Genomic DNA, 164,058 nt, shown 5'->3' on the forward strand with positions numbered 1-164,058 from the left:
CGCCCGTCCACATGATCATGCGGCAGACGGCGACGGAGGTGGAACTCAGCGGCGGCACGGTCCCGGCCGGGGCGACGGTCACCTGCCTGATCGGCTCCACCGGCCGCGACGACGCCCGCTACCGCGACCCGGACCGCTTCGACCTCTTCCGTACGGACCTCACCAGCACCACCGCCTTCTCGGCCGCCGCCGACCACCTGGCCTTCGCGCTCGGCCGGCACTTCTGCGTCGGCGCGCTGCTCGCCAAGGCCGAGGTGGAGACCGGCGTCGGCCAACTCCTGGACGCGATGCCCGATCTGCGCCTCGCGGACGGCTTCACCCCGGTGGAGCGGGGCGTCTTCACCCGGGGACCGGAATCCCTCCCGGTGCGGTTCACGCCGGCGGCCTGAACGAGAGGGCTCCGGTGGCGGGGCCGTGCCACCGGAGCCCGGCCAGGTCAGCGGATGTGCCGCCCGGTGATCGCGCGGGCGATGACCAGCCGCTGGATCTCGCTGGTGCCCTCGAAGATCGTGTAGATCTTCGCGTCCCGGTACATCCGCTCCACCGGGTGTTCCCGGCTGTAGCCCGCGCCACCCAGGATCTGTACGGCCTTCTCCGTGGCGGCCACCGCGAGTTCGCCCGCGCGCAGCTTCGACATGGAGCCCTGTCCGGCGTCGAAGGCCCGGTCGTTGCGGGCCATCCACGCGGCCTGCCAGATCAGCAGGCGTACCGCCTCGATCTCGGTACGGATGTCGGCCAGCGCGAACGCGATCGACTGGCTCTCCACGATCGGGCGGCCGAACGCCTCCCGCTGCCCCGCGTACTCCAGGGCGTACTCGTACGCGGCGCGCGCGATGCCGAGCGCCTGGGCGCCGACGGTGGGGCGGCTGACCTCGAAGGTCGCCATCGCGGCCTGGGACTTGACCGTCCGCCCCGTCGCGGTAGCGCCCTCGCGGGCGCGGGCGAGGCGGGCGTCCAGCTTCTCCCTGCCCCCGAGGAGGCAGTGGCCCGGCACGCGTACGTCGTCCAGGAACAGGTCGGCGGTGTGCGAGGCGCGCAGGCCCAGCTTCTTGACCGTGCGGCCCGCCTCCAGGCCGGGGGTGCCGGGCGGCACGATGAAGGCGGCCTGGCCCCGTGCGCCGAGCTCCGGCTCGACGGAGGCGACGACGACGTGGATCCCGGCGATCCCGCCGTTGGTGATCCACGCCTTCTGGCCGGAGAGCACCCACTCGTCCTTGGCCCCGTCGTACCGCGCCCGCGTACGCATCGCCGAGACGTCGGAGCCGGCCTGCGGCTCGGACACCGCGAAGGCGGCGACCTTCGGGTCGTCCTCGTCGCCGTAGCACTGCGGGACCCATTCGGCGAGCTGGTCGGGGGTGCCGGAGGCGAAGATCCCGGCAACCGCGAGCGAGGTGCCGAAGAGGGCCATGCCGATGCCCGCGTCGCCCCAGAAGAGCTCTTCGTTGGCGATCTGGAGGGAGAGGCCGGTCGGATCCCCGTACATGTCGGCGAGCGACTCGAATCCGTAGAGCCCGATCCGCGCGGCCTCCCGGATGACGGGCCAGGGAGTCTCCTCCCGGGCGTCCCACTCGGCCGCCGCGGGGCGCACCACCTCGGCGGCGAAGCCGTGCACCCAGTCGCGCAGATCCCGCTGTTCCTCGGTCAGGGCGAGGGAGAAGAAGCTCATCGGATCACGCCTTCGGGATGTCGAAGTAGCGGGTGAGGCCCGCGGCCAGACCGACGTCCCCGGCGATCTTCAGCTTGCGCATCATGAACATGGTGACCGGATTGCCGTTGCCGGAGACCAGTTTGAGGAACTCGGCGTCGCCCATCACCAGCGTGGTGCGGGGCTCGGCCGCCGAACGGCCCCGGGTGACCGAGCAGTTGCCGTCGGCGATGGCCGTCTCGTAGACCTCTTCGGTCTCACCGGTGATCTTCCAGCGGATCAGGGCCTTGAGCCCCCCGGCCGCGTCCGGCCTGAACTGCTGCCGCATCCGGTCGAAGACCGCGTGGAGTATCCGTGTCCGGAGTTCACCGTGCATCACCTCGCCGAGCTGCTTGACGGACAGCCCCTTGACGATCCGGGCGAACTCCTCGGGCGAGACGGCCGAGAAGTCGAGCCGGGACAGCTCCTCGGTCAGCTCGCCGCTGCTGTGGTCGGCCACGCCGTTTCCTTACTCCGGAGTAAACTTACTTTTCAGTAAGGTAAGGCCGTCGTCATGCCGTTCGCAAGCGCCCGGCGGGAGGCTCCTGCGGAGACGTGGGAGGCGGGGTGTTCAGTACCAGGGACCCGGACGGACCGTCAGCCCCGGATGGTGGGCCGCGAGCACCTTGTTGGCGCGCGCGAGGTCGGAGAGTGCCTGTTCGCGGTCGGCCTGGTCCTCGACGCCCAGCAGCGGGCCGCGGAACCTGCGGACCTCGCGCGCCGCGCAGTCGGCGTCGAACTCGGCCTGCAGCACGTGCGCCGGGACACAGGCGCCGATCAGCGCCGCGACGCTGTCCGGAATCGGAACGGGTACGAGGAGGTGTGAGGCGGGCATGGGGGTTCCCTCTCGGTCGGTCGGCAGGAGGCGCTACGGTCGTGGTCGCCCCGAAGGGCACTCCGCGTCTCCCTGTGTACGGCACACGGGTCCGGGTTTCTCGCCGGAACCGTCTTGTTGCCGCAACCGTTTGGGACTGACCGGCTATTTCCCCTTACTCAGGGGTAAGTTGACTCGTCGCGCGGTTTGTGGTGGTTGTCACCGTCGTGGGGTGCCGTCGCCGCCGCGGGAGCGGAGGCGGAGCGCCCGCAGGACGGCCTCGGTGGAGAAACGGCTCTCGGGGTCGACCAGTTGCTCGCCGAACAGGGACTCCAGGCTCCGCATGCGGTAACGGACCGTCTGTGGGTGGACGTCGAGGAGTTCGCCCATGTGGGCAGCGGTTCCCCGGGTGTCGAGCCAGATGCGCAGTGTCTCGATCAGCCGCTCCCGCCGGGTGGCGCTGAGGGCGGAGACCGGGGCCAGCTCCCGCTTCGAGAGCTGGTCCAGCAGGGCCGTGTCGGAGAGCAGCCACAGGGTGATGAGGTGGTCCTCGGCCAGCACCAGCGGGGCGTCGTCGATCACCCCCGTGTCCACCAGCTCAAGGAGCCTGCGGGCCCAGCGGATCGAGTCCGGGGCGTGGGACGGCGGCACGGTCAGGCCGACCGCCGCGTGTGCGCCCAGCAGCGCGTGGTCGAGCATGCGTCTTCGCGCGTCGTCGATCGGGCCCGGGATGAGCATGTTGGGCTGAGGGTCCGTCAGGTCGGCCAGCACGTCGCGGTCCAGCGCGAGACGTCCCAGGTCGGGGGAGGGGCGCAGGGCGACCAGGGTCACCTCCTCCGGCATGGTCCAGCCGGTCTGCTCGCAGAGTTCGGCGATCGCGCTGCGGGGTGCCGGGCGGCCCGTGAGGATCAGGTGCAGCAGGCGGCGCCGGAGCGTCTCGGTGTGGTCGTCGGTGGCGGCCCGTACCTCCAAGTACCCCTCGCGGGAGAGGGATTCGAGCTCGTCGACATAGGTGAACAGGGCGTCCGCGAAGGTCAGCATCATGGTGGGGGAGAGGTTGTAGCGGCGCCCCACCTTCTTCGCCCGCCGTAAGGCGATACGGGCACCGAGGCGGTAGGCCCCCTGGAGCTGGTCGAGGCCCCTGCCCTCGTACGCCTCGAACCGGCCGAACCGCCGGCACATCTCGTCCCGCAACGGGGTGGGCGCGGACGGTCGCGCCACCTGTTCGACGAAGACGGAGATGCTCTGTTCCAGGCCGACCCGGATGCCTTCGCCGTGCGGGCTGTCGAAGAGCCGCGCGTACTCCGGGTAGGCGCGGGTGACCTCCAGGCCTATCTCGCGGATGAGGCTCGGGAGTTCGGGGCGGACGATCGCGGCGAACTCCTGGGGCAGTGGTCCCAGAGGTTCCCCGAGGTCCGAGGGCTGCGAGACTGCCGGCATGTTGCTTTACCCCTAGCTCTCCCGTGCCCCGACGGCGGCGAGCAGGGGAGGGCGCTCCCACATGCCGCCAGGTGCGTACCCATTGGAATCTTGAACATAGAGCACGTCCGAGCGTGTGGACACCGGTGCGACGACGGGAAGTACCCGGAGTGACTATGCCGGTGGCGACTTTGAGCCACTGGTGACCCGGAATCCGTCAGTCCTCTTCCTGGAAGGGCTTGGACTCGGCTCCGCGCGGGAATGTCGCCGCCGCCCGCGTGATAGCGCACGCGAGCCACAATTTCGCGGTTCTTTACCGGAACGGGAGAGATCCGAAGGTGCGGTACGCATTCCTCGGCGGTCCGTACTAATTCCGCCCGAGGAGCGATGTCGGACCGATCAATCATCAATCATCGGGTGCGCCGGTGCCGAGCCCTCATCAGGCCGGGCCCCCTCCTGTCCGGCATCCCGCTCTGACATGGGAAGTTGTGAGCAATGGGGGCACGGGCCGGCCCGGTGGGGGCTGGTGACACGATCTCGAGGACCGCGCGGTTGCTCACTTCTCGACAAGAACCGGACGACGCGCGGCCGGCGCTTGCTCGCCGACCAATAAAAGACCGGCCGAAAAACACTCTTCCGGAATTTCTTCAGCAAGGCTGTTGCGGAGGCACGTTACCCGCCCGTAGCGTCATCGACGAACGCAAGCGGTCGAGCGGTCCGTCAGGGCGGGCCGCCACTTCACACCACCCTTGTCCCCCCGGAATGCCGCCTCTTTCCGGAGACGAGTATGTCCGGATCGGGATACTCTCCCCCGAAGGGAATCCATCGTGAACACCCTTGCCCGTAGAGCCGCCGTCGTCCTCGCCGCCGGTGGCGCCGCCCTCGGCATGACCGTCTCGTCCGCTTCGGCCGGTGTCCAGGCACCGTGGACGGTCACCCCGTCCGGCGCCTACTCCGCCACCGCCTCCGGTCCGACGCTGAGCGTCCCGGCCGCCTCGCTCTTCTGCACGTCCAGCACCGCGACCGGCAACCTCGCGTCGAGCACCACCAACACGGTCGGCACCATCGCCACGATCTCCTTCACCGGCTGCAATCTGGCTGGGCTGCCCTTCACCGTGTCGATGGCCGTCACGCCGTGGAACATCAACGCGCTGTCCAAGAGCGGCAGCATCGTGACCGGCAACGTCAGCAACGTCTCGGCGAAGATCACCGGAACCGGCTGCACCGCGACCTTCGCGGGCACGGTCAACGGCACCTACAACAACACCACCTGGATCCTGGGCCTGAACGGCACCGGCACGCTCAAGGCCACGGCCGCGAACTGCCTCGGCCTCATCAACGTCAACGACGCGGCCGCCTTCACCGGCAACTACCTGGTGAACACCCACCCGGTGATCTCCTAGTACCCGCGCGGCACATGAGCCTCCGGGCCGACGGTGAGCAGCGACCCTGCCGCCGTCGGCCCGGATCGTGCGTTCCGCGGTCGGTCGGTGTCCGACGGGCACGGTCCGCGCGGGAGCGGGCAGCACTTCACGATCCCAGCGGAAGACAGGACCAGGATGAGCGAGAAGACATCGGCGACCGCCTCGCGGCGATCCGTACGTCTGGCATCCGTCGCGGCCGTCGCCACCCTCGCCGGACTGCTGAGCGGTCCGGGGTCGGCGGCCGACGACGTGGACGCCAGTGCCGTGGTGACGTACGACTGTGAGCTGCCATCGGGCACGGTTCAGGTGCCGTTGGAGGTAAGGGGGACGTTTCCGGTCACCGGTGAGGTGGACGTGCCGATGTCACCCGCGGACGTGAGCATGACGGCTGACTTCGAGGCCGCCGATCTCGCCCCGCTGTTGCCGGAGGGAGCCACCGAGGTCGTCAGCACCGCGACGCTCGACGTGGATGTCGTGCAGAACGACCAGACCGCCCAGGCGCAGTGGGCCCAGTTCGTCGCGCCCGCAACGCCGCTCGCCGGCGACGAGAACGGGAAGGTCCGGCTGACGCACACGGGTGAGGTGCCCTCGATCACCGTCAGCGCGGCCGGGGACGTCGCCCTGACCGCAGGCCGGTTGACCCTCGGACTGGGCATCCCTGCCGTCGAGGGCGAGGAGACGCCGGCCGATCCGACGACCCTGACCTGCGACCGGTCCGAGGGCGGGTCGGGCCTGCTGGCGACGGTCCAGGTCCCGGACGCGGGGACACCGGAGACACCGGACCCGGGTGGGGAGACCGACCCCGGGGAGGGCGGCGGGGAGGACCCGGGCGACCCGGGGGAGGAGCCGCCGTTGCCCCCCGTCGACACGTCCTGCCCCGATGTCGTGCCCCAGGGAGACATGGACATCAGCGATGTCCCGCCGATGCCCCCGGGCGCACCGCCCTTCAAGCTCAATCTGCCCGGCCAGAGGGTCTGTGGATACGCGGTGGGGCTCGCCACCATCAAGAAACTGAACGGGTCCGTGATCATCAACGATCCGGAGAAGGAGCCTGCGTTGATCTCCGCGCTTGCCAACAGGCAGGTCATGAACCGCCCGCCCACGTCGGAAGGCGGCCAGTACCTCGTGCTCAGCTCGATCGCCCGTCTCGACCTGCCCGACGCGGAGTCGACGTTCCTGGCGTTCGGGTTCCAGCCTGTCTCCGCCAAGGTGGCGTTCGACACCGGGCCTCTTACCGTCTCCACGGGCCAGCTGGCTACGGACCTCTTGCACATCAACCCGTTCGCGGTAGCCAGTTTCCAGCAGTCCATGCGGCTGTACGACGTGAAGGTGAACGGCGTACCGCTCGACGTGGGTTCCGACTGCCGGACCGCGCACCCCTACAAGGTGGTGCTCCGCGGTGACTTCACGAATGGAAACCCCTACCTGAACGTCTTGGACGGCGGACCGCTCGACGGCACGGTGGACATCCCCGCCTTCTCCGGTTGCGGAACCGGCGGTGAGGATCTGGACGCGTTGTTCACCGCGTCGATATCCGGGCCCGGAAACACCATCGCGATGAACCAGGCCAACATGTGCGTCCCGGACGCGGACCCGGAGGTGAGGAACTGCCCGCCGAGGATCCCCGCCCTGCCGGGCACCCCCACCCCCACAGCCGACTGACCCGGTCAAGGTGATCCGTACTCGTGAGGAGACGAAGGAGAAACACCGGCGCGCTCGTGGCCGCACTGTCCGCGGCGATGGCGTTGACGGCGACATCCGCGTCGGCGACGAGTCAGTCCTCCTACGTGGTGACCCCCGGTGGTGCGTTCTCGGGGCACTCGGACGGGTACGTGAACTGGCCCCTGATGACGCTCTACTGCACCACGACCGACGTGGCCGGCTCCCTCGTCCCGAATCCCTCGGGGAGCGTGATCGGTACGGTGAACACCGTGACGGTCAGCGGCTGCAATCTTGCCGGCCTCACCTTCGATTTCACACTGACGTCGGGCGCCCGGCCGCTCACCGCGACGGGAGCGGTGGCCGGCCGGCCCGACCGGGTCGGCGTCTCCGTGAGCGGGCTGGCCTTCCGCATGACCGGAATCGGTTGCACGGCGACCTTCGGGGGCAACCTGACCGGCCATTACGAGAACGACACCGGGCGCCTGGTCATCGACGGCTCCACCATGACGGCGAGCGCCGCCAACTGCCTGGGCCTGATCCGGGCCGGTGATCCGACCGTTCTCGGCGCCGACTACGCCATCACCCCGCATCAGGCCATCCAGGTCTCGTAACGGGAGGACAGGTACGACAGTGGGGCCACCCTCGAACCGAGGGTGGCCCCACTGTCGTACGGCCGTGCGGGGAGAGTCAGGGCCGTCGGGATCGGGCTGAGCCCAGCCCGATCCCGACGGAAGGCCCTACTTCACGGCCGAGTGCCAGTACCGGGAGAGGTCCTTGCCGGCGTTCGGGGCGGCGGCGCCCGGGTCGTTGATGGTGACGACGTTGGTCTGCGCGTTGTTCAGCGTCAGGCTGTTGGTGCCGGACGCGGCGGGCAGGCCCGTCTTGAGGTTGACGGCCCAGTTGAGCAGCCCGGCACCGCACCCGCTGGCGCCGGGGGCGGCGAAGGTGGTGTCCGACTGGGTGGCGCCCGCGAGGCTGATGCGGCCCAGTACGCCCTCGGGGTTGTCGGAGCCGTCCCCGTTGAACTGGAAGGAGCCGACCGTGGGCAGCGTCGAGTTCTTCGGGTGCAGCAGGATCGGGCTGGAGGAGCTGCCGATGTAGCAGTTGTCACCCAGCAGCGGGTTCGTCAGGTGGATGCGGACCGGCAGGGTGATGATCGGCGTGGTGGTGCCGAGGCCGGCCAGGAGCTTGAAGTCCGAGGGGTTGTTGACGGACTCGATGGTGGCCGTCACCCGGTTGAGGTTGACGTCGGCGAGGCTGTTGCAGATGCCGGTGATCACGAAGATGTCGCTCGGGCACATCAGCCCGAGGAGACCTCCGGGGATGTCCGCCGGTGCCGCGACCAGGGCGCCGCCGGCCGGAGAGACCGCCGTCGAGGCGTTGTTGGGGTGGGTCACCACGCCGAGCTGGAGGTCGCTCGCGCCGAACGGGACCACGGTGTTGCCGAGCTTGATGGTGCCGCTCGCGGAGTGCGAGGAAACGCAGACCGCGGTGTCCGTGGCGCCGTCGGCGGCCAGCATGGCGGCCGAGTCCACCGGGCACCGGGTGAAGGAGGCCCAGTTGCCGTTGAGGGTCGTGGCGGCGGTTGCGGACCCCATGGAGGCGAAGGCGCCGAGGGCGGTGAGGCCGGCCAGCAGTCCCATGCGCGTCCGGTTCGAAGTGGCTCTCATGTCATCCCCTTTGACGGCAGCCGCCGTTGGGTCGGCGGCATGCGCGGAGTTGCTCGGAAAGCGCCCCGGAACGGGCGCCGAGAACGGGCGGTACGTCCGCCGAGGGAAGCGGCTCCGGCGGCGACGAGAATCGCTACGGTGAAATGAGCGCTGAATCGGTGGGATCTGCTCCCGAGTGGCTCCGCTCTTATCACCGAGCCGTGACGTTACTGGCGGGTCACACCGGTGCACAATGGCGGCGTTTGACATTCATCGAAGGCGGCCTTGTTCTCGTGTCTGGGTGAGTGCTTATCCGGCCATTCTTGTCAGATGGTGAGCGGAGAGCTCGTCCCGTGAAATGCGGAGCCTGGGTTTCCGTTTGTGAGGGTCGTTCGGCCGGTGCATACCGCACGGGGCGGGCGTGACGTGCGGGGATGCGACCGGACGGAGGGTCGGGTGACGGGAAAATTGTCACCCGGGAACAGTTCTGACGGCCGGACTGCTCACTTCTCGCGCAGAAATACGGGGCCGTAGGTTTGGCCGGGAAAACTTGGACGACGCGTATTGCCTGCCAGGTTACCCGCCCGTAGCCTCGCCCCGTGAGCACCCGGCAAAGTGTGCGGGTCTCCGCCGTCACGTGCGGGATCGGATACCGGAGCGGCCCGCCGCACCGGTCGTCCCTCCCGGGAGCCCACCGTCCCGCCACCCCCCTGCGGCCCGGACTCTCGCCCCTCGGGGGCACCTCGACCCCGGCTTCACGGGGCGGGGATCCCCCGCCTGCGCCGTCCGTGGTGAGTACGCAGGAAAGAACAAGATTGCCACCGGGTTTTGTCACTCGATGACAAGTGTGCCGATCTTTGGCCTCTTGACTGTTCGAGGGCTTGTCCTGGTGGCGTCCGTGAACTTAACGTGCGCCCGTCGGCGCATTTCTGTCACTTCGTGAGTGCATGCAGGAGGTGGGATGGGAATCGAAGTCGTCGTCGAAGGCCTTACCAAGTCTTTCGGCAGACAGAACATCTGGCAGGATGTGTCACTCACGCTTCCCGCCGGTGAGGTCAGTGTCATGCTCGGGCCGTCCGGCACCGGGAAGACCGTGTTCCTGAAATCCATCATCGGGCTCCTCAAGCCCGAACGGGGACGCGTCCTCATCAACGGTGTCGACATGGTGAACAGCCCCGAGCGGGACATCTACGAGACCCGGAAACTCTTCGGGCTCATGTTCCAGGACGGCGCCCTTTTCGGCTCGATGTCCCTCTTCGACAACATCGCCTTCCCGCTGCGCGAGCACACGCGCAAGACGGAATCCGAGATCCGTCGCATCGTCATGGAGCGCATCGACATCGTCGGCCTCCTCGGAGCGGAGGGCAAGCTGCCCGGAGAGATCTCGGGCGGCATGCGCAAGCGGGCCGGCCTGGCACGCGCCCTGGTCCTGGACCCGCAGATCATCCTCTGCGACGAGCCGGACTCCGGCCTCGACCCGGTGCGCACCGCCTACCTCTCGCAGCTCCTGATCGACCTCAACGCGCAGATCGACGCGACGATGCTGATCGTCACCCACAACCTCGACATCGCGGCCACCGTCCCCGACAACATGGGGATGCTCTTCTCCCGCAACCTCGTCACCTTCGGCCCGCGCGAGGTGCTGCTCACCAGCGACCTGCCGGTGGTCTCGCAGTTCCTCTCCGGCCGCCGCGAGGGGCCCATCGGCATGTCCGAGGAGAAGGACGCCGCCCTGCTCGCCGCCGAGGCGTCCGACGGTCACGGCCCGGGCGGCTACGCCGGCCAGGGGCCGCGCGGTGTCGTCCCGCAGCTGGAACCCTCGCCCGGGATGCCCGTACGGCAGGGCGCCCTGCGCCGCCGCGAGCGGGTCGCCGCGATGATGCACCAGCTGCCGGTCGCCGCCCAGCACGCCATCCTGCGCAGCCAGACCGCGGCCACCGGCGGTGCGCGCCCGTGACCGCAGAGATACCGGTGCGGCCGGCCGAGCCGCCGCAGAAGCCGCCACCCCCGCCCGTACCATCCCCGCAGCCGGCGCAGAAGCAGCCCTCGCGGCTGCTCGCACCGCTGCGGGAGACCGGCAAGCTCTTCGCCCTCGGCATCGCGGTGACCCGGTCCGTCTTCCGACGCCCCTTCCAGGCACGGGAGTTCATCGAGCAGTTCTGGTTCATCGCCAGCGTCACCATCCTGCCCGCCGCGCTCGTCTCCATCCCGTTCGGCGCGGTCATCGCCCTCCAGGTCGGCTCGCTCACCCAGCAGCTCGGCGCCCAGTCCTTCACCGGCGGCGCCAGCGTCCTCGCGGTCATCCAGCAGGCCAGCCCGCTCATCGTCGCGCTGCTCATCGCGGGCGCCGGCGGCTCCGCGATCTGCGCCGACCTCGGCTCCCGCAAGATCCGCGAGGAGCTCGACGCGATGGAGGTCATGGGCGTCTCGCCCGTACAGCGCCTCGTCGTCCCGCGCGTCCTCGCCACCATGTTCGTCGCCCTGCTGCTCAACGGCCTGGTCTCGGTCGTCGGTACCCTCGGCGGCTACTTCTTCAACGTGATCATGCAGGACGGCACCCCCGGCGCCTACCTCGCCAGCTTCTCCGCGCTCGCCCAGCTGCCCGACCTCTGGATCAGCGAGTTCAAGGCCCTCATCTTCGGCTTCCTCGCCGGCATCGTCGCCGCCTACCGCGGCCTCAACCCGCGCGGTGGTCCCAAGGGCGTAGGCGACGCGGTGAACCAGTCCGTCGTCATCACCTTCATGCTGCTGTTCTTCGTGAACATGGTCCTCACGGCGGTCTACCTCCAGATCGTCCCCGCGAAGGGGGGCTGACCGATGTCCATGCTCAGCTGGCTCGACCGCTCGGGCGACCAACTCAACTTCTACGTACGTGCGTTGATTTGGATCCCGCGCACGCTGCGCCGCTACACCAAGGAGGTGCAGCGCCTCCTCGCCGAGGTCGCCTTCGGCAGCGGCGGCCTCGGGGTCATCGGCGGCACCATCGGCGTGATGATCGCCATGACGCTCTTCACCGGGACCGTCGTCGGCCTCCAGGGGTACGCCGCCCTCAACCAGATCGGCACCTCCGCCTTCACCGGCTTCATCTCCGCCTACTTCAACACCCGTGAGATCGCCCCCCTGGTGGCCGGACTCGCGCTCTCCGCGACCGTCGGCGCCGGCTTCACCGCCCAGCTCGGCGCGATGCGGATCAACGAGGAGGTCGACGCGCTGGAGGCGATGGGCGTCCGCTCGATGCCCTACCTCGTCACCACCCGGATCATCGCGGGCGTCGTCGCCATCATCCCGCTCTACGCGATCGGGCTGCTCTCCTCGTACGTCGCCTCCCGGTACGTCACCGTCCTCTTCAACGGCCAGTCCGAGGGCACCTACGACCACTACTTCAACCTCTTCCTCTCCCCGGACGACGTGCTGCTCTCCGTCCTCAAGGTGCTGATCTTCAGCGTGCTGGTGATCCTCGCCCACTGCTACTACGGCTTCCGCGCCGAAGGCGGCCCCGCCGGGGTCGGCATCGCGGTGGGCCGCTCGGTGCGCAACGCGATCGTGCTGATCAGCGTCACCGACTTCTTCCTCTCGCTCGCCATCTGGGGCGCCACGACGACCGTGAAGGTGGCCGGCTGATGAACGCGCAGACGGTACGCCGCAGAGCCGCCGGGGTCACCTTCCTGCTGGTGCCCGCCGTGCTGGTGTGGGTCTCGGTCTCGGTGTACGAGAAGGACTTCCAGGACGACGCCACCGTGACCGTACGCACCGGCTCGGTCGGCAACGAGATGCACGACAACGCCGACGTCAAGCTCCGCGGCGTCGTCGTCGGCCAGGTCCGCTCCATCAGCGCGGACGGCGACGGGGCACGGCTCACCCTCGCCATCGACCCCGACAAGCTGCACCAGGTCCCCGCCGACGTCACCGCGCAGATGCTGCCCACCACCCTCTTCGGGGAGCGGTTCGTGGCCCTCGTACCGCCACAGGTGCCCTCCGGGGAGCCGCTGCGCGCCGGGGCGGTCATCCCGCAGGACCGGTCCAGCAACGCCATCGAGCTGGAGCAGGTGCTCGACAACGTCCTGCCGCTGCTCACCGCAGTGAAGCCGGAGAAGCTCTCCGCCACCCTCACGGCCGTCTCCCAGGCGCTCGAAGGACGCGGCGAGAAGCTCGGCGACACCCTCGTCACCCTGGACGCCCACCTGAAGAAGCTCAACCCCCAGCTCCCCACGCTCAACCGGGACATCCAGGAGCTGGTGAAGGTCAGCTCGGTCTACGCGGACGCGGCGCCGGACGTCGTCGACGCGCTCACCGACTTCACCACCACCAGCGGCACCATCGCCGACCAGGAGGCCGAACTCGCGGGCCTGTACGGGACGACGACCGCCTCCGCGAGGGACGTCACCGCCTTCCTGCGGAAGAACAAGGACAACCTCATCCGGCTCTCCGCCTCCGGCCGTCCCACCCTCGAACTCCTCGCGAAGTACGCCGACGAGTACCCCTGCACCCTGCGCACCATGGCCGGCATGGTGCCCGCCATGGACAAGGCGCTCGGCAAGGGCACCGACCAGCCCGGCCTGCACGTCACCCTCAAGACCGTCCCGTCCAAGGGGAAGTACGTCGCCGGCCGCGACACCCCGGGCTACACGGCCACCGGCGGCCCGCACTGCTACACCGTGCCGTACCTGGGCGCCACCGCCCCCACCGCCGAGACCCTGGTGGCGGCGGACACCGGAACGGACACCGGCGCCGACCCCGCGGCCGGCGACGGCGCCACCGGCACGGCCGCCGGCGAACGCTCCCTCGGCGTCGCCAACTCCCCCGAGGAGAGCGCGCTCGTCAACGAACTCGTCGCTCCCACACTGAAAGTCCAGCCGCAGGACCTGCCCGACTGGAGCAGCGTGCTCATCGGTCCGGCCTTCCGCGGTGCGGAGGTGAAGCTCAAGTGAAGCGCCGCTCCCTCGCGGGACCCCTCACGAAATCGATCGTCTTCGTCCTGGTCACGACCCTGGCGACCACCGTGCTCGCCCTCTCCATCGCCAATACCGGTGTGGGGGACACCACTTCGTACAAGGCCCGGTTCACCGACGCCACCGGGCTCGTCGTCGGCGACAGCGTCCGCATCGCCGGGGTCAAGGTCGGCCATGTCGAGTCCATCGGCCTCGCCGACCGCCGGGTCGCCGAAGTCCGGTTCGCCGTGCGCAAGGGGCGTACGCTCCCCGCCTCGGTCACCGCGTCCATCAAGTACCTCAACATGGTGGGCCAGCGCTACATCGACCTCGACCAGGGCGCCGGACCCGTCGGCCGGAGCTTCGCGGCCGGAGCCACCATCCCGCTCGCCCGCACCACGCCCGCGCTCGACCTGACCCAGCTCTTCAACGGCTTCCAGCCGCTCTTCGAGGGCCTCTCGCCGCCCGACGTCAACGAGCTGGCCGGCTCCATCGTCCAGGTGCTCCAGGGGGAGGGCGGCACGGTCGACAGCATCCTCAGCCACGTCGGCTCGCTCACCACGACCGTCGCCGCCAAGGACAAGGTCATCGGCGAGGTGATCAAGAACCTCAACGAGGTGCTGAAGACCGTCAACGACCGCGAGGCCGGGTTCACCGAACTGGTCGACACACTGCAGCAGTTGGTCACCGGATTCGCCGGGGACCGCAAGCCGCTCGGCGAGGCCGTCACCGCGATGGGCGCGCTCACCACCGTCACCGCCGACCTGTTCGAGGACGGCCGGGGGCCCCTCAAGGACAGCATCAAGCAGGTCGGCCGACTCTCCGACCAACTCGGCGACGCCACACCGGAGATCGAGAACTTCCTGGCGAAGACCCCGGCCAAGATGGAGGCGATCACCCGCCTCACCTCGTACGGGTCGTGGATGAACCTCTACCTCTGCGAGGCCGAGGTCTCCGGGGTCACCACCAGCGACGGCAGCACGCCGCCCACCGGCATCGCGATCACCGAACCGAGGTGCACGGCGTGAACATCACCCCCATCAGGGAACGCAACCCCGTCGCCGTCTCGGTCGCAGGGCTCGTCGTCCTCGGCCTCGTCGGGTTCGCCGCCTTCCACGCCGACGCGCTGCCCCTCGTCGGCGGCGGCACGACCTACACCGCAGACTTCTCCGAGTCCGCCGGGCTCTCCGACGGCGACGAGGTCCGCATCGCCGGCGTGAAGGTCGGCGAGGTCACCGGCGTCACGCTCGACGGCGCCAAGGTCAAGGTCACCTTCCGGGTGAAGGACGCCTGGATCGGGGACTCCAGCACCGTCGGCATCGCCGTCAAGACCCTGCTCGGCGACAAGTACCTCGCCGTCGACCCGCTGGGCACCACCTCCCAGGACCCGTCCCACCGCATCGGGGCCGACCGCACCACCTCCCCGTACGACGTCACCCAGGCGTTCAACGGACTCGGCGAGACCATCGACGAGATCGACACCGACCAGCTCGCCGCGAGCTTCGACGCGATCTCCGACACCTTCAAGGACTCCCCGGCCCACGTCCGCAGCGCCGCCGACGGCCTCTCCGCGCTCTCCCGCACGGTCTCCGCGCGCGACGCGGAACTCGCCACCCTGCTCAAGGCGAGCAAGCAGCTCACCAGGACGCTCTCCTCCAAGGAGAGCTCCTTCGAGACGCTGCTGAAGGACGGCAACCTCCTGCTGGGCGAGATCCAGGCCCGCCGGGACTCCATCCACCAGCTGCTCACCGGCACCAAGAACCTCGGCATCCAGCTCACCGGCGTCGTCCAGGACAACAACAAGCAGCTGAAGCCCACCCTGGACGCGCTCGGCAGGGTCACCGCCGTCCTGGTGAAGAACGAGGACAGCCTCGACAAGGTCCTCTCGATGGCCGGCGACTACAACCGGCTCGTCGGCAACACCCTCGGCAACGGCCGCTGGTTCGACAACTACGTCTGCGGGGTCGTGCCCAAGAACTACCTGCCGGCCGACGCGACCCCGGCCACCGGATGCATGCCGCCCAAACAGGAAGGGGGCAGCTGAAGATGAGACTCACGCGCGTCATCGGCATCGGCGCGGGACTCGCGGTCGTGGCCGTCGCGGCGACCTCCGGAGTGATGGCCCTCGACCAGGAGGGCACCACCACCGTCACCGCGTACTTCGACCGGGCCACCGGCGTCTACCCAGGCTCCGACCTGCGCATCCTCGGCGTCAAGGTGGGCAGCGTCACCTCCGTCGAACCGCGCGGCGAACAGGTGCGGGTCACCCTCCGCGTCGACAAGGACATCAAGGTCCCCGAAGGGGCGCACGCGGTGCTCGTCGCCCCCAGCCTCGTCGCCGACCGGTACATCCAGCTCGCGCCCGCCTACACTGGCGGCGCCACCCTCGCCGACGGCGCGGTGCTCCCCGCCGACGGCAACGCCGCACCCGTCGAGGTCGACCAGCTCTACGCCTCCATCACCGAACTCTCCACCGCGCTCGGCCCGGACGGCGCCAACGCGAACGGGGCGCTGGCCCGGCTCCTCGACACCGGAGCCAAGAACCTCGACGGCAACGGCAAGGCCATCGGCGACTCCATCGAGCAGTTCGGCAAGGCGACGAAGACCCTCGACAAGAGCAGCACGGACCTCTTCGACACCCTGTCCTACCTCCAGTCCTTCACCACCATGCTCAAGGACAACGACGGCGAAGTCCGCTCCGCCGAACAGCAGTTGAACTCCGTCACCGGCTTCCTCGCCGAGGACAAGGAGAACCTCAGTGCCGCCCTGGCCGAACTCTCCACCGCCCTCGGCCAGGTGAAGACCTTCATCGAGGACAACCGCGAGTCGCTCAAGACCAACGTGGACGCGCTCGTCCCGCTCACCCAGATCCTCGTCGACCAACGGGCCTCGCTCGCCGAGTCCCTGGACACCCTCCCGCTCACGGCCGGCAACCTCGTCAACGCGTACGACCCCGTCAATCGCACCCTGGACGGACGGACCAACCTCAACGAGCTGAGCATGGGCGGCTACTTCCCCGACCAGCCCTCGTCCGGCGCCGCGACGACCGGCACCACGGCATCCGGCAGCGGCGGCGCGGCGACCCTGAGCGGACTCGCCGCGGTGGACGCCTCCCGCCAGGCGGAACTGCCCGTCCTGCCGCTCCCCGCCGTCGGCACCGTCTACGGCACGCCCGAGAAGACGGCCACCGGTACCGACCGGTCCGGTACCGACACGTCCGGTACCGAAGAGAAGGAGGCCGGCCGATGAGCAGGGCCGCGTACCGACCCAGGGGCCGGGTGATCGCAGGGGCGGCCGGAGTGGCCGCGGTGGGCGTCGCCCTGGTCCTCGTCGTCACCCAGGTCGACGCACCGTCGTTCAACGGGATCGAGCAGCTCCCGCTGCCCGGCGGCGCCGACCTCGGCGACCACCCGTACGAGATCACCGCCGAGTTCGCCGACGTACTCAGCCTCGCCCCCCAGTCCTCCGTCAAGGTCAACGACGTGGCGGTGGGCCGGGTGACCGACATCGCGCTGGGCCAGGACGGCTGGACCGCGAAGGTCACCATGCGGATCAACGGGAGCGTCGGCCTCCCCGCCAACGCCCTCGCCCACCTCGAACAGTCCAGCCTCCTCGGCGAGAAGTTCGTCCAGCTCTCCCCGCCCGCCGAAGGCAGGGCCGAGGGCGCCCTCGCGGACGGCGACCGCATCCCGCTCGACCGCACCAACCGCAACCCGGAGGTCGAAGAGGTCCTCGGCGCGCTCTCCCTGCTCCTCAACGGCGGCGGGGTCAGCCAGCTCAAGACCATCACCACCGAGCTGAACAAGGCGCTCACCGGACAGCAGCCGGAGATCCGGTCGATGCTCCAGCGGGTCGACACCCTCGTCACCGACCTGGACGACCACAAGGAGGACATCACCCAGGCCCTCGACGGCGTCAACCGGCTCGCCGCCACCCTCGCCGCCCGCAAGCAGGACGTCGGCACCGTCCTCACCGGCCTCAGCCCGGGCCTCAAGGTCCTGGAGGAGCAGCGCGGCCAGCTGCTGACCATGCTGAGCTCGCTCGACACCCTGTCCACCGTCGCCGTCGACACGATCAACAAGAGCAAGGCCGACATGATCGCCGACCTCAAGGCCCTCGCGCCCACCCTCAAGGCGCTCGCCGACTCCGGCGACGCGCTGCCCGACTCCCTCCAGGTGCTCGCCACCTACCCGTTCACCGACGAGGTCCTGCGCGGCGTCAAGGGCGACTACCTCAACGTCTACCTGGACATGACCGCCGCCCCCGGTTCCCAGATCATCCCGCCGTACGACCCGAACGCGACGACCACCCCGGAAACCCCGACGGCGGAGACGGCCTCCCTCGCCTCCCTGCCCCTGCCGCTTCCCCCGGTGACCGCTTCGAGCACAGGGAGCGACCGATGATCACCACGGCCATCCGTCTCAAGAACATCGCCTTCCTCGTGATCTCGGTGCTCGTCCTCGGCTTCCTCGGCGTCCGCTACGCCGACCTCGGCCACTATGTCGGGCTGCGCGACTACTACACCGTCACCGTCCAACTGCCGCAGACCGGCGGGCTCTTCACCCACTCGAACGTCACCTACCGGGGCGTCTCGGTGGGCCGGGTCGGCCCCATCGAGCTCACCGACGAGGGCGTCGAGGCCGAACTGCGCATCGACAACGACTCCCCGCCCATCCCCGACAGCCTCACCGCCGTCGTCGCCAACCTCTCGGCGGTCGGCGAGGAGTACGTCGACCTGCGCCCCACCCGCTCCACCGGCCCGTTCCTCGGCAACGGATCGGTGATCGACCAGGCGGACACCACCATCCCCGCACCCCCCACCGACGTACTCGTCAGCGTCAACGACCTGGCGTCCTCGGTGGACCTGGAATCGCTGCGCACCGTGGTCGACGAGTTCGGCACCGCGCTGGCCGGACGGGGCGACGACCTCCAGGTCCTGCTGGACACCGGCAGCGAGTTCGTCGACGCCGCCGACAAGGCCCTCCCCGCCAACATCAAGCTGATGCAGGACGGCGAGACGGTCCTGCGCACCCAGGCCGAACAGGGCGACGCGCTCAAGGGCTTCGCCGACGGGGCGAAGGACCTGGCCGCCGAACTGAAGGGTTCCGACAGCGATCTGCGCCGGCTGATCGCCGCCACCCCCGGTGCCACGACCCAGCTCAGCGCGCTCATGCGCGACCTCGACCCGGGCTTCGGTGTGGTGGTCGCCAACCTCCTCACCACCTCCGAGGTCGCCGTCACCCGCCAGCGCGGCATCGAGGAACTCCTGGTGAAGCTGCCCGCCGTGGCCGCCGCAGGGGCCAGCGTGGTGGACGAGGACGGCGCACGGTTCGGCATGGCCGTCACCTTCTTCGAACCCCTGCCCTGCACCGCCGGATACGGCGACACCGTCTACCGCAACGGCCTCGACACCACCAAGGGGCCCGCGGTCAACACCAAGGCGCGCTGCACCGCGTCCCCCGGCACCGGCGTCGAGGTGCGGGGTCCGGCCAACGCTCCGAAGGGCGGCGCGGTCCCCGACCCGGTGAAGCCGGTGACGACCCTGACCGGTTCCGCGTCGGACACGATCCTCCCCGGAGCGTTGTCCGCCGGTTCCCTCTCCGCCACTTCCTCGACGGACTCGACCACCGCCATGGCCGGGCTGCTGGGACTGGGGGGAGGCGCATGAGCACGCGGGCGAAGAACCTCACCGGCTGGGCGGTCCTCCTCGCCGCCGTGCTCGTCTGCGCGCTGGGCGGCTGGTCGTACGCGGCGGCCCGGAGCGACGAATCCGTCTCGTACGCCAAGAGCAGGGACGCCGCCCTCGCCGCCGGGCGGAGCCGGCTGGCCCGGCTGAACAGCATGGACGGGACCGACGCCGCGAAGATCGACGCCGGGCTCGACGGCTGGCTGAGCGTCACCACCGGACCGCTCCACGACCAGCTGAAGAGCACCCGCACCAAGGACGCGGCCGCGTTCCGGTCGGCCGGGACCAGTGCCAGGGGCACGGTCACCGACGCGGCGCTCACCGCCCTGGACGAACGCGGCGGCACGGCGCAACTGATCGCCACCGTCGAGGTGAAGGTGACCCCGCGCACCGGAGCGGCCGGCACCGAACGCAAACGGTTCGAGGCCGCCCTGGAGCGTACGGGCGACGGCTGGAAGGTCAAGGCGCTCACCGCCATCCCGGTCGGAGCGGCCACATGAGCGCGGCGCGGACGGGCACGGCGGCCCCGCACGACAGGGACGAGCACGACGGCGGAGAGGCAGCGGCGGTGAGCGTTACCGGCCAGGACGTGGAGGAGCGTACCGAGGCAGCACCCACCTCCACCAAGGCGCCCGGTCCCCGGGGCGCAGGCGGCTCCACGGAGGAAGCCACGCCCCCCGAGGACGGCGCGCCCGGCGCCTCGCCCGGTACGGGGAACCGCTGGCGTCGCGTCCTCGCGGGCGTCCTGGTCGTCCTGCTGATCGCCGCCGGAGCCGGCCTCTTCGTACGCGGCCGGCAGATCCGGGACACCCCCGCGACCGCCAACCAGGCCCTGACCGACACGGCCGCCACCGACCGCGTCACCGGTGACGTCAGCAACGCCCTCGCCACGGTCTTCTCGTACGCGCCGGGCACCACCGCCGCGACGAAGACCGCCGCCCAGCACCTGCTGGCGGGAGCGGCGCTCAAGCAGTACGCGGAGCTCTTCGGCCAGGTCGAGAAGCAGGCGGCCGACCAGAAGCTGACGCTCACCACCAACGTCGTGCGCGCCGGGGTCACCCGGCTCACCGGCGACAGCGCCCACCTGCTGGTCTTCCTGGACCAGGTGTACGAGCGCGAGGGCAAGGCCGCCACCACGGCCGCCGCCCAGCTCTCCATCACCGCCCACCAGCAGGACGGCGTCTGGCAGATCGTCGACATCACCTCCAGGTGACGAGGCACAGCGACACGGTGCCGGCCCGCACGGTGGCCGGCAGGGGAGAGGCAGCGATGGCACGGTCGATCAAGGCGACGAACCCGCTGGTGCGGGCGGCGAGTGCGCTGGCACTCGTGGCGGCGGTCGCGGCGGGCTGGGGCGGCTGGTCCTGGTACGAGGCGGCGCACGACGACTCCGCCTCGTACGCACAGGCACGCGACGACGCCCTCGCGGCGGGCGAGCAGGCCGTGCAGAACATGAACACGCTCGACCACTCCCGGCTCCAGGAGGGACTGGACAGCTGGGAGGACTCCACGACCGGAGACCTCCACCAGCAACTCGTCGACGGGCGGGACGCGTTCGTGAAGCAGATCGAGACGGCGAAGACGAAGAGCTCCGCCCAGGTGCTCTCCGGTGCCGTGACCGAACTGGACGAACGGGCCGGCAAGGCGAGCCTGATGGTGGCCCTTCGCGTCACCGTCACCGCGCCGGAGGGCGACCCGGCGGTGAAGGAGAGCCGGATGCTCGGCCAGCTCACCCGGACCTCCCAGGGGTGGAAGCTCAGCGCCCTCGGCCAGGCGCCCGTCGGCAACACCGCCGGCTGACGCCGCCGGCCCCGCCACCCCGCCCCACCCCGAGAGGAACCCCGGACATGTCGACGACCCGTCACCTCGTCAACCGGCAGCGCAGACTGGCCACCGTCGCCGCCGACCGCACCACCGCGCCCCACGCCACCTCCTCGCCGACGGCCTCGCCGACGGGTGAGGAGACGGACACCACGGATCTCGCCGACGCGGGTGGTGGCGTTCCGCAGGACGGAGATCCGGCCGACGACCCGGAGCAGTCCGACGCGTCCGACGGGGCCGAGGCGGAGGACGCCGACTCCCCGGCCGAGCGGGAGGCGGAGGCCGAGTCCCCGGAACGCCGGTCCCGCCGCCTCCGTATCAGCCTCCCCGCCCTCCTCTGCGTACTCACCGTGCTGCTCGGTGTCTTCGCCGCCTGGGCGTTCACTTCCGCCGCCACCCTCCGCGACGACCCCGGCCGCCGTAACACCGCGCTCACCGACATCGCCCGCACCAGCGAGGTCAAGGGACAGATCACCGAGGCGGTCGGCGCCGTCTTCAGCTACGACTACGCCTCCACCGAGAAGTCCGACCGTGCCGCCAAGACCTACCTGACCGGCAAGGCGGTGCGGCAGCACCAGGACATGCTCGCCGAGGTACGGGAGCAGGCCCCCGAGCAGAAGCTCGTCCTCACCACGACCGTCACCGAGAGCGCGGTCGAGCGGCTCGACGGCGACCGGGCGAGGCTTCTCGTCTTCGCCGACCAGAGCAACACCCGCACCGGCGCCAAGGAGGAGACGACCTACGCCGCGGCCATGTTCGCCGTGGACGCGGTCCGCAGCGACGGCCGCTGGCGCATCGCGGCCATCGACACCTTCACCCAGTGACCCGGGGAGAGACGGACAGATGAGGTTCAACGGCTCCATGCGGCGCGGACTCACCGGCACGGCCACGGCCGTCGCCGCGATGGCCGCACTCACGGCCTCGCAGGCACCGGGTTTCGCGGGTGCCGCGCACCAGGACGAGGCGAAGAACGTGGCCACCGACGAGGTGGTCTGGACGCACGTGCCCAACGACGACTCGTACCACACCGAACTGCCGCCCCTGGAGTCGCCGACTCCGCCGGTGCCGCCGAAGCCGGGCGTGAAGCAGACCCCCGCCGTGGTCCGCGCCTGGGCCGAGGCGGGCATCCCGGCGACCGTGCTCGCGGCGTACCGCAAGGCCGGGGCCACCGTCGCCCGGACCGACGGTTCCTGCCGGCTGCCGTGGCAACTCCTCGCCGCCATCGGCAAGGTGGAGTCCGGGCACGCCGCGGGCGGCAGGGTGGACAAGGCCGGTACGACCCTCTCCCCGATCCTGGGCCCCGTACTGAACGGCGCCGGGTTCGCCGACATCCCGGACACCGACAACGGCGCCTACGACGGTGACCGCACCTTCGACCGGGCCGTCGGGCCGATGCAGTTCATCCCGTCGACCTGGGCCCACTGGGGCCAGGACGGCAACGGCGACGGCCTCCGCAACCCGAGCAACGTCTACGACGCGACGCTCGCCGCCGGCCGCTACCTCTGCGCGGGGACCCGCAACCTCTCCGTCGGCGCCGACCTCGACCGCGCGATCCTCAGCTACAACCACTCGGACACCTACCTGCGCACGGTGCTGTCCTGGATGGCGTACTACGGCGACGGAGCCCACCCGGTCCCGGACGGCCAGGGCCCCCTGCCCACCACCCCCGGCGCGGGCGGCCCCACCGAACCGTCCGCCCCGGTCGGTGGCCCCGGCACCATCATCATCGGCCCCCAGCCCTCCGGCAGCCCCCGCCCGTCCGCCTCGCCCACTCCCACCCCGTCCGGCTCGCCCGACCCCGGCACCACCCCGGACCCCAGCACGACACCGGACCCCGGCACCACCCCTGACCCCGGCACCACGCCCGATCCGAGCACCACGCCCGACCCCAACACGACCCCGGACCCGACCGGCACCGGGACGCCCGACCCGACGGACTCCGCCACGACGGACCCCACGGACCCGGCCACCACCGACCCCACGGACCCGGCGACGACCGAGCCCACCGCCCCCGCCACCACCGGCCCCGAGCCAGGCTGCACGGACCCGGCCGCCGACCCCGCCGCCGGCCCCGAGGCCACCGGCGACCCGTGTGCCGCCCCGACCGACGGGGCGACGGCGTAAGGCTGCGGCCGGTGCCGGCCCAGGTCACCGCTGACCGGGCCGGTGCCGGCCCAGTTCACCGCCGGCCGAATCGGCGCCGGGTCTCCTCGTCGGCCGGCAGGAACGTCTCCAGATGCAGCCCGTCCAGGGCGGCATCGGTGGCGGTGCTGAGGGTGGCGGACGTGCTGAAGAACCGGAGCGGGGCCCCGTCCACCTCGATGCTGAGGGTGATCACCGGTCCCGCCACCGGAACGGAGGCGTCGGAGGCGTCGAGGTACCCGGCGATCTCCACGGCGAGCGCCCGGTGCTGTCGGTCGTGGGTGCGCTCGGCGCGGTGGCGCACCTGGCGCAGCAGATGGCTGCCCCACTCCTCGAAGTTGCCGATCCGGCCCGCCAGCCCGTCCGGATGCAGACAGACCCGGACCACGTTGACCGGCGGCTCCAGCAGTTCCGGCGCACACCCGGCCAGCAGTCCGTGAGCGGCGGCATTGGCGTCGACGATGTCCCAGTGATCGTCCAGGAGCAGCGCAGGGTAGGGCAGATGCGCGTCGAGGAGCCGGCGCAGGCCGTCCATCACCACCTCGACCGACACGTCCTCCCATGGCAGATCCCGGTAGCGCGGTGCGTAACCGGCGGCCAGCAGGATGCCGTTGCGGTCCCGCAGCGGCACGTCCAGGCTCTCGGAGAGACGCACGATCATCTCCGGGGTCGGGTGGGCCCTGCCGTTCTCCACCCGGCTGAGGTGCCGCGTGGACACCCGGGAGTGGTTGGACAACTCCTGCTGGCTGAAACGGCGTCGCTCGCGCCACATCCGCAACAGCGCTCCGGGGGGCGGTCCTTCGGTGGCGATCCTCATGTCCGCGAGTCTAGAAGCGTGCGTCCGAGGGGCCATGACCTCCGGAGTCATGGCTCCGCAGACCCGTCCGGGCCAGGATTCCGGCATCGGCCGAACCGGACGAACGGAGAGACGGACATGGCGGACACCGCAGACACGCCAGGCGCGACAGACACGGTCCAGCGGTACCTGGCCACCTGGAACGCGAGCGGCGAGGAGAGGGCGAAGCTGCTCTCCGAGCACTGGTCGCCCGAGGTGACGTACACCGATCCGTTGGCCGAGGTCTCCGGCCACGAGGGGATCGCGACGGTCGTCGACGGAGTCCGGGAACAGTTCCCGGGGCTGGTGTTCACCCAGGTCGGTGAGGCGGACGCGCACCACCGGCAGTTGCGGTTCCGCTGGGGCCTCGGCCTCCCGGGAGCCGAACCGCTGGTGATCGGCTTCGACGTCCTGGTGCGGGACGAGTCCGGACGGATCAAGGACGTGCGCGGCTTCCTGGACGAGGTGCCGGCATGACCGCGCCGCCTCGCGGATACGCGATCGGCTACCTGAGAAACGTCGAACTCGGCCCGGACATAGCGGAGTACATCGAGCGGATCGAAGGCACGATGGCCCCGTACGGCGGTCGCTTCCTGGTGCACGGCGGACGGCTCGTCGCGCACGAGGGGGAGTGGGACGGTGACCTCGTGGTGCTGGAGTTCCCCGACACCGCCGCCGCGCAGGAGTGGTACGAGTCGCCCGCCTACCAGGCGATCCTGCCGCTCCGCACCGAGCACGCGACCTCCATGGTCGCGGTGGTCGAGGGAGTGGGGGACGACTACCGCGCCGCCGGCAAGATCCGGCAGCTGTTCCCGTCCCAGGACGCCCCCCAGTAGGAGGAGGATCCGCGACCCGCCTCACTCGCCCCCCGACAGCACCTCCGAGAGGTCGTACCGCACCACTTCCGCCAACTGCCCGTAGGTGCAGCCGGAAGGGGTGCGGTCGGGGCGCCAGCGGCGGAACTGCGTGGTGTGGCGGAAGCGGTCGCCCTCCATGTGGTCGTACCTCACCTCGCAGACCCGCTCCGGACGCAGCGGCACCCACGACATGTCCTTCTTCCCCGACCACCGGCTCGGTGCACCCGGCAGCCTGGCGCCCTCGTGCGCCGCGGCGTTCGCCCAGGCCCCCCAGGGGTGTTCGTCCGGGAGTGTCCTCAACGGCGCCAGTTCGTCGACCAGTTCGGCCCGGCGTTTCATCGGGAAGGACGCGCACACACCTACGTGCTGGAGTACGCCCGCGTCGTCGTACAACCCCAGCAGCAGCGAGCCGACGACCGGGCCGCTCTTGTGCTCGCGGTAACCGGCCACTACGCAGTCGGCGGTCCGCTCGTGCTTGATCTTGAACATGGAGCGGGTGTCCGGTCGGTAGGGCAGGCCGAGCGGTTTGGCGACGATCCCGTCCAGACCCGCGCCCTCGTACTGGTCGAACCACCGCTGCGCGACCTCCCGGTCCGTGGTGGCCGGGGCGAGGTGGACCGGAGGTACCGCGCCCGCGAGCGCCGCCTCCAGTGCCGTACGCCGGTCCGCCTGCGGAGTGTCGAGCAGCGACACGTCGTCCAGGGCCAGCACGTCGAAGGCGACCAGGGACGCGGGGGTCCGCTCGGCGAGGAGCCGTACCCGGGATTCGGCCGGGTGGATGCGTTCGCTGAGCCGGTCGAAGTCGAGGCGCCCGCCGTGCGCGAGCACGATCTCCCCGTCGATCACGCAGCGCGGCGGCAGCGACTCCAGGACCGCCGGGACCAGCTCGGGGAAGTAGCGGGTCAGCGGCTTTCCGGTACGGCTGCCGATCACCACCTCGTCGCCGTCCCGGTGCACGATCGCCCGGAAGCCGTCCCACTTCGCCTCGTACTGCATGCCCGGCGGGATCGTGGCGACGGACTTGGCGAGCATCGGCTTCACAGGAGGCATCACCGGCAGGTCCATGGACCCGATTCTGCGCGAAACCCCACCGCCCGTCCTTCGATATGCGGCATTTGCGTCCCCCGCCTACGGTGGCCGACATGGGAGCTGCGGTGGAACTCGACGTGGACGGGCGGCCGGTGCGGCTGTCCAACCCGGACAAGGTGTACTTCCCGGAGAAGGGCTACACCAAAAGGGACGTGGCGGAGTACTTCCTCGCCGTGGGCGACGGGATCACCCGCGCGCTGCGCGACCGGCCCACCACCCTCCAGCGCTTCGTCGACGGCGTGGAGGGCGAGTTCTTCTACCAGAAGCGGGCGCCGAAGAACGTGCCCGACTGGATTCCCACCACCCGCATCTCCTTCCCCAGCGGCCGGCACGCCGACGAGATCTGCCCCGCCGGACTCGCGGCGGTGCTCTGGGCCGCCAACCTCGGCACCCTCACCTTCCACCCGTGGCCGGTACGGAACACCGACACCGACCACCCCGACGAGCTGCGCATCGACCTCGACCCGCAGCCCGGCACCGACTACGCCGATGCCGTCGAGGCCGCCCACGAACTCCGCTCGGTCCTGGAGGACCACGGGCTGCGCGGCTGGCCCAAGACCTCCGGCGGACGCGGCATCCACGTCTTCGTGCCGCTGGTGCCCGAGTGGACCTTCACCGAGGTGCGCCGGTCCGCCATCGCCGTGGGGCGCGAACTGGAGCGGCGGATGCCCGACCGGGTCACCACCGCCTGGTGGAAGGAGGAGCGCGGTGAGCGGATCTTCGTCGACTACAACCAGACCGCCCGCGACCGTACGATCGCCTCCGCCTACTCCGTACGGCCCTTCCCGCACGCCCCGGTCTCCGCCCCGCTGCGCTGGGAGGAGATCGACGACGCCGAACCCCGCGACTTCGACATCAGGACCATGCCCCAGCGGTACGCGAAGGTGGGCGACGTCCACGCCGAGATGGACCAGCACGCCTTCCGTCTCGACCTCCTGCTGGAACTCGCCGAACGGGACGAGCGGGAACACGGGCACGGCGACCTGCCCTATCCGCCGGAATATCCCAAGATGCCCGGCGAGCCCAAGCGCGTGCAGCCCAGCCGGGCCCGTGCGGAGGACGAGCCGGACGGCAAGGCGCCGGACGGCAACGAGCCGGAGGCCGACGGGTGAGCGGCGAACGGACGCCCCCGGGCCCCGAGGACGACGGCACCGGCGGGAGCGGAAGCGACAGCGGGCCGGGCACCGCCGGAGAGACGGCGGGACCCACCCCGGGGGCCGCCTCCGGGCACACCCGCCACGGCGCCCACGGCCGCCCCTCCACCACGCGCGACAAGTGGCACGCCTTCAAGGATTCGCCGTACTTCCCGGCGACCGTGCTGCTGTTCATCCTCGCCGCCGCGGCGGGCCTCTTCGCCGGCTCGTACACCTACGCCATGGCCAACCCCACCCCTCACCGCATTCCGGCGGCCGTGATCGGACAGCCCGCCTCGCCGCGCGGGACCGCGTTCGTGGCGGGGATGGAGAAGGCCCTGGACGCCTCCCTGGTCCTGCACGAGTACGACACGACGGCCGAGGCCGACGAGGCGCTCCAGGAACAACGTGTCTTCACCATCCTGCGCGCCGGCAACGACCGGGTGCACCTCGACGTCGCCGCCGCCTCCGGCGCCTCCGTGGCCCAACTCCTCGCCGAGGCGGGGGAGAAGGTGGGCAAGGCGGTCGGAGTGCCCGTCACCGTCCGGGACGTCAAACCGCTCCAGCCGGGCGACCCGCGCGGACTCGCGCTCTTCTACATCTCGCTCGCCGCCGTCATCCTCGGCTTCGTCGGCGCCATCCAGCTCAGCGTCCACGCCCGCACCCTGACCCCGCTCGAACGCATCCTCTTCACCGTCGCCCACGCCCTGTTCGGCGCGTTCGCCATCGCCGCCGTCGTGGACTGGGGGCTCGGCGCGCTCGACCTGCCGTTCCTCCAGTCCTGGCTGATCCTGGCGTTCACGATGTTCACCAGCGCCATGGTCTTCACCATGTTCAACACCCTCATCGGACGGTGGGCGATGCTCCCGACCTGGGGCGTCATGGTGCTGCTCGGCAACCCGTCGTCCGGCGGCGCCGTCTCCTGGCCGCTGCTGCCGTCGCTGCTCGGGCACATCGGCCGCTGGCTGCCTCCCGGCGCCTCGGTCAACGCCCAGCACACCGCCGTCTACTACCACGGGCACCAGTTCCTCTTCCCCTACCTCGTGCTCGGCGTCTGGGCCCTGGTCTCCTGCGCGGTCTTCTGGACCTGGCGCCACCGCCACCCCGGCGGCCGGCCGAAGGAACCCGAGCACGCGGCGGCGTCCGGCTGATCACCCTCGCGGTCGGCCGAGTCGTCGGACACGGCCCAGACGGAGCTGCTCCTCCTCCACGATGAGCCGGGCCAGCGCCCCGTCCGACACGTCCACCGCCTCCGGCACCGCCTCCGCGAGATCGCTGCGCCGGGCGTACGCGTCGAACGCCCGGTCCTTGCGGGCCAGCAGCGCCATCATCCGCTGGTCGACGCTGTCTGCCGTGAGCAGCCGGTGCACTTGGACGCTGCGTATCTGACCCATCCGGTGCGCCCGCGCCACGGCCTGGTGCTCCAGGGTGGGCTTGATCTGCGGCTCGCAGAGGATGACCACGGAGGCGGCCTGCATGTTCAGCCCGGTGCCCCCCGCCTGGATCTGGCTCAGCAGCACCGCGTGACCGCGCGCCGCGCCGAACGCGTCCACCAGCTCCTGCCGGCGGCCCGCCGCGACGTTCCCCGCGACCGGCCCGAACACCCCGTCGCCGAGGGCCGTCCGGACGGTCGCCAGCACCTCGCGGAAGTAGGAGAACACCACCACCTTGTGCCCGTTGCCGGCCGCCTCGGCGACGAGCTCCCGCAGCCGCGCCAGCTTCGCCGACTCCTCGGGCACCGCGTACGCCGCCCGGCGCATGCGCATGAAGTGGCCGTCGTCCACCGCCGCGCGGTAGGCACGCAGGTCGGCCTCGCTGAACTCCACCCACTCGTCGGCCCGGACCAGCGCGGGCAGTTCGGGAAGGACGTCCTCCTGGTTGCGCCGGAGATAGGCGGGTGCCACCGCGCGGCGGAAGGCCAGTGAGCCGGCGGCGCCGTGCACGGTGCCGACCGGGGGCGCCAGCTCGGGGCGGAGCAGGCGGATCAGGCTGCGGAACTCCGCCACCCGGTTCTCCATCGGCGTGCCGGTGAGGAAGAGGACGTGCTCGGCCCGGTCCGCCCACCCGGCGACCGCCCGCGACCGGCGGGTACCGGGATTCTTCACGTAATGCGCCTCGTCCACGACGAGCATGGCCGGCCGCACGCCCGCCACCACCACGTCCGGCAGGGCGTGGAGCGCGTCGAACGTGGTGAGCGCGACCCCGCCCGAGTGGAGCCACTGACCGAACGCCTCGCTCCGGTCGGGGCCGTGCACCGGCACCACGCCCAGCGTGGAGCGGGCGCGGATCTCGCGCGTCCAGTTGACGAGCACGCTCGCCGGGCACACCACCAGGAAGTGGCATTCGCCGCCCGCCGCCAAGTGCGCCAGCGCCGCGATGGCCTGCACCGTCTTGCCCAGACCCATCTCGTCCCCGAGCACCACCCGCTTCTGGGCGAGCGCGAACCGGGCCCCGAACGACTGGTAGCCGCGCAGCGACACCCGCAACCGCGTGTCGTCCAGCCGCTGCCCGCGCACCCGGTCCGCGATCGCGGACGGCAGGAACCCCTCGGCGGCTTCCCGGTCCGGGCCGGTGCCCGACAACTCGGCGAGCAGACCGTAGTACTCGGCCGACCGCAGCTCGAAGTCGACCCAGGCCGACGCCTCCGGTTCGTCGGCCCGCAACAGGTCGACGCACACCTGGCCGAAGAGGAGCGGGAGCCGCTGCTCCTCGGCCTCCGCCAGCACCGTCCGCACGCCCTCCACCGCCGCCGCGACCCGCCCACGCGCCTCCCGGCCGAGGAAGAGGGGACGCAGCCGCCCCCTGGCCGGTGCCGCCGCGGCCAACGGCTCCTCCAGCCGGCCGATCAGGCGCAGTGCCGCCTCGCGGGCCCGCCGCGCGTCGGGGCCCGCTTCGACCAGCCGGTGCAGGGCCACCACCAGCGCGCCGGTGGCGGGGTCCGGGGCGTCCGCGTCGAGGCGCACAGCGACCGTGTCGCGGACCGCGTGCGCGAGCTGCTCGGCGGCGGCCAGCGCCTGGTCCGCGGTCTGCGCCCCGACGCCGGGCAGCCGCCGGAGCTCGTACCGGCTCGTCGTGCGCACCGCGCCGACCGTGCGGAACCCGGCCTGTTCGAAGGCGGTGATGCGCAGCCGCCCCTCCGTCACGTCGCGGAGCCGGGCGACCGGGATCGTCTCCAGCTCCCGGCCGACCAGGGAAGCGACGAGGGGGTCGAGCACCGAGCGCACGGCGTCCAGCGCGCGATCAAGGTCCGCGGGCACCGCACGGGCCGCCGCCAGCAGCGCGTCCGCGTCCGCGAGCAGCGGCCGGACCGCCTTTCCGGCGCCCGCCCCGGTGCCCGTAGCGCCGTCCTGTGGCATGTACGTACGTCCCTCTGTCCCGCCGCCCCGCCCGACCCGGGACACCACGCAGGGGTCCCGCGGGCCCCCATGGTTTCACGAGCGCGAGGTGGGAGGGCCGCCACCGCCCCGGCGGCGGAGACCGGATCGTGCCTGGCCGGGCGTTCCTCCTCCGGCCGGCCGTCCGCGGACTGCGGCGTCCGGTCACCGGTGGCAGACTCGAATGGCCAGGGAATCCCTGCGCGACAGCACGTCCACGACCTGCACGACGAGTCAAGCGGGGGCGTCAGACGGCCCCCTGCTGGAGGAGCGCAGCGCCATGCTCGACCCGACCTTCGTCCCGGGCGCCCCGAACTGGATCGACCTCGGCACACCCGACCTCGACGGAGCCACCACCTTCTACCGGGGCCTGTTCGGATGGGATTTGGTCCCCGGCGGCCCCGAGACCGGCGGCTACGGGATGTACACCCTGGACGGCCGGACCGTCGCCGGGGCGATGACCGTCACCGACGAACAGGCCAAGCCGACCTGGTCGGTGTACTTCCAGTCGCCCGACGTGGACGCGACCGCCCGCGCGGTCGAAGCCGGGGGCGGAAACGTCCCCTTCGCGCCGATGGACGTGCTGGAGTACGGCAGGATGGGCGGGTTCACCGACCCGGCGGGCGCCTACTTCGGCTCCTGGCAGCCCAAGCAGAATCCCGGACTCGGCGCGACCCAGGTGCCGGGCACGCTCATCTGGTCCGAGCTCTACGCGCCGGACGTGGAGGAGGCGAAGGCGTTCTACGGAAGCGTCTTCGGCTGGCACACGGAGGCCACCGAGTTCCCCGGCGGCACCTACACGATGATCCGCCCGGCCGGCACCGAGGGCGACGAGGCGTTCTTCGGCGGACTGGTCGGCCTGGACGAGGTGCCGAGCGAGGCGCGGTCGGGGCCGCACTGGCTGCCGTACTTCTCGGTGGACGACGTCGAGGTGGTGCTGGGTGACGCGGTCCGGCTCGGCGGGGCGGTCACCCTCGGGCCGATGGACGTGGAGAAGGTCGGCGTGATGGCCAACGTCACCGACCCGTACGGGGCCTCCTTCGCCGTCATCAAGCCCGCGATGGACTGAACGTCTCCGGTCGTGCCGCCCCGGCTCCGCCCGGTCGCGGGCGTGGCCAGAAGTGGTCGTTCAACGGATGTTTATTGACGGGCGGCATGCTGGGCGCATGCTGATCAACACCACCACCGAGGACGCACTCGCCTGGCAGGAATCGGCCCTGTGCGCCCAGATCGGTCCCGACTTCTTCTTCCCCGCACCGGGAAGCTCGACGCGCGAGGCGAAGCGGCTCTGCTTCGCCTGCGAGGGCCGGATCGCATGCCTGGAGTACGCCCTCGCCAACGACGAGCGCTTCGGCGTCTGGGGAGGCCTGTCGGAGAACGAACGCGACCGGCTGCGCCGTTCCGGCCGCGCGAGCGCCTGACCGGGGAGCGGCCGGAGGGCCGAGGAGCGCCCGACCGGGAGCGGACGGGCGGCCGGACGGGCTCAGGCGGCCGGGATCCGGAAGGTCTTCCCGTACACCCGCCACTCCAGCGGGGTGGCCAGCTTGAAGTTGCCGTCGTCCAGGAACTTCATCTGCATGGTGTCGATCCGGGAGGTGTCACGCCCCTTGCGCTTCGCCAGGATCGCCTTTTTGCTCGCGTCCAGGAAGATGTCGAGGTACTCCTCCTCGTCACCGCCCTCGGCCACCGTGTCGGCGTCCGACAGAGCCGCTTCGCGGATGCCGTAGAAGCCCGTGGCGCTGTCGTCGGGACCGTGCAGCACCATCGCGTCGTAGTAGATGTACTGCCCCAGGGGCCCCAGCCCGTCGAGCTTCGCCTGCCGTACTGCGGGATCGAAGTAGAGGCGGTCCCGGCTCTCCTCCTGCGCGGTGCGGAACGCCTCGTCCTGCGCGGCGAGCTTCCAGGCGTCGGTGAACCCGGGGTCCAGGCCCTCGTGCGACCCGCTGCCGTTCACCTTGCGCAGCGCCGGCAGGAAGGGTGCCAGCGGATTGCCCGGGTGCGCGGCCGTGTAGCGCTCCACGAGGTCCAGCATGTCGCTGGTGCCCGAGCAGAAGCCGACGATCCCGGCGGTGTAGCCCAGGCCGTCCCCGGTGTCCTCGATCGCGTCGAACCGGCTCCGCCAGTCGAGCGTGGAGCTGTTCGCGCTGGAGACCAGCTCCGCGGCGATCTCCTTCATCGCCGGATCGGCCAGCCCCGGAGGCTGCTCCGCGATCTCCGCGTCCTCCTCGGCGCGGATGTCCGCCGCCGACTGCTTCTCGTTGGCCGCCGAGGGCTGCCCGGTGTCCGAGGGGAGTTCGTCGCCGCTGCCACCCCCGAAGACCAGGGAGAGGACGATGATGACCGGTACGCCGATGACGGCGAGACGTATCGCAGGTTTCACGCGGCACAGTCTAGGGCGGTTCACAGGAGTCCCACTGGTCAGCCCTGCCCCAGCTCCGCCCCGGGTCCGCCGGGGCGCTTCCTCGGGGTGATTCCTCCGGAAGCGCCCGCCGTGACCGGTCCCGCGGGCCCTACTTCTGCCAGCCCACGGTCTCCGGGAGCGGGTTGAAGAAGATGGTCGCCCCGGCGTTGACGAGCCCCTTCTTCACCGCGTACGTCGACGGGCCGCTGAACAGCGGCAGGAACGCGTACTCCCGCAGTGCCTTCTGCTCGACCTCGTTGACCGCTGTCACCTGCTCGTCGAGGTCGGCGATCTCCGTGGTGGCGCGGATCTCCGCGTCCAGGGCCGGTGAGCCGGCACCGGTGAGGTTGGAGTCACGGTCCGAGCAGTAGAAGTCGCAGAGGTACCGCGCGCCGAACGGGTCCATGGAGCGGTTGCCCGACAGGAAGAGGTCGAACTTGCGCTCGCTGAGAATGGTGGCGAAGTCGGCCTCGTCGGCCTTCTTGACGACGAGGTGGATGCCGACCGGCTTCAGCATCGCCGTGAAGGCGCCGGCGAGGGCCTTGTCCAGCGGGTCGTCGCCGAGGAGCGTGTAGCCGATCTCGAGCTTCTGGCCGCCCTTCGCCCGGACGCCGTCCGCCCCCGCCTTCCAGCCCGCCGCTTCGAGCGACGTCTTCGCCTCCTCGGGCGCGTACGTCAGCACGGAGGAGAGGTTGTCCCGGTAGCCCTTCTGGAAGCTGTAGAGCACCGCCGAACCGGGCAGGGGCTCCGTGTAGTCCAGCCCCTGGAACTGGATCTTCGCGATCTGGGCGCGGTCGATGCTCTCCTCGATCGCCTTGCGGACCTCGCTGTCCGCGAGGACGGCGGATTTGGTGTTGAAGTACAGCGCGTACTCGAAGGGGCTGCCGCCGCTGCGGATCTCGCTCCCCTTGAGCCCCTTCACCTGGTTGAGGCTCTCCGCGTCGACGGCGGAGGCGAGGTCGATCTCACCGTTCTTGAACGCGTTGACCGCGGCGGTCGACTCCAGGTTCACGTAGACGCGTTTGTCGAGCTTGCCCTTCTTTCCCCACCACTTGGGGTTGCGGACGAAGGTGATGTTGCCGGAGTGGGTGTCCCAGGAGCCCACGGTGTACGGGCCCGCGCCCCACTCGGGGTGCGCCTTCTTCACGTAGGCGTCGTTGAAGTGCGCGACCGTGGCGGCCTCGGGGTGCAGGAAGGTGGTGAAGAGACTCGACCAGGAGGCGTTGACCCCCTTGAAGGTGATGACCGCCTGTTTGGCGTCCGCGCCCTTCTCGACCGAGGTGATCCGGTCGTAGCCGTCCGTGGAGGAGGCGGCGAACTCCTTGTCCGAGCCGTTGTTTGCCTTCCAGGTCGCCTCGATGGCGGTCCAGTCGATCGGTGTGCCGTCGTTGAACACGGCCTTCGGGTTGATCGTCAGGGTGACCTTCTGGTTGCCGCCCTCGACGGTGACCTTCACATCGCTGTAGTAGTCCGGGTTGTACTGCACCTCACCGGTCGGCGAGTAGGTGATCGCGTCCGCGTTGTACCAGGCCCAGACCCGGGCGGCGGTCAGCGTGGAGTTGACGTTGAAGGGGTTTCCCTGGTCGTCGAAGGTCCCGACCGTCGTGTACGTACCGCCGTCCCTGACCTTGTCGTACGGCTGCGGGTTGTAGTCCGCGGCGCCCGAGGCGGCGGACGGGGCGTTCTTCCCGTCCGCCCGGGAGGTGTCCTTCCCGGAGGACGAGCACGCGGTGGCGGTGACGGAGAGGGCGGCGATCAGGGCGAGCGGCAGGGCCAGTCGTGCGCGCATGACGGGACGGTTCCTTCGGAGTCGGGGGTGGGGGGAGGTGGAGCGGAGTGACGACGCGAGGCCGGTGGGGCCGGCCTGCGCGACGGACGGGGCCGTGGGGTGCTCAGACGGCATGGCAGGCGTAGCTGTGGCCCGGCCGTCCGGCCACCGGCGTCGGCGCGGGGCGTTCCGTACGACAGCGCCGGCGTACCTCTTCGCCGGCGAGGCGGTACAGCGGACACCGGTCGACGAAGACGCAGCCCGCGGGCAGCCGGGTGGCGCTCGGCTGCTCGCCCTGGAGCACGACGCGCTCGCGGCTGCGCTCCCGCTCGGGGTCCGGCACCGGGATCGCCGACAGCAGGGCCTTGGTGTAGGGGTGTTGCGGGGCGGCGAAGAGGCTCTCGGTGTCCCCGGTCTCCACGACGTGGCCGAGATACATCACCGCGATACGGTCGGAGACGTACCGGATCACGGCGAGGTCGTGCGCGACCACCAGGTAGGCGATCCCGAGTTCGCGCTTGAGCCGGGCCAGCAGGTTGATCACACCGGCCTGTACGGAGACGTCGAGCGCGGACAGCGGTTCGTCGAGGACCAGCAGCTTCGGCTCGGTCGCCAGAGCCCGGGCGATACCGACCCGTTGGCGCTGGCCGCCGGAGAGCGCGGCGGGGAAGCGGTCGCCCACCGCCGCGTCCAGGCCGACGAGGCCCAGCAGTTCGGCGGTCCGGGCGCGGATCGACCCCCGGTCCCGCCGAATCGCACGCAGTGGCTCGGCGAGCAGTTCGGAGACGGGGAGCCGCGGGTCCAGGGCCCCGAACGGGTCCTGCATGACGATCTGCACGTCGCGCCGCAACTCCCGTACCGCCGCCGCGGAACCGAGGGTGGCGAGGTCCCGTCCGGCGACCTCGATGCGGCCTCCTTCGGGCCGCCGCAGCCGGAGGATCTCCAGCAGCGTGGTGGTCTTGCCGCTGCCCGACTCGCCCACCAGCCCCAGGGTCTCGCCGGACCGGAGCTCGAACCCCACCCCGTCGACGGCGCGCAGGGTGCCGACCCGGCGCTTGAGGACCGTGCCCCTGGTGACGGGGAAGGTCTTGACGAGGTCCTCCACGCGCAGCACGACCTCGCCCGCGCCGGGGGAGCCGGAGCGCGTCCCGGAGGGCGGTGCGACGGGCGCGGTGTCCCCGGCCGGGTCCAGGGTGCCGCCGTACGTCTCCTCGGCGCGCAGGCAGGCCACCTCACCGTGCCCGCCGATGTCCCGCAGGGAGGGTTCGCCGGTGCGGCAGGCGTCGAGTGCGACCGCGCACCGGGGCGCGAAGGGGCAGCCCGTGGGCAGGCCCACCAGGGCGGGCGGCTCCCCGGCGATCGGGAGCAGGGGCCGGTGCACCCCGCTGTCCACGGTCGGTACGGCGGCCAGCAGCCGCGCGGTGTACGGCATCGCCGGCCGCCGGAACAGCTCGTCGACGCCCGCCCGTTCCACGATGCGGCCCGCGTACATCACCGCGACCTCGTCCGCGTGACCGGCCACGACCCCGAGGTCGTGGGTGATCAGGACGAGCCCGGCGCCGGTCTCGCGCTGGGCGAGCCGCAGGACGTCGAGGATCTGGGCCTGCACGGTGACGTCGAGCGCGGTCGTCGGCTCGTCGGCGACGAGGACGGACGGCTCGTTGGCGATCGCCAGCGCGATGACGACGCGCTGGCGCATCCCGCCGGAGAACTCGTGCGGGAAGGAGCCGGCCCGCTCGCGGGGGTCCGGGATGCCGACGAGGCCGAGCAGCTCCACGGCCCGCTCCCGGGCGGCCCGCTTCGACAGGTCCTGGTGGACCCGGAGGGCGTCGGAGAGCTGCCGGCCCACGGTGAAGATCGGGGTGAGCGCGGAGAGCGGGTCCTGGAAGACCATGCCGATGGACTTGCCCCGGACGCCTGAGAGCTCCTTGTCCCCGAGCCCGACCAGGTCCCGGCCGCCCAGCAGCACCTGGCCCCGCAGCTCGGCGGCGGGCGGGAGCAGGCCCATGATGCCCATCGCGGTGGCCGACTTGCCCGAGCCGGACTCGCCGACGATCCCGAGCGTCCGGCCCGGAAGCAGGTCGAAACCGACCCCGCGCACCGCCTCCACCCGGCCGGCCTCGGAGGGGAAGGAGATCCGCAGATCCCGCACCGAGAGCACGGGCGCTGCGGCCGCGGGCGGCACGGGCCCTGGCAGCGGAGTCGTGAGGGTCATCGCCGGCCTCCCGCCGCACCGGTCGCGGACGTGGGATCGAGGGCGTCCCGCAGCCCGTCGCCGACGAGGGTCATCGAGACGGTCAGCAGCACGACCAGGCCCGCGGGGAACGCGAAGAGCCAGGGCGCGCTGGTGATGGCCCCGGCACCGTCCGCGAGCATGGTGCCGAGCGAGACGTCCGGGGTCTGGACGCCGAACCCGAGGAAGGACAGCGCGGTCTCGCTGAGCACCGTGGCGACGACCCCGAGCGTCAGGTTGACGATCAGCAGCGAGCCGAGGTTGAGGATGATGTGGCGGAGGATGATGCGCAGCGGCCTGACCCCCATGAACTCCGCCGCCGTGACGAAGTCCCTCTCCCGCAGGGAGGTCGAGACCGACCAGATCACCCGGGCCGTGGACATCCAGCCGAACACCGTCAGCACGAGGATGAGGACCCGCCAGTCGCCGGCCAGCCGGTGGGAGACCAGGGCGAGGATGAGGAAGCTGGGGACGACCAGCAGGAAGTGGATGACGGCGAGCGTCGCCTTCTCGGTCCGGCCGCCGAAGTACGCGGCGCTGGAACCGATGACCGCCGCGACCACGACGGTCAGCACCGACACGCTCACCGCGATGACCAGGGAGCGCTTCAGGCCGTGCACGGCGGACGCGTAGATGTCGTTGCCGCCCTGGTTGGTACCGAACCAGTGGGCGGTGCTCGGGGGCCGGGTGAGCGCCGCGAAGTCGGCGTCGGAGTACGCGTACGGGGTGAACAGGCCGCCGAAGACGCTGAAGAGCACCAGGGCCACCAGGATCACCACACCGAGGACGGCGAGCCGGTTGCGCAGGAACCGCCGCAGATGGAGCCGGGCCAGGCCGAGATGCCGGCCGTCCTTCGCGGGAGGCGCGGGCCGAGCGGGCCCTGCGGTGGTGTCCGTCGTCAGGTCTGCCGCCACGTCAGCTCACCCGCACTCTCGGATCGAGGAAGACCGTCGCGATGTCCGCGAGGATCGCGCCGATCGCGGTCAGCCCCGCGGCGAAGGCGGCCGTGGCGACCGCGCCGTGCACGTCGTTCTTGCCGATGGTCTGGATGAAGTAGCGGCCCATGCCGTTCCAGCCGAAGACCGTCTCGGTGATGACCGCGCCGGTGAAGAGGGCCGGGACGCTGAACGCCACGGAGGTCGCCGTCGGGATGAGGGCGGCCCGCAGCGCGTGCCGTCGGACGGCCTGGGCCCGGGTGAGACCGGTGGCCCGGGCGGTCCGCACGAAGTCGGCGTCGATGGTGTCGAGCAGCAGCGAGCGCTGCGTCAGGTGGTATCCGACGTAACCCATCAGGGTCAGCGTGAGCGTCGGCAGGACGAGATGGAGGAGACGGTCGCCGATGGTCGGCCACATCCCTTCGACCCCAGGGGAGTTCTCCCCGGCCACCGGGAGGAAGTGCACGCCCGCGTGCTGGTTGAGCCAGATGGCGACGAAGACCACCGCGAGCGCGGCGACCGACGTGGGTACGTTGAACACCGCGATGGACACGGCCTGCGAGACCCGGTCCGCCCAGCCGTACTGCCGGGACGCGGTGTACACCCCCAGTCCCACCCCCACCACCACGGACAGCACCGTCGCGACGAGCACCAACTCGGCGCTGACCAGGGACCGGTAGCCGATCTCCCCGTTGACCCGGACACCGGTGGGGGACTTCCCCCAGTCGAAGTGGAGCACCACCGAGGTGAGCCAGTCCCACCACCGGTGCACCACCGGCACCCGCGGATCCAGGTTGTAGGGCGAGAGGGCCCGGTCGATCTGCACTTCGCTGCGCGCGGGGCGCAACTCCTTGAAGTTCGACCGCGGGTCGAGAAACCAACTGGCGAGGAAATAGGTCGCGTTGGTTGCCACGGCGATCATCAGCAACCAGCCCGCGATCTTTCGCGTCACGTGGCGGAGCATGGGCACCGCCTCCGTGGCCCGTGGGGTGGGGGCGGGGCGAGTGCGCCGGGGGAAGGGGGAGTTGGCATGGGGGGTGGGGGCCTTCTCGGGGGACGTGGGGGGACCTGGGGCCTCTCGTTCGGATCGGGCTGGGGCGAGAGACCCTGGGTGCGGCCGTCAGTCTGGTCCGGGCTTCCCGGGAGCGCCAGCGTTTCGGTGGTCCTGCCACGAGCCCGAAACGCCGCCGTAGTAATCACACCGGAACTCCGGGCGATGTGGGCGGACTTGGGAGGGGGTGCGCCCATCTTCCCGGTGTCCTGCCCGGTCCCGGTGATGCGTACGAACGGACCGGTCGCGTCACGGTCCGTAAAACCGTGGCGATGAATCGGCGGGTGCGCGGCAGAATCCCCCCATGACCGACAACCGTCCCCTCGTGCTGGCCTGCGCCCTGCTCGACGGCATCGACCCGCTTCCGTACCCCGCGCGCATGCGGGAACTGGCGCACCGCGCGCGGAAGCTGGCCTACGACGGGATGCTGCGTCCGGTGCTGGAGGAGCTGGAGGACGGCGAACCGTACGAACGCGGCGTGGCCGTCCTCGCGGCGGCGGCAGGCGGCGACCGGGAATGGGTGGCCCGGCACATCGCCGATGAGGACCCCTTCGTCCGCGGCCAGGCGCTGCGGGTGGCGGACGGCCTCGGCGTGCCCGACTCCGTGTTCGAGGAAGCGATGGCCGACGCGTCGGCCGCCGTACGGCTCCACCTGATCCGGGCGGTCGTCGCGAGCCGCCGCACGGCCCTCGCCGACCGGCTGATCGTCTCCCTGCGCCACACCTGGGGTGACGCCGAGGCGGCCCGGATGCTGCCCGGCTGCTCCCCGGAGACCGTGGCCGCCCTGCTGCCCGGGCTCTTCCACGCCGCCGCCTGCTGGTCCGCGCTCGGGCGCCACCACCCCGGTGCCTACCTCGACCAGGCGGCCCGCGAACTCGCCGCACTGCCGGAGGACCGGCGCGACCTCGGCTGGTGGTCGTCCGGGTGCGCGCTGGGCGTCGCGACGGCGGCCCGCCGGCTGCCGCACCGCGTCCTCGACCTGCTGGAGGCCTACCCGCCCGCCCGGCTCCCCTTCGTCCTCCGCCGCCACCTCGGCGCGCTCGTCGAAGCCGACGCGGGACGGTTCGTACGCCTGTTCCTCGGCCCCGGCCGGACGGAGTTCCCCCGCCACGGCGTCCTCAGCGGCGTCCTGCTGCGTCGCATGGCCCGGTCCGCGCCCGAAGAGGAACTGGTCGCGCTCGGCAGGACGCTGCGCGACGACTCCGCCGCGCTCGCCCGGCTGATGCGCGCCCTGCCCCCCGGCAGGCGGGCCGCCTTCCACGCGGCGGTCACCGGCCGGGACGACACCGGACCCACCGGAACACCCGTCGACGCCGCCGTGCTCGGCGCCCTGCCGCGCAACCGGGTCGCCGCGACCGCCCGGCGCATGGCCGTATGGGCCCGCGACCACGGAGAGCCCTGGGACACCGTCCTGCTCGCCGAGTCGTATCTGCCGCCCGAAGAAGTACGCGAACGCCTCCTCACCGCCACCCGGCGGCCGGCCGCCGAGGACCGCGCGACGGCCTGGAGCCTGCTGATCCGCAACGCCGGACGCTCCGGTGAACCCGCCACCGTCCACGCCGTACTCGACGACATGGGGCGGCTGCGCAACGAACAGGAACCCGTGCGGACCGCCGCGCTGGGTGCCCTCCTCGCCACCCCGCCCGCCCTCCTCACGGCCGCCTCCGAGCCCCTCCTCGACCGGATCGCCACCGACGCCGTCGAGGCCCGCGACTCGTCCGCCGCCACCCGCTCCTTCCTCTCCTCCCTCGCGGTGTCCGTCCTGCGCGAGCACGCCGTCACCGGCCGGCGCGCTCTCGTGAGCTGGTCGCTGCGCACCCTGGTCCGGCTCTCCGGCACCACGGGCGCCGCCGACCTGGGACGGCTCGACCGAACCCTGCGCAAGGGGCAGGAACACCTGGTGTTCGAAGCGCTCCGGCCCTGGCTGGAGGCGGGGGCCGACAAGTCGGACTACGAGCTCGTGCTGGCGCTCGCCCGGGCCGTCGGCCGCCGCGCCGAGGGCATGGACGAACTCCAGGAGCTGCTCCGTCAGGCCGTCCGCTACGGCAACACCGCCACCGCCCGAGAGGCGATCCCTCTGTGGCTGCGACCGGTACGCCTGCGCGACGCGCGCGTCGCGCAGGTCCTGGAACGGGACCGCTCCGCCGTCGTCCTCCCCGCCGTCCGGCGGATCGTCACCGCGCGCCGCACCGACCTGCTGGACCGTGTGCTCGGTGCGCCGGTGCCGCCCGGCAGGTTCGCCACGCGCGAGGCCGACCGTACGCTGCCGGTCCACCGCGAGGCCGTCCGCTGGGTGCCCCGGCAGCAGAAGGCCGCCCTGCGCGGACTGGAGAAGGCGGCAGGCGACAGGAAGCTGCCGCTGTGGACCCGGGCGGGGGCCGTCGCCCGGCTGGCGGCGGTACCGGGAGCGGGCGCCGGAGCCCTGCGGAAGTGGGCCGGCTCCCCGGACGTCCTGCTGGCCGAGACCGCGCTCGCCGCCCTCGGCCGTACCGACCGCCCCGCCGAGGCGCTGGACGAACTGCTCGACCACGTCGGCGGGGACAGGGCGCGCGTCGCCGTCTTCGCCGCGAGCCGGGCCTCCCGCCACGTCCGCCCCTCACGCCTCGCCGGCGTCCTCGCCGCACGGACCGCGCCCGGCACCGGCAAGATCACCAGCCGCAAGGAGATGGTGCGGCTCGCCGCCGTCCGGCTGCCGCTGGAACGCGCGGCCGAGGTGGTCGCCGACGCCTACGGCGAGCCGGGCCGGCACCCCGACGTACGGGCCGCGTGCGTCGCCTCCGCCGACGTGCTGCTCGGCAGCGAACGTATCTGGGACATGCTCGCCGACGCCGCCGGGAGCGACACCCCGGCCCTGCGCGGAGCCGTGCTGCGTACCGTCCCCCACCAGCTGCCCGAGTGGCACCGCGCCCGGTTCGCCCGGCTGGTCCAGGAGGTGAGCACCACCGGGGACCCCGAACTGGCCGCCGCCGCCCACCGGGTGCTGGCCCACTGGCTGCCCTGGGCGCACGGCGCGAGCGAGGTGCTCCTCGCCGCCGTCACCGACCTCGACCGCCGGGGCGGCTGGACCGGCGCGGCGGACGCCCTCGTCGACGGGGCGGCGGTCACCCCGGCGGGGGCCGACGCCCTGAACCGGACGCTCACCCTGCTGGCCACCGACGACACCGCGGACGACGCGGGCGCCGACCGCGACCGGCCGGGCCGCCAGCGCCTCGTCCACCTGGTGCGGGCGCTCACCGGCGGGCACACGGGCCCGACCGGGACGAAACGCGCCGTGCTCCTCGGCGCGGCGGACCGCCTCGCCGTGCACCGCGACACCGTCCCGCAGGCCGCCGCCCTCCTGGTCCGCGCCGTCGACCCGTACGCCACCGACGCAGACGTCCTGCACACCGACCTCGTCCGGCTCGCCGCCCTGCACGACGGCCGCCCCGCACTGGCCGCCAGGACCGCCCGTACCTTCCTCGGCCACCTCGTGGCGGCGCGACGGCACGGGGGCACGGACCCCGACGTCCTCCTCACGGTGGCGGGCCGGCTCACCGCGACCGGCGGCGACCCCGCGCAGGGGCTGCTCGCCGTCGCGCTCACGGTGGCCGGCGGCCGGAGCACGGAGTGGACCGCGCCCTGGCGCACCCAGCTGCGGATGCTGCGCCAGCATCCGGCGGCGGACGTCCGTGACGCCGCGTACGAGGAGTGGACCGCGCCGGAGTGAACCCCGGCGCGCGCACGGCGGCGAGCCGGGGGTGTGGCCGGCGCGTGGGCCTCAGCGCCCGCGCGCCGCCATGCGGGCCTTGCGCGCCGCGAGCTTCTCGTCGAACTTCGACGCCTCGCTGTCCAGGCCGCCCATGTACAGACCGAGCTCCTCCTGCGCCTGGAGCCCCTCCGGGCCGAGCCCGTCGATGTCCATGACCTTCAGGTAGCGCAGCACGGGCTGGATCACGTCGTCGTGGTGGATGCGCATGTTGTAGATCTCGCCGATCGCCATCTGCGCGGCGGCCCGCTCGAAGCCGGGCATGCCGTGTCCGGGCATCCGGAAGTTGACGACCACGTCACGGACGGCCTGCATGGTGAGGTCCGGGGCCAGCTCGAAGGCGGCGCCCAGGAGGTTCCGGTAGAAGACCATGTGCAGGTTCTCGTCGGTGGCGATGCGCGCGAGCATCCGGTCACAGACCGGGTCGCCCGACTGGTGGCCCGTGTTGCGGTGCGAGACGCGGGTGGCCAGCTCCTGGAAGGCGACGTACGCGACGGAGTGCAGCATCGAGTGCCGGTTGTCGGACTCGAAGCCCTCCGCCATGTGCGCCATGCGGAACTGCTCCAGCTTGTCCGGGTCGACGGCGCGCGAGGTCAGGAGGTAGTCGCGCATCACGATGCCGTGGCGGCCCTCCTCGGCCGTCCAGCGGTGCACCCAGGTGCCCCAGGCGCCGTCGCGGCCGAAGAGCGAGGCGATCTCGTGGTGGTAGCTGGGCAGGTTGTCCTCGGTCAGCAGGTTCACCACGAGAGCGATCTTGCCGATGTCGGTGACCTTGGACTGGTCGGGGGCCCACGCCTCGCCGTCGTCGAAGACGCCCGGGAAGTTCCGGCCGTCGGAGAACGGGACGTACTCGTGGGGCATCCAGTCCTTGGCGACCTTGAGATGGCGGTTGAGTTCCTTCTCCACCACCTCTTCCAGCGCGTACAGCAGCTGGGCGTCCGTCCACGCCTTCGAACTGCCGAGGTGGGGAGAGGTGATCGTCACGGGTGCTCCTGGGGACGGGAGATTTACCTACGGCTTCGTAGGTTACGTGTCCGTAGGTTAAGCGCAGGTAAGCCCTCAGCCAAGCCTGACCGGTGGCGGAACCGTTCTCCGGGGCATCCCGGACGGGTTCCGGAGACGGCCGGCCGGGGCGGCACGGCGCCGCGGGGGGACGGCCCGGGCCGTACTCCCGCTCAGTGATTGTCGCCCAGGAACTCCGCCAGCTCCCGGTCGAGGTCCAGGAACCGGTGCTCGTCGCCCACGGGCACCAACTCCTGTACGCGCCTGAGGAATCGGCGCAGCTCCGAGGTGCGGACGTGCACCATCGCGATGCCCTCGGCGGCATGGAACTCGAGCGCGGTCCGCTCCTGGCCGAAGGGCCGCACCCGTACGTCCCCGAGGCCGGCGGGCGCGTCCACGCCCTGGGCCAGCAGCTCCCGGGAGAACTCCCACGAGACGTCCGTGCCCTCCAGCGTGGCCCTGGCCGGGAACGCGATCCGGACCGCGAACGGATGGGCGCGGTCGTACCGCAGGGTGGCGGCCAGCGTCGCCATCCGTGGAACGGACGCGACCATGCGGGCCTGTACGGGCTGCTCGATAAGGCTGGACAAGACCTGCTCCCTCGCACGGCTGGACGAACGGGCTCCGGCACTGGAGTAGACGACGGAACACCGCGATCCGCGCACCGACCCGGGGCGTGAGCTGTGTCACCGCCGAAACCCCCGGGACTGATCATCTGCCCGGGAAGTGCCCGTCCACCCGTGCGTCCAGCCCGTACGCGGACGGCGCGACCCACGGCGGCGGGCCGCACGGCCCGGCCGCCAACCGGACAGGGCCCGTTAACGACCCATCGGCGGAGAGTCGGGACATCGCGGTACGCCCCGGGCGGAAAGCCCCGCCGGACAGGGGCTGACGCACCGCCCCGGGATCAGCACACGTCGAGCAACCCGTGCTCCCGCACGACCTCCAGCGACAGGGTGCGGTAGCCGACCGTCTGGAAGAGCACGGTCAGACTCCGGTCCTCCTCGCTCATCACCGAACCCTCACCCCAGTGCTGATGCCGGACCCGGGTGCCGGGGTGGAAGGGGTGGCCGCCTCCGGCCGCCTCCTCGGCGGCCGGGGCGGGTATCTGCCCGCCCGTACCGGCCAGGATGGCCGGACCGGGCGCCACGCCCTCCCGGGACAGTTCGGCCGCCCCGCACAGGTCGCAGGAGCCGCACTCCTCGGACTCGCCCCGGACCTGTCCGAAGTAGCCGAGGAGGAAGCGGCGCCGGCAGCCGGTGGTCTCCGCGTAGCCACGCATCATGTCCACCCGGGAGCGTTCGAGCTGCTGGTGGGCGTCGCCCAGTTCGACCGCCCGCTGCGCCGCGTGGGCCGGGTCGATGCCCGGGGCAGGCTCCACGTCGCCCCGCACGGTGGTGCGTACCGCGTCGACCTGCTCCAGGAGGTTGACGACCGCCGTCAGCCGGCTCGCCGTCAGGTGCGTCTCGTCCCGCAGGTCGCCGGGGTGCACGGGACCGTCGTGCTCCGCCAGCGTGCGCGCCACCTGGGTGACGGTGTCCGGGTCGGGGCGGCCCGCCGAGAAGAAGCGCTGCAGGCCGAGATCCTGCGGCCGGTACGCGAGGATCGCCCGGGACTGCTCGCCGTCCCGTCCGGCCCTGCCTATCTCCTGGTAGTAGGCGTCCAGGGACCCGGGGACGGACGCGTGGAGCACGAAGCGCACGTCCGGCTTGTCGATACCCATCCCGAACGCGGACGTCGCCACCACCACGTCCAGCGAACCCGCCAGGAAGCGGTCGTGCACGTCGCCACGCTCCTGCGCGGGAAGTCCCGCGTGGTAGGCCGCCGCGTCCAGCCCCAGCAGGCTCAGCTCGTTCGCGTACTTCTCGGCCTCGCGCCGCGTCGCCGCGTACACCAGCCCCGGCTTGGGCTCCGCCGCGGCACGCTCGACCACCGCCCGCTCCTTGACCGCCGCGTCCCGGAACGGGATCACCTCCAGATGGATGTTCGGACGGTCGAAGCCGGTGACGACCTCCCGCACGTCCCGCATCCCCAGGTGCGCGACGATGTCGGCCCGCACGGGGGCGGCGGCGCTCGCCGTCAGAGCGAGCACCGGAGGACGCCCGATCCGCCGGAGCACCTGGCCGAGCCTCAGGTATTCGGGCCGGAAGTCGTGGCCCCAGGAGGACACGCACTGCGCCTCGTCCACCACGAACAGCGCCGGCTCGGCGGCCGCGAGCTGCTCGACCACCTCGTCCTTCGCCAGCTGCTCCGGGGCGAGGAAGAGGAAGTCGACGTCCCCCGCGCTGATCCTGTCCCACACCGCGGCGTTCTCGTCCCCGGTCTGCGTCGAGTTCACCGCCGCCGCATCCGTCCCCGTGCGGCGCAGCAGCCCCTGGACCTGGTCGCGCTGGAGCGCGATCAGCGGCGACACCACGACGGTCGGACCCGGGAGCAGCACCCCCGGAACCTGGTAGACGGCCGACTTCCCGGCGCCCGTGGGCATCACCACCAGCGTGTCGCGCCGCTCCATCACCGCTTCCATCGCCGTCGTCTGCTCCGGCCGCAGCCGCTCCCAGCCGAACACATCCCGCGCGACGTCCTGAAGACGTCGCGAAGAAGCAGTCACCATGACACTCCTCGACAGCGAACCGGGGCGAAACCCGCGAACCGGGAGCCCTCGTGGCGCTCCTCGTACCCCCGTTGACGCGCGGTAGTGCACGCGGAGGCGGCGTGCCTTTCGTCCCGGACCGCCGTCGCCCGGTCCGGGCGCTCACCCGGGCGCGAAGCCCCCGACGGACGAAGCCCGGCGAACACGCCCTAAGCTCGGCCGTCATGACGACGTTCACCGTGCCCGCCGACGCCGCCGGGGCGCGGGCCGTCCAGGACCGCCTGCGTGACCGGGTGGTGACCGAGGACTCCGGACCGGCCCCCGGATCGGGCCACGTCACCGGAGTGGACGTCGCCTACGACGACGAGCGGGACCTCGTCGTCGCGGCGGCCGTGGTGCTGGACGCCGCCACCCTCGACGTGGTCGCCGAGACCACCGCCGTGGGCCGGGTCACCTTCCCGTACGTCCCCGGGCTGCTGGCCTTCCGGGAGATTCCCACGGTGCTCGCCGCGCTGGAGTCGCTGACGGCCGACCCGGGCCTCGTCGTCTGCGACGGATACGGGCTGGCTCACCCCCGCCGCTTCGGGCTCGCCAGCCATCTCGGGGTGCTGACCGGACTCCCCGTCATCGGCGTCGCCAAGAACCCCTTCACCTTCGCGTACGAACCGCCCGGCCCGAAGCGCGGCGACTCCTCCCCGCTGCTGGACGGTACGGAGGAGGTCGGCCGGGCCCTGCGCACCCGGGACGACACCAAACCGGTCTTCGTCTCCATCGGCCACCGCACCACGCTGGACATCGCCTGCGCCCACACCCTGGCGCTGACCCGGGGGTTCCGCCAGCCCGAGACCACCCGCAGGGCCGACGCGCTCTGCCGGCGCGCACTGCGCGAGGCGGTGGGCTGAAGCGGGCCCCCCGGAGCGCCCTCCCGGCCGCTCAGCGCCGGGCCGCCACCCGGAAGCCCAGCCCCGAGGCCCGCAGCCGTTCCAGCAGGGCATCGCCCATCGCCACCGCCGTCGTCACCTGGCCCGCGGTCTCCGGCAGATCGTCCAGGGCGAGGCAGAGAGCGGCCTCGCCCAGCATCCGCGCCGTCTCGTCGTATCCCGGGTCGCCGCCCGAGACCTCGGTGAAGACCCGCCGGCCGCCCCCCTCCCCGACGAACCGGACGGTGAACCTGCTCCGGCTGCGGCGCTCCTCGTCCGGTCCCTCGCCGGCCTGGTAACGGTCTGTCAGCCAGTCTCGTACGAAACGGAGTTGTGCTGCGGCCACCAAGGACACCAGGCCCGCCGTGCCGCCCAGCGCGACCGGCAGGTGCTTCACCGAGGCGAAGTGGCGGTAGCGGAAGTCGGGGCCGTAGCGCTCCAGCGCACGCGCCGAACGGCCCACGATCTGCGGGTCCACGGTCGGCAGGGGCAGAGCCCAGGTACCGGTCTCCCCGCTGAAGTGCGGGGCCCCCAGCGGGGTCCTGACGCGACGGCCGGTGAGCCGGGGCTCGCGCTCCCGGCGTTCCCGGGCGGCGGCCAGCATCTGCGGGCCCCGGCCCATCGCGTTCACCGCGGAGGCGAACGTACCGCCGGAGAAAACCGCGTGGGCGCGGACGAAGGCGTCGACCGTCAGCGGCACGCCCTCGGGCAACTGCCGGACGGTGAAGTACGCGCCGAGGTCGTGGGGCACCGAGTCGAAGCCGCACGCGTGCACCAGGCGCGCCCCGGATTCCCGGGCGGGCCCGTCGTGGTCGAGCCAGGTCCGGTCGATGAACTCGGCCTCACCGGTGAGGTCCAGGTAGTCCGTACCGGCCCGGGCGCAGGCCCCGACGAGCGCGTTCCCGTAACGGAGGTAGGGCCCGACCGTGGTGGCCACCACCCGTGCGGACAGGGCGAGTTCGCGCAGTGTGGTGGGATCGTCGGCGTCCGCGACGAGCAGTGCGGGTTCCGGGCCCTTCACGGCGAGGCCGCCGCGCAGCCGCTCCAGCTTCTCGCGGCTGCGCCCGGCCAGCGCCCAGCGCAGACCGTCGGGGGCGTGCGCCGCGAGATACGCGGCGGTCAGCGTGCCGACGAAGCCGGTGGCGCCGTACAGGACGACGTCGTAGGGGCGTTCCGATCCGTGGTGCCTTTTCATGCGTGCCTCCGCTGGGGCCGGCTCCGGGTGGGTGGCAGTCGAGGGTAGACCCGCGACCGGTGGCCGGTGAACCACTCCGGTCGCCCGCCGCGGGCCTCGGGCCGGCGGGTGACGCGTGGCACTCGGGGCGGAACGGCGTGTGACGGTGCACCATGGGAGTGGAAGAAACTAAGCGGTCGCTCGGCCAAAAGTCTTGTGCGAGGCGGCGGTCGTTCTTAGCATCGTCGATGTTACATCGGTTGTGTCACACCGCTGGGGGCTTGATGACCGCGTCGGGGAACGGCCCCCTCTCGGGAGTGCGCGTGGTCGAACTGGCGGGCATCGGCCCCGGCCCGTTCGCCGCGATGCTTCTCGCCGACCTCGGCGCCGACGTCGTCCGGGTGGACCGGCCGGGCGGGGAGGTGCTCGCCATCGACCCGGCCCGCGACCTGACCAACCGCAACAAACGCTCCGTCCTGCTCGACCTCAAGACCGAAGCGGGCACCTCGGCCGTCCTCGCCCTCGCCGGACGCGCCGACATCCTCATCGAGGGGTACCGCCCCGGGGTCGCCGAACGGCTCGGAGTGGGCCCCGACGCCTGCCTCGGCCGCAACCCCCGGCTCGTCTACGGGCGGATGACCGGCTGGGGCCAGGAAGGCCCGCTCGCCCAGCACGCCGGGCACGACATCTCCTATCTCGCGCCCACCGGCACCCTTTCCATGATCGGCCGCCCCGGCGAACCCCCGGCCGTCCCGGCCAACCTGCTCGGCGACTACGCGGGCGGCTCCCTCTACCTCGTGGTCGGCGTACTCGCCGCCCTCCAGCACGCCCGTACCCCCGGCGGGAGCGGCCAGGTCGTGGACGCGGCGATCGTCGACGGCGCCGCCCACCTCGCCACCATGATCCACGGCATGCTGGCGGCCGGTGCCTGGCAGGACCGGCGCGGCGCCAACCTCCTCGACGGCGGCTGCCCCTTCTACGGCACGTACGCGACCTCCGACGGCGAGGCCATGGCGGTCGGCCCGCTGGAACAGCGGTTCTACGACGAGTTCACGGCGCGCCTCGGTATCGCCGACGAGCTGCCCGACCGCGCGGACCTCGCCCGCTGGGAGGAGCTGCGCACCGCGGTCGCGGACCGGTTCCGTACCCGCACCCGCGCCGAGTGGACCGAGGTGTTCGAGGGCACCGACGCCTGCGTCGCCCCGGTCCTCTCCCTCCGCGAGGCGCCCGCCCACCCGCATCTCGCCGCCCGCGCCACCTTCGTGGAGCACGCCGGGATCACCCAGCCCGCCCCCGCCCCGCGCTTCTCCGCCACCCCCACCGCCGTACGGAGCGCCCCCGCCCTGCCCGGCAGCGGCGCCGCGTCGGTGGCGGCGGAGTGGGACGTGCCGGAACTGCTCGGGGGCGGGGACGCGGCGGAATCACCCGGGTGCCGGGACGAGCCGGAGCCGGCCGGTAAACCGCCGGAGGGGGCTTCCGGATGAGGGCGAGACCGGTGCACACCATCCGACACCCACCCCAGGAGGCCCGGTGAAACGGCAGATCTTCGCCGCAGAGCACGACGTGTTCCGCGAGACCGTGCGTACCTTCCTCGCCAAGGAGGTGCTCCCGCACTACGAACAGTGGGAGCGGGACGGCATCGTCTCGCGCGAGGCGTGGCGCGCGGCGGGCCGGCAGGGCCTGCTCGGCCTCGCCGTCCCCGAGGAGTTCGGCGGGGGCGGCAACGACGACTTCCGCTACAGCGCCGTACTGGCCGAGGAGTTCACCCGGGCGGGCGTCAGCGGCCTCGCGCTCGGCCTGCACAACGACATAGTCGGGCCCTACCTCACCGGCCTCTCCACCCCCGAGCAGAAGCGGCGCTGGCTGCCGGGCTTCTGCTCCGGCGAGACCATCACCGCCATCGCCATGACCGAACCCGGGGCGGGCTCCGACCTCCAGGGCATCCGGACGACCGCCGAGGACCGGGGCGACCACTGGCTGCTCAACGGGTCCAAGACCTTCATCTCCAACGGCATCCTCGCCGACCTGGTGGTCGTCGTCGCCCGTACGTCACCGGAAGGCGGGGCCAAGGGGCTCTCGCTGCTCGTGGTCGAACGTGGCGCGGCGGGCTTCGAACGCGGCCGCAACCTCGACAAGATCGGCCAGAAATCCCAGGACACCGCCGAACTCTTCTTCCACGACGTCCGGGTCCCCAAGGAGAACCTCCTCGGCGAACTCCACGGCGGTTTCCTCCACTTGATGACCAATCTGGCCCAGGAGCGGATGGGTATCGCGGTCGCCGGCATCGCCGCCGCCGAACACCTGCTGGAGATCACCACCCGGTACGTCAAGGAGCGCGAGGCCTTCGGCCGGCCGCTGGCAAAGCTCCAGCACGTCCGCTTCGAGATCGCCGAGATGGCCACCGAGTGCGCCGTCACCCGCACCTTCCTCGACCGGTGCATCGCCGAGCACGCGGAGGGCACGCTCGACGCGGTGCACGCCTCGATGGCCAAGTGGTGGGCGACCGAACTCCAGAAGCGGGTGGCCGACCGCTGCCTCCAACTGCACGGCGGATACGGCTACATGGCGGAGTTCCCGGTCGCCCGGGCCTTCACCGACGGACGCATCCAGACGATCTACGGCGGGACGACCGAGATCATGAAGGAGATCATCGGCCGCTCCCTGCTGTCCTGAGCGCCGCTCGCGCCCGAGCCGAGTGCCGCACGCACGCCGAGAACCCGTAAGCCCGCCCCCCGAAAGGCTGTTGTCTTGAGTACCGAAGCGTTCGTCTACGACGCGATCCGCACCCCGCGCGGTCGCGGCAAGGCCAATGGGGCCCTGCACGGCACCAAGCCGATCGACCTGGTCGTCGGCCTCATCCACGAGATCCGCGCCCGCTTCCCCGGCCTCGACCCGGCGGCCATCGACGACGTCGTCCTCGGTGTCGTCAGCCCGCTCGGCGACCAGGGATCCGACATCGCGCGGATCGCGGCCATCGCGGCGGGACTCCCGGACTCCGTCGCCGGCGTCCAGGAGAACCGCTTCTGCGCCTCCGGCCTCGAAGCCGTCAACCTCGCGGCCGCCAAGGTCCGTTCGGGCTGGGAGGACCTCGTCCTCGCCGGTGGCGTCGAGTCCATGTCGCGCGTCCCCATGGGTTCGGACGGCGGTGCCTGGGCGATGGACCCGATGACCAGCTTCGAGACCGGCTTCGCCCCACAGGGGATCGGTGCCGACCTCATCGCCACCGTCGAGGGCTTCTCCCGCCGTGACGTCGACGAGTACGCCGCCCTCTCCCAGGAACGCGCCGCCGAGGCGTGGAAGGAGGGCCGCTTCGCCCGCTCGGTGGTCCCCGTCAAGGACCGCAACGGCCTCGTCGTCCTCGACCACGACGAGCACATGCGCCCCGGCACCACCGCCGACTCGCTCGCCTCCCTCAAGCCCTCCTTCGCCGCCATCGGCGAGATGGGCGGCTTCGACGCGGTGGCCCTGCAGAAGTACCACTGGGTCGAGAGGATCGACCACGTCCACCACGCCGGCAACTCCTCCGGGATCGTGGACGGCGCCGCACTCGTCGCGATCGGCTCGAAGGAGGTCGGCGAGCGCTACGGCCTCACCCCGCGGGCCCGGATCGTCTCCGCCGCCGTCTCCGGCTCCGAGCCCACCATCATGCTGACCGGCCCCGCCCCCGCCTCCCGCAAGGCGCTCGCCAAGGCCGGACTCACCATCGACGACATCGACCTGGTCGAGATCAACGAAGCCTTCGCCGGAGTGGTGCTGCGCTTCGTCCGGGACATGGGCATCGGCCTCGACAAGGTCAACGTCAACGGCGGAGCCATCGCGCTCGGCCACCCCCTCGGCGCCACCGGCGCGATGATCCTCGGCACCGTCGTCGACGAACTCGAGCGGCGCGACCTGCGGTACGGACTCGTCACCCTCTGCGTGGGCGGCGGCATGGGCGTCGCCACCGTCGTCGAACGCGTCTGACCGGCCCCGCCCTCCCGCCACGCCCGCTGCCTACGGAGAAGAACCCATGACCGAGAGCACCACCATCCGCTGGGAAGAGGACGGGACCGGCGTCGTCACCCTCGTTCTCGACGACCCGGACCAGTCCGCCAACACGATGAACCAGGCCTTCACCCGGTCCCTCGCGGCGATCGCCGACCGCGCCGAGGCCGAGAAGGAGAACATCCGCGGCATCGTCGTCACCTCCGCGAAGAAGACCTTCTTCGCCGGGGGAGACCTCAAGGAAATGATCAAGGCCCGGCCCGAGGACGCCCAAGCCGTCTTCGACACCGGGATGGCCATCAAGCGCTCCCTGCGCCGCATCGAGACCCTCGGCATCCCCGTCGTCGCCGCCATCAACGGCACGGCACTCGGCGGCGGTTACGAGATCGCGCTCGCCTGCCACCACCGGATCGCACTCGACGCGCCCGGCTCCCGCATCGGCCTCCCCGAGGTCACCCTCGGCCTGCTCCCGGCGGGCGGCGGTGTCACGCGAACCGTACGCCTCATGGGCATCGCCGACGCGCTGCTGAAGGTGCTGCTCCAGGGCACCCGTTACACCCCGGCCCGCGCCCTCGAGAACGGCCTCGTCCACGAAGTGGCCACCACCCGCGAGGAGATGCTGGACAAGGCCCGCGCCTTCATCGACGCGCACCCCGAGTCCCAGCAGCCCTGGGACGTGAAGGGCTACCGCATCCCCGGCGGCACCCCGTCCAACCCCCGGTTCGCCGCCAACCTCCCCGCCTTCCCCGCCAACCTCAAGAAGCAGCTCGCCGGGGCCCCGATGCCCGCGCCCCGCAACATCCTGGCGGCGGCCGTCGAAGGCTCGCAGGTCGACTTCGAGACCGCGCAGACCATCGAGGCCCGCTACTTCACCGAACTGGTCACCGGCCAGGTCGCCAAGAACATGATCCAGGCGTTCTTCTTCGACCTCCAGGCCGTCAACTCCGGTGCCAGCAGGCCCGAAGGTGTCGAACGCCGTACCGTCCGCAAGGTCGCCGTGCTCGGCGCCGGCATGATGGGCGCCGGCATCGCGTACTCCTGTGCCCGCGCCGGCATCGAGGTCGTCCTCAAGGACGTCAGCGCCGAGGCCGCCGCGAAGGGCAAGGCCTACAGCGAGAAGCTGCTCGCCAAGGCGGTCTCCCGGGGACGCACCACCGAGGCCGCCCGCGACGAGCTGCTCGCCCGCATCACCCCGACCGGCGACCCCGCCGACCTCGCCGGCTGCGACGCCGTCATCGAGGCCGTCTTCGAGGACACCTCTCTCAAGCACAAGGTGTTCCAGGAGATCCAGGACGTCGTCGCCCCCGACGCGCTGCTCTGCTCCAACACCTCCACGCTGCCCATCACCGTCCTCGCGGAAGGTGTCACCCGCCCCGCCGACTTCGTCGGACTGCACTTCTTCTCACCGGTCGACAAGATGCCGCTGGTCGAGATCATCAAGGGCGAGGCCACCGGCGACGAGGCCCTGGCCCGCGCCTTCGACCTGGTCCGCCAGATCTCGAAGACTCCGATCGTGGTCAACGACTCGCGCGGGTTCTTCACCTCCCGCGTCATCGGCCACTTCATCAACGAGGGTGTCGCGATGGTCGGCGAGGGCATCGAGCCCGCCTCCGTCGAGCAGGCCGCCGCTCAGGCCGGCTACCCCGCCAAGGTCCTCTCCCTGATGGACGAGCTGACGCTCACCCTGCCCCGCAAGATCCGCAACGAGACCCGGCGCGCCGTCGAGGAGTCCGGCGGCACCTGGACCCCGCACCCCTCGGACGCGGTCGTGGACCGGATGGTCGAGGAGTTCGAACGGCCCGGCCGCAGCGGTGGCGCCGGGTTCTACGAGTACGACGAGTCCGGCCGGCGCGGCGCCCTCTGGCCCGGGCTGCGCGAGCACTTCGGCAAGCCCGGCGCCGCGATCCCGTTCGAGGACATGAAGGAGCGGATGCTCTTCTCCGAGGCCCTGGACAGCGTCCGGTGCCTGGACGAGAACGTCCTCGTCTCCGTCGCCGACGCCAACATCGGCTCCATCATGGGCATCGGCTTCCCGCCGTGGACCGGCGGGGTCCTCAGCTACGTCAACGGCTACGAGGGCGGCCTGCCCGGCTTCGTGGCCCGCGCCCGCGAGCTCGCCGAACGGTACGGGGCCCGCTTCCTGCCGCCCGCCCGCCTGGTGGAGATGGCCGACCGGGGCGAGACCTTCCACGACTGAGCCCGCCGCCCCCGGAAGGCGGTCCGCCCCGCGGCGGACCGCCTTCCGGGCGTACGGCCCGGTGTACGGCCTTCCGTACCGGACCGCTGTGCGGAAGGCCGTACCGTCAGGGCGCCTGGAACGCGGCGCGCAGCTCGGCCGTCAGCGACCGCTGGAACGCGGTCACCAGGGCCTGCATCACCAGCGGCCGCATGTGCGCCGAGAGCGACTTCATCGCGGCCACGTGCTCCGGGTCCGCCTCCCGTTCCCGGTACGGGCTCCACACCTCGTCCCGGAAGAGCCGGGTCAACTCGGCGGCCGCCGACCGGGTGTGCTCCATCAGGACCGTGCGCGCCCGGAGGATCGTCTCGTGCGCGATCGGTACGTCCAGCAGCTCCACCCCCAGCCGGAGCAGCCCCGGATCGACCCGGTGGACCCCCTCGGGCGACGCGGAGTCCCCTTCGGACCCGTCCAGCAGTACCCCCATCGCCGCCAGCCGGTCGAGATCCTCGCCGGCGAGCGGCCGGCCCGCCCGCCGCTCCAGCTCCGCCCCGGTCATCTCCTCGACCACGTCCGGCGCCCAGGACGCCACCAGTGCCCGGTGGATCGCCAGATCGTGGGCGCTCAGATCCTCCGGCAACTGCTCCAGATACCGTTCGATCGCGGCCAGCGTCATGCCCTGGCGCTGGAGCTCCTCGATCAGCGCCAGCCGCGACAGATGGCCGTGCCCGTAGTGCCCGACCCGGCGCGGCCCGATCACCGGAGGCGGCAACAGCCCCCGCGTGCTGTAGAAACGCACGGTGCGCACGGTCACCCCGGCGCGGGCCGCCAGCTCGTCGACGGTGAGCGTCGGCTCCTCGGGCGCGGTCGCCATGTCTGCTCCTCGATGCCCGGAGGTGGCCGGAGATGGCCGGATCGGTCCCGATCACCCCGGTGCGGCGATCGCGTGCAACAGTATTGCTGTCTCACCACTGTGGTGAAACCCTCACCGGCAGCGAAATGGGGCCCGGCCCCTTGTTTTCGACCGCCCCGTACACCAGCGGACAGGGCCTTCACGGCCACGGAGCACGTGCTCCTCAGGGAGCTTTCGGACCTGACTATGAACGTGCACAGCGATGCGTGCGTGCACCGCTTCGATCCGGGCGAGGCGGCGCGACTTGTTCACGTGGTGTGGCCGTGGTGGTCCACAAGAGCGGCGAGGAGCCGGGTCAACTGCTCGCGTTCCGGCGGGGTCAGTGGCGCGAGTACCTCGTTCTCCACCTCGGTGAGTACTTTGTCCAGCTTCAGCAGGTGCCGGTGCCCCTGCTTGGTGACAGCGATGATGTTCTGCCGCCGATCGGCAGGGTTGGCCGAGCGTTCCGCCAGTCCGCGATCGGCCAGCTCGCCGATCACCGCGACCATGTCGCTGCGGTGGATCCCCGTGCGGCGACTCAGCTCCGCCTGACTGGCGGGCCCGAACTCGTCCAGCGTGGCGAGCACCGCGTAGTGCCACTTGCGGGCGCCCGCGCGCGCCAGCTCTTCGTTCGCCAGGCGATCCGACTGGATCGCGGCCAGCGACAGGAGCCGGGTCCCCAGATTCCGCAGCCGCGTGGCAGTGGCCAGGCGGTCGGTCGGGCTCGCCGCATCGGGCGTGCTGTTGCTCATGCCGCGATCATACGTTGCGTTAGTCTCACTAACGAATTATCGTCAACGGCGAGAGGAACGTTAGTGTGACGAACGATGCGGTGTGTCGAACGTTGATCGTCCGAGCGTTCGGGCACCGGATGAAGCTCCTGGAGTTGAGACCATGATCAAGCCATTCCGCATCGACATTCCCCAGGCCGACCTCGACGACCTGAACGACCGCCTCTCCCGCACCCGTTGGCCCAACGAGGTCGCCGACGCCGGGTGGGACTACGGCTTCCCGCTGGCGCGGCTCAAGGAGCTGGCCGAATACTGGCGCACCGGCTACGACTGGCGGGAGCACGAGGACAAGCTCAACGAGCTCTCGCACTTCACCACTGAGATCGACGGCCAGAACATCCATTTCGTCCACGTCCGGTCTTCGCGACCGGACGCGCTCGCGCTGATCCTCACCCACGGCTGGCCCGGTTCGTTCCTGGAGTTCCTCGATGTGATCGAACCGCTGTCGCGCGACTTCCACCTGGTGATTCCGTCCATCCCGGGTTACGGCTTCTCCGGGCCGACCCGCGAACGGGGCTGGGACATGGTCCGGATCGCGCGGGCCTGGGCCGAGCTGATGCGCCGTCTCGGGTACGAGCGTTATGGCGCGCAGGGCGGCGACTTCGGCTCGGGCATCTCGACGGCGCTCGGCGGAGTGGCACCCGAGCAGGTCGTCGGAGTGCACGTCAACTACCTGCCGACCCGGCCGGTCCCGGACGCCGGCATCGAGCTGTCCGCAACGGATGAAGTGCGGCTGGACAGGATCCGGCAGTTGATGGCGAATCGTCCGCCGTACCAGGCCCTGCAGGCCACCACCCCGCAGACCATCGGCTACGCACTGACCGACTCGCCCGTCGGCCAGCTGGCCTGGATCGCCGAGCGCTTCGCGCAGTGGACGGACCCTGGCTCCCGGATCAGTGACGAGCGGATACTCACCGATGTCTCGCTGTACTGGCTGACCGCCACCGCGGCCTCCTCGGCGCGGCTGCACAGAGATGCTCCGCGGCACGTCGAGCCGTGCCCGGTGCCGGTTGGCGTGGCGGTGTTCGCGCACGACATCACGCAGTCGGTGCGACCGCTGGCCGAGCGGCTGTACGACATCAGCCACTGGTCGGAGTTCGAGCGGGGCGGCCACTTCGCCGCGATGGAGGTGCCGGAGCTACTCGCCGGGGACGTCCGGGACTTCTTCCTCAACCACATCGAGTACGACCACCTGAGCGCCACCCGGCAGACCGCACTCTGACGACGCACCCCCGGACGCGCCGCCGACGGCGCACTCCCGGGAGCTTCGCGGCCGACAGGCCGCTCGCCTCCAGCCACCTGGCAGGCTCGGCAGCAGCCGAGTGGCTGGAGGCGGTGGGACGGTCATCGGCGATCGGTGAACCAGCCCCCGCACGTGGTGTGTCGGCCGAACTTCATCCGCCCGGATGATCCGCACCCTCCGGTCCTGGCGGGAGGTGGAATCCTGGCCTACCGCTCCGGAGGGGCGGCGGGACCGTTGAGCGCCTCGACGACCTGGTCGTAGTCGCCGCGGGCCTCGCCGTAACGCAGGAACTTCACGCGCTCGACCTGGATCTCCCTGGCGTCGGGCTGCGCCTCGATCAGGCCGATGACCTCCGCGACGTACTCGTCCAGGGGCATGGCGTGCTCGTCGTCCTCCTGCCCGGGCAGCAGCGCGGTCCGTACGGCCGGCGGTTCGAGCTCCACGATCCGCACCGACGTGTCGGCGAGCTGCAGCCGGACGGACTCACTGAGCATGTGGATCGCGGCCTTCGTCGCGTTGTAGCTCGGCGTGACCTTCAGAGGGGTGAACGCCAGGCCGGAGGAGACCGTCATGATCGTGGCGTCCGGCTGCGCCTGGAGATGCTCGACGAAGGCGGCGATGAGGCGGATCGGCCCGAGCAGGTTCGTCGTCACCGTGGACTCGGCGGAGGCGAGGAACGCCGCCGGATCGTGCCAGTCCTCGACCTTCATGACACCGGCCATGGTCACGAGGACGTTGAGATCCGGGTGATCGGCCAGGACCTGCTTCGCGGCGGAGGCGATGCTCGCCGCGTCCGCGGTGTCGATCCTCACGGTGCCGATGCCGGGGTGCTCGGCCGCGATCCTCTCCAGCAGCTCGGCACGCCGGCCGCCGACGACGACGGTGTTCCCCCTGGCCTTCAGCTCGAGGGCGAGCGCGAGCCCGATGCCGCTGGTGGAGCCGGGGATGAAGATGGTGTTTCCGGAGATGTTCATGGACCCATGGTCGTCGGTCCGCCGCGTCGGGTGCAGAGACCGCTTGTCGGGGGATCGGCGATCCCTGGCTACGCCGACGGCACCGGACGACAATGGGGTGCATGGACCGTGCAGCACTGGCCGACTTCCTCCGTCATCGCCGGGAGGCGCTCCGGCCGGAGGACGTCGCCCTTCCCCCAGGCGCCCGCCGGCGCACTCAGGGCCTGCGGCGTGAGGAGGTCGCATCGCTCGCCGTGATGTCGACCGACTACTACACCCGTCTCGAACAGCAGCGCGGGCCCCAGCCCAGCGCGCACATGCTGGCCTCGCTCGCCCGGGCCCTGCGGCTCACCACCGACGAACGCGACTACCTCTACCGGATCGCGGGACACAACCCACCGACGCCACTGTCGGCCTCACCGCACGTCGCTCCCGCTCTGCTGCGGGTGCTCGACCGGCTGCACGACACTCCGGCGCTCATCCTCACCGACCTGGGCGAGACGCTGGTGCAGAACGCGATGGCCGTCGCCCTGTTCGGGGACGCGTCCCACCACACGGGCCTCGCCCGCAGCGGGATCTACCGCTGGTTCACCGATCCCGCGGAACGTTCGGTGTACCCGGAGGCCGACCGGGACCGGCAGAGCCGCGCCCAGGTCGCGAACCTCCGCGCCGCCCACGGGATGCGCGGCCCGCAGTCACCGGCCGGCAGGCTCGTCCGGGCCCTGGAGAAGGAGAGCGCGGAGTTCGCGGAAGTGTGGGCACGACATGAGGTCGCCCGACGATTCGAAGACCACAAGACGCTCATCCACCCGGAAGTCGGCGCGATCGAACTGGACTGCCAGGCGCTGTTCACCGAGGACCAGTCCCAGACGCTCCTCGTGCTCACCGCTCCACCGCGGACCGAGGGGTACGAGAAGCTCCGACTGCTCGCCGCGCTGGGCCTGAACCGGTTCCCGCCGACGGAGCGCCAGGAGTCCGCTCCGGCACCGGCGAGGCGCGAAGGCTGAACCGCGGATCCGGCCCGGGGCGCTTGTCAGTGGCCGCCACTACGGTGGGTGACATGTCGGGGATCACGTACCTCAAGGGCGATGCCACCGCTCCGCAGGCCAAGGGCGTCAAGCTGATCGTGCACGTCTGCAACGACCTGGGCGGCTGGGGCAAGGGCTTCGTGCTGGCCCTCTCCCGCCGCTGGCCGGAGCCCGAGGCGGCCTACCGCCGCTGGCACCGCGAGCGCGCGGGGAACGACTTCGGCCTCGGCGCGGTCCAGTTCGTCCAGGTGGGCCCGTTCACGTGGGTGGCCAACCTGGTCGGGCAGCGGGGGATACGCAGGGGGAGCGCCGGTGTGCCCGTCCGGTACGAGGCGATCGACGCGGGCCTGGAAGCGGTGGCGGAGCGCGCCGTCGAGCTGGGCGCGTCCGTCCACATGCCGAGGATCGGCTGCGGGCTCGCGGGCGGCACGTGGTCCCGGATCGAACCGCTCATAGAACAGCGGCTGGTGCGCCGCGACGTTCCGGTGACGGTGTACGACTTCGGGTGAGCCGACGGGGTCCGCCCACGCCCCGGCGGTCGCACCGGTGGGCCGTGGCCGCGTTCGTACGATGCCGAGGCCTTGTTCGGTCCGTCCGGATCCCGGGATCCTGTTCGGGCTCGAACGGATGCCAGGTGCGCACGCTCCACTGTTCCAGAGCGTGTGCCCCGGCCTCAGCCCCGACCTCATGCGCTCCGACCTCCTCGAAGACCGGTTCCTAGCCCCTCGGAGACCTCCTTCCCGCAGCCGGGACGGAGGCCGCCGAAGCGCTCGGCGCACCGGTTGACCTGCAGCGACCCGTTGAACCGGGGGAACTGCGGCCGCGCTCGTGGAGTACCGCTCGCTGATCCGACTTGATCCACACGAAAGGCCCAACGTCCCATGGCAACGCTGGGAAAGACCGGCGTAAAGTTCGAACTCAAGTCCGAGGTGCGACGGGCGGTGCTACGCGCCGATCCGACCGAGGTGCCGCGCCTGGTGCTCATCGGAGTCAGCGGGGCCGGCCAGTACGTGATGGCGGGTCTGGGGCTGCTGGGTCTGCTCCTGATCGACAGTTACTTCCTCACCGTCACGGACCGGTCCATATTCGTGCATCGCGGGCCCCGCCTGAAGAACCGGCCCGAGAAACTGGTCCACGTCATTCCCCGCGCCCAGTCCGCCGGTCTGGTCACCCGCGTCAAGCGGGGCAAGACGTGGAACGTCCTGTGCCTGCGGTTTCCCGGCGACAAGAAGCCGACCCGGCTGAACGTCTCGTACTACTCCCGGGACGAGCTGGAGAGATTCCTCAACGACTTCCCCGAGGGGGCCGCACGCGGGTAGCGGGTAGCGGGTAGCGCGTGGTGCGTTGAACGGGGTGTGCGGCGCGGGCCGTCCGGCAGGGCCCCGGAAGGGCCCGCCCGCCTCGATGGACACGGAGCATGGATACGGAGCGACGGGCCATGTCTCCCCGTAGCACCGCCGGTTAAGGTGGCGGCCGGTGGCAGCGACACGGGGAGAGCTCATGACGGTACCGGCCGGCGACGAGGCGCTGACGGCGCGGGCGCTCGAAAAGGCCCCGCCCTCCGACGCGTTGAGCGAGCAGATCCTCGACGCCGCCCGCGAGCAGTTCATGACCTTCGGGCTGCGCCGCTCCACCGTCGACGACGTGGCCCGACGGGCCAAGGTCTCCCGGGTCACGGTGTACCGGCGCATCGGCAACAAGGAGGCACTGGTCTCCGCCTGTCTGTTGCGCGAGTACCGACGTTTCGTGGGCGAGGTGGACGAGGCGGTGGCCGCACTTCCTTCGGTGGAGGAGCGGCTGGTCGCCGGGTTCGTGGCGGTGCTCCGGCATGTCCGTGAACACCCTCTCATCGGTGGGCTGCTGAAGCTCGAGCCGGAGGTCATGCTGCCCTTTCTCACGGTGGACAGCGGTCCCGCGTTCCTCGCCATGCGCGACTTCCTGACCGACCGCCTCCATCAGGCGCAGCAGCTGGAGGGCCGGCCGGAGACGGACTCGGCGCCGGTCGCCGAAGTGATGGTGCGCATCACCGTCTCCTTCCTCCTCAACCCGCTGAGCTGCTTCGAGCTCGACGACGACGAGCAGGTGGCGGCCTTCGCCCGCCGCTGCCTCGTCCCCCTCCTCGCGGCCGCGTGAGGCCCTGGGGTGTCTCGTCCGGGTCACCAGGCTTCGTACCCGGAATCCTGACTCGGGTGATCATGCTCGGTCTTGGAATCTCTCGTCCGGATCGTGCCGGGCTCGCGGGGTCCTGTGTCACCCGAGGACACGATGGCGAAGAACTCCGCCGTGCCCGTCCTCAGCCGGACTCCCGCACTTTTGCAGCGGTCCGCTCGGCGAGCTCGCGGACGCCGTTCGCGGCGGCCTCCGAGAGCTCGCCGAGTATGGCGTCGGCAGCCGCGAGGAGGGCACAAGCCTCCTCGCGGCTGCCCGCGCCGGCCAGGGCGAGCGTGAGCCGGTAGTGCTCCTCGGCGATGCAGCGGCCGAGGTTGACCTGCCGCCAGTGGCGCAGTGAGCCGTCGCCCGGGGTGGCCAGGGCCTCGCGCACGGCGGCCAGACTGTCCGCCGCCTGCGGCAACCGGTCCGCCTCCCGCTCGATGCGGGCCAGGGTGTGCCGGGCCGAGGCCCGGTCCCATGCCGTCTCCTGTAGGGCTGCGTACAGGCGCTGGGCGCGCAGCGCCTGGGTGAGGTCGCCGAGTTCCTCGAAGTCCTGGGCGAGCCCGCTCAGCGGAGCCGTGGCCAGGGCGCGCGGCGCCCCGGGGCGGCGGAGTCTGCTCTGGTCCATGACGATGCCGTCGAGTTCGCGGATCAGCGTCACCCGAGCGAGGCCCGTCAACCCCTGATCCCGCGCCAGGTCGGTCCATGTGGTGACCGGCTCGTCCGCCGGGTCCGCCCCGAACATCGACTCGTCGAGCTCCCTCGCCCACTGTTGCAGCTCGTCCGCGCTCGCACCCGGTTCCGGCGTCCCGCCGAGACCGCACGCCGTGTCGAAGTCCGTCTCCCGGACCTCGAGCAGCAGGGGCAGGTCTCCGGTGTCCCCGCGCAGCCCCACCAGCACGGCCGCGAGCCGCAGTTCGTCCGTCATCGATGACCGTGTCTCGTGCCGCAGCAGATGCCGCAGCAGCTCCAGATCGTCTTCGGCACGGTCGAACTGCGCGGCCCTCAGAGTGATCCTGCGCCGCACCGGGTCCTCGGCGACTTCACGCCATGCCGCGCGGTCGCCCTCCCGCAACCGGGCGAGATCGGCGCGGCCTGCCGCGAGCACCGGCTCCCACAGCGGGGGGCCGGCCGGGCCCATCCGGTCGTACGCGCATCCCTCGTCGGCGTTGAGCAGCACGAAGTGCGGCTCGGTGCGCAGCAGCGCGGCACGCAGCCTGCCCACCAGTTCGACCGGGGAGCGTTCCGGGAGGTGCAGCGCCGCGCGGAGTCCGGCCCGCTCCTCGTCGATTCCGTAGCACTCGCGGATCTCGTCCTCGGTCTCCGCGACGCACGCCAGGATCCTCTCCTCGCTGTCCTCCGGCGACAGATGCGTGTAACCGCGCCAGCCGGGCAGACCGATCACCAGCTCCAGCGCCTCGTCGACACTTGAGCCGATGATCCCCGCGGCGCCCTCCGAGCCGGCGTAGAGCACCGAGCCGTCCGCGCACACGAAGTACGCACCGCCGGTATCGTCCCCGGCCACCACCTCCAGTGGACCGCCCGAGGCGAGGCGGACTTCCTCGACGTGGTCGTGGGAGGCGCGGTCCAGGTCGAAGTCGAAGGGGAAGGCGGCCAGTTCGGCCAGGCGGCGGTCCTGCCGCAGCAGCCGGAGCGCGTGATCGGTCATGTCACAGAACGTAACACCGGCCACCGGCATCGGACTCGCGGCCTCTGTACCCCGATCCGCTCGGTGCGCGGTAGTGGCAGCGCGGACACGGGTCTCCGGCGGTATCACAGAGCGTCGCCATTCCATGATCGCCGCGGATCCGTGCCCGCTCTGCCGCCGCCCCCGACCACGCCTATCCGCGCGACCTCTGAGGCGCCGGCCGCGACAGCGCGCCGAGCGGGTCCGCCGTCCCCGGCGCCTCGTCCGGCAGCGGCTCGACCGGGCGGTTCTGCGCCCAGTGCGGCCCCAGGTCGTCGAGCCGGTAGCCGAAGGGGTAGCTGCGCGGCCGGGGTCTGGACGGCAGCCATCCGGGCCGGGCGGGCAGCAGGCGTACGACGTGGGAGCGGATCCGTAGCGCCCGCACCGCGAAGATCCGCAGCCAGTGGGGCTGCGGGGTGAACCCCAGGGCGCGCAGCAGCGGTTCGTCCAGGAGGGCCAGGGCGAACCGGGCGATCAGCGGGCGCAGCGGGGACGGGTACCAGCTGGTCATCGTGCGTAACGTGGCGGTGGCGACCCGGCGGTTCGCCGGAGCCGGGGCGAACGTCTCCGCCTCGTACGCGTCGAGCAGTTCCTCGAACTCCGCGTAGGTGGCGGGCACCGACTCGATGCCCATCAGCCGGCCCATGTTCCGCCCGACTTCGGCGAGGGCCTGCACCTCCTGGCGGCACAGCGGGCGCCAGCCGAACCGGTCGATCCAGCGCTTGGGGCCGACGACGGTGGTGGCCAGGACGTAGAGGTAGTCCTCGTTGGGGATGCGGTAGCGGCCGTGGATCCGGTTGAGGTGGCGGGCGGCTGCCCTCCCGCGCTCCGAGTCGAAGCCGTCGGCCGCCATCTCGTAGCCGATCAGCACCGTGTCGTCGTAGCGCTTCTGGCCGCTGCGCTCGAACTCCTGGGTGCGGTCGAGCAGTACGGAGATGCTCGGGATGCCGAAGTCGCGCAGGAACGCGACGCTCACGCCCTGCCGGTAGTCCCAGGGGAACTCGTACTGGGACATCAGCCGGAGGATCTCGGCGCAGTCCCGCGCCGGGTCCATCCTGCGGATCGCCCTCAGACGGCTGTAACGGCCCATGATGTGCACCCTCCTGCGGAATGTGTGCGATTCATCGTGCCGACCCCGCGCCCGTGGTTCCCGTAACCGACGCCGTCAACGCTCCTGCTGTGCAAGGCGGTTGGCTGCGGGAGAGAGGCTCGGAGTCAATGTTACAAATACTATTGACTTGTTTCATCGGGGCGTCAACGGGCCGAGACGAATCCGCGGCAGGGGGTGCCGGTGCCGCGCCTCGGGCCCGCTCGCATACTGGATGGCGTACCCGCCCCGCCTCCTGCGGCCGGGCGCGGCGTCCGCCCGTCCGCCGACCGCCGGGAGCATCCGTATGAGCAGCCAGGGAACCGGACGGACGGACCCCGTACCGCCCCCGCCGGGCGGTGTGCTGTGGAGCCTGGCCGGTGACGTCCGGGGCCTGCTGATGCTGCCCGCCGCCCTCACCCTCCAGGTCGCCCACCCCGCCGTGGGCGCGGGCGTCGACGAGCACTCGGTCTTCCGCACCGACCCGTGGGGGCGCGGTGAACGGTCCCTGCGCTCCCTCCAGCTCTGGGTGTACGGAGGTGAGGAAGGCGCGGCGGAAGGGCGGCGGCTGCGTGCCCTGCACCGCACCATCCGGGGCACCGACTCCCGGGGGCGCGGCTACCACGCCCTCACCCCGGCGAACTACGCGTGGGTGCACGCCACCGGCTTTCCGGTCTACCAGCACGCATCGCGCTACCTCGTACGCCCGCTCACCGCCGCCCAGGAACGCGCGCTGTACCGGGAATGGCTCCAGGTCGGCCGGGTCCTCGGCCTCCACGACCGGGACATGCCCCAGACGATCGAGGAGTTCTGGCCCTACTACCGCAAGGTGCTCGCCGAGGAGCTGGAGCGCAACGCGGTCGTCGAGGAACTGGTCGCCACCGGCCGGCCCGTACCGCCGCCCGACCGCGGGCCCCTGCCGCTGAGGCTGGCCGCACGCGCGCTGTGGCCGGTGATCCTGCCGCCGCTCGCCCGGTTCCGTGCCTTCCTCACGGTCGGCCTGATGCCGCCGGACGCCCGCGCCGCGATCGGCCTGGCGTGGACCCCCGCGCAGGAGAGGCGGCTGCGGCGCTTCGGCGCGGTCGTACGCCGCGTGGTGCCGGCCCTTCCCGAGCGGATGCGGTACCTGCCCATGGCCCGCGAGGCGCGCCGCGCCGCCCGCGCGGGACGGACGCGAGCGTGAACGGGCGCGGGCGGACCGCCACCGCTCGCGGGTCCCGTACGGTACGCGCCCTGTGTGGTACTGCCTACAGGGAGTGATCTCCGGACTCCCGAAAGGTGCCCAGGTGCCCCACGTGCCGCAGGACGACCCGAAGCCGGACGGCCTGTCCGTCACGGCGGACCTCCCCGAAGACCCGCGCCACGGGCAGAAGCCCGTCACCGACCGGGTGGTCTTCGGCGTCACCGCCGTCCTCACGCTCGCCTTCGTGCTCTGGGGCTCGGTCGCCACCGACTCGCTGGAGAGCGTCTCCGACGACCTGCTCGAAGGGCTCATCCACAACGGCGGCTGGGCCTTCATGCTCGCCGCGTCCGGCTTCGTGGTCTTCGCGCTGTGGCTGGCGATCAGCCGTTACGGAAGGATCCGGCTCGGCCAGGAAGGCGAGGAACCGGAGTTCCGGACCGTCTCCTGGGTCGCGATGATGTTCAGCGCCGGCATGGGCATCGGCCTGATGTTCTACGGGGTGAGCGAGCCGCTGGCCCACTTCACCGACCCGCCCCCGGGAACCCGCCCCGCCGACGAGGCGGAGGCGATGCAGACCGCGATGGCCACCACCCTCTTCCACTGGACGCTCCACCCGTGGGCGATCTACGCCGTCGTCGGGCTCGCCATCGCGTACAGCACCTATCGCAGGCGCCGCCGGCAGACGATCAGCGCCGTCTTCGAGCCGCTCATCGGAGAACGCCACTCCCGGGGCGGCTTCGGCAGGATCATCGACATCCTCGCGATCTTCGCGACCCTCTTCGGCTCGGCCGCCTCCCTCGGCCTCGGCGCACTGCAGATCGGCAGCGGTTTCCACGAGCTGAACTGGCGGGAGAAGACGGGCACGGGCCTGCTCGTCACCATCATCGCCGTGCTGACCGTGGCCTTCGTCGCCTCGGCCGTCTCCGGGGTGGAGAAGGGCATCCAGTGGCTCTCCAACATCAACATGGTGCTCGCCCTGATCCTCGCCGTCTTCGTGTTCGTCGCGGGCCCCACGATCATCGTCCTCGACCTGCTGCCCACCTCCATCGCCGAGTACTTCCGCGAACTGCCCCAGCTCGCCGGACGCACCGAGGCGACCGGCGAGGGCGAGGTCGCCGACTGGCTGCGCTCCTGGACGGTCTTCTACTGGGCGTGGTGGATCTCCTGGACGCCCTTCGTGGGCATGTTCATCGCCCGCATCAGCCGGGGCCGCACCATCCGGCAGTTCATCGGCGGAGTCATCCTCGTGCCGAGCACCGTCAGCCTGGTCTGGTTCGCGATCTTCGGAGGCTCGGCGATCCGGCTCAAGGAGGCGGGCAAGCTCGGTGGCGCCGACACCCCGGAGGCGCAGCTCTTCGGAGTCCTCCAGCAGTTCCCCGTCGCCACCCTGATGAGCGTCCTGGTGATGATCCTCGTCGGGATCTTCTTCGTCTCCGGCGCGGATGCCGCCTCCATCGTCATGGGCACGCTCTCGCAGAAGGGGGTGCTGGAGCCGGGCAAGTGGGTCGTCGTCTTCTGGGGCGTCGTCACCGGCGCGGTGGCCGCCGTCATGCTGCTCATCGGCGACGGCGAGGGCGACGCGCTGGCCGGACTCCAGAACCTCACCATCCTGGTCGCCGCGCCCTTCACGATCGTGATGGTCGGCATGTGCGTCTCCCTCATGCGGGACCTGCGCCAGGACCCGCTCATCGTCCGCCAGGAGTTCGGCATCGAGGCGGTGGAGAGCGCGGTCATCCAGGGCCACGCGAAATACGACGGCGACTTCGAGATCCGGATCGGCCCCGGCAGCGAGATCGCCGAGGACCACCGGCACCAGCACGAGGACCCGGGGCCCGCGGGCCCGCCGACGGGGGAGTGAACCGGGGGACGGGGCACGTCGCACGGCGGTGCGGGCCGTACGGTGCGCGCGGGGCGCGTACGCGCGGTGGGTGCGCGCGGCGGTACCTGGCACACCGCGCGGCCGCCCGTACGCGCCCGGTCACCGCCTCCGCGTCCGGCTCACCCCACCAGCCGTGCCGCCTCCCGTGCGCAGCCCCAGGCGACCGTGACCCCCGCGCCCCCGTGCCCGTAGTTGTGGACCACCCGGCCGCCGCCCGGCAGGACCTCCGCCTCGATCCGCACCCCCGCGTCCCGCGCCGGACGCAGCCCCACCCGGTGCCCGAGAACCCGGGCTCCCGCGATCTCGGGCCGGATCCGTGCGCACCGCGCCACGATGCCGGCGGCGATGCGCGGGTCCGGCTCCGTGGACCAGTCGTCGTCCTGTGCCGTGCCGCCCAGCACCAGCCCGTACGGCTGCGGGAACACGTACGTCGTCCAGCCCGTCGCGGGATCGGGGGCCGCGCACCACTCCGTGATCCCCGGGTTCTCCACCAGGACGAGCTGGCCCCGCACCGGGCGCATCCCTGGATCCGAGGCCAGCGCCCCCGCCCCCAGCCCCGCGCAGTCGACCACCACGGCCGCCTCGGTGACGGCCTCCCCGAAGCCGCTCACCGTGCGCCGCTCGACGGTGCCGCCGGCCACCAGCAGCCGCCGCTCCAGCCAGGCCAGGTGGTCGGGCATGCTGATCAGCGGCAGTGTCACCCGCAGCCCCTCCGCCACCTCCACCGCGCCCCGTAGCCGGGCCGCCCACGGGTCCAGCGCGGCCAGGCGCTCGCCCAGGTGGATCCCGGCCACCATCCGTACCCCGGTCTCCTCCGGATCCTCCGCCAGCTCCTCGTGAACGGCGAGCGTCTCCAGGGCCCAGTCACCCACCGACCGCGCCGGCTCGATCCGGTACGGCCACCACAGAGCACCCGCCACGGCCGAGGTGGTGTCCGCGGCTGCCTCCCGCGACCAGACCCGCACCCGGTGGCCCCGCTCCGCGAGTACCACCGCCGTGGTCAGCCCGCTGACCCCGCCGCCCACCACGATCACGTCCTGCATGCCGCCCCCTCCGTCGCTCCCGCCACCCGCACCTGTCACCCCGGAAACTAACCGAGGGCCCGGCGTCCAGGACAGTGTCCGGTGGATCATGGCCGGGGCAGCGGCCCGATCCGCGACGGCCCGATCCGCGACGGTCCGATCCCTGACGGCCCGATCCGCGACCACCGTGGTCAGTGGCCGCCCTTCGGGGGCTCGCAGCCGGTGCCGTCGGGGTAGCCGCCGAAGGCGTCCGCCGTGACGGAGTCGCGGTTCATCATTCCTTCCACGCACCAGGGGGAGGCGTCGAGGACGATGAGGAAGCCGACTCCGGTTGAGCCGTCCTGGTACGCGTTCCCGGCGCGGTAGCCGAGGCCGTCGAGCACCTTCCGGACGTGCCGCGGGGCGAAGTCGCCGCGCTTGCGCAGCGGTTCGAGTGCGCTCTCGACCCGCCCGGTGACCGCGAGCCCGTCGCAGCGGCTCCGGCCGTGGAGCGGGAGGGGAACCCTGAAGCCGTGGTTCTCGGCGTAGTGGTCGGTCGGCGCGGCGGTCGCGGCCGGAGTGGTGGCTGCCGGGGCCGTCGGCTCGGGATCTTCGCCGGGGCAGAGGAAGTCCTCCTGTGCCCCCGGCGTCGGAGACGAGCGCGGACCCGCCCCCGTCGTGTCCCCGGCCCGCACCGTCCCGCACCCCGCCACCAGCAGGGCCGTCGCCACCAGTGGCAGCACCCGGTACCCCTGGCTTCTCGATGTCGTCATCGCCCGATCCTCTCCTGCCGGTCCGCAGGAGTCATGGGTTCTGCCACTCAGCCGTCGCGACGGCCCGGTCACGTTCCGGGGCCGGGACGCAGGCACTCCCGCCCCGCCGCACCCGCTCCCGCACCGCCCGGGCGGCTCCCGACCAGGGGCCGGGCCGATTGACGGGCGCGCCGCCCGGAACGCTTAGGATCGACACCCTGATGACTGCCACTCTCGTCGCCAAGGACCTCGCCGCCGGACACGGCGACCGCACACTCTTCGCCGGCCTCGACCTCGTCGTCGCCCCCGGGGACGTGATCGGTCTCGTCGGAGTCAACGGGGCCGGAAAATCCTCCCTGCTCCGGCTGCTCGCGGGGCTCGACCGGCCCGAGGAGGGGGAGCTGCGGCTCTCGCCCCCCTCCGCCACCGTCGGCCACCTCCCGCAGGAACCCGACCGGCGCCCCGGGGAGACCGTGCGCGAGTTCCTCGCCCGCCGTACCGGCGTCGCCGACGCCCAGGCCGCCATGGACGCCGCGACCCAGGCCCTGGTGGACGGTGCGCCCGGCGCCGACGACGCGTACTCCGAGTCGCTGGAGCGCTGGCTGGACCTCGGGGGCGCCGACCTCGACGAGCGGGCCGAGGAAGTGGCCGCCGACCTCGGACTCACCATCGGCCTCGACCTGCCGATGACCGCGCTCTCCGGCGGGCAGGCCGCCCGCGCCGGCCTCGCCTCCCTGCTGCTCTCCCGGTACGACGTCTTCCTGCTGGACGAGCCCACCAACGACCTCGACCTCGGCGGTCTGGAGCGCCTCGAACGCTTCGTCTCCGGCCTGCGTGCCGGGACCGTCGTCATCAGCCACGACCGCGAGTTCCTCACCCGTACGGTCACCAAGGTCCTCGAACTCGACCTCGCCCAGCAGCAGATCAACCTCTACGGCGGCGGCTACGCCTCCTACCTGGAGGAGCGGGAGCGGGCCCGGACGCACGCCCGCGAGGAGTTCGAGGAGTACGCCGACAAGAAGTCGGCCCTCGAAGGCCGTGCCCAGATGCAGCGGGGCTGGATGGACAAGGGCGTGAAGAACGCCCGGCGCAAGGCCACCGACTCGGACAAGCTCGGCCGCAAGTTCCGCAGCGAGGCCAGCGAGAAGCAGGCCGCGAAGGCCCGGCAGACCCAGCGCATGATCGAACGCCTGGATGTCGTGGACGAGCCGCGCAAGGAGTGGGAGCTGCGGATGGAGATCGCCACCGCGCCCCGCTCCGGCTCCGTCGTCGCCACTCTGCGCGAAGCCCGCGTCGTCCGGGGCGACTTCACCTTCGGGCCCGTCTCGCTCCAGATCGACTGGGCCGACCGTGTCGCCATCACCGGAGCCAACGGGGCCGGCAAGTCCACCCTCCTGGCCGCACTGTTGGGGCGGCTGGCGGTCGACTCCGGTTCCGCCGTGCTCGGTTCGGGTGTCGTGGTGGGCGAGGTCGACCAGGCGCGCAAGCTCTTCCTCGGCGACGAGACCCTGCTGGCGGCCTTCTGCGCCGCCGTCCCGGACACCGAGCCCGCCGAAGTGCGCACCCTGCTGGCCAAGTTCGGGCTGCGTGCGGACCATGTGATGCGCCCGGCGACGACGCTGTCGCCCGGCGAGCGGACCCGTGCGGCGCTCGCTCTGCTCCAGGGCAAGGGCGTCAACCTGCTGGTCCTCGACGAGCCCACCAACCACCTCGACCTGCCCGCCATCGAGCAGCTGGAGTCCGCGCTCGACTCGTACAACGGCACGCTCCTGCTGGTCACGCACGACCGGCGGATGCTGGAGGCGGTCCGTACGACCCGGCGCATCGAGGTCGCGGACGGGCGGATCACGGAGCTCTGACGGGGCTCCCGGAGGCCGGCCGGACCTCGGAGTCCGGGCAGCGCCCCGCGCAACGCGGACGGGCCGGCCCCCGAGGGGCCGGCCCGTCCGGTGCGTTCCGTGCGCCGTCAGCGCTTCTTGCCGCCCTGGCCCGGGTCGGTGAGGCCGGCGCGCCGCAGCGCGTCCGCCATGGCGCTGTTGGCGGGTGCGGGCGCGCCCGAGGGCCGGGCACCGCCGCCCGTACCGCTGCCGCGCCGGTCACCGCCCTGCCGGCGCCCGCCGCCGTCCGGCTGGCGCTGGCGCGGAGGCCGGCCGCCCTGGCCCGGTGCCGCGTCCCGCTCGCGCCGGCCGCCGCCCTGGCCGGATGCCGCCTCGTCGTCCAGCCGCAGCGTCAGCGAGATCCGCTTGCGCGGCACGTCGACGTCCATGACCTTGACCTTCACGATGTCCCCGGGCTTCACGACATCACGCGGGTCCTTCACGAAGGTCCTCGACATCGCCGACACGTGGACCAGACCGTCCTGGTGGACGCCCACGTCGACGAAGGCGCCGAACGCGGCGACGTTGGTGACCACGCCCTCCAGGACCATCCCGGACTCCAGGTCGCCGATCTTCTCGACGCCCTCCTTGAAGGTGGCGGTCCGGAACGCCGGACGCGGGTCGCGGCCCGGCTTCTCCAGCTCCTTCAGGATGTCGGTCACCGTCGGCAGGCCGAAGGTGTCGTCCACGAACGCGTCGGCCCGCAGTGACCGCAGCACCTCCGTGTTGCCGATGAGGGAGGCGACCTCGGTGCCCGCCGTCTTCACCATCCGGCGCACCACCGGGTACGCCTCCGGGTGCACGCTCGACCCGTCCAGGGGGTCCTCCCCGCCCCGGATGCGGAGGAAGCCCGCGCACTGCTCGTACGCCTTCGGGCCGAGCCGGGCCACGTCCTTGAGGGCCCTGCGGGAACGGAACGGGCCGTTGCTGTCACGGTGCGCGACGATGTTCTCGGCGAGCCCCGAACTGATCCCCGACACCCGCGAGAGCAGCGGCGCGGAGGCGGTGTTGACGTCCACGCCGACCCCGTTCACGCAGTCCTCGACCACCGCGTCCAGCGAGCGCGAGAGCTTCACCTCGGACAGGTCGTGCTGGTACTGGCCGACCCCGATCGACTTCGGGTCGATCTTCACCAGCTCGGCCAGCGGGTCCTGGAGGCGGCGGGCGATCGACACCGCGCCGCGCAACGACACGTCCATGTCCGGGAGTTCCTGCGAGGCGAAGGCCGACGCCGAATACACCGAGGCACCCGCCTCCGAGACCATCACCTTGGTGAGCTTCAACTCTGGGTGCTTGTCGCAGAGTTCACCGGCGAGCTTGTCGGTCTCGCGGGACGCCGTGCCGTTGCCGATGGCGATCAGGTCCACGGAGTGCGTGCGGCAGAGCCGCTCCAGCCTGGTCAGCGACTCCTCCCACCGGTTCGCCGGGACGTGCGGGTGAATGACGTCGGTCGCCACCACCTTGCCCGTCGCGTCGACCACCGCGACCTTCACGCCCGTACGGAAACCGGGGTCGAGCCCCAGTGTCGCCCGGGTGCCCGCGGGGGCCGCCAGCAGCAGATCGCGGAGGTTGGAGGCGAAGACGCGCACCGCCTCGTCCTCCGCGGCGGTACGCAGCCGGAGCCGCAGGTCGATGCCGAGGTGCACCAGGATGCGGGTCCGCCAGGCCCAGCGGACCGTGTCCCCGAGCCACTTGTCGCCCGGCCGCCCCCGGTCCGCGATGCCGAAGCGGCGCGCGACCATGTTCTCGTACGCGGACGGACCCGGCGCCTCCGAGGGCTCCTCCGGCTCCAGCACCAGATCGAGCACGTCCTCCTTCTCGCCCCGGAGCATGGCGAGAATCCGGTGCGAGGGCAGGGCGGTGAAGGGCTCGGTGAAGTCGAAGTAGTCGGCGAACTTCGATCCGTCCTCCTCCTTGCCCGTCCGCACCTTCGCCGCCAGCCGGCCGCGCGTCCACATCCGCTCACGCAGCTCGCCGGTCAGGTCGGCGTCCTCGGAGAAGCGCTCGGTGAGGATCGACCGGGCGCCCTCCAGCGCCGCCGCGCCGTCCGCGACCCCCTTCTCCGGGTCCACGTACGCCGCCGCCGCGGCGAGCGGGTCGACGGACGGGTCGCCGAGCAGCCCGTCGGCCAGCGGCTCCAGACCGGCCTCGCGGGCGATCTGCGCCTTGGTCCGCCGCTTCGGCTTGAACGGCAGGTAGATGTCCTCCAGGCGCGACTTGGTGTCCGCCGCCCGGATGCGGGCCTCCAGCGCCTCGTCGAGCTTGCCCTGCTCGCGGACGGATTCGAGGATCGCCGAACGGCGGTCCTCCAGCTCCCGCAGATAGCGCAGCCGCTCCTCCAGCGTGCGCAGCTGGGCGTCGTCGAGCATCTCCGTCGCTTCCTTGCGGTAGCGCGCGATGAACGGGACGGTCGACCCGCCGTCGAGCAAGGCGACGGCTGCCGCCACCTGTCGCTCACGTACGCCGAGCTCCTCGGCGATCCTGCCTTCGATGGACGTCGTCACGGTGTTCCCGGCTCGCCTTCTCGTACTGGCTGTGTTGCTGGCTCTGCTGACGGCCCCGCCCCGCCGTGCGGAGGGACTCCGTACCGGGGGAGGGCGTCATTCGGGGTGGTCCCCTTCGCCTGCATTGTGCCGGGTGGCCGGGGGCCGTGTCGCGCGACCTCCGCGAACCGCGGGGCGGAACCCCGCGCCGTACCCCCGGGGACTCAGCCCTTGCCGATCAGGTCACCGGGGAAGGCGCCTGCCGATGCGGCGGTGAACAGGAAGCCGCGTGCAAGATCGGTCAGCCGCGCCACCCCGTCCGCGCCGAGATGCTCGTACGGCGCCGCGTCCAGCCGGTCCGTCGCCTCCTCCAGCTCCGCCCGCAGCGCGGTGCCCGCCTCCGTCAGGGAGCCCTCGTCGTCCAGCAGCCCGCGCGCCCGCAGCCGGGCCGAGGCCGCGTCCCAGTCCTGGCGGCGCCAGCCCCGGGTGCCGAGGACCCAGCGCGGGGACATGCCCTTCCCTGTCGCCGTGTGGCTGACCAGCGCCTCGACCGGGTCGAGCCCCGCGGCGAGCAGCGCGGCGAGGTGGCCGTCGCCCCGGTGCTCGCGCAGCAGCGTAGCGGCGTGCCAGAAGGCGAGGTGCGGCTCGGTGGGGACCGGAAGATCGGCGTGGGCGGCGTACAGCGGCCGGGCGTGACGGGTGCACGCCTCAGCGGCCCGCAGCGCCAGCCCGGCGGCCTCCGCCATGTCGGACGAGCCGATGATCTCTTCGCCGAGCAGGCGGCGCAGCGTGGTGTCGGCGGCGCGGAGCCTGGCGGCGAGCACCGCGTCGGGGGAGGCCACCGACCAGACGGCCGGCACGTGCTGAGCCACCAGCTCGTGGTTGAAGTTGTAGAAGGTCGACGTCACCGCGCCGGCCCCGACCGCCCCGAGCGCGGCGCCCCGGGCGGCGAAGTACGCGGCCCGGGCGTCATCGATCCCGAGCGCGCCGAGTTCGGCGGTGAGGTCGGGGGAGAAGAAGAGCGTCGAGTGCAGCGGGTTGACGGCGTTGTGGCAGCGGCGGCCGGCGCGGGGCGGCAGAGTACTCATGCACCGCACATTACCGACTGGTCAGTATGGATGGAACCCCCGGTGGTACGCGCTCCCGGCGCGGGGCGTACCGGCCGGGCTCAGGTGGTCCAAGGCTCAGGTGGTCCAGGTGAAGCGCGGCGGCCGTCGCTCCAGGAAGGCGCGCACGCCCTCCGCCGTGTCCTCGCTCGCCCGCGCCTGCGCGGCCCAGTACGCGTCCCGGTCGGTGCGGCCGGTGGCGAACTCCTTCGCCGCCGCCTGGGTCAGCTGGGACCGTGACGCGAGAATCCCGCAGAACTCCGCGACCCGGCCGGCCAGCCCCGCGGGCGGCAGCACCTCGTCCACCAGCCCGGTGCGCAGGGCCCGCTCGGTGCCGATCAGCTCCCCGGAGAAGAGGAGGTACTTCGCGGTCGCGGGACCCACCAGCCCGACGAGCCGCCGGGTCGAGGAGGACGAGTAGACGATCCCCAGCTTCGCCGGGGTGATGCCGAACCGTGCGCCCTCCTCGGCGAAGCGGAGGTCGCAGGCCGCCGCCAGCTGGCACCCGCCTCCCACGCAGTAGCCGCGTACGGCCGCGATCGTCGGCCGGGGGAACGCGGCCAGCGCCTCTTCGGCGGCCACCGTGAGCTCCGAGGTCAGCTTTCCGGGCTCCTGGAGGGAGGAGATGTCCGCCCCCGCGCAGAAGGTGTCGCCCGCGCCGGTGAGGACCAGTACCCGCACCGACGCGTCGGCGGCCAGCCGCTCCAGCAGGACGGGCAGCTCCCGCCACATCGGGGCCGTCATGGCGTTCCGTTTCGCGGGATTGCCGATGACGACGGTCGCCACCCCGTCCGCGACGGAGTGCTCCAGCTGAGGCTCGGTGCGGTCCATGCGCCGGATGCTATCCGTACCGTTCGCTCCTATGATCCGACCAGGGCCTCTCGACCGGCAGGCCCCGGGGGTGCCGGAGTACGTACGCGCCGCGAGGAGCTGTCGATGGCCGATTCCCGGGTCCAGCGCAGAAAGCTCAACCGCAGTTTCGCCGTGCTGGTCGTGCTCGGCATCCTGCTGGTCTTCGCCGGCGTCATCGGCCTCGTCTACACCGGCGTGGCCACACTCACCTCGATGCTGCTCTTCGGCTGGCTCCTGCTGATCGGCGGCGTGGTCGGCCTGGCGCACGCGGTCCAGTCCCGGGGCAGCAACTTCTTCTGGCTCGCCGTGGTCGTCGCGGCACTCAACATCGCGGCCGGCGTGGTCGTGATCCACGACCCGTACGGCAGCGCCGAGGCGCTCACCATGTTCGCCGCCCTGCTCTTCCTCACCGGAGGGCTGTTCCGGCTGGTCGGCTCGGTCGTGGTGCGCGGGCCGCAGTTCGGCTGGACGCTGCTGCAGGGCGCCTTCGGCCTGCTGCTCGGCCTGCTGGTGCTCTTCGACTGGCCGCACAGCAGCCGGTACGTCCTCGGCCTCTTCTTCTCGCTCTCGCTGCTCTTCGACGGGCTCGGCCTGATCGCGATCGGCGTGGGCGGGCGGCAGGTCGTCGGACTGGTCGCCGAACAGCTGGCGGCGGACGGGGACGGCGGGAGGAGGAGGCCGAATAGTGCCCCAGAAGGTGGCCAGAAGTAGTCCACATGCGACGCCGTCATACGCAGCCGGTCAAGAGAAGTCGATAGGTGCCCACTTCCTGTCAGTGGCCGGTCCGGAGCTCCGGGGTTCTCGACACTCGTCAGTCAACAGAGAGTGTTCCCAGATGAACGAACCGAGAGCGGGTGCCGGATTATGGAGAGCCGCGGGAGTGTTCCGGCCCGTCCCGTGTCGTACGAGGGGGTGTGGCGCTTCACCGCCCCTGCCGTCGACGTATCGGTTCCGCAGGCCCGGCACGCGGTGCGTGACCTGATCAGCAGGCAGGGAGTACCGGTGGAGGACGACATCCTCCAGGGGCTGCTGCTGATCGTCTCGGAGCTGGCGACCAACGCGGTCAAGCACGCGGCTCTCCTCTCGCCCGAGCTTGCGGTGGAGGTGGCCATCGGCGCCGACTGGATCAGGGTCTCGGTCGAGGACAACCACCCCTACCGCCCCACCGCGCTGGAGACCGACCACGCCCAGACGGGCGGCCGGGGGCTGCTGCTGGTCAAGGAGATCACCGCCGAGGCGGGCGGCACCTGCGACGTGGAGCACACCGCGAGCGGCGGGAAGATCATCTGGGCGGTCCTCCCCCTGAGACCGCCGCTCTGACGGTACGGCCGTGACGCGTGGCACGTACCGCCGTCCGGCACGGGGCTGCGGGATCCGCTCCGGGGCCCGCCCACCCGTGCGGCAGGGCCCGGCCGTCACCAGCCGGCGGAGGGGCCCGTCAGCTCACGGATCGCCGGGCGCGCCGCGTCCAGGACCGTCATGAACCACGCGGAGAACGGCCCCTCGGCGTGCCGCTCGGCCAGTTCGGCGGCGGTCACGAACACCGTCTCGCCGACCTCCTCCGGATCCGGCTCCGGTGCGTCCTGGGCGAGGCCCACGTACAGGTGGTTGAACTCCTGCTCCACCAGCCCCGACGCGGGGTCGGGGTGGTTGTAGCGCACGGTCCCGGCCGCCGCCATGAGGGACGGCGAGATGCCGAGCTCCTCGTACGTGCGCCGGGCGGCGGCCGCGAAGGGCGCCTCACCCGGGTAGGGGTGGCCGCAGCAGGTGTTGGACCACACGCCGGGGGAGTGGTACTTGCCGAGCGCGCGGCGCTGGAGCAGCAGCCGTCCCCGCTCGTCGAAGAGGAAGACCGAGAAGGCGCGGTGCAGCCGGCCGGGCGCCTGGTGGGCGGCGAGCTTCTCCGCGGTGCCGATGGTGGTGCCGCTCTCGTCGACCAGTTCGAGCATGATCGCTTCTGCGGAGCCGTTCGACGAGCTGTGCGTCGCGGTGGCTGGTGTGGTCGGCATACCCATCCTTCGCTTTGGTTCCCGGCCTCGTGCGTCCGGACCCCTGGAGTCCGGTCAAGTCTGCCCCACAAATGCCGCTTGTCCGTACTTCGGGGCCGGGCATGTCCGCCCCCGCGCGGGCCGGGTGGGACGCGCGGGGCCCTCCTGCCGTCACCGGCAGAGTCTCGCCTCGTGGGCGGCGTGGCCGCTCGGCTCCAGCTGGAAGGTGCAGTGCTCCACGTCGAAGTGGTCCCCGACGCAGCCCTGAAGGTCGTGGAGGAGCTTCTCGTGACCGATGGAGTCCAGCATCTCCTGGTGAACGACGACGTGGGCCGAGAGGACCGGCATGCCCGAGGTGATCGTCCAGGCGTGCAGGTCGTGGACGTCCAGCACCCCGGGCAGCTCCGTGATGTGGGCCCGTACCTCGGCCATGTCCACTCCCTTGGGCGCGGACTCCAGCAGTACGTTGATCGTCTCGCGCAACAGCTTCACCGTACGGGGGACGATCATCAGGCCGATCACCAGGGAGGCGATCGGGTCGGCAGCCTGCCAGCCGGTGGCAAGGATGATGCCCGCCGAGACGAGGACGGTGACCGAGCCGAGGGTGTCCGCCAGCACCTCCAGATAGGCGCCCCGGACGTTGAGACTGTCCTTCTGCCCGCCCACCAGCAGGGTGAGCGAGACCAGATTGGCGATCAGGCCCACGGTGGCGAAGGCGATGGCCAGGCCGCCGCGGGTGTCCGCCGGGGTGATGAAGCGGTCGACCGCCTCGTACACGAGGAATGCGCCGACGCCCAGCAGCAGAAGGCAGTTGGCCAGCGCCGCCAGGATTTCGGCGCGGGCGAACCCGAAGGTGCGGTTCGGTCCCGCCGGGCGGTTGGCGAAGTGGATGGCGAGCAGGGCCATGCCCAGCCCCAGCCCGTCGGTCGCCATGTGGGCGGCGTCCGCGATCAGGGCGAGCGAGTCGGACAGCACGCCGCCGACGATCTCCATGACCATCACGCCGAGGGTGATTCCCAGGGCGATCCTGAGCCGCCCCAGGTACGCGGCCGACGCTGTCGCGGGTGTGCCGTGCGTGTGACCGTGGTCGTGGCCGGCCCCCATGCGCATGCCTCCAGACGGTGGTACGGCTCGGACCGACGGCGCCCGAGAACGCCCAGTGAACTACGGGCGGGGGGTATCGGGCAACACGGCGTTGAACACCGTTGTCATCTGCCCTGACCTGCACAAATGTGCGAAAAGGGTGGGGTGGCCGACGGATCACGGCCGTGCTCGCGTGCCCCTGGTCCAGTCGTCCGGCCCGGCCCGGACGACAGGCCCTACTCCCCGCCGGCCTGCGGATGGTGCGTCAACCAGCCCTGCCACGCCGATTCCACCATCTCGCGCGCCCCCCTGCGGGCCGACCAGCCGAGCTCCTCGGCGATCCGGGCCGCCGAGGCCACCGACTTCGCCGCGTCACCCGCACGAGGGGGCCCGACGACCGGCTCCGTGTCGTTCCCGGTGACCTCGGCCACCAGGGAGGCGAGCTCGCGCACCGAGACGCCCTCACCCCGTCCGATGTTCACCGTCAGATCGCCCGGGGTGTCCCGGTCCGCCAGGTGCCGTGCGACCGCCAGGTGCGCGTCGGCGAGGTCGGCGACATGGATGTAGTCCCGGATGCAGGTGCCGTCCGGCGTCGGGTACCCGGCGCCGAAGATGCGGGGCGCCTCGCCGCGCGTCAGCCGGTCGAAGAACATCGGGATCACGTTGAAGGCCCCGGTGTCCGCGAGAGCCGGCTCGGCGGCGCCCGCCACGTTGAAGTAGCGCAGGCAGGCCGTGGACATTCCGTGCGCGCGACCGGTGGCGCGCACCAGCCATTCGCCGGCGAGCTTGGTCTCGCCGTACGGGCTGATCGGCGCGCAGGGAGTGTCCTCGCTGATCACTTCGGCCTCGGGCACCCCGTAGACGGCGGCCGAGGAGGAGAAGACGAAGGAGCGTACACCCGCCGCCGCGGCGGCCTCCAGCAGGACGCCGAGCCCGGCGACGTTCTCCCGGTAGTAGAGCAGCGGCTGCTCCACCGACTCGTCCACCCGCTTCTTCCCCGCGAGGTGGACCACGCCGGTGATCGCGTGGTCGGCCAGCAGCCGGTCCACCCGTGCGCGGTCCGCGGACGACCCGCGGACCAGCTCGATGTCCGCCGGGAGCCGCCCGGCCACCCCCGTGGACAGGTCGTCGAGCACGACGGCCTTCTCGCCGGAGGCGACCATGGCCCTCGCCACGTGCGCCCCGATGTACCCCGCACCGCCTGTGATCAGCCACGTCATGCCGATCAGCCTAAAGGGTGTCCCGTCGTCCCCGGTCGGTCCCGGCCGCACGTCGCCGCATCCGGGGTGTGGCCCGCTCCGCAGTCCCCGCAGCCGTTCCGCACCGCGGTTTGTCGCACAGGGGCTCGATCAAGGAAGATGATCACTAAGGGGCGAACAGGGTGCAGGACCGGCCCGAACGGAGCGCAAACGGGCAGTGAACTCAACCTTCCGTTCATCCGATAGCCTCTGCCGATGTGCCGCAGGCCCGCGGGTCCGTAGGCCCGCAGCCCCGTTCACGGGTCGCCCCGCGTGCCCGCCCATGCCCGGATCCAAGGAGTGAGTTCGTCTGTCGACCGCCATTCTCACCGGTGTGCCGGTACCCGGGTCGTCGATCGAGGACGACCTGCGCGCCCTCGGCTTCGACGTCCGGACGGCCGCCGACGCCGGTGAAGCCGCCGCACTCCTCGGAGCCGTCCCCGCGAGCCACCGCGTCGCCCTCGTGGACCCCCGATTCGTCGGACACGTCCACGCCCTGCGCCTCGGACTCACCGACCCCCGCTTCGCAGCCGCCGCCCTCCCCGGTGCGCTGACCGTGCAGCCCGAAGTGCGGGCCGCACTGCTGCACGCGATGGACCGGACCACCGCGGCGGTCGGCGCCGGACGGCCAGTGGCCGGGGACGGCGGACCGGACCACCCGGAGGACCGCACGGTCCCCGGCCGTATCGCCCTCGCCCTGGAGACCGGGGGGACGGCCGTGCAGCGCCCCGAACTCGGTTCGCTCACCGCCACCGTCCCCACCACCCCCGAGGAACTGGCCGCCGCCCGTGCGGCCGTCGCGGCCGTGGACGACGAGGCGGTACGGCTGCGCAGCGCGGTGAAGGCGCACGACGGCTTCTTCACCACCCACTTCATCAGCCCGTACTCCCGCTACATCGCCCGTTGGTGCGCGCGGCGCGGACTCACTCCGAACCAGGTCACCACCGCCTCGCTGATCACCGCGCTCGTCGCGGCCGGCTGCGCGGCGACCGGGACCAGGGCCGGGTTCGTGGCCGCCGGGCTGCTGCTCCTCTTCTCCTTCGTCCTGGACTGCACCGACGGGCAGCTGGCCCGCTACTCGCTCCAGTACTCGACGATGGGCGCATGGCTCGACGCCACCTTCGACCGTGCCAAGGAGTACGCCTACTACGCGGGCCTCGCCATCGGCGCCTCGCACATGGGCGGCGACAGTGACGACGTATGGGCCCTCGCGCTCGGCGCCATGGTGCTCCAGGCCTGCCGCCACGTCGTCGACTTCTCCTTCAATGAGGCCAACCACGACGCGGTCTCGAACACCAGCCCCACCGCAGCCCTCTCCGACCGGCTCGACAGCGTCGGCTGGACGGTCTGGCTGCGCCGGATGATCGTGCTCCCCATCGGCGAGCGCTGGGCCATGATCGCGGTGCTGACCGCGGTCACCACGCCCCGGATCGTCTTCTACGCCCTGCTCGTCGGCTGCTCGCTGGCCGCCTGCTACACCACGGCCGGCCGGCTGCTCCGCTCGCTGACCCGCAAGGCACGGCGTACGGACCGCGCCGCGCGCGCCCTGGCCGACCTCGCCGACTCCGGCCCCCTCGCCCGGGCCGTGGCCGTCGTCCGCCGTCCGGGCGGTGGCTTCACCGCCCCGCTGCTGGCCCTGGCGGGCAGCGGTCTGATGATCGCGACGGCTCTGGTCACCCCCTTCGGAAGCTGGTGGCCGGTGGCCGCCGCAGGGGTGTATACGCTCTTCGCGGGACTCGCCGTCTCACGCCCCCTCAAGGGCGCGCTCGACTGGCTCGTCCCCCCCTTCTTCCGGGCGGCCGAGTACTGCACCGTCCTGGCACTGGCCGCCCGCAGCGGCGTGCCGCACGCCGTTCCCGCGGCATTCGGCCTGGTCGCGGCGGTCGCCTACCATCATTACGACACGGTGTACCGGATCCGGGGCGGCACGGGAGCCCCGCCACAGTGGCTGGTCCGTACCGTCCTCGGGCACGAGGGCCGCACCCTCGTGGTGGCCCTGTTCGCCGCCGTACTCACCACCCGTTCCAGCTTCACCACGGCCCTCACCGCGCTCGCCGCGGCCGTGGCTCTGGTGGTGACCGTGGAATCCATCCGCTTCTGGGTGTCCTCCTCGGCCCCCGCCGTACACGACGAAGGAGAACTCGCATGATCGGCCTCGTACTGGCAGCAGGTGCAGGACGCCGACTGCGTCCCTACACGGACACCCTGCCCAAGGCACTCGTGCCGGTGGACGGCGAGAAGACCGTGCTCGACCTGACTCTGGCCAACTTCGCCGCGGTCGGTCTGAGCGAGGTCGCGATCGTCGTCGGCTACCGCAAGGAGGCCGTGTACGCCCGCAAGGCCGAGCTGGAGGCCACGTACGGCCTCTCGATCACCCTCGTCGACAACGACAAGGCCGAGGAGTGGAACAACGCCTACTCCCTGTGGTGCGCCCGTGACGTCCTCAAGCGCGGCGTGATCCTCGCCAACGGTGACACCGTGCACCCCGTCTCCGTCGAGGAGACCCTGCTCGCGGCCCGCGGCGAAGGCCGCCGGATCATCCTCGCCCTCGACACGGTGAAGAGCCTCGCCGACGAGGAGATGAAGGTCATCACCGACGAGAAGGGCGTCCGCCGGATCACCAAGCTGATGGACCCGGCGACGGCCACCGGCGAGTACATCGGCGTGACCCTGATCGAGCCCGAGGCCGCCGAGGAGCTCGCCGACGCCCTGAAGGCGACGTTCGAGCGCGACCCCGACCTCTACTACGAGGACGGCTACCAGGAGCTCGTGAACCGCGGCTTCACCGTCGACGTCGCTCCCATCGGCGAGGTGACCTGGGTGGAGATCGACAACCACGCGGACCTCGCGAAGGGCCGTGAGATCGCGTGCCAGTACTGACCCGGCTCATCCCCTCCCCGCTGGTCGTCGACATCCGCCGCGGCGCGATGGACGACCTGGCGGAGGTCCTCCACGACCAGCGGATCTCCACCTCGGGCAAGCTGGCCATCGCGATCAGCGAAGGTTCCGGCCGCGCCCTGAAGGACCGGCTCGCGCCGCTCCTGCCCGGGGCGGACTGGTACCTCGTGAGCGACGGCACCATCGACTCCGCGGTGCGCCTCGCCAACGGGATCAAGGGCAACCGGTACGACGCCGTGGTCGGCCTCGGCGGCGGCAAGATCATCGACGTGGCGAAGTACGCCGCCGCGCGCGTCGGGCTGCCGCTGGTCGCCGTGGCCACCAACCTCTCGCACGACGGCCTCTGCTCACCGGTCGCCACTCTGGACAACGACAACGGCCGCGGCTCCTACGGCGTGCCCACGCCGATCGCCGTCGTGATCGACCTCGACGTGGTCCGCGGCGCACCGGCCCGCTACATCCGCTCCGGTATCGGGGACGCCGTCTCCAACATCTCCTGCGTCGCCGACTGGGAGCTCTCCCAGCGGATCAACGGCGAGGAGGTCGACGGGCTCGCCGCCGCCATGGCGCGCCAGGCGGGCGAGGCGGTCCTGCGTCACCCCGGCGGCATCGCGGACGACGACTTCCTCAAGGTGCTGGCCGAGGGCCTGGTCCTGACCGGCATCTCGATGGCGGTCGCGGGCGACTCGCGCCCCGCCTCCGGCGCGTGCCACGAGATCAACCACGCCTTCGACCTGCTCCACCCGGCGCGCGCCGCCAGCCACGGCGAGCAGGTGGGCCTCGGCGCCTGCTTCGCCATGCACCTGCGCGGCGCACACGCCCAGTCGCAGCAGATGGCCACCGTCCTCCGCCGCCACGGCCTGCCCGTGCTGCCGGAAGAGATCGGCTTCACCGCCGACGAGTTCGTCGCGGTGGTCGACTTCGCCCCCCAGACGCGCCCGGGTCGTTTCACGATCCTGGAGCACCTCAACCTGTCCACCGACCAGATCAGGGACGCGTACGCCGACTATGCAAAAGCCATCCGTAGCTGAACTCCGTCCGGTCGTGCACCCCCCGGGCGTGAAGGACCGCCGCAGTGGTGAGCACTGGGGTGGACGGCTCTACATGCGCGAGATCTCCCTGCGCATCGACCGGCACCTGGTGAACACCCGGATCACCCCCAACCAGCTGACCTACGTCATGACCGTCGCGGGCGTCCTCGCCGCGCCGGCCCTGCTCGTCCCCGGCATACCGGGAGCGGTGCTGGGCGTGGTCATGGTCCAGCTGTACCTGTTGCTCGACTGCGTCGACGGTGAGGTCGCGCGCTGGAAGAAGCAGTTCTCGCTGGGCGGGGTCTACCTCGACCGGGTCGGCGCCTACCTCTGCGACGCCGCCGTACTCGTCGGGCTCGGCCTGCGCGCCGCCGACCTGTTCGGCACCGGGCGGATCGACTGGCTCTGGGCGTTCCTCGGTACCCTCGCCGCCCTCGGCGCCATCCTGATCAAGGCGGAGACCGACCTCGTCGGTGTCGCACGCCACCAGGGCGGGCTGCCGCCCGTCAAGGAAGCCGCGTCCGAGCCGCGCTCGTCCGGCATGGCGTTCGCCCGGCGGGCCGCCGGAGCGCTCAAGTTCCACCGCCTGATCCTCGGCGTCGAGGCGTCCCTGGTCGTCCTGGCCGCCGCCATCGCCGACATGATCAGGGACGATCTCTTCTTCACCCGCCTCGCGGTCGCGGTCCTGGCGGGCATCGCCCTGCTCCAGACCGTCCTGCACCTGGTGTCGATCCTGGCGTCCAGCCGTCTGAAGTGAGTAACCCATGAAACTCGGCGCGGTCATCATCACCATGGGCAACCGCCCCGTGGAGCTGCGCGCCCTCCTCGATTCGGTCGCCGCCCAGGACGGCGACCGGATCGAGGTCGTGGTCGTCGGCAACGGAGCCCCCGTGCCGGACGTCCCCGAGGGTGTCAGGACCGTGGAGCTGCCCGAGAACCTCGGCATCCCCGGTGGCCGCAACGTCGGCATCGAGGCCTTCGGCCCCGGCGGCACCGACGTGGACGTCCTGCTCTTCCTCGACGACGACGGCCGGCTCCCGAGGACCGACACCGCCGAGCTGTGCCGCCGGGCCTTCGAGGCGGATCCGGAGCTGGGCATCATCAGCTTCCGCATCGCCGACCCCGAGACCGGGACCACCCAGCGGCGGCACGTCCCCCGGCTCCGCGCCTCGGACCCGATGCACTCCTCCCGGGTGACGACCTTCCTCGGCGGCGCCAACGCGGTACGCACCGCGGTGCTCGCCGAGGTCGGCGGGCTGCCCGACGCGTTCTTCTACGCCCACGAGGAGACCGACCTCGCCTGGCGGGCACTCGACGCGGGGTGGCTGATCGACTACCGCGCGGACATGGTCCTCGACCATCCCGCCACCGCCCCGTCCCGGCACGCCGTGTACCACCGGATGGTCGCCCGTAACCGGGTCTGGCTCGCCCGCCGCAACCTCCCCGCCCCGCTGGTCCCGGTCTACCTGGGCACCTGGGTGCTGCTCACGCTGGTACGCCGCCCCTCGGTGCCCGCCCTCAGGGCGTGGTTCGGCGGTTTCCGCGAGGGATGGACCACACCCTGCGGCCCCCGGCGCCCCATGCGGTGGCGTACGGTCTGGCGACTGACGAGGCTGGGCCGTCCTCCCGTGATCTGAGCCTGTGAGGCTCTGAGACCATGGGTTCCGTATGCATTCCTTTCCGGGTCCTGTCCGCCTGCGCCGCGCTCCTTCACCGGCCGCGTGGATCGAAGACGAGAGTTTCCATCTGTGAGTGACACAACGCATGACGGGCGGGTCGCCATGAGCACCCCGCAGTCGGCCGACGAGGGGCTGAGCCCGGCACAGCTGGCCGAGAAGTACGGCCTCACCGTGAGCGGTGCCCGGCCCGGACTGTTCGCCTACGTCCGCCAGCTCTGGGGTCGCCGCCACTTCATCCTGGCGTTCTCCCGGGCGAAGCTGACCGCCCAGTACAGCCAGGCCAAGCTCGGCCAGCTGTGGCAGGTGGCCACCCCGCTGCTGAACGCGCTGGTCTACTACCTGATCTTCGGCCTGATCCTCGGCACGCGGAAGGGGATGGACCAGGAGGTCTTCATCCCGTTCCTGGTGACCGGTGTCTTCGTCTTCACGTTCACCCAGAGCTCGGTGATGGCGGGTGTCCGCGCGATCTCCGGGAACCTCGGCCTGGTGCGGGCCCTGCACTTCCCCCGGGCCTCGCTGCCGGTCTCGTTCTCCCTCCAGCAGCTCCAGCAGCTGCTGTACTCGATGATCGTGCTGATCATCGTCGCGGTGGCGTTCGGCAGCTACCCCACCCTGTCGTGGCTCCTGGTCATCCCCGCCCTGCTCCTGCAGTTCTGCTTCAACACCGGCCTGGCGCTCGTCATGGCCCGCCTCGGGAGCAAGACCCCCGACCTGGCGCAGCTGATGCCCTTCGTCATGCGGACCTGGATGTACGCGTCCGGCGTCATGTTCTCCATCACGGTGATGCTCCAGGACAAGCCGCAGTGGATCGCCAACGTGCTCCAGTACAACCCGGCGGCCATCTACATGGACCTGGTCCGCTTCGCCCTCATCGACGGCTACGGCGCGGGGAACCTCCCGGCCCACGTCTGGCCCGTCGCCACCGCCTGGGCGCTCGTGGTGGGTGCCCTGGGCTTCGTGTACTTCTGGAAGGCAGAGGAGCGGTACGGCCGTGGCTGACGACAACACTCAGGGACGGATCCCCACCGTCATCGCGGACGGCGTCCACATCGTGTACCGCGTCAACGGCGGCGGTGGCGGCAGGGGCAGCGCGACCGCGGCCCTCAGCCGCATGGTGCGCCGCGGCAAGGGCGAGCCCCGCGGCATCCGCAAGGTCCACGCCGTGCGCGGGGTCAGCTTCACCGCCTACCGGGGCGAGGCCATCGGCCTCATCGGCACCAACGGCTCCGGGAAGTCGACGCTGCTGCGCGCCATCGCCGGCCTGCTCCCCACCGAGGAGGGCCGGGTCTACACGGACGGCCAGCCCTCTCTCCTCGGTGTGAACGCCGCCCTGATGAACGACCTCACCGGTGAGCGCAACGTCGTGCTCGGCGGACTCGCCATGGGGATGAGCCGCGAGGAGATCCGCTCCCGCTACGACGGCATCGTGGAGTTCTCCGGGATCAACGAGAAGGGTGACTTCATCACCCTTCCGATGCGGACCTACTCCTCCGGCATGGCGGCCCGCCTGCGGTTCTCCATCGCGGCGGCCAAGAACCACGACGTCCTCATGATCGACGAGGCGCTGGCGACCGGTGACCGGAAGTTCCGGGTCCGTTCCGAGGAGCGCATCCGCGAGCTGCGCAAGGAGGCCGGCACGGTCTTCCTGGTCAGCCACAACAACGGGACGATCCGCGACACCTGCGACCGGGTCCTGTGGCTGGAAAAGGGGGAGCTGCTCATGGACGGGCCGACGGAGGAGGTCCTCCAGGCCTACGAGCGGGAGACCGGCAAGTAGGACGGCCGCCGGCACGGGCCGGACACCTCGGGCGATGCCTGGCGAAACGCTTCGCCTGGCGGCCGCCCGGGGTGTCCGGCCCGTCCGCCCGTGGTGGTAGCCGGAGATCGCTTCTCCACCTGGCGGACGATGCCAAGTGTCCCGATGCCGTGGAAGGTTGGGGCTCCGGAAGTCGGGCGCGACGGCGCACAACACCCGGTCGAAGCCGTGTGATCCGTACAACGTAAGCTGTACCGGTGCTGATTCGCGGCAAGTGTGCCGATACGCCCGCAGCACGCGACCAGGGTGCGCAGGGGCACTCGGGAGGTCGGGCGGCGTGTCCGAAAAGGGATGTTTTGGGTCAGCAGTGTAGAACGGGAGATGTGACGGCAATGACGGACAATCTCCAGCTCCGACGTGGTTTCGCCGTCCCCGCGCCGGGCGGTACGACGTGACCCGTACCCGTCAGGCGCCCCCGGTCGCCACGCTCGACAAGGCCGCGGACGAGAACTTCCCCGTGGCTCCCTTCTTTCTGCCCCGCGCCTGGCGCGACGACCTGATGGCGGTCTACGGATACGCCCGGCTCGTCGACGACATCGGCGACGGCGACCTCGCCCCCGGCGGTGCCGACGCCCGCCACCTGGGCCTGGAGTCCGGACGGAGCGACGACCGGCTCGCCATGCTCGACGCCTTCGAGGCCGACCTGCGCCGCGTCTTCTCCACCGACGGCGACGACCCGCACCACCCCCTGCTGCGCGCCCTGCGCCCCACCGTGCGCCGTCGCGCGCTCACCCCCGAGCCGTTCCTCGGGCTGATCGAGGCCAACCGGCAGGACCAGAAGGTCCGCCGCTACGCGACCTGGGACGAACTCCTCGCGTACTGCGAACTCTCGGCCAACCCCGTCGGCAGGCTGGTCCTCGCCCTCACCGGGACGTCCAGCCCGGAGCGGGTACGCCGCTCGGACGCCGTCTGCACCGCGCTGCAGATCGCCGAACACCTCCAGGACGTCACCGAGGACCTCGGCCGCGACCGGATCTATCTGCCCGCCGACGACATGGCGCGCTTCCACGTGACCGAGGCCGACCTGGCCGCTCCGACCGCCGGGGCGTCGGTCCGGGCCCTGATCGCCTGGGAAGCGGCACGCGCCCGGGAACTGCTGGATGAGGGCGTCCCCCTGGTGGGCAGCGTCCAGGGCAGGCTCCGACTGCTGCTCGCCGGATTCGTCGCCGGAGGGCGGGCCGCCCTCGACGCGGTCGCGGCGGCCGGCTTCGACGTACTGCCCGGACCGCCCAAGCCCACGAAGCCCAGCCTGCTGCGCGAAGTGGGAGTTGTCTTGCGAAGTGCGCGAAGAGAGGGATGACTCCGAAAGTGGAGGGACAGACGACGTCCATGTCGGCACCGGTAGCGGCGGCATACAGCTACTGCGAGGCCGTCACGGGTCAGCAGGCACGTAACTTCGCCTACGGCATCAGGCTGCTTCCGTCCGAGAAGCGGCAGGCGATGTCCGCGCTGTACGCCTTCTCCCGCCGGGTCGACGACATCGGCGACGGCGAACTCGACCCCGGGACGAAGAAGACGCGGCTGGAGAGCACCCGCGAGCTGCTCGGCAGGGTCCGCGACGGCAAGGTCGAGGAGGACGACACCGACCCGGTCGCCGTCGCGCTCGCCGACGCCGCCCGGCGGTTCCCGCTGCCCCTCGGCGGCCTCGACGAGCTGATCGACGGCGTGCTGATGGACGTGCGCGGAGCGACGTACGAGACCTGGGACGACCTGAAGACCTACTGCCGCTGCGTCGCCGGAGCCATCGGCCGCCTCAGCCTCGGCGTCTTCGGTACGGAGCCCGGCGCGCCCGGGGCCGACCGCGCCGCCGAGTACGCCGACACCCTCGGGCTCGCCCTCCAGCTCACCAATATCCTGCGCGACGTGCGCGAGGACGCCGCCAACGGCCGTACCTACCTCCCCGCCGACGACCTCGCCAAGTTCGGCTGCTCCGAGGGCTTCCACCGGGCAACCCCGCCCGTCGGTTCGGACTTCGCGGGCCTCATCCACTTCGAGGTCCGCCGGGCCCGCGCGCTCTTCGCCGAGGGATACCGGCTGCTGCCGATGCTGGACCGCCGCAGCGGCGCCTGCGTCGCCGCGATGGCCGGGATCTACCGCCGCCTGCTGGACCGCATCGAGCGCGACCCCGCGGCCGTCCTGCGCGGCCGGGTCTCCCTGCCCGGCCACGAGAAGGCGTACGTGGCGGTCCGCGGCCTCTCCGGACTCGACGCGCGCCATGTCTCGCGCCTGACCAGGACCGGCCGCCCGTGACCCACTACGGCGAACCCGTGTACCGGGCAACCTTCCACTGGCCGACGACGTCCTTCCCTGGGACGATTCTGTGGTCCACGACCCGACGGGAGGGCGAGGCATGACCGGCACCGCACCGCTCCCCACGCGCGCCGTGGTCGTCGGCGGCGGCCTCGCGGGCATCACCTCCGCGCTCCGCCTCGCCGACGCCGGGGCCGACGTGACCCTCCTCGAAGGGCGCCCCCGGCTCGGCGGACTCGCCTTCTCCTTCCGCCGCGGCGACCTGACGGTCGACAACGGACAGCACGTCTACCTGCGCTGCTGCACCGCGTACCGCTGGTTCCTGGACCGCATCGGCGCGGCCGGCCTCGCCCCGCTCCAGGACCGCCTCGACGTACCCGTCCTCGACGTGGGCCGGCCCGCCGGACCCCGCCTCGGACGGCTCCGGCGCACCAACCTGCCCGTACCGCTGCACCTCGCCGGCGGGCTCGCCGCCTACCCGCACCTCTCGCTCGCCGAGAAGGCGAGCGTGGGCCGGGCCGCGCTCGCCCTCGGCCGGCTCGACCCGGCCGACCCCGCGCTGGACACCGTCAGCTTCGCCGACTGGCTGCGCCGGTACGGCCAGTCCCCGAGGACCGTCGAAGCCCTCTGGGACCTCGTCGGCGTCGCCACCCTCAACGCGACCGCGGAGAACGCCTCCATGGCGCTCGCCGCGATGGTCTTCAAGACCGGCCTGCTCTCCGAGCCCGGCGCCGCCGACATCGGATGGGCGGCCGTACCGCTCGGCGAGCTCCACGACGTCCTCGCCCGCAAGGCGCTCGACGCGGCCGGAGTACGCACCGAACTGCGCGCCAAGGCCACTTCGCTCACCCGGGCCGAGGACGGCACCTGGACGGTCCGGACCGAGAACGAGCGGATCGAGGCCGACGCCGTGGTCCTCGCCCTCCCGCAGCGGGAGACCCACGCACTGCTGCCCGCCGGAGCCGTCGAGGACCAGGACCGGCTGCTCGCCATCGAGGATGCCCCCATCCTCAACGTGCACGTCGTCTACGACCGCAAGGTGCTGCGCCGGCCGTTCTTCGCCGCGCTCGGCTCCCCGGTCCAGTGGGTCTTCGACCGGACCGGACCCTCCGGGCTCCGCGGCCCGGGCCAGTACCTCGCACTGTCGCAGTCGGCCGCCGGGGACGAGATCGACCTGCCCGTCGCCGAACTGCGCGCCCGCTACCTGCCCGAACTGGAGCGCCTCTTCCCGGCGGCGAGAGGCGCGGGCATCCGCGACTTCTTCGTCACCCGCGAGCGCACCGCGACCTTCGCGCCGGCCCCCGGCACCGGGCGGCTGCGCCCCGGGGCCCGTACCCGGCTGCCGGGACTCGCCCTGGCGGGCGCGTGGACGGCGACCGGGTGGCCCGCCACCATGGAGGGCGCCGTCCGCAGCGGGACCACCGCCGCCACAACAGCGATCCAGGGGCTCAGGAGCCCGCACGAACATCCGCTGCAGGAGGCGGCATGAGCAGTACCACCGGAACAAGAGGAGAGTCAGTGACCCCGGCGAATCCGGCTTTCGACACCGTGGCGGACACCACGGACGTCACCGCGCTTCTGGAGCGCGGACGGGCCCTGTCAGCGCCGGTGCTGCGGGCTGCCGTGGACCGGCTCGCGCCGCCCATGGACACCGTCGCGGCCTACCACTTCGGCTGGATCGACGCCGACGGACGGCCCGCCGCCGGAGACGGCGGCAAGGCGGTCCGCCCCGCGCTCGCGCTGCTGTCGGCCGAGGCCGCGGGCGCCCCCGCCGAGGCCGGTATCCCCGGCGCCGTGGCGGTCGAACTCGTGCACAACTTCTCGCTGCTGCACGACGACCTGATGGACGGCGACGAGCAGCGCCGCCACCGCGACACGGTCTGGAAGGTGCACGGCCCCGCCCAGGCGATCCTCGTCGGCGACGCCCTGTTCGCACTGGCCAACGAACTCCTCCTGGAGCTCGGCACCGTCGAGGCGGGGCGCGCCGCACGCCGCCTGACCACCGCCACCCGCAAGCTCATCGACGGCCAGGCGCAGGACATCTCCTACGAGCACCGCGAGCGGGTCACCGTCGAGGAGTGCCTGGAGATGGAGGGCAACAAGACCGGCGCCCTCCTCGCCTGCGCCGTCTCCATCGGCGCGGTGCTCGGCGGAGCCGACGACCGGACGGCCGACACCCTGGAGTCCTACGGCTACCACCTGGGCCTCGCCTTCCAGGCCGTCGACGACCTGCTCGGCATCTGGGGCGACCCGGAGTCCACCGGCAAGCAGACCTGGAGCGACCTGCGCCAGCGCAAGAAGTCGCTGCCCGTGGTCGCCGCCCTCGCGGCCGGCGGCCCGGCCTCCGAGCGGCTCGGCGCCCTGCTCTCCGCCGACGCCAAGAGCAGCGATTTCGACAGCTTCTCCGAGGAAGAGTTCGCCGCCCGCGCGGCACTCATCGAGGAGGCGGGCGGCCGTGAGTGGACCGCTCAGGAAGCCCGTCGTCAGCACGCCGTCGCCATCGAGGCGCTGAACGGTGTCGACATGCCGGGGGAAGTACGGGCGCAGCTCACCGCGCTCGCCGATTTCGTCGTCGTCCGAAAGAGATGATCACCATTCGCATATGACTCGCAGTCGCCGGCCGGTGTCCCTCGGGGCACCGGCCGACGGAGACCCCAGCACAGCAGAGGACCGAACTGCACGAAGGGGAAGCCATGACAGCGACGACCGACGGAAGCACCGGGGCTGTGCACCCTCGCACGGTCCCGGGCGATCCGACCGACACAACCATCACGGCGGACGGCGTACTGGACGCCGCCCGCCGGGCCGCGGAACGCTCAGTGGAGCATCTTCTCGGCAGGCAGGACGAGCAGGGATGGTGGAAGGGCGACCTGGCCACCAACGTCACCATGGACGCGGAAGACCTGCTGCTCCGCCAGTTCCTCGGTATCCAGGACCCCGGCACCCTCGAGGCCGCCTCCCTCTTCATCCGCGGCGAGCAACGGGGCGACGGCACCTGGGCCACCTTCTACGGAGGCCCGAGCGACCTCTCCGCCACCATCGAGGCGTACGTGGCGCTGCGGCTGGCCGGCGACCTGCCGGACGAGCCGCACATGGCCCGGGCCGCCGCCTGGGTGCGGGACGAGGGCGGGATCGCCGCCTCCCGCGTGTTCACCCGGATCTGGCTCGCCCTCTTCGGCTGGTGGAAGTGGGACGACCTCCCGGAACTCCCGCCCGAGCTGATGTTCTTTCCTTCCTGGGTACCTCTCAATATCTATGACTTCGGCTGCTGGGCCCGCCAGACCATTGTTCCGCTGACCATCGTCTCGGCGAAGCGGCCCGTACGGCCCGCTCCGTTCTCCCTCGACGAACTGCACACCGACGCGTCCCGGCCCAACCCGCCCGTGCGCAAGGCCTCTCCGGTGAGCTGGGACGGCGTCTTCCAGCGGCTGGACAAGGCGCTGCACCTCTACCACCGGATCGCGCCGCGCCGGCTCCGCAGGACCGCGATGAACGCGGCGGCCCGGTGGATCATCGAACGCCAGGAGAGCGACGGCTGCTGGGGCGGGATCCAGCCCCCCGCCGTCTACTCCGTGATCGCCCTGCACCTGCTCGGCTACGACCTCGACCACCCGGTGATGCGCGCCGGGCTCGCGTCGCTGGACCGGTTCGCCGTGCGACGCCCGGACGGCGCGCGCATGATCGAGGCGTGTCAGTCCCCGGTGTGGGACACCTGCCTGGCCACCATCGCGCTGGCCGACGCCGGACTCTCCCCGGACCACCCGGCGCTGGTCAAGGCGGCGGACTGGATGCTCGGCGAGGAGATCGTGCGGCCGGGGGACTGGTCCGTACGCAGGCCCCAACTACCGCCGGGCGGCTGGGCGTTCGAGTTCCACAATGACAACTACCCGGACATCGACGACACCGCGGAGGTCGTGCTCGCGCTGCGCCGGGTCCGCCACCCCGAGCCCGCCAGGGTCGAGGCAGCCATCGAGCGCGGGGTGCGCTGGACGGTCGGCATGCAGTCGCGTGGAGGAGCTTGGGGCGCCTTCGACGCGGACAACACCAGTCCGTTCCCGAACAGGCTGCCGTTCTGCGACTTCGGTGAGGTGATCGACCCTCCGTCCGCCGACGTCACCGGCCACGTCGTGGAGATGATGGCCTACGAGGGACGCGCCGGGGACCCACGCGTCCGCCGCGGAATCGACTGGCTCCTCGCCGAACAGGACGCGAGCGGCGCCTGGTTCGGCCGCTGGGGCGTCAACTACGTCTACGGCACCGGGTCGGTGGTGCCGGCGCTGGTCGCCGCCGGGCTGCCCACCACCCACTCCTCGGTCCGCCGCGCGGTGCGCTGGCTGGAGTCCGTCCAGAACGACGACGGTGGATGGGGCGAGGACCTGCGCTCCTACCAGGACAGCAAGTGGATCGGCCGGGGCGAGTCGACGGCCTCGCAGACCGCCTGGGCCCTGCTCGCGCTGCTGGCCGCCGGAGAGCACGAGAGCCCCGCCGTCACCCGGGGGATCACCTTCCTGACCCGGACCCAGCAGGAGGACGGCTCCTGGGACGAGCCGTACTTCACCGGGACCGGCTTCCCCTGGGACTTCTCCATCAACTACCACCTCTACCGTCAGGTCTTCCCGCTCACCGCACTGGGGCGTTACGTGCACGGTGACCCCCTCGCCGCCCGGGCCGCGAGCCCGGCGGGGATCTGATGGGCGGGTCCCGGACCCCCGGCGGACCGCCGGCCGGACTGCTCGTCGCCTGCGCGCTCGGCATCGAGCAGTTCGCCCTGCGGAGCGGGCCGCGCGGCGGCGGTCCGGTCACCGTACTGCGGACGGGGATGGGCCCGAGGGCGGCCGAGACGGCCCTCGGGCGCGCCCTGGTCCGGGAGGAGATGCGCGGTGCGGCCGTCGTCGCCTCCGGGTTCTGCGCCGGCCTCGCGCCCGGGATGCACCCGGGCGATCTGGTCGTCGCCGAGGAGACCAGATCCGCCCACGGGACCACCGCCTGCGACGGCGTAACCGTGCTGGTCGACGCGGTGTCCCGGCTGTTTCCCGGCCGGACCGTGCACACCGGCCCCCTGACCGGCTCCGACCACGTCGTGAGGGGCGCCGAGCGGGCGGCCCTCGCGGCGACCGGGGCCATCGCCGTGGACATGGAGTCCGCGGCGACCCTCAGTACCGCTCTGCGTCACGGACCACGCCCGGTTGCGGCCGTACGGGTGGTCGTGGACGCTCCAGAGCATGAGCTCGTCCGAGTTGCCACGGTGCGCGGTGGAATATCGGCTTTCCGCGTTCTTCGTGCCGTCCTGCCGGCTTTTCATGAATGGCACCGATCTTTGTTGCTCCCCCGGAGGTGAGCCAGATGGCCATGCCGCTCCGCCAAACCATCAAGGTTGCGACGTACCTTGCCGAACAGAAGATCCGCAAGCGTGAGAAGTTCCCGCTGATCGTCGAGCTGGAGCCCCTGTTCGCCTGCAATCTGGCCTGCGAGGGGTGCGGGAAGATCCAGCACCCCGCCGGAGTGCTCAAGCAGCGCATGCCGGTCGCCCAGGCGGTCGGAGCCGTACTCGAATCCGGTGCCCCGATGGTCTCCATCGCCGGTGGGGAACCGTTGATGCACCCTCAGATCGACGAGATCGTGCGGCAGTTGGTGGCCAAGAAGAAGTACGTGTTCCTCTGCACCAACGCCATGCTGCTGCGCAAGAAGATCGAGAAGTTCACCCCCTCCCGGTATTTCGCCTTCGCGGTCCACATCGACGGGCTGCGCGAGCGCCACGACGAATCCGTCGCCAAGGAAGGCGTGTTCGACGAGGCGGTGGAGGCGATCAAGGAAGCCAAGAGGCGGGGTTTCCGGGTCACCACCAACTCCACGTTCTTCAACACCGACACCCCCCAGACCATCATCGAGGTGCTCAACTACCTCAACGACGACCTGAAGGTCGACGAGATGATGATCTCCCCGGCGTACGCCTACGAGAAGGCACCCGACCAGGAACACTTCCTCGGCGTGGAACAGACCCGCGAGCTCTTCAAGAAGACGTTCGCGGGCGGCAACCGGGCACGCTGGCGCCTCAACCACTCGCCGCTCTTCCTCGACTTCCTCGAGGGCAAGGCGGACTTCCCCTGCACCGCCTGGGCCATCCCGAACTACTCCCTCTTCGGCTGGCAGCGCCCCTGCTACCTGATGAGCGACGGGTACGTCCCCACGTACCGGCAGCTCATCGAGGAGACCGACTGGGACAAGTACGGCCGCGGCAAGGACCCGCGCTGCGCCAACTGCATGGCGCACTGCGGCTACGAACCCACCGCCGTGCTCGCCACCATGGGCTCGCTCAAGGAATCGCTGCGCGCGGCCCGGGAGACGGTCGCCGGCAGCCGGTAGTCCGAGGAGGGCGGTCACGGCCGGGGCACCCCTGCCGTGACCGCCCTCCTTCCACCAGGAACCAGAGAGGGGGCACGTACGTGACCTTGCTGGAATCCATCGGGGGACCACGGGACCTCGCACCGCTCGGCGGACCGCAACTGACCGAACTCGCCGCGGACATCAGAGCGCTCCTCGTGCGGGCGGTGTCGCGCAGCGGCGGACACCTCGGCCCGAACCTCGGCGTCGTGGAACTCACCATCGCCCTGCACCGGGTCTTCGACTCGCCGAGGGACCGCATCCTGTGGGACACCGGCCACCAGAGCTACGTGCACAAACTCCTCACCGGCCGCCAGGACTTCTCGAAACTGCGGAGCAAGGGCGGCCTCTCGGGCTACCCCTCCCGCGCCGAGTCCGAGCACGACGTCATCGAGAACTCGCACGCGTCCACCGCGCTCGGCTGGGCGGACGGCCTCGCCAAGGCCAACGAACTCCTCGGCAGGGACGACCACGTCGTCGCCGTCGTCGGCGACGGCGCCCTCACCGGCGGCATGGCCTGGGAGGCGCTGAACAACATCGCGGCCGCGAGGGACCGCCCCGTGATCGTCGTGGTGAACGACAACACCCGCTCGTACGCCCCGACCATCGGCGGCCTCGCCGACCACCTCGCGACCCTCCGTACCACCGACGGCTACGAACGCTTCCTCGCCCGGTGCAAGGAGCTCCTGGAACGCACCCCGGTCGTCGGACAGCCGTTGTACGGCTCGCTGCACGGCGCGAAGAAGGGGTTCAAGGACACCTTCGCCCCGCAGGGGCTCTTCGAGGACCTCGGCCTCAAGTACATCGGACCGGTCGACGGCCACGACATCGCCGCCGTCGAGTCCGCCCTCGTGCGGGCCAAGAACTTCCGGGGGCCTGTCCTCGTCCACTGCATCACCGAGAAGGGCCGCGGCTACACCCCCGCTCTGAAGGACGAGGCCGACCGCTTCCACGCCGTGGGGGCGATGGACCCGCTGACCTGCCTCCCGCTCACCGCCCCCGCCGGGCCCTCGTGGACCTCCGTCTTCGGCGAGGAGATCGCGCGGATCGGCGCAGAGCGCCCCGACGTGGTCGCCCTCACCGCCGCCATGCTCCACCCCGTCGGGCTCACCGCGTTCGCTGCGGCCTTCCCGGACCGGGTCGTGGACGTGGGCATCGCCGAGCAGCACGCCGCGGTCTGTGCCGCCGGCATGGCCGCAGGCGGACTGCACCCCGTCGTCGCCGTCTACGCCACCTTCCTCAACCGCGCCTTCGACCAGGTGCTGATGGACGTGGCCCTGCACCGCGGCGGCGTGACGTTCGTGCTCGACCGGGCCGGGATCACCGGCACGGACGGCCCCTCCCACAACGGCATGTGGGACCTCTCGGTCCTCCAGGTCGTCCCCGGCCTGCGGATCGCCGCCCCCCGTGACGCCGACCAGCTCCGGGCGCAGCTCCGCGAGGCCGTCGACGTCGCCGACGCGCCCACCGTCGTCAGGTTCCCCAAGGAGTCCGTGGGGGAGACGGTCCCCGCCGTCGGACGCGTCGGGGGCATGGACGTCCTGCACCGGGGCGAGCGCCCCGACGTGCTGCTGGTGGCGGTTGGGGCGATGGCCCCGGTCTGCCTGCACGCCGCCGACCTGCTGAAGGGCTCGGGCATCGGGTGCACCGTCGTCGACCCGCGCTGGGTCCGGCCGGTCGACGAGCAGCTCGCCCCCCTTGCCGCCGGCCACCGGCTGGTCGCGGTAGTCGAGGACAACTGCCGTACCGGAGGCGTCGGCTGGGCGGTCGGACAGGCGTTGCGGGACGCGGGAGTGGACGTACCGCTGCGGACCTACGGGGTTCCCGAGGAGTTCCTCGCCCACGCCAAACGCGGCGAGGTGCTCGCCGACATCGGACTGACCCCGGTGGAGATCGCGGGCCGGATCGGCGCGGCACTGGCGGGACGGCCCGAAGACCCGGACCGCCGTACCGACGAGGAGACGGCGGGACCGGAGGCGGTACCGCGACGCGTACCGACGGCCGGGAACGGCACGGAACGAGGGCGAGAGCGAGGACGAGGACGAGTGGCGCGCGGAGAGACGAAGGAGACGAGCGGGGAATGAAGGACGACAGGACAGGCGGCGTCGGCAGCACCGGCACCACCCGGCGCACCGGCGACGCCGACGGCGTGGGCAAAGGATTCGATCTCGCGACGCTGCTCGCGGAGCGCGGCGCCGAACGCTACGAACTCCACGCGCGCCATCTCAACCACCAGCTGCCGCGCATGCTGCACACCATCGGCTTCGACAAGGTCTACGAACGGGCCGAGGGAGCCTACTTCTGGGACGCCGACGGCAACGACTACCTCGACATGCTCGCCGGATTCGGAGTGATGGGCCTCGGCCGGCACCACCCGGTCGTCCGCAAGGCCCTGCACGATGTGCTCGACGCCTCCCTCGCCGACCTCACCCGCTTCGACTGCCAGCTGCTGCCCGGCCTGCTGGCCGAGAAGCTCCTCACCCACAGCCCCCACCTCGACCGCGTCTTCTTCGGCAACAGCGGCACCGAGGCCGTCGAGACGGCCCTCAAGTTCGCCCGCTACGCCACGGGCAAGCCGCGCGTCCTCTACTGCACCCACGCCTTCCACGGCCTCACCACCGGCTCGCTCTCCGTCAACGGCGAGGACGGGTTCCGCGACGGCTTCGCCCCGCTGCTCCCGGACACCGCCCTCGCCCTCGGCGACCTCGACGCGCTGCGCCGCGAACTCAAACGGGGCGACGTGGCGGCGCTGGTCGTCGAACCCATCCAGGGCAAGGGCGTGCTCGCGGCGCCGCCCGGCTTCCTGCGGGAGGCCCAGGAACTCCTGCACCGGCACAAGGCGCTGCTGATCGCGGACGAGGTGCAGACCGGTCTCGGCCGGACCGGCGACTTCTACGCGTACCAGCACGAGGAGGGGGTCGAGCCGGACCTGGTCTGCGTCGCCAAGGCACTCTCCGGCGGCTACGTGCCGGTCGGAGCCACCCTCGGCAAGGACTGGATCTTCAAGAAGGTCTACTCGTCCATGGACCGGGTGCTCGTCCACTCCGCCAGCTTCGGCTCGAACGCCCAGGCCATGGCGGCCGGGCTCGCGGTCCTCTCGGTCATGGAGAACGAGGAGATCGTCGCCAACGCCCGGCGCACCGGCGACCTGCTGCGGGCACGGCTCGCCGCGCTGGTCGACCGGTACGAGCTGCTGCACGAGGTGCGCGGGCGCGGGCTGATGGTCGGCATCGAGTTCGGACGGCCGTCGTCCATCAAGCTGCGCGGCCGGTGGACGATGCTCCAGGCCGCCCGCAAGGGGCTCTTCGCCCAGATGGTTGTCGTACCGTTGTTGCAGAAGCACCGGATCCTCACCCAGGTCTCCGGCGACCACCTCGAAGTGATCAAGCTGATTCCGCCGCTGATCATCGGCGAGACCGAGGTCGACCGGTTCGTGACGGCCTTCGAGTCGGTCATGGACGACGCCCACAGCGGGGGCGGTCTGATGTGGGACTTCGGCCGCACGCTGGTGAAGCAGGCGGTGGCCAACCGCTGACACTTCCGAAGTGCTTTTGCCTCTGAGGCAAGAAATTTGCCTCAGAGGAAAGTCGGTGGCGCAATGGAGGCATGAATCCTCCTGACGGAGGGGTGGCCGACGACCTCCCCGGTGTCGCCCCCCGCCTGCGCGAGCTGCGCCGCAGCCGAGGCCTCACCCTGGAGGCCGCAGCGCAGCGCGCGGGACTCTCCCCGGCCCATCTCTCCCGGCTCGAAACGGGAAACCGGCAGCCCTCGCTGCCCGTGCTTCTCGGCCTCGCCAGGATCTACGGTACGACCGTCTCCGAACTCCTCGGCGAGATCCCCCCGGAACGCGACGCGATCGTGCGCGGCGGCCGGTTCGACGGGCCCGAGGCCGACGGATGGATGTACCGCCGGGCCGGCGGGCCCGGCCGCGCCATGCAGGCCCTGCGGGTGCGCGTCCCGTACGGCGCGCAGGGTGACCTGGTGCGGGTCCACCCGGGGGAGGAGTGGCTTTACGTCCTCGAAGGGCGGCTGCGGGTCAGCCTCGGCGAATCCACGCACGAGCTCGGGCCCGGCGACAGCGCCCACTTCGACTCGCTCACCCCGCACCGGATCGCCGCCGCCGGACCGGAGGGCGCCGAGCTGATCTTCGTGCACACCCTGTTGCAGAGCCCCGCCGCCGAGCTGTGCCTCGGCGACGGGACCCGCCGGCGCTGACCGCGCCCGGCACCCCGGTGCCGCGCCCATTCCTCGTACGCCCGGCCCCGGGCGCACGGCAGAGAGGACCGTCATGTCCGATTCGGAGCACTACGACCCGCTGACCCCCCGGCAGACCGGTGTCCGCGACACCCGGGACACCCAGGAACGGAAGATGCCGCGCGGGATGGTCATCCGGCTGGTCGCCTATCTGGTCGCCGGGCATGTTGTCGCGGCCTTCCTCTACATCCTGTTTGCCGTCGCCGGGGGCAACCAGTAGCGGAACCGTACGGACGCCGCCTACGCCTCGTCCAGCAGCCTCTCGCGCAGCCGCTCCCTGGTCTCGCCGGAGAGCCGCAGCCCCTCCGCGAAGTAGCGCTCCGACGTGCCCCAGTTCTCCTCGATGGTGGCGAAGGCGGCGTCCAGATAGTCGATGTGCGCCCCGAACAGCGGGTTGAGCAGGCTCATCACCTCGGTGGAGACCAGGGGGTCCGCGCTGTCGCCGCGCCGCAGGCGGTACCGGCGGTGGGCGTCGTTGGACTTGAGGTAGTCCGCCGCGATCGCCTCGCGCTCCACCCCGACCGCGAGCAGGGTCACCGCCATCGTCAGACCCGCCCGGTCCTTGCCCGCGGCGCAGTGCATCAGCGCCGGCACACTGTCCTCCGCCAGGGCGTGCAGGACCCGGCTGTGTTCGGCCGTGCGGTCGGTGATGATCGAGCGGTACGAGGCGAGCATCCGCTCCGTACCCTTGCCGTCGGCCAGCAGTGAGCGCAGCTGCGCGATGTCGCCCTCGCGCACCAGACGCCAGAAACCGGCCCCGTCGGCGGGGTCCGAGAGTGGGATGCGGACGTTGCGGACGCCCGGCAGCTCCACGTCGAAGCCGTCCAGCTTCTGGTCGGCCGCGTTACGGAAGTCGAAGACCGTGTGCAGGCCGAGCCGGCCGAGGAAGACGGCGTCCTCCGCGGTGGCGGCGGCGAGGTGGCCGCTGCGGAAGAGCCTCCCGTGCCGTACCCGCCGTCCATCGGTGGTGGGCAGCCCGCCCACGTCCCTGAAGTTACGGACCCCGCTCAGCTCGGGTTCGGCCGGCGAGAACTGCGGCACCTGCGTCACAGCGGCTCCTCGGTGCTTCTGCGCGCCGGCGCTGCTCGCCGACGTCGGCTCGTCGCGACCCTACGACATCGCTCCGCGGTACCGAAGGGGCGGCGGCAGGTCCTCGCGGACTGAAGAACCGTCACCAGTGATGTGCGCGACATGTCCGTATTGTACGGATTTCACGCAACATCATCCGTTTATAGGGGAGATGGCGGGTGATCTGGTGAGCGGGATCATATCCGTGACCGTGCGTGCCCGGGGCGCCGGAGGACTCTCCTTCCGTCGTGCGGAATGCCAAGATCCGTAATCCACGGAGGGTGACCGGAAAAGAGTGCTGAAATCGACGTGCGGATTCCGTTCCGCTTGTGATGGCTTGTTCCGTCCGGCCCGGCTCGATTACGTTCACCATCACTCCGGACGGACCGCCTAATCCTGCCGCCGCCCGGAATTCGCACTCACTATGCGTGGCAGGAGCGGGGGACCCAGGTAAGCCGCCGACCGGAGTTGTTCCGGCCGGCTCGGGGTGAAGTCGTGTTCAGCACGACCGGGCATCTCCAGCCCGAACCCGACAGCTCACCTCGTAGGCGCCGGAGAGGAATTCCCCCATGCCCATCCCGGGTAAGCACCGTCGTAAGAAGTCCGGCCCGATCGCTCGCGGCATCCTCGCCGTCGGAGCCGGCGGCGCCGTCGTCGCCCTGCCGCTCCTCGGAGCCACGGGTGCCCACGCCGCTGAGCAGTCGGCCCCCACCGCCGCCCAGTCCGCCCAGCAGTCCGCCAAGACCTACAAGGTCGTCCCCGGCGACTACCTGGCGAAGATCGCCGCCCAGCACAAGATCAAGGGTGGCTGGGAGAAGCTCTACCAGGACAACCGCGAGGTCGTCGGCGGCAACCCGAGCCTGATCCTCCCGGGCATGAAGCTGACGCTCGGCGCCCAGGCGTCCGGCTCGGCCTCCAGCGCGTCCTCCGCCAAGGCCGAGACCGCGAAGACCGAGACCGCGAAGACCGAGAGCAGCACCGCGGCCAAGACCGGGACGAAGGCCGCCCCGGCGGCCAAGACCGAGTCCGCCGCGACCACCACCAAGGCCGCCGACAGCAACAGCACCGGCTGGACCACCCCGGTCGCCAACGCGACCGTCACCACGCAGTACCACGCCTCCGGCTCCATGTGGTCCAGCGGTTACCACACCGGCTCCGACTTCAGCGCCGCCACCGGCACCGTCGTCCGCGCCGTCGGGCCCGGCACCGTCGTCTCCGCCGGCTACGACGGCGCCTACGGCAACGAGGTCATCATCAAGCACGCCGACGGCATGTACTCCCAGTACGCGCACCAGTCGCAGCTGATGGTCTCGGCCGGCCAGACCGTCACCGGCGGCCAGCAGATCGGCCTCTCGGGTGCCACCGGCAACGTCACCGGCCCGCACCTCCACTTCGAGATCCGCACCACCCCGAGCTACGGCTCGGACGTGGACCCGATCGCCTACCTGCGTTCGCACGGCGTCTCCATCTGAGACAACTCCCGATGACGGTCGTCACGATCCGTCAGGGCTTCGAGGGGCGGTACGCGCAAGCGTGCCGCCCCTCTACTTATTCCGGCTTTACCAAAAACTGACCGGGTGGGCTATCTCACCCCCCGTCAACCCCTTCTTACGGTCGCGTAGGTCACATTGGAAGAGGCAAGATATGTGGCCGTGGCAGACGATTCGAGAATCCAGAAGACAGACATCATCGGGTCGTACGCGGCGATCGGCGACAGTTTCACCGAAGGAGTCGGAGACCCCGGACCCGACGGGACCTATGTCGGCTGGGCGGACCGTTTCGCGGTTCTCCTGGCGGACCAGCTTCCCGTCCTCGACGAGGCGACGAGCTCCGATTCCCTGCGCGGGGAATTCCGGTACGCCAATCTCGCGGTACGCGGACGACTCCTCGACCAGATCGTCGAGGAGCAGATCCCCCGCGCCAAGGAGCTCGCACCGGACCTGGTGAGCTTCTGCGCCGGGGGCAACGACATCATCCGGCCCGGCACGGACCCGGACGACCTTGCCGAGCGCTTCGAGCGCGCGGTCGCCGACCTCACCAACGCCGTCGGCACCGTCATGGTCACCACCGGATTCGACACCCGTGGTGTGCCGGTCCTGCGCCACATGCGCGGCAAGATCGCCACGTACAACGTGCACCTGCGGGCCATCGCGGACCGCTACCACTGCCCGGTGCTCGACCTCTGGTCCCTCCGCTCGATCCAGGACCGCCGCGCCTGGGACGACGACCGGCTCCACCTGTCCACCGGAGGGCACACCAGGGTGGCACTGCGCGCCGCGCAGGTCCTCGGTCTGGAGATCCCGGCCGACCCCGACCAGCCGTGGCCCCCGCAGGTCCAGCGGAACACCTTCGAGGTGCGGCGCGACGACATCCACTGGGCACGCGAGTACCTCGTGCCGTGGATCGGCCGCCGGCTGCGCGGCGAGTCCTCCGGCGACGAGGTCGCCGCGAAGCGCCCGGACCTGCTGCCGCTCTGAGCCGCACACGTGCCCGCCGCGACGCGCCGGGCGCTACACCAGGGGAAGCCGGAGACGTGACGGGCCCGCCGCGGCGGGCCCGGCCGGCGTCGCCGGAACCCGCTCCAGGACACCTCCGGCGAACACGTCGTACAACGGCAGCGACTCCAGGTGCACGTACCCGATGTGGCAGTCGCAGACCGCCAGCGGGCAGGTCCTCGGGCCGAGCGCCCGGCGGTAGCTCCCGTCGTAGAGACTGCCCAGCTCCGCCTTGACGAAATGGCACCGGCGCACGGTGCCGTCCCCGTCCACCGAGATCACCGACTCCCCGGTCCGGCACGGCAGCCCCGCCGAGCGGTGCGGATGCCGGCTGTACGGGAACAGCGGGTCGAGCGCCGTCCAGCGCTCCGCCTCCGCGTCCGTGTACGTACGCCCCTCGGCGGCGTTCACCCACAGGTACACCGGCTCCGGCAGGTCCGCCCGCAGCCTCCGTGCCTCGGAAAGGTGTTCCTCGAAACCGACGACCCCCACGCTGTACCGCACCCCTGCCGCGGTCAGCTCCCGGCACTTGCCGAGGAACCGGTCGTACGGGGTCTGGCCCGGGTGGTAGGTGCACCAGAGCGCCACCCGCTCCGGGTCCGCCCCGGACAGCCAGCCGGTCCTGCCGCTGAGGTTCGTCTGGATCGCGACCCGCGCCACCTGCGGCAGGTGGGACAGCTCGACCAGCGCCCGCCGGTACCAGGACCGCACCAGCCCCTCGCCCCACGGGGTGAAGAGCACCGAGAGGCGGTCCCCGGTCTGTGCGGCGACCCATGCCGTGAAGCGTTCGAGCGCCGCCCGGTCGGCCGCGAGCTGCTCCCGGCTGTCCCGCCTCTTGGCGAACGGGCAGTAGGGGCAGTCGTAGTCGCAGGAGGCGAGCGGGCCGCGGTAGAGGATCGTCAGGTCCACGCGCCGCTCACTTCGCCTCGTACGCGGCCATCGCGGCGCGCACGGCGGGGGAGAAGAGCGCGGGGCCGAGCGCGTCGGAATGGGCGAGCCCTTCGGGGGAGAGCCGCAGGAGGCCGGCGTTGGTGCTGGTGCCGCCTTCGCCGGTGCTGCCGCTGTCACCGTCCAGCCAGCCGAGCTCGGTGAAGCGGGCCAGCTCCACGGGGAAGTCGTCCACGGGATCGCTGCCGAACCTCTGCCGGTACTCGGCGCGCGGCAGCCCGGCGGCCTGGAGCAGCGACTGCAGGAGATGGCGGCGCTCGGGTTCGTCGCCGTCGATGCGCCGACCGTGCTCAGCCCGGGAGAAGTCCTCGGTGGTGGTGAAGCGGTCGATGATGCCGCGGATCTGCCCCATGCCGACGGCGTAGTCGAAGGAGTAGTGCAGCGACGAGGTGTAGGAGCGGGCGCCGCACCCCAGACCGACCATGCCGTCCGTCTGGCAGGCGTAGTCGTCGGGGCCCTCCTGGGAGGCGTCGGTGCGACGGAACATCCGCATCGAGACCTGTTCGTACCCGTGGGCCAGGAGGTGGTCCCGGCCGGTGCGGTAGAGGTGGAGCCGCTGGGTGTCCCAGGCGGCGTCCGCCGCGGCTCCCGCCTCGGTGCCGGCTTCACCGGTGAGGCGGCCGAGACCGGTCAGGGGGCGCACGTACAGCGGGTAGAGGTACAGCTCCTCGGGGCGCCAGGCCAGGGCGGCGTCCAGCGAGGCGAGCCAGCTCCGTGCGGTCTGCCCGTCGATGCCGTAGATCAGGTCGATGTTGAGGACCGGTATCCGGGTCTCGCGGATGCGGCCGAGTGCCGCTTCGACGTCGGCCCGGCGCTGCGGGCGGACCGCCGACCGGGCCTCGCCGTCGATGAAGCTCTGCACCCCGATGCTGATGCGGGTGGTCCCCCGGTCGGCGAGCACGGCGAGCCGGTCCGCGGTCGCCGTCGACGGGGAGGTCTCCACGGACAGCGGCACCGCGCGCAGATCCGCGCCCATCCTCTTCTCCGCGATGTCGCAGAGCCGTTCCAGCTCACCGGCGGTCAGGAAGGTGGGCGTACCGCCGCCGAACGCGGCGGCGGCGAACCGTACGGGCCCGTCGTCGCCCAGCGCGTCCCGTACGGCGGTCGCCTGCCGGTCGAGCGCGTCGAGGTAGCGGGTGGTCAGCCCGTCGGGAGCGCCGATCCTGGTGAAGAGGTTGCAGAAGCCGCAGCGGACCTCGCAGAACGGTATGTGGGCGTAGAGCTGGAGGGAGTCCTTGTTCTCTCCGGCCCACAGCTCGCGCAGGGCGGGGCGGTCGCGAAGCCTCTCGTAAGCCGTCTTGTGGGGGTAGGCGTAGACGTAGCTCTGGTACGGCCGCTCGGTGGCGCCGGTGGCGGGCGTTCCGGCCGGGGCGGGGGTGGCGGCCGGGGCCGTGGGGAGAGTGGTGGTCATGGTCGGGTCAGGCCCCCGGTTCGAGGAAGAAGTGGGCGTACGGAACCGTCCAGACGGCCTCGTGGCCGAGCCGGTGACCGGTGTACCCGTCGTCGCCGTAGGCGGTGCCGTGGTCGGAACAGACGATGGCGAAGCAGCGGCGCCGACTGCTCGCCGCCGCGAAGAGCCTGCCGATATGCCGGTCCACGTACTCCAGCGCCGCCGCGTGGGTGGCGCGCGAGTCACCGGCCTCGGCGGTCGCGCCGGGCAGGTGGAACCAGTTCGGCTGATGGAGCGCCGAGACATTGACGAAGAGGAAGAGCCGCTGACCGGCCGGGAGCGCGGCCACGACCTCCTCGGCACGGGTGACCTGCGCCTCGAAGGAAGTCGGAGAGGCCACGCCGAACTCCGGCTCCCAATGGCTCTCCGCGAAGAGGCCGGGCAGCACCGAACCCAGGGGCGGCTGCCGGTTGAAGAAGCCGACACCGCCGACGCACACGGTGCGGTAGCCGACGGCTTCCAGACCGCGCAGCAGGTCGGGGGAGTCGTACACGAAGGTCCGGCCGGCCGTCGTCTCACTGCCGGCGAAGCGCGCCGCGAAGAGCCGGGGGTGGGGACCGGGCGAGGCGGGGGTGGGCAGAAATCCGGCGAAGATCGCCTGGTGGGAGGCGTACGTGAAGCTGCCGGGCGCGTGCCGCTTCTCCCAGAGACCACCAGGGAGATGCCGGGCGAGATTCGGCAGGCGGCCCGCCGCCGCGAGCTCGACGGCGACGTCGTGGCGGAGTGTGTCGAGCGTGACGAGCAGCAGATCGTGACTGCCGACGACGGCGTTCATGTCGGGTACGTCGTGGTCATGGGCGGCGGTGTCGAAGGGGACGGTGCCGGCGGGTGCCGTGCTCGTGGGTGCCGTGGTGGACGGCGAGGTGACGACCAGGGGTGCCGCGCCGGTGCGGGCGGTGGAGGCCGTGGCGGGTGTGCCGGTCGCGAGGGGCGCGGGGTCAGGAGGCTGCGGTGGCACGGTCGTTCCTTGCTCGTTCGTCAGATGCGTTGTCGGTGCTCGTGGGGTCGTCCGCGCGGGTCCGGAGGGCGGCGGCGACCTGTGCGGCGTAGGTGTCCTGGCCCTCGGCGCCGCTGTCCGGCAGGCCGGTCAGACCGGGGAGCAGATCTCCGAACGCGTTGACCTCGCCCACGGCGAACCGCCGCCAGCCGGTCGCGGGCAGCAGATCGACCCCCACGCACGGGGTCCGGGGGAAGCAGGCGGCCGCGCGTTCGCAGAGGGCCAGTGCCTCGGACCAGCTCCCGCCCGCCGAGGACACCGCCTCACGGACCCGGTCCAGATCGCCGCGGGCCCCGCCGAGATGGAGATTGGTCATGGGGGAGCGGCTGGTCCGCACGACTGCGTGCGTCGCACGGCCCGCGACCACCACGACCCGCAGATCGGCGGACCGGCCCTGCTGCGAGGCCTTGGGGAGCCAGCGTTCGACGTGCAACCCGTCCGGTGCGAGCGTGTCCACCAGGGCCGCGACCTCCCGCTCGGTGGTGTACCGCCGCACCCGCAGGGAGTTGAAGAGCCGTCCCCGCTCGTCCCGTTCCACCGAGGTGGTGGCCTGGACCCGCCCGGGGCCGGCCGTCTCCAGGGCCAGTACCCCGGAGGCCGAGGAGCCGTGCGCCAGCTTCACGAACACCCTGGGCATGCGGTGGTCCCGCATCAGCTCCCGTACGTGGTCCCAGCCCCGGACCGGGACCGCGGAAGCTCCCGAGGTCGGCGAGGCGGGTACGGGCACGCCTGCGTCGTCGAGCACCGCATGGCACAGCCGCTTGTCGAACACCTGGGCCAACTCGTCCGGAGAGCACAGCAGTTCGCCACCCGCTGCCGCCACCTCGGCGGCCACCGTACGTACGGCCGTGAGGAAGTTCGCGTACCAGAGGGCCGAGCCCTCCACGCGGGTCGGATCGCCGACCCCGCGCAGCAGCCGCTCGACCTCCAACTCCTCGCCCGGAGAGTCCAGACGCACCGACTCGCCGGGCAGGAAGTGCGCCCGGCCGCGCAGGACGTCCAGCCACGGCACGACCCGCGCCTCCGGCAGACCGGCGGCGCGCACCGCCTCCCGGAAGAAGACGACCCGGCGGTTGAGCGGGTTGCCGACCACGGCGAAGCGCGGTCCCCGGCTCCGTCCCCGCCCCGGGCTATTCGCTGACCGCGACATACCGCTCATCGCCCTCGTCCGGATCGAAGTCCGACGCGTCACCCGGATCCGCGTCCACCAGGGCGGGCGCGCAGGCCGTTCTCATGCGGAGGAGCATCTCCTCGTCAAGGTAGTGGTGACGCAAGTCGAGACGCGACAGGTGCGACAGAGGCTGCCCGGCCAGCAGCGCCTCGCCACCCGCGTTGCTCAGCGTGCCCATGGCCAGCGACAGTGACTCCAGCTGGGCGACGACGGGCGCCGACGCCACGGCAGCGGCGATCTCGTCCTGGACGACGCTGTTCTGCAGCCCGAGGTGGCGCAGCGCAGGCAGCCCTCCGCCGGACAGCAGTGGAGCCAGGTCCTCGACCGTGGCGTCCCCGCCGTGCCAGTCGGAGCCGAGCCAGAGCTCCAGGGTGCGCAGTGCGGGCAGTTCGCAGGCGGCGACCGCCCGTACGACGTGGCCGGGCAGCCCGGCCGACTCGAAGCGGAGCGATTTCAGCGAGGTGTGCCGCACGGGCCGCAGCCGGAGAGTCTCCCCGTCCTCGGGCTGCCCCGTCGTGCCGCACCCCCGGACGACGAGCTCCTCCAGGAGCGGGCAGGCCTCCAGGACCGGAGTGATGTCGCACAGTTGCAGCCACGACACCTCGCACTCCTCACTCTCCACGTCGGCGAGGAACAGCGCGCGCAGGGAGGGGAGACGGGCGGCGTCGGCCGAAAGGAGCTCGACCACCTGCGTGAGAGGGGTGTACTCGTTCTCCCACCAGGGTCCGATCAGCAGCGCCCGGACCCGCGAGGTGTCCACGGAGTCCAGGAAGTGCCGCCACAGGACGGGGAAGTCGAGATCGTCCTGCCAGGCACTCTCGAGCCGCCAGGCGACCGCGTCCGCCGCCGGGAGGCCTCCGGCCGGTGGGGTTCTCCCGTCCGCGCTCCCGGGCGTCGCCTCACCAGGCTTCGTCCCGCCGGGGGCCGGCAGGACGTACACGGGCAGGCCGTGGAAGCTCTCCGGGTGCTCGATGTCCGTCGCGAGGTTCATCATTCCGCCACCGCCGTGTACCGGTTCTGGCGACCGCCGTCGTTCCAGGGCTTGTTGCGGTCGGACAGGTCGAGCCGGACGCCGTGCGGCTCCAGCGCGGCGGTGAGCCGCTGCTCCATCGCCTCGCTGAGGAAGTGGTGGTGGAGGTCGAGGGTGTCGAGATGGGTGAGCGGCTGGCCTTCGAGCAGAGCCGCGGCACCGTCGTCGCCGAGGACACCGTTCGACAGGTCCAGGGTGCGCAGGCGCGCGACCACCGGAGCCGAGGCGACCGCCCCGGCGATCTCCTCCTGGATCTCGCTGTTGCGCAGGCCGAGATGGTGCAGGGCCAGGAAGCGCGTACCGGACAGCAGGGGCGCCAGGTCCGTGAGCTCCGTGTCACCGCCGTACGCGGAGACACCGAGCCAGAGGTCGAGCTTCTCCAGCGCGGGGAGTTCGCTGTCCAGCACGCCGCGCACCACCTGGACCGGCAGGCCCCCCGACTCGATGGTGAGCGAACGCAGCGCCCCGTGCCGCACCGGCGGGAAGACAAGACCGGTGCCGCCCCGCACGCCCAGCTCCACGAGCCGGGGAAAGGCGTCGAGCAGGGCCGTCACGTCCGACTGCTCGATCCAGGAGATCTCCGCCTCCTCCAGGACCAGATCGCCGACGAACACGGCTTCGAGAGAGGACAGCCGGTGCGCGGCGGCGGCCACCAGACCTGCCGGATACGCGGAGTCGCAGTCGTACACCTCGCCCCACTGGCCGATGATCAGCGCCCGAACACCTGAGGGATCGACCGTCTTCAGGAACTGCTCGAAGAGCTCCTCCCACGAGGTGTCCGGCTCGTCCCCGTACGGGTCGACCCGGAGCCGCCATGCCACGGCGCCGGCCTCCGGGAGCGAGCGCCCCTCGGCAGGGGGTTCGAAGTCGACGGCGGGAAGGCCGTGCAGCTCGCTCAGGTGGTTCGCAATGGTCATGACCCGAAGCTCCGGTGTGCTGGGGACGTCTGTCTGCCGCCGCAAGGTCTATCAAGTGCCACTGACAGCGCCTCATCCGGGACGGGTCTCGCCGTCGTCCGGCAGATGATGCCGTGCCGTCGCAGCCGCGGGGCGTCACGAGCCGATCTGCGCGAAGCCGGTGGTCACGAAGGTGCTGGACATGAGACCGAGGGCCTGCGGACCCCCGATGTCAGACCCACCTCCTAGCGTTCTCCACAGGGTTCGGCGCACGGGGCGCCGCACCGGAGGGGAGACGTCTGTGTACCGGCAGGGCGATGTGCTGATCATGGCGGTCGAGGAGTCCGAGGTGCCCGCACCGTTCCTGGAGGCGCCGGGTGAACTGCGCGACGGACGGGGCCGGTTGGTGCTGGCGCTGGGCGAGGTCACCGGACACGCGCACGCCGTTCAGGGGCCCGGCCGGCTGATACGCGAATCGGGGACGTTCGGACCGATGCTGCTCCACCTCCCCGGCGGTGGGCGGGTCGTGCACGAGGAACACGCCCCGATCGCGCTGCCCAAGGGGTGGTTCCGCGTCGTGCGGCAGCGGGAGTACGTTCCCGGCGCGTTCCGTGTCGTGGCGGACTGACGGACGATCACCGGCGCGGCCCGGAGGGAAAGACGCGCCCGCGGACGCACCGGGGCGAGACCAAGAACAGGAGCGGGGAACAGAGATGGCAGGGACGGGAATGATGACGCGGGACGTGACCTCGTGGCGGGCGGTGGCCTCGGCCACCGGAAGCGCCGACCGGGCGGCGGCCGAAGAGGGCATTCGCCTGGCCTACCGCACGGCGGGCCTGGCGGAGCCGGGCCGGATCGTCTGGGTGGACTCGCCCAGGGCCGCGGTGGAGGCGGTGGAGAAGCTCGCCGACGCCGGGAAGTCGGTGCGTGAGGAGGTGCGCACCCGCCCCTGGGGGCACGAACGACGGCGTAAATACGATGAGTTGGGGGCGATGGGCTGGGCCGCGCTCTGGTCGGCCACCGGTGCGCAGCTGTGGGAGACCACCGCCGCCCTCGCCGAGCGCATCCGCGCGGGTGTCGTGGCCGAGCTCGCCGCGCGTCCCGAGGACGAGACGGCGGTGCGGCTGGTGCTGCTGGACGCGGTGCTCGGGCAGCACGACGCGGCGTGGCTCGCCGCCTTCGACGACAGCGAGCGCTTGGCGGGCCTGGCCGAGGTGGCGCGCAACGCCGGCTGGTGGTGGCCCTACGAGAACGCGGTCGTCGTCGCCGAACGCCCCGAGGTGCTCCACCGCGACGAGGCGGGCCGCCTCGACCGGGGGGACGGCCCGGCGCTCGCCTACCCGGACGGCTTCGCCCTCCACGCCTGGCGCGGCATGCCGGTGCCGGCCGCCTTCCTGGAGGAGCTCTCGGACCTGACCCCCGGGCGGATACGCGAGGAGGCCAACGCCGAGCTGCGGCGCGTGATGCTGGAGCACTTCGGTTACGACCGCTACCTGGAGGAATCCGGGGCGGAGCCGGTCCACCGGGACGAGACGGGCATTCTCTGGCGCATCCCGCTCTCCGGGGACGAGGACGTCGTGATGGTCGAGGTAGTCAACTCCACCCCCGAACCCGACGGCACCCACCGCACCTACTGGCTGCGGGTGCCGCCGTCGACCCGCACGGCGAAGGACGGGGTCGCCTGGACCTTCGGGCTCGGGGGTGAGCAGTACGCGCCGGTGCGCCAGACGTGACGGAGGGTGGCTGCGCGCGCCACCGTCGGCAGAGGATCGTGCCGCCGGCCCGTCGGCGGAATCTTGGGGGGCGCGGGCACGTTGGAGGGTGCATGACGTCTCTCGACCGTACACAGGAAGACCTTCTGCGACTCGTCGGTGCCTCGCACGACGGGGTGCTCGTGACACTGAGGAAGAACGGCCGTCCCCAGCTGTCGAACGTCAACCACGCCTACGACGCGGAGGCCCGGACGATCCGGGTCTCGGTGACGGAGGACCGGGCGAAGACGCGGAATCTGCGCCGCGATCCCCGGGCGAGCTTCCACGTGACGAGCGAGAACCGGCGCGCGTGGACCGTCGTGGACGGGACTGCCGAGCTGACTCCTCCCGCCGCCGGTCCGCAGGACGCCACCGTCGAGGCGCTGATCACTCTCTACCGGGACGTCCTCGGCGAGCACCCGGACTGGGACGACTACCGGCAGGCGATGGTGCGGGACCGCAGGGTCGTCCTCACCCTGCACATCGAGCACGTGTACGGGCAGCCGGGTGCCTGACGCGATACGAGTGGGGAGCCGGGCAGGTCCGGGGCACGGTGCCCGACCCTCGCGCGGGCATACGTCCCGCACATAATAGGAAGAGACCGACTCCCCAGGAGATGCTGTGACCGGCGCCGACTTTCTGACCCCCCTCCGCACCCGCCTGCGCTCGATGCGTGCCGACGCGTTCGGGGCCGACCCCACGGGGGCCCGGATGGAGCGCATCCGTCGCTCGCCCCATTTCGCCGACGGAGCGTTCCAGAACCCGGTGGCGGCCCGCACCCTGCCTTCGGGCTCCTCGGTGGAGCTCGCGAAGATCTACTTCAACAAGGAACAACGGGCACGCAGGGCACCGCAGGGAAACATTCCGGTGTACGCCACGACCTACGCCGACCTGGCCCGGCCCCCGGCCTCGGGCCTCCGGGTGACCTGGATGGGTCACTCCAGCGTTCTCGCCGAGATCGACGGCAGCCGTGTGCTCTTCGATCCCGTATGGGGCGAGCGCTGTTCCCCGTTCCCCTTCGCGGGCCCCAGGCGGCTTCATCCCGTGCCGCTCTCGCTCGAAGCGCTCGGGCCGGTGGACGTGGTCGTCATCTCCCACGACCACTACGACCACCTGGACCTGCCGACGATCCGCGCCCTGGCCCGTACGGACACCGTCTTCGCCGTGCCGCTCGGCGTCGGCGCCCATCTGGAGCACTGGGGCGTGTCGCCCTCGCGGCTGCGTGAGCTGGACTGGAACGAGAGCACCGAGGTGGCGGGCATCCGGCTCACGGCGACCCCCGCGCGGCACTTCTGCGGACGCGGCGTGCGCAGCGGGCAGCACACCCTCTGGGCCTCCTGGGCCGTCGAGGGGCCCGAGCACCGGATCTACCACAGCGGCGACACCGGCTATTTCCCCGGGTTCCGCGAGATCGGGGCCGAGCACGGCCCGTTCGACGTCACGATGATCCAGATCGGTGCCTATGCGGAGTTCTGGCCCGACATCCACATGACGCCTGCCGAGGGGCTCCGCGCGCATCTGGATCTCCAGGGCGGCCGCCCTCACGGTGTCCTGATGCCGATCCACTGGGGCACTTTCAATCTGGCCCCGCACGCCTGGGCCGAGCCCGGCGAGTGGACCAGGGAAGCGGCGGCGGCGGTCGGCCAGCCGGGCGCCTTCCCCATTCCGGGGCAGCCCTTCGAGCCGTCCGGGGAACTGCCGACCGAGCCGTGGTGGCGGACCGTGGGCCACGTCCCCGACCAGGAGTGGCCCGCGCCCGACATGCCCGAGGACGGGGCCCGCGGCGCCCTCGAACTCGTCACGGAGGAGTGACACGCGCGGCCCGGTGCCCCGGCCGTCGACGACGGCCGGGGCACCGGGCCCACCGGCGCGGTGGCCGGTTCAGTGGGTGAAGGTGAACCAGTTGAGGTTGACGAAGTCGGACGTGCTGCCGGAGAAGACCAGGTAGACGTCGTGGACTCCGGTCGCGGAGGCGACGACGTTGGCGGGGACGGTCTGCCATGCCTGCCAGCCGCCGTTGTTACCGAAGTCGATCTCGGCGATCTGCGTGCCGCTGGTGCTGTCCAGCCGTACCTTGATCGCGCCGCTCACGCCCGCGGCGGCGCCCGAGGCGATCCGGGCCTTGAACTGGCTCGGCGAGGCCGAACCGAAGTCCACCGAAGAGAACTTCAGCCAGTCGCCGTTGGCGAGGTAGCCGACGTTCTGGCCACCGCCGGTGTCGGTGGTGGTCTCCGTGCTGGTGCCGCTCTGCGCCGAGTAGGACTCCGCCTGGATGGTGCCGTAGGCGCTGGTACCGGTGCCCGTGCCGCCACCCGGATTCGAGCCCGAACCCGATCCCGCGCCCAGCGAGATGGTCCAGGACGTGGGGTTGCCGTCCTGGATGTGGCCGTCGACGGGCGCGGAGTTGGTGGGGCCGACGTCGTCGTACGGGAAGGCGTAGCCGATGCTGGCGTACTTGTGGACGAGCCGGGCGTAGTGGTTGGTGATGGGGTCCGTGTAGTACTGGGACGGGGACACGCCGTCGGGGTTGTTGTTGCCGCCGGCGACCAGCAGGCTGCTGCGGTTGAGCGCGGCGGAGAGCCGGGCCGCGATGGCGCCCCGCGCGTCGCCGCCGGAGTTGTAGAGCGGACCGGAGGCGCAGCCGAAGATGTCGACGGCACTGGGCTTGGTGAACGGGACTCCGTTGGTGTTCAGGCCGGAGAAGACGATGGCGCCACCGGAGACGGTGCCGGTGTACGAGCCGATGCTGCCCTGGCCGTTCAGGGTCAGCGGGGTGGTGGCGTAATGGCTCCACACCCGGTTCAGGTAGTCGTCCCAGTAGTTGCCGAAGTCCACCGGGGAGTGCGAGGGCGCCAGTACGCGCAGTACCCCGCCGGAGGAGTCGTTGACCACCAGCTTGTCCCAGGGGGCACCGTCGACGGCGTGCTGGGACTGGAGGCCGGAGGCGATGGAGGCGAGTGCGCCGTTGGGCAGCGGGCTGACCGTCTGGGTGCCGGAGCTGCCGGTGCTGGACATGGAGACCGGCAGGCCGACCATGTCGACGTACGAGATGTTGGCGTACAGATTGGCGCTGTTGAAGGTGAACTCGCAGAACGTCCAGTTCGTCGACCAGTTGGGGTCTGAGCTGGTCAGGGCCGGCTGGACCACGCCGGGTACGGTGCCCGGGTTGACGAAGAACTTGAGCTTCTGGCCCACCGAGAACCAGACCCGGCCGCCGATGATGAAGCCTGCCAGGTTCACCTTGGTCGCCGCCGAGCCGGAGGCGCCCAGCGGGATGGAGTAGTCGGCGATCGGGGTCACCGCCGACGAGGGGTTCGGCAGCCGGTTCAGGGCGCCGTTCGCGGAGACGAACACCGGCCAGCCGCTGCTGTCCGTACCGGAGATGTATGCGTATACGGTGTTGTTGCCTGAATTGTTCTGGAGCGACACCGGGAGTGGGGCGCTCGCCGCCGAAGCCTTGGAGGTGAACGGCGACAGGGGGGAGAGGACGGTAGCGGCGGCGGCGGTCGCGCCGGCCGCGGCGAGGAAGGAACGTCGAGAGACCACTGACCCTCCCAAAAGGGGGTGACGGTCCGTCAGAACCATGACGGGGTGGGGGTGTTGCCCGGAGGCGAACGTGACGCTATTGGGCTGGACCAATGAGGGTCAAGGGATGCGCCGAAGGAAACAGGACGAGTTTGGGAGCGCTCTCAACCAGGGCTCCCCGCGACACCACTTCCGGGCGGCCCCGGCGCTAGGGTGGGAGCGACCCGGTGGCCCTACCTCCCGCGCCGCCGACCAGCGTTGAGGAGCGACCGCCTTGCCCGAGCAGTCCCCAGGATCCCGGCCCACCCTGGAAGCCGTCGCGGCGCGTGCGGGCGTCTCCCGGGCCACCGCGTCCCGGGTCGTCAACGGGGGCGACGGTGTGCGCAAGCCTCTCGTGGACCGGGTGCGCCAGGCGGTCGAGGAACTCCAGTACATCCCGAACCACGCGGCCCGTACCCTCGTCACCCGGCGTACCGGGGCGGTGGCCGTGGTGATCGCCGAGCCGGAGATACGCATCTTCTCCGATCCCTTCTTCTCCCGTCAGCTCCGGGGCATCAGCAAGGAACTGGCCGAAAACGACGCCCAGCTGGTGCTGCTGATCGTGGAAGGGCCGGGCGACTTCGGCCGGATCGAGCGGTACCTCTCCGGCGGGCACGTCGACGGAGCCCTGGCCTTCTCCCTGCACACCGACGACCCCCTGCCCGCGATCACCCGGCGCGCCGGGCTGCCGACCGTCTACGGCGGGCGGCCGAGCTGGACCACGCCTCCCGGCGAGCGCACCGCCAGTTACGTGGACGCGGACAACCGGGGCGGGGCGCGGGCCGCCGTACAGCACCTGCGGGATCTGGGGCGGCAGCGGATCGCGTACATCGGCGGACCGCCCGACCAGACCTCGGCCCTGGACCGGTTCGACGGCTACCGGGACATCCAGCTCGACGTGGACCCGACGCTCGTCGCGGAGGGCGGGTTCACCGTGGAGTCCGGGGCTCGGGCGATGGAGGAGCTGCTGGAGCGGCGGCCCGACCTGGACGCGGTGTTCGCGGCCAATGACCTGATGGCCTCGGGCGCCCTGCGGGTCCTGGGCGAACGCGGCATTGCGGTGCCCGGCCAGGTGGCCGTGGTCGGGTTCGACGACATGGAGTCGGTGGCCGAGGCGACGGTACCGCCACTGACCACCGTGCGGCAGGATGTCGAGGGCCAGGGGCGGCTCATGGCCAGGCTGCTGCTGCGCGGCCTGGACCGGGACCGCAAGGGGACCGAGGCGCCCGACTCGGTGATCACCCCGACCACGCTCGTCCGGCGGGCCTCGTCCTGACCGGAGTGGGCGGACTGGCCGGACTCCGCAGAGTCTGACGAGCACCCCGGAGCCGGTCGGATCCGGCGGAGCCGAACCGCGGTGTCCGGTCGGGCGGGGAGGGTGCGTTACTCCTTCACGAAACTCCTTCACGAAAGCGTCCCGGGTGGGGAGTTCGCGCCGGCCGCCAGGTCGAAGCGCCGGACGCGGACAGGAGCCCCCGCGGGCGCGTGATGCGGCGCCTGCGGGGGCTCCTGCCCCCTGACGGGGCGCAGAGGATCGGGCCTGCGGGATCAGACGTACGGGATCAGACGTACGGGATCAGGCGTACGGGATCAGACGTACGGGATCTTCAGGACCGCCGCGTCCGTGCCGGTCTGCACCTGGGAGGCGCTGCTCCCCAGGGCGTTCCAGATCTCCAGGCGGACGGTTCCGCCGGTGAGGTTGCCCAGGGTGCCGGTGGTCGCCTGGGCGCCTACGGCCTGGGTGTACCCCTCCCACCCGGCGACCGGGTCGGTGGCGAAGTAGCGGTAGGTCTCCGTCCGGTCGAAGGTGCCGTCGCCGGTGAGGTCGTAGCTGACCCTGACCTGCGGGGCGAGGCCGACCGCCGTGCCCGCGTCGACCCGGAGGCTGAACGAGGTGGAGGCGCCGGAGGAGAGCGTGCCGTTGACGTTCTTGATCTGGTAGGTCGTCGGCTTGTACGGAGTGCCGTCCCGGTTGACGCCGTCCGCCGAGGCGATGGTGTCGGTTCCGGCGGCGCCGTCCGTGGCGGTGGTGAGCGTGCCGCCGGACTTGAGCCGGAACGTGTTCCCGGTGGAGGTGCCCGTGCCCGGGTCCGGGTCGGTAGTGCCGCCGCCGGTACCCGTGCCGGTGGCCGTGGAGCGGGCCGGTACGGAGAGGGTCGCGCCGTTGGTGAAGGTGACGGTGCGGGCGGTGGTGCCGTAGTTGTGGGCGACGTAGGTGTTGACGCCGTTCTTGGCGAAGACGGCAGAGGTCGGGATGTCCCCGCTGATGCTCATGTCGGGGGCGCCGAGGCTGTCGAGCGTGGTGATCCACTGGTAGGTGTGCGCCTTGGACTCACCCGCCTCGGGGGTGTAACCCGCGTTGCCCGCGTCCCACTTGGCCTTCGCGGAGGCCGGGTCGGCCAGCGCCTCGAACTCCCAGAGCAGGTCGCGCCATTCGACGGCAGGGCCGCCGTTCTCCCGTTCCATCTCGGCCAGGTTCCGCTTGACGGTGGCCTTGTCGCGGCCCAGGTAGAGCGAACCGCCGGTGATCGGAAGGGTGTTGATGCCGTGGATCTCCTCCGGGTTCGCGGTCCACCAGGTGGAGTACGCGGCGCCGCTGCCCCAGACCATGCCGACCGTGTCGTGGCTGAAGGAGCTCGGGAAGACCTGCTGGTCGGTGTCGAACCAGTACTGCTCGATCGCCTCCGACTCGGTGGTCAGCAGAAAGCTGCCGAGGTCGCGGAGCGAGCTGTCACCGGTCGCCGACCCCCACAGGACGAGTGCGGCGCTCAGGTTGGTCGACTCGGAGGAGGACTCCTGGTTGTTGCCCGCCGCGAAGCCCTGGTGCCCGGAGGCCCAGCTGTGGCCCGCGTACACGTCGAAGCCGCGCAGGAAGGGGAACGCGCTGTCCGTGCGGCTCGGGTTGGCGGTGTCGCGGATCAGGTTCTTGACCATGGTCCCCCAGGCCGAGTCGGCTGCCCATGCCTGGTCGTACTGGGCGATGATCGCCGCCGCGTACACGTAGTAGCTGTAATGGAAGTGATGGTCGTTCAGCTCGGTGTCGCTGCCGTAGGAGGCGGGGTACCCGATGAGGGTCTTCCAGTCCTTGTCGTAGCTGAACTCGGCTGCGCCGCCTGCGGTGAACCACTCCTGGAGCCGGGCCTTCAGCAGCCCCAGCATCTTGTCGCGGATGCCGGTCTGGCCGATCTGGTCGGCCACGGGCACCAGCTGGGCCAGGCGGCCGAGCGCCTTGCCGGTCCAGTAGGTGTCGGCGGCCCCGGAGAACGGGTCGGAGGCGTTCGCCACCTCGTTGAGGTAGGTGGTCAGCCGGGCCGTGTCGACACCGCTGACCGCGGGAAGGGCCGGCACCACGCCGGAGCTCTTCTGGCTGGTGGTGAAGGAGGTGCCCTCCCGCACCTTCATGGTGCCGCGCGGGGACACGTAGGTGTAGCCCGTGAGCGCGTCGGAGGTGTGCAGCCACTGGTGGCGGTAGAGCGCCTGGAGCGTTCCGCGCTCGGTGCCCTCCTTCGCCTCCGTGGTGAGGCTGTACGTCGCCCGGACCGTGCCGCCGGAGGAGGACCAGGACACCGTGGAGCCGGTGACGAAGCTGAAGGCGTACTTCCGGAACGTCGCGAGCGCGTCGGTGGACGGCAGCACGGCGAGCGAGAAGTAGTCCTTGCCGCCGAGGGGAGCGGTGATGGTGGACCCGGAGACCGTCCAGTCGGTGCCGGTCGGCGAGAACAGCGCGTAGTTGTGCCCGGCGACGGTGATGCCGAGGACGTTGCCGTTGTCCGCGAAGACGGTGGGGGTGCTCGCCGTGGTGATGCTGGCGTTGCCGCCGGAGCCCTTGGCGTACACGAACGGCAGGCCGTGCCCGATGGTCGTGCGCAGCGTGCGGGTGCCGTCCGACCAGTAGGGGGTGACCGTCCAGTCGGACCAGTCGTCGGCCTTCGTGTCGGGCGAGTTGAGGCCGCTGAGGCCGAGGGTCAGGTCGGCCTTGTGCGCGTACTCGTACTGGCGGCCGTCCCCGACGATCGAGGGCGTGGTCGGGTAGCCGATCTCCAGCCCGCCGGAGGTGGCCTGGTAGGTGAGCGGGTGGCCGTACATCGGCGTGGAGTACGGGTTGTCGCCGTAGCGCTGGTAGGCGAGCGAGGTCCACCAGTCGTTGGTGGGGACCGGCTTGTTCTTGGCGGCCTCGGTCAGCTTGGGGGTGACCGGAGCGCCGGTGTTGTTGGTCGGCCCGGAGGTTCCGGCCGGGCGGGTGTCGGTGTAACTGCCGGCGCCCGCGGTGATCGTGGCCGCCGCCGCAGGAGACGCGGCGGGGCCCAGGCCCACCGCGGCCAGGGCGACGGCCAGGGCCATCGCGGCGGCGGGTCTTACGAGGGAGGCTCGCATGGGGAAGCACCTCGAAGTCAGGAGGGGGACGAAGCGCTTTCGAGAGCGCTCTCAGATGCCAAGGAACGTAAAACTTCTGAAACCTTTGTGTCAATAGAAGTGACACGCACGGTAGTTGAGGGAGCGTGCACGCATCCCTGTGTTCGACTTCTGGCGGATGGAGGGGGTGTGGGGCGGCTTGCGGCGAAGTGTTGAGAGCGCTCTCATGTCCTGGATCGCCGACTCTGGGCCGTCTGCTGGGTGCGTCCCCGGTGCCGGAGAGGGGCGAATGCGGTAAGGCAGATTGATAAAGTAGCCTTACTGTGTGAACGACGACCTGGCTCCGGACGGAGTCGCCGCGGCCCTTCTGGCGAGTATCAGCGTGCTGGTACGGCGGGTCCGCCATGTACCCGTCGAGGGCGGACTCGCGATGCCCGAGCGGACCGCCTTGTCGCTGCTGGACCGCTCGGGGCCCACCACCTCCTCCGCGCTGGCCCGGGAAGCACAGATCACCGCACAGGCGATGGGGGCGACACTCGCCGGGCTGCGCGCCCGCGGCCTGGTCGAACGCCGCCCGGATCCGGAGGACGGCAGGCGGGCGGTGCTGACGATGACCGACGCCGGACGGCAGGCGCTGAAGGACAAGCGGAACGCCCGGACCGAGCTCATCGCCCAGGCGCTGACCGGCGGCGCGTTCACCCAGGACGAGCTGGACCGGCTTGCGGCGGCGGCGCCCCTGCTGGACCGGCTGGCCCGGAACATCTGACATCCGACACCGGCAGGACCGGCCCCGCGCAGCCGCCGAACCGGCCCGCAGACCGCCCGAACCGGCCCGAATGCCCCGTCGGGACGGTGTCCGGGACCGGCCCCGGCCACCGGCCGGCACGCACAGGAGAGACGACCACCGTGACACTGACCACCATCGACCCCACCCCCGCGCTCGTCGTGATCGACCTGCAGAAGGGCTTCCTCGAAGGCGCCGGACCCGCGATCGCGGCCGTCGTCGAGCCCACGGCCCGTCTGGCCACCGCGTTCCGCCGGCACGGCCTGCCCGTGGTCCTGGTCAACGTCACCGGGCGGGCCCCGGGGCGTACCGAGGGCGCACGGCCGGGCGCCGGCGTGCCGTCGGCCCCCGGCTGGGCCGACCTGATCGACGAACTCGACGCCCGGCCGACCGACCACCTGATCACCAAGCGGCGGCGCAGCGCGTTCCACGACACCGGACTCGACACCCTCCTGCGGGACCTGGGAGTCACCCAGGTCGTCCTCACCGGGATCTCGACCAGCGCGGGCGTCGAGTCGACCGCGCGCTCTGCCTCCGACCACGGCTACCACGTCGTCCTCGCCACCGACGCCATGGCCGACCGGGTGGAGGGCGACCACCGCCACAGCGTGGAGCGGGTGTTCCCCAGACTCGGCGAGACCGCCACCGCCGCCGAGGTCGTCGCCATGGTCGAGGCCACCCGATGACGCTGCTGGGCCGGCTCCTGCGCAACCGCCGGGCCGGCGAGGACCACCTGTCGTGGAACCTCCCCAACCTCCAGGGCCCCGAGCTGCTCACCCTCACCAGCGAGGACTTCGACCCCGACGGCGCCCTGCCGCGGGCCCAGTGCGCGAAGCACGTCGGCGGCGAGGACCTCTCCCCGCACCTGGAGTGGAACGCGCTCCCGGCCGGTACCGCGCAGCTCCTCCTGGTCGTGGAGGACGTCGACGTACCCATGGCCAGACCCGCCGTGCACTGCGTCGCGCTGATCGACCCGGCGACCGGACACCTTCCGCCCGGCGCGCTGGCGGCGAAGAGGCCCGGCCCCGGGGTGCGCCCGCTGCGGTCCACCGTCGGGCGCGGCTACCACGGCCCCGCGCCCGTCAAGGGCCACGGGCCGCACCGCTACGTCTTCCAGCTCTACGCCCTCGCCACGTCCGTCGGTGACGTGCCCGGTGCCGCACCGGTGGACCGGGCGCGCCCGCGCTCCCTGCTGGCCGGTGTCACCGCGCCGGTCCTCGGCCGCGCCCGGCTGACCGGGGTCTACGAGCGCTGACCCCAGGGGCGACCTGCGAAGACGACGGCCCGCCCGCGGTCCGGGACCACGGGCGGGCGGAGAGGGACGGTCACGACGCGGGAGCGCCGGGAGAGTGCGGGACGGTCAGGAGAGGTACGCCTCCACTTCGGAGGCCTGGACGGCGGGCCAGGCGGTGTTCGCGGTCCCGGTGACCCGCAGGTACCGGGGCGCGGCGCCGGCCGGCAGGGTCACGGTCGCCCTGTTGCCGGAGGCCGGGTCGAAACGGTAGTCCTTCGACGCGGTCAGCGTGGTGAACGAGGACCCGTCGGCGCTGCCGAGGACCGTCAGGGTCTGGGTACGCGCCTCCCAGGACGACGGCAGCTTGAGGACGACCCGCCCCACCGTGGTCGCCGCTCCCAGATCTACGGTCAGCGACTGCGGGAAGGACCGGTTGACACTCTCCCAGTACGAGTTGGCGTCACCGTCGACGGCTTTCGCCGGGGCGTAGACGTCCGCGTACCCGGTCGCGGTGACGGGCCTTCCCAGGGCGAGGTTCCGGCCGGGGTCGGGCGTCGGACCGGTGGGCGTGGGCGTCGGCGTCGGCGTGGGCGTGGGAGTCGGGGTCGGGGTGGGTGTCGGCGAGGTGCCGTGGTCGTAGTTCGCGGTGGGCCACGGGCCGCAGTAGGTCGCCGGGAGCTTGGCGTTCCAGCCGGAGTTGCCGGTGCCCTGGGTCAGCGCCAGCGAGGAGCCGAGGCAGCTGTAGACGGGGTCGGTGAAGCCGGTGTTCGTGGCGCGGACATTGGTCAGCGACAGCTGCGCCGGATCGTTGAACTGGAGCGCGAAGGTCCCGGTGCCGTCGATGTTCACGTTGTTGAAGTTGACGTTCTTCGTCGTCCCGGAGACGAAGTGGATGGCCGCGTAGGAACTGTCCAGGATGTCCGTGTCGGTGACGTTGATCGTCGCCTTGTCGATCGGGCTGTTGCGGGCGTCGAACCAGACCGCGCCGATCGGGAAGGGCCAGCCGTAGTCGGTGTTGCCCGCCCGGATGGTGGTGTTGCGGGCGAGGGTGAAGGTGCCCTGGACGTCGGTGCCCTGACCGGGGGAGACACCCGGGAAGCGGTTGCCCACGTGCAGGGCGCCGCCGTTGGTGAGGCTTTCGGCGAGGACGTTGTCGGTGACCGAGATGTCCTTGCCACCGTAGATCGCCACGTGGTTGGCGAGGATCGGGGCCACCACGGTGTTCCCGGTGAAGGCGTTGGCGGTGTCGGCCTTCGTGTCGGACCACATCGCGAGGCCGTCGTCGCCGAGGTTGCGCAGGAAGGTGTTCTCCACGGACGAGTGGGTGACGCCCCAGTGGAAGTTCACCCCGTCCGCGGTCTGGTCCAGGATGCGGCTGTTGCGGATGTGGAAGTTGTCCATAGGCCCGTCCATCCACGCGCCGACCTTCGTGTGCTGCAGCCACACGTCGTCCACGACGGAATCGCTCATCGCACCGCCGATCGCGTTGACCTGGTCCTCGTCCACCCGCTCGGTGATGTCGCCGATGAGGGCGAAGCCCTTGAGCGTGACGTTCCGGCTCGGCCCGCCGGACTCGTACGGGCGGACCCCGCCGCCGTAACCGCCGCCGGAGACGTACTTGCCGTAGATCCCCGCCGCGCGGCTCCGGTCGGTGGGGTTACGGCCGCCCAGCACGCTGTACCAGGGCCCGGCGCCGCGCAGCGTGACCTGGTCGACCACCACGTGGTCGGTCAGCCTGAAGGTGCCCTGCGGGATCCACACCTCCTTGCCCTGCGCCTTGCCCGCGTCGACGGCCTGCTGGAACGCCGACGTGGAGTCCGCCGCACCGCTCGCGTCGGCTCCGTAGTCGGTGACCGAGAGCGACCCGGCCGGCCGGGTCACCGGGGCCGCGACCTGCTCGAAGTCGGCCAGGTCCACCACCGCCCACGGGGTTGCGGAGGTGGAGGGAAGGGTGATGCGCACCTTCGAACCGGCCGCCAGGGTCTTCCCGAAGAGCGTCCGGGTCTCGTCGTAGAAGTGGTGCGGCTGACTGCCCGGGGTGTTGGTGAACGGGTACGAGCCGTAGAACCAGCCGTACCTCGACGTGAAGTCCAGGTCCTTCAGCTTGGTCCCGTCCAGACTCAGCGCGACCGGCGCGGTGATGCCCGTACCCGCCGCGTTGTCCGGCACGGAGTAGCGCACCGTCATGGCGTTGGCCGGCTTGGTGAGGGTGAACTCGACGTACTCGCCCGGAGCGTCGAGCCGTACGGCGCGCCGCCCCGAGGCCTCGGAGGGAAGGGTGGTGTACGTACGGTCGGGGCCGATCGGCGAGCCGGTGGTCGCGGCGTTCTCCGCCTCCAGCTCGGTGAACGGCACCTGCGCGCCGCGCCCCGCCACCGCGAACGGGGAGAGCACGGGCGCCTCGGCCGCCGCCGCCGAGCCGGCGCCGCCCCCGGTGAGGGCGGCCACCGTACCCAGGGCCACGGTGCAGGCGAGTGAGGCCAGCAGGGCGGTCACGGACCGTCCGCCGGATGCGGCTCTTGTCACGCTCATGGTGCACAACCTCCTGTGGGGGGACATCTGGACGGCGGTGAGGCGGCTGGATCAGGCCAGCAGCCACACCGCCGTGTCCTGGGGAAGGCGGCCCCGGTCGTCCAGGGGGCCGCCGGCGAGCAGGACATCGGTGTGGGCGGGGAGTTCCGCCGGCTCCGTCGCCAGGTTGACGACGCAGATCAGGTCCGGGCCACGCCGGAAGGCGAGGACGCCCTCGCCGGAGGGCAGCCAGGTCAGCGGCTCGCTCCGGAACGCCTCCGTGGCGCGCCGCAGCCGCAGGGCCTCCCGGTAGAGCGACAGCATCGAGCCGGGGTCACCGCTCTGGCGGTCCACTGCGTACGCCTCCCAGCCCTCGGGCTGCGGCAGCCACGGCTCCGCGCGCGAACCGAAACCGCTGTACGGGGCGTCCGCGCTCCACGGCAGCGGTACCCGGCAGCCGTCCCGCCCCGGATCGGTCCCGCCGGAGCGGAAGTGCATCGGGTCCTGGATGCGGTCGAGCGGGATGTCCGCCTCGGGCAGGCCCAGCTCCTCGCCCTGGTACAGATAGAGGGATCCGGGCAGCGCGAGCGTCAGCAGCGCGGCGGCACGCGCCCGCCGCTCGCCGAGCACCAGGTCCGTGGGCGTGCCGAACGCCTTCGTGGCGAAGTCGAACCCGGTGTCCTCCCTGCCGTAGCGGGTCACCGTCCGGGTCACGTCGTGGTTGCACAGCACCCAGGTGGCCGGAGCGCCGACGGGCGCGTGCTCGGCCAGGGTGTCGTCGATGGACCGCCGCAGCCGGTCCGCCCGCCACGGGCAGGACAGGAAGTTGAAGTTGAAGGCGGTGTGCAGCTCGTCCGGGCGCAGGTACCGGGCGAAGCGTTCGGAGTCCGGCAGCCAGACCTCACCCACGAAGACACCCTGGTACTCGTCGGCGATGGCCCGCCAGGAGCGGTAGATGTCGTGCAACTCGTCCTGGTCGATGTACGGATGAGGGTCCACCCCCTCCACGAAGTCGGCGAGGGCCGGATCCTTGGCGAGAAGCGCGGCCGAGTCGATCCGTACGCCCGCCACCCCGCGCTCGAACCAGAAGCGCAGGATCTCCTCGTGCTCCCGACGGACCTCCGGATGCGCCCAGTTGAGGTCGGGCTGCTCAGGGGTGAACAGGTGGAGGTACCACTCCCCGTCCGGCACCCGGGTCCAGGTGCGCCCGGAGAACTGCGAGGGCCAGGCGTTGGGCGGTAGTTCGCCGTCCTCGCCCCGGCCCGGGCGGAAGTGGAACAGCTCGCGCTCGGGACTGCCCGGACCGGCCTCCAACGCCGCCCGGAACCAGGCGTGCTGGTCCGACACATGGTTCGGCACGATGTCGACGATCACCCGGATGCCGGACTCACGGGCTTCATTGATGAGCTTCTCCGCCTCGGCGAGCGTCCCGAACGCCGGGTCGATGGTGCGGTAGTCCGCGACGTCGTACCCGCCGTCGACCAGCGGAGACACGTACCACGGTGTGAACCAGATCGCGTCGACGCCCAGTTCGTCGAGGTACGGCAGCCTCGAACGGACGCCCGCGAGGTCCCCGGTACCGTCCCCGTCACCGTCGGCGAAGCTGCGTGGGTACACCTGGTAGATGGCGGCGCTGCGCCACCAGTCGTCGGCGGGTACCGGAAGAGGGGCTGCCACGTGAGGGTCCTTTCGGGCAGGGTCCGCCGCCGGCCGGACAGCGGGGCGTGCGGTCACGGCCGGCGGCGGAGGCTTCATGGAGTGGCTTCGGGAGGTGCGTGCGCGACGTGCGTACGGGCGCGCGGGCGTGCGGGAAGGAGCGCGTGCGGGCGTGTGGGCGTGCGGGCGTGCGGGCGTGCGGCACCGGCCGCCCCGGACCGACCGGGGCGGCCGGACCGGGTCAGCCCTTGAGGCCGCCCGCGGTGAGGCCGCTCATGATGTTCCGCTGGAAGAGCAGGAAGATGAGCAGCGTCGGCAGGGACGCGATGGTGAGGGCGGCGATCAGCACGTTCTCCGGTACACCGTTGGAGAGCGAGTAGATGCCGACGTTCAGGGTCTGCATGGCCGGATCGGGCAGGGTGAGCATCGGCCAGAGGAAGTCCTTCCACACCCCGACCACCGCGAAGATGGAGACCACCCCGAGGATCGGCCGGGAGATGGGGAGGACGATCGAGCGCAGGGTGCGCAGCGGCGAGGCCCCGTCCATCGAGGCGGCGTCCAGCAACTCCTTCGGTATGGAGTCGAAGAACCTCTTCAGCAGGAAGATGTTGAAGGCGTTGGTCACCGACGGGAGCCAGATGGCCCACGGCGAGTTCAGCAGGTTGCGCTGCACGAGGGGGACGTCCAGCACCGTGAGGTACTGCGGGACGACCAGCACCGTCGCCGGGATCATGAGGGTGGCGAGCATCATGCCGAGGATCGCCTTGCCGAAGACGGGCCGCAGCCGGGAGAGCGAATAGGCCGCAGCGACGTCCAGCACGAGCTGGAAGGCCAGCGCCCCGAACGCGTAGTACAGAGTGTTGAAGAGGAGGCGGGAGAGGTCCATCACCTCCCAGGCGCGGGAGTAGTTGGAGGGGGTCAGTGTCGACGGGAAGAACGTCGGGGGCGACTGCACCGCCTCCTGCGTGGACTTGAGCCCCCCGGACACCATCCAGTACAGCGGTCCGAGGAAGACCAGCGTGAACAGGACCATGACGAGGGCGAAGACCACCCAGTAGACGGCTTTGCCCCGGGGCCGGGCCAGTTGGGCCGGCGAGATGAGCGTGCGTGTGGACATCTGTCGTTTCCCCCGGGTCCTACTCGTCCTCGGCGCGGCTGAGCCTCACGTACACGGCCGACACTCCGGCGAGCAGTACGAGGAGGACCAGGCCGAGCGCCGCCGCGGCGCCGTAGTTGTTGAAGTTGAAGGCGTATTGGTAGATCAGGTACACGACCGTGGTGGTCGATCCCTCGGGGCCCGCGCCGCCGGTGAGCAGGAAGGGCTCGACGAACACCTGCATGGTCGCGATGACCTGCATGAGCAGCAGCAGCGACAGGATGAGCCGGGTCTGCGGGATGGTGACGTGCCAGATCTTGCGCAGCAGCCCGGCGCCGTCCAGCTCGGCGGCCTCGTACAGCTCGCCCGGGATGCCCTGGAGCGCGGCGAGGTAGATGAGTGTCGCGCCGCCCATGTTCATCCAGGTCGCCGCGACCACGACCGAGAGCATCGAGGTGCTCGGGTCCTGGAGCCACTGCTGGGCGGGTATCCCGAAGAAGTCGAGGAGCTGGTTGAGCAGGCCGTACCCGGGGTCGTAGAGGTACTTGAAGAGCAGCACCGAGGCGACCGGCGGGAGCATGACGGGGAGGTACACGAGGAGCCGCAGATAGCCCTGCGCGTGCCGGAATTCGTTGAGCACCACCGCGACCACGAACGGGACGGCGAAGCCCAGGACCAGCGCGAGCACGGTGAAGAGCAGGGTGTTGCGCCAGGCCTGCCAGAACGCCGGGTCGTTGAAGACGGTGTTCAGATTGTCCAGGCCCGCCCAGGTGGTCTGGCCGTCCTCGGTCTTCTGGAACGCGAGCAGGAACTCCCGCACCATGGGGTACCAGGAGAAGAGGCCGAAACAGATCACGGCGCCGATCAGGAAGCCGTGGGCGGTGAGGTTGCGGCGCAGGGCCCGGGCGAAGGCGCCGGCGGGCTTCCGGCCTTCGCCGTGGTGCCGGGACGGGCGGGGTGTCTTCGCCGTCGTCTTGGGGATGGTGGGGGCCGACATCGTCGCCGCCTCCTCGGTGCAGTGGTGCCGGAACGCGGTCCGGGCGCGGACGGTGCGCGGACGGGTCGGGGGGCCGGTGAGCCCGGCCCCCCGCGTCGGCTACTGGGTGGCCAGGACCTGGTTGACCTGCTTCTCCGCGTCGGAGAGCAGCTTGTCGACGTTCGCGTTCTTGTTGGTGAGGAGGCCGGACATCACGTTGTCCAGGACCTTGTAGACCTCCTGGGCCTTCGGCGGCTCGGCCTTGCCCGCCACCGGGTTGTCCACGAAGGTCTTGAAGTTGGCGACCGGCATGGTGGCGAACTGGGTGCGCGCGGCGTCGTCCTCGGTCTTGGACTGGTTCAGCCAGAAGTTGGGCTGGGGGACGCCGACGGGCAGCTTGTCGGCCTTGGTGCGCTCCCAGTCGAACTGGCCCTTGCCGACGCTCAGGTTCTTGAAGTTCAGCCAGGCGATGGCGGCCTTGATCTTGTCGGCCGAAATCCCCTTCTTGACCATGTAGTTGTTGCCGCCGGCCAGGGTGTTCTTCTCGCCGGGAATCGGGCCCATCCCGAAGTTCTCGTAGCTGGCGCCGAGTTGCTGCACCATGTACGCGATGTCGTCGGGCGCGGCGAGGAACATGCCCAGCTTGTCGGTGGCGATCTGCTTCTGCAGGTCGCCCCACTTCAGCAGCTGCGTCTTGCCCATGCTGTCGTCGTCCCACCGCATGGCCTTGATGTTCTCGGCGACCTGCTTGCCCAGGTCGTTGTTGAACGCCGCCTTGGTGCCGCTCGCGTCGACCACCTCGCCGCCGACGCTGTACATCTGCGCGGTGAAGTGCCAGCCGCCCGTGTTGCCCGCGCTGTACTCGCCGAAGCCGGAGATGCCCTTGCCCAGGCCCGCGATCTTCTTCGCGGCGGTACGGACCTCGGCCCAGGTGCGCGGCGGGGCGTCGGGGTCCAGGCCTGCCTGCTGGAAGAGCTTGCGGTTGACGAGCAGGCCCATCGTGTAGTTGCTGGTGGGCAGCCCGTACAACTTGCCGTCCTGCTTGAGCGAGTTGAGGACGTTCGGGTCGATGTCCGCCAGCCGGGGCACGCTCTTGTCGGTGACGTACGCGGTGATGTCCTCGGCGCCGTCGTTGTCGAGCACCTGCGGCAGGTCGGTGAAGTACGTGTAGAACACGTCCGGCTGCGACTTCGCCTTCAGCATCGCGGTGAAGCGCGGCGGCTCCAGACACTGGCCGGCGGTGGACCGCCCCTCGATGGTGACGTTCGGGTACGTCTTGTTGAACTCGGCGACGTCCTCCTTCCACTCCTTGAGCTCGGCCGCCTTCGCCGTGGGCGGCATGCAGTCGATGGTGATCGTCACCTTGGTCTTCGGGTCCAGCGGGGCGGCGGGGTCGGCCGACGCGCTGCCGCCGTCCTTCTCGCCGCCGTCGTTGTCACTGCTGCTGCTCGTGCCGCAGGCCGCGAGCGCGGTGAGCGCCAGCGCGGAGACAACGGCGACCGCGCCTGCGCGGCTTCGACGGCGGAACGCGGCTCTACTCATGGGTGGTCCCCCTCGGGCATGTGCGTGGACGTCGCCCCACCGCCGGTGCGTTGTGGGGCGCCGCACACTCAACCACCGGGAACAGAAGGGCGCAATATCTAGCGCCGATCTCGTAATTGTTTGACAGATGAATGAATGGGGCGAGGCGGATCATGGGTCGCCCCGCACGGGCCCACCACCGGCGGTTGCGGCCCCCCGCAACGCGGAACGCCGCAGACCCCCGCCCCGGAAAGGGGGCGGGGGTCTGCGGCGTCGGCGCCGCCGGAGTGGTCGGTGCTACCGCGGCGCCTGGGCCGTCGAGCCGCGCACCACCAGCTCGGGCTCGAAGAGCAGTTCGCCCTGGTGCACTTCGCCGCCCTGGATCTGGGCGCACAGCAGCTCGACGACCGCGCGGCCCATCGCCTCGATGGGCTGGCGCACGGTGGTGAGCGGCGGCTCCGTGCAGTTCATGAAGGCGGAGTCGTCGTACCCCACCACCGACACCCCGTCCGGCACGGAGACCCCGCGCCGGCGCGCCGCCCGTACCGCGCCGAGGGCCAGCGGGTCGCTCGCGCAGATGATGCCGGTGGCGCCCCGGTCCAGCAGCCGGGAGGCGGCCGCCTGCCCGCCCTCCAGGGAGAACATGGTCCGCTCGACGAACTCGTCCGTCAGCTCCCGCCCGTTGGCCAGCGCGGCCGTCCGGGCGGCCGCCAGCTTGCGCCGCGAGGGGATGTGGTCGGCCGGGCCCAGTACCAGGCCGATCCTCTCGTGGCCCAGGGAGGCGAGATGGCGCCACGCCTGCTCGACGGCGACCCCGTCGTCGCACGAGATGCAGGGGAAGTCGAGGTTCTCTATGGGGGCGTTGATGAGGACCACCGGGATCTTCCGCTCCGCGAGCCGCCGGTAGTGCGCGTGCTCCGCGTCCGCCTGGGCGAAGAGCCCGCCGGCGAAGACCACCCCGGAGACCTGCTGCTGGAGCAGCAGGTCCACGTAGTCCGCCTCGGAGACACCGCCCTTGGTCTGGGTGCAGAGCACCGGCGTGAGGCCCTGCTGCGCGAGCGCGCCGCCGATGACCTCGGCGAAGGCCGGGAAGATCGGGTTCTGGAGCTCGGGCAGGACCAGGCCGACCAGCCGCGCCCGTTCGCCCCGCAGCTGGCTGGGCCGCTCGTAGCCGAGCACGTCCAGTGCGGTGAGCACCGACTGCCGGGTCGCCTGGGAGACTCCGGGCTTGCCGTTGAGGACCCGGCTGACCGTGGCCTCGCTGACACCCACCTTCTTTGCCACTTGAGCAAGTCTTCGCGTCATGGACGCAAGACTAACGCAAGCTGCGCAAGCAGCTTGCGTCGGTCGTACGGCCGTCGTGCAGGGCCGTCGCGGCGGTGGAACAGCCCCGCCGCGACGGCCCGTATGCCCGGTGAAGGCTCCTTTACGGGTTGACGTTGATCTTGAAGGTCGAGGTGGTGTTCCGGATGTCCACCGCGTTGTTGGAGAGCCTCAGGCCGTTGAAGGTGACCTCACCGACCGCGGGACCCTGCCCCGACTCCGGCAGCTCGTTCGCCCAGAGACCGAAGCCGGACTTCGCGTCGAAGGCGTCCCCGCTCTTGCGGGCACCCGAGATCGAGATGTCCGTGAAGACCGTGTCCTTGATCGGGAACTGCGGCTGCCCGCCCACGTAGTTCGTCTGGAACATCACTCCGCTGTAGGTCGGGTCCACGATGTCCACGTGGCTCACCCTGATGCCCTGGAACACCTTCGAGGCGGAGAACACCCAGATGGCCGGGAAGGTCTGCGACCCCCAGAAGTGGCCACCGGTCCGGACCAGGGAGATGTTCTCCAGGGCCGTGGGCCCGGTGCCGAAGCCGTTCATCGGATAGCCGAAGTCCAGCGAGGAGATGGTGATTCCCGCGTAGACCAGGGTGTCCGCGACCCGGAGGTTGCGGAAGGTGTTGTCGTAACCGCCGTACACGGCGATGCCCGCGGCCCGCCAGGTGAGGAGCGACGTCAGGTTCTCGAAGACGTTGTTCTTCATGTCCGCCCCGCCGGCGTCGATCGCCGAGAAGAGCGCGAAGCTGTCGTCACCGGTGGCCCGGGCCTCGTTGTTGGACACGAGGTTGTCCGTCGAACCGTTGGTCATGTTGATGCCGTCGGCGAAGGTGTCCCGGATGCGGGAGTTCTTGATGGTCATCCGGTCCGTGTTGGCGCCCCAGTACATGCACACCATGTGCTCGACCCAGACGTCGTCGATCACGATGTCGGAGACGCCCGCGAAGTCGAACACCTTCCCCGGACCGTCGATCCGCGAGGTGTAGTTGCCGAAGTAGGCGAAGCCCGAGAACGACGACCCGTTCGCCGTCGCGTCCGCGCGGAACCCGATGTCGGTGTTCTCCTGCCCGGCCGGCCCCTGGAACCTGGTGAACCAGGGCCCCGCGCCGACCACCTTCACGGCCTTCCCGTACACCTGGAACTTGGACGAGGTCTGGTAGTCGCCCGTCGGCAGATAGACGCCGACCAGCTTGCCGGTGGTGTCCATCCGCACCCGGTCCAGGGCGTTCTGGACATCCTGGTGGGTGAACCCGGCCGGCACGGCGTACGCCGCCGGGTCGGGGTTGGCGACGGCCGTCGCCTGCTCCAGGCTGACGAAGTCGATCGCGTACGTGGAGGTGTTCGCGGCGTCCTTCTGCAGCCGGATCTTGGCTCCCGCCGGCACGGTCTCACCGAGCAGGAGGTGCGCCTCGTCGTAGATGTGCCGGGGCCCGCCCGCCGAGGGGGAGTTGCCGGGGCCCGCCTCGGCGCCGTACAGCCAGGCGTACCGGGAGGTCAGCGGGAGCGCCTTCTTCAGGACACCGTTCACGTAGACGTCGATCGTGGAGTCGATGCCGCCGCCGCCCGGGGCGTCCGGGATGGAGAACCGGGTCACCAGCGTGTTGGTGGCCGCGCGGGTGGTGAACTCGACGTACTCGCCGGTCGCGTCCAGGTTCACGGCCTTGCGGCCGGACGCCTCACCGGCGATGTCGCCCACCGTGCGGTTGGGGCCGACCACCTGGGCGCCGCCCCCGGTGGTGGCGTCCTCCGCCTCGTACGTGTCGTACGGCATGTCGGCGCCGCGGCCGACGAACAGCGACTGGGTGGAGACGTTGTTCGTCCGCTTCACCGGCAGCTCGTTGGCGTCGTCGGCGAGCGTCACCTTCACGGTGTACGAGCCGTCGGCCGCCGTCCACGGCCCGAGCTTCACCGAGGCCGCGGTCGCTCCGGCCGCGATGGTCCCGGTGAACGCGCCCGTCAGGGTCTTCACGGTCGCGTTGTTGGAGTCGACCACGGCGAGGGTCACTCCGTGGCTGCCGCTCGCCGAGGCGATCGAACCCTGGTTCTTGATCGCCACGTCGAAGGTCACCGCGTCACCGGCCGAGGGGCTGGACGGCGAGGTGTTCACCGAGGCGACCAGGTCGGAGCTGGAGACCGGCTTCACCACGAGGGGATCGGTGCGGTTGTAGGTGTTGTTCGACTCGTTCTGCTCGATCACCTCGCCCGCCGGGTCGACCACCGCACCGAGCGGGTAACTCCCCGCCTCCCGCGTGCCGATGGAGGCGCTGACCGTGGTCTGCGCGCCCGCCGCCAGGGCGCCCACCGAGGCGGTGGCGACCTTGGATCCGCCCAGGAGCAGGTCCACCTTGGTGGCGGCCGAAGCGACCGCACCGCTGTTGCGGACGGTGGCACCGAGGGTGATGGTGTCCGACTCCACCGGCGCGGTGGGCGAGGCCGTCACGCCGGTGACTTCGAGGTCCGGGTTCGGCGCCGGGACCCCGATCACCTGGAACTCGGCCACCTGCCCCGCCGAGGAACCGGAGTTGGCCGTGAACTTCAGCTGTACGTCGGCGACGCGGCCGGAGACGGGGACGGTGACGCTGTTCCCGCTCGCCGGGTCGAAGGAGTAACTCTTCGCCGCGACCAGGCTGGTGAAGGAGCTCGCGCTCTGCTCCCGCCCGAGCACCTCGATGGTCTGCGTGCGCGACGACCACGCGCTGTCCGGGTTGAGCTTCAGCACCAGCGAGCTCAGGTCGGCGTTGGAACCCAGCTGGACCGTCAGGGTGTTGGGGTAGCTGCCCCCGGCTCCCTCCCAGTAGGTCGTCACGTTGTTGTCGTTGGCGTTCGTCGCCACGTAGGTGTGCACGTACGACGAGGCGCTGATCGGCTTGGACACCGCGAGGTTGGAGCCGGTGGTGCCGGAGCCGTTGCGGGTGACCGAGTTGCTCGCGGAGGACTGGTTGCCCGCCGCGTCCTTCGCCTTGACCACGTAGGTGACGGTGGCCGAGGCGGGCTGCGTGTCGGTGTACGTGGTCACCGAACCGCCGACACTGCCCCGCAGGGTGTTGTTGGCGTAGATGTCGTAGCCGGTGACCGCGGTGTTGTCGGTGGAGGCGTTCCAGACCAGCTTGATCTGACCGCTCGCCGGCTCGGTGAGCGTCAGCCCGGAGGGGGCCGTCGGCGCCGTGGTGTCCCCGCCGCTCGCCTGCCGGGTGACCGTGTTGCTGTTCCCCGACTGGTTCCCGGCCGCGTCCTTGGCCCGTACGTAGTACGAGACCGTCTGGTTCGCGGGACGGCTGTCGGTGAACGTCGTCACCCCGCCCGCGACGCTGGTCAGCAGGGTGTTGTTGGCGTAGATGTCGTAGCCGGTGACCGCGGTGTTGTCGGTGGAGGCGTTCCAGGCCAGCCTGATCTGACCGCTCGCGGGCTCGGTGAGGGCGAGACCGGTCGGCGCGGACGGCGCCTGCGTGTCACCGGTCTCGGGGCCGTAGACCTCGAACTCGGACACCTGCCCCGCGGGTTGCACGCTGTTCGCGGTGAACAGGGCACGGACGTAACGGGTGGTGGTCGCGTCGAAGGAGATCGTGACCGTCTGACCCCCCGCGCTGTCGAAGGTGTACGCCTGCGAGGCGGTCAGGTCGGTGAAGGCCGAACCGTTGGTGCTGCCCTGGATCTTCAGCGTCTGGCTGCGCGGCCCCCAGCTGTCCGGCAGCTTCAGGACCACCCGGTCGACCCGTACGGCGGAGGCGAGATCGGCCTGGATCCACTGCGGGAAGGCGTTGTTGGAGCTCTCCCAGTACGTCGACTTGTTGCCGTCGTTGGCGTTGGACGCCGGGTAGACGTCCGTGTGGCTGCTCTCGGTCAGGGTGCGCCCGCTCGCCAGGTTCACCGAGGACGCGGCGGCCACCTTCACCTCCAGCTCGGAGAGCTGGGCGGCGTCGGCCACGGAGTTGTCCGTGACGGCGATCCGTACGTAACGTGCCTTGGTGGCCGGGTAGTTCACGGTGACCGCGTTGGCCTGTCCCGGGCTGAAGGTGTACGTCGCCGAACTCTTCAGCGTGGTGAAGGCGGTGCCGTCGGTGCTGCCCTGGACGGCGAGGGTCTGCGTGCGGCTCGCCCACCCGGCCGGGAGTTTCAGCACGACACCGTCGGTCCGGACGGTGGACCCCAGGTCGGTCTGCACCCACTGGGGCTGGTTGGTTTTCGCGCTCTGCCAGTAGCTGCCCTGGTCGCCGTCGGTGATGCCGGCGGCGGTGTTCCCGGCCCGTGCGCTGCTCGCCCTGGCCGGCAGGCCCGAGGCCGCGTTCGGCCCCGCTGCCGCCGCGGCGGTCAGTGCGGGCCATCCGACGGTCAGCAGGCTGGTGACGACCACTGCGGACAGACCGCGCGCTCTCCAGCGTTTCGCTCTCATGGATCCCCGATCCCTCGGCCTCGCCCCTGACGGCGGCGAGGCGCGGCTCAGTCGATGTGCAGGGAGGATTAGATTTATGCGTCATGCACTACATCTTTTGCGAGGAGCGGTCAGAGGGTTGCAGATATCTGGAGGTCCGTCTACCGGTCTCGTAGGTACCAATTGCTGCACGGGGAAGACGAGATGGGTCGGCACCGCGTCCGAGCAGGGGCTTTCGTGAGAGCAGTCGGGAAATGCAAGTTCGCCGCAAGGGATGGAAGTCAGTTGCGTTTTTGCGCAAGGCAGCGCGGGCTGCGGACGTGCCGATGCCCCGGACCACCGCGCGCGGGAGCGCGGCGGTCCGGGGCATCGGTCAGGGCGGGTACGGAGGGGGAGCGGGCGCCCCCCGGCGTCACCAGTCGTGGACGGTGCCGTCCTGGAGGCGGTTGACCGGCAGGTAGGCGGGCTCGTACGGGTGGGCGGCGGCCATTTCCTCGTCGAGCTCCACGCCGATGCCGGGGGCCTCGCCCGGGTGCAGGTGCCCGTCGGTGAACGTGTAGGCGTGCCGGAACACCTCCTCGGTGAGCGCGGAGTGCCCGGAGTACTCCTGGATGCCGAAGTTGTGGACGGCGAGGTCCAGATGGACCGCCGCGGCCAGGCCCACCGGGGAGATGTCCTCGGGCCCGTGCGTCGCCGCCTTGACCTGGTACTGCGCGGCGAAGTCGAAGAGCTTCCGCAGCGGGGTGACCCCGCCGAAGTGGGTGACCGCCGACCGCGCGTAGTCGATCAGCCGCTCGGTGATCAGCGCCTGGTAGTCGTGGACGGTGTTGAAGACCTCGCCCACCGCCAGCGGCGTGGTCGTGTGGTGGCGGATCAGGCGGAACGCGTCCTGGTTCTCCGCGGGCGTGCAGTCCTCCAGCCAGAACGGGCGGTACGGCTCCAGGTCCTTGCCGAGCCGCGCCGCCTGGATCGGGGTGAGGCGGTGATGGGCGTCGTGGAGCAACGGCAGTTCGGCGCCGAACTCCGCCCGTACCGCCTCGAAGACCGCCGGGACGTGCCGCAGGTAGGCGTCGGTGTCCCAGTCCTCGACCAGCGGCCTGGCCTGCTGGTGGAGCACGGCGGCGCCGCTCTCGTCCGTGGTGTGCACCCCGTACACCGCCTTGAGCCCCGGCACGCCGGTCTGGATGCGGACCGCCCGGTACCCCTGGGCGAGGCGGGCCCGGACGGAGTCGAGCAGCTCGGGGATGCCGGCGCCGTTGGCGTGGCCGTAGGTGCGGACGCGGTCACGGCTCGCGCCGCCGAGGAGCTGGTAGAGCGGGAGCCCGGCGGCCTTGGCCTTGATGTCCCAGAGCGCCACGTCCACGGCGGCTATCGCGGCCATGGTGACCGGCCCGCGCCGCCAGTAGGCGCCCCGGTACAGGTACTGCCAGGTGTCCTCGATGCGGTGCGGGTCGAGCCCGACGAGCAACGGCAGCACGTGGTCCTGGAGGTAGCCGACGACGGCGAGCTCCCTGCCGTTGAGCGTGGCGTCGCCGAGCCCGGTGAGCCCCTCGTCGGTCGTCAGCTTCAGCGTGACGAAGTTGCGTCCGGGACTGGTGACGATCAACTTCGCGTCGACGATCTTCATGCGCGTGCTCTTTCCGGTACTGGGCAGGGCTGTGCGATACCGGGCGGGGCCGTCGGTGACGACCCGCCCTGCCCGGTATTCCATCAGTCCCGTCGCCGGCGCTCCGCCCGGGCCTCCCTCCCGCACGCGTGCGTGGTGGCCGGGCCCGTCACGGCCCGGCCACCACGCCGTGGTTCACCCCGTGTACTGCGCGAACACGCGGGTGTAGTCCCACGCCTGCTGGCTGACGTCCGAGCAGGTGTCCGCGCCGCCGCCGGTGCACGGCCGGTCACGGTTGACCGACCAGAAGGTCAGCCGTGCCAGGTGGTGCTGCTGGGCGTACGCGAGGATGGTGCGGAAGTCGTCCACCGTCACGGTCTCGTTGTCGTCGGTGAGGCCGTTCATGGACGAGATGCCGATCGACCGGTACGTCTGGTCGTCGGTGTACCCGTAGGCGCTCTTCACCGCGTTCTTCAGGCCCTCGGCGGCCTGCTTGGTGAGGTTGCCCATGTTCTGGCCGGCGCCGCCGAAGTCGAACGGCATGATCGTCCAGCTGTCGACGGTCAGCCCCGAGGAGGCGGCCCGGTTGATCAGCGAACTGTCCGGACCGCTCTGGCCGGTGCCGAAGGTGACGTACACCTTGATGCCCGGGTTGTTGGCCTTGACGGTCTTCAGCGCGTCCACCGTGCGCTGCTGCACGGTGGCGCTGCTGTAGGCGTCCGCCTCGATGTCGATGTCGATCGCCTTGAGGCCGTACGCGTTGATGACCTTCTGGTAAGCGGCGGCCAGCTCACCGGCGCTGGAGCAGGAGCTCTCCAGCTTGTTGCCGCTCCAGCCGCCGAACGACGGGATGACGTCGCCGCCCGCCGCGCGCACGGTGTTGACCGTCTGCTGGTCGACGCCGCCGGTCAGGGCCCGCGAACCGTCCCACTGCGGGTTGCAGTAGCCGTTGCTCAGGACGAACGCCAGGGTGAACCACTTCACCCCGGTCGCGTTCATCACGGTCGTCGGACTCGGCGGACTGCCCCACCCGTTGTAGAGGTACGGGGCCACGGCCATGGTCCCGCCGGGTGCGGGCGTGCCGCCGCCCGAGGGGGCCGTCCACTTCTGGTTGGCGGTTCCGGAGCAGGTCCAGAGCTGGAGCCGGGTGCTGTTCGCCGAGGAGTTGCCCGTGGCGTCCACGCACTTGTTCGCCTGCGGGTTCACGATGTCGCGTGCCGCGGAGACGGACCACTTCTGGTTGGCGCTGCCCGCGCAGTCCCAGAGCTGGAGCTGGGAACCGTCGGCGGTGCCGTTGTCCTTGACGTCGAGACACTTGCCCAGCGCGCGGATGGTGCCGTCGCTGTTGACGCTCCACTGCTGGGCGGCGGAGCCGTTGCAGTCGTACAGCTGGACAGCGGTGCCGTTGGCCGCCGAGGCGCCGGCGACGTCGACGCACTTGCCGCCGATGCCGGTGATGGCACCGGTCGCGGTCACCGCCGCCTGCGCGGTGGCCGGCAGCGAGACGAGGGACGCCCCGGCCGCGAGGAGGAGCGCCGAGGGCAGCGCCAGGGACCGGCCCCAGCGGCGGCGGGTACCTGCGAGCGCGCTCACGCGGCGTTCACCGTCCACTTCTGGTTGGCCGTGCCGGAGCAGGTCCAGAGCTGGAGCCGGGTGCCGTTCGCCGAGGAGTTGCCCGTGGCGTCCATGCACTTGTTCGACTGGATGCCGACGATGTCCTTGGCCGCGGGGGTCGCCCATTTCTGCGCGGCGCTCCCGTTGCAGTCCCAGAGCTGGAGCAGGGTGCCGTCGGCGGTGCCGGCGTCCTTGGCGTCTAGGCACTTGCCGAGGGCGCGGATACTGCCGTCGGAGTTGACGGACCACTTCTGGGCGGCGGAACCGTTGCAGTCGTACAGCTGCACGGCGGTGCCGTTCGCGGTGGCGGCGCTCGCCACGTCGACGCACTTGCCGCCGATGCCCGTGATCGAACCACCGGTGGCCGGGGGAGGAGTCGTGCCGCCGTCACTGGTGGTGACGTGCACGTAGTCGACGACGAGCTGGCCGGGGAAGGGCGTCGATCCGTCGGGGTCGCCGGGCCAGTAGCCGCCGACCGCGAGGTTCAGGATGATGAAGAAGGGCTTGTTGAACACCCAGCTGTTGCCGCCCACGTCGGCGGGGGTGCGCGTCTGGTAGACGTTCCCGTCGACCGACCAGGTGATGGAGTTCGGGGCCCAGTCGACCGCGAAGGTGTGGAACGCGTCGGCGAAGGCCTGGCCGTTCGGCAATGTGTAGCCCGCGCCGATGCCCGCGGAGCCGGAGTACCCGGGGCCGTGGATGGTGCCGTGGACCGCGCCCGGCTCGTAGCCGACATTCTCCATGATGTCGATCTCACCGCTGTTGGGCCAGCCGACGCTGCCCAGGTCCGCGCCGAGCATCCAGAACGCCGGCCACATGCCCTGGCCGCGCGGGATCTTCATCCGGGTCTCGACGTGCCCGTACGTCGAGGTGAACTTGCCGGAGGTGTTCAGCCGTGCCGAGGTGTACTGGCACGTGCCGTACCAGCACTGGTAGTTGGCGGGGTTCTCCTTGCGGGCGGTGATGACCAGGTTGCCCTGGCCGTCCAGCTTGGCGTTGTTCGCGCCCGACGTGTAGTACTGCCGCTCGTGGTTGCTGACGTTGTCGCCGGTCTCCGTCTGCCACTTGCTCGCGTCGGGCGCCGATCCGGCCGCGCCGTTGAAGTCGTCGGAGAAGGTCGTGGTCGCGGCGGCCGCGGCGGCGGCGCTCTGGCCGGTCACGGGTGCCGCGCCCGCGGGAACGGCGGTGAGCAGGCCGGAACAGCAGAGGAGGGACGCGACACAGAGCGCCAGTCGGCGCTTTCTGGGGGTTCGCACCATCATCACTTCACTTCGTGTGGGGGTTGCCCGGTCGGGGATCTTTCGGGCAGGGGCTTTTCGTCACGGCTCATATGGTCATGGGCATGACAGGTTGCAGCACGAACCGGCACCCGAGGGGGCGATGCCGGTTGTTAATTCACTACTTGATTTAAGTGAGGGGAGGAGAGGGCGTCAAGGTGCTGGTACAGACCTTCTGTTGGCCGTGGGGGAGGGGTGCGCGGGCCGCTCGTTTCATGTCTTGAACGAGCGGGCGCCCCGTCGTCGACCGCGTCGACCGCGCCGGCCCGTCACTCGGCGTGCCGGGCGGGGGCGGTGACCGTGCGTCGGTCCGCGAGGGGGCCGGGTTCGAGTGGCGCACCGGAATTCGGTCGTGAGTGCGGGCCGTCATACCAGAGCGGGACGGATGGCGGGCAAGTTCGGCAACTGGCGCTCACGCCCGCCGCGTCGGCGACTACCGTGTGTGCTCAGTGATCAACGATGGGCTCATGTTCTTCGAGCCCACCCGGTTGATCCGGAGCCTTGACGACCCCCTTTGGTGCCACCGCATGAACGATTCCGGGTGCCCCACGTACCGAGGACGCTGATGTCTCAACTTCGCGCACCAGAAGCGCGACCGGATCGCCGGGAGAGCGGGCGGCACGGCCGCCCGGCTGGCCGTTCCCCATCCACCGCCGCGAAGCCGCGTGCCGCGCAGCCGACCCCGGAGCTGCGGATGCGCGGCCAGATGACGCGTGCGGCGCTGCTGCCGACCGTGGCCGCCCTGCTGAGCGGTGCCGCCGCGGTCATCTTCACCGTGCGGGCTTCCGGGCTACGCCCCTCCGGCAGCCTGCTGGCCGCGCTCGGCGGCTCGGGCGCGCTCGCCGTGACGGCCGTCGCGGCGGCGTGCATCGGCGCCCACCGGGTCTCGGCCGGACTGCTCGACCGGGCCCAGGCGCTCCGCCGGACCAACGCACGCGGCCAGGCCGACCTCCAGCGGGCGCTGGAGCAGCTCCGCGCCGGCGAAGTGCTTCCCGCCCGCCGGCCCCCGCAGCCCACCGCCCCGGGTGCGGACGCCTTCGACCTGCTCGGACAGGAGATCACGCGCTCCCAGGAAGCCGCCGTGGCCGCCGTGGCGCAGGCCTCCCAGCTCTTCAGCAACGCGGGCAACGAACAGAAGGTGGAGGTCTTCGTCAACCTCGCGCGCCGTCTGCAATCCCTGGTGCACCGCGAGATTCAGATTCTCGACGAACTCGAACACGAGGTGGAGGACCCCGACCTCCTCAAGGGCCTCTTCCACGTCGACCACCTGGCGACCCGCATCCGCCGCCACGCCGAGAACCTCGCCGTGCTCGGCGGGGCGGTCTCCCGTCGGCAGTGGTCCAACCCGGTCACCCTCACCGAGGTGCTGCGCTCCGCCATCGCGGAGGTGGAGCAGTACCCGCGGGTCAAACTCGTCCCGCCGATCGAGGGCACCCTGCGCGGGCACGCCGTCGCCGACGTGATCCACCTGGTGGCCGAACTCGTGGAGAACGCCACCGTGTTCTCCGCCCCGCACACCCAGGTCCTGCTGCGGGTCCAGTCCGTCACGGCGGGCTTCGCGCTGGAGGTGGAGGACCGGGGGCTCGGCATGCCGGGCCAGGAGCAGAGCCGCATGAACGCCCTGCTCGCCGACCCCGACCAGGTCAACGTCGCCCACCTGCTCCAGGACGGCCGCATCGGGCTGTTCGTCGTCTCCGCACTCGCCCGCCGGCACGGCATCGCGGTACGGCTGGAGAGCAACATCTACGGCGGTACGCAGGCGGTCCTGGTCCTCCCGCAGGTGCTGCTCGGCACCGAGAGCGGCACCACCCCGCCGGAAGGCGTCCCGGTGCCCCCGCCCGGCGCCGTGCACCGGCCCCCGGCCCAGGACTCCGTACCCCAGGCCCATCCGGCACCGGGGTACACCGGGCCCCGGCCCGCACCCGTCCTCCCCGGCGGCCCGGACCGCACCCGGCAGCCCGGCCAGGACCAGCTTCCGCCCGCCCAGGACCGGCTCCGGCCCGTACCGGGACGAGTCGGCCCCCTCGGCGCGGCACCCGGAGCGCCCGGCGCATCCGGTCAAGGGCAGGGGGCACCCGGCGTACCCGGTGCGGGACCGGGAACCCCGGGAGCCCCGCAGCCCCCGCGCCAGATCCGCCGCGAGGCCCAGGGCCCGCCGCTGCCGCAGCGCACCTCGGAGCGGTCGGCGGCCACCGGCCCCCACCCCGCACCCTCGGGATACCCCGCGCCCGCCGCGTACCCCGAACCGGAACCCGCGGCCCCGGCACGCCCCGAACTGCCCCGGCGCACCAACCAGGAGAACCTGGTGCCGCAGCTCCGCCAGGCCCCGGTGCGCCGCGTTCCGGACGAGCACGCGGTGCACGACCCCGGTCTCGTCGCCGCGTTCCGGCGCGGGATCGACCTGGCGGAGGCCCGGTCGGCGCAGGACTCGGAAGCCCCGGCCGCGGGTGGCGACGGCCCGCCGTCCGCCACCGGTCCCGGTCCGTCCCCCCGGGGATCCGGCCAGGGACTCCCGCAGGGAACGGGGTCCGTCGCGCCCGGGTTCGCCCCGTACGCCCCTCCGGCCGCGCAGCCGGCACGGCGGGTCACCCCGTTGCCCGTCCGCGCGCCGGCCGCACCGTCAGACAAGGGAATCGCGGGCCGGCCCGGCCCCCGTCACGAGAACCCCGACCCCCGTCACGAGAACACGTACAAGGAGTAGATGCACCATGCCGAGCGAAATGACGTCCGGTCAGGTCGCCGACCTGGACTGGCTGCTGAGCGGACTCGTCCAGCGCGTTCCGTACACCCGCAGCGCCGTCCTGCTGTCCGCGGACGGACTGGTGAAGTCGGTCCACGGCATGGACTCCGACAGCGCGGACCACATGGCCGCCCTGGCGGCGGGGCTCTACTCCCTGGGCCGCAGCGCCGGGGCCAGGTTCGGGGACAACGGCGACGTGCGCCAGGTCGTGGTCGAACTCGACTCCACCCTGCTCTTCGTCTCCACCGCCGGTTCCGGCACCTGCCTCGCGGTCCTCGCGGGCCGCGAGGCGGACGCGGCGGTCCTCGGGTACGAGATGACCATGCTGGTCAAGAGCGTGCGACCGTATCTGGCCACCCCGGCGCGGCACATGGCGGGAACACCGTTCACCCCGGGGCTGTGAGGATGCGGGCTCAGGAAGGGCCGCTGCTCGACGCCGAGGCCGGCCGGCTCGTTCGTCCGTACACCGTCAGCAGCGGCCGGACCCGGCCGACGACCGAGCTCGACCTGCTCTCGCTGATCATGGCGACCGGCAGGCAACCGCAGGCCCACCTGGGCCACGAACACACCGTGACGCTCGGGCTGTGCGAGGGCCCCACGTCCGTCGCCGAGGTGGCCGCGCATCTGCGGCTGCCCGCGACGGTCGCCAAGGTCCTCGTCTCCGACCTGGTCGACTGCGGGGCCGTCACCGCGCACGCCCCCGCCTTCCAGGACATGCCCACCGACCGAACCCTGCTGGAGGCAGTGCTCGATGGTCTACGACGACAACTCTGACAGCACCGCCCGCCCCGCGCCCTTCCCCGTGGCCCTCAAGGTCCTGGTCGCGGGCGGGTTCGGGGTCGGCAAGACGACGTTCGTGGGCGCCGTCAGCGAGATCGCCCCGCTGAGCACGGAGGAGCTGCTGACCCAGGTCGGCGTGGGTACGGACAACCTCGACGGGATCGAGTCCAAGCGGGCCACCACGGTGGCCATGGACTTCGGCCGGCTCACCCTCTCCGACGAACACGTCCTCTACCTCTTCGGCACCCCCGGCCAGGAACGTTTCTGGTTCATGTGGGACGAGCTGTCGCAGGGCGCCCTCGGCGCGGTGGTGCTGGCCGACACCCGGCGCCTCGAAGAGTGCTTCGCCGCCGTCGACTTCTTCGAACGGCGCGGCATCGGCTTCATCGTCGCCGTCAACGAGTTCGACGGCGCCTACCGGTACGGCCCCGACGAGGTGCGGGCCGCGCTGGACCTCCCGCCGGGCGTCCCGGTCGTCCTGTGCGACGCGCGGATCGCCAGCTCCGGCACGGGCGCGCTGGTGACCCTCCTCCAGCACCTCATCAATGCCACCCCGGCCCCGGCCCCGCTCCAGACGTACGGAGCACACCCGTGACCGGCAGGCCGCTGCTCACCCCGGCCGACCGCGACGGCACCACCCGGGCCGCCCGGTTGCGCCGGCTCGGCCTGGGGGAGCGGCCGGACACGACGTTCGACAACTTCGACGACTTCGCGGACCGGGTCGCCGCCGTGACCGCCACCCCTTTTTCCATGGTCAACTTCATCGACGAGAACCGTCAGTTCTTCGCCGGCCTGCACACACCCGCCGGCAACCAGGGCGGCGGCGACCTCGGAGCCGCCGCTGCGCACAACAACCGGAGCGACCGCTACCTCGCCCGTGACCACGGCTACTGCCCGCACGTGCTGGTCCGTCGCAAGGCCCTGGTGCTGGACGACGTCTGCGACTACCCGCGCTTCGCCGGGAACCCGGTCGTGGACGGCATAGGGATTCGCTCCTACCTCGGAGCCCCGCTCATCGACGGTACGGGCGTCGCCCTCGGCACCGTCTGCGCCGTCGACACCGTCCCCCGGCCGTGGGGGCGCGCGGGGCTCGTCACCATCAAGGCGCTCGCCCAGGAGCTGATGGGCCACATCGACCGCCGGGAGCTGCCCCGCCGCTGAGACCGTCCCGCCACCCGTCCCGCCAGGTCCGTCAGGCGGTCAGGAACCGGGTGATGCTGCGCCGGAGCCCCGCGGAGTCGAGCCCGTGCGCCGCGACGTGCTCGTCCATCTGCCCGTAGCGGCGGAGATCGGCGCGGCCCACGCCCAGGCCCAGCACCCGGTGCGGCAGGTCGAGCAGGGCTTCGCCGGCCACCGCCGCTGAGGTTCCGGCGAGGTACGGCTCCACGAGCACCACGTCGGTGGTACCCGCGCCCGCAGCCCTGCGCAGCACGGCTGAGTCGAAGGGCCGCACGGTGGCCGCGTACAGCACCGTCGTGTCCAGCCCTTCCGTCGCCGCCAGCACGTCGTCCAGTGTCGGACCCACCGCGACGACGACGCCCCGGGAGCCCTCGCGCACGGTGAGGAAGGCATCGTCCTCCACCGGCATGGCCCGGCGGTTCGACTGCAGCGACAGCCGCAGGTAGACCCTGTCGTCCCCGGCGGCGGCCCGCCGCAGCAAGGCCTCCGCCTCGTCCGGGTGGCCCGGGACGTGCACGCTCCAGCCGTCGAGCGTGTCCATCAGCGCCACGTCGCCGGGCGACATGTGGGTGAAGCCGGCTGCGGGGAAGTCGTAGGACGCCCCGGAGCTCACCAGCACCCCGGCCACGCCCTGGTGCCCGAAGTCGAGCTTCACCTGCTCGAAGGGGCGCTCGACCAGGAAGCTCGCGAAAGTGTGGACGATCGGCCGCATCCCGGTCAGGGCCATCCCGGCGCCCGCGCCGATCAGCAGCTGCTCGCGGATGCCGACGTTGACCACCCGGTCGGGATGGCTCCGCGAGGCCTTCTCGAAGCCGTCGCGGCTGATCTCCGCCAGTACGAGGGCGAGGCGCGGATCCTGGTCCAGGAGTTCGGTGGTGGTGGCGATGAAGCGTTCACGCATGGTGTCCACGGGGGAAGGGTCCTTCCGTTGCTGCTGACGTTGCTGCTGACGTTGCTGCTTGGGCGGGGTGCGGGTGCGGGGGCGTGGGTGCGGGGGCGTGGGTGTGGGCGGGGCGAGCAGGAGGCGCGGGCCGGTCAGCGCTTCGGCGCGGTCCGGGCGACCACGGCGCGCGGCCGGCCGGGGTGCGGGGCGCTGAACGCCGCGTACAGCGCCTCGTGGTCCCCGCCGTCCACACTCGCCACCGACCATCCGGCGGTCTCGAAGCGTGCCGCGATCCCGCCGGGCCGGCCGTAGGTCGACGAGGCGTTGTCGATCACCACGGTGTGCAGCTGCTCCAGCCCCGAGGGCCCGGCGAAGGCGAGCGCCTCGTGATTGCTGCCCTCGTCCAGTTCGGCATCGCCCACGAGGACCCAGACCCGGGGGTCGGTGCGCCCCTGCGCCCGCAGCCCCAGGACGGTGCCCACCGCCAGGGGCAGGCCGTGTCCCAGCGAACCGCTGCCGATCTCGGCCCCCGGCACCCGCAGCCGGTCGGGGTGCTGGCCCAGCGGCGAGTCGAAGGTGCCGAAGCCGGGGAGCAGCTCCTCCGCGAAGAAACCGTGGGCGGCGAGCACCGCGTAGTAGGCCATGGGCCCGTGCCCCTTGGAGAGCAGGAACCTGTCCCGCTCCGGATCGTCCACGGTCTCGGGGCCGACCCGGAGCACCCGGTCGTAGAGCACCCAGAGCACGTCCAGGGTGGAGGTGGCGGCCGGCCCGTGCTTCTCGTCGCCGGTCATGAGGCTCATCAGGCGGTTCAGGTCCGTGTAGCCGTGTGTGCGGAGCCCGGCTCCGGTGGAGTTCGTCATGCCGATCATGGTGCGACCTCAACCAAGGTTGAGGTCAAGGGAAAGGTGTTCGTGACCACCTGCTCGGGTTTGGTATTGTTCTCTTGCAGGTTCGGCCAGGGCGAAAGCCCAGGTCAGACGGTGCCGGGACGTGGCGCAGCTTGGTAGCGCACTTGACTGGGGGTCAAGGGGTCGCAGGTTCAAATCCTGTCGTCCCGACTCGAAAGAGTCGTAGAACGAGGGCCGGTTTCGGATGTATCCGAAGTCGGCCCTCAACTTTTTGGGCTCCGGCGGGTACCGGCGTCCTTCGGATGTTCGTACAGTGTCGGTATCGGTCCGATTGCGACGGTCTCCACGTGTGTGGTCGCCGCCCTCGCACGCCGTTCGGCTCCATCACGGGGGCAGTGCCGTCTCGGCCACCCTCGGTCGTGGTTTCCGGTTCATCCGGATCGCCCCTGAAACACCCCTGGCCGCGTGCCCGTGGGCAACGGCTCGATCGGGTCGTGGATTCGCGGCGGCCACCCTTCGGCACACTCACGTTCGGTCACCCCCCGGCGGTCGCCGATTGGCGCGCCCGGGGAGAGGGCCGGGGCGCCCCCGCGTACCGGATACGGCGAGGCTCCCGCCGTCACGGGCCCGCTCGTCGTGTCGCCCGGCGCGGTGCGGGTCCTTCGAGAGGTGTCCGGGCCGGCTGGGACTCCGCTGCGGGCCCTGTCCTGCTCGCGGGCGGTGCGGCGCGTTCGCCGGGCCGCGGGAGCGAGGCCGAGGCGCTCTCGCAGGACGATGCGGGGCGGAGTCGCCGCTCCGCCGGCGCCGGCGGACAGGGTGACGGAGCAACTGCGGTGCGGTGGGATTCCTCCTGTGGCAGGGGGGTCTCGCTTGGGCGGGAATGGGCGAGAAAATGTGGCCCTCCCCGCCCTGTGTGCGAGCTGCGGTCCATGTTTCTGGAGGTATTCATGTGGCTGGTGTGACTACTGGGAGCGATGTGCGCGCATGGCTTGAAATGCGCTGCGCGCTCGGGAAGGTCACACCTTTTATCGCCATAAAGTCCTGGCATTGATCAACTTCCTCTCGGGGTGGCCGGGCGGGTAATGGCCATCTGCGGGGTGTTCGGCTGCTTTGGGTCGAATTTGAACACTGGACGGCAGGGCGGAGAAGGGCTTGAATTCCTCCGTGCCTGCGGTGGTGCAATCGGCGCCGACTGTTCCGTGGGTGACCTCTCCGATCGGATACGGCCGGGGCGGAAATGGTTGTGGACGGGGGCTAATGGAAGATCGCTTGCGCGGTGGGCCGATCCCTGTGTCGCGATTGTTGACCGGGATGGCCGAAAGTGATGCCATGGGCCGTTGCCCGTGGGCGGCCCGCTCGCGTTGAAGCGCCGGCATGGTGCGCCAGGACCTGCCCTCCGGGTCGGACCCGGAGGCCGTGGGGGCGCCCCCGATCGGCGTGCACACTTCTCTGCCGAGCTGGGACGTTCGTCCGAATTGGTGCCGGAATATTGCTGTCCCTGCCTTGAGTCCGTGCTTTTCGGATTTTTCGGCAGGCGGGTGCTTTCCCGTGCAGTGAATCGGCTGCGCTTGTGAAATTTCTGTGGGGCCTTGCATCTGTGTGGAACCGCTGGCAAGGTCAAAGTCGGCCAGATGGTGTGCCCGAAGAATTCTTACTCATTCACCAGAGGAGCGGCCAATCATGGTGTACAGATTCTCGCTTGTCCTGAACCGGGAAGTGAACGACCAGGAAAAGGTTGCCCTGAAAGAGGTGAGTCCTGCCGACATCACGTTCGTCGACGACACCCTCCCGACGAACGCTGATGTTCCGGTGACCCGGATCGAATTCGAGGACGAGGTCACGCCCACGCTCGCCGAAGCCATCGAGGCAGGCTTCGAGGCCGTAAAGGCCGTCCCGGAGCTGTCCGTTCCCGGACTGAGCGTGCCGGCCCAGCCGGCCACGGCCGAGACCGCGGAGACCGCGGAGGTCGCCGGCGCGACGGCCGAAGCCACGCCCTGACGGCACGGGGGTCCTCGCCCCGCGGGGACTGAAGCCGACTCCCGCGCCGGAGCCGTACGGGCAACCACCGCCAGGCGCCCGAGGAGGTGCGCGGCCACCGCGAGGAGCGGCCGGCCGCGGCCTTCCGCGCACCGGCCCGGCGCATGCAACACCGTGAAGAACAAGCACTTCAGTGGCAAGGCCGCGTTCGTCGTGCACGCGCGCGGCCGGCACGGTCGACTCGCAGTTCACTACGGGGGGAGCAAGGCCGGCATGGCCGACGAACAGCAGCTTCGTGACTACCTCAGGGTCATGACCGCCAAACTGCGCAGCACCCGGACGGAACTGGACCGGCTCAGGCACGAGCCCATCGCCGTGGTGGGCATGGGATGCCGGTACCCCGGTGGTGTCGACAGCCCCGAAGCGCTGTGGCGGCTGGTCTCGGACAGCGAGGACGCCGTCGCCGGATTCCCCGCCGACCGCGGGTGGGACATCGCGGGGCTCTACGACTCGCCCGACCTGCCCGGCTCGGCCACGCGCGAGGGCGGATTCCTCTATGAGGCAGCCGAGTTCGACGCGGGGTTCTTCGGGATCAGCCCACGCGAGGCGCTGGCGATGGACCCGCAGCAGCGGCTGCTGCTGGAGACCTCGTGGGAGGCGGTCGAGCGCGCCGGATTCGACCCGGCCTCGCTCCGAGGCTCCCGTACCGGCGTGTTCACGGGTGTCTACTCCTCCGCCGCGGCCTACGGGAGCGACGGAGACCTGGACTTCGCGGACGCCACCGGCCACCTGCTGACCGGTACCGCCAACAGCGTTCTCTCCGGCCGGATTTCGTTCACTCTCGGCCTGGTCGGCCCGGCCCTCACCGTGGACACCGCCTGCTCCTCCTCCCTGGTCGCCCTGCACCTGGCGGTCCAGGCGCTGCGCACCGAGGAATGCGACCTCGCCCTGGCCGGCGGTGCGACCCTCATGTCCTCACCCGTGCTGTTCAGGGAGTTCTCCCGCCAGCGGGGACTCGCCGCGGACGGACGCTGCAAGCCGTTCTCGGCGGACGCCGACGGAACGGGCTGGGGCGAGGGCGCCGGCATGGTGGTCCTGGAGCGGCTGACGGACGCGCGCCGTGCGGGGCACCCCGTCCTGGCCGTGATCAGCGGCAGCGCGGTCAACCAGGACGGCGCCTCCAACGGGCTGACCGCGCCCAACGGCAGCTCGCAGCGCGTCGTCATCGGAGCGGCTCTCGACAACGCCCGGCTGACGGCCGCCGACGTGGACGCGGTGGAGGCGCACGGAACGGGTACCCGGCTGGGCGACCCCATCGAGGCACAGGCCCTGCTGGAGACATACGGGCAGGCCGCGGGACGCCCCGCCGGCCGGCCGCTGTGGCTGGGATCGGTGAAGTCCAACATCGGTCACACCCAGGCCGCCGCCGGCGTCGCCGGCGTCATCAAGATGGTCATGGCGCTGCGCAACGGCGTACTGCCCCGCACCCTCCACTCCGAGCGGCCCTCGGAGTACGTCGACTGGACCGCCGGCCGGGTGCGGTTGCTGCAGCAGCCGCAGGACTGGCCCCGGCCCGCGGACGGCACCCCCCGGCGCGCGGCGGTCTCGGCGTTCGGCATCAGCGGTACCAACGCGCACCTGGTGCTGGAGGACGCGCCCGAGCCGCAGGTGCCGGTCGAGGAGACAGCCGGTGCCGCCGGTCCGTCCGTCCTGCCCGGGGCGACGGCATGGGTGCTTTCCGGCCGCACACCGCAGGCGTTGGCCGCGCAGGCCCGCAAACTCTCCGCGCACCTCGCCACCTGCCCCCGACCGGTGGCGCCGGCCGGGATCGCCTGGTCGCTCGCCACCACGCGGACCGCCTTCGAGCACCGCGCCGTACTGCTGGACCCCGGACCGGGCGACGGACTGGCCGCGCTCGCCGCCGGGGAGCCGACCGCGGACGCGGTGACCGGACAGATCAGGGCGGGGGGCACCGGCCGCACGGTGTTCGTCTTCCCCGGTCAGGGCAGTCAGTGGGTCGGTATGGGGCGCGGGCTGGCGGAGGTCTCGCCGGTGTTCGCGGCGAGGCTGGCGGAGTGCGGCGAGGCTCTCGCGCCCTACGTGGACTGGCAGTTGGACGATGTGCTGGCGGGGCGGCACGGGTTCGAGGCAGCTGATGCGGTCCAGCCGGCGTTGTGGGCGGTGATGGTGTCGCTCGCCGCGGTCTGGGAGGCGGCCGGTGTCGCCCCCGACGCGGTGGTGGGGCACTCGCAGGGCGAGATCGCCGCTGCCGCGGTGGCCGGGATCCTGTCCCTCGACGACGCCGCCAAGGTCGTCGCTCTGCGCAGCAGGACTCTGACGGCCCTTGCCGGACGCGGCGGGATGATGGCCGTCGACGGGGCGGCCGACACCGTCCGCGGCTGGCTGGAGCCGATGGGGGAGCGCCTGTCGGTCGCGGCCGTCAACGGCCCGTCGGCCACCGTGGTCGCCGGCGACCCGGACGCCCTGCACGAGCTCGCCGCGCGCCACCCCGACGTACGCACCCGCGTCCTGCCCGTGGACTACGCCTCGCACAGCGCGCACGTCGAGGAACTGCGCGACGGCATCGCCTCCGCTCTGGCCGGAATCGAACCCCGCGAGACACGCATCCCGATGATCTCCGCGATGAACGGGCAGTGGCTCACCGGGCCGGAACTCGACCCCGCCTACTGGTACGCCAGCCTGCGCGAGACCGTCGAGTTCGCCCGGGCCGTCCGCACCCTCGGCGACGACGGCTACGACACCTTCGTCGAGGTCTCCCCGCACCCCGTCCTGGCCATGGCCGTCGGCGACGGACTGGCGGACCTCGACCCCGTGGTCGTCGGCACGCTGCGCCGCGACGACGGGGGGACCCAGCGGCTGCTCGCCTCCCTCGCCGAGGCGTACACCCACGGCGTCCCCGTGGACTGGACCGCCGTCCTGCCCCGCGCCGAGCGGGTCGACCTGCCCACCTACGCCTTCCAGCGCAGCCGCTACTGGCCCCGCCGCACCGAGGCCCTCCCGCAGACGACGACCGCCCCCGCCGAGGACACCTGGCGCTACCGCACCGCCTGGGAACCGCTCGGCCCGGCCACCCCCGCCCTGACCGGGACCTGGCTGGTCGTCACCCGTGAGGGAACCGACCCGGGCGACCACGTCGCGGCCCTGACCGCACACGGCGCCGAGACCGTCGTCCTGCGCACCGGAGCGGTGCGGCGCGCCGGACTCGCCGACGAACTCACGGCCGCGGTCGCCGCCCTCCCCGGGGCGCCCGCGCGACCGGCCGGCGTCCTCTCGCTGCTCGCGCTGGACCCCCGGCCGCTGCCCGGCTCACCCGCCGTCCCGTACGGAACCGCCGCCACCCTGGCCCTGGTACAGGCCCTCGGGGACGCCGCGATCGACGCCCCGCTCTGGGCCCTCACCCGCGGTGCCGTGCGCGTCGCCCCCGACGACGCCCCACCCGCGCCCGTCCAGGCGCAGGCCTGGGGACTCGGCCGGGTCGCCGCGCTGGAGCACCCCGACCGCTGGGGCGGACTGGTCGACCTGCCCGAGCAGTGGGACGAGCGGGCGGCCGGCCGCCTGGCCGCCGTCCTCGCCGACGGCTCCGAGGACCAGGTCGCGCTCCGCCGCTCCGGGGCCTTCGCCCGGCGCCTGGTCCCCGCACCCCGTACGGCCACCGGTTCTGCCGGACCCGGGGGCACCTGGTCCCCGCGCGGAACCGTGCTCGTCACCGGCGCCACCGGTTCCATCGGCCCGCACCTGACCGCCTGGCTGGCCGGGCGCGGCGCCCAGCGCCTCGTGCTGCCCACCCGGTCCGGGCCCGGACCGGCCCTCGCCGCCCACGCCGCCTCCCTCGCCGGGGCCGGCACCGCCGTCGACGTCCTCACCTGCGACCTTGCCGACCGCCCGGCGCTCGCCGCCCTGCTGGACCGGGTCGCCGCCACCGGACCGCGGCTGTCCACCGTGCTGCACACGGCCAACGCCTTCCACCTCACCCGCATCGACGACACCGACCTCGCGGGCCTGGAGGACTCCCTGGCCGGCAAGGCGTCCGGCGCCGACCACCTCGACGAACTGGTCACCGGCGCCGACGAGTTCATTCTCTTCTCCTCGATCGCCGCGGCCTGGGGCAGCGCCGAGCACGGTGCCTACGCCGCCGCCAACGCCCACCTCGACGCCCTCGCCGAGCGGCGCGCGGCGCGCGGCGAGGCCGCACTCTCGCTCGGCTGGGGCGTGTGGGACACCCGCGACTGGGCGGCGCCGGACGCCTTCGGAGCGCACGGCCCGGCGACCATCACCGGCGACGTCCTGCGCCGCCAGGGCACCCGGTTCCTGGAACCCGGCCGTGCACTGGACGTACTCGGCCACGTCCTCGCCGACGGAACCGGAGCCACCGGCCCCTACCTCGCACTCGCCGACATGGCATGGGCCGACTTCGCCCCCGTCTTCACCGCGGCCCGCCGAAGCGCCCTGCTGGACCGCATCCCTGCCGCCCGCCAGGCACTCGAAGGCGCCGCGCCCGCCACCGACGCGGACACGTCCGCGAACGACTTCGCCCGCTCCCTGGCCGGTGCCGCGGGCGCCCCGGAACGGGAACGCCTCGCCACCGACCTGGTCCGCGGCCACGCGGCGGCGGTACTCGGACACCGGGACGCGGGCGACATCGCCGGTCACCGCGCCTTCCGCGACCTGGGCTTCGACTCGCTGACCGCCGTCGAGCTGCGCAAACGGCTGGCCACGGCCACCGCCCTCCGGCTGCCGTCCACGATCGTCTTCGACCACCCCACCCCGGCCTCGCTCGGCGCCCACCTCGCCGCGACGGCCCTCGGCACCGCCGCCGGCACGGACGCTCCCTCGCCCGCCACGGGCACCACCGCGTCCGACCCCGACGAGCCGCTCGCCATCGTCGGCATCGGCTGCCGCCTGCCCGGCGGAGTCACCACCCCCGACCAGTACTGGAACCTGCTCGCCTCGGGCGCCGACGTGATCGGGGGCCTGCCCACCGACCGCGGCTGGGACCCCGACCTCTACGACCCCGACCCCGACCGCCAGGGCAAGTCCGCCACCCACCGCGGCGGCTTCCTCCACGACGCCCCCGAGTTCGACGCCGCCTTCTTCGGCATCAACCCGCGCGAGGCCCTCGCGATGGACCCCCAGCAGCGACTGCTGCTGGAGACATCCTGGGAGGCCCTGGAACGGGCCGGCATCGCCCCCGAGTCCCTGCGCGGAACCCCCGTCGGCGTCTTCGCCGGAGCGACCCTGACCGGTTACGGCAGCGGCCTGGCCGAGGGCGACCCGGCCGCCGAGGGATATCTGGTCACCGGACACTCGAGCAGTATCATCTCGGGCCGCGTCGCCTACGCCCTCGGCCTCGAAGGCCCCGCCCTCACCATCGACACCGCCTGCTCCTCCGGCCTGGTCGCCCTGCACCTCGCGGGCCGGGCACTGCGCGCGGGGGAGTGCGCGCTCGCCCTGGTCGGCGGCGTGATGGTGATGTCCACCCCCAGCCAGCTCGTCGGCTTCTCCCGGCAGCGCGGCCTCGCCCCCGACGGCCGGTGCAAGCCCTTCGCGGACGGCGCCGACGGCATGGGCCTGTCCGAGGGCGCCGCGACCATCGCGGTCGAACGGCTCTCCGACGCGCGGCGCCACGGCCACCCCGTCCTGGCGGTCGTACGGGGCACCGCCATCAACCAGGACGGCGCGTCCAACGGCCTCACCGCCCCCAGCGGACTCGCCCAGCAACGCGTGATCCGGGCCGCCCTGGAGGCTTCTGGCCTGACGCCCGACCAGGTCGACGCGGTCGAGGCGCACGGCACCGGAACCCCCCTCGGAGACCCCGTCGAGGCCCACGCCCTGCTGGCCACCTACGGCAAGCACCGGCCCGCCGACCGGCCACTGTGGCTCGGCTCCGCCAAATCCAACATCGGACACACCCAGACCGCCGCCGGCCTCGCCGGACTCGTCAAGATGGTGCTCGCGATGCGGCACGGGACACTGCCGCGCACCCTGCACGCGGAGGAACCGTCCCGGGAGATCGACTGGGAGTCCGGCGCCCTACGGCTGCTGACCGAACAGCGGCCCTGGACGACACCCCGGGACGTGCCCCGCCGGGCCGGCGTCTCCGCGTTCGGCATGAGCGGCACCAACGTGCACGTCCTCATCGAGCAGGCCCCCGAGCGACTCCCCGCCGCGCCGGCGCCCGACGCCCCGGCCGCACCCGCCGGACCGCCACTGCTCGCTCCCGGCGCGGGCGTCACCGCCTGGCCGGTCACCGCCCGCAGCCGAAGCGCCCTGGCCGCGCAGGCCGGACGCCTCCACGCGTACGCCCTCACCGCCGACGCCCCGCCGCCCGCGGACGTGGCCTGGTCGCTCGCCACCACCCGCAGCCCCTTCGACCACCGCGCCGTGGTCATCGGCTCCGGCCGCACCGGACTCACGGAGGGCCTGGCCGCCCTGATGGCCGGAGAGACCCCCGGCCACGCCCCTACCGGCGAGAGCGCGGCCCGCGACGGCCGCACCGTGTTCGTCTTCCCCGGCCAGGGCAGCCAGTGGGAGGGAATGGGCCGCCGACTGGCAGCACAGTCACCGGTGTTCGCGGCACGGTTCGCCGAGTGCGCGCGAGCCCTGCGCCCGTACGTCGACTGGGACCCGCACGCCGTACTCGCCGGCGAGCCCGGCGCCCCCGCGCCCGACGGGGCGGCCGTGACGCAGCCGCTGCTGTGGGCCGTGATGGTCTCGCTCGCCGCGGTCTGGCAAGCGGCCGGCGTGGTTCCCGACGCGGTGGTGGGCCACTCCCAGGGCGAGATCGCCGCGGCCACCGTCGCCGGCGCGCTCACCCTGGACGACGCCGCCCGCGTCGTCGCCGTCCGGGCCGCCGCACTGACCGGCCTCGGCGTCGAGGGCGGCATGCTCTCGGTGGTGCTGCCCGCCGAGACGGTGCGCGAACTCCTGAGACCCTTCGGCGACCGGCTCGCGGTGGCGGCGGTCAACGCCCCGGCCGCGACCGTCGTCTCCGGCGAACCCGGCGCACTCGTCGAGTTCGAACGGGTGCTGCGCAAGCGCAAGGCCATGCGCTGGCGGGTGCCCGTCACCGACTTCGTGGCGCACTCGCGGCTGTGCGAACCGCTGGAACACACCCTGCCGCAGCTGCTGGCCGCCATCCGGCCCCGCCCCGCCGGCATCCCGCTGTTCTCCACCGTCCACGGACGGGTGGTGGAAGGCGAGGAACTGGGACCCCAGTACTGGTACGCCAACGTCCGGCACACCGTCCGCTTCGGCGACGCCGTCGAAGCCCTCGCGGCCACCGGCCACCGGGCCTTCGTCGAAGTCTCGGCCCACCCGGTGCTGCTGCCCGCCGTCCAGGAGGTCCTGGCCGCGCGGACCGACCTGCCCGACCCCCTCGTGATCGACACACTGCACCGCGACGACGACGGAGCCGACCGGCTGCTGCGCTCGCTCGGCACCGCGTACGTCCACGGCCTGCCGGTCGACTGGACCGCCGTGCTGCCCGCCGCCCCCCGGCACGTCGAGCTGCCCACGTACGCCTTCCAGCACCGCCGCTTCTGGCCGGCCGCGCGCCCTGCCCCAGCCGTCCCCGCCACCCGCGGCGCGGCCGGCGACCCCACCGACGACTGGCGGTTCGTCGCCGAGTGGACCCACGCCCCCGAGCCCGCCCCGGCGCTGCTCACCGGCGTCTGGCTGGTACTCGTCCCCGCCGGACAGGACCCCCACCCCAGCGCCGCCGCCCTCGCCGACCGCGGTGCCCGGACCGTCACCGTCGAACTGGACACCGCCGGAGCCGACCGCGCCGACTACGCGCGGCGGATCACCGCCGCACTCGAAGACACCAGACCCGCCGGCGTACTCACCCTGCTGGCCCTCGACACCGGCCCGCTCGACGGCCACCCCACCGTGGCCCGCGGGCTCGCCGCCACCCTGGCACTGGTCCAGGCCCTGGGCGACGCCACCGTCGACGCCCCGCTGTGGGTTCTCACGGCGGGGGCCGTCACCACCGACCCCGGCACGGGCGCCGCCGACCCGCGACAGGCACCCGTCTGGGCCCTGGGCCGTACCGTCGCCGCCGAACACCCCGACCGCTGGGGCGGACTGGTCGACCTGCCCGAGAGGTGGGACGACCTCGCCGCCGCCCGTCTCACCACCGTTCTCGCCGCCCACGACGAGAACGAGGTCGCCCTCCGCGCGGACGGACTGCGGCCCCGCCGCCTCGCCCACGCCCCGAAACCGCCCCGCCCCGCCGAGCGGCGGCCCCTCGCACCCCGCGGCACCGTCCTCGTCACCGGCGGCACCGGCCACATCGGCGGCCACGCCGCCCGCTGGCTCGCCCGCGAACGCGGCGCCCGCCGACTCGTCCTCACCAGTCGCTCCGGCCCCGCCGCCGACGGCACCGCCGCCCTCGCCGCCGAACTCGCCGGAGCCGGGGCCGCCGTGGACGTACTCGCCTGCGACACCGCCGAGCGCCCCGCGCTCGCCGCCGTACTCGACCGCGTCGCCGCCACCGGGCCGGCCCTGTCCACCGTGCTGCACGCCGCCGGCGCCCTCGACGACGGCGTACTCGACCGCCTGGACGCCACCCGCCTGGCCCGCACCTTCGACGGCAAGGCAGGCGGTGCCGCCCACCTCGACGAGCTCACCGCGCACCTGGAACTCGACGCCTTCGTCCTCTGTTCCTCCATCTCCGCCACCTTCGGCAACGGCGGCCAGGGCAACTACGCCGCCGCCAACGCCTACCTGGACGCCCTCGCCGAACAGCGCCGCGCCCGCGGCCTGCCCGCCACCTCGCTGGCCTGGGGACCCTGGGCGGGCGGCGGCGTCGGTCAGGCCAGCGAAGGCGCCCGCCGACGGCTCGCCCGCAACAAGTGGGAGGTCCTGATGGAGCCCGAGGACGCGGTCCGCGCCCTCGCCGCCGCCGTCGAGGACCACGACCCGCGGCTGGCCGTACTGTCGCTGATGGCCGTCGACTTCGCCGCGATGGCCACCGCCCGCGGCCCCGAACAACTGCGCCACGCCCCCCTGATGCGCGACCTGCCCGAGATCCGGGCCGCCGACGCCGCGGACGCGGCGGACACGACGCCGCGGCCCGCCGGTGCGGAACACGGGCTGGTCGCCCGGCTGACCACGCTCACCTCCGACGAGGCACGTGACCGGCTGATCTGCGACCTCGTCCGGGACGAGGCCGCCACCGTGATGGGGTACGCCTCGGCCGCGGACATCGAGCCCGGCCGCGCCTTCAGCGAACTCGGCCTGGACTCCCTCACCTCGGTCGAACTGCGCAACCGGCTCAGCATCGCCGCCGGCCTGCCGCTGCCCGCCACCCTGCTGTACGACCACCCGGACCCGCAGATGCTCGCCACGCACCTGCGCACCCGGCTGGTCGGCGGCGGACCGGACACCACCTCCCCGACCGCCCAGCGCCCCACCGGCACGGACCCGCTCGCCGACCCGGTCGCGATCGTCGCCATGGGCTGCCGCCTGCCCGGCGGCATCCACACCCCCGAGCAGCTCTGGCAGCTGCTCGACACCGGACGGGACGCCATCAGCGGCCTTCCCACCGACCGGGGCTGGGACCTGGCCGCCCTCTACGACCCCGACGCCGAACGGCCCGGCACCTTCTACACCCGCGAGGGCGGATTCCTCCACGAGGCCACCGAGTTCGACGCCGGGTTCTTCGGCATCAGCCCGCGCGAGGCGGTCACCATGGACCCGCAGCAGCGGCTGCTGCTGGAGGTCGTCTGGGAGACCCTCGAACGCGGCGGCATCGACCCCACCCGCCTGCGCGGCAGTCGCACCGGCGTGTTCGTCGGCGGCTTCGGCTCCGGCTACGACCACCTCACCGCCCGAGCCGCCGGCCAAGCCGACCACCGCCTGGAAGGCCAGGCCATGATCGGTACCGCCACCAGCGTGCTGTCCGGCCGCGTCTCCTACCTCCTCGGCCTGGAGGGACCGGCCCTGACCGTCGACACCGCCTGCTCCTCGTCACTGGTCGCCCTGCACTCCGCCGCCCAGGCCCTGCGCGCCGACGAGTGCGACCTCGCCCTGGTCGGCGGCGTCACCGTGATGCCCACCCCGCGCGACCTGGTCGGCTTCTCCCAGCAGCGCGGCCTGGCGGCCGACGGCCGGTGCAAGGCCTTCGGCACCGGCGCCGACGGCATGGGCATGGCCGAAGGCGTGGGTGTCCTCGCGGTCGAGCGGCTCTCCGACGCCCACCGCAACGGCCACCGGGTCCTCGCACTGGTCCGCGGCAGCGCCGTCAACCAGGACGGCGCCTCCAACGGGCTCACCGCACCCAGCGGCCCCTCCCAGCAACGCGTGATCCACGCCGCGCTGGCCGGCGCCGGGCTGGCACCCGCCGACGTGGACGCCGTCGAGGCACACGGCACCGGCACCGAACTGGGCGACCCGATCGAGGCCCAGGCCCTGCTCGCGGCCTACGGCCAGGACCGGCCCGCGAACCGGCCGTTGTGGCTGGGTTCGGTCAAGTCCAACATCGGCCACACCCAGGCCGCCGCCGGTGTCGCCGGGATCATGAAGATCGTCCTGGCCCTGCGCCACGGGCAACTGCCGCGCACCCTGCACGCCGACACCCCGTCCCCCCACGTCGACTGGACCGCCGGCCACGTGGCCCTGCTGAACCGGCCCGTCGACTGGACCCCCGGCGGCGACCGGCCCCGCCGGGCGGGCGTCTCCAGCTTCGGCGTCAGCGGCACCAACGCCCACGTCATCATCGAGGAGCCGCCCACCCGCCCCGGACCCGTGAGAACCGGCGCAGACACCGGCACCGGCGCAGACACCGGCACCGGCGCAGACACCGGCACCGGCCCCGGCCCCGTGCTGTCCGCCGGACCGGTCGCCTGGCCGGTCGGCGCCCGCGGCCCGCACGCCCTCGCCGCCCAGGCGGGCCGGCTGCGCGAGTACGCCCTGGCCCACCCGGACCTTCCCGTCGGTGACGTGGCCTGGTCCCTCGCCACCACCCGCCCGCCGTTCGAACACCGCGCCGTGGCCCTGGGCGCGGACCACACCGAACTGCTGCCCGCCCTCGCCGCACTGGCCACCGCACAACCCGTGGCCGATGCCGTAACCGGCTCGATCGCGCCCGGCGGCACCGGCCGCACCGTGTTCGTCTTCCCCGGCCACGGCAGCCAGTGGATCGGCATGGGCCGCGAACTCGCCGAACAGTCACAGGTCTTCCGCGACCGGCTCGACCAGTGCGCGCAGGCCCTGGCACCCCACGTCGACTGGGACCTCGCGGACGTCCTGGCCGGCCGGCACGACTTCCTCGCCGCCGACGTGCTCCAGCCCGCGGTCTGGGCGGTCTCGGTGTCCCTGGCGGCCGTCTGGCAGGCCGCCGGCGTAGCCCCCGACGCGGTCGTCGGCCACTCGCTCGGCGAGATAGCCGCGGCTACCGTCGCCGGTGCCCTCACCCTGGACGACGGCGCGAAGGTCGCCGCCCTGCGCAGCAGGGCCCTGCGGACCCTGGACGGACGCGGCGGCATGCTGTCGGTCGCCGAACCCGCGGAAAAGGTACGCGAACGGCTCAGCGGCTTCGAGGGACGACTCTCGCTCGCCACCGTCAACGGCCCCCGGTCCTGCGTCGTCTCTGGAGACCCCGACGCACTCGACGCGTTCGCGGCCGCCTGCCCGCCCACCTGCCGCACCACCCGGGTTCCGATCGCCTACGCCTCGCACAGCCCCCAGGTGGAAGAGCTCCGCGAACGGATACTCGCGGAGCTGGCCGACATCGAGCCCCGCACGGCCGAGGTCCCGATCGTCTCCGCGTTCACCGGGCAGGAGCAGGACGGCCAGGGACTGGACGCCCACTACTGGTACGCGAGCCTGCGCGGCACCGTCGAGTTCGAACAGGCCGTACGGACCCTCGGCGACGGCGGACACCGGATGTTCATCGAGGTGTCCGGACACCCCGCGCTGACCGGCGCCGTCCGCGACACCCTCGGCGACACGGCGGTCGCCACCGGCACGCTGCGCCGCCAGGACGGCGGCGCCCGGCGCCTGCTCACCTCGCTCGCCACCGCGTACGTGGCCGGCGCATCCGTCGACTGGGCAGCCGTGCACGGCCCCGCCACCCTCGTCGAACTCCCCACCTACGCCTTCCAGCGCAGCCGCTACTGGCCCGAACCGGCCCGGCCGGCCGCACCCGCACCCGACGACGCACTGGCCGGTCTGCGCTACCGGATCACCTGGACCCGCATCGCCGAGCGCCCCGCCCCCCCGGAGCTGACCGGAACCTGGCTGCTGGTCGGCGCGGACGCCGCCCCCGACACGGCCCGGCGGGTCGCCCAAGCCCTTGCCGAGCACGGCGCCACCGACGTCCGGACCCTGCCCGACGCCGACCCCGACGCCCTCGCCGCGTACCCCGCCCCCGCCGGGGTGGTCTCCCTGCTGGCCCTGGACGAGTCCCCGGACCGGGGGCACCCGACCATGACCCGGGGCGTGGCCGCCACCCTCGACCTCATCCAACTCCTCGGCGCCGGCGCGCCCGGCACTCCGCTGTGGGTCCTCACCTCCGGCGCCGTGGCCACCGGCCCCGGCGAGAGCGGCAGTCCCGCCCAGGCCCAGGTCTGGGGACTCGGCAGAGTCGCGGGCCTCGAACACCCCGGGCACTGGGGCGGACTGATCGACCTGCCGCCCGCCGACGGCTGGGACACCCGCACCGGCAACCGGCTCGCCGCCCTGCTGTCCGGAGCCGTGGCCGAGGACCAGACGGCCCTGCGCCCCCAGGGCATCCTGGCCCGCCGCCTGGTGCGCGCCGCCGCGCCGACCGGCACCCCCCGGCCGGGACGCGGCACCGTCCTGGTCACCGGGGGCACCGGCGCCATCGGCACCGAGGTCGGCCGGTGGCTCGCCGGACGCGGCGCCGAACGCGTCGTCCTCGCCGCCGCCGAACCGCTGACCGCCGACGTCGCGCGGCTCGCCGCCGACGTGGCCGCCTCCGGCGCCGAACTGTCCATCGCCGCCTGCGACACCACCCGGCGCGCCGAAATCGACGCCCTGCTGCGGCAGATCACCGCCGACGGCGGCCCCACCCTGCGGAGCATCGTGCACGCCGTCGGCGCCGGACAGGCCACCGCCGTCGCGGACACCACGGCGGAGGAGCTCGCCGCCGTCGCCGGCGCCCGGTCGGCCGGAGCCCGCTGGCTCGACGAGCTGACCGCCCACCTCGAACTGGACGACTTCGTCCTGTTCTCCTCCGTCGCCGCGACCTGGGGCAGCGCGCTCGTGCCCGGGTACGCCACCGGGAGCGCCTTCGTCGACGCCCTCGCCGAGCAGCGCCGCGCCCGCGGACAAGTCGCCACCTCGGTCGCCTGGGGCCCATGGGCCGACGGCGCCACCGCGCAGTCCTCCGTCCGCCACGGCCTGGGCGTCCTGGACCCGCGCCTTGCCGTTCGAGCACTCGGCCAGGCGATGGACGGCGGCGACGCTCTCGTCACCATCGCCGACGTGGACTGGCGGACGTTCGCGCCCGCGTTCACGCTGCGGCGGCCGAGCCCGCTCCTCGCCGACCTGCCGGAGGCCTCCGCACCGGCGGCGCAGCCGGACGGTGCGGCCGACGACGGAACGGTGCCCGAGTTCGCCCGCACCGTCCTCACCCTGCCCCCCGCCCGAAGGCCGGCGGCGGTGACGGAGTTGGTACGCGCCCAGGCCGCCCTCGTGCTCTCGCACGGGAGCACCGCCGACATCGACGCCGAACGCGCCTTCCGGGACCTCGGGTTCGACTCCCTGACCGCCATCGAACTGCGCGACCGGCTCGCCGTCGCCACCGGCGTCACCCTGCCCTCCACCGTCGTCTTCGAGTACCCGACGTCGTCGGCCCTCGCCGCGCACCTGCTGCGGGAACTCGGCGCGGGGCCGGACTCCGTACGCACCGAACTCGACCGGCTGGAAGCCTCGTTGTCGGGCCTGCTGGACCGGATCGGCGAGAACGGAGCCGCGGACGGCGACGACGACGAGGCGGCCGTCACGGCGCAGCTCGCCGCCCTGAACACGAAGTGGCAACGAATCCAGCGGCTCGTCGGGGGCGGCGCCGGCCCCGGCCCGGACGTCTCCGAGCGCCTCGCCGCCGCGGACGACGACGAGGTCTTCGACCTCCTGGGCAAGGAGTTCGGCATCGAATGACCGCACGACCGACCTTGCCGCGGGCCGCCCGAGCGCTGCCCAGACCCAGCACCCACAGCCCGAGCACCCCGAGGTGGAACGCGTGAGCGAGGACAAGCTCCGGTACTTCCTGAAGCGCGTCACGGCCGAACTGCACGAAAGCCGGGAGCGCGTCCGCGAGTTGGAGAGTGCAACCGGCGATCCCATCGCCGTCGTCGGCATGGGCTGCCGCTACCCGGGCGGTGTGCGCACGCCCGACGAGTTGTGGAACCTGGTCGCCACCGGCACCGACGCCGTCGGGGACTTCCCCGCCGACCGCGGCTGGGACCCCGACGAGGCGGCCACCCACGCCTACGAGACCCGCGGCGGCTTCCTCCTCGACGCGGCCGAGTTCGACGCGGGGTTCTTCGGGATCAGTCCGCGTGAAGCGCTGGCGATGGACCCGCAGCAGCGCCTCGTGATGGAGGTCGCCTGGGAGACCCTGGAGCACGCCGGACTCGACCCGCGCACCCTGCGGGGCTCGCACACCGGTGTCTTCGTCGGGGCCAGCGCATCCGGCTACGACTGGTACGCACGCGAGCACGGCCACGACGAGGGACACCTGGTGACCGGCAGCGCGATCAGCGTGCTCTCGGGCCGGGTCTCCTACACCCTTGGCCTGAACGGACCCGCGGTGACGGTGGACACGGCATGCTCGTCCTCTCTTGCCGCCGTCCACCTGGCGGCCCGCTCACTGCGGTCCGGTGAATGCTCGCTCGCCCTCGCCGGCGGCGTGATGGTGATGTCCACGCCGGTGATGTTCGCCGACTTCGCCCGGCAACAGGGCCTCGCCTCCGACGGGCGCTGCAAGGCGTTCTCCGAAGAGGCCGACGGCACGGGCTGGGGCGAGGGCGCCGGGCTCGTACTGCTGGAGCGGCTGTCCGACGCGCGCCGCAACGGCCACCGCGTCCTGGCGGTGATCCGTGGCAGCGCGATGAACCAGGACGGTGCGTCGAACGGCCTGACGGCGCCGAGCGCGCCCGCGCAGCGGCGCGTCATCCGGGCCGCCCTCGCCGACGCCCGCCTGACCGCCTCCGAGGTGGACGCGGTCGAGGCGCACGGCACCGGCACCGCCCTGGGCGACCCGATCGAAGCGGGCGCGCTGCTGGCCACCTACGGGCAGGGCCGCGACGAGGACCGGCCGTTGTGGCTCGGCTCGCTCAAGTCCAACATCGGCCACGCGCAACAGGCCGCCGGGGTCGGCGGCGTGATGAAGATGGTGCTCGCCCTGAGGCACGGCACCCTGCCGAGGACACTGCACGCCGGCGATCCCTCCTCGCACGTGGACTGGGCGTCGGGAAACGTCCGTCTGCTCCAGGAACCGGTGGAGTGGCCGGCGGGCGACCGGCTGCGACGGGCCGGGGTATCGGCGTTCGGCGCGAGCGGAACCAACGTCCACGTGGTCCTGGAGGAAGCACCCCCGGCCCCGGAGACCACGCCGGACGACGAGAGCGCGGCGCCCGTCCTGACCACGGCGAACGACGGAAGCGCGGCGCCCGTCCTGGCGACGACAGCCGCATCGGCGTGGCCGGTGTCGGGTCGGAGTGCTGCGGCGTTGGCGGGTCAGGCGGGTCGGTTGCGTGAATTCGTGCTGTCGCGGCCGGAGTTGTCGGTGGGTGATGTCGGCTGGTCGTTGGCGGTGACGCGGTCGGTGTTCGAGCACCGGGCTGTGGTGCTCGGTAGTGAGCCGGGTGGGCTTGCGGCGGGTCTGGCGGCGGT

127 protein-coding genes, 1 tRNA gene and 1 riboswitch (1 of these 129 cut by a window edge) are annotated in these 164,058 nt (G+C 71.7%); of the genes, 77 read left to right on the top strand and 51 right to left on the bottom strand.

Annotation, left to right across the window (positions count from 1 at the left end; genetic code table 11):
• Positions 1-389 carry the 3' portion of a cytochrome P450 gene (locus tag ACWCSV_RS08030; protein WP_451139660.1) on the top strand. 862 nt of this gene lie to the left of the window's left edge, so 389 of the gene's 1,251 nt are visible here — the last part of the coding sequence; the start codon falls outside the window, past its left edge; its stop codon occupies positions 387-389.
• A 47-nt stretch (positions 390-436) separates the two neighbouring features.
• On the opposite strand, the gene ACWCSV_RS08035 is transcribed toward ACWCSV_RS08030, so the two are convergent.
• The 4 genes from ACWCSV_RS08035 to ACWCSV_RS08050 form a co-directional block, all read right to left on the bottom strand.
• Positions 437-1,666 carry an acyl-CoA dehydrogenase family protein gene (locus ACWCSV_RS08035; RefSeq protein ID WP_451139662.1) on the bottom strand — a complete coding sequence of 410 codons (1,230 nt, stop codon included), beginning with the start codon at positions 1,664-1,666 and terminating at the stop codon, positions 437-439.
• 4 nt (positions 1,667-1,670) lie between these two features.
• Positions 1,671-2,144 carry an SCP2 sterol-binding domain-containing protein gene (locus tag ACWCSV_RS08040; RefSeq protein WP_451139664.1) on the bottom strand — a complete coding sequence of 158 codons (474 nt, stop codon included), beginning with the start codon at positions 2,142-2,144 and terminating at the stop codon, positions 1,671-1,673.
• 111 nt (positions 2,145-2,255) lie between these two features.
• Positions 2,256-2,519 carry a hypothetical protein gene (locus tag ACWCSV_RS08045; protein WP_450775453.1) on the bottom strand — a complete coding sequence of 88 codons (264 nt, stop codon included), beginning with the start codon at positions 2,517-2,519 and terminating at the stop codon, positions 2,256-2,258.
• 198 nt (positions 2,520-2,717) lie between these two features.
• A complete protein-coding gene (locus tag ACWCSV_RS08050; RefSeq protein WP_450775451.1) occupies positions 2,718-3,938 on the bottom strand; it encodes a PucR family transcriptional regulator in 1,221 nt (406 codons plus the stop codon).
• An 806-nt stretch (positions 3,939-4,744) separates the two neighbouring features.
• On the opposite strand from ACWCSV_RS08050, the gene ACWCSV_RS08055 reads away from it, so the two are divergent.
• The 3 genes from ACWCSV_RS08055 to ACWCSV_RS08065 all read left to right on the top strand — a co-directional run bounded on the left by ACWCSV_RS08055 (position 4,745) and on the right by ACWCSV_RS08065 (position 7,614).
• Positions 4,745-5,320, top strand: coding sequence for a hypothetical protein (locus tag ACWCSV_RS08055; protein WP_451139666.1), 576 nt, complete (start codon positions 4,745-4,747; stop codon positions 5,318-5,320).
• A gap of 156 nt (positions 5,321-5,476) precedes the next feature.
• Entirely contained in the window at positions 5,477-7,003 is a 1,527-nt protein-coding gene (locus ACWCSV_RS08060) for a DUF6801 domain-containing protein (RefSeq protein WP_451139668.1), read from the top strand.
• A gap of 56 nt (positions 7,004-7,059) precedes the next feature.
• On the top strand, positions 7,060-7,614 hold the full coding sequence (locus ACWCSV_RS08065) for a hypothetical protein (protein ID WP_451139670.1): 555 nt from the start codon (positions 7,060-7,062) through the stop codon (positions 7,612-7,614).
• 126 nt (positions 7,615-7,740) lie between these two features.
• Here the strand turns inward: ACWCSV_RS08065 and ACWCSV_RS08070 are convergent, their stop codons facing one another.
• Positions 7,741-8,673 (bottom strand): hypothetical protein, encoded by a 933-nt coding sequence (locus ACWCSV_RS08070; RefSeq protein ID WP_451139672.1) that lies wholly within the window; start codon positions 8,671-8,673, stop codon positions 7,741-7,743.
• 940 nt (positions 8,674-9,613) lie between these two features.
• Here ACWCSV_RS08070 and ACWCSV_RS08075 point away from each other — a divergent pair.
• From ACWCSV_RS08075 to ACWCSV_RS08140, 14 genes are read left to right on the top strand one after another with little or no spacing between them, the layout of a single operon-like run.
• Positions 9,614-10,609, top strand: a complete 996-nt coding sequence (locus tag ACWCSV_RS08075) for an ABC transporter ATP-binding protein (protein ID WP_451139674.1) — start codon at positions 9,614-9,616, stop codon at positions 10,607-10,609.
• A complete protein-coding gene (locus ACWCSV_RS08080; RefSeq protein ID WP_451139676.1) occupies positions 10,606-11,466 on the top strand; it encodes an MlaE family ABC transporter permease in 861 nt (286 codons plus the stop codon). The genes ACWCSV_RS08075 and ACWCSV_RS08080 overlap by 4 nt, the downstream gene beginning before the upstream one ends.
• 3 nt (positions 11,467-11,469) lie before the next feature.
• A complete protein-coding gene (locus tag ACWCSV_RS08085; protein ID WP_327179132.1) occupies positions 11,470-12,273 on the top strand; it encodes an MlaE family ABC transporter permease in 804 nt (267 codons plus the stop codon).
• Positions 12,273-13,580: an MCE family protein gene (locus ACWCSV_RS08090; RefSeq protein ID WP_451139678.1), complete on the top strand. Its 1,308-nt coding sequence runs from the start codon at positions 12,273-12,275 to the stop codon at positions 13,578-13,580. The genes ACWCSV_RS08085 and ACWCSV_RS08090 overlap by 1 nt, the downstream gene beginning before the upstream one ends.
• Positions 13,577-14,608 carry an MCE family protein gene (locus tag ACWCSV_RS08095; RefSeq protein ID WP_451139680.1) on the top strand — a complete coding sequence of 344 codons (1,032 nt, stop codon included), beginning with the start codon at positions 13,577-13,579 and terminating at the stop codon, positions 14,606-14,608. Before ACWCSV_RS08090 ends, ACWCSV_RS08095 begins: the two co-directional genes overlap by 4 nt.
• Positions 14,605-15,624: an MCE family protein gene (locus ACWCSV_RS08100; RefSeq protein ID WP_451139682.1), complete on the top strand. Its 1,020-nt coding sequence runs from the start codon at positions 14,605-14,607 to the stop codon at positions 15,622-15,624. Before ACWCSV_RS08095 ends, ACWCSV_RS08100 begins: the two co-directional genes overlap by 4 nt.
• A 2-nt stretch (positions 15,625-15,626) precedes the next feature.
• Positions 15,627-16,829: an MCE family protein gene (locus tag ACWCSV_RS08105; protein WP_451139684.1), complete on the top strand. Its 1,203-nt coding sequence runs from the start codon at positions 15,627-15,629 to the stop codon at positions 16,827-16,829.
• Positions 16,826-17,983 carry an MCE family protein gene (locus ACWCSV_RS08110; RefSeq protein ID WP_451139686.1) on the top strand — a complete coding sequence of 386 codons (1,158 nt, stop codon included), beginning with the start codon at positions 16,826-16,828 and terminating at the stop codon, positions 17,981-17,983. Before ACWCSV_RS08105 ends, ACWCSV_RS08110 begins: the two co-directional genes overlap by 4 nt.
• The gene (locus ACWCSV_RS08115; protein WP_451139688.1) at positions 17,980-19,248 is read left to right on the top strand and encodes an MCE family protein; all 1,269 of its coding nucleotides are present in this window, start codon (positions 17,980-17,982) and stop codon (positions 19,246-19,248) included. The genes ACWCSV_RS08110 and ACWCSV_RS08115 overlap by 4 nt, the downstream gene beginning before the upstream one ends.
• Positions 19,245-19,766, top strand: coding sequence for a hypothetical protein (locus tag ACWCSV_RS08120; RefSeq protein WP_451139690.1), 522 nt, complete (start codon positions 19,245-19,247; stop codon positions 19,764-19,766). Before ACWCSV_RS08115 ends, ACWCSV_RS08120 begins: the two co-directional genes overlap by 4 nt.
• Positions 19,763-20,479: a hypothetical protein gene (locus ACWCSV_RS08125; RefSeq protein ID WP_451139692.1), complete on the top strand. Its 717-nt coding sequence runs from the start codon at positions 19,763-19,765 to the stop codon at positions 20,477-20,479. The genes ACWCSV_RS08120 and ACWCSV_RS08125 overlap by 4 nt, the downstream gene beginning before the upstream one ends.
• Positions 20,480-20,535: 56 nt before the next feature.
• Positions 20,536-21,066 (top strand): hypothetical protein, encoded by a 531-nt coding sequence (locus tag ACWCSV_RS08130; protein ID WP_451139694.1) that lies wholly within the window; start codon positions 20,536-20,538, stop codon positions 21,064-21,066.
• Between the two features lie 47 nt (positions 21,067-21,113).
• Entirely contained in the window at positions 21,114-21,911 is a 798-nt protein-coding gene (locus tag ACWCSV_RS08135; RefSeq protein WP_451139696.1) for a hypothetical protein, read from the top strand.
• A gap of 19 nt (positions 21,912-21,930) precedes the next feature.
• Positions 21,931-23,211 (top strand): hypothetical protein, encoded by a 1,281-nt coding sequence (locus ACWCSV_RS08140; RefSeq protein WP_451139698.1) that lies wholly within the window; start codon positions 21,931-21,933, stop codon positions 23,209-23,211.
• A 55-nt stretch (positions 23,212-23,266) separates the two neighbouring features.
• Here ACWCSV_RS08140 and ACWCSV_RS08145 read toward each other — a convergent pair whose 3' ends face one another.
• A complete protein-coding gene (locus tag ACWCSV_RS08145; RefSeq protein WP_451139700.1) occupies positions 23,267-24,046 on the bottom strand; it encodes a helix-turn-helix domain-containing protein in 780 nt (259 codons plus the stop codon).
• A gap of 117 nt (positions 24,047-24,163) precedes the next feature.
• On the opposite strand from ACWCSV_RS08145, the gene ACWCSV_RS08150 reads away from it, so the two are divergent.
• Together ACWCSV_RS08150 and ACWCSV_RS08155 are read left to right on the top strand one after the other, a co-directional pair.
• Complete coding sequence (locus ACWCSV_RS08150) at positions 24,164-24,541, top strand: nuclear transport factor 2 family protein (protein WP_451139702.1); 378 nt, start codon at positions 24,164-24,166, stop codon at positions 24,539-24,541.
• Positions 24,538-24,900 (top strand): DUF1330 domain-containing protein, encoded by a 363-nt coding sequence (locus ACWCSV_RS08155; protein ID WP_451139704.1) that lies wholly within the window; start codon positions 24,538-24,540, stop codon positions 24,898-24,900. The genes ACWCSV_RS08150 and ACWCSV_RS08155 overlap by 4 nt, the downstream gene beginning before the upstream one ends.
• 21 nt (positions 24,901-24,921) lie before the next feature.
• Here the strand turns inward: ACWCSV_RS08155 and ACWCSV_RS08160 are convergent, their stop codons facing one another.
• Positions 24,922-25,986 carry an ATP-dependent DNA ligase gene (locus ACWCSV_RS08160; protein ID WP_451139706.1) on the bottom strand — a complete coding sequence of 355 codons (1,065 nt, stop codon included), beginning with the start codon at positions 25,984-25,986 and terminating at the stop codon, positions 24,922-24,924.
• 89 nt (positions 25,987-26,075) lie between these two features.
• Between ACWCSV_RS08160 and ligD the strand changes: the two genes are divergently transcribed.
• Both ligD and ACWCSV_RS08170 read left to right on the top strand, forming a co-directional pair.
• Positions 26,076-27,122: a non-homologous end-joining DNA ligase gene (ligD, locus tag ACWCSV_RS08165; RefSeq protein WP_451139885.1), complete on the top strand. Its 1,047-nt coding sequence runs from the start codon at positions 26,076-26,078 to the stop codon at positions 27,120-27,122.
• Entirely contained in the window at positions 27,119-28,294 is a 1,176-nt protein-coding gene (locus ACWCSV_RS08170) for an ABC transporter permease (protein WP_451139708.1), read from the top strand. Before ligD ends, ACWCSV_RS08170 begins: the two co-directional genes overlap by 4 nt.
• Here the strand turns inward: ACWCSV_RS08170 and ACWCSV_RS08175 are convergent, their stop codons facing one another.
• A complete protein-coding gene (locus ACWCSV_RS08175; RefSeq protein ID WP_451139710.1) occupies positions 28,295-30,499 on the bottom strand; it encodes a DEAD/DEAH box helicase in 2,205 nt (734 codons plus the stop codon).
• Between the two features lie 298 nt (positions 30,500-30,797).
• Between ACWCSV_RS08175 and ACWCSV_RS08180 the strand changes: the two genes are divergently transcribed.
• Positions 30,798-31,586 (top strand): VOC family protein, encoded by a 789-nt coding sequence (locus tag ACWCSV_RS08180; RefSeq protein WP_451139887.1) that lies wholly within the window; start codon positions 30,798-30,800, stop codon positions 31,584-31,586.
• A 97-nt stretch (positions 31,587-31,683) separates the two neighbouring features.
• Complete coding sequence (locus ACWCSV_RS08185; RefSeq protein ID WP_451139712.1) at positions 31,684-31,938, top strand: WhiB family transcriptional regulator; 255 nt, start codon at positions 31,684-31,686, stop codon at positions 31,936-31,938.
• A gap of 62 nt (positions 31,939-32,000) precedes the next feature.
• Here the strand turns inward: ACWCSV_RS08185 and ACWCSV_RS08190 are convergent, their stop codons facing one another.
• The 5 genes from ACWCSV_RS08190 to ACWCSV_RS08210 form a co-directional block, all read right to left on the bottom strand.
• Positions 32,001-32,897, bottom strand: coding sequence for a chitosanase (locus ACWCSV_RS08190; RefSeq protein ID WP_451139714.1), 897 nt, complete (start codon positions 32,895-32,897; stop codon positions 32,001-32,003).
• Between the two features lie 130 nt (positions 32,898-33,027).
• On the bottom strand, positions 33,028-34,707 hold the full coding sequence (locus ACWCSV_RS08195; protein ID WP_451139716.1) for an ABC transporter family substrate-binding protein: 1,680 nt from the start codon (positions 34,705-34,707) through the stop codon (positions 33,028-33,030).
• A gap of 103 nt (positions 34,708-34,810) precedes the next feature.
• Entirely contained in the window at positions 34,811-36,901 is a 2,091-nt protein-coding gene (locus tag ACWCSV_RS08200; protein ID WP_451139718.1) for a dipeptide ABC transporter ATP-binding protein, read from the bottom strand.
• Complete coding sequence (locus ACWCSV_RS08205) at positions 36,898-37,821, bottom strand: ABC transporter permease (protein ID WP_451139889.1); 924 nt, start codon at positions 37,819-37,821, stop codon at positions 36,898-36,900. The genes ACWCSV_RS08200 and ACWCSV_RS08205 overlap by 4 nt, the downstream gene beginning before the upstream one ends.
• Before the next feature lie 13 nt (positions 37,822-37,834).
• Positions 37,835-38,818: an ABC transporter permease gene (locus ACWCSV_RS08210; RefSeq protein ID WP_451139720.1), complete on the bottom strand. Its 984-nt coding sequence runs from the start codon at positions 38,816-38,818 to the stop codon at positions 37,835-37,837.
• 391 nt (positions 38,819-39,209) lie between these two features.
• On the opposite strand from ACWCSV_RS08210, the gene ACWCSV_RS08215 reads away from it, so the two are divergent.
• Complete coding sequence (locus ACWCSV_RS08215; RefSeq protein WP_451139722.1) at positions 39,210-42,611, top strand: hypothetical protein; 3,402 nt, start codon at positions 39,210-39,212, stop codon at positions 42,609-42,611.
• A gap of 51 nt (positions 42,612-42,662) precedes the next feature.
• Here ACWCSV_RS08215 and ACWCSV_RS08220 read toward each other — a convergent pair whose 3' ends face one another.
• The 3 genes from ACWCSV_RS08220 to ACWCSV_RS08230 all read right to left on the bottom strand — a co-directional run bounded on the left by ACWCSV_RS08220 (position 42,663) and on the right by ACWCSV_RS08230 (position 46,263).
• Complete coding sequence (locus ACWCSV_RS08220) at positions 42,663-43,634, bottom strand: acyl-ACP desaturase (protein WP_451139724.1); 972 nt, start codon at positions 43,632-43,634, stop codon at positions 42,663-42,665.
• A 191-nt stretch (positions 43,635-43,825) separates the two neighbouring features.
• Entirely contained in the window at positions 43,826-44,242 is a 417-nt protein-coding gene (locus ACWCSV_RS08225) for an SsgA family sporulation/cell division regulator (protein ID WP_451139726.1), read from the bottom strand.
• A gap of 317 nt (positions 44,243-44,559) precedes the next feature.
• Positions 44,560-46,263: a RecQ family ATP-dependent DNA helicase gene (locus ACWCSV_RS08230; RefSeq protein ID WP_451139728.1), complete on the bottom strand. Its 1,704-nt coding sequence runs from the start codon at positions 46,261-46,263 to the stop codon at positions 44,560-44,562.
• Between the two features lie 203 nt (positions 46,264-46,466).
• Between ACWCSV_RS08230 and ACWCSV_RS08235 the strand changes: the two genes are divergently transcribed.
• Positions 46,467-47,144: an endonuclease V gene (locus tag ACWCSV_RS08235; protein WP_451139730.1), complete on the top strand. Its 678-nt coding sequence runs from the start codon at positions 46,467-46,469 to the stop codon at positions 47,142-47,144.
• Positions 47,145-47,175: 31 nt separating this feature from the next.
• On the opposite strand, the gene ACWCSV_RS08240 is transcribed toward ACWCSV_RS08235, so the two are convergent.
• Complete coding sequence (locus tag ACWCSV_RS08240; protein WP_451139732.1) at positions 47,176-48,357, bottom strand: saccharopine dehydrogenase family protein; 1,182 nt, start codon at positions 48,355-48,357, stop codon at positions 47,176-47,178.
• Between the two features lie 263 nt (positions 48,358-48,620).
• On the opposite strand from ACWCSV_RS08240, the gene ACWCSV_RS08245 reads away from it, so the two are divergent.
• From ACWCSV_RS08245 to ACWCSV_RS08260, 4 genes are all read left to right on the top strand, one after another.
• Positions 48,621-49,820: a CaiB/BaiF CoA transferase family protein gene (locus tag ACWCSV_RS08245; RefSeq protein ID WP_451139734.1), complete on the top strand. Its 1,200-nt coding sequence runs from the start codon at positions 48,621-48,623 to the stop codon at positions 49,818-49,820.
• Positions 49,821-49,866: 46 nt separating this feature from the next.
• Complete coding sequence (locus tag ACWCSV_RS08250; protein WP_451139736.1) at positions 49,867-51,009, top strand: acyl-CoA dehydrogenase family protein; 1,143 nt, start codon at positions 49,867-49,869, stop codon at positions 51,007-51,009.
• Positions 51,010-51,084: 75 nt separating this feature from the next.
• Positions 51,085-52,299, top strand: a complete 1,215-nt coding sequence (locus ACWCSV_RS08255; protein ID WP_451139738.1) for an acetyl-CoA C-acetyltransferase — start codon at positions 51,085-51,087, stop codon at positions 52,297-52,299.
• A 46-nt stretch (positions 52,300-52,345) separates the two neighbouring features.
• Complete coding sequence (locus ACWCSV_RS08260) at positions 52,346-54,517, top strand: 3-hydroxyacyl-CoA dehydrogenase NAD-binding domain-containing protein (RefSeq protein ID WP_451139740.1); 2,172 nt, start codon at positions 52,346-52,348, stop codon at positions 54,515-54,517.
• Positions 54,518-54,623: 106 nt separating this feature from the next.
• On the opposite strand, the gene ACWCSV_RS08265 is transcribed toward ACWCSV_RS08260, so the two are convergent.
• Both ACWCSV_RS08265 and ACWCSV_RS08270 read right to left on the bottom strand, forming a co-directional pair.
• A complete protein-coding gene (locus ACWCSV_RS08265) occupies positions 54,624-55,370 on the bottom strand; it encodes a MerR family transcriptional regulator (protein ID WP_451139742.1) in 747 nt (248 codons plus the stop codon).
• A gap of 287 nt (positions 55,371-55,657) precedes the next feature.
• Positions 55,658-56,140 carry a MarR family winged helix-turn-helix transcriptional regulator gene (locus ACWCSV_RS08270; RefSeq protein WP_451139744.1) on the bottom strand — a complete coding sequence of 161 codons (483 nt, stop codon included), beginning with the start codon at positions 56,138-56,140 and terminating at the stop codon, positions 55,658-55,660.
• A gap of 142 nt (positions 56,141-56,282) precedes the next feature.
• On the opposite strand from ACWCSV_RS08270, the gene ACWCSV_RS08275 reads away from it, so the two are divergent.
• Positions 56,283-57,401, top strand: coding sequence for an epoxide hydrolase family protein (locus ACWCSV_RS08275; protein ID WP_451139746.1), 1,119 nt, complete (start codon positions 56,283-56,285; stop codon positions 57,399-57,401).
• A gap of 227 nt (positions 57,402-57,628) precedes the next feature.
• On the opposite strand, the gene ACWCSV_RS08280 is transcribed toward ACWCSV_RS08275, so the two are convergent.
• Positions 57,629-58,396, bottom strand: a complete 768-nt coding sequence (locus tag ACWCSV_RS08280) for an SDR family oxidoreductase (RefSeq protein WP_451139748.1) — start codon at positions 58,394-58,396, stop codon at positions 57,629-57,631.
• Positions 58,397-58,497: 101 nt separating this feature from the next.
• On the opposite strand from ACWCSV_RS08280, the gene ACWCSV_RS08285 reads away from it, so the two are divergent.
• From ACWCSV_RS08285 to ACWCSV_RS08300, 4 genes are all read left to right on the top strand, one after another.
• Positions 58,498-59,382, top strand: a complete 885-nt coding sequence (locus tag ACWCSV_RS08285; protein WP_451139750.1) for a helix-turn-helix transcriptional regulator — start codon at positions 58,498-58,500, stop codon at positions 59,380-59,382.
• Positions 59,383-59,435: 53 nt separating this feature from the next.
• Positions 59,436-59,912 (top strand): macro domain-containing protein, encoded by a 477-nt coding sequence (locus tag ACWCSV_RS08290; RefSeq protein WP_451139752.1) that lies wholly within the window; start codon positions 59,436-59,438, stop codon positions 59,910-59,912.
• Positions 59,913-60,284: 372 nt separating this feature from the next.
• Positions 60,285-60,722, top strand: coding sequence for a hypothetical protein (locus ACWCSV_RS08295; protein WP_451139754.1), 438 nt, complete (start codon positions 60,285-60,287; stop codon positions 60,720-60,722).
• A 181-nt stretch (positions 60,723-60,903) separates the two neighbouring features.
• Positions 60,904-61,536: a TetR/AcrR family transcriptional regulator gene (locus ACWCSV_RS08300; protein ID WP_451139756.1), complete on the top strand. Its 633-nt coding sequence runs from the start codon at positions 60,904-60,906 to the stop codon at positions 61,534-61,536.
• Positions 61,537-61,696: 160 nt separating this feature from the next.
• On the opposite strand, the gene ACWCSV_RS08305 is transcribed toward ACWCSV_RS08300, so the two are convergent.
• Positions 61,697-63,223: a hypothetical protein gene (locus ACWCSV_RS08305; RefSeq protein WP_451139758.1), complete on the bottom strand. Its 1,527-nt coding sequence runs from the start codon at positions 63,221-63,223 to the stop codon at positions 61,697-61,699.
• Positions 63,224-63,395: 172 nt separating this feature from the next.
• Positions 63,396-64,331 carry an oxygenase MpaB family protein gene (locus ACWCSV_RS08310; protein WP_451139760.1) on the bottom strand — a complete coding sequence of 312 codons (936 nt, stop codon included), beginning with the start codon at positions 64,329-64,331 and terminating at the stop codon, positions 63,396-63,398.
• A 304-nt stretch (positions 64,332-64,635) separates the two neighbouring features.
• Between ACWCSV_RS08310 and ACWCSV_RS08315 the strand changes: the two genes are divergently transcribed.
• The gene (locus ACWCSV_RS08315) at positions 64,636-65,511 is read left to right on the top strand and encodes an oxygenase MpaB family protein (protein ID WP_451139762.1); all 876 of its coding nucleotides are present in this window, start codon (positions 64,636-64,638) and stop codon (positions 65,509-65,511) included.
• Positions 65,512-65,623: 112 nt separating this feature from the next.
• Complete coding sequence (locus ACWCSV_RS08320; protein WP_451139891.1) at positions 65,624-67,369, top strand: BCCT family transporter; 1,746 nt, start codon at positions 65,624-65,626, stop codon at positions 67,367-67,369.
• A gap of 140 nt (positions 67,370-67,509) precedes the next feature.
• On the opposite strand, the gene ACWCSV_RS08325 is transcribed toward ACWCSV_RS08320, so the two are convergent.
• Both ACWCSV_RS08325 and ACWCSV_RS08330 read right to left on the bottom strand, forming a co-directional pair.
• On the bottom strand, positions 67,510-68,433 hold the full coding sequence (locus tag ACWCSV_RS08325; protein WP_451139764.1) for an FAD-dependent oxidoreductase: 924 nt from the start codon (positions 68,431-68,433) through the stop codon (positions 67,510-67,512).
• 170 nt (positions 68,434-68,603) lie between these two features.
• On the bottom strand, positions 68,604-69,164 hold the full coding sequence (locus tag ACWCSV_RS08330) for a hypothetical protein (protein WP_451139766.1): 561 nt from the start codon (positions 69,162-69,164) through the stop codon (positions 68,604-68,606).
• A gap of 200 nt (positions 69,165-69,364) precedes the next feature.
• Between ACWCSV_RS08330 and ACWCSV_RS08335 the strand changes: the two genes are divergently transcribed.
• A complete protein-coding gene (locus tag ACWCSV_RS08335; RefSeq protein WP_451139768.1) occupies positions 69,365-71,002 on the top strand; it encodes an ABC-F family ATP-binding cassette domain-containing protein in 1,638 nt (545 codons plus the stop codon).
• 107 nt (positions 71,003-71,109) lie between these two features.
• Here ACWCSV_RS08335 and ACWCSV_RS08340 read toward each other — a convergent pair whose 3' ends face one another.
• The 3 genes from ACWCSV_RS08340 to ACWCSV_RS08350 all read right to left on the bottom strand — a co-directional run bounded on the left by ACWCSV_RS08340 (position 71,110) and on the right by ACWCSV_RS08350 (position 75,440).
• Positions 71,110-73,524 carry a Tex family protein gene (locus ACWCSV_RS08340; protein WP_451139770.1) on the bottom strand — a complete coding sequence of 805 codons (2,415 nt, stop codon included), beginning with the start codon at positions 73,522-73,524 and terminating at the stop codon, positions 71,110-71,112.
• Between the two features lie 203 nt (positions 73,525-73,727).
• Positions 73,728-74,591, bottom strand: a complete 864-nt coding sequence (locus ACWCSV_RS08345; protein ID WP_451139772.1) for an SCO6745 family protein — start codon at positions 74,589-74,591, stop codon at positions 73,728-73,730.
• A 96-nt stretch (positions 74,592-74,687) separates the two neighbouring features.
• Positions 74,688-75,440 (bottom strand): enoyl-CoA hydratase/isomerase family protein, encoded by a 753-nt coding sequence (locus tag ACWCSV_RS08350; protein ID WP_451139774.1) that lies wholly within the window; start codon positions 75,438-75,440, stop codon positions 74,688-74,690.
• 105 nt (positions 75,441-75,545) lie between these two features.
• On the opposite strand from ACWCSV_RS08350, the gene ACWCSV_RS08355 reads away from it, so the two are divergent.
• Positions 75,546-76,172, top strand: coding sequence for an HdeD family acid-resistance protein (locus tag ACWCSV_RS08355; RefSeq protein ID WP_451139776.1), 627 nt, complete (start codon positions 75,546-75,548; stop codon positions 76,170-76,172).
• Positions 76,173-76,325: 153 nt separating this feature from the next.
• Complete coding sequence (locus ACWCSV_RS08360; protein ID WP_451139778.1) at positions 76,326-76,781, top strand: ATP-binding protein; 456 nt, start codon at positions 76,326-76,328, stop codon at positions 76,779-76,781.
• A 95-nt stretch (positions 76,782-76,876) separates the two neighbouring features.
• Here ACWCSV_RS08360 and idi read toward each other — a convergent pair whose 3' ends face one another.
• The 3 genes from idi to galE all read right to left on the bottom strand — a co-directional run bounded on the left by idi (position 76,877) and on the right by galE (position 79,752).
• Positions 76,877-77,470: an isopentenyl-diphosphate Delta-isomerase gene (idi, locus tag ACWCSV_RS08365; RefSeq protein WP_451139780.1), complete on the bottom strand. Its 594-nt coding sequence runs from the start codon at positions 77,468-77,470 to the stop codon at positions 76,877-76,879.
• A gap of 150 nt (positions 77,471-77,620) precedes the next feature.
• On the bottom strand, positions 77,621-78,553 hold the full coding sequence (locus ACWCSV_RS08370) for a cation diffusion facilitator family transporter (protein ID WP_451139893.1): 933 nt from the start codon (positions 78,551-78,553) through the stop codon (positions 77,621-77,623).
• A 215-nt stretch (positions 78,554-78,768) separates the two neighbouring features.
• Positions 78,769-79,752: a UDP-glucose 4-epimerase GalE gene (gene galE / locus ACWCSV_RS08375; protein ID WP_451139782.1), complete on the bottom strand. Its 984-nt coding sequence runs from the start codon at positions 79,750-79,752 to the stop codon at positions 78,769-78,771.
• A 352-nt stretch (positions 79,753-80,104) separates the two neighbouring features.
• Here galE and ACWCSV_RS08380 point away from each other — a divergent pair, with 352 nt between their 5' ends.
• The 18 genes from ACWCSV_RS08380 (at position 80,105) to ACWCSV_RS08465 (ending at position 100,299) form a co-directional block, all read left to right on the top strand.
• Positions 80,105-81,919: a DUF5941 domain-containing protein gene (locus tag ACWCSV_RS08380; protein WP_451139784.1), complete on the top strand. Its 1,815-nt coding sequence runs from the start codon at positions 80,105-80,107 to the stop codon at positions 81,917-81,919.
• Positions 81,916-82,650 carry a phosphocholine cytidylyltransferase family protein gene (locus ACWCSV_RS08385; RefSeq protein WP_451139786.1) on the top strand — a complete coding sequence of 245 codons (735 nt, stop codon included), beginning with the start codon at positions 81,916-81,918 and terminating at the stop codon, positions 82,648-82,650. The genes ACWCSV_RS08380 and ACWCSV_RS08385 overlap by 4 nt, the downstream gene beginning before the upstream one ends.
• Positions 82,638-83,699, top strand: a complete 1,062-nt coding sequence (locus tag ACWCSV_RS08390; RefSeq protein ID WP_451139788.1) for an iron-containing alcohol dehydrogenase family protein — start codon at positions 82,638-82,640, stop codon at positions 83,697-83,699. The genes ACWCSV_RS08385 and ACWCSV_RS08390 overlap by 13 nt, the downstream gene beginning before the upstream one ends.
• Positions 83,677-84,456, top strand: coding sequence for a CDP-alcohol phosphatidyltransferase family protein (locus ACWCSV_RS08395; RefSeq protein ID WP_450775325.1), 780 nt, complete (start codon positions 83,677-83,679; stop codon positions 84,454-84,456). Before ACWCSV_RS08390 ends, ACWCSV_RS08395 begins: the two co-directional genes overlap by 23 nt.
• 7 nt (positions 84,457-84,463) lie before the next feature.
• Positions 84,464-85,336: a glycosyltransferase family 2 protein gene (locus ACWCSV_RS08400; protein ID WP_451139790.1), complete on the top strand. Its 873-nt coding sequence runs from the start codon at positions 84,464-84,466 to the stop codon at positions 85,334-85,336.
• 111 nt (positions 85,337-85,447) lie between these two features.
• Positions 85,448-86,377 (top strand): ABC transporter permease, encoded by a 930-nt coding sequence (locus ACWCSV_RS08405; RefSeq protein WP_451139792.1) that lies wholly within the window; start codon positions 85,448-85,450, stop codon positions 86,375-86,377.
• Entirely contained in the window at positions 86,370-87,155 is a 786-nt protein-coding gene (locus ACWCSV_RS08410; RefSeq protein ID WP_451139794.1) for an ABC transporter ATP-binding protein, read from the top strand. Before ACWCSV_RS08405 ends, ACWCSV_RS08410 begins: the two co-directional genes overlap by 8 nt.
• A 430-nt stretch (positions 87,156-87,585) precedes the next feature.
• The gene (gene hpnC / locus ACWCSV_RS08415; RefSeq protein WP_451139796.1) at positions 87,586-88,494 is read left to right on the top strand and encodes a squalene synthase HpnC; all 909 of its coding nucleotides are present in this window, start codon (positions 87,586-87,588) and stop codon (positions 88,492-88,494) included.
• On the top strand, positions 88,491-89,444 hold the full coding sequence (gene hpnD, locus ACWCSV_RS08420) for a presqualene diphosphate synthase HpnD (protein ID WP_451139798.1): 954 nt from the start codon (positions 88,491-88,493) through the stop codon (positions 89,442-89,444). The genes hpnC and hpnD overlap by 4 nt, the downstream gene beginning before the upstream one ends.
• Before the next feature lie 100 nt (positions 89,445-89,544).
• Positions 89,545-90,933 (top strand): hydroxysqualene dehydroxylase HpnE, encoded by a 1,389-nt coding sequence (gene hpnE / locus ACWCSV_RS08425; RefSeq protein ID WP_451139800.1) that lies wholly within the window; start codon positions 89,545-89,547, stop codon positions 90,931-90,933.
• A complete protein-coding gene (locus ACWCSV_RS08430) occupies positions 90,930-92,033 on the top strand; it encodes a polyprenyl synthetase family protein (protein ID WP_451139802.1) in 1,104 nt (367 codons plus the stop codon). Before hpnE ends, ACWCSV_RS08430 begins: the two co-directional genes overlap by 4 nt.
• A gap of 104 nt (positions 92,034-92,137) precedes the next feature.
• Positions 92,138-94,135 (top strand): squalene--hopene cyclase, encoded by a 1,998-nt coding sequence (shc, locus tag ACWCSV_RS08435; protein WP_451139804.1) that lies wholly within the window; start codon positions 92,138-92,140, stop codon positions 94,133-94,135.
• Positions 94,135-94,782 (top strand): phosphorylase family protein, encoded by a 648-nt coding sequence (locus ACWCSV_RS08440; protein ID WP_451139806.1) that lies wholly within the window; start codon positions 94,135-94,137, stop codon positions 94,780-94,782. The genes shc and ACWCSV_RS08440 overlap by 1 nt, the downstream gene beginning before the upstream one ends.
• Positions 94,783-94,787: 5 nt before the next feature.
• Complete coding sequence (gene hpnH / locus ACWCSV_RS08445) at positions 94,788-95,807, top strand: adenosyl-hopene transferase HpnH (RefSeq protein ID WP_450775305.1); 1,020 nt, start codon at positions 94,788-94,790, stop codon at positions 95,805-95,807.
• An 80-nt stretch (positions 95,808-95,887) separates the two neighbouring features.
• Positions 95,888-97,909, top strand: coding sequence for a 1-deoxy-D-xylulose-5-phosphate synthase (gene dxs / locus ACWCSV_RS08450; RefSeq protein ID WP_451139808.1), 2,022 nt, complete (start codon positions 95,888-95,890; stop codon positions 97,907-97,909).
• The gene (locus tag ACWCSV_RS08455; protein WP_451139810.1) at positions 97,906-99,360 is read left to right on the top strand and encodes an aspartate aminotransferase family protein; all 1,455 of its coding nucleotides are present in this window, start codon (positions 97,906-97,908) and stop codon (positions 99,358-99,360) included. The genes dxs and ACWCSV_RS08455 overlap by 4 nt, the downstream gene beginning before the upstream one ends.
• A 71-nt stretch (positions 99,361-99,431) precedes the next feature.
• Positions 99,432-100,040: a helix-turn-helix domain-containing protein gene (locus ACWCSV_RS08460; protein ID WP_451139812.1), complete on the top strand. Its 609-nt coding sequence runs from the start codon at positions 99,432-99,434 to the stop codon at positions 100,038-100,040.
• Between the two features lie 73 nt (positions 100,041-100,113).
• The gene (locus ACWCSV_RS08465; RefSeq protein ID WP_451139814.1) at positions 100,114-100,299 is read left to right on the top strand and encodes a DUF6126 family protein; all 186 of its coding nucleotides are present in this window, start codon (positions 100,114-100,116) and stop codon (positions 100,297-100,299) included.
• Between the two features lie 20 nt (positions 100,300-100,319).
• Here ACWCSV_RS08465 and ACWCSV_RS08470 read toward each other — a convergent pair whose 3' ends face one another.
• A complete protein-coding gene (locus ACWCSV_RS08470) occupies positions 100,320-101,129 on the bottom strand; it encodes a tyrosine-protein phosphatase (protein WP_451139816.1) in 810 nt (269 codons plus the stop codon).
• 411 nt (positions 101,130-101,540) lie between these two features.
• A riboswitch (cyclic di-AMP (ydaO/yuaA leader) is annotated at positions 101,541-101,711 on the top strand.
• A gap of 5 nt (positions 101,712-101,716) precedes the next feature.
• Between ACWCSV_RS08470 and ACWCSV_RS08475 the strand changes: the two genes are divergently transcribed.
• Together ACWCSV_RS08475 and ACWCSV_RS08480 are read left to right on the top strand one after the other, a co-directional pair.
• Positions 101,717-102,619 carry a LysM peptidoglycan-binding domain-containing M23 family metallopeptidase gene (locus tag ACWCSV_RS08475; RefSeq protein WP_451139818.1) on the top strand — a complete coding sequence of 301 codons (903 nt, stop codon included), beginning with the start codon at positions 101,717-101,719 and terminating at the stop codon, positions 102,617-102,619.
• A gap of 180 nt (positions 102,620-102,799) precedes the next feature.
• Positions 102,800-103,624, top strand: a complete 825-nt coding sequence (locus ACWCSV_RS08480) for an SGNH/GDSL hydrolase family protein (RefSeq protein WP_451139820.1) — start codon at positions 102,800-102,802, stop codon at positions 103,622-103,624.
• A gap of 33 nt (positions 103,625-103,657) precedes the next feature.
• Here the strand turns inward: ACWCSV_RS08480 and ACWCSV_RS08485 are convergent, their stop codons facing one another.
• The 6 genes from ACWCSV_RS08485 to ACWCSV_RS08510 form a co-directional block, all read right to left on the bottom strand.
• Complete coding sequence (locus ACWCSV_RS08485) at positions 103,658-104,551, bottom strand: STM4011 family radical SAM protein (protein ID WP_451139822.1); 894 nt, start codon at positions 104,549-104,551, stop codon at positions 103,658-103,660.
• A gap of 7 nt (positions 104,552-104,558) precedes the next feature.
• A complete protein-coding gene (locus tag ACWCSV_RS08490) occupies positions 104,559-106,001 on the bottom strand; it encodes an STM4012 family radical SAM protein (RefSeq protein WP_451139824.1) in 1,443 nt (480 codons plus the stop codon).
• A gap of 7 nt (positions 106,002-106,008) precedes the next feature.
• The gene (locus ACWCSV_RS08495) at positions 106,009-106,815 is read right to left on the bottom strand and encodes an STM4013/SEN3800 family hydrolase (protein ID WP_451139895.1); all 807 of its coding nucleotides are present in this window, start codon (positions 106,813-106,815) and stop codon (positions 106,009-106,011) included.
• Between the two features lie 163 nt (positions 106,816-106,978).
• Positions 106,979-108,187: an STM4014 family protein gene (locus ACWCSV_RS08500; RefSeq protein WP_451139826.1), complete on the bottom strand. Its 1,209-nt coding sequence runs from the start codon at positions 108,185-108,187 to the stop codon at positions 106,979-106,981.
• A complete protein-coding gene (locus tag ACWCSV_RS08505) occupies positions 108,168-109,199 on the bottom strand; it encodes an STM4015 family protein (RefSeq protein WP_451139828.1) in 1,032 nt (343 codons plus the stop codon). The genes ACWCSV_RS08500 and ACWCSV_RS08505 overlap by 20 nt, the downstream gene beginning before the upstream one ends.
• On the bottom strand, positions 109,199-110,155 hold the full coding sequence (locus ACWCSV_RS08510) for an STM4015 family protein (protein WP_451139830.1): 957 nt from the start codon (positions 110,153-110,155) through the stop codon (positions 109,199-109,201). The genes ACWCSV_RS08505 and ACWCSV_RS08510 overlap by 1 nt, the downstream gene beginning before the upstream one ends.
• 280 nt (positions 110,156-110,435) lie before the next feature.
• Here ACWCSV_RS08510 and ACWCSV_RS08515 point away from each other — a divergent pair, with 280 nt between their 5' ends.
• The 4 genes from ACWCSV_RS08515 to ACWCSV_RS08530 all read left to right on the top strand — a co-directional run bounded on the left by ACWCSV_RS08515 (position 110,436) and on the right by ACWCSV_RS08530 (position 113,697).
• Positions 110,436-110,762 (top strand): hypothetical protein, encoded by a 327-nt coding sequence (locus ACWCSV_RS08515; RefSeq protein WP_451139832.1) that lies wholly within the window; start codon positions 110,436-110,438, stop codon positions 110,760-110,762.
• A gap of 85 nt (positions 110,763-110,847) precedes the next feature.
• Complete coding sequence (locus ACWCSV_RS08520; RefSeq protein WP_451139834.1) at positions 110,848-111,867, top strand: DUF6745 domain-containing protein; 1,020 nt, start codon at positions 110,848-110,850, stop codon at positions 111,865-111,867.
• A 92-nt stretch (positions 111,868-111,959) separates the two neighbouring features.
• Positions 111,960-112,400, top strand: a complete 441-nt coding sequence (locus ACWCSV_RS08525) for a PPOX class F420-dependent oxidoreductase (protein WP_451139835.1) — start codon at positions 111,960-111,962, stop codon at positions 112,398-112,400.
• Between the two features lie 106 nt (positions 112,401-112,506).
• On the top strand, positions 112,507-113,697 hold the full coding sequence (locus ACWCSV_RS08530) for an MBL fold metallo-hydrolase (RefSeq protein ID WP_451139836.1): 1,191 nt from the start codon (positions 112,507-112,509) through the stop codon (positions 113,695-113,697).
• Between the two features lie 69 nt (positions 113,698-113,766).
• On the opposite strand, the gene ACWCSV_RS08535 is transcribed toward ACWCSV_RS08530, so the two are convergent.
• On the bottom strand, positions 113,767-115,431 hold the full coding sequence (locus ACWCSV_RS08535) for a beta-1,3-glucanase family protein (RefSeq protein ID WP_451139838.1): 1,665 nt from the start codon (positions 115,429-115,431) through the stop codon (positions 113,767-113,769).
• Between the two features lie 253 nt (positions 115,432-115,684).
• Between ACWCSV_RS08535 and ACWCSV_RS08540 the strand changes: the two genes are divergently transcribed.
• Complete coding sequence (locus tag ACWCSV_RS08540) at positions 115,685-116,725, top strand: LacI family DNA-binding transcriptional regulator (protein WP_451139840.1); 1,041 nt, start codon at positions 115,685-115,687, stop codon at positions 116,723-116,725.
• A 314-nt stretch (positions 116,726-117,039) separates the two neighbouring features.
• Here the strand turns inward: ACWCSV_RS08540 and ACWCSV_RS08545 are convergent, their stop codons facing one another.
• Complete coding sequence (locus ACWCSV_RS08545) at positions 117,040-119,823, bottom strand: glycosyl hydrolase (protein WP_451139842.1); 2,784 nt, start codon at positions 119,821-119,823, stop codon at positions 117,040-117,042.
• 304 nt (positions 119,824-120,127) lie between these two features.
• Between ACWCSV_RS08545 and ACWCSV_RS08550 the strand changes: the two genes are divergently transcribed.
• The 3 genes from ACWCSV_RS08550 to ACWCSV_RS08560 all read left to right on the top strand — a co-directional run bounded on the left by ACWCSV_RS08550 (position 120,128) and on the right by ACWCSV_RS08560 (position 121,841).
• Entirely contained in the window at positions 120,128-120,568 is a 441-nt protein-coding gene (locus ACWCSV_RS08550; RefSeq protein WP_451139844.1) for a MarR family winged helix-turn-helix transcriptional regulator, read from the top strand.
• 140 nt (positions 120,569-120,708) lie between these two features.
• A complete protein-coding gene (locus ACWCSV_RS08555; RefSeq protein ID WP_451139846.1) occupies positions 120,709-121,272 on the top strand; it encodes a cysteine hydrolase family protein in 564 nt (187 codons plus the stop codon).
• Positions 121,269-121,841 carry a YbhB/YbcL family Raf kinase inhibitor-like protein gene (locus ACWCSV_RS08560; RefSeq protein WP_451139848.1) on the top strand — a complete coding sequence of 191 codons (573 nt, stop codon included), beginning with the start codon at positions 121,269-121,271 and terminating at the stop codon, positions 121,839-121,841. Before ACWCSV_RS08555 ends, ACWCSV_RS08560 begins: the two co-directional genes overlap by 4 nt.
• A 105-nt stretch (positions 121,842-121,946) precedes the next feature.
• Here the strand turns inward: ACWCSV_RS08560 and ACWCSV_RS08565 are convergent, their stop codons facing one another.
• The 10 genes from ACWCSV_RS08565 to ACWCSV_RS08610 all read right to left on the bottom strand — a co-directional run bounded on the left by ACWCSV_RS08565 (position 121,947) and on the right by ACWCSV_RS08610 (position 139,685).
• On the bottom strand, positions 121,947-124,352 hold the full coding sequence (locus ACWCSV_RS08565; RefSeq protein ID WP_451139850.1) for a discoidin domain-containing protein: 2,406 nt from the start codon (positions 124,350-124,352) through the stop codon (positions 121,947-121,949).
• Between the two features lie 51 nt (positions 124,353-124,403).
• Positions 124,404-126,008 (bottom strand): glycoside hydrolase family 13 protein, encoded by a 1,605-nt coding sequence (locus tag ACWCSV_RS08570; protein ID WP_451139852.1) that lies wholly within the window; start codon positions 126,006-126,008, stop codon positions 124,404-124,406.
• Positions 126,009-126,228: 220 nt separating this feature from the next.
• A complete protein-coding gene (locus ACWCSV_RS08575; RefSeq protein ID WP_390961611.1) occupies positions 126,229-127,104 on the bottom strand; it encodes a carbohydrate ABC transporter permease in 876 nt (291 codons plus the stop codon).
• 19 nt (positions 127,105-127,123) lie between these two features.
• On the bottom strand, positions 127,124-128,080 hold the full coding sequence (locus ACWCSV_RS08580; RefSeq protein WP_451139855.1) for a carbohydrate ABC transporter permease: 957 nt from the start codon (positions 128,078-128,080) through the stop codon (positions 127,124-127,126).
• A gap of 99 nt (positions 128,081-128,179) precedes the next feature.
• Positions 128,180-129,601, bottom strand: a complete 1,422-nt coding sequence (locus tag ACWCSV_RS08585; RefSeq protein ID WP_451139857.1) for an extracellular solute-binding protein — start codon at positions 129,599-129,601, stop codon at positions 128,180-128,182.
• Between the two features lie 276 nt (positions 129,602-129,877).
• Entirely contained in the window at positions 129,878-130,885 is a 1,008-nt protein-coding gene (locus tag ACWCSV_RS08590) for a LacI family DNA-binding transcriptional regulator (RefSeq protein ID WP_451139859.1), read from the bottom strand.
• A 121-nt stretch (positions 130,886-131,006) separates the two neighbouring features.
• Positions 131,007-135,293 carry a discoidin domain-containing protein gene (locus ACWCSV_RS08595; protein WP_451139861.1) on the bottom strand — a complete coding sequence of 1,429 codons (4,287 nt, stop codon included), beginning with the start codon at positions 135,291-135,293 and terminating at the stop codon, positions 131,007-131,009.
• A 391-nt stretch (positions 135,294-135,684) separates the two neighbouring features.
• Complete coding sequence (gene manD / locus ACWCSV_RS08600; protein ID WP_451139863.1) at positions 135,685-136,899, bottom strand: D-mannonate dehydratase ManD; 1,215 nt, start codon at positions 136,897-136,899, stop codon at positions 135,685-135,687.
• 174 nt (positions 136,900-137,073) lie between these two features.
• A complete protein-coding gene (locus ACWCSV_RS08605; protein WP_451139897.1) occupies positions 137,074-138,429 on the bottom strand; it encodes a ricin-type beta-trefoil lectin domain protein in 1,356 nt (451 codons plus the stop codon).
• Between the two features lie 38 nt (positions 138,430-138,467).
• Positions 138,468-139,685 (bottom strand): family 16 glycosylhydrolase, encoded by a 1,218-nt coding sequence (locus ACWCSV_RS08610; RefSeq protein WP_451139899.1) that lies wholly within the window; start codon positions 139,683-139,685, stop codon positions 138,468-138,470.
• Between the two features lie 649 nt (positions 139,686-140,334).
• Here ACWCSV_RS08610 and ACWCSV_RS08615 point away from each other — a divergent pair.
• From ACWCSV_RS08615 to ACWCSV_RS08635, 5 genes are read left to right on the top strand one after another with little or no spacing between them, the layout of a single operon-like run.
• Positions 140,335-142,470: an ATP-binding protein gene (locus ACWCSV_RS08615; protein WP_451139865.1), complete on the top strand. Its 2,136-nt coding sequence runs from the start codon at positions 140,335-140,337 to the stop codon at positions 142,468-142,470.
• Positions 142,471-142,477: 7 nt separating this feature from the next.
• Positions 142,478-142,912, top strand: a complete 435-nt coding sequence (locus tag ACWCSV_RS08620) for a roadblock/LC7 domain-containing protein (RefSeq protein ID WP_266712128.1) — start codon at positions 142,478-142,480, stop codon at positions 142,910-142,912.
• A 2-nt stretch (positions 142,913-142,914) separates the two neighbouring features.
• Positions 142,915-143,283 carry a DUF742 domain-containing protein gene (locus ACWCSV_RS08625; RefSeq protein ID WP_450775236.1) on the top strand — a complete coding sequence of 123 codons (369 nt, stop codon included), beginning with the start codon at positions 142,915-142,917 and terminating at the stop codon, positions 143,281-143,283.
• Positions 143,261-143,884 carry a GTP-binding protein gene (locus ACWCSV_RS08630; RefSeq protein WP_451139867.1) on the top strand — a complete coding sequence of 208 codons (624 nt, stop codon included), beginning with the start codon at positions 143,261-143,263 and terminating at the stop codon, positions 143,882-143,884. Before ACWCSV_RS08625 ends, ACWCSV_RS08630 begins: the two co-directional genes overlap by 23 nt.
• The gene (locus tag ACWCSV_RS08635) at positions 143,881-144,450 is read left to right on the top strand and encodes a GAF domain-containing protein (RefSeq protein ID WP_451139869.1); all 570 of its coding nucleotides are present in this window, start codon (positions 143,881-143,883) and stop codon (positions 144,448-144,450) included. The genes ACWCSV_RS08630 and ACWCSV_RS08635 overlap by 4 nt, the downstream gene beginning before the upstream one ends.
• 31 nt (positions 144,451-144,481) lie before the next feature.
• On the opposite strand, the gene ACWCSV_RS08640 is transcribed toward ACWCSV_RS08635, so the two are convergent.
• Together ACWCSV_RS08640 and ACWCSV_RS08645 are read right to left on the bottom strand one after the other, a co-directional pair.
• A complete protein-coding gene (locus ACWCSV_RS08640) occupies positions 144,482-145,378 on the bottom strand; it encodes a transketolase family protein (protein WP_451139871.1) in 897 nt (298 codons plus the stop codon).
• A gap of 125 nt (positions 145,379-145,503) precedes the next feature.
• On the bottom strand, positions 145,504-146,211 hold the full coding sequence (locus ACWCSV_RS08645) for a transketolase (protein WP_451139873.1): 708 nt from the start codon (positions 146,209-146,211) through the stop codon (positions 145,504-145,506).
• A gap of 124 nt (positions 146,212-146,335) precedes the next feature.
• On the opposite strand from ACWCSV_RS08645, the gene ACWCSV_RS08650 reads away from it, so the two are divergent.
• The 4 genes from ACWCSV_RS08650 to ACWCSV_RS08665 all read left to right on the top strand — a co-directional run.
• Positions 146,336-146,409: transfer RNA gene (locus ACWCSV_RS08650), tRNA-Pro, on the top strand.
• Between the two features lie 1,470 nt (positions 146,410-147,879).
• Entirely contained in the window at positions 147,880-148,197 is a 318-nt protein-coding gene (locus ACWCSV_RS08655) for a hypothetical protein (RefSeq protein ID WP_451139875.1), read from the top strand.
• 252 nt (positions 148,198-148,449) lie between these two features.
• Positions 148,450-162,321 carry an SDR family NAD(P)-dependent oxidoreductase gene (locus ACWCSV_RS08660; protein ID WP_451139877.1) on the top strand — a complete coding sequence of 4,624 codons (13,872 nt, stop codon included), beginning with the start codon at positions 148,450-148,452 and terminating at the stop codon, positions 162,319-162,321.
• Positions 162,322-162,403: 82 nt separating this feature from the next.
• The coding region (locus ACWCSV_RS08665) for a type I polyketide synthase (protein WP_451139879.1) at positions 162,404-164,058 on the top strand (1,655 nt) is incomplete at its 3' end.

The organism is Streptomyces sp. NPDC001770 (genome assembly GCF_053596135.1).

Bases quoted from the DNA above. Each gene is read 5' to 3' on its own strand.
- ACWCSV_RS08585 (WP_451139857.1), bottom strand. From the start codon at position 129,601: ATGAGTAGAGCCGCGTTCCGCCGTCGAAGCCGCGCAGGCGCGGTCGCC.
- ACWCSV_RS08050 (WP_450775451.1), bottom strand. From the start codon at position 3,938: ATGCCGGCAGTCTCGCAGCCCTCGGACCTCGGGGAACCTCTGGGACCA.
- ACWCSV_RS08085 (WP_327179132.1), top strand. From the start codon at position 11,470: ATGTCCATGCTCAGCTGGCTCGACCGCTCGGGCGACCAACTCAACTTC.
- ACWCSV_RS08070 (WP_451139672.1), bottom strand. From the start codon at position 8,673: ATGAGAGCCACTTCGAACCGGACGCGCATGGGACTGCTGGCCGGCCTC.
- ACWCSV_RS08490 (WP_451139824.1), bottom strand. From the start codon at position 106,001: ATGACCACCACTCTCCCCACGGCCCCGGCCGCCACCCCCGCCCCGGCC.
- ACWCSV_RS08400 (WP_451139790.1), top strand. From the start codon at position 84,464: ATGAAACTCGGCGCGGTCATCATCACCATGGGCAACCGCCCCGTGGAG.
- galE (WP_451139782.1), bottom strand. From the start codon at position 79,752: ATGACGTGGCTGATCACAGGCGGTGCGGGGTACATCGGGGCGCACGTG.
- ACWCSV_RS08355 (WP_451139776.1), top strand. From the start codon at position 75,546: ATGGCCGATTCCCGGGTCCAGCGCAGAAAGCTCAACCGCAGTTTCGCC.
- ACWCSV_RS08135 (WP_451139696.1), top strand. From the start codon at position 21,114: ATGTCGACGACCCGTCACCTCGTCAACCGGCAGCGCAGACTGGCCACC.
- ACWCSV_RS08215 (WP_451139722.1), top strand. From the start codon at position 39,210: ATGACCGACAACCGTCCCCTCGTGCTGGCCTGCGCCCTGCTCGACGGC.
- ACWCSV_RS08595 (WP_451139861.1), bottom strand. From the start codon at position 135,293: ATGAGAGCGAAACGCTGGAGAGCGCGCGGTCTGTCCGCAGTGGTCGTC.
- ACWCSV_RS08645 (WP_451139873.1), bottom strand. From the start codon at position 146,211: ATGACGAACTCCACCGGAGCCGGGCTCCGCACACACGGCTACACGGAC.
- ACWCSV_RS08590 (WP_451139859.1), bottom strand. From the start codon at position 130,885: ATGACGCGAAGACTTGCTCAAGTGGCAAAGAAGGTGGGTGTCAGCGAG.
- ACWCSV_RS08275 (WP_451139746.1), top strand. From the start codon at position 56,283: ATGATCAAGCCATTCCGCATCGACATTCCCCAGGCCGACCTCGACGAC.
- ACWCSV_RS08440 (WP_451139806.1), top strand. From the start codon at position 94,135: ATGGGCGGGTCCCGGACCCCCGGCGGACCGCCGGCCGGACTGCTCGTC.
- ACWCSV_RS08265 (WP_451139742.1), bottom strand. From the start codon at position 55,370: ATGGCGACCGCGCCCGAGGAGCCGACGCTCACCGTCGACGAGCTGGCG.
- ACWCSV_RS08155 (WP_451139704.1), top strand. From the start codon at position 24,538: ATGACCGCGCCGCCTCGCGGATACGCGATCGGCTACCTGAGAAACGTC.
- ACWCSV_RS08345 (WP_451139772.1), bottom strand. From the start codon at position 74,591: ATGAGTACTCTGCCGCCCCGCGCCGGCCGCCGCTGCCACAACGCCGTC.
- ACWCSV_RS08045 (WP_450775453.1), bottom strand. From the start codon at position 2,519: ATGCCCGCCTCACACCTCCTCGTACCCGTTCCGATTCCGGACAGCGTC.
- ACWCSV_RS08545 (WP_451139842.1), bottom strand. From the start codon at position 119,823: ATGCGAGCCTCCCTCGTAAGACCCGCCGCCGCGATGGCCCTGGCCGTC.
- ACWCSV_RS08350 (WP_451139774.1), bottom strand. From the start codon at position 75,440: ATGGACCGCACCGAGCCTCAGCTGGAGCACTCCGTCGCGGACGGGGTG.
- ACWCSV_RS08620 (WP_266712128.1), top strand. From the start codon at position 142,478: ATGCCGAGCGAAATGACGTCCGGTCAGGTCGCCGACCTGGACTGGCTG.
- hpnH (WP_450775305.1), top strand. From the start codon at position 94,788: ATGGCCATGCCGCTCCGCCAAACCATCAAGGTTGCGACGTACCTTGCC.
- manD (WP_451139863.1), bottom strand. From the start codon at position 136,899: ATGAAGATCGTCGACGCGAAGTTGATCGTCACCAGTCCCGGACGCAAC.
- ACWCSV_RS08525 (WP_451139835.1), top strand. From the start codon at position 111,960: ATGACGTCTCTCGACCGTACACAGGAAGACCTTCTGCGACTCGTCGGT.
- ACWCSV_RS08310 (WP_451139760.1), bottom strand. From the start codon at position 64,331: ATGGGCCGTTACAGCCGTCTGAGGGCGATCCGCAGGATGGACCCGGCG.
- hpnE (WP_451139800.1), top strand. From the start codon at position 89,545: ATGACCGGCACCGCACCGCTCCCCACGCGCGCCGTGGTCGTCGGCGGC.
- ACWCSV_RS08195 (WP_451139716.1), bottom strand. From the start codon at position 34,707: ATGCGCGCACGACTGGCCCTGCCGCTCGCCCTGATCGCCGCCCTCTCC.
- ACWCSV_RS08175 (WP_451139710.1), bottom strand. From the start codon at position 30,499: ATGCCACAGGACGGCGCTACGGGCACCGGGGCGGGCGCCGGAAAGGCG.
- ACWCSV_RS08295 (WP_451139754.1), top strand. From the start codon at position 60,285: ATGGCAACGCTGGGAAAGACCGGCGTAAAGTTCGAACTCAAGTCCGAG.
- ACWCSV_RS08075 (WP_451139674.1), top strand. From the start codon at position 9,614: ATGGGAATCGAAGTCGTCGTCGAAGGCCTTACCAAGTCTTTCGGCAGA.
- ACWCSV_RS08465 (WP_451139814.1), top strand. From the start codon at position 100,114: ATGTCCGATTCGGAGCACTACGACCCGCTGACCCCCCGGCAGACCGGT.
- ACWCSV_RS08140 (WP_451139698.1), top strand. From the start codon at position 21,931: ATGAGGTTCAACGGCTCCATGCGGCGCGGACTCACCGGCACGGCCACG.
- ACWCSV_RS08145 (WP_451139700.1), bottom strand. From the start codon at position 24,046: ATGAGGATCGCCACCGAAGGACCGCCCCCCGGAGCGCTGTTGCGGATG.
- ACWCSV_RS08260 (WP_451139740.1), top strand. From the start codon at position 52,346: ATGACCGAGAGCACCACCATCCGCTGGGAAGAGGACGGGACCGGCGTC.
- ACWCSV_RS08230 (WP_451139728.1), bottom strand. From the start codon at position 46,263: ATGGTGACTGCTTCTTCGCGACGTCTTCAGGACGTCGCGCGGGATGTG.
- ACWCSV_RS08385 (WP_451139786.1), top strand. From the start codon at position 81,916: ATGATCGGCCTCGTACTGGCAGCAGGTGCAGGACGCCGACTGCGTCCC.
- ACWCSV_RS08575 (WP_390961611.1), bottom strand. From the start codon at position 127,104: ATGTCCACACGCACGCTCATCTCGCCGGCCCAACTGGCCCGGCCCCGG.
- ACWCSV_RS08475 (WP_451139818.1), top strand. From the start codon at position 101,717: ATGCCCATCCCGGGTAAGCACCGTCGTAAGAAGTCCGGCCCGATCGCT.
- ACWCSV_RS08510 (WP_451139830.1), bottom strand. From the start codon at position 110,155: ATGACCATTGCGAACCACCTGAGCGAGCTGCACGGCCTTCCCGCCGTC.
- ACWCSV_RS08280 (WP_451139748.1), bottom strand. From the start codon at position 58,396: ATGAACATCTCCGGAAACACCATCTTCATCCCCGGCTCCACCAGCGGC.
- ACWCSV_RS08210 (WP_451139720.1), bottom strand. From the start codon at position 38,818: ATGCTCCGCCACGTGACGCGAAAGATCGCGGGCTGGTTGCTGATGATC.
- ACWCSV_RS08200 (WP_451139718.1), bottom strand. From the start codon at position 36,901: ATGACCCTCACGACTCCGCTGCCAGGGCCCGTGCCGCCCGCGGCCGCA.
- ACWCSV_RS08285 (WP_451139750.1), top strand. From the start codon at position 58,498: ATGGACCGTGCAGCACTGGCCGACTTCCTCCGTCATCGCCGGGAGGCG.
- ACWCSV_RS08360 (WP_451139778.1), top strand. From the start codon at position 76,326: ATGGAGAGCCGCGGGAGTGTTCCGGCCCGTCCCGTGTCGTACGAGGGG.
- ACWCSV_RS08235 (WP_451139730.1), top strand. From the start codon at position 46,467: ATGACGACGTTCACCGTGCCCGCCGACGCCGCCGGGGCGCGGGCCGTC.
- ACWCSV_RS08180 (WP_451139887.1), top strand. From the start codon at position 30,798: ATGCTCGACCCGACCTTCGTCCCGGGCGCCCCGAACTGGATCGACCTC.
- ACWCSV_RS08580 (WP_451139855.1), bottom strand. From the start codon at position 128,080: ATGTCGGCCCCCACCATCCCCAAGACGACGGCGAAGACACCCCGCCCG.
- shc (WP_451139804.1), top strand. From the start codon at position 92,138: ATGACAGCGACGACCGACGGAAGCACCGGGGCTGTGCACCCTCGCACG.
- ACWCSV_RS08335 (WP_451139768.1), top strand. From the start codon at position 69,365: ATGACTGCCACTCTCGTCGCCAAGGACCTCGCCGCCGGACACGGCGAC.
- ACWCSV_RS08090 (WP_451139678.1), top strand. From the start codon at position 12,273: ATGAACGCGCAGACGGTACGCCGCAGAGCCGCCGGGGTCACCTTCCTG.
- ACWCSV_RS08330 (WP_451139766.1), bottom strand. From the start codon at position 69,164: ATGACGACATCGAGAAGCCAGGGGTACCGGGTGCTGCCACTGGTGGCG.
- ACWCSV_RS08245 (WP_451139734.1), top strand. From the start codon at position 48,621: ATGACCGCGTCGGGGAACGGCCCCCTCTCGGGAGTGCGCGTGGTCGAA.
- ACWCSV_RS08505 (WP_451139828.1), bottom strand. From the start codon at position 109,199: ATGAACCTCGCGACGGACATCGAGCACCCGGAGAGCTTCCACGGCCTG.
- ACWCSV_RS08500 (WP_451139826.1), bottom strand. From the start codon at position 108,187: ATGTCGCGGTCAGCGAATAGCCCGGGGCGGGGACGGAGCCGGGGACCG.
- ACWCSV_RS08520 (WP_451139834.1), top strand. From the start codon at position 110,848: ATGGCAGGGACGGGAATGATGACGCGGGACGTGACCTCGTGGCGGGCG.
- ACWCSV_RS08115 (WP_451139688.1), top strand. From the start codon at position 17,980: ATGATCACCACGGCCATCCGTCTCAAGAACATCGCCTTCCTCGTGATC.
- ACWCSV_RS08120 (WP_451139690.1), top strand. From the start codon at position 19,245: ATGAGCACGCGGGCGAAGAACCTCACCGGCTGGGCGGTCCTCCTCGCC.
- ACWCSV_RS08060 (WP_451139668.1), top strand. From the start codon at position 5,477: ATGAGCGAGAAGACATCGGCGACCGCCTCGCGGCGATCCGTACGTCTG.
- hpnD (WP_451139798.1), top strand. From the start codon at position 88,491: ATGACTCCGAAAGTGGAGGGACAGACGACGTCCATGTCGGCACCGGTA.
- ACWCSV_RS08565 (WP_451139850.1), bottom strand. From the start codon at position 124,352: ATGAGCGTGACAAGAGCCGCATCCGGCGGACGGTCCGTGACCGCCCTG.
- ACWCSV_RS08110 (WP_451139686.1), top strand. From the start codon at position 16,826: ATGAGCAGGGCCGCGTACCGACCCAGGGGCCGGGTGATCGCAGGGGCG.
- ACWCSV_RS08460 (WP_451139812.1), top strand. From the start codon at position 99,432: ATGAATCCTCCTGACGGAGGGGTGGCCGACGACCTCCCCGGTGTCGCC.
- ACWCSV_RS08105 (WP_451139684.1), top strand. From the start codon at position 15,627: ATGAGACTCACGCGCGTCATCGGCATCGGCGCGGGACTCGCGGTCGTG.
- ACWCSV_RS08290 (WP_451139752.1), top strand. From the start codon at position 59,436: ATGTCGGGGATCACGTACCTCAAGGGCGATGCCACCGCTCCGCAGGCC.
- ACWCSV_RS08370 (WP_451139893.1), bottom strand. From the start codon at position 78,553: ATGGGGGCCGGCCACGACCACGGTCACACGCACGGCACACCCGCGACA.
- ACWCSV_RS08160 (WP_451139706.1), bottom strand. From the start codon at position 25,986: ATGGACCTGCCGGTGATGCCTCCTGTGAAGCCGATGCTCGCCAAGTCC.
- ACWCSV_RS08560 (WP_451139848.1), top strand. From the start codon at position 121,269: ATGACGCTGCTGGGCCGGCTCCTGCGCAACCGCCGGGCCGGCGAGGAC.
- ACWCSV_RS08660 (WP_451139877.1), top strand. From the start codon at position 148,450: ATGGCCGACGAACAGCAGCTTCGTGACTACCTCAGGGTCATGACCGCC.
- ACWCSV_RS08395 (WP_450775325.1), top strand. From the start codon at position 83,677: ATGCAAAAGCCATCCGTAGCTGAACTCCGTCCGGTCGTGCACCCCCCG.
- ACWCSV_RS08625 (WP_450775236.1), top strand. From the start codon at position 142,915: ATGCGGGCTCAGGAAGGGCCGCTGCTCGACGCCGAGGCCGGCCGGCTC.
- ACWCSV_RS08615 (WP_451139865.1), top strand. From the start codon at position 140,335: ATGTCTCAACTTCGCGCACCAGAAGCGCGACCGGATCGCCGGGAGAGC.
- ACWCSV_RS08315 (WP_451139762.1), top strand. From the start codon at position 64,636: ATGAGCAGCCAGGGAACCGGACGGACGGACCCCGTACCGCCCCCGCCG.
- ACWCSV_RS08455 (WP_451139810.1), top strand. From the start codon at position 97,906: ATGAAGGACGACAGGACAGGCGGCGTCGGCAGCACCGGCACCACCCGG.
- ACWCSV_RS08125 (WP_451139692.1), top strand. From the start codon at position 19,763: ATGAGCGCGGCGCGGACGGGCACGGCGGCCCCGCACGACAGGGACGAG.
- ACWCSV_RS08270 (WP_451139744.1), bottom strand. From the start codon at position 56,140: ATGAGCAACAGCACGCCCGATGCGGCGAGCCCGACCGACCGCCTGGCC.
- ACWCSV_RS08300 (WP_451139756.1), top strand. From the start codon at position 60,904: ATGACGGTACCGGCCGGCGACGAGGCGCTGACGGCGCGGGCGCTCGAA.
- idi (WP_451139780.1), bottom strand. From the start codon at position 77,470: ATGCCGACCACACCAGCCACCGCGACGCACAGCTCGTCGAACGGCTCC.
- ACWCSV_RS08630 (WP_451139867.1), top strand. From the start codon at position 143,261: ATGGTCTACGACGACAACTCTGACAGCACCGCCCGCCCCGCGCCCTTC.
- ACWCSV_RS08035 (WP_451139662.1), bottom strand. From the start codon at position 1,666: ATGAGCTTCTTCTCCCTCGCCCTGACCGAGGAACAGCGGGATCTGCGC.
- ACWCSV_RS08495 (WP_451139895.1), bottom strand. From the start codon at position 106,815: ATGAACGCCGTCGTCGGCAGTCACGATCTGCTGCTCGTCACGCTCGAC.
- ACWCSV_RS08430 (WP_451139802.1), top strand. From the start codon at position 90,930: ATGAGCAGTACCACCGGAACAAGAGGAGAGTCAGTGACCCCGGCGAAT.
- ACWCSV_RS08150 (WP_451139702.1), top strand. From the start codon at position 24,164: ATGGCGGACACCGCAGACACGCCAGGCGCGACAGACACGGTCCAGCGG.
- ACWCSV_RS08130 (WP_451139694.1), top strand. From the start codon at position 20,536: ATGGCACGGTCGATCAAGGCGACGAACCCGCTGGTGCGGGCGGCGAGT.
- ACWCSV_RS08185 (WP_451139712.1), top strand. From the start codon at position 31,684: ATGCTGATCAACACCACCACCGAGGACGCACTCGCCTGGCAGGAATCG.
- ACWCSV_RS08240 (WP_451139732.1), bottom strand. From the start codon at position 48,357: ATGAAAAGGCACCACGGATCGGAACGCCCCTACGACGTCGTCCTGTAC.
- ACWCSV_RS08655 (WP_451139875.1), top strand. From the start codon at position 147,880: ATGGTGTACAGATTCTCGCTTGTCCTGAACCGGGAAGTGAACGACCAG.
- ACWCSV_RS08305 (WP_451139758.1), bottom strand. From the start codon at position 63,223: ATGACCGATCACGCGCTCCGGCTGCTGCGGCAGGACCGCCGCCTGGCC.
- ACWCSV_RS08325 (WP_451139764.1), bottom strand. From the start codon at position 68,433: ATGCAGGACGTGATCGTGGTGGGCGGCGGGGTCAGCGGGCTGACCACG.